Raw genomic sequence first — 230,686 nt, forward strand, 5'->3', positions numbered from 1 at the left:
CACGTTCTGGTACTCCTCGAGCCCTTCGGCACTGCCCTCACGACCGAGACCGGACCGCTCGGGGCCGACTTCAGCCGATGGCGTTCGCCCGGGAATCGTGTGCCCGACCCTTGCGCGTCGTCGAAACGAGGGGCAAGGGGTCGGGTGTGACCAGGGGGCCGATCATTCGCCGGTTACGATAGATATCCGCGTGAAGAGTCTCCCGTAGCGCGCTACGACCAGTGAGTTGGTAGCAAGCGTGTGCCCGAGAAGGAGCGAGCGTTACGCGTGTTCGAGGACGCTTGCCAGTCTGCCCATGGCGAGACCGGGACTCGAGAAGGTCGGTGTGGTCAGACCCTCATTGGAGACAATGGCAGCGACACGTGCCATGGATGCCTGGGCAAGCACGATGGAATCGACCGACTCAGCGAGATCACGTAACGCCTCGGCGATGATCGCGTCGTGGCGCGCTGTGTCTCCAGAAGCATTGGCGGCGAATGCCTCTGAGAGAAGTCGGACTTCGAGTTCAGGTTCCACCGATGCATCCTGGGCTCGGCGGCGGACCAAGTCGACCGTGGGCGAGAGAGTGGACTTGGCAGTGGCCAGCACAGCGATCCGGGGCGCGCGCTCCGTGCCGGCGGCAACCTGAGCGGATTCGATCGCAGCATCGACCATTGGCACGTCCACTCGCAATACGGGGACATCGACGAGCTGTGCGGCCAGTTCGACGGCGGGTCCGATGGACGAGCAGGTGGCCATCACGGCCACTGCGCCACTGTCGACCGCCGAGATGACGTGGTCGACCACGCGGCGCGAGATCGACGCTGTCAGGGCACCTTCGGCGAGTGCGTCGGCCAGCAATGACTCGTCGACGATGTTGGACACCTTGACATCGGCGGGGAGTCCCTTGCCGAGCTCACCGAACACGGGGAGGAGTCCGCTGACGGTGTGAAGTAGTACAACGCGACGGGTCATGACGGATCTCTTTCTCGGAGGCGGGCCAGCAGCTGTTCGCGGGACTGGCAGATGTGGTCGTCGAGCCGCGACACGGCGAGTTCGACATCGTCGGCCTCGATAGCTTCGATGACCGGGCGGTGGGAGTCGGGCTCGGCCTTCGCATCGGAATCGAGCACTTTCGTCAGGACGATGACCCGCCGAGTCTCCATCTGAATCGACTTCAAATGGTCCAGCAGTAGGTCTTCCCGACAGGTGGATGCGATCACGTAATGCAGTTGGATGTCGGCATCGACGACCGCGAACAAGTCATGGCGACGGTAGGCATCCTCGAGCTCGGCGAAGGCGGCTCGAATGGTTCCCAGGGCCGCCTCGTCGACGTAACCCCGTGTCATCGCAGTGCGCAGCGCATAGCATTCCAGCAGTGCGCGGAGATTGAACACTTCGCGGACCCGCTTCTCGCCGATGCTCTGGACGAAGGCACCGCGGTGCGGATGGATCTCCACCAAACCCCGATCCCGCAGGGCACGCAACGCTTCGCGCACCGTGCCCCGGGCGGTGTTGAGCTCCGCGGCGAGGGTGACCTCGGGCAGCTGTGAGCCCGGCGGATACACGCCGCGGATCACAGCTTCGGCAATGTGATCGATGACCGCATGGGTAAGCGTCTTGGGCCGCGCTAGTCCGCGCGGCCGCGCACGCGAGTCTTCGGGGTCGGCTTGGACCTCATCAGGGCCTAACGAAGTCGGACTCACGCGAAACTACCTCCAGGCTTTCGTGGATGGTGCCGGCGACCTTCGCCAATTCCTCGTCGGTGATGGTGAATGCCGGCGACACCTGCAATGCGACGTCTCCGAGGTTACGGGTGATCACACCGCGCTTGCGAGCTTCGCGCGTGAGTTTGGCCAGCACGGTGGGATTCGCCTCCTTGACCCTCGGATCGATGTTGACGGCTCCGAGCAATCCCACGCCGGCGCGCACCTCGTCGACCAGCGGGTGATCGGCAAGCGGGGCCAGGTGCGATGCCATCACGGATTCGTATTCCGCCACTCGGTCGACGAGACTTTCCTTTTCGAGGATGTCCAGGTTGGCGTTGCCGACCGCGGTGGCCATCGCGTGCCCGGAATACGTGTAACCGTGCCGGAACACGGCGGTCGAGCCGTCCTTCCAGAACACGTCCGATACGCGCGGCGCGATCGCGACCGCACCGAGCGGAGCGTAACCGGACGTCAAACCCTTGGCCATGGTGATCATGTCGGGCTGAATTCCGTAGCGTCCGGAGGAGAACCAGTCGCCACCGCGGCCGAATGCGGAGACCACCTCGTCGATGACCAGCAGCACATTGTTCTCGCGGCAGATCTTCTCGATCTCGGGGAGGTAACCCGCCGGTGGGTGGAGTACGCCGCCTGCGCCGACGATCGGCTCGCAGAAGAATGCCGCTACGTTCTCAGCACCCAGCTCGGCGATCTTGGTCCGAAGGGCTTCGGCGTCGTTCCACGGTACCTGCGCCACAGACTCGACCATCGTTCCGAGACCGTGGAGGTTGGCGGGTAGGCCGGCGAGCGATGTGCCGTAGGCGTTCATGCCGTGGTAGGCACGGGTGCGGCTGATGATCATTTTCTTGCCGGGTTGTTCGACGGCCGACCAGTACAGGCGGACCAACTTGGCCGCGGTGTCGATTGCCTCGGAGCCACCGCCGGCGGTGAAGAAGATCTTGCCGTTGGGGAAGGGAAGGTAGTCGGCAATTCGAGAGGCGAACAGCTCGGTGTTCGGAGTTGTGAATACGTCGAAGGTTTGGAACGCCGCGAGATCGATCATCTGCTGACGGGCGACGTCCGCGATATCGGTACGACCCAGTCCGACGTTGCAGTACCACAGGCCGGCAAGAGAGTCGAGGTAGCTGTTGCCCTCGGCGTCCCACACCGTGCGGCCTTCGCCGCGCACGATCGTCACGGTGTCGTTCTTGATCGCGCTCATCTGCGCGAAGGGGTGCCAGTAGCTGGTCTCGGTCACGATCGTTCTCCTATTTCATCGGAATGAGTTGTTTGTCAGTTGAAATGGGGCCGGACCAGTTCGGCGGTGGCCCGAGCGCTGGACAGCTGTGGCATTCGGTCCGACGTGCCGATGCTCGAGCGGGATCAGCAGCGTCGTTTACGAGCGAGTGTCGACGAGTGGAAGCCGAATGCTGAGCAATTGCGTCTTCGGAATCAGTGCTCGATCTGGGCGGCCATGGCCACCGAACCTCCTCCTCACCGAACCCTCACTCGTTGACCGTGTTCTGGGACCACCGATCGCTTTTGTGAAGGAAATCCTCTTCGCTACAAGAGATGTCGAGGATTGAGGCCACCCACTCGATAGATTCTGCCAGACGCTTGGTCGACTGTCAATTGTCCAACAATGCTGCGCGTTCAGGGGTTGTAGGTGACCATCGACACGGGTCGGTCGCCCACCAACAACAAGATCCGCGCTGTTTCCTCGAGTTCCTCGGCCGCATCCACGGCCTCGGCCAGCGTCTTGCCCGCCAGTACCGAGCCGTGGTTGGCCAGCAGCACCGAGTGCGCTGCGCTCATGGCACGTCCTACCTCCTCGCCGAGGGCTGGATCACCCGGAGGCATGTACGGGACGAGAGGTACCCGTCCCACCCTCATGACGTGATACGCGGTCAACGGAGGCAGGCAGTCCGCGACGTCGAGCCCGGCCAGGCAGGACACCGCTGCTGCGTGTGAGCTGTGCAGGTGCACGACCGCATGCGAATCGGGGCGGGCACGATAGGTCTCGACGTGGATCGGCCATTCCTTGGAGGGTTTGGAGCCGTCCAGGTGCTCTCCGTTCAGATCGAGGAGCGCGAGTTCGTCAGGTATCAGGCCACCCAACGAGGTCCCAGTCGGCGTGATGAGAATTCGATCGCCAACCCGCACGCTGATGTTCCCGGTCCGCCCCGCTGTCAGCCGACGGTCGAAAAGTGACGCTCCATGACGGACGATTGCGGTCCGCTCCGCTGCCATCGTGCCCATCACGCGGACGCGGTTTCCGTGAGGAAGTCGGGACCACCGAAGTTGCCGGACTTGAGTAACAGGGAGATCGGATCGCTGGAAACCGTTGTGCACCAGGGGACCCCGGGCGCAGCCTCGTCGCCGACGAGGACTTGCTGCACGCCGAGTTCGGCCACTACGGCCCCTGACGTTTCGCCACCCGCGACAACGATGCGACGCGTGCCGCGCTCGACCGCCCTCAATGCGATCCGGGCGAGCACCTGCTCGAGGATCTGCGGGGTGTCGGGCCCCATGGCTATCGCACCCCGGCGCCGTCCCTCGGCATCAGCGGAGGTGTAGATCAACCGTGGGCGGGTCTGGTCCTGCGCCTCGTTCCATGCGACGGCGGTGTCCACGAGGGTGACGGCGTCGGAAATGTCGCCTGGATCCAGCTGTAAGGCCGGCATCGCGAGTCGTGCCCGCCTCACCTGCTCCAGCGTGGCCTCCGAACAGCTTCCGGCGAGCACTAGAGTCCCACTCGAGGCGTCGGAGGCACCGGGGCGGCCCAATGGCTGCTCGTGCGCTGGGAGGGACACGCCCAGGGCTCGTCCCAGTGCCTCCACCAGTCCGGCACCGCCGGTCATCAGAGCCTCATCGTGCCCGGCGGCGATGGTGTCGAGATCAGAATTGTCGGTGGCATCCGCCACTATGTGCCGAACACCCTGGCCTGCCAGGCTGTTCACCCGCTCGATTACCGCCTCGTGGCCAGCGCGCACCACGCTGAGGGGCAGCGAACCCACCATGGAATTGGTCTGCAGCGACAGCCATCGCACCAGGTTGGAGTCCGTCATCGGTGTCAGCGGGTGAGTTCGCATGGGCGAATCGCTGAGCAACTTGTCGCCGACGAACAGGTGCCCCAAGTATGTGGTGCGCAGGTGTAGCGGCGTGGCTGGACAGACGATCGTGTATCGAGCGCCGGTGAGAGTCGACAGGAGGTCACATACCGGACCGATGTTGCCCGCCGGTGTGGAGTCGAAAGTCGAACAGTACTTGTAGAAGTACCGCGTGACGCCGTTCTCACGGAGCCAGGCAACCGTTCGCTCGACATACTCGCACGCTTCCGCGCTGGCGATGCTACGGAATTTGATTCCGACCACCACCGCGTCGCACTCCTGCAGGGTGCTGCCCGGGGCCGGGACGCCGAAGAGCATGACGACGCGAAGTCCACTGCGGCGCAGTGCTGCTGCGGCGTCGGTACCGCCCGTGTAGTCGTCGGCGATGACGGCAATGTGTGTCATACGGTCTTCCTTTCGGCACGACGGGTGCAGAGTCATGCGTGCGGCCAGCACGATGAGGCTCGTGCTGTCAGATCGTTCGACCGTCCGGCGCAACACTCTTCGTATTCGAGAAGTCGTTCTCGCAACCTCTGTCGAACCTCGGTCCGACAAAGCGTCAACATCGTTGCGGCGCAACGACGCATACGTGTTCGAGCAGCCCTGGCTGGTCTTCAGCCGCGGCGAGTGCGTGACTTCCCGATCGGGCTAGTTGCCCGAGGAGCGAATACGAGCAGATTGTCGATCAATCCGACAATCACCATAGGGCGCGGCACTCCGGTGCGTCAATACCTCACCGAACGAAGGTCGGGGATCTCGGTCGACGTCTCGAACCTGCCGCCCCGACGAGTGCTGGTGGTTGCGGGGTCGGATCCTTTTATCGTGCACGGTGGCGACTGGTGAAAGCCCAGGCCGGTCCATTCGGGGCATCGGACGCGCAGATCCATTCGGTGCGGGAGCGCCCTGCCTCGTTCGATCGTTGCGGTAATCGGTAAAAGTACCGATTGTTGGCGGTCCACTTGATGGCTACCTTGAGTTCACCCTAGTTCTGTGGCGCCAGTCACTGCCGCCGGCCGCGGAACAGGTGCCTGTGGCTTCACCTGCCCGGCCGGTTTGCGACTTAGCTGTCACGCTGAGTCCCGTCACTTACGGAAGGTCCAATTCATGAATGAGACTGAGAACACGGGGAGTTATGCCAACGCCGAACTCGCCCGGTTGGGGTATGACCCGGAATTGAAACGGGCAATGAGTTTGGCCGACGTGATCATCTTCGGCCTTATCTACATGGTGCCGATCGCGCCGATTGCCGTGTTCGGCTTGGTTTACAACTTCTCTGCCGGCGCGGTCGGCCTGGTGTACATCGTTGCCGCGACCGCCATGGTGTTCAGCGCGATCAGCTACAGGGAGATGGCGCAGACCTTCCCGATCGCAGGCTCGGTCTACTCCTACGTGCGATACGGCATCAACCAGTTCGTCGGATTCCTGTCCGGCTGGGCAATCCTGCTGGACTATCTCCTGATGCCGGCACTGCTGTCCTGCCTCGCGGCCTCGGCAATGGTGTCGCTCGTGCCGAGCGTGCCCGCCTGGGTTTGGGTCATCGGCTTCGTCGTCATCACCGCCGGCATCAACCTGCGTGGCATCTCGTTCACCGCGAGGATGAACAAGATCTTCCTCGTTATCCAGCTCGTCGTCCTGGGCGTATTCGTCGTGTGGGCGCTGGTGGCAGTGGCGCAGGGTAAGGGTCACTTCTCCTTCGATCCGATCTTCAGCTCCGAGTCGTTCAGCTGGACGGTCGTCTTCGGCGCCATTCCGCTTGCGGCACTGAGCTTCGTCGGCTTCGACGGCATCTCGACGCTCAACGAGGAAGCCAAGGGGGGCGGCAAGACCGTCGCGCGGGCCACCATGATCATTCTGTGGATTTGTACTGCCCTGTTCGTGCTCCAGGTCTATCTCGCAGCGATCTTCGTACCGACTGGCACGGTGTTCGCCGACGGCGATGACACCAACAACGCCTTCTACAACATCACTGGCGAGGTCATGGCGAACTGGTTCCAGATCGTCCTCACCCTGACGACAGCACTCATTGCGTTGTTCGCCAACATCCTTGCTTCCAATGGCATCTCGTCGCGACTGGTGTTCAGCATGGCCCGCGACCGTCAGCTCCCGGCATTCCTGTCGAAGGTGCACCCGAAGACACAGGTCCCGGCCAACGCGATGATCTTCATCATGGCGGTGTCACTCGTCGTGGGAGTCCTCGGGGTCGAGAACCTGGAGCTGCTCACCAGCCTGGTCACCTTCGGCGCCCTGACCGCGTACATCATGCTCCACTTCAGCGTTCTGGTGCACTTCGGGGTGAAGATGAAGAGCCGAAAGGTGTTCGCCCACTACATCTCTCCTGCCCTCGGCGCAGGCGTACTGATCTACGCGCTGTGGAGCGGCAGCTTCAACGCCAAGGTCTCCGGGCTGATCTGGTTGGCCATCGGAGTTGCGATCGCCTTGTACTTCCGTAAGACGGGCCGTTCGTTGGTGCAATCGGAGATCGACGCCCCCGAGGCCGCTCCGACTGCAGCGGCCGGCGAGCCTCACGCCTCACCCGCCGTCACCACCCAGAAGGAGCGCTGACATGACCACCGGTATCCAACGCAAAGCATCCAACCGTACCGAAGAACTGGCACAGATCCACGCCCGACGAACCCTCGAGCGGGTCACCGCCGAATACGACGAGGTCGTTGCCGCCGAACTGGATGCCAACCCGTTCGGGCCCCACACCGATAGCACGGCGCGGGTTCTCCGATATTTGCGCGCCCTGCCCGTCACAGGCAAGGAAGTCCTTTTCGCACCGAGCAACGATGCGTGGGCAATCGGGAAGATCGTTATCGGTGCACCCGGAAACCTGATCGTCGAGGACGACGTCTTCGACGACTACACAGCGGCCGCGCGCACCGTATTGCGCCGCCGTCTGGCCCTCTTCGTCGATACCGTTGAATAGTTAGGTTGACTCATGAAGCACGATCCCACCACGATCTTCGGCTACACCGATCGCCTCTCTGCTCGCCCAGGTGAGACGCTCACGTTTCACGTAAGCAGCGAAGAGCCGACCCAATACGACGCCTCGCTAGTCCGGCTGAGTCACGGCTACACCGGGTCCGCCAGTCCCGGATTCATCGAACACGATGTGGCCGGCGCGAGTTTCGCGGGCAGCTACACCGGCGAGCACTACGTCTGCCAACCAGGATCGTTCGTCGAGATCGACGATCCCACCTCGGTCCTTGCCGACCCGACCGACGTGGCGATCAGCGTGTACGTCTACGCGACGCTGCCACTGCCCGAGCGTGCCGCCAGCATCGGTGCCTACCACGTCACGCAGACCTCCATGGGTCAGGACAACAAGCGTCAAACAATCTGTGGCACATGGGATGAAGACACTGCAACGGGTTACGCGCTGGTGCTGGACGATGGAGTGCCCACCGTGTTGTGGGGCCATGACGGGCAGCCGCGAACCCTCTCGACCGCGAGCGTTCTACAGGCCAACCACTGGTACCGAATCGATGTGCGCTTCGGAATGGGCGCGGGTGAAGTCCAGCTGACGCAGACACCCATCGAAAACTGCATGAACCAATTCTCCGATCAAGCCATGCCTATCGATGTCGAGGAGGCGACGGCTTCATTGGGCGAATGCACCCCCGCCCGAAGTGCTCATTCATTCCGGATCGCGGCGCTCGCTCGCCGCGATGGTGCCCGGTGGCTGGCCGTCTCTCCGTTCAACGGCAAGATCGGCGCGCTCACCGTCACCCGGGGGTCAGATCCCCTGGACGGTAATGGCGGGGGACTACTCGCACGCTGGCACTTCGGGCGTTCATCCTCCGACGACGGACTTTTGTTGTGGGATGTCGTCGATCTCTCGGATAACCAACTGCATGGTCGGTGCTTCAACGCGCCGATACGGGCCGTAACCGGGCCGTTGTACGCGGGGTTCTCGGAGGACTTCCGCCTCGCACCCGATGAGTTCGACGCGATCCACTTCCACGACGACGACATAGCCGACGCCGAGTGGCCCGTCGCGTTCACCTTCGCCGTACCCGATGACCTCCCCAGCGGGGTGTACGCCGCGCGCCTCATGGCGCACGACAAAGCGCACTACGTCCCGTTCATCGTCGGGCCCGGCAGTCGCAAAAAGGAAGTGGCACTGCTTCTTCCGACCGCTACTTATCTCGCCTACGCCAACGATCGGACCCCATTCGAGGCCGACGGCGCCGAGGTCATCGTGTCGCACACCCCGATCCTCAACAACAATGACATCGATCTCCAGAACCATCCCGAATTCGGACGGTCCTGCTACGAAATCCACAACGACGGCAGCGGTGTGGTGTTCAGCAGCGCTCGCAAGCCGATCATCACACTCCAGCCCAAGCACCGGGCCTGGTACGGGGCAAACGGCGTATGGGGACTGCCCGCAGACCTGTGCATCGTGAACTGGCTGGACACGCTCGACTATGAGTTCGACGTCATCACCGACGAGGACCTGAACGCAGGCGGCTACGAGTTGCTGGCCGACTACAAAGTGGTGCTCACCGGCGCACACCCCGAGTACGTCACGCGCCAAGAACTGGATGCGCTCGACCTGTTCACCGCACGTGGGGGTCGGCTGATGTACCTGGGCGGCAACGGGTTCTTCGCGACCGCGTCATTCGTGCCAGGTCAGCCGCACGTGATGGAACTCCGCCGATCCGCCGGGGGCACCCGGCCTCACCAGTCGAACTACGGCGAGCGACGGCACGCCACTTCTGGGGAGATGGCGGGACTGTGGCGGCACAAGGGCAAGGCACCTCAGCGTTTGACCGGTGTGGGCTTCGCCGCGCAAGGATTCGACCGTTCGACCCATTACGAGCGGCTCGAAGACAGCCGTGATCCGCTCGCTGCATTCGTGTTCGAGGGAATCGGTGACGATGAACTCATCGGTGACTTCGGCATCATGGGCGGTGGAGCGGCCGGGGCCGAAATCGATTGCTACGACCCGGCACTCGGCTCTCCCCCTGGTACACTCGTCCTCGCGACCTCCGGTCCACTGACCGACGCGTTCCTGGTTGTCATCGAAGAAATCTACGAGAACTTGCCCGGACAGGGCGGCACCGAACACCCCTACGTCCGGTCCGACATCGTTCTCGGGGCACTCGACGGTGGCGGCGGATTCTTCTCCGTCGGGTCGATCGCTTGGACGGCTGCTCTGTCGCACAACGGATACGACAACAACGTCGCGAGAATCACCGGCAATGTTTTGAAGCGCTTCGTGTCCAAGGAGCCACTGGATCAGATCGTCGACTGAGCGCAGTCCAAGCGCAGCAGATCGGTTGGCGACGGCGAAGTGCCGTCGCCAACCCAGTGGCCCGCAATACCGGCCTGGAATCCCGCCGGGCACAGTAATGACAGAAATTGAGGAGACAGCAATGAACAGCTATACCGTCACCGATCCGGGTTCCGGTGAGGAGCTGAGGTCGTTCCCCGTCGATACCGACGCCGAGATCGATTCGAAGCTGGACGCTGGGCATGACGCGTACAAGTCGTGGGCTCGTACGACGATCGAGGAGCGGGCGGCGCTGCTGCGACGCCTCGCTCAACTTCACGAAGACCGTCAGGACACCCTCGCCGAGATCGCGCAGAGGGAGATGGGGAAGTCACGCGAGGATGCCCTCGGTGAGATCGGTGTATGCGTGTCGATTTATCGGTACTACGCCGATAATGCCGCGGCGTTCCTCGCTGACGAGACGATCGACGTCTTCAGTGGGCCGGGTACCGCCATCGTTCAACGACGGCCCATCGGCATCCTTCTCGGCATCATGCCGTGGAATTTCCCGTACTACCAGGTGGCGCGGTTCGCCGGTCCGAACCTTGCTCTGGGCAACACGATTCTGCTCAAGCCGGCACCGCAGTGCCCGGAATCAGGACTTGCCTTGCAGAGTCTGTTCGACGATGCGGGATTCCCAGCGGGGACCTACAACAACATCTTCGCCACCAATGAGCAGGTCGAACGCATCATTGCGGACCCTCGCGTGCAGGGGGTGTCGGTTACCGGCTCCGAGCGGGCGGGTGCCGCGATCGCGGAGATCGCGGGACGCAACCTCAAGAAGGTCGTTCTCGAGCTCGGTGGTTCGGATCCATTCATCGTGCTGGGTGTGAGTGATATGGATGAGGCGGTCGATGCAGCCTTCGAGGCGCGGATGGAGAATACCGGTCAGTCCTGCAATGCCGGCAAGCGCGTGATCGTTCTCGACGAGCTGTATGACGACTTCGTTGCGCGTTACACCGCGAAGATGTTGGCGCGGCCGGCGTCTCCGGTGTCCTCGCTCGTGGCTGCAGAGCGTTTGAGCGATCAGGTCGACCGGGCGGTGGCCTCGGGTGCGTCGTTGGAGACCAGCGGCGAGCGTAACGGTGCCTGGTTCCCTCCGGGTGTGCTCACCGGTGTTCAGCCCGGCGGTGATGTTTTCTACGAGGAGTTCTTCGGTCCGGTGGCGATGGTCTTCCGCGTTCGGGACGAGGACGAGGCGATCAAGATCGCGAACGACACCCCGTTCGGGCTCGGCTCCTACCTGTTCAGTACCGATCCCGAGCAGGTCAAGCGTGTCAGCGAGCAGATCGAGGCGGGAATGGTCTACGTCAACGGGTTTGGTGGTGAAGGTGCGGAGTTGCCGTTCGGTGGCGTCAAGCGTTCGGGTTTCGGGCGTGAGCTCGGGCGTCATGGGATCGACGAATTCGCGAACAAGAAGCTGATTCGTACCCTGCGTCAACCCTGAGGTCGGGGACAGTCACGCGCCCTGACGTTTGGGCGTGTGGCTGATCCGTCGGTAGAACACAGCACGCGGACTGAGGAAAGTTGTCAGTCCGCGTGCTTTGTCTGCCCGCCACACCTTTTGTCCCAGTCGACCATGCTGCTCTCCAGCGGTGTCCCGTGGCTGCGGAACACGAGGTACACGACAACAACGGTGGCCAGGACCGAGACGCCGGCGATCGCCGAAGCCGGTGGAATACCCGAGTTGAGTTCCGTTCGCGCCGAGTCCGTGAGTTTGCCGCCAGCGCGTCGGAAACTCGTCCTGCCGCATCTCTAGCAGCGCTGAGGCTTCTCCCTGCATCTGCCGCTTGGCCTGTACAAACCTTACGACACCAGACTTGCATGGCAAGAAACGCGTGAATGAAAGAGAGCTATTCGAGATGACGACCAGTACCTCCGGGACCGCGGTGGCCTCCTACGCGCCGACGGCCGAGTTCACAGCGCAGGCGAACGCCGGAGCAGACCTCTATGTCGCCGCGGAGAAGGATCGACTCGGGTTCTGGGCGGAGCAGGCCCGCCGGCTGCACTGGCACACCCCGTTCACCGAAGTCCTCGACTGGTCCGACGCTCCCGTGGCGAAGTGGTTCGCCGACGGCGAGCTCAACGTCGCCTACAACTGCGTCGACCGGCATGTAGTCGACGGCCACGGAGATCAAGTGGCCATCCACTGGGAGGGCGAGCCCGGCGACAGCCGCGACGTCACGTACTCGGATCTGCTCGCCGACGTCAGCCAGGCCGCCAACACTCTGACCGAACTGGGCCTCGTCTCCGGCGATCGCGTCGCGATCTACATGCCGATGATTCCCGAGGCCATCGTCTCGATCCTCGCCTGCGCACGCCTCGGGCTCACCCACTCGGTCGTCTTCGCCGGGTTCTCCGCCACCGCGCTGCGCTCGCGCATCGACGACGCCGAAGCCAAACTCGTCATCACCACCGACGGCCAGTGGCGTCGCGGCAAGCCCGCCCCCATCAAGGACACCGTCGACGAGGCCGTCGACGGAGCGGCGTCCATCCAGAACGTTCTGGTCGTCAAGCGGACCGACTCCGACGTCGCCTGGACCGACGGACGCGACCTCTGGTGGCACGAGACCGTGGCGAAGGCGTCGAAAGAGCATGAGGCACAGCCGTTCCCGGCCGAGCACCCGCTGTTCATCCTCTACACGTCCGGCACGACGGGTAAGCCCAAGGGCATCATTCACACCTCCGGCGGTTACTTGACCCAGACCTCGTACACCCACCACAACGTCTTCGATCACAAGGCCGGCACGGACGTCTACTGGTGCACCGCCGACATCGGCTGGGTCACCGGGCACTCCTATATCGTCTACGGACCGCTCTCGAACCGCGCCACCCAGGTCGTCTACGAGGGCACCCCCAATTCGCCCGACGAGCACCGGCATTGGAACGTCGTCGAGAAGTACAAGGTCTCGATCTACTACACCTCTCCCACCCTGGTGCGCACATTCATGAAGTGGGGCAAGGAGATTCCCGAGGCCCACGATCTGAGCTCGATCCGCCTGCTCGGGTCCGTCGGCGAGCCGATCAACCCCGAGGCGTGGCGCTGGTTCCGCGACGTCGTGGGCGGGGGCAGCGCCCCGATCGTCGACACCTGGTGGCAGACCGAGACCGGTGCGATCATGATCTCCCCGCTCCCCGGCGTCACCGCCACCAAGCCCGGCTCGGCGATGACCCCGCTGCCCGGTATCTCCGCCAAGATCGTCGACGACGACGCCAAGCCTTTGGGCAACGGCGGCAACGGCTACCTCGTCCTCGACGAGCCGTGGCCGGCGATGCTGCGCGGAATCTGGGGCGACATGGAGCGCTACAAGGACACCTACTGGTCCCGCTACGCCGAGGAAGGCTGGTACTTCGCCGGCGACGGTGCCAAGTACGACGAGGACGGAGCCCTGTGGGTCCTCGGCCGCGTCGACGACGTCATGAACGTCTCCGGCCACCGCATCTCGACGTCCGAGGTCGAGTCGGCCCTGGTCAGCCATCACAGTGTCGCCGAAGCAGCTGTCGTCGGTGCCGCCGACGAGACCACCGGTCAGGGCATCGTCGCGTTCGTCATTCTGCGCGCAGGTGTGGAGAACACCGGCGACGAACTCGTCAAGGAACTCAAAGCTCAAGTCTCGAAAGAGATTTCACCGATCGCCCGGCCACGCGAGATCTCCATCGTGCCCGAGCTGCCGAAGACTCGATCCGGCAAGATCATGCGCCGCCTACTGCGTGACGTGGCCGAGGGCCGCGAACTGGGTGACGTCTCCACCCTCGTCGACCCGAAGGTGTTCGAGGGAATCAAGAAGGGACGCTGAAGTAGTTGAAGAACAACTGATCCCCTTCGCAGCCATGAGCACTGCACTGCTATCGGCTCCCTCACCTCCAACAAAAGGTAGTCCGACGCCCTGACCTCTTCAGCACTGCGCCATAGGCAGGCCGAGGTGATTCCCGCCGGGCGTCTGACGAGCAAGAGCGATTGGAAGCGATCATGGAAGCCGTGGTTGCGTAGTACCGCGTACAAATTCCGTTCGGCGCGCTTCGCCCGGCGGGACCGAGCTGCCGACATCTCTGTCGTACATCACCGACAACGAAGTGTCCAAGCATCCGGAGGAGTTCGGCAAGGGTGTCATCGAGGGTGTCGCAAAGCCGGTGGCGGGCAACAATGCCTCTGCGGCAGGAACCCTCGCGCCGATCCTGTCCTTGCGTCTTCCCGCGAATGCAACTGCAGCAGTCATACTCGCCGGGTTCGCGTCGTACGAAGTTCAGGCCGGACCGACGTTGTCTCGACAAGGGATCACTACTGATCTGGACGTTGATCGCGAGCTTCTCACCATCGGACCACGAGTGGAACGTCAACTGGGCCGAACGCTGCAGCTCGGCGGTGCCGGGTGAACAGCGTCCTTCCACCGGCAAACGTCCTCGAGCGCTTCGTGATCGAAGAACCCCTGGATCAGATCATCGACTGAGCGCAGTCCAGGCGCAGCAGCCTCTGCTGCGTGGCGGCCACCACGGCGCTCGCGCGTGAGCCGGCATCCATCTTGCGCAGGATGCTCTCCACGTGCGATGTCACCGTCCGCACCGAGATCGACCGCGGTACGGCGATCTCGCGATTGGAATGCCCGGACGCCATTGCCGACAGGATGTCGAGTTCTCTGGCGGACAGCCCATACGGAATGGGGTCCACCAGGACCTCCTGGACCAAGGCGGCCTCGTGCAGGCCCGAGTCGACAACGCGTGTCAGCGTCACCGATGACCACTTGTGATCAGTGGGCCACAGGCCGACCATGGCCGGGTTCAACGACCGCAAGAACCGTGCGACGACCGCGCCGAAGCGGGGGTCGACCACTGCGCCGGGGGCTGGGAAGCCATCGACCGGCCTCAGCTGTCCATGGCGGTCGATCACGCCAACCATGGCACCTTCGGGAGCCGGGGGCAGCAGAGCCGGCGGGCGGTCGGCGAGGGTGAGGCGGGAAAGTACCGTCGACAACGCCGAAACAAGTTCTTGCGCTCGATGATCGAATGTACCGGCCGATGTGGCCGATACGTGGAGCATCCCCGCATAAGCCCCGTCTTCGCGGTACAGACGAGTCGTCATACCGTCCCGGAATCCCGCAGGGCCCAGCACCTCGCAAAACGTGGGGGTATCGCGGTAACTCGGCAAGTCATCTATCCGCACCGGGCCGGACGCAATCTCCAAGACGCGATTTTCATCCGATGCCATGTACGGGTCGCCAAGAAATTCAACAGTCTCGGCGCGGTAGCCCGCGCTGGCAATCGGTCGATGCCGCCGTAGAGAACTGTCCCAAGCCAGAAGCGCCGCAGCCTCATGGTGCGTTCCCTGCTGCAGGAGCGTCAGAACGTCCCTGCCGGCATCGGCGTAGCCGGCGCAACCCGCTGCATAGGACACATCGGTGAGAACCTGCGTGTAGAGATCAGTCATGGCACTCCTCGAGCGCTATCCGTTCAGTAATCAAAGCATCGAATCGTCGCTCTGTCGCGCTGTATCACGACGCCTCACGGCTGCATTCGTCGACGCGCTGTGGACACGTCCGAAGGTCGCTACGGAACTTTCGAGGACCGGGGAGTGCAACGAGAGGTACGCGGTAGGTCCGACGATGCGCCGCGCATCGACCGATAATGACGCCAGTCCGACGAGTGCCTCGGGGCCGCGAACACTGGCGGTCTACTGATTCTGGCTGAGGACGGCCACATTGGCGTCCAGCCATTCTTTGACGAACAAGAATACAGACATGCCTGCACCCATCTCACAACTGATTGTCCGGCAATCCAACAACTACAGTACTGCGGCCGTTCGATGAAAGTCAACGATGGTAGGCGACTGTGGTGGTGTACCCGGACAACTGGCCGACCGGCCGGCTCAGCCGGTTGCATTCCGCTGTCCCAGTGTCGGTGCACGGTGTGGACTGCAAAACCTGCAAAACTCAGGTCGACGGAGGCTGTCCAACTGGTCCTATTCCGCACATGTATCCATTTGATTTCTCGTCGCTCGTACAGCCGGTCCGGGGCTCGGGTCCCTGATGGTGCACACGACACGCTTGTCCGATCCGTTGGCCGTTGTCGCGGTTGACGAGGCAGCGGGGCGGACGCTGTGCGTCCGCACCTTCACGTTGTCTGCGAGTGCCTTGGAGTCGTCTATTCACTCCGTAGCGCCCGCAGGGCGCGTAGGTGCACTGCTGCCCACGAGCGGAACGGTCTCCACCCCTCGGTGATCTCGTCGATCGAGCGTCCTGTGCCGTAGCGTTTGGTGATTTCGTCGCTCAAATGTTTCTCGTTGCGCGGCAGCACATCTGGGAAGTTCGCCCCGCGAATCACCACGAGCTCGGCCGAGAACGGTCCCATGCCCAGGATCGTCTGCACCTGGACGAACGCTTCGGTCCAATGCAACGAGCGCAGGTGGGAGCCGGAGAGCTGGCCGTCGAGAGCGGCCTCGGCTATCGCTTGCAGGTACTCGGCCTTGCGCCCGGGCAGATCGAGTGACGCTGCGAGCAGGGTGGCCGGAGACGGAAAGGCTCCATCATCACCGAGTTGCTGCGTGAGTCGCGTCTTGATCGCCGCCGCCTGTTGTATCGGCAGGCGTTGCGTCAGCACCGACCACACGGCCGCTTCGTAGGGCGAGAAGAAGCCGCAGGGCCGGAACCCACTGAGCTGTGCCTGTGCATCGGCAATGACCCCATCGCGCGCCGCGACGTCGGGCCAACCGCGTCCATCGATGTCTATCGAGAGCAGCCGACGAACCTGCTCGGTCGCGGCGTCGAGCTCGCCCTGGCCCTCGACGACTATGCGGACAGACGGCCCGTCCTGGGTGATGACGGCATCGACTCGTTGCCAGTCGGTATCGCAGAGAAAGGCGGTGTGAATGCCCGCGGTCGGCGTTTGGGATACGAGTCTGCCAGGGGTGAAACCCTCCCAGAATCGCTTGCTGGTCTCGAGCGACCAGGGCCCGGCAATCTCGTGAATGCTCTCGAGTCGAGTCATGAATCAGGCCTTCTCGTGCAGAGCGATGGTGAATCCGTCGGCCGTCAGGGTGTCGCGGACCTGTAGTGGGAAGAAGCCGGGGCCGCTCGCGCTGATGAGTCTCTCCTTCTCGGTGTCGACATTCTGACATGTTGAACAGGTCAGACTGTTCAGCTTTCCTGCATCGATTTCGCAGTCGAATCGAGTATGGGCCCAGCCTGTCGCAATGCCGAACTCGCCCGAGGAAACTTCTTGACCGGACGGGTGCCAGGAGTTCGCGGACCTTTGCCGATGCCCCGGGATCGACTCTCGGACGGGCCATGTGAGGCCGAACTCGATCACGATGTCTTCGTCGCTCCCTCTGTGGTAAAGACTGAACCCCAGCATTTCTCGTCAGACTCGAGATTCTCCGGACACGGTGGGCCACGCTCTTTGCTTAGCCGTGTACGAAGACCGAGCATGCAATTGCGGGTCGGTCTGATGCCGTTGTCGGTCGAACGTTTGTATGCTCGACTTCTACCGAATGGTCATGTCCGCAAATCCTTCCCATCGGCACGTCATGCATGCTGCATAGTCGCTGGTGATGTTGTCGGTTGGTGTCACCGCCCGCTGCACCACTTCTGCCTGACAGCGGCCGCCGCAGGATGGACATCTCCGAGCGAAGTCGGATTCAGGGATGAGCCGGTATGTGGGCACAAACGTTCAGCTCCTCGTGGGTCCCGACCCTGAGTGAGGAATATCGTGTTGGGCGTTGTGCCCGATCGTATTTTGTTGATGGCTGCAGAGCCGGATGTACCCGGTCCGAGTTTCGTATTTCTGTGCGCTCGAAACTGACTTCTCCTCGAGTTTCGAGCTGAGCGCGATATGGAGCTCATCGGGCGGGCGCTTGGTGGACCCGCAATCAGCCTTTGGTGAAGAGCCGCTTCGATCGGATCCGTGTCCCTGGCGTCAGGGGTCGACAACGCCCGGCAGTGCGTTATTCCTGGACCGACGACTGACGCCAGAAACAGACCCAGCTTGTCAAAGCCGATCCGACAGGAATTCGCGCAATGCCGTCACGAAACGCTGATGCTGTTCGATCTGAGTCCAGTGACCGCACTTGCCGATCCCGTAAAGCCGGGCATTGGCCAAGTGTTCGAAGAACCACAGCGCCGAGTCGAAGGTAACGAACCGGTCTTCACGGCCATGAACGATCAGCACCTCGTGAGTGATAGCAGCTGCCTCGTCGGGCGTCAGTGACCACGGGTCGGAAGCGTTGAGACCGGCGAACGTGGCGACGTGGGATCGCGTCACATCCGGCCTCGACACGTGGGCCATCCGGCGTTCCGCCACTTGGCGGAGCTCATTTCCGAACAAAGATGGGTCGTAGACGAACGCCTCGAGCAGTGCGGTCATCGCCTCGGTGCTGGGCTTCTGGTAGAACCCGGCGAGCGCCGGAATCGAAGGCCCGGCAGGAATCGGTGCACCGCCCGATCCCATGAGCACGATTTTGTCGAGGCGATCGGGAATCCTTCGAGCAAGCTCGAGCGACCAGATCCCTCCCATGGAATTGCCGACGGGGGTAACACGTTCCAAGCAGAGCACGTCCAGCAACGCGATGAGGCTGTCGACCCGCGCAGTCGTGAACGCAGCCAGGCCCTGGGGAGGCGGATTCGGGTGCGTCGAGTCACCGAATCCAAGGACGTCGGGTGCCAAGCAGTAGTAGTCGTCGCTCAGGTCGCCCAGCACGGCCGACCAGTTGGACATGCCCGTCGCTCCAGGCCCGGACCCATGCAGGAACAGCACCGCCGGGCGGGAAGGATCTCCCGCCTCGTTCAGCAGTAATCGATGGTCTCCAACGGTCACATTTCGGGTGGTGACCGTCTTCGCCGTAGTCATTCTCATTTCAGACCTCCTCAACGAGGACGATCATCGGGCCTGCCGAGCTATGCGTCCAAGCTCGGTTCCGATCGATGGAACGCGTGGCCCCGACGCCCCACGCCGACGTCACGGTCGCCCATCTCGTTCATCCCTGGCAATTGTCAACTGTTGCAACAGTATCCAGGTTGGCTCGCGCACCCGAGGGGTAGCGGTAACATCGGATCGCGCGCGCCGAAGCAACAAACATGGTGGGTTGAACACGGACGATCTCGCTGTTGTCTTGTCATGGCGGTCGGAGCGGCGGCGCAGTCCACCGGATCCGAGGTGGCTTCGCTGCTTACCGCACCTTGGAAAAGTTGGTCGTCAGTTCACCGATAATGTCATCCCACAGCGCTTCGGGTATGTCGTGGGCCATCCCAGCGAACGTCACCCAACGGGACCCACGAATTGCCTTGGCGGCCGCACGGCCACACGTGGGGCGCATCATCTTGTCTGCTTGCCCATGAATCACCACTGTGGGGGCGGTAATCTTCTTGTCGTAGCGCACCAGGCTGCCGGTGCCGAGCATGGCGGCGTACTGGCGCGCGACTCCGTCGGGGTTGTAAGAACGGTCGTATGCCTCCGTGGCAACGGCGACCATCTGCTCCTTCGACGCTGGGTAGCCCGGGCTGCCGACGATCTTTGCGGTCCGCACAGCGTTGGCGATGACGCCCCCGCGCGAGGTGTCTTTGGACCGCGTCGTCGCCGCCCGCATCTGTTTCAAGGCCGGCAGGGGCAGCAGTGCCCGGTTATTGCTGGTGAAGATCAGGCCCAGAGTCTTGGTGCGGTGCTGATGCGTGGCTGCGAAAATCTGCCCGATCATTCCGCCCATCGACCCGCCGACGACGTGCGCCTTCTTGATCTGTAGATGGTCGAGCAGCGCCGCAGCGTCGTCGGCCATGTCCTCCAGTGTGTAGCCGGCCGCGTTTCGCAGTCCGACCTGGAAACGCAGCAGTCGGGGCAATAGCTTCGCGCCCGTGTCAAGGCCATCGAGCTTGCTGGAGAGCCCGATGTCGCGATTGTCGAAACGGATGACGCGGTACCCCTGATTCACCAGACGCTCGCAAAAACCCGTGCGCCAGTAAACCAACTGCGCACCCAGCCCCATGATCAGGAGAACCGCGGGGTCGTTCACGTCGCCCATGTCCTCGTAGGCGATGTCGAGCTCGCCGGATTTGGCGATGCCGGTGCGGATGTCCATCAGGCCTCCAATTGGTAGGAAATGCTCGCGGCTGACCTCGACCCCGAAGATGGATAGGTCGACCATCAGGGGTGGGGCAATCGATATCTGTTGTCCCGGGCTACTTCTCGAAAACAGGGCCAGTGCTCCTCCGAGGAGCCGGCGTGTAGCTCGGTGTACTGCTCGATTCGCCCGACGGCCTGAGGTGACTGATCTTTCGAGTGGTGACTGGGGTGGTCGACGCGATCCTAGGTACCAGCACGAAGGATCGTCGGCTGTCGGTTCCGATGGCTGGAACGTCGGGGTGCCACGACTGATTCGCAACCGCCTCAGGTTCACTTCCAGCGAATGGAACAGCGGATTGTCACCTCGATCGCTCGTCCGGAAGATCGAATTCGAGCAATGACCGAACCGTTGAATCAGTTGCCTGCGCGCTACAGGCGCTCGCGACACTACTGAGAGGGGCCCCGTGCCCAAGGGTTTGATCGCGCTGGCGATCGCGTCGTTCGGCATCGGCTTGACCGAATTCGTCATCATGGGGCTCCTGCCGAACATTGCCACGGAGTTCGCCGTGACAGAAGCCGTCGCAGGATGGCTGATCTCCGGCTACGCCCTCGCTGTCGTCGTGGGCGCACTCGTCGTGACGGCGGCGGTGACGCGGCTTCCACGCAAAGCCGTTCTCATCGGGTTGATGGGTCTGTTCATCGCAGGCAACCTACTGTCGGCGCTGGCCCCGAGCTATGCGGTACTGATGGGCGGTCGAGTTCTGGCGGCACTGTGTCATGGAGCGTTCTTCGGTATCGGGTCCGTGTTCGCCGCCAACATGGTTCCTGCCCATCGCAAAGCCGGTGCCATTGCCCTCATGTTCACTGGGCTCACTGCAGCCAACGTTCTTGGGGTGCCGTTCGGAACGCTACTGGGGCAGCAGTTCGGTTGGCGAGCGACGTTCTGGGCGATCACGCTCATCGGGGTGATTGCCACGGCCGGCATCGCTGTCCTGGCACCCAGAGATGATATGCAGGCCGAGTCGGCCCCGAGCCTGCGGCGCGAGATGAGGGCATTCACTCGCCTGCAGGTGTGGTTGTCGATCGCAGTGACCATCCTGGGATTCGGTGGCGTGTTCGGTGCGTTCACTTACATTGCCTTCACGCTGACAGAGGTTTCGGGATTCGCCTCCTCGACCGTGCCGTGGCTCCTGGTGCTTTTCGGTGTCGGGGGCTTCATCGGAAACGTCGTCGGAGGCAAGGCCGCGGACCGGTCGGTCGACCGGGCGCTGATCGTGTTCATCGCCGCTCTGGCCGTGAGCTTGGTGGGGTTTGCGCTCACTGCGCACAGCCGGCCTGCCACCATCGTCGCGCTGCTGGCGATGGGAGCCGCCGCCTTCGGCAGTGTTCCTGCCCTGCAGATGCGTGTCATGACGTTCGGTGATGAGGCACCGACGATGGCCTCGGCCGCCAACATCGGCGCATTCAACCTCGGCAATGCCCTCGGTGCCTGGATCGGCGGCCTTACCCTCACCGCCGGCTTCGGCTACACCTCACCTATCTGGGCCGGTGCCGCACTTACCGCATCCGCCCTACTGGTTCTCTGTGTCGCAATCACCTCGGGTAGCCGGACGAAGAACAACGGCCTGACGGCGTCCCCAGGAATACCGCGCCCGGTGAGCTGATCGAAATCTGGTAGGACCGCGTGCCGGCTACCTGTCATGAGACCTCGGATCCATCCGGTGATTGCAATGGACCGGAGTCATCGGTGAAAGCTGTTCGAATCGGCAGCAGTCGGTCAGCGAGATATCCGGATGAAGAGCGATCGCGAGTGAAGACGTTCCAACTGCCAGGTGGTAACCACTGTAGAGGTCACTGATTCCGACCACCGGAACGGTGTATATCGAACATGTTGCTGTGCAATTAATTTCGCAGCAGTCTCGACTGTGCGTCGTCGAAATACGTAAAGTGAAAGGTTCCCGATATGAGTGCTTTCCTCGGTCTTGGGATGACCCATTACCCCATGATCATCGGCGACGACGAGCACATGGCGGGCGTGCTTCGGTGGACGCTGCAGGACCCCGACATCCCCGACGAAGCGAAGGACACGGCGAACTGGCCGGCATCGATGGTCGCGGACTGGTCCGACGACGATGGGGCCGCTGCCGCCGCTCGACATCGAGATGCGTTGCGAGTCAACCTCGCAAAATGCCGGGAGGCGCTCGATGCCTTCCAACCCGACCTGGTGGTCGTATGGGGCGACGATCAATACGAGAATTTCCGCGAGGAGGTCGTGCCGCCGTTCTGCGTGCTCGCCTACGACGATCTCGATGTCCATCCCTTCACGATGGTGAACGAACAGGGCAATCCGAACTACTGGGGCTTGCCGAAGGACTCGACTTTCGTTCTGCATGGAGACGCAGCCGCCTCTCGCTCACTGGTCGACGCATTGCTCGTCGACGGATTCGACATGGCGTACTCCTACCGCAAACGCGAAGGCGAGAAATTTCCGCATTCCATCATGAACACACAGCTATTTCTGGATTACGACAACGTCGGCCGAGGGTTTCCGTATCCGATAGTGCCGATGACTGTCAATTGCTACGGCGAGCACGCAATAGCGCGCCGTGGCGGTTTCACCAGATTTGCCGACATTGCTGTCGAGCAATTGGACCCGGCAGGTCCGTCTCCCAAACGGTGCTTCGATCTGGGCCGCGCTGTTGCCCGCGCGTATCGCGACACGGACAAGCGAATCGCGATGGTGGCGTCGTCGAGTTGGTCTCATGCATTTCTGCACGACAGGGGTTGGCACATAAGGCCCGACACGGCCGCCGATCAGAAGCTCTACGACGCATTGGTTGTCGGCGACTTCGAAGCCTGGCAGAGCGTGACGACCCGGGAGATCGTCGACGCCGGACAGCACGAGATGCTCAATTGGTTCTGCCTGCTCGGTGCCGTCGCCGAGCTGGGACTGACTTTGACCTGGTCCACCTTGGTCCCTTCCGACGTCTTCAACTCCAACAAGTGCTTTGCCGTCTACGAGGAGCAGGAATGACAACAATCGACGATCCAGTGGCCGCCGCCGTTCTCTCCGGATCAACGCTGGTAAGAGAGGATTCGGCCCAGGGGCGATTCCGGGTAAATCGCGACGCAATGACGTCCTCCGAGATTTTCGACGAAGAGCGTAGGAAAGTCTTCGACCACTCGTGGCTGTACGTCGGACACGAGTCCGAGGTCCCCAATCGCGGTGACTATGTACGTCGCTCCGTCGGTGGACGTCCACTCTTCATGGTTCGTGGTTCCAAGACCGGCGAGGTCAACGTCTTCCACAACACCTGCACTCATCGTGGTGCGGTGGTGTGCCGACAAGACAACGGCAACAGTAAGACATTCCAGTGCTTCTACCACGCTTGGACTTTCAACAGTGAAGGTAGTCTGGTCGGGGTCCCGGACCGCGAAGCCTATGCAGGCACTCTCGACATGGGCCAACTCGGCCTGGCGCGGCCGGCCCGATCGGAGAGCTACCGGGGCTTCGTCTTCGCGAGCTACGACCCCGACATCGTCGACTTGACGACATACCTGGCTGATGCGCGCCCGTATCTCGACAACATCATCGACGCCCAACGCGATGCTCAGATCCTCCGCGGAACCCACGAGTACAACATGCAGGCCAACTGGAAACTGTTGGTAGAAAACAGTATCGATGGATACCATGCCGTTCCCACGCACGACACCTACTTCAAGTATCTTGCCGACCTCGGCACGGATTTGGGTGAAGGGGTGCACGGAGAGGGGCGAAGTCTCGGCAATGGGCACGCGGTAATCGAGTACCGCGGCCCGTGGGGGCGACCAATAGCCAAGTGGGAGGCGCTTTTCGGGGAGGATGCGAAGCCGGAAATGGCAAGCGCGCGCGCTGATCTGGCGAAGAAGTTCGGTGAAGAGCGCGCGACGCTGATGTGTGACTACAACCGAAACCTGTTGATCTACCCTAATTTGATCATCAACGACATCATGGCTCTGACCGTGCGAACATTCATGCCGACCTCCCCGACGAACGTCGACGTCACGGCATGGCAGATGGCACCCTCGGATGAACTTCCCGAAGTTCGGCAACGCAGGCTGGACAGCTTCCTGACCTTCCTCGGGCCCGGCGGATTCGCGACTCCCGACGACATCGAAGCGCTGGAATCATGTCAGCAAGGGTTCGCGAGCGGGGGAGTCGAGTGGAACGACATCTCGCGCGGGATGGACCGCAATCCCAAAGCAACCGACGAGGAACAGATGCGCGCGTTCTGGCGTCGCTGGCGCGATCAGATGGACGGGCGGCGATGAACATGTCCCAGCTCTCCGCGATTTCCGAAGTCACGCGTCAAGATGTCGAAGACTTGCTCTTCGAGGAGGCGGAGCTACTCGATGACTGGAAGCTCGATCAGTGGCTCACGATGTACACCGACGATGCCCGGTACGTCGTACCTCCGACCGACGACCGTGACGCCGATGCGTCCTCGTCGCTGATGCTCATAGACGACAACAGGATGCGCATGGGTGCGCGGGTGGATCGGCTGAACAGCCGTAAGGCACATCGCGAGTACCCACATTCGAACCTGCGGCACCTCGTGTCCAACGTCCGACTCGACTCTCCGGACCGAGACGAGCTGTCGGTGAAAGCATCGTTCGCTGTGTATCGAAGCCGTGCCGGTCGGGATATGTGCTACTTCGGACGCTACCGCTACCTGCTGGTGATCATCGACGGCAGACTTCTGATCCGATCCAAGAGGGTCGAACTCGATATGACCACGCTGCGCTCGACCGGTGATGTGGGAGTGATCCTGTGACTCGTTCAGATATGACGGGCACCCATTTCGACGCCGCGAACCCGGCGATCGGCAAACGCGTCGTTGCGGGCGGAATCGACACCAATTATCTCGATGAAGGGAGAGGCAGCGGTGTGCCTGTCGTTCTTCTTCACGGGTCCGGTCCCGGAGTATCCGGCTACGCCAACTGGCGATTGACGATACCCACGCTCGCTGTCGACCGCCGAGTCCTGGCTCCCGATCTCGTCGGCTTCGGTTACAGCGAACGGCCCAGGGACTACCGGTATGTCATGGACGCCTGGATCGGTCAGGTCCAGGACTTCGTCGATGCTCTCGGTCTCGATCGATATTCATTGGTAGGCAACAGCTTCGGTGGCGCACTGGCCCTTCGCCTGGCCGCCGAGAATCACGACCGAATCGACCGTTTGGTGTTGATGGGAAGTGTGGGTGTCCCGTTCGAGATCACCGAGGGCCTCGACGCAGTGTGGGGTTACGAACCTTCCGTGGACGCGATGCGCCGCGTGCTCGATTACTTTGCTCACAACCGTGCGTTGATCGACGACGACCTCGCTGAAGCACGCTACCAAGGCAGCATCCAACCTGGTTTTCACGAGTCCTACGCGGCGATGTTTCCTGCTCCGCGTCAGCGCTGGGTCGACGCGATGGTCACCGATGACGACGCGATCCGTTCCATCACTTGCCCGACCTTGATCGTGCACGGACGCGAGGACAAAGTCATTCCGAGATCGACGTCGGCCCGTCTGTTCGACTTGATTCCCGACGCCCGTTTGCACATGTTCGGGCGATGCGGCCACTGGACCCAGATCGAACATGCTGCGGAGTTCAACGCACTGGTGTCGTCTTTCCTGGCCACGTGAAACCGCTGATGCTCGACTCGGGTTCCTGTCGTCAGTAGCCGAACGGTTTCGAGTTCGTCGACGTTTGTGACCACGTAATCGTCGGGGGGCATCGCGGACGGGCCGTCAGCACGGCGGCCGGAGCCGGGAAGTCCGGTGTTTCCAAGAGTGGGGTCTTCGTGCCGGGCATCGACAGGGTGCCGCAGCCCCCGTCGACGAAGTGGTCTCCGCTTGATCGTCCTGATCGAGCGGAAGGGCAGGAAGCGGGTGGGTGTGACTACTGATACGACCACGAGGAAGGCCGCCGTGTACGGGGCCGTCCGTTTGTCGGTTGCAGATGCGCTGCAGATACTCGAACGCAAGATGGGACCCGCATGAATACTGTCGAGCAGCCGACCACCGTGCCGGACCTCACTCTGGCGGACCGGTGCACATACTGGGCCTCGCTCACCCCGAACGCGCCGTGCCTCACCTCCGGAGAGACGAGCCGAAGTTGGGCCTCCGTGATGGAGCGCTGCCGGTGCCTTGCCGCTGGTCTGGCGTCGCACGGGCGCGGTGCGCGGATCATCTACCTGGGCCGTAACAGCACGGTCTTCATCGAACTTGCAATTGCCTCGTCATTGGCCGGCACGGTGCTCACGGCAGTCAACTGGAGGCTCGCGGCACCGGAGATGGCACAGATAGTCGAGCATTCGACTTCTGCGCTGGCCTTCGTCGATCACGAGTTCGCCGAGCGGTGGGCCGGCGCGTGGTCGGCCTCGCCGATCCCCACCGTGTATTTCGGCGGCGGCGGCGATGAGTACGAGCACTGGCTGGCGGAGCACGAGCCGATCGCACCACATCACCCGGGGCCGACACCCGACGACATCGCCTTGCAGATGTACACCTCCGGCACGACTGGTCTACCCAAAGGGGCGCTGTTCAGCCACGCTGCATTGAAGGGTGTCGAACTGAGCGCTGGTGCGATGAAGGTCACGAACGACTCGACCATGCTCGTGGTCATCCCAATCTTTCACGCGGGGGGTGCCGGCGCTGCAATGATTGCTTTGCGTGCGGGCGCACACCTCGTGATGTCCGCTGACACGTCCGCCGACGCCCTCGCGACCGCGGTAGAGCGCTACGCCGTCACGTGCATGATGCTGGTACCGACACTCCTGAACGAAATGCTGTCGCGGCCTACCGCGATGGCTCGCGACCTCAGCAGCCTCCAGGTGATCTCCTACTGCGGGTCACCCATCACACCGACGCTGCTCGCGCGGTGCCTCGAGGAATTCGAGTGTGGTCTGGTGCAGCTCTACGGACTGACGGAAGTCACCGGCATCTCGGTGTTGCAGATCGAGGATCACCTCGATACCGGGCACCCCGAACGACTGCGGTCGGTCGGACGTGCTCTCCCGGGAGTGGTCATCAAGATCATCGACCCTATGAGCGGCGCCGACGTAGGCCCGGGCGAAACCGGTGAAATTTGCGTCATGGCCCCAACGGTGATGAGCGGCTACTTCCAGGCACCCGAACGCACTGCCGAGATGTTCACCGGCGACGGATTCCTGCGCACGGGCGACGGAGGCTACGTACTGGACGGCTACCTCTACCTCCGCGACCGCATCAAGGACATGGTCATCAGCGGAGGCGAAAATGTGTATCCCGTGGAGGTCGAAAAGGTCCTGGTGGCATGCCCCGGCGTGGCCGACGTGGCCGTGATCGGTGTGCCGTCCGACCGATGGGGCGAGACCGTCAAGGCCATAGTGGTGCCGACCACGGATGGTGCATGCACCGTCGAGGGGGTAATGGCGTTCGCCCGGCTGCACTTGGCCGGTTACAAGTGTCCTACCTCCGTGGAGCTGGTCAACGCCCTACCGCGGAACGCCTCCGGCAAGTTGCTCAAGCGCGTCGTACGCGAACAGGACTGGATCGCGTCGCACCGCGTATAGGCATTGTCCGCACCATCGATCAAGCCCGGCCCCCAACTGAGGGCCGGGCTTGATCGGTGGTGCTTTCCGAGATCAGCCGACGTCGGCGGTTGCCGCGTCGTCGGCAGGGGACAGCTCGAGACGCTTGCCGTTGAACGGGAGGCCGAGAGGATCCTTCTCCTCGGGGGGCAGCACCTCGCCCGTCACGAGTTCGTTCCACCTCCGCCACCACGTGCGCATTTGCAACTCGTCCTGGCCGGAGACGACCGAAGAGGACATACCGCGTGAAATATCGGACCAGCCCAGCTCCTTGTACGTCGCGAACCCGCGCTGAGCACTCTCGAGGGCCTCGACATCATCGGGCGACGCCAAGCCGCCGGGGCCCCAGAAGGTCAGGAAGTTGTCGAGTCGCTGTGCGAGCAGGTCCGGGCCCTCCTCCGGAGGCACGATGTGCCACGCGCTCACCTCCATGTAGTCGGGGGTGATCGGGTCGATCTTGCGTATGACGACCCCCATGACGAGGTCGATGATGATCAAATTGGGGAAGATCACCAGATTGCGTTGGCCGCGCAAACGAGTCGCCCAGTCGTCGCCGTGCTTCTCGGCGATAGCCGCGTATCGCGCCGCGCGTTCGGCGTGGCCCTCCGGTGACAGCGGACGCCCCAGGAGCTCTTCCGAACCGGGAGGCGACGCGACAACGGCATGCCCGTTTCCGAGCGCGATACCGCGCTCCTTGCCGACCAACGACAAGTCCAAGCCGTCCCTGGAAGCCGACACCATCTCGAAGTATCGCTGGTGGGTCGATAATGCGTGGTAGCCGTCGATACTGTTCTCTACCAGCAACTTCCAGTTGGCCTTGACCGAGTATTCGTGTGTTCCCTCGATGACCTGCATGCCCAATTCGGACTGGTCGGCGATGAGGTCGATGTACTCCCTGGCTCCGGCCAGGTACGTCTCCAGATCGACGATGTCGGGATCGAAGCTCGCGAACACGAAGCCTCGATAAGACGACAGACGCGGAGGCTTGGCCAGACCCGGGCGCTCGAAGTTCTCCCCGTAGGATTGGTCACCCGGCATCGAGACCTGCTCGCCGGCGATGTTGAACGTCCAACCGTGGTAGAAGCACGTCATGAACCGAGCGTTGCCTTCGGGCTCGCGGCAGATCATGGCCCCGCGGTGCGGGCACGAGTTGAGCCACACGCGGATTTCGCCCTTGCCGTCGCGAGCGAAAATAATGGGCCGTCCGGCCAGCTTCCGCGTCTTGAAGCTGTGAGGTTTCGCCAGCTCGGACTCGTGACCGACATAGAGCCAGCTCTTGTCGAACACATTCTTCTGCTCCTGCATCAGAACGGCAGTGTCGATCATGGTCTCGCGGTTCACCTTGAACTGCGGCATTTCGCGGTCGTCGAGTACGTATTCGGACATGTCACATCTTCCTGTTGATGGGTCGGTGTCGGTGTGGGGCTTGGCTGCCGAAGGTCATGAGAGAGAGCGCCGCGCGTTCCAGGCGAGCGCGAGGGGGGTCAGCCGCGGCTGCACCCGAAGATTGAGCCACTCGATCGTGCGCTGCCAGTAGTCGTAGGACGCGGCGATCTCGATCGACTCACTGGACGGCCGATGGAAGTCGTCACCGACACTCGGGTACCGAACCAGTTGGGTGAAGACGGGGGAGTCTTCCCGCAGGACCGTCTCGAGCTCGTCGCAGGCTGTCGCAGGAGCCGTCAGGTCTTCCTCGCCGAACAAGCCGAGCCACGGGGTTCGGACCAGCGGCGCGAGGCGGGCAACGGCGGCGGACAGATGACCGTCACCTGCGGCAATCGCGGTCGGCGAAACACTGATGGCCGCACCGAGCCCGAAGCGTGCGCTCGCCGACAACGCCACGCGGCCACCGAGACCGTATCCGAGGAGCGCTGTCTGCTCGCTTTCCCAACCGCGCCGAGCGACGTGGGCCAGTAGTGATTCCACAACGCTCTCGAGTTGGTCTTCGGTGCCGTCGATTCCGCGTAGGTCGGCTGCTACGCCTTCGTAACCGTGGGTCGCGAGGTCGTTGAGGTGCTGAGTGGAATCGGACTCGAAGTCGCCTCCGGGGCCGAGTAGCAGCAACACTGCGCTGCGGGGGATGCCGCCCAGGTCGATCTGGGAGATGGCCACAGACCCGAGCTGCGAGTCGACAGTGTCCTCGCGCGGTCTGATGCTAACGGCAGATGCCATGAACAGAACTCCTGATGTCGTCGAGCCGGACCGAGGCGCGGATAACCGGGAGTTCGAATAGTCCTGCTCCGTGGCAGGCCCCGGAATGACCTGTCCCGCGCACTGGAACGCACGTGGACGTAGCAGGCGGCGGGGCTGTCTACACGCACTCGTCACCTGAGCCCCGAGCATGACGGCGACGGTTCCACCCATCGGCACGCGACGTTGAGGCCCAGCGTGTTCGGCTCGAACATCGTGTCCATGGGAACTTTGATTGTCGGTGCATCCGTGGCCGGCGTCCGTACCGCCCAAGCGCTTCGCGACATGGGCTACACCGAGTCCATCACCATGCTCGGCGAGGAGCGTCACTCCCCGTACGACAAGCCGCCGATCTCCAAGGACATGCTGGGCACCGGGACCGGTGCTCCGGTGCCGCTGCTGAGCGACGAGCAACTCGTCGAGCTCGATGTCGACCTGCGGCTCGGAGTCCGGGCGGAGAGCCTGGATCTCGTCAACCGGTTCGTTATCGCATCGGACGGACTGGAGTACCCATTCCACGACTTGGTCATAGCAACAGGAGTGACACCCAGGACGCTGCCGGGAAGCGAGAATTTGCGGGGGGTTCACACTCTTCGGACAGCAGACGACGCGCACACTGTGAGATCGCAGCTGATGACGTCCACGCACGTCGTGGTGATCGGCGCGGGCTTCATCGGTGCCGAGTTCGCCGCGGCGGCGCGGTCGCATGGTGTGCGTGTCGATATGGTCGAGCCGCAGCAGATCCCGATGGCGCATGTTCTCGGCGACGTGGTGGGGGCCGAGCTGAGCCGTCTCCACGTCCTGAACGGAGTGACGGTGCACACCGGCGTCGGGGTCGCGGCCCTGGTCGGTGATGGTCAGGTAGAAGGCGTCACTCTCACCGACGGGCGGACGCTGCGCGCAGACCTCGTCGTGGTGGGCATCGGTGCCATACCGGCGACCGGTTGGCTGGAGTCGTCCGGCCTGCCTCTCGACAACGGTGTCGTCTGTGACGCGCGCCTGCGGGCCGAGGGTGCCGAGCACGTATATGCCGCAGGCGATGTTGCACGTTGGCCGAGTCCGCACGCCGACGGGCTCGTGCGTATCGAGCACTGGACCAATGCAAACGAGCACGGTGCGATCGTCGCGGCGTCCATAACAGGTGCCCCGGTGACACCATCCCCACCGCCGCCCTATGTGTGGTCCGACCAGTACGGGCAGCGGATCCAGATAGCAGGACGCCCCGCGGAAGGCGAGCTCGCCCGTGCTGTAGGTGCCGTCGACAGCCCACCGTATGCGGCGATTTACACGTCTCCCGAAGGCCGAGTGGTCGGTGCGCTGGTAGTCGACGATCCACGCCTGTTCATGAAGTGCCGCAAAGCAATCACCACAGGATCGACGGTCGACGGCCTCGACATCGTCCTCGGTCTCGACCCCGCCAACTGACCAACCGGTCCAGCTCATTCGCGTCGCCGAACGGCAACGCGGGAATTCGAAGAGGAGAGTTCAATGGCATTGACAGAAGAAGGCATCATCGAGGTTCCGGGCATGTCGAGTCAGTGGGTCCGTCTCGGCAACGGTGCCAAAGCGCACTACATGTTCGCCGGTGAGACCGGCCCCGCAGTTCTACTACTGCACGGCGGCCTCCCCGGTTCGTCGGGTTCGGCCGGCTGGCGTTACATCGCGGCCAACTTGGCGCAGAACGGATTTCGGGTCTACTGCCCGGACATGCCGGCGTTCGGCCTGTCCGATACTGCCGAGCAGTACCGGCCGAAGGGGCTGCACGACCACACCGACTTCATCCAGATGTTCGTCACCGCCGTCGGGCTGGACAAGTTCCATATCTCCGGCAATTCGATGGGGTGCATGAACACCGTCTCCTACGTGACGGCTCACCCCGAGAGAGTGCTGAGCTACGTGCTGATCGCCGGCGACATCGGTGATATCACGGAGGGCCTCGAGAAGCCCAAGGGCCGTTTGGATTTGACGGTCTACGACGGGACGAAGGACGGCATGCGAAAGATGATGTCGTCGATCCTGCATCGCCCCGAATCCATCAACGACGACCTCGTCGAAATGCGCTACCAAGCGGCCGCGCGCCATGCGGAGGCTTACCCCGAGTTTCTCCCGAACGTACATGCGTTCGCGGGATTCAAAGCGTGGGACGACGAGAACCTTCGCGCGCGGATGTCGACCAAGGGCCGGTTCGACAAGATGACCATTCCAGGGATCTACCTGTACGGCCGGCAGGACGTGCTGACCCCTGTTGAATGGGGCTTCGTGCAGGAAGAGCGACTACCGAACGTGCAGTTCTTTTACCCGGACGAGTGCGGACATCAGGGGCAGACGGACCGCCCCGACTTGTTCAACCCCGTGTACTTGGAGTTCTTCCGCGATGGACAGGTCTCGCGCGCCACGGCTGACGCCGCCGGCGTCTCGGACCGGCGTCCCGAGATCAAAGAGCTTGTGGCACAAGCCTGATCGACCGGACCGCCAACCACGCCGGGACGGCAATCCTGGCCGTCGTCCCGGCCACCGGTGCCGTGCTCGCGGCACCTCACGGCACAACAACCACAAGGAGCGACCATGGCAGAAGTGCTCGGTCTCGGCATCACTCATTACCCCATGCTCGCCGCGAAGGATCCCTTCATGGCGAACCTCATGAAGATGGTCTTGACGGACCCCGACATCCCAGCGGAGCGTAAAGACCCCGCGAACTGGTCCGCCCTGGCCCAAGAAGAATGGTCGGACGATCAAGGAACGGCAGCTGCCGGTCGGCACCGCAAGGCTCTGCTCGCCGGTCTCAGCACCTGCCGTGAAGCACTCGACGAATTCGACCCCGACGTCGTCATCGTGTGGGGTGACGACCAGTACGAAAACTTCCGCGAGGAAGTCATTCCGTCGTTCTGCATTCTGGCCTATCCCGACACCGAGATCGATCCGTTCGGTGTTCTCGAGGTGCTGAGTGTCCCCAACGCCTGGGATCTGCCGAACGGCCAGTCGTTCGTGATGCGGGGTGATCAGGATTTCGCGAAGAAGATTGCCAAAGACGTGTTGACGAACGGCGTCGACGTCGCCTACTCGTACGAGCCACGGCCCGACATGCACCACTTTCCGCATGCGTTCGCGAACACCCAGATCTTCCTGGACTTCGAGAATGTGGGTAAAAGGTTTCCTTACCCGATCATCCCGATGGCAGTGAACTGCTACGGCGAGCACGTCATCGCGCGTCGAGGTGGGATCGCGCCCTTCTCGGAGATTCTCAAGGGCGAGGACCTCGACCCGCCCGGCCCGTCCCCGAAGCGTTGCTTCGAGTTCGGCCAGGCAGTGGGCAAATCCCTGCACAACAGCGGAAAAAGGGTGGCTCTGGTCGCGTCGGCCAGCTGGTCGCACGCCTTCCTGAACGACAAGGATTGGCACCTACGACCGGACACCGAGGCCGATCGCGCGCTCTACGACTCCATGGTCGCCGGAAACTTCGACGATTGGACGTCCAAGACAGTCACCGACATCGTGGCTGCAGGGCAGCACGAGATGCTCAACTGGTTCTGTCTGCTGGGTGCGATGAAAGAGTTGGGCCTTACGCTCGATTGGAGCGAATTCGTCGAGACCGAGGTTCTCAACTCCAACAAAACCTTCGCAATCTATCGCTGAGTCGGGCGGACTGGCCTGAGCTCCAACGTACGCAGGGCGGCCACCGCGCATGCGGTGGCCGCCCTGCGGCGTGAAGGTGACGGAGGTCCAAGGGACTCAGGTAACAAGGGTGTTGTCAGGACCAGGGGGGCGGATCGGAGAGGGTGCGGGGGACTATTCGATCGCGCCCGGGAGCGGCGGCCAGGTACGACCGCAACTCGGCTGACAGCTGGGCAGTGGTGTCGCGTAGTGCGGCGTCGATCTGACCGCCGGCTGGTGAGTTGGGCCCGTGGGTTATCGAGATTGCACCGACCGCCAGCCCGTTGACCATCACCGGCACCGCGACACCGTGGAGGCCGATTTGCGCTTCGTCGTGCTCGCGTGCGATGCCCTCCTTGCGAACGATTCGAAGGTGCTCGACGAAGTCGTCGGCGTTGGTGATCGAGTGCGGTGTCAACTGGTGTAGTCGTAGGGGTAGGAAACCTGCAAGGTCGTCGAGGTCCTCGTAGGCCAGTAGAGCCTTACCGATCGCAGTACAGTTGGCAGGTAATCGACCCCCGATGCTTGCAAGAGTCGACGGCGAGTCCGACGGTGCAAGTTTTTCGAGGTACACCACGTCGAATTCACGCAGCACCGCGAACGTGACCGTCTGCCTGCTCCACCGCTGCAGGGCCACCAGGTGCGGGATTGCCTGATCGCGCAACATTGCCGCCGGGGTGGTAGCGCCCAACTGCAAAAGCCCGAGACCGAGCTTGTATCCAGCGCGGTGATGCTCGAGGGCCCCGAGTTCGACGAGTCGCGCGAGCAAACGGTGAACTGTCGATTTCGGCAGACCCGAGGCGCGCGCCAGTTGGCTCAGAGTCATGACCCGCTCGTGTTGGTTGAACGAATTGAGTACGTCGAACGCCTTGGTCAAAATCGAGGGCGTCTCTTTCTCGAAGCCGGTCGACTCGGCATCGGTCACGAATTTCACCTCTGTCTGCGCGTTCGAAGGTATGCGCGCTCGGTATCCGACATGGTGCGCGTCACACAGGATACCGCTGCTACCCGTATCGGTCGGTGCTTCCTGTTCTGCTCCCTGGAACGCCACCTCGTCCTCATGCGTCGGGGCTCCTTACGGTCGTTCGACGGCGACTCCGCCGGAACGTGCCCGGAAGGAAACCGACTATGGGTCAACCAGATTCGACCACCGCACAGCCGACGGTCGTCGATGCGCACGCCCACCATTTTCCGGCGTCGCTGGATGGATTCGCTCCCACCTCCGGCGAGGTGCTTCCGAGTCTGGTCATCGATGACGAGCGCTCCGGGCGCATCATGATCGGCGACCGGGTGTTCCGGCTCGTCACGTCACAGCTGTGGAGCATCGAGCATCGACTGCAGGCGATGGACGACGCCGGGGTATCACTTCAGGTCGTCTCTCCGGTACCGGTCATGCTCACGTACGGCGCGTCACCCGGTGCTGCTCAGGAGTACTCGGCCGCTGTGAACGACGCGCTGGCCGCCGATGTACAGGGTTCGTCGGGTCGTCTGCTGGGGTTGGGGACAGTTCCGCTTCAGGACGTCGACATTGCAGTCATGGAGCTCGAACGAGTGATGGGTGATCTCGGTCTGCGCGGCGTGGAGATCGGTACCAGGATCAACGACACCGAACTCGACGATCCATCGTTGACGCCGTTCTGGGAAGCCGTAGAGCGGTTGGACGCGGCCGTCTTCATTCACCCGGTGGGCGGAGGCGGAGGGGCGGTTCGGCGCACCGGGCAGCTCTACGACTTCGGAATGGGCATGCTGACCGATACCTCGATCGCCGCGACGGGACTGGTGTTCGGTGGCGTGCTCGAGAAGTTCCCGCGGTTGCGTATCGGCTTGGCCCACGGGTGCGGCGCGTTCGGCTGGGTCTACCCCCGCCTACGCAAGGCACACGAGGTGTGGGGTGCCGGTCCGGTCGAGGCAATGGACGAGCGCATGCGATCGCTGTGGGTGGACACCCTGGTGCTCGATCCCGAACACCTGCGCCTCCTCGTGCACCGGTTCGGTGCCGACAAAGTCATGGTGGGCACCGATCACCCGTTCTTCCCGGACCTGTTCGCGGCCGCAGGCTCGTTCGTGCGGGACGCCGCGCACGCGCGCATACTCGATCATGATGTAGTCGAGCCGATCCTGTCCGGAAACGCGATGGGGTTCCTGGGTCTGCACGCTTGGCCCCCGGCGGTTTGACGACCAACACGGTCACGACAGGATGGACCAGTGAACGCGCACGAGGTAATCGTTGTAGGTGCAGGGCCGGTAGGGCTGACCCACGCGCTCGGACTGGCACGCGCAGGCATCGGCGTGACGATACTGGAGGCGAGGCAGCAGGCCGGCACGACTCCCGGTGACCTGGTCTACCAGTGGAATGTGCTGCCCGGACTGGATCGACTGGGAATCCTCGACGATCTGCTGAGCGTCGGGTACTGCGAGCCGCACACGTTCTACCGCGTGCACTCCACCGGCGAGACAGTGACTTTGGACCTCGGCGTGTTGAAGGACGACTGTCCCTTCCCGTTCAACCTGCATGTCCGTCAGGCCGATGTGACCAGGATTCTGCTCGAGCACCTCGGCGAGCGCAGCGAAGTGGCGATTTTGCTGAATTCTTCGCTGACAGATCTCGGACAAGACGCCGACGGTGTGTCGGTGACGTTCGACGGACCTGCGGGCGAGGTCACGCTGCGGGCGAAGTGGGTCGTGGGTGCCGATGGTGCCCACAGCGCGGTACGCCGTGCTCTCGGCCTGTCGTTCGTGGGCATCACCTGGCCCGAACGTCTCATTTCGGTCGAGATCGATGCCGATCTCGAGGTCATGGGCATGCGTGGTGCCGGTGCGGTGATCGACCCGCAGTTCGGCGCGATAGCTGCGTGTGTCGATCCCGGCTCTCGGTGGAGGTACATCTACGCCGAGGACAGGTCGATGTCGGAGAGCACCATCGATTCGCGCATGAAAAATATTCTTGTACAAGGACTGTCGGCCGACATGGCAGAGGCGAGCTTCACGTGGTCGTCCTTTCGCATCCATCAGCGCGCGGCTGCGACGTTCCGCCGAGATCGCGTCCTGATCATCGGCGATGCGGCTCACATCACCAATCCCGCGAGCGGTCACGGCATGTCGAGTGGCCTTTTCGACGCGTTCTCCCTGAGCGAGGTTCTCGCAGCCGTCGTCTCCGGGCAGGCGGACGACTCGTTGCTCGACCGGTGGGCCGAGGAGCGTCGCCACAACTATGTCGAGTACGCGTCACCGACGTCGTCGGAGCGCAAGAAGTTCGTCTTCAATTTGGAGGACGACGCTGCCGTCGAACAGGAGTTCGCTCCGATGCGGCGCATCGCCGAAAATCCCGATCGCATGCGTGCCTGGTTCACACTCGCGCAATCGTTGGAACCCCCTCGCTGGTTCTGAGCTCTGTCCATCCCCGCGACCGAAGGTCGGGGCCTGCTGGCCCCGACCGTCCGAATCATCTGGAGTGTGCGGGCGGACGCTCACCGATGGGCAGGCCGAACGGCGAACCACCGATTTTGCCGTCCTTGTACAACCGCTGGATTACGTCGTCCGTATAGCCGAGTTCGAGAAGGACCTCGATGTTGTGCTCTCCGAATATCGGCGACGGTCGTGGGATGGCAAGTGCCTTGTTCAGCTGGCTGGAGAGTCTGACCGGCGAGGCGAGGTGCTCCTTGGAACCGTTGACAAAGTGCACGACATCGACGTTACGACCGCGTGCTATCACCGCAGGGTGCGCAAGAACCTCCGTGCCCGACTGCATGATTGCTGCAGGGACGCCGACGCTGTGCAGACGCTCGACAAGCTCGCTCGACTGTCTGGTGCCCACGAAGTCGCGAAGGTCGGCGTCGAGAAGATCGCGGTCGGCCAGGCGGCCGGTGAGATCGGCTCGATTTGTCACCGTCGCCCACGGTGCCCCACCGGTGACGTCTGCGAGAGCGCGCCAGTTCTCGTCGGTGGCAATCGACACGGCCACCCAGGCTCCGTCCGACGCGCGGTACATGCCCTGGGGTGAGATGCCCGGAGCGTCGTTGCCGCGTCGCTCGATGCGCTCGCCGGTGCGGCTCGACGCGATTATTCCCTGGGCTGTCGTCTGGGGGGCGACGTCGCACAGTGACACCTCGACGGCAGCGCCGCGCCCGGTGGACAACTTGCGGCGGAGCGCTGCCAGTGCCACGAACGTGGACATGTCGGCTGCGATCGGGTCGTAGGCGGTGCTGGTCAGTAAGGGCTCGCCTTCCGGGTAGCCAGTCATGTCGCTCAGCCCCGAGGTGGCGTCGGCCGAGTACGTAAAACCGGGGAGGTCTTTCCACGGACCGGTCAGTCCCCACGCGGGTAGCCGCATCACGATGGCGTCGGGCTGCAGGCGACGTATGCCGTCGACGTCGAACCCGACTTTCTCCATCACGCGGGGCGAGAAGTTCTCGATAACCAGATCGCTCGACGCGACGAGCCGCTCGACGATTTCGTGTCCTTCTGCGTCTTTCAAGTCGGCCGTGACCGACCGCTTACCCCAGTTGGTGGCGGTGAAGCTTGCGCCGCGCTCCCACGGGTCGGGAGCGGTGGGGAGCGGACCAGCAAAGCGCATCAGGTCGGGTCGGGTGACCGACTCGACCTTGATGACGTCGGCCCCGTACGAGGACAAATTGCGGGTCGCCAGCGGTCCCGCCTGGAAGCTGCCGAAGTCGAGCACACGAACCCCCGCCAGGGGACGGGCCGGATCGGCGTCCTTTCGGACAACACGCTCCGGCCGCGATCCCCAGTCGGTGTCGTTGTCGCGTCCCTGCTCCGCCAGCTCGCCGATCTGCCATGCGTCGCCCTCGATACGGAACGCAGGCCGAGGCTGCAGGAAGCCGTCGCGGTGGGACACGAACGTGCCGCGGGTTGTGTACGGAGGTAGCTCGGGGACGGTCTTGGAGGTGGCGACAGGGACTATGGGCACTCGCGCACGGGCCCCCATCTCGACGAGTTCGGCGACCGTGTGTTGCGCAGTGAAGCTGCGAATGAGGGGCGTGACCTCCCGAGTCAAGTGCTGTCGGTCGACCAGTTCCGCAAAACGCGGATCTTCGAGCTCGGGGATGTCGACGAGAGCTTTGAAGTCGATCCACTGTTGCGGGGTGACGGCCACGATGCATGCCCAGCCGTCCTTCGCCTTCTCGATGCCCGGTACCGCTGCCTGCGGCCACGTGTACGCGGCGTGGTGATCGTGTTGCCCGTACAGCCACGGAATCTGCAGGACACCGACCATCGACTCGAATTGTGAGATGTCGGCGTCGACAGCCGTTGCGCCCGCCTCGGACGCGAGCAGTCCTCCGACGACACCGACCGCCGCGTCGATGCCCGCGGTGTACTCGCCGATGTCGATTCCTGCGTAGACAGGGGGCCGGTCGCCTGTCGGGTGTACGGCCGTGAGACCGCACTCGGCTTGCAGGGTGAACTCGTTGGCCGGAACGGAGGGAGATGCGCCGTTCAGGCCGTAGTCGGAAATCGACACGACCACCAGATCCGGCTGCTGCTCGCGAAGTGCTCGCAGTGCGCGGACCACCGCGGGATCGTTACCGTCGCACACCACGGCGTCTGCGCGTGACACCAAGCCCGGAAGGTCGGACGAGATATCTCGCAGCGAATTCAGCCGAACGGAGTGTTTGCCGCCGTGTAGATACGCTGCGAAGTCGCGGCCCGCTACATCGAGTTCGGGCCGTGCGTTCACCTCGACCCGGACCACGGTCGCTCCCGCGTCGCGGAGCATCTTGCCGGCAAAGCCGGTCGAGATTCGGTCGCCTACCTCGAGGACGGTCACATCGTCGAGCATGGTTGATTCCTTTCGTCGGTGCCTGCACGATCCATGCGCCGACGCGCTCGACCCAGACAACGTTCCGGCCGACGGAACCTGACGTCCCGCTCAGCCGACGGAGGCTGTCCGGCTCAGCATCGTGGCCGCGGTGCGGTTGTGTGTGCCGGGGCCGCGGCGCGGCCGGCCTCGAGGTGTGCGACAACCTCGACTCGAGGTGGTCACGGCGTCGCTCGACGCCCACCGCCGTCCATGTAGATGGCCGACCCATGGATGTAGCTGCAGAGCTCGGAGCTCAGAAAGCAGACGGCGGCGGCGATCTCCTCGGCCCGCGCCGCACGACCGGCGGGCACTCCGGCGCCGGCTTCGGCGATCAACGCCTCGACGTTCCGGCCCGATTTTTCTGACGCGACCCGGAAGAGGTCGGTGGCGCGGCCGGTGAGAGTGAGGCCCGGTGCCACGACATTGACGAGGACACCGTCGGGTGCCAACTCGTCGCTCAGGGCTCGCGTGAGGTTGTGCACGGCGATGTTGGCCAGACTCGTGGGCAGGTTGGTCGAGGTCGGACTGGCACCGGCACCGCCGGATACGTTGACGATGCGCCCCCACCCGCGGCGTCGCATGTCCGGTGCCACGAGCTGCGACATCGTGAGGTAGCCATGCAGCTTGAGACGCAGCGCGTCGTCGATGTCGGACCTGCGAAGGTCGAGTACCGGGCCCATCCCGGCTGAGCCTGCGCAGTTCACCAAAATGTCGGGGGAGCCGTAGCCGGCGATGCAGGCGTCGTAGGCGACCCGGCACCCCTCCTCGGTCGACAGGTCGGCGATGACCGAGACCGCGGACCCGTCGGAGCGAGCAACTACTTCGTCGAGCAGGTCGCTGTCACGGCCGACCACGCATACGCGTGTGCCCTCTGCTGCGAGGGCGAGAGCACTCGCACGGCCGATACCGCGGCTGCCCCCCGTCACGAGGGCGATCTTGCCGGCCAGTCCTGTCTGCATGGGTAGCTCCCTTCGGCCAGTGCGTGTTCACGGCTCCTCGGACGCTAACGGCGGCCGGGCGCGGCGTGCGGCGCAGCTTCCATGGAGCGGAACAACGGATTGTCGGTCTGTGACGCGCGACGCAGCATCGTATGAAAGCCAGCGCCTTCCGGCGAGTGGCGTGATCGACCACAACGAGGAGAGTTCATGATCTACCTGGCACAGGACGATGAGCAGGAAGCCGTCGCGGAGATGACACGGGAGCTCGGCCTCGAGGTGCTGTTTCCAGTAGCGAGGGAGACCGAAGCGGCCGCAGTCGTCCCGTCCAAGACCTGGAAAGCCATCGTCGGGACGGAACTCACCGCTCCGGTCAGCGAGGAACTCGGTGGCGGGGGCATGCCCAGTGCCGTCACTTACATGACTGCGGTCGAGAACCTCGCCTACGGTGACGCGGGCATCACGCTGGCGGCCGTCTGGAGCGGTGCCCCATCACTGCTGATCTCCTTGCACGGCACCTCCCAGCAGCAATCAGGCATCCTCGAAGCGTCGAAGAATCTCGACAACCGCGGCTCGGTCGCACTGTACGAAGGATTCGGCCGCGGAGCGTCCGAGCTCGAGACGACCATCACCGACGACGGCGACGGCGTACGCGTCACCGGTCGGAAGGTCGGAGTGCCGTTTTCGGGTCAGGCCGAGTCGATCATCGTCGTCGGTGTCGATCCCTCCACCCGCGACCTGCGTGCTGTCATCGTGCCGCGCACCGCGTATGGCGTGAATGTGGGTGTGCGAGACAAATCACTGGCGCTCGACGCGGCGGATATCGCAAGCATCGATTTCGACGTCGTCGTCCCGCGCGCAAACCTCCTGAATTCCGATGGCCTGCGCAAGAGTGTCGAGTGGCTCAGGCTCGCAGTTGCCTCTGCTCAGACCGGAATGGCTCAGCGCGCATTGGAATACGCCGCCGACTACGCCAAGACCCGGATTGCTTTCGGCAAGCCGATCGCGTCTTTCCAGGGCATCTCGTTCCCTCTGGCCGAGGCCTTCGCGCGCACCGAGCAGGCCCGACTCGAGGTGCTCGACGCAGCATCCTTGATCGACAACGACGGCGACATCGAACGCATTTCGGCGGTTGTGTCATCCGCCGTGTCGTATGCCAGCGAGAACGGAGCCGAAACCACCCGTCACGCAGTGCAGGTGCTGGGCGGGCACGGCTTCATCCGCGAGTACCCCGTCGAGCTGTGGTACCGGACGGCGGCCTTCCTCTCGACGCTCGACTTCGATCCAACCGCATCCTCCTTCAGCGCCGTCTTCTGACCATGACCGACACCACCACATTCACCTTCATCGAGGAGCACGCATGAGCACAACGTCGTTCGAGCTGAGTCCGGAGCTGCAGCGGTACGCGCAGGAATTGCGCGAATGGGCGTCCGGCGCACTTCGTCCCCATGCCCGCGAGGCCGACACTCGGAAAAAGGTCCCGGACGACTGGGAGGCGATCCTGCATACCTCGCCCGTTCCGTTGGGGCGCGAGGACACCGACACAGATCGGCTGCCTGAATTCGCCGACGGCTTCTGGGTCGCGCAGATGGCCTACCACGAGAACTTCGTGTACGGCGACGTGTGGGGGTTCGGCGTTCCGGGGCGCGGTATCGGTCAACTCGTCATCGAGGCAATGGGCAGTCCTGAGCAGATCAAGAAGTGGTACGACCCGGTCATGGACGGGACTCTTTCGACCGGCTTCGCGCTCACTGAACCTCACTTCGGCTCCGACACCTCGCAGGTCGCCACCACAGCGGTGCGGGACGGCGACTCTTGGGTCATCAACGGTTCCAAGATGTATTGCACCAATGGCGCGCGTGCGGACTACATCACCGTGTTCGCCAACGCCGACAAATCGCTCGGTGCCAAGGGGATCGCCTGCTTCGTCGTACCGCGCGGGACGCCCGGTTTCTCGATAGCGAAGGAGAACGAGGACAAGCTCGGTATCCGCAGCTGGCAGACATCCGAGCTTCTCTTCCAGGATTGCCGTGTGCCGCTCGAGAACCGTCTCGGCTGGAACGCCGCTGGTCCGGTCGACGAGGGTCCCAGGGTATCCGGTCAGGGCGGTGCCCTGGCGGCGCTGTCGAACAACCGACCCAACATGGCCGGGATGGCCGTTGGCATGGCGCAGGCATCCATCGACGTGACCACGAAGCTTCTCGCGGGCCAGCAGGCCGGGTACTCCGTACACCGCTGGGCTGCGGTGCAGCGCGATCTGGATGCCATGAACGAGGCGCTCTCCCGCGCCCGCCGAATCAACTACAAGGCGGCCTTCGTACTCGACAACGGCACCCCCAACCGGTACAACCCGGCGATCTCGAAGGGGTACTCCCCGCAGACGTGCGACCGGATCATCCGACGCTGCATGCAGCTGCTGGGACCGGAGGGCACCAGCAAGGAGCTCCTGCTGGAGAAGTGGTATCGCGACGTCAAGATCATGGACATCTTCGAAGGCTCCAGCCAGGTCCAGCGCATCATCGTCGCCCGTGAACTCGTCGGCCGCCTCGCCGGCTGACGACCGGTCCATCGAAGTCACGACGAAAGAAGAATGTTGATGAGTTTGACGACACAGCCCGATCTTCGGTCGACAGCCGCTCGCGACGTCCTGGTCGACGTCGAGCAGTTCTTGTTCGAGGAGGCCGAGATGCTCGACCAGTGGCGCCTGCACGAGTGGCTCGACCTTTTCGCGCCTGGGGGTTATTACGAGATTCCGGCGACGGACCGTCCGGACGGCGATCCGTCGAAAGATCTCTTCCTGGTCCATGACGATCGTTTCCTGCTGGAGCAACGGGTCAACTCGCTGCTGACGCGAGCCGCGCACGCCGAGTATCCGCATTCGGCAACGCGGCGGATGATCTCGAACGTGCGGGTGATGGAGGCTCCGAACGACCGTCTGCATGTGCTGGCCAACTTCGCGGTCTACCGAGTTCGCTCGGGGGTCCTGGACACGTATGTCGGCCAGTACCGGCACATCGTGGAGCGAGACGAGGTGACCGGCTTCCGGTTCATCAGCCGGAAATCGGTCATGGTGCTCGATGCACTACGGCCGCACGGCAAGGTCAGCATCATTCTGTGAACCGTCTCGAGGGTAGGACGGCAATTGTGACGGGAGCCAGCGCCAACATCGGTGGGGCGCTGGCCGCCGGGTTGGCGGCGGAGGGAGCCAGGGTGATCTGTACCGACCTCGTGCATTCCGTGGCCGAAGCGACGGCAAACAGCATTGTCGCGTCCGGTGGCGAGGCGTTCGCGGTTGCCGGTGATGTCACGGATCCGGCGCACGCCGAGGATGTGGTGCGGCAGGCCGAAGAGCGGTGGGGGCGGGTCGACGTCCTGGTGAACAACGCCATGATGTTCAACCACAAGGGCGTCATGACGATGCCGGTAGAGGAGTTCCGGCGCCAGGTCGATATCTGCCTCACAGGGGCGTTGGTGTTCACCCGGGCAGCAGCCGGGGCGATGATCGAGGGTGGACGCGGGGGCAGCATTGTCAACGTGCTCTCGACTGCTGCTTGGCAAGGTCAGGCCGGCAATATCGGTTACTCGACGGCCAAGAGCGGTCTGATCAATTTCACTCGTTCGGCTGCAATGGAGCTGGCTGGTCACGACATCCGCGTCAACGGGTTCACTCCTACCGCCACCCAGCCCGACAACCCTGAGATGCAGGCCATGCTGCGCGCGGCGAAGTCGCCCGACAACGAGTACTCCAACGACTTCTACGGGCAGATGCCGATGAACCGCTTGCCGTCGGCGAGCGACTACGTACCAACGGTCGTTTTCTTGGCGTCGGACGACTCGGCAATGATCACGGGCAGCAACATCACCGTCGATGGTGGTGCGACAGCCAAGTATTGGCCGTGGGTGCCGCACCCGTAAGCGCTCTTGTCGGACCTGGGAGGTAGCTCGAACGCCTTGTGCCTCCACCGGACTCGCCATCGACCATCGCTCGGCCGGTGGCGAGTCCATTCTCTAGACGGGTCCTAACAGGGGCGACAGATGTTTCGTCAGTCCCGCCCGATCTTTCGGCGCAGCTCCTGCTCGTAGGTAACGCGAGCCGTCCTGTCGGCACTGCTCAGGACCGTATCGGCGCTGACCAGCCGCTGCAGACCCAGTCGCACGTTGCGGGGCAGCACCGCCGACGCGGCCACCATGAACCCGCCCGAGCGAGGCACCCATGTCTCGGCTCGGGGGCGTCGGACGACGCCGACTATCGACCGCGCGACGTCCTCCGGCGCGAGGTGTTTGACTCCCTTGGCGTGGGCGATTCCCGCGGCAAGGGCTGTCTCGACGGCGGTCGGCAGGATCACACTGATGTCGATGCCGTCGTCTGCGAGCTCGTCGCGGACGGCCTCGCTCATCGCGATGACGGCGGCCTTCGAGGCCGAGTAGCTGGCACCGTCGGCCAAAGGCAGCCGGCCGACGGCAGAAGCGACGTTGACGACGTGCCCGCCGCCGCGTTCGATCATGCCCGGCACGACCATTTTCATACCGAGCCCACATCCGAGCACGTTCACGTCGAGCACTGCTCGCGAGATTGCGTCGTCCTCGTCGAGGAAGCGACCGATGGGCATGATGCCTGCGTTGTTGATGAGAACGTCGATCGGCCCGACCGCGGCCGTCGCGTCGAGGAACTCGCCCCACGACTCGCGGCTCGTCACGTCCAGTTTTGCTCCTACCGTGCCGTGGCCCACGGAGGTGGCTGCTTCGGTGACCGTGGGCAGGTCGAGGTCGCCGAGCACTACCCGTGCGCCGGCCGCGGCCAGCTGGGTAGCGGTGGTGTGGCCGATGCCGCGGCCGCCTCCGGTGATGACGACGACGCGTCCGGTCAGGTCCCCGGTCTCGCGATGAACACTCTTCATGACTCTCCTACGGTGATAAGGGGTTTTGGTGATGAGGGGTTGCAGGTCAGTGGACGGCACCGACGCGCGCGCCGGGCGTGAATGTCGCGGGCAACCGGTCGATTCCGTTGATGGTCGACTTGATGGGGTACTCGACGACGTCGTCCTCGAGCACGTGAAAGTCGGGAATCCGCTCGAGGATCCGCTCGAGCATGATGCGCAGCTCGAGGCGGGCCAGCGGGGCGCCGAGGCATCGATGCGGGCCGGCCCCGAATGCGACGTGTTCGGACGCGTTGGAGCGGGTGAGATCGACGCGGTCGGGGTCTTCGAACGTGCGGGCGTCACGGTTGGCGGCGGCATACGTGAGCATGACGCGATCGCCCTCGGCCATCGACTGCCCGCCGAGCTCGGTGTCCGCGGCAACCGTGCGGGCGATGCCGAAGAACGGGCTGTAATAGCGAAGAAACTCCTCGATCGCCGCAGGGATCCGATTGGGCTCGCGCGTCAGGAGTTCGCGCTCCTCAGGGTGCGCCGAGAGCCACCGCAGCGAGTGCAGCAGAGCCGAGGTCGTGGTGTCGGTGGCCGCGAAGGTCAGACCGTTCAGTATCGTCGCTGCCTCTTCGTCGGTGACCGGCGACGACAGCACCGAGCCCCGGGTCAGGGCCGAGGCGACATCGTCCTGCGGATTCGCGCGGCGCGCCTTGACGAGCTCGAGGACCTTGGCCTGTGTGGCAAACAGCGCTTCGAAGGGGAACTCCGGAGAGAAGATCCCGTGCAGGTTCATGGCGTGAACCACGGCGGCGAAGTCGGGCGATTCGTCGGGGTCGAAGCCGATGACCGAGATCGTGACTTTCGTCGGAATCACACGGCCCAGATCTGCCGCGAAATCGATACGCCCGCTCTCGATCACGGCGTCCAGGGCCTCGTCGACGTATGTGCGAATCTGCGGCTCGTGGGACCGGACTGCCTTCGGCGTGAAGAACGGCACCTCGAGCCGCCTGATGTCGGTGTGCATCGGCCCGTCCGCCTCGCTCGGCACCATGCGGGCGATCGAGGCGGTCGGGATCATCGAGCCACCGCGTGGAGTGCGGGGTTCGGGATAGGCGACCTCGTCTCGTGCGGCAAATGCATCGCCCGCGACGCCGTCGTGCAGGGACGAGAAGTGCTCCCAGTCGGCTGCGGCAGCTTTGAGCTCCTCGTGTCCGGTGATCAGCCAGAAGCCGTCATGATGTGCAGAGTGGGCGACGGGGCACCTGGCCAGCTGATCGAGGCGGTCGCTCCAGTTTTCGGAGTAGTCGGGGGCCAGGTGGTCGAAGTCGACGTCGACTCGGCCTTCGGGTGAGGTAACGGGGCACAGCGCGGGGGAGAAGGTGGTGTCGTCGGTCATGTCAGTCCTCAGCGGTCGTCGAGTCGGCAATGGTCAGGGCTTCGATCAGGAACGTCAGCTCCATGAGGTGCTCGGCGGTCTTCCACAGTCGGTCGACGGGAGCCGGCACCTCGGTCGAGCCGAAGGTCGACGGAGACCAGGAGCCGTCGGCGTTCTGTCGGTCGAGAAACCACTCGGTCATCCGCTCCGCATCGGCGACGAACGGCGATGCCGGGTCGAGTTCGACGTCGCGGGCGACGCCCCAGGCGTACTTGCAGATCTGCACCGAGTTCGGATCGGTGAACTGGGAGTCGGTGCCACCGGCGTTCAGAGCGAGGAAGCTGCGGGCGAGGTCGCGGTCGTCGGACCCCGTCAGGGCGCGGAAGTCGTGCAGGAAGGCGGCGGCAATCCCCGGGTTGTAGTAGGCCTGTAGGGGCTCGCGGAAATCGACGCGCATCAGGAACCGGGCCAGGAAGTCGTCCTCCGCCGGGATGAGCAGCGAACCGTCGTCGCAGCGGCCCGCGTAGAGGACGCCCGGCAGCTTGGGTTGCAGCGCCCACAGCTCCCGCACCCAGGACGCGATCGGGTGGGCGATGTCGAGGCGGCCCGCGACGACAGCCGCGATGCCGAGCTGGCAGGTCTTGAGCAGATCCTGGACGGTCGCGCTCCCGTCGGAGCGGTCCCGCCGGTCGTACACACCGCCGGTGACCGGGCTCTGGAACAGCCGGCAGCGGTCGAGCAAAGCGTTGGCGAGATCGTGTCGGCCCAGGCGCCACGCTGCGATCGCGAGGGCGCTGAGCTCGTAGACAGGGCTGGCTCCCGGCATGAACTCGGCGGGCCCTTGCTTCAGATCCGCGTCGTCGTCCAGGGCGTCGCGCTCGGCCCACCCGAGGACCGATGCGGCTGTATCCGAAGCGCCGGCGACCGACAGCGCCCAAGGCACCCGCCACCAGGTGTTCTTCTGGGCGTGGTCGCGGGGTCGACCGTCCTCGAGTTGCTGCTCGACCCAGTCGACCGCGTTGTGCTGGGCACGCTTCGCAGTGGCAAGAAGAGCTGCCCTGTCCTGTCGTGTCGTCATCGTCATCGTCATCCTGTCGCCGGGGGGATCGTGCTGGAGCAATCTGTGATCTTGCACACCACGACTATCTGTCATAGTGTGACATCAAGTCAATATGTGACGAACAAATTTTCGCCAGTGTCAGGAAGGACATGCCCATGACCCTCGACAGGCTGCAACTGCGGACGCGACTCGAGAGCGACCGTGAACTTGCGGTGCGCCTCAAGACTTTCCGCGGGTCGGTGCGCGTGACCCTCGGCGAGACCGTTCTGGAACTGCATGTGGACGACGGCGCAGTCACGGCGTCCGACCCGGCCCCCGATGCCGGAGAGCCGACCGTCGGCATCACAGTCCCCACAGTGCTGTGGGACCTCATGGCGCTTGAGAAGCCGCAGCTGGGACTTGAATGCATGACGTCGGCCCAGGTTTTCGGCGCGACAATCGACGCCGACTGGCCTACTGTCGTCGCTCCCTACCTCGGCGCGTGGAACCGAATCGTCCGCCTCGGCGTGGAGACCGAGACCGGTCGCCGCGAGAAGGTCGCAGACGCAGACCCGTTCGCCGACTCCGACGACCCGATCGGCCGCTACGTCCGCTACACGGTCGATGGACTCGAATACCGCGTCTACTACGAGCAGGCAGGAACGGGCCCGGTGCCGGTGGTGTTAATGCACACCGCGGGAGCGGACGGCCGTCAGTACCGCCACGTCCTCGCCGACCCCGAGCTGCAGAAGCGCTACACCATGATCGCGATCGACCTGCCGTACCACGGCAAATCGCTGCCCCCGCTGGGTTCGCGCTGGTGGGAGAAGAACCTGAAGTTCGACAAGACGACCCTGATGAACTGGGTAACCGGCTTCATCGCTGCGACGGGCCTCGATCGCCCCATCTTCGTCGGCTGCTCCGTGGGGGGCCAGCTGGCCTCCGATCTGTGCGCCCATCATCCAGAGGCGATCCGCGGCGCGATCGGAGTGAACGGGCTCTACCACATGGAGTCATGGCAGTCCTTCGACAACGACCGCTTCCGAGACCCACGCGTCGCGGCGGGCGCTGTCGGCTCGACGATGTTCGATGTCACCGGCATCGACGCGCCGGAAGACTTCAGACGTGAGGTGGAGTGGATCTACACGTCGAACCACCGCGATGTCTACCCGGCCGACAACGACTACTTCATGTTCGGTCACGACCTGCGCATCGACGGGCATCTGATCGACACCGCGAGGACTCCGTTGACGATCCTCACCGGTGAGCACGACATCAGCATGCTGACGCCCGACGACAACGGGTCGGCGCTGGCTGCGAACATCCCCGGTGCCGAGTTCTTCGCGATGCCCGGACTCTCGCACTTCACCCCGTCCGACGACCCCGAGGGATTTCGCCCGCACCTCACGGCAGCCCTCGACCGCATAGCGGAACACGCGGTAGCGGCCGAGCGGGCAGTGACCACATCGTGAGCACGGTCGAATTCGAGCAGCCCGACGGCACTGTCACTGCGGTCGACGCCACAGACGGCGAGTCGGTGATGCGCAGCGCTCTCACCCACCTCGTTCCGGGGATCGTCGCCGATTGCGGCGGGGAGCTCTCGTGCGCGACGTGCCATGTCATCGTCGGTGATGCGTGGATCGGAGTCGTCGGACCACCCACAGGCTTCGAGAACGACATGCTGGACGCGACGTCCGAGGAGCGTGAACCGGGTAGCCGGCTCTCGTGCCAGATCACGGTCGGCCCCGACATCGACGGCGTCAGGGTGCGCATCCCGGCGAGCCAATGGTGAGTCCGAAAATCGTGATCGTCGGGGCGGGGCACGCTGGAGGTGAGGTCGTCGCCGCGCTGCGGGCCGGGGGTTTCGATGGCACCCTGACGCTCATCGGCGACGAAGACCTGCCGCCGTACCAGCGTCCGCCGCTGTCGAAGGGATTCCTGCTCGGAACGACGGCCGCTGACGAGCTCCTCGCCCGGCCCCGGTCGTTCTACGAGCAGCACGACATCGAACTGGTACTCGGTCGCCACGTGAACGGAGTCGACATCGACGCCAAGACAGTTCACCTCGACGATGAATCCGTCGGGTACGACATGCTGGTGCTCGCACTGGGAGGTCGGCCCCGCGCCCTGGCCGATCCGGCCGTCGAGCACGCCGGGAACGTCTACCACGTCAAGACGCACTCAGACGTCGAGCGGTTGCGTGGTCGCTTGCTCCGCGGCACCCGGGTAGGGGTCGTAGGTGGCGGATTCGTCGGGCTCGAGGTCGCGGCGAGCGCATGCTCTCGCGAGGCAGCCGTGACGGTATTCGAGCTCGCACCGCGTCTGCTCGGGCGCGTCTGCAGCGAGGTGACCGCCGACCATGTCGCGGCCCTGCATCGCAGCCGCGGCGTGGATGTCCGCACGGGGGTGACGGGGTTGCGCCTTGATGCCTGCGACGACGGCCGGATCGCTCGGATCGTCACCGACGAGGCAGATCTCGAGGTCGACGAAGTCGTCGTCGGGATCGGAATGGTCCCGGAGATCTCGCTCGCCGAGCTGGCAGGCCTCGACGTCGACGACGGCGTGCTCGTTGACGCCGACTACCGCACCTCGGCACCCGACGTGTTCGCGATCGGTGACTGCGCGCGGGTGGTGCGCCCCGACGGGTCGTCACGCCGGTTGGAGTCCGCACCTCATGCCGCTTCCAGTGCCCGACGGGTCGCGGCGGTCATCCTCGGGCTTACTGTTCCGGTGGACGGCGCGCCCTGGTTCTGGTCGCACCAGTTCGGCGTCAAGATCCAGATGGCAGGCGACCCGGCAGCGCGGGTCGAACGCTGGCTGACCAGGGGTGAGACGTCGCAGGGATCGTTCATGACCTTTGGTATCGTCGACGATCGGATCACCCGGATCGAGGCGGTCGACCGACCGGCCGAATTCGCGCAATCGAAGTCCTGGCTCGGCCGGCCCATAGCTACCGCCATCGACTGCCTGACGGACGACTCGATTTCTGTCCGGCAGTTGCTCGCCCGACCCTGACGTGTTCCGTCACCCAGCCATCGTCCGACAGGAGCCTGCCCCATGACGGACCGGTCCGAGCGCCCCGTGGGCGGGCGGGCGATCGCCCGCGAGGCGGTACGCGCCAGCCTGTCCGACGCAGCCCGCGAACTCTTCGAGGAGCGCGGCATCGAGGCCACGAGCGTCGACATGATCGCCTCCGCAGCCGGCGTCGCAAGCCGCACCTTCTACCGGCATTTCGAGTCCAAGGAAGACCTCGCGATGGCGTGGCTCGACGACCCGGGCCCGACCTTCCGCTCGGTGCTGCAACAGCGCCCGGCCGACGAGCCGATCTGGCTCGCTCTGCGGCGCGCGTTCGACCCCGTCCACGACCCGTCGAGCCGATTCGCCGAGCAGATGCGGATCAGCGCCGAGATGGCCTATTCGTCTCCCGCCCTCATGAAGCGCATCCGCGACCGAGTCTTCGACTGGGAGGTACTGCTGTCCGAGGTGATCTTCGAACGGCTCCCGGAGCCGCGGTCACACCGAGACGCCGAGTTGCTGGCGGCCTGGGCATTGAGTGCCTTGCGTGTCGCCTTCGAGCGGTGGCGCGAGGAGAACGACCCGTCACTCGAGCTGCTCGGACGTCGGCTCGACGACGCCTTCGAGGCCGCAACCACCCTGCTGGTCTCACGCCCGTCATGAACTCGGTGAGAATGACGCTGAGTGACGAACCTGTTGCAGCTCAATCGAATCGGTAGGTCGCCACTTTTCCGTGTCCCTGACGCCAGAGTTTCACGATATAATCGATCCCGAACGTCGATTGTGTTGCGCGGGCAACTATGCGAGAAACCAATGCGCGTCCGACGAAACCGAATCTGCGTAGCGTCGCGATCCGCGGATACACGGCGACGAAGGGTGCGGCGTCGTCCTCGGTGTTGCCGATGAGCAGTTCGACGCGTGAGGCAGCGTCGCGCAGAGCAGCCGGAACGTCCACAGGGAGTGGCTCTTCGTCCGCTAGGGCGGTGGTACGGCAGCCGAGAAGCAAGGGAATAATGTGCGCGCGCGACTGCCGTCTGCATTGCTTCGTCGCCTCCCATTACCTCGGCCGTAGGCGCGCTGACTGCGTTGGCTCCCAGATGCGTTTCCGGCGTCCGCCGCGCTTCATGACAGTGAGGTGACCGCTCGTTGTGTTCATGGTTTTCGATGCAATCTTTCGATGTCAGTTGTCTTCCGACCAAGGCATCGTGGCTGCAATCATGTCTGCGACAGCAACGAATTTCGCTCTTGGCCGGGACTCCTGCGCTCCCCGCTCGCGCTCGAGGGTGTCGATCATGTGCCAACCCGCCCATCCGATCGGGTCTGCGTCGTTGTACGCCAACAGCAATTCCAGCGCGTCGCGTCCGTCGATGTCGCGCGACAGCACACCGCTGTTGAAGTCCTCCCACAGGCGAGCGACCGTCTGCTCGGCGCAGGCACGATTGGTTCCGATCACGCCCTGCGGTCCTCGCTTGATCCAGCCTGTGACGTAGGTGCCGTGCAGCGAGTCGCCGGTGGGGGTGATCACCCGGCCGTCGATATTGGGCATCACACCCTTGATCGAGTCGTAAGGTAGCCCGCCGATGGGCGAACCCTTGTAACCGATCGAGCGCAAGATCAGCGAAGTGTCGATGAGATTCGAGTTCGATGCGACCTCGGGGCTTTGGGCACCGTTCGCGTCGAGATGGTTCGACGCCACCCGCAGTGCTTCGACTCGGTCGGTACCGACAATTTCGACCGGAGATGTCATGAAACGGAGGATAATTCGCTTGTCCGAAGCGCGCGGACGCTGTGCGTACTCTTGTGCGAGCTGCAACTTGAGTCCGGTCTCATGATCGTCGTCAGCGGACCCGTCGAAGTCTGCTCCTTCGACAACAACGTCTATGCCCTCGAGGTAACCCAAAGCAAGGAACTCAGCCACCGAGAATGCTGCGTCTCGCAGACCTCGGCGGCCCAGTATCACGACCTCATCGATCTTGCTGTCGGACAACGCGTCCAGAGCATGCTGCGCGATGTCGGTTTCGGCCAGCTCATTGCGACTCATCAGCAGCACTCTCGCCACGTCGAGTGCAACGTTGCCGTTGCCGACGATCACTGCCCGGTGGCCCGACAGATCGAAAGTGTCACCGGCATGGTCGGGATGGCCGTTGTACCACGCGACGAAGTCGGCGGCCGCGTAGTTGCCGGCCAGGTGATCACCGGCGATGCCGAGTTCGCGGCCTGTGTATGTGCCCGCGGCGTAGATGACGGCATGGTGGTGCGCCAGGAGATCGCGGTGGCTCAGGTCTCGGCCGACCTCGATATTGAAGTGACACGCGACCCGATTGTGAGTCAGCACCTCTTCGAACATCTCGACAACGGATTTCGTGCTCTGATGGTCTGGGGCGACACCAGCACGGATCAATCCGTAAGGAGTGGGGAGCCGTTCGAAGAGGTCCACCTCCACGCCGTCGATCGCGACCAACTCCTTGGCCGCGTAGCACCCCGCCGGCCCGGAGCCGACTACCGCGACCCGAAGCGAGCCCGGCTTGACCGACAGTCTTTTTCCCTCCGGAGGCAGCGTGATGGGCGTGAGTGGATGCTGCTCGAAGTAGGCCGCATTGATCTCCTTGAACCGTTCCTGCGCAGGCGGCAGATCCGTGTCGAGATGGATTGCGTCCACGGGACATTCCTCCACGCACGCGCCGCAGTCGATGCAGGAGGCCGGATCGATGTACAACATGTGACTGTTCAGATATTCGGCCGTGCCCCCGACCGGACGGATGCAGTCGACCGGGCACGCCGGAATGCAGCTGGCATCTCTGCAGCAGTTCTGGGTGATGACGTAGGCCATGTTGTCCCTCTCCTTGTCGATCTCGATCGCGGTCGGTCCCGGCCGAGCGAGACGGCGTAGCTGCCCGGTGTCCGGACGGGAATTCTCCTCGGGCGCAATGACATCGGACGGGTCGACGCCTTGCAGTCTTGGCCCGGATCTCAGACGAGCACGTGAACCGCGCCGTCGGCATCGATCTCGACGACGTATGTCAGCAGCGCAACGGTCGCAGGAAAGCACAGCGGCTTACCTGTACGCAGATCGAACCGGGCCATGTGTAGTGGGCACAGGACTTCGCTTCCTTCGAGGTCGCTGTCCTCACCGAGTGACCATTGCTCGTGGGTGCAGCTGTCCGCGGTCGCGAAGTATTCGCCCCCCGCATTCCTGAACAGAGCCACCTGAGGGTCGCCCTTGATCGTCATCGATGTACCGGGGGCCAATTCGTCGGCTGCACATGCGTATCGGCGTTCCATCGTTCGAGCGCTCTCCATTCCGAGTCCCACCACTTCCGTCGCGCAGCACTTGTGCCGCATTTCACCAGGTTTTCGGGTCTCGAAAATCGTGCGTGTTCGCTCGTCGTCGTTCAAGCGCACGTTTCGACCGCCGGAACAGCCGACGTCCGAGTCCGGGGTGGTGCAGTGACTAACCTCGAAACTCGCGGATCGAACCGATTCGGTCGCCGATCGACGTTCCGATACTCGGCACGACCAATTCCGTTCCGGTCCAGGAGGAAGCACCGTGTGTGAGATCGCCGGGTGGGTCCCGGTCGACGATCTGGCGGGTGTCTCGACGGTGCTGGTACGTAACATCTGGTCGGCACGCTCGGAGGATCGTGTCGAGGCGTGTGAGTACAGCCGCACGGTGGATATGTCGGCCCGGTCAGCGAGGGCAGTGGTTGCTGATTTCCTCCCGCGCACGGTCTGTCGATAGTGCAGTCGGAGATGTCTCGTGTGCTGGTGCCCTTTGCGGGGCAGAAAGTCGTTCGACCGGACGTAGCCGGCCCATCGACGGGATTGCCAGTGCGACAAGGGACACCAGGGCCATGGTCGCGGACATTGTCCCGAACGCCCACGTGAACCCCGACTCGGCTGGGACTCCGTCGAAGCCTGTGTTCGCTGTGATGATCATCGACGACACGGCGGCACCGGCCGAACCGCCGATATTGCGGATGTTGGCGTTCATGCCGCTGGCGACGCCGGTCTGCTCCGGCGGCACGGCGGCGACGACAAGCCCTGCCATGCAGGAGATCACCATGCCCTGCCCAAAGCCAAGTATGCCGTTGGCGACCAAGAATTGCGCCATCGTGCCGTGCGCGAACGCCAGCGTTGCCGTGGCACCCGACATCGTCAGGCATCCGAGGAACACAACCGTCCGCGCACCGATCTGGCGGGCCAGCCAGGGTGAGCACAGACCTGTCAGCACCATCGCTGCGGCCGAGGGCAGAATCAACAGCCCGGACTGTGTCACGGATGCGCTGAAGCCGTAACCGTGGGAGCTGTCGACCTGTGCGAACTGTGGCAGAAAAACGAACGCCGAGAACAGAGTCCACCCCAACACAAGCGCCACGACGTTGCAGGTCCACACGGCACGCTTGCCCATCATCGCCATGTCGATGAGAGGAGCTTTGCTGTGTAGCTCGACATGTATCCACGCCCAGCACAACAGCACGGACAGCGCGATCGGCCCAATCACCTGCGCCGATGTCCAGCCCCAATGAAGCCCCTGGCTCAGCGGAACCAGAAAGGCTACGAGCCAGCTCGAGAGCAGTACTGCAGGCAGTACGCTGATGGCCGCTGGTTTGCGCACTGGGGACTCTGGGACAAGCAAGTAAGCTGCGACGGCGGCAGAGGATGTGACCGCCAAAGGCACCCAGAACAGGCCCGTGTAGCCGAACGCGTCGAGTATCGGACCTGCTACGACGACGCCTATGCCCCCTCCGATGGCTACCACGGACGCCGTGAACCCCACTGCCCCCGCGATCTTCTGCTCGGGGAACTCGTCACGGATGATCCCGAAGCACAGAGGTACCGCACCGCCACCGACGCCCTGCACGATCCGTGCGACGATCAGCCACCCGATGCTCGGGGCGAACACTGCCGCGAGGCATCCGAACGCCAGTGCAGACATCGATGCCACGAGCATTCGTTCTTTACCGACGCGATCGCCCAACCGACCGATTATCGGCGTGCACACGGCCGCAGAAATCAGGTAGGCGGTCAACACCCAGGTGACCGTGTTGCGGTCGGTTCCAAGGTGCTCGCTGATCGGACCCAGCACGGGCGAGGTCAGCGATTGGAGTAGTGAGAATCCGATCGCGGCACTGATCAACACCGCGAAAGTCAGCCGATAGTGAGACCGTCGCTGTGATGTTCTGCCCACAGATGACCTTTCCGTTCACGACGCGCGAAATGGCGACGGAGCAGCAACGCGTGTCTGAACGATGGGGCACCTGGCTCGCCTGCACGAGTCACTTTTCTTCTCACTGGAACTTTTCGGCCAAGGGATACCGAACGGCGACGAGCGAATCCACTTCGTAAGATGTGGATGGACGCAATCTGCGGTCGGCAACCGGGCGGCGCATTCGAGCAACTCGATCGAACGCAACCGCCCAACTGCTTTCGAGCGCGCCGCTCTAGCCGAGCATCAGTGCAGCCGCCGTGCGTGCCGGCTGGCCCACCAGGACTCCGAGGCCCCGTGCCACCTCATTCACAGCGGAGATTACGCCATCGTAAGTGCTTGCCGGGTCGCCGATTCGGGCGGTTTCCGCCGAGACGGCCGCAGCGGCGACGCCGTGTTTGCCGAGCTCCGCCAGTCCCTCGATTCCCGAGTCGTCCAACGCGCGTCCGGCATCGTTCACGATGACACCCTTCGGTGCGATCTCGAGGACATAGAGCGCCATCGTCAGAGCGCCGTGCGACGCTAGCAAGAAGACGTCTTCTGGGTGGCGGCCTTGGACTCGCGACGAAGACCAGCAGGAGTATATGCCGCACGTCGGCCCTTCGACGAGGGTGATGGTGCTTTCATCGACTATTCCATCGACAGTGCGGAACACACCGCGGGGCGCTTGCAGCATCGCCTCGGCGGCCTGCGTGCCGCTCATGCCGGATTCGATTCCGAGTGCAGCTCCGGCCCGGTTTACCCGCGACACGACGCCGGTGAGTAGGCCGTCTCCGAAGGCGATGCGCGCCGACATGGTGGCGATAGCAGCGGCAGGCACATCGAACTCGTCTGAGATAGGCAGTCCACCGACCCCCGCGTCGTCCAGTCCTGGGCCGGCTTCGTGTGCAATCCAGCCGCGAGCGCCTTGGCGAAGGGGCAGGACGCCGGTCGGCGCGCCGGCGAACGAGCCCCCGAGAACAACGTCATCGCGATGGTCACCGGCCTCGAAAGACGTCAATGAGTTGGCCACCAGAATGCGGCCGCGGGAATCATCCGCGTGTACGCGGTAATCAAAGTAGGCATCCTTCTTGTGTTCCATAGTGGATCCTCCATGTCGGTTGTGCAGTCGATTCAAGATTTCATGCTGAGGCCGGGCGGGATCGCACGATCGGGACGTGGCTTCGGACGTAGCCCGTGCAACCTGCCAATCGGCGTTGGTTCGCCGCGTACAGCACCGAGTTTCACGCTCGGAAGTCGATGTCGGGCCGGCGCAGCAAGTCCATGTTCGAGACCTGCTTCAGCGCGCGGTGTATCCGCCGTCCACGACCAGCTCCGAACCGGTGACGAACTTCGATTCGTCCGACGCGAGATACAACACTCCGTAGGCGATGTCGTCGGGTTCGCCGCGATGACCAAGGGGGTGTGCCGCGATGAGTTTGTCTTCGTAGTCCGAGCCGACTTCGCCTTGCACAGCGACGACAGACGCGCTCATTGCCGTGGTGATGGACCCGGGGTGAATGGAATTGACCCGGATACCATCCTTCGCATAGGTGATGGCATCGGACTTGGCCATGAGGCGCACCGCACCCTTACTGGCGTGATACACAGGAATCGCTGAGCCACCGACGATTCCGTTGATCGACGACACGTCGACGATGCTTCCGCTCTGCTGCTCGAGCATCGTGGGCACGGTGTACTTCGTGCACAGCCACGGGCCCCGAACGTTGACGGCGAAGACCTCTTCGAACTGCTCCTGCGACACGAGATGTGACGGACCGTGTGGACCGATGATGCCCGCGTTGTTCACCAGGATGTCGATACGCCCGGAGGCGGCGAGGACCGCCGCTATCGTTTCGGCGACCTGCGTCTCCTGCGTGATGTCGCAGGCCAGGTAGGTGATCCCCTGTCCGAGGGGTGTTGCGGGTTCCTTGGCCAGATCGATTGCATAGACGGTTGCGCCCTCACGTGCGAGCAGCGAACATATCGCTCCGCCGATTCCGCCCAGCGCGCCTGTCACGACCGCTACCTTGTTTTCTACCCGGTTCATAGGTCTCTTCTCTCCTTCATCTGTTGTGGTTGTTCCGCGGAGTCCGCGGGTCTTGGTGGCTTGATGTCGGCCGCGGGATGGGGCTCCTCGACTACCGGATTGGTCAGGTGGCCGATGGACTCGATCTCTACCTGAACCACATCGCCCGGATGGATCCAGAGCGGCGGTTGGTGGGCGCTGCCGACACCTCCGGGAGTGCCAGTGGCGATGACATCACCGGGGCTGAGCGTGGTCCACTCCGAGCAGTAGGAAATGATCTCGGCTACTGAAAAGATCATGTTGCCCAGGGTCGACTGTTGTACGACCGCGCCGTTCAGCCGGGTTCGGATGGCCAAATTCTCCAACCGAACGCCTATCTCGTCGGCAGTGATGATGTGCGGTCCGAACGCACCCGTTTTGGGGAAGTTCTTGCCCGGCGTGAATTGACTGGAGTGGCGTTGGTAGTCGCGCACGGAGGCGTCGTTGAAGACCGAATATCCGAGAACATGATCCAGCGCGTCCTCGACGGCGATGTGGCGGCCCCCTGTGCCGATGACAACCGCTAATTCACCCTCGTAGTCAAGGGTGGCATTGCACCACGGCGCGAGGATTCCTTCGCCGTCGCCGATCAAGGTGTCGGCAAAGCGAGTGAAGATCGGTGGCCTCGACGTGGCCGGTCGCGCCATCTCAGCCATGTGGTCCGCATAGTTCAGACCAACACACAAGATCTTCCCTGGCTGCGGAATGGGTGGGAGAAGCTGTACGTCGCCGGTGTTGAGGCACGTCGCCGCACTCCGCCAGGCAGCGAACTCTTCTATGTTGCATGCGGTCAGGCTTGCTCGAAGATCGGGGTACGGGCTCACCGCACCCAGGTCGAAGACCGAAGAAGTGCCTTCCAAGACCCCCCAGGTGTATCTATTGCGGTGGTCAAATGATACGAGTTTCATCGTGATGCAACAGCTTTCGTTGATTGCTGCCGGTCCTGGGACTCAGATACGAAGACTACATCTTCCATGGCCGGCGGAGTCTTGACGTAGAAGATCTCAGCAGCAGAGTCGGAGACGTTCACGGTTCGGTGGAGCACCCCCGGCGGTGCCGTCACGGTTTGGCCGGGGTGGAGGTGGTGGACTTCCTCGCCGATGCTGATGCTGATCGATCCCTTCGTGCATACGAAGATCTCAGTGACGGTGCGGTGGTAGTGCTGGGGAAACGACTGGCCCGGCTCGAACTCGGCAACGCCTGCGGCACCGCCGCAACCGTGCAGATACGCAGACTCGATTCGCTCGGCATCGTCAGTCATCTCGGTCCACCAGCGGTAGCTTGGTTTGTCCGTCGTCGACCACGGTGGTGCTCTCGACGATGTACATCCGCATTTGTGACATGAAATTGGCTGCGTCGGCGGCGGCCTCTGCTGCCTCGGGGCTGGCCAACGCAGCGTCGAGATCAGCTCGAGTTGCAAAGACCAATTCGGAGATCCCGTCGACAGTTGCCTCGGGTGCAGGCATTGCCCCACGTGCCACGGTGTCGATGGTGAGGTGCTGATGATAGGCAATCAGGTGGGGGAAGCGTGCCCCGATCGGGGCGTGGACGGTCCGCCAGTGTTCTCTGAAATCCTGCCGGCTCATCCCTTCTCGCTTCGTCAATAATGTCAGAGCGCGCACAGTCATTGTTGAGTTCCTTTCTGATTGATCACGCCGATTCGGGTGTATGGCGGCGATGGTCGGTGGATCGCTACGTCCTGGACTTTGCTGCAGGCCGGTCGTCTGTATGCGGGGCAGGCGCGTTTTCGTCAACAGCGACGCCCAAGACCTTGGTCGAGGCCAAAGCGAGTATGGCGGCAATGAAGAGGAACCCGGACATGATCGTGATGCCGACGGTATTGCTTCCGAATTGGTCCTTGGAGAATCCGAAGATGAAGGGGCCGACGAATCCGCCGAAGTTTCCGATCGAGTTCACCACGGCGAGGAGTACTGCGGCCATGACTCCGGTGAAGAGTGTGGTCTGCAAACGGTAGAACAACGGGGCGGCCGACTGCACTCCACAGAGCGCCAGAGTGAGGCCGATGAGGCTGATTACGGGGCTACCCACAAAGGCCGCGATGAGCATTCCTACTCCAGCAGCTGCCAACAACCCGAACAATACTCTGTTGCGGTGCTGTGTCTTTCGCGCAAAGCGTTCCACCAACAGGATTGCGATGAAGACGAAACTCCAGGGGACGGCCGAGAGGAGGCCACTGTTTACCGTGCTGGTGCCGAACGTCGCGGCAATAATCTGTGGAAGAAAGAAAGTGATCGCCCAGAAGCCCGTCAGAATCATGAAGTAAGTGAACGACAAGTACCAGGTCTTGGCATTTTTCAGCGCAAGCCCCACTCGCTGCCATTCGCTCAGATGTTCGTGTACGTCTCCTAAGGACTGACGTTCTGCTTCCCGGCGCGCGACCAAGAACTCGGCGTCGTCGTCGGACAGCCACTTGGCCTCTCGCGGATTGGAAGGTAAGGCGATGAGTATCAGAACGCCGATGATGACCGTGACGGTTCCCTCGGCGACGAATACCCAGCGCCACGCGGAGAGCGGGCTGATGTTGGTGAATACGTGCAGCAGTCCTGAGGTCAGAATGGAGCCGAAGGTGAATGCCAGCGGTACGGCCAACTGGAAGTACGCCAGCGGCTTCGTCTGCTTGCGTTTGCTGAACCAGATCGAAATGAACAACAGAATTCCGGGGCTGAGTCCCGCTTCGCACGCACCCAACAGGAACCGAAGAATTGCAAACTGCACTTCATTCTGAGCTAGCGACGTCAATCCTGTGACCATGCCCCACGAGATAACGATGCGGGCCAACCATTTCCGGCTGCCGTACTTCAACAACGCCAGATTGCTTGGTACCTCGAACACGACGTAACCCCAGAAGAACATGCCGGCAGCGAAGCCGAAGGCCGTTGCGGTGAGGCCCAGTGACTTGTCGATAGGTTCGGCCAGGATTGCGAGATTGGCTCGATCGGTTTGAGAGATGAACTGCATGAGGACGATAAGGGGGATGAGTCGCCGAAAAACAAGTCGAAGCAACGTGTTCTCTCGAACGTCGTCTGCCGTGAGTGCCAGTGAATCGCTACTTTGCGACATGACCGGCTCCTTTCGTCTGAGGGGTGCTTTCGCCGTGGCGGCCCCGGCCGACATCGATTCGACCGAGTGATGAACATGTTGCGGGGGCTGGAATGTGATCTGCAAGACCGCGTCCGACATATCCCGTATGGCGGTACGACAGCTGACTGGGTGTACCCAGCCGTCCCGTAGAGCGGGACAAAAATCCAAATAGGTCGCTGAATCCGGTTGATAAGTGAGCTACATCATTAGAAGTCGACTAGTTTTCGATCTAGGTGGTCTGCACGACCCGCAGTGCAGGACAACAACTCGATCCAGTCTTCGAGTTGTCCTGATGTAAGGGACGAAGTGTTGACCCCACTTGCCAACGCGCGTGAGTGCCACCGAGCCTGGTGAACGTCCCCCCCGGTGCTGCGGCGGGATGGTGGCCGAGTTGTCGCAACACACGTTGCTACAGAGGAAAGGATCTCCGGTAATGGAAACCACGTACAAGGCTCTGAAAGTCAATCGCGGGTCGGACCTGATCCCAGCGTCCGGCCAGACGAAAAAGGCGCTGCGGTACTCCGGGGTGAGCGTGGATAACAGTGAGGTCGATGGCCTATGGTTCGGGCGAGTGGTCACGGGCGTCGGTGAGGTTTCCGACCCCCATCATCACGGCGAAGCCGAGACGGGCGGGTATGTGTTCTCCGGACGTGGTTTCATTCGCTTCGGGGAGCGGTACGAAACGGTGGTCTACCTGGAAGCCGGCGACTTCGTCTACGTGCCCCCGTTTCTGCCGCACATCGAAGGCAACGCCAGTGCTACCGAGGAACTCGTGTGGCTGACCACCCGGACCCCGGACAACATCGTCGTCAACCTCACCGATCAAGACGTCGCGGACATCGACCTCGATATCATGTAGCCGTTCGGCTGAACGTATGTGCTCGCCGCAGTGGTCGAACTGCGATCATGATGTCGGTTTCGACGGGCATCGGCGCGCATAGGCAGACCTTGCGATGATGGAACTGGGCACAACCTGCCCCCCGATTAGCGAGGTGACCAGTGTCCGCCGAAAACCAGTACATCATCGGATCCCTTGACACCGGTTTGCAGATACTCGAACTGATGCTCAATCGCGACACCGTCACGGTGACCGATATTGCCACCGAGCTCGGGGTCGCTCGATCAACGGCGCACCGTGCTCTGACGACACTCGAGCGACGACACTTCGTCGCTTTGTCGTCATCGGGCCGCGGATATGCCGCCGGGCCGCGGCTGGTAGAGATCGGGAGTCCGCGCTGCCTCGATCCGCAATCCCGGATCGAGGCTCGCCCGATTCTCAACCGGGTACTCGAAGAGACCGAAGAATCCGTACACACGTCTCTTCTTCTGGGTGACCAGTTGCTCGTCGTAGACGGTCGTCGCTCGAAGCATCGCGTAGACATTGGTTTGCGAGTGGGAATGGTTGCGCCCGCGCACGGTATGGCAGGCGGCAAACTGTTGTTGTCCTGCCTCAGCGACGACCAAATCTTCGCCCTCTTCCCTGACGAATCGCTTTTGCGACTTGGGCCGAAGACGTTGTCCACTCGGACGGCGCTGATGGACGACATCGCCGAGATCCGCCAGAACGGATATGCCGTGGCGGTTCAAGAGTCGGAGCGCGGGGTCAGTTCGATTGCGCTCCTACTCTCGGGAGCTTCCTGGCGTGACCGTATGGCCATCGTCATCTCGGTACCGGTCGAGCGGGGCAGCTGGGAAGAACTCATGGTCCTCAAGGACCGCCTCAAGGGAATCATCGCCGATTCGTGAACCGCTCGAAGTGTGAACACGATATCGGCGAGGTCCCAGCGCAGCGTTCGGTCGCGATAAGGGCCCTCGAGTCCTCGTTGTGTCCGTGAAGAAGGCGGCGGAGTTCGTTGACACAGAATGATGGCCTCATCGGACGCGCACATGAAGTCGAGGCGTTCTCTGGATCGGACACCGTGTCCACGTAGACATGAGATGTGAGATCGTGGTCCGAGTGGTTCCCGTTGACACCGGAGTGACGCGAGTCGAAACGGATAGTCAAGGATCGACGGGTGCCTACCTGTACGAAAACTGTTGTGGTGCAGAAGTATCTAGATTCAATGGACTCCCTCGGACTCCACCCCTGGGCACTGACGTCATTATGGATCCCTATTTCCAGGTTCCCGTCCGTCCGATCCGGAGGTTCTGACGGACTACGTTGAGGCGTTGTATGGAAAGGCTCGGCATTCGATCGGCGGGCATTGCGCCGAAATAGACGCGGCGACAGCGGGTTCGACATCGCTGAAGGGGGCCTGCCGGACCGCCTTGTCGGCTGCCCCGCCGTTGGTGAGTCCGAGTTCGATACGGCGTTGTCGCACCAGCTCGCCGAATCGCTATCCCGCCGCATCACTCGTGGTCAGTCATTCCCTTGTCACTCGTCACACGTGGTTGCGCGGTCAGGACGGCCCCTTTCCGTCGAATCGGCTGTAGAGCACGAAATGCTCAGCGGCGAGAGCGGTTCGGTGTCTCGCCGTTGGCCGATCAGACGCCGCTGCGCCTGTGGGGCCAGGCCCCGCCCGGCTGTCGTCATGTTGTCCTTATCGAGCAGTCGACGGAACGCCCGGCGTCTGCGACGGTGCTTGCCGATGAGGCTCGTGAACTCTCGTGATGGATTCGTGGAACAGACGACTCAGCTCTTCGACGCTGCCAAGTCGAGCGCGATGTCGGTGATCAGATCTTCCTGGCCACCCACAAGTCCACGTTCACCGACGGCGAGAAGGATTGCGCGCGTATCCAATCCATACTGCTTGGCGGCAGCCTCCGCATGACGTAGGAAGCTCGAGTACACCCCTGCATACCCGAGGGTCAGTGTCTCGCGGTCGACCTGAACAGGCCGGTCCTGCAGAGGCCGGACGATGTCGTCTGCCGCGTCCTGCAGTGCGAACAGGTCACAATTGTGCTTCCACCCGTGTAGGTCTGCGACGGCGATAAACGGCTCGATCGGGCAGTTACCTGCTCCTGCGCCGTGACCGGCGAGAGATGCGTCGACGCGGGTAACTCCCTCTTCCACCGCCACAACAGAATTCGCGACCGACAGAGACAGATTCTGATGTGCGTGAATGCCGATCTGGGTGTCGGCATCGAGGACGTCTCGGTAGGCACGCACTCGGTCGCGAACGCCGTTCATGGTCAGTCGGCCGCCCGAGTCTGTGACGTACACGCAGTGTGCGCCATAGGATTCCATCAGCTTGGCCTGCGCGGCAAGCTGTTCGGGCTCGGCGAGGTGCGACATCATCAAAAATCCGGACACATCCATGCCGAGCTCGCGGGCTTTGCCGATGTGCTGGGCGGAGACGTCGGCCTCGGTGCAGTGCGTCGCCACTCGGACCGAGGTGACACCGAGCTTGAAGGCGTGCTCGAGTTCTTTCACCGTCCCCACCCCGGGGAGCAGCAGGGTGGTGAGTTTGGCGCGGTGCACCACCGAGGCAGCGGCTTCGATCCACTCCCAGTCGGTGTTGCTGCCCGGCCCGTACGTCAGGCTGTGGCCGGCGAGGCCGTCCCCGTGCGTGACCTCGATGGCGTCGACCCCGGCGCTGTCCAGGGCGCTGGCGACGCGTGCAACGTTGTCGGGGCTGATGCGGTGCCGCATGGCGTGCATGCCGTCGCGCAGGGTGACGTCCTGGATGTACAGGGCGGCACCGTCGGTCGCGTTCGGGCGCTTCGTGGTTTCGCTCATCGTGCCGCCTCCAAGGTCTTGTTCTCTGCAATCTTCTCCGCGACCTGCAGGGCGGCGGAGGTCATGATGTCGAGGTTTCCGGCATACGCGGGAAGGTAGTGCGCGGCACCTTCGACTTCGAGGAACACCGAGACCTTCCACAGGCCGGGCCCTTTGTCGACGCCGCCGGTCAGGGTGGCGACGGATTCGGCGTCGTCGAGTTGGGTGAACTGCACTTGCTGTTTGAGGCGGTAGCCGGGGACGTAGGCGGAGACCTTGGCGACCATGTCCAGGATCGATCGACGGATTGCGTCCTGGTCCGGGTTCGATACCAGCGCGAGAACGGTGTCGCGCATGATCAACGGCGGCTCGGCCGGGTTGAGGACGATGATGGCTTTGCCTCGGGCGGCTCCGCCGACCTTTTCGATTGCCTCGGAGGTAGTTTCGGTGAATTCGTCGATGTTCGCCCTCGTACCGGGCCCCGCTGATTTCGAGGCGATCGAGGCGACGATCTCTGCGTAGTGCACCGGCGTCACCTGCGAGATCGCGGCGACGATCGGGATGGTCGCCTGCCCACCGCAGGTCACCATGTTCACATCGGGTGCACCGAGATGCTCCTCGAGGTTGACCGCGGGGACGACGTACGGTCCGATCGCGGCCGGGGTGAGGTCGATGAGCCGTTTACCGTACGGCCTGAGTGCCTCTTCGTTCGCGACATGGGCTTTGGCGGAGGTCGAGTCGAAGATGATGTCGATGTCGGCGAACTCGGGGTGATCGATCAGGCCCTGCACTCCCGAGTGCACGGTGCTGATACCCAGTCGGCGTGCCCGAGCGAGACCGTCGGAGGCAGGGTCGATTCCGACGAGGACCGCGATGTCGACGTTCTTGGCTACACGTTTGAGTTTGATGACGAGGTCGGTGCCGATGTTGCCGGATCCGATCACCGCTACTTTGGTCTTGCTCATTATGTCCTTCGATTCTGTGTGGGGGTTCGTCCGTGGTCGATCACGCGGTGAATGTCGCTGTGACTTCGCCGATTCCGGATATGGACGCGGTGTACGTCGAGCCAGGGGTGACGGGGACCATCGGGCCGAGGGCACCGGAGAGGATGACTTCACCGGCTCGCAGCGGCGAACCGTAAGACAGGCTGGTGTTGGCCAACCACACCAGCGCCTCCCACGGGCTACCCAGGCAGTCCGAGCCCTTGCCGGCAGAAACCTGTTCACCGTCCGCGGACATGGTCATGGTGACCTCGGCGAGGTCGGGTGCGTCGGCGCGAGAAATGCTCTCCCCCAACACGTACAGGCCCGAGGATGCGTTGTCGGCGACGGTGTCGGCCAGGCTGATGTCCCAACCCGCGATCCGGCTGTCGACGATCTCGAACGAGGCGAACACCCGGTCGACGAACGATGGCGCTTGTGCTGCGGTGATCTTCTCGTCGATGTCGGAGGACAGGATGAACGCGATCTCGGCTTCGATGCGCGGTTGCAGCAACCGCGTCGAATCGACTGCGTCGTCGCCGGAGACGTCGAAATCGTCGAGCAGGACGCCGAAATCGGGCTGATCCACCCCGAGTTGCTTCTGCACGGCTGGCGAGGTCAGTCCGATCTTGCGGCCGACGACGGTGCGGCCGGATGCAAGGAGTGCATCGATGTTGCGTGATTGGATGCGGTAGGCGGCATCGATATCGACGCGTCCGATGAGATCACGGACCGGAGCACACGGGGTGGCCGTGTTGGCGGCATCGGCCAGCCGGTCGGCCGCTTCGCTGATCGTGCGTTGTTCCACTGTGGTCATGAGGCTCACGCTATTGCGGCTTCGCTGTGGTGGATAGGATCTGTCCCATGAAACGGGACGACATGTCGGTGTTGCAGCGATCCGCGTTGATTTTGGAGGCATTTCCCGGGGGTTGTGCTTTGACGCTGGCCGAGGTGTCCACTCGCACCGGATTGCCTCGCTCGACGACGCACCGGTTGCTGGTCGACCTTGCAGAATTGGGTTGGATCATGCGTATCGGCAATACATTCGAGCTGGGGATGGCATTGTTCGAGCTCGGTGAGCGAGTCGGCCTAAAACACCGACTCCGCACCGCCGCACTGCCATTCATGCAAGATCTGTTCGCAGTGACCGAACAGACGGTGCACCTCGCGGTACGAGACGGTCACGACGCAGTATACGTGGAAAAGATTCACGGACACTCCTCCTTTCCTTTGCCCTCACAGATCGGCGGCCGACTGCCGCTGACGTGTACTGCAGTTGGAAAAGCACTGCTGGCGCTGGAAGACCCGGCTGTGCAGAACGAGATCCTCGCCCGCCCGTTCCGCCGCTTCACTCCGCAATCGATTACCGACCCTCGGATTCTTTCCAAGGAGCTCGATTCGATACGACGGACCGGCGTCGCCATCGAGCGCGAGGAAGCAGCCCTCGGTGGATGTTGCCTTGCTGCACCGGTACTTGTCTCGAAGAAGGTTATTGCCGCAATCTCGGTATCGGTTCCCAAGGCGAGCTTCAACCCCGAATTGCTGGCCCCCGCTGTCCGGACTGCTACTTTGGCGTTGGGGCGATTGCTTGCACGAGCGTCTGCCGAGTGACTCCCGAGTTCGGCCCGCGAGGAGTGGACTCGGTCAGGCTCGCCACATACAAGGCGAAAACCGGCTTGACTCGAATGGCAAAAGAACGTTGGGTGCCCGCGTTACGGGCATTCTTCGGGGTCGCTCCAGGGGTACGCTTGCTACGTGGACGAACCCCGCCTGCTCGATGGCAGGCTCAAGATCAAGCACTTGCTACTTGTGGACGCGGTGACAAGATTGGGCACCGTTGTAGGGGCGGCCGGATTCCTGCATATTACGCAGCCCGTGGCCACTCGGAGCTTACATGAGCTGGAATCGATTCTTGGGGTGAGGCTGTATGAGCGCGAACCTCGGGGGGTGCGTCCAACAATATATGGCCAGGCCTTCACGGAGCATGCAAGGGCGGTGCTCGCCCAGCTCGTCCAAGCGCAGAAACACATCGCAGAACTTGCCGATGCCGATCGTGGAACCGTGGTGGTCGGGTCGCATCTAGCTGGATCGAATATATTGCTGCCCAGAGCGATTGCAACCTTGAAGACGGAACGTCCGCAACTGACAGTCATCGTACGCGAAGGCACGCCGGAAGTATTGTTAGCCGAACTCGAAGCTGGCAAAGTGGATCTGATTGTCGGCCGACTGACATCCCATTCCGACTCCCGGGTCATCCGAATCACTCTTTACAGTGAATCAGTACAACTGGTCACACGTGTCGACCATCCGTTGACAGATTTGAAGGAAGTGAAATTCTCGGATACCGCAGGATACCCGTGGATATTTCCAGGTGTGGAGACTGCACTCCGTGGCGAGCTGGAAGAGTTCTTCGCACGGAACGATATGGAACTGCCGACAAATCGCGTCGATGCAACGTCATTCCTGACGGTGAGGCAACTTCTGCTGGAAACGGATATGGTTGCGGTCTTGCCGAGCCTCATTCCTCGTGCTGATACGCGCCTGACTACTCTTCCAGTCACACTGGATCAGATATCACACAGGGTGGGATTGACGCTGGCAGTCAATCGTCCGCTGAACCCTTCGGCTGATGCGCTGGTGGCACGATTGCATGAGACGGCCGAGGAAATTGCGAGCCCCCGACTCGACGGCTGATTCCGCTCGAAACATCTACTGGGGATGGACGAGTGTGTCGTCCACGAATCGAGCGCAACATCCAACTCGACGGTCACCGATCGAGATGGGTCGGGCTCGATGCACCGATATTCGCTCTGCCCAGAAATTTCAGACCAGCCCGAGGAAACGTTCAGCGTTTCCCCTCGCGATCATGCGACGTCCGGACTCGCTCAGGAACTCGCTCTTGCGCACCACCTCACCGACCGGACGTTCGCCCAATGGATATGGGTAGTCACTGCCTACCATCACGCGATCCACTCCCACCGTGTCGACCAACAGCCTCAACGCACGCTCGTCGAAGACGACTGAGTCCACGTAAAATCTCCCTAGGTAATGCGAGGGCGGAAACTCCGACGTACCGATTATGTCGTTCCGGCCATGCCAGGCGTTTTCCATGCGGCCCAACCAGAACGCGAAAGATCCACCACCGTGGGCAAATCCGATCTTGAGACTGTCGTCGATCTTGTCGAACACACCTCCCAGAATCAGCGCAAGTATCGACAGATGCGTTTCGGCCGGCATTGCGGTGAGCCACTGCGCCATCCACCGGTCCAGGCGCGGAGAGCTGGCCATGTCCCACGGGTGCACGAAGACCGGTACGTCCAGCGACGCACAGTGCTGGAGGAACGTCACCACGCCCTCGCTGTCGAGATCCAGGTCGCCGACATGATTACCGATCTCGACGCCGCGGTGTCCGTTCGCGATGCAGCGTTCCAGTTCACGGCACGCTGCATCGGTGTCTTGTAAAGGCACCTGGCAGAAAGGAATCAACCGATCAGTCGCCGGCTCCACAATCTCCAGTGCGAGATCATTGAAGATCCGTGCAATGCGACTTGCCTGCTCGCCGCTTCGGCCGTAGTTGAAGAACGCGGGCGTCGGCGATACGACCTGGGCGTGGACGCCGTCGGCATCCATGTCCCGAAGCCGCACCTCGGCATCCCAGGCGTCGGACTGAATGCGGCGGAACTCCTTGGTTCCCATCATGATCATGGCTTCGGTTTCCGACTCGACCCTCAACCACGGTGCTTGCGGCCCGGCATCCTCGGTCAAGTCCGGCCACCCATTGGGAACGTAGTGGGTGTGGATGTCGATCAGGTTGCTCATGAGTTCAGCCCTTACCGGGATGGAGCGTGCCGCACTTGTCACACGTGCGAGCCTCTTCGCTCTCGTAGAACTCGACGAACACCGGTGGGAGGTCGGTCACGATGTCGCGCACCTGAAGTTCGACCTCGTGAATTTTGTGGTCACATTCGAGGCAGTACCACTGGAACTTCTCGAGGGTGCCTTCTCTGCGGACACGTTCGATGACAAGGCCGATGGAGCCGACGGTGGGACGCTGAGGCGAGTGAGGGACATTCCCTGGCAGCAACCAGGTTTCACCCTCACTGATGTCGACGCGCTGGGGGCCGTCGTCAGTCATGACGTTGACGTGAATGTCTCCTTCGAGCTGGTAGAACCACTCCTCGTAGGGGTCGAGGTGGTAGTCGGTCCGCTGGTTGGGGCCACCGACGACCTGCACGATGAAGTCGTCTCCCAGCGCCATCGTCTGATTGTTGACAGGCGGCTGCAAGAGGTGGCGGTTGTCGTTGATCCACTTGGTGAAGTCGATGACTGGAGGAATTGTGGTCATGGTGTGGTCTCCGTTTCGTCGGATTCTGGGCGCTTCGCGGCGGGCACGTACGCCACGCCGGAAATTTCGATGAGCAAGTGTGGGTGTGGTAGTTGATGCACTGCCACAGTCGTTCTGGTCGGACCGTCTTCGTCGAACCACTCGGCGTACACCTCGTTGTATCCACCGAAGTCGTTCATCGACACCAGGTACGAGGTGACCTGAACCAGATCACCGAGAACCCCGCCCACTTCCACGAGGATCGACTCGATATTTTCGATGACTGCACGGGTCTGCTCTCGAATGTCGAGGGCCGTTGTCCCCATCTCGTCGACCTCGACGCCGGCAAAGGTGTTGTCGGGCCGACGCGAACTGGTGCCAGAGACGTACACGAAGTCACCGACCACCTTGACGTGCGGAAACTTTCCGCGCGGCTTGGCCAGCTTCTCGATGACCTGCGCGCCGCTCATTGCCTCACACCGATCACTGTGACGGTCCCGAGGCCGTCGATGCTGCACTGCGCGACGCCCTCGTCGAGTCGCACAGCTGCTGTGGCAGCGCCGGCCAAAATTACGTGACCCGCGCGCAATGGAATCCGGCGCCGTCGAGCGATGTCGAGCAGTGCATGGAGAGCGCGCGCTGGGTCGCCCAGAATTGCTTCGGTGGAACCGAGTACGGTCTGGTCACCGACTTCCATCCGCACGGAACGGTCTGCGACGTTCTGTAGCGGCAGCCATCCTCCGATCACGTAACCGGCCGCACTGGTGTTGTCCGCCACGACGTCGGTGTAGGTGAAGCGGAAGTCGCGGTAACGCGAGTCGATGATCTCCATCGCCGGAGCCACCGCGTCGACGCAGGCTTCGATGTCGACGTTCGGATCGTCGATATCTACGTCTTTCGACAGACGGTAAGCCACTTCAGGTTCGATCTTGGGATGGATGAATTCCGAAAGGTCGATTTCGCCGCCGTCATTGACACACATCGCATCGGTCAACTGGCCGACGATGACCTCCGAGACGCCCATCTGCGCCATCTTCGCCTCGCTGGTGAAGCCGAGTTTGATGCCCACAATCGATTCACCACGCTCGGTGCGTAGTTCGAGGAGCTCGTTTTGGATCCTGTAGGCCTGGTCGATATCGATGGTGTGATCGTCGGCGAGGCTCGGCGTGTCGGTGCGTCTCTGCTGAGCGTCGTCGAGGCGACGTGCAAGCGCGGTTTCGGTGCCTTCCAGGGCTGTCATGACGCCTCACTCATTTCTGCACATTTTCTGCGGTTTCGATATTCACAGCTGCACGCACACATTCGTGGGTTCGGTGTAGAAATGCAGCGATGACTCGCCACCCTCACGTCCGATGCCCGACAAGCCCATACCGCCGAACGGTGATCGCAGCTCGCGGGTGAACCACGTGTTGACCCATGAGATTCCGACGTTCATTTTCTGCGCGACGCGGTGACCACGACGCAGGTCGTTGGTCCACACGGAGGCTGCCAGGCCGTACTCGGTGTCGTTCGCCAAAGCGATCGCTTCGGCTTCGGTCTCGAACGGAATGAGCGCTGCGACGGGTCCGAAGATCTCCTCGCGTACGGTGCGATCCTTGTTGGTCAGGCCTGTCCACAGAGTAGGTTCGATCCAGGATCCGCCGGACAGGTCCTGCCCGAGATCCGGAATGCCCCCGCCAGTGAGCACTTTCGCGCCTTCTTGCTCAGCGATTTCGAAATAGTCCATGACCTTCTTTCGGTGCGCCTGCGAAATCAGGGGACCGGTGGTCGTATCGGCAAGCGTCGGGTCGCCGAGACGCAGTGCCGCTGCCCGCTCCACGAGCCCGCCGGCGATGTCATCGAAGATGCTTCGATGCACGTATACCCGTTCGGTACACAGGCAGACCTGGCCGGTATTGGCGAACACCGATTTGGTGAGGCCGGTCAGCGCTTCCTCGATGTCGACGTCGTCGAACACAATCGCGGCGTTCTTCCCGCCGAGTTCGAACGAGACCGGCCGAACCCGCGGCGCAACGGTTTTCATGACATTCGATCCCGTTGCCGAGGAACCTGTGAAGGTGACTCCGTCGATTCCGTGGTGTGTGGTCAGAAACTCCCCGGCGGAGTTTGCGCCGAACCCATGCACGACGTTGTAGACGCCGCGGGGCAGCCCGACTTCTTCGAGCACCTCTGCGAGTAGGGACGCCGTTGCCGGCGTTTCCTCGGAGGGCTTGACGACCACGGAATTTCCACACGCGAGAGCGGGTGCAACCTTCCAAGTCAGCAGAAGCAGCGGCAAGTTCCACGGAACGATAACGGCGACAACTCCGAGCGGCTTGCGGATCGCATAGTTCAGCGCCTGTTTGCCCCCGGCGAGGTCGGTGACGAAAGATTCTTGACCGGCTGCGGCGGCGACGTCGGCGAAGGTGCGGAAGTTCGTCAGGGCACGCGCGACGTCGAGTTCGCGTGCCTGCGTGATCGGCTTACCGGTGTCCGCCATTTCTGCGGCCACGAACTCCTCGAAACGCTCCTCGATCCGGTCGGCGGCACGGCGCAGCAATGCCGTTCGCTCTCGGACAGGCGTATCGGACCAACCGTTGTCCAGGGCGCGTCTGGCGGAAGTCACGGCCCGGTCGACCAAAGCTTTGTCGGCCTCGTGGACCCGCCCGAGCACGCGACCCGTTGCGGGGTCGACTTGATCGAAGCTCGAAGATTCGTCGGGTTCGACATAGGAGCCGTCGACGTAATTGCGAATCCAACCGTCGAATTGTGAGGCCATGTTATCTAGTTTCCGCTCTGTCACGTATCAAAAATCGTTTGTGTCCAGATATGCCGGCTATACCCTGAACGTAGGCGACGCCTGCAGGGCAGTTGTTCTCGCCGCTCCCGCTTTTGTTGCCGGCTCAGCGCCTTGGGGGCTGACCGCTTCGAGATGGGTCCGGGTTGTCTCAATACTGATACTTGACCCACATTCTGACCAATGCGACTTTCTCGTGCAGCTATCCCAGTCTTGGTATGTCAACTTGCAATACGCGAGTCTGCACTTGGGTACCCGCCATGCCGAGGCTGCGAGCCGTGATGTCGAAGAGCGGTGCGGTTGTTCTGAACTGGGTATGGCCGCGCCTTGCGCGCACCACCAGGTTCGATGGCCATAGAAGTAACGCACCGCGGACGCCCGACGGGCGTCCGCGGTGCGTCGCTATCGAATGACGGGCACCGTTACCGACATCGTGCTTGTTCACCCATTGCATGTTTTCGCATGCGGTGGCGACATTGGTTCGCGCCGTGCGAGGGACGTCGCCTACACGGTGTCGCCGGCCAATCGTTCACCGAAGAGGAAAGCCTTTCCTGCGGAGTAATGACTGTTGACGCTCAGGTGCTCGGCAAAGCGCGCGTCGCCTAATGCCGCTGCCGAGTCGGCGGCTGAGCGCCACTGCACATACTCGACTATTCGATCGCTCCGGAGGTCGCGAAAGAAGCTCGCCGAAACGAAGCCGTCGAGATTCTTGATGTGGTCGCGCGTCTCGCTCTCGTTGTACTCGCCGACCCACCCTTGTTTGCCGCTGACGGGTGTCATTTTGATGATCTCGGTCGCCCACTCGGCCTGACAGCGCACGGGGTCGACGTGAGTTGACGCGTCTGCCGTCACCGTGGCGCTGAACTGGTAGATCCCTTCGTCTATCAGGAGGTCGTCGACGAACTCGCTCTTGGTTCGAGCGCGACTCAGTTCCGCGGAAAACGCCTCGGCCTCGCTGCTACTGCGCCAGAAATGAAACCCCATGAGAAGTTCGGTGTCGGTGGTGGAGGCCGGACCGAGCGCCCGGCCCTGCGCGAGCCAGATCGTTCCGCCATACCCGGACAGCGGCCGCGCAAGCGCATCGGTAGAACTCACGAGGCCAGCCCATTGTGCCGCTCCGTCGCGTGGGGCTGCGTCAGCACTGATTACAACGGCAAAGGGAGACTCATCGAAGCTGACCTCGTGCATGTCGATTACCCACGATTTCCCGGCACAAGATCATGGTCATGGTCGTCGAGCAGACCAGCAGTGACATCGAGCTCGATGTCGATCCGATTGCCCGCCAAGACTCCCTGTCGATCGAGCGGAACGGGGAAGCGGACTCCGAAGTCCTGACGATTGACCCGCCCTGTGGCACGAAATCGAACGTTGTAGCGTACGTTGGCGTCGCGCTCGAACCTGAGCTGTGTCACCGCCAGCACTACCGGGCGAGTTACTCCGCGAACGGTGAGAGAGCCGTGAACTCGAATCTCGTTGCCGCTCGGTTCGATTGCGGTCGAAGTGTAGGTAATGGACGGGTGGCTTTTCGCGTCGAACGGGTCCTTGGCGAGCGTTCCCTCGTCACGTCGGGAATTGAAAGTGCTCATCGAACGCACCTGGACGTTCGCCTGGACGGAGGACTCGGTGACGTCGGGACGGGTGACGAGCTGGCCATCGAACTCGGTGAACACTCCGTGCACTTTCTTCGCGATCAAGTGGCTTATCGAAAACTTGACAGCACTTCGCTGTGGATCTATCACCCACGTGCCCGTCACGTAGTCGCCGGATACTTGTGTCATGGGTTTCAGCCTCCGTGTCGTGTACTGAGAATGTGAGCAATGGTCGGCAGCCCGGAGGCTGCCTGTGCAGCTATCTCGTGTGCCTAGGGCTGGGGAGAGGGCCGCCGTGCTGTTCGCCGATCATCGAACGCTGATAGACAGGCCAGCGCATCTTCGATGAAACAGTGTGAACATCGTCCTACGGGCGGATCAACCGATCCTCGGGAATCACTGCTACCGCTGTGATTTCGATCAAGGCATCCGCTTGCCACAGGCCAGTGGTTCCGATTCCGGCCATCGCCGGATAGACCGGCCCGGCGAGTTCGCGCCACACGCGTCCGATCTCCCGGCCGTGCGCCTGATAGTCGGGAATGTCGGTCAAGAAAATCGTGATGTTCACCAGGTCTTCGGGTTGTCCACCCGATGCGGCCAACGTGGTCAGAACATTCGAGAAGGATTGGCGAAATTGTTCCACTATCCCGCCGGGGACGATGTTCATGTTTTTGTCGAGGGCTGTCTGTCCACCCAAGTAGAGCGTGTTGCCCGCCAGCGTGCCGTGCGAGAAGCCCTTGGGTGTCGGCAGTTGAGGCGGATTGACAGTGTGGTGGGCCATGAGTGGTCCTTCCCGAAGGTCGCCGGATCTGTATGTTGACAACAAGTATTGCGCACTTGCGACGATCGTGCAAAACTCAACACACGATCAGTCGGAAGGATTTGGATGAGGCTCGCGACACTCGAACTCGAGAACGGGGACACCGTTGCAGCGGCGGCGTATGCAGGCGGCTGGGTGGCTCTACCTGCGCCGTCGTTATCCGAGCTGCTCCGCACGGGCTGGACTGCGCCCACCTCCGGTGTTGTGGAGGGCCCGCAGGTGGCCGGCACTCTGGTCCTTCCGCTGCCGGCGCCTGCCAAGGTGATCTGCTGCGGATTGAACTACGGCGAGCACATCGCCGAGACCGGTCGCGAACTGCCGACCCACCCGACGTTGTTCGCGAAGTTCGCCGACTCTCTCATCGGGCCGACGGACGACGTGGTGATATCAGGGGACGTCAACGCCGACTGGGAAGCCGAACTGGCTGTGGTCGTGGGCCGGACGCTGACGCGCGCTTCGCGTGCCGAGGCAGCCGAAGCGATCTTGGGCTACACCGTCGCGAACGATGTCTCGATGCGCGATTGGCAGCGTCGCACCCTGCAGTGGTTCCAGGGGAAGGCATGGGACGCAACAACTCCGGTCGGCCCGGTTATCGTCACGGCAGACGAGATCGACCCGACCGCGGGAATCACGATCACGTGCCGGGTCAACGGCGTCGAGGTTCAGCGCGACAGCACGAGCACATTGGTGTTCGATTCTGCCGAATTACTTTCGTATATATCGACTTTCACTACCCTGCGTGCCGGTGATCTCGTACTCACCGGCACTCCTGGCGGAATCGGCATGGCTCGTGAGCCTGCTTGGTTCCTCGCCGATGGCGACGTTCTCGAAACGGAGATCGAGGCCATCGGCACCCTCACCAACACGGTCCGGGTCACCGAGCCGGCCTCACGAGCAAGGAGAACAGCATGACAACCCAGTTCGATTCCAACGCCGGATACCGCCTGCAAGGCGACAACTCGATGTACGCGAGCGCAGGTGGTCAGGTTGTGCCTGTCGTGACCCGGGCCGGCGAAGAGGACGGTCGCACCGGTCAAACGGAGGGCGCGGTACGAATCTCGGGCGTCAGTCCGCAACACACACCGGCCACGAAGATCTGGTACGGCAAGGTCAGCAACGAACCCGGATATCGTTCTCTCGCTCACCATCACGGGGAGGCCGAGACCGGTGGTTACGTCCTCTCGGGTCATGCCCGCATCTACTTCGGCGAGAACTACTCGGAGTACATCGACATGAACGAGGGCGACTGGGTCTTCGTGCCGCCGTTCATGCCCCACATCGAATGCAATCTCAGCCGCACCGAACCGTTGCACTGGCTGACCACGCGAACACCGGACAACATCGTCGTCAATCTGCCTGAGGTGGAAGATGATTCGCTTCGTGACTGGTCGAACCGGCCGTGACGCAGTCGGTGGCGACCTCCGCCATGTTCACCCGATGCGTGTCGTTGGCCCAAGTCGAGCCTCGTCGAGCCGACCTTGGGTTCACCGCGCACACCCAGGAGTGCCCGTGGCCCAAAGCGTACGGCGGCGACATGGTTGCCCAGGCAGCAGCCGCGGCCATGCGTTCGGTATCCGACGGTAAGTCGATGCACTCGATGCACTCGTATTTTTTGCGGCCCGTAGACATCGAGGCAGAGGTGCACTACGACGTCGAGGTGATTCGTGACGGTCGCCGGTTCTCCACCCGGCAGGTGCGCGCATATCAGAACGACAAAGTTGCCTACATCGGCACGGTGTCCTTCGCGGCCGGCGGTCGTAGTGGGTCTCTGAGCAGCGCAGTGCCCGCGAATGTTCCGGTGCCCGAATCGCTTCCGACGTCGGCGCAATACCTGGCCGACCATGCCATCTCGGACGAGAACACGATGACCACGGTCTCGAAGGACTACTGGTCGGCGGGACGTAGCTTCGACATGCGGCACGTGCCGGGTCCGATCTACCTCGATATCGAAGGCGGGCGAAGCCCGCACCAGGCCATCTGGGTGCGCCCCTTCGACCGGTTACGTCCGGTGGACGGGCTGTCCGATGCGCAGAGGGACCTCGCCGCGCTCGCCTACGTCTGTGACTACACCATCCTCGAGCCGGTACTTCGTGCACTGGGTCATCCGTGGGCCGAGAAGGGGCTTGTCACAGCCAGTCTCGATCATGCGATGTGGTTTCACCGCATGCCCGAGCCGGGGACGATGGATGGTTGGTTGCTCTACGCACAGGAGGCAGTCGCCGCCGATCGAGGTCGCGGTGTCGGCCTCGGCAAATTCTTCACCCCTGAAGGAATCCACCTGGCCACCGTCGTCCAGGAGGGCATGATCGATGCCGAGACGACAGGAGCCGGGCAATGACCGCGGACACAGTACAAGCTCTCACCCAAAGCGCACACGTTGACACGTTCGCGCGAGACAACCTCCCGCCCGCCGAATTGTGGCCGATCCTCGAATTCACGACCCCGGAACTGCAGTATCCGGAGCGGCTCAACGCGGGGGCCGAGTTGATCGAGCGCGCTGTCGAGCAATTCGGCGAGCATCACCACGCTCTTCGCACCCCAGCTGGAACAGCCTGGACACTCGGTGAACTCCGAGACCACACGCACCGGATCGCCCGGGTGCTCACCGAGGACCTCGGACTCGTGCCCGGAAACCGCGTCTTGCTGCGTTCGCCGAATACACCGATAGCAGTCGCGGCGTGGCTCGCGATCATCGAAGCAGGCGGCATCGCAGTTGTGGTGATGAGCGCGCTTCGCTCCCGCGAACTGGCACCGATCGTGGCCAAGACACGCCCGGTCATCGCACTGGTGGACTCGCGATTTGCGCACGATCTGCACACGGTGCGCGACGAGGGGCATCCCGAACTCGTGGTGGTTCCCTTCGGAGGAGACGCGTCCGACGATTTGATGGTTCGTTCGGCAGTCAAGCCCACCGACTTCGTGGCCGTGGATACCGCAGCAGACGACGTCGCGCTTCTGTGCCCGACATCCGGCAGTACCGGAACCCCCAAGATCACGATGCACTTTCACCGCGATGTGCTCTCGATAGACAACACGTTCGGCAAACACGGCCTCGGCTTACGGCCGGACGACGTGGTCGCGTGTACTGCACCGATGGCGTTCACGTTCGGCCTGGGGATGCTGGTGGTGTTCCCGTTGAGAGCTGGTGCCTGCGCTCTGCTCACCGAAGCGGTGGCACCCGCGGAACTCGCCGACGTGGTTCGTAGCGAGGGAGTTTCGGTTCTTGCCACCGCCCCCACGGCGTACAAGCAAATCATCAAGGCTGGGAAGATAAAGCAGCTGGCCGATCTTCGGGTCGCAGTCAGCGCAGGTGAGCACATCTCGGCGGGGGTGTGGAACGGCATCCGAGACGCCGTCGGTCTGGAGATCGTCGACGGAATCGGCGCCACAGAACTGCTGCATATCTTTCTGTCCACCGCCGCGGCGAGTGAGATTCGCGAGGGTTCGACAGGTAAGCCCCTGCCTGGCTATCGGGCCGAGATACTCGGTGACGACGGCGAGCCGGTGCCAGCAGGCATACCGGGTCGACTGGCGGTGATCGGTCCGGTCGGGTGCCGATACCTTGCCGACGATCGTCAGCATGAGCGGGTGGAGAACGGTTGGAACGTCACCGGTGACACCTTCTACCGCGACGAGGACGGCTACTTCTTCTACTGCGCCCGCACGGATTCCATGATCGTGTCCTCCGGTTACAACATCGGCGCGCCCGAAGTGGAGGCGTGCATCGATATGCATCCGGACGTCGTGGATTCGGCCGTCGTCGCCGAGCCGGACGCCGAACGCGGACAGATCGTCAGCGCATTCGTGGTACTTCGCGCGGGAATTTCCCACGACGCGGCAGCCGTCAAATCCATTCAGGATTACGTGAAAGCGGAACTGGCACCGTACAAGTACCCCAGAAGAATTCGCTTCATCGATGCTCTGCCGAGGAATTCCAGCGGCAAGCTTCAGCACTTCAAACTTCGCGAAACGATACAGGAGAACACACCATGAGGATTGCCATCGTGGGTGGGGGCCCCGGCGGTCTGTACTTCGCCGCCCTCGCCAAACAACTCGATGCAGGTCATGTCATCGACGTATGGGAACGTAATGCGCCTCAGGACACGTTCGGCTTCGGGGTGGTGTTCTCGGACGAGACACTCGGCAGTATCGAAGGGGCCGACGCCGTCGTCCACACCGAGATGGAGCGCCGCTTCGCTCGCTGGACGGACATCGATGTCGAGATCGACGGCCGCTCGTACACGGTGGGCGGGCAGGGATTCGCTGCAATGAGCCGCAAGGAACTACTGGCCATCCTGCAGCAGCGCGTGGCCGAGTTGGGCATCGAGGTGCAGTACAAGACTCATGCACCCGATACCGACGTTCTGCGAGAATCCTACGACTTGGTGCTCGCCTGCGACGGGATAAATTCCGCTGTCCGTACCCGCTACGCGGATGCGTTCGGTCCGACGCTGGACCGTCGCAACAACAAGTACATCTGGTTGGGCACCGACAAAGTGTTCGAGGCGTTTCAATTCCTCGTCAGGCACACCGAGTTCGGGACGATGCAGATCCACGGCTATCCGTATTCGGATCAGGGTTCGACGTTCATCGTCGAGATGCACGAGGATGTCTGGCGGCGGGCCGGTTTCGACGCGACCGAGGACCAGCACCTCCCACCCGGAGTATCCGATACCTATGCAGTCGATCGGATTCGTGAGATCTTCGCGGACGATCTCGGCGGTCACGATATTCTGACGAACAACTCGAAGTGGTTGTCGTTCCAGACTGTTCGTAACGAGCGATGGTTCGACGACAACGTGGTGCTGCTGGGCGACGCGGCGCACACAGCCCACTTCTCCATCGGATCGGGAACGAAGCTCGCGATGGAGGACGCATTGGCTCTGGCCGCTTGCGTGCATGAACACTCCAACATCCCCGACGCTCTCGCTGCTTACCAGGCCGAACGAAAGCCGGTGGTGGAAAGTACCCAGCGGGCGGCGCAGGCTTCGTTGGAATGGTTCGAGAACATCGGCCTCTACGCCGATCAGGAAGACACACAGTTCGTCTTCAATTTGCTGACCCGCTCACGCCGAATCACGTTCGAGAACCTCGGTGAGCGTGACGACGAGTTCGCGGCGATGGTGCAGCAACGGTTTGCCGACACCGTTGCGGGTGGAAACGCGGTCGAATCAGCACCTGCGATGTTCCAACCGGTGCGCATCGGTGAACTGGATTTGGTCAACCGCATCATGCTCTCGCCGATGGACATGTACTCGTCCGTGGACGGTCTACCCGGGGAATTCCATCTCGTCCACCTCGGATCTAAAGCACTCGGTGGAGCAGGTCTGCTCATGACCGAGATGGTCTGTGTATCGCCGGACGCGCGGATCACGCCGGGTTGCCCGGGGCTGTGGACCGACGAACAGAGCGATGCTTGGGCCCGTGTGACGTCGTTCGTGCACGCACACAGTGCTGCGAAAATCGGAGTGCAGATCGGTCATTCGGGTCGCAAGGGCTCGACAAAGCTGATGTGGGACGGAATCGACGAACCGCTCGAATCAGGCAATTGGGAGCCGATCGGACCGTCGCCGCTCCCGTACGGCGACGGATGTCATGTTCCACGTGAGGCAACTCGCGAGGACATGGATATCGTGGTGGCCGATTTCGTCGCCGCGGCCGAGCGCGCCGTAGCCGCCGGTTTCGACCTTATCGAAGTCCATGCGGCGCACGGATATCTGCTCTCGTCGTTCCTGTCTCCGATTGCGAACGTCAGGACCGACTCCTACGGCGGAAGCCTGGAGAACCGCTTGCGGTTCCCGCTCGAGGTCTTCGATGCAGTCCGACGCGCGGTTCCGTCGAGCTTCCCGGTCTCCGTACGTATCTCGGCGACCGACTGGGCTCCGGACGGAAACACGGTCGAAGATGCCGTCGAGATCGTACGGGCGTTCGTCGAACACGGTGCCGCCGCCATCGACGTGTCCTCCGGTCAGGTGACCAAGGAGGAGAAGCCGGCGTTCGGACGGTCTTATCAGACTCCGTTCGCCGACCGCATCCGTCACGAGGTGGCCGCGGCCGCGGGAGTGGCCGTCATCGCCGTGGGAGCGATCTCGTCGTACGACGATGTCAATTCCATTCTCCTGGCCGGTCGAGCCGACATCTGCGCACTCGGTCGACCGCACCTCTACGACCCACAGTGGACACTGCATGCTGCTGCAGAGCAGGAGTACCGAGGACCCGGAGCGCAATGGCCTGTCCAGTGGCGTGCAGGTCGGCGCCGTCCGCCGACCTCCCGCACCGACAAGGTCCCGCCTCGCCTGTCGCTGCTTCGGGACGGTTCCGACAACTCCGCCCATGTCCGCTGGCGCCCGAGAAGTACAGTGCCCGCATGACTTTTTCGCTGACAGGCCGGGTCGAGTGGGTGGACACCGATGCAGCAGGCATCTACCACAACAGCACAGTCGTCCGGTTCGTCGAATCTGCCGAGGCCGCACTCGTTCGCGAGTGTGGCCTCGTCGGCTATTTTCCGGTAGTCCCACGAGTGCGGTACGAGGTCGACTTCCACGCACCGCTGTATTTCGGCCAGCAGGTCACGACGGATCTCGATATCGCGCACTTGGGGTCGTCGTCGATGCGTTTCGAGTTCTCGATCTGGGGTGAGGCGTTCGAGGGGCGAGACCGATCACTCGCGGCGAGAGGCTCGTACGTGACGGTGCACATCGACCGCGCAGTCGCGGGAGCCACTGCCGCGCCGTGGCCGCCGCAGTGGCGAGAGGTGTTGCAGGCTCTGGTGACGGCACCTGCCGAGCCCGTTCAGGACGCGAGAGTCCGAGACGGGCTCAGGCCGAACTCGGCGCGATAGCGCTGGAAGAACCGACAGCGGTGGAAGACCTGCCCGACCGACGAGAACGCCTCGTCCAGGTCGGCTATGGCGAGCACCGGATGACGGCGAAGCAGAGGGGACATGACGGTCCTCACCTTCCGGGCAGTGTGACCTTTTTGCACAGCCCGGAAGGTATCGCGAGGATATTCAGTTCAGTGGCCTTTGAATGCCTCTGCGAGCCACCACGCTCCGCCGTCAGCGGCGATTTTGGCGTCGATCACCATGACGCCGACCGGTGCTGAGGCCCATCGTCGTACTTCGTCCATGTCGGCGAGCGTACGTACCGTCACGCCGCGGGCACCGAAACCTTCGGCTATAGCGGCGATATCGATGTCGGGGAACGTGACAGTCGACAAATTCACAGCGTCACCATCATGAGGGAGGTGCTGAAAGTGGTGAACCTCCGCACCGTAGGCCGCGTCGTTGTACACCGCGATCAGCAGCGGACGTCTCAGTCGGACAGCGGTTTCGAGTTCCGAGATGCCCATCATGAAGCCGCCGTCTCCGGTCCCGATCACGGCGAGGCGATCGGGTTGAGCCAACGCTGCTCCGATGCCACTGGACAGCCCGAGCCCGATGGATTGGAACGCCTGCGTGAAGCAGAAACCCATGTGGTCGGGGACGCGTAGATACGTCGACGGATATCCCATGAAGTTGCCCGAGTCGATGGCTACCACTCGTTCTGCGGGCAGTATGTCGTCCAGGGCTTTGGTGAACGGGCGCGGATCGATGGTCTCGGACGTGGACAAGTCGGGAGTCTCGGTATCGTTCCACCAGCGCCGTGCGGAGAGTTCGGTGGATACTTCTGGAGTCCGGTATCCGCGGCGCGCCTTGGTGTTACGAGTCAATTCGGTGAGAACATCGGTCGCAGTGCTTGCGCAGTCGCCGTGAATTCCAAGGTCGATGGGGCGATGTGCACCGAGTGCGGAAGCGGTGTCGTCGATCTGGACCACTCGTGCATCCGGCCCGATGAGGGATCCGTGTCGCATCGTCCACATGTTCAGCGCGCATCCCCACCCCACGACGAGGTCTGCGTCGGAGATCAATTGCGCGGTCAGCGGAGCCGAAAACCCACCGGAGATTCCCAGATCGAATTCTTCGCCTCGAAACAGGCCGTTTGCGACGGCAGAGGTCGCCACGAGCGCCCCGGCATGCTCGGCCAGAGCCGAGATCTCCGGGCCTGCAGCGCGACCGCCACGGCCGGTGACGAACACCGGTCGCGAAGCCCCCGCGAGTAGGGCCGCGAACTGCTCGACCGCCGACTGTGCCGGACGCACCGGCTCGGGAGCCGAGGGGCGCGCAACGGTACCGGCGTGTTCCGGTGCGGGTGCGGACTGGACGTCGAGCGGCAAATTGAGCACCACGGTGCGACGGTCGTGCACGGCGGTCTGCCACGCTCGGGTCACGTCGGCAATGGCGGTCGCCGCAGAGTGCACACGTTCGGAGACAGCGCCGACGCTGCGGGCGAGTGCGTCTTGGTCGATGCGGAAGTTCGACAATCTCGACGATGCCGCGACATCTGCGGCTAGCACGATGACGGGGGTGCGGCTCTTGGCGGCCTCGCCGATGCCGGTCATCGCGTTCGTCAGTCCGCAACCCTGGTGCACGCTGACGACCGCGGGTAGCGCCGCCAGCCGGGCGAATCCATCGGCCATCGATGCGGCACCGCCTTCGTGGCGTGCTGCTGTGTAGGGGATGTCGCGTGCGATGAGGGCGTTGGTGACGTCGAAGTTTCCGCTACCGACAACACCGAAGATATGGCCGACTCCGAGATCGGCCAGCACGTCCGCCACCAGGTGTGCAACCGTGCGGGTCATGCCGGTACGAACGCGAGAACGCGTGCAGGAGAACCGGTTCCGCCGACAATGGGGAGGGGGGATACCACGAGTACTGCGCCTGCGGCGGGGAGCTGGTCGAGGTTCTGCAGTTGGGTGAGGCCGTACTTGTCGGCACCGAGCAGGTGGTGGTGGACGGGGAACATCGGTTCCATCGCGGCCGCTTGGCCGGCGTCGATGCCCACTGTCTCGACGGCGAATCCGGATATTGTCGACGTGGCGAGCCACTGCGCACCGGCCACCGATACGCCGGGAGTGTGCGGGCCGTCGTCGTCGGCGTTGAGGAATTCTTCTGCGTTCTGGTTGCGAGCACTCCATCCCGTGCGGAACACCAACCAGGCGTTGTCCGGGAGGGGGCCGTTTTTTGCCACGAACTCGTCGAGGTGGGCAGGCTCGAGCAGGAAATCCGGGTCCGACGCGACCTCTGCGGTGAAGTCCAGCACGACGGCGGGACCGACGAGTCGCGACGGGGGAATGGTGTCGACGGTGTGACCGTCGCGCCCTGTCGCCCAGTGAGCGGGCGCGTCGACGTGAGTGCCGGTGTGTTCTCCGGTGTGAATGTTGTTCCATCCCCATCCTGGGCCTGCATCATCGAAGTCGCTGACGGGCTCGAGGGACAGTGAGATCGTGTTCGCGAACGGTGCGGGGAGCGCCAGCACCGGTGTCGTGGACGACAGTGGGGCGGTGAGGTCGACGATGCGTAGCGTGCCGTTGGCCAGCTCGGTCAACAGGTTGGTGAGTGTCGAGGTTGTCGCTGGAGTGGTCATCGGTCGAGCCTTTCGTTGGTTCTGTACAAGTTTCTGATTTGGCTGCGTCGAGATCTCATACCCGCAGGCCGCGCTGCCGTAGACGTGGCAGAACCGCGCCTGGTGACCGAACACCGCAACGATATAGCGTTTGAGTGACTCCCGTCATCATTTCGATGTTAATTTCTCGATCGCGCCACGAATGCGATTCATACCGCGTGTGCGACGAGATGGCGCGAGTAGTCGCTGGGCAACCAGGTGGCCCGAACCACCGCCGAGTCCGGGCCCGGGGTGCGTGAAAGCACCGATGTGAAACAGTCCGTCGATGCCGGTGCGGTGGCCCGTGCCGGTGCCGGGGCGCCAAAGCAGCGATTGATCGATATCCGCAGCACCGCCGTAAGGATCGCCGGCGATGGCATTGGCGTTCGCTGCCGTCAGCGCGGTCGGCGAGATGGAATACGAGTCCAACACGGTCGCACGTAGACCAGGTGCGAATCGCTCGATCGAGTCCAACACGCGATCGACATATGCCGCGGTGGTACCGGTACTCCACGTACCGTCCGTCGAAATTGACCCCGCAGCATCGCCTTTCGGTGCAAATGGCAGCTCCTGTAGTTGCACCCACAAAGTTGCCTTGCCGGTCGGAGCTCGGCTCGGATCGAGAACGCACTGCTGGCCGACGACGATCGTAGGATCTGCCGGTAGGTAGCCTGATTCGGCTTGTGCACATGCGATTCCGATGCTCGACGCACCGTTTCCGATATGGATCAGCGGCACATCGTCCAGCCGCGAATCCGACCACCGAACGGGACGGTCCAATGCAAAATGCAGTTGCATTGCAGCTCGGCCCGGGCGGTGCCGATCGGCTGCGCGCCGGCCCGCAGCAGGAACGGCCGAAGGGTCGAGCAGTTCGTCGTAGAGTCTGGGCGTTGCTGTCGACGACAGTACGGCCCGCGTCGCCGACAGTCTCTCGTCGGCCAGATGCACTGCAACTGCGCGGCCGGACCGAATCTCGATGTGCGTCGCGGATTCACCGAGTACCACCGTCACCCCGCGCTCGTTGAGCACGCGGGCGAATGCGGTCACGAAATTGTCCGCGCCGCCGGTCACCACGGGGAGACCGGCCGCATGCATGGTGAAGGCCATGATCGGCAGCATCAACCCTCCGGTCGCGTGATCGGGGGACAGGCCGGCATGCAGCAGCCACGGAGACCAAAGGTGGTCGGCCTCGAAACCTCGAAAGCGCTCACGGATGAGTGCGCGTCCGCTCTGCGCCGCGACGCGCAGCATATCGATGCTGGCGTCCTTGCCGAGCGCGCGCGCCATCGATACGCCCAGGCGAGCGAGATCGAAGGGCCTCAGTTCCGAACCCAGGGCACCGAATACATGGGGGGACCAGGATTCCAGCTCGGCCAGCATCGCTGCGTACGCCACTCGATCGTGTTGGTGCTCGAAGCTGTCGGCGGTCTTGGTCGGGTCGCGATGTGCCACGGCTACGCCCCGATCCGAGACAGCGCCCGCGACAGCTCCGTCGGAGTTGGAATACGCGAGGCCATGACGATGCAGGTCGTCCCCGAGAGCCGCGTACGCGCCACCGGTGACGAACAGGGGGTGCCAGGAACTGAATGTGTCGTGTACGAAGCCGGGACGCGTCAATGAATCCGAGGCGATGAACCCGCCCAATTTCTGGCGTTCGTCGACGAGCGCGACCGACCACCCCGCCCCGGCAAGCTCTGCGGCAGCGATCATTCCGTTGATTCCTGCACCGACCACGACGGCGTCGAACGTGCGGGTGCTCACCTGTGTATCCGCTTCTCGAGTATTGTCATGATTCCAAGGTAGTCACTCGGGTTCATCGGAAAAAGCCATTGCTTCGCCCTGATCGGCATCGACACGTTCATGCCGAGCGGAGGTCTCCGCCGACAGCGGCGAGAAGTGTTGCAGCAAGAAGGCCTCGGACTCAGACCATTTCGGCCGCGACATCGTCCCATGAGGTCTGCTGTGTGATCAATCGACGATATTTGAGTAGATCTTTCGCCGCATTCACGCCCAAGGCCGCCACCAGTCGGTCCTGTCGACCGAAAAGTGCAACCAGCGGTGGTTCTTCCAGCGACCCGGAGACAATCCGTACCGAGTCGGCTCCGGCAACGTCTCCGTAGAGCTGGAACCGAAGGTTGTACTGATCGGACCATACATACGGGACGGGAGCGAAAGTGCGATCCTCCCCAGTTGCGATCGCACGCCCAACTGTGGTCCCTTGCTCACTGGCATTTGTCCAGTGTTCGATGCGCATGGTGCGGTCGAAGAGGGGATTGGGCCAGCAAGCTACGTCACCTGCGGCGTATATGCTCGGCCCTGCTCGAAGCCTGTCGTTGCACATGACGCCGTTGTCAAGATTGAGTCCGCTGCCTGCCAGCCATCCGACGTTGGGCGTGACACCTACCCCCATGACAACCAGGTCTGCTGCTACTGACGACCCATCGGAAAGGGAGAGTCCGTTGGCCCGACCCAGACGGCTGGTAATACCGTCTACTCTCACGTCGGTGCGTACGTCGACGCCGTGACTACGGTGCAACTGAGCCGACCACTGCCCGATCTGGGTCCCCAACACGGCGGACATCGGTGCCGGTCCGGCTTCCACTAGTGTTACTCGACGGCCGAGAGCCGTTGCAGTAGAGGCGATTTCAGCACCGATGAAGCCTCCGCCGACGATAGCGATATGGTCTGATTCTGCGAGGTCCTCAGCCAATCCGATGCTGTCGTCCAACGTGCGTAACACATGGACACCCTTCAGGCCTGCACTTCCGGGCAGGCGCCGCGGGGTTGCTCCGGTCGCGATGACGAGTGAATCGAATTGGACCGCGCTACCGTTGTCGAGATCCACCGTGCTTTCTGCCACGTTCAAGGCGGTTGCACGCGATCCGAGCCTCAAATCAATGCCGTCGAGTTGCTCTTCAGCGCAGAGCGTCGCGCCTTCGGCTGAGAGGAGGCCCGCAAGAACATCTTTGGACAGAGTGGTCCGGTCGTAGGGCAGCCACCGTTCTTCGCCGATCAACGTTACGTGCTCATCCTGATTGGACTGGCGAAGACTCTGAGCGGCGGCGAGGCCGGCCCGGGAAGCACCGACAATTACAGTTCGATGGTGCCGGGTCATGCGTCGACCAGGTCGATGACGTCAGTGGGACAATCGGTGATGGCCTCGCGGATGGTGTCGATTTCGGACTCGTCAGGTTGATCTTTGATGAGGACGACCCGGGCATCGTTGTCGTCGAGATCGAAGAACTCTGGCGCGACCAACACACAGTTGCCGCAACTCGTGCATTTTTCTCGCGCGATGGTGATGTACATCAGTTGGTATCCCATTCCACTTTCAGTTCTTTCGGGCCACGAAATGAGATGTTGGGAGGGAAGCTCCACCGTTGTTCATCGGACCATCGAAGTCCGGGCAAGCGGGACACGAGCATCTCGATGACGACGCGAGCTTCGACACGTGCAAGGTGCTGGCCCATGCAGAAGTGCGCACCCTTGCCGAAGGACAGGTGTGTTCGAGAATTCTTGCGACCGATATCGAAAGTGTCCGGATCTGCGAACTGCTCGGGGTCGCGATTCGCGGAGGCAAGACTGAGCATCAGCTTTGCTCCCTCGGGAACCTCCACACCTCCGATGGTTGTGGGCTTGGTGGTAACACGTCGCCACGCCACCACCGATGAATCGAACCGAAGAGTTTCCTCGACCGCTCGGTCGATCGAACTGGGATCGGCTTGGATCGCAAGGAGAAGCTCCGGCCGCGAGAGCAGCTGGCGCAGAGTGTTGCCGATCAAATTGGTGGTGGTTTCGTGTCCGGCGAAGCTCAGTGCGAAGATCACACTGGTGATTTCGCGGTCATCGAGGGCATCTTCATCGGTCTCGCGTTGGCGGATCAGCTCGGAGGTGAGGTCATCGGCCAGGTTGGACAGTCGTGTGGTGACGAATCGTTCGCAATAGTCCCAGAACAACGACATGTTCGTTGCAGCCCGCTGCTGGTACTCCGGAGACGGACGCCCCCAATTGACTTCGAGCTTGTTGTCGCACCACGATTTGAGTTGGTCGGCGTCCTCAGCAGGGAAACCGATGAGGCCGAATACTGTCAAGGCAGGAAGCGGGAAAGTCAGCGCTTCAACCAGATCCGCACTGCCGTTCGAGGCGAACTTGTCGATGAGCTCTCCAGCCCTTTGCTCGATAAGTGGGCGTAGTTGCTCTACCCGACGAGGAAGGAACGGGCGCGCGAGACGGAGACGAATTCTGGTGTGCCCCGGAGCGCCGAAATTCGTGAGTACCGGGGTGTTGCGTACACCCTCCGTCAGAATCTGGCGTGCCTCCTCGCTCAACGGTGCAAGTGGTTCCTGGGCAATGCGTTCCGAGAAAGTCTCGCGGTCGGCGAACACCCCAGCGATATCGGCGTAGCGCGTGACGAGCCAGTAGTCAAGGGATGGAACGTAGTGCACCGGACTCTCGTCGCGAAGGGATTCGAGAGGTTGGTACGGATCGGATAGGTAGCCAGCACTGAGCGGATCGAAGTCGTGGGCGACGGGACACACCTGGGGCGGCGAGGCGTCAACAGTCATCTGAACCTCCGTGAGGGAATACGATGGCAAGAAGACCACCGGCAGTGTCTTGATTGTCACACTCTCCGCCTTGCCGAAGAAATGCTTATTCGAGTGTTCGGTATACCTTTCGGGGTATAGCTCGGCCTCCCTTTCCGCGGCGACGACGGCAACGGCGTAGAAGTTCACTCGATATCCCAAAGCCCAGCTTGGGATCAGACCACCTCGGAATGGTCCGCAGATTGCACCGATTCGACCGACACCGAGTGACCAGGCCAGGGCTGTAGCGCGCGCCGAGTGCGTAGATGATTTTGAAGTCCACAACGGGAAGCAGTGTGATGGCCAGGATTGCTGCGCTCACACCGCCGACGTGTGTGACGTGTCATAGGTGTTTCCTCGTCTCGGAACGGGCCTCAGGCTATTGCTTCTCTGTAATGATCGTCAATAGTGCAATATAAGTAGCACGGTACGGTCAGGATGGAGATGGTAGCTGTGACCGATGTGCCCGAACGTGAGCTCGAGAGGACCATGATGAAGTCCAGAGCGAATGGCGCTGTCGACCGCATCGAATTCCTGCGCTGTCTGCGTCAGCTCCACGAGCAGAAGATGTGGACCCAAACACGCCTGGCAAAGGCCAATGGGGTCACCCAGCCGGCCATCTCGAAATGGTTGAAGATGGCACGGATCGATGCTCCGGACCTACGACCGGGCACGGCCGGTGGAACTCCGTACGAGATCGCAGCGCGCTACGCAGCCGGATTGCTCGATCGAGAAACGATGATCGAGCAGCTGTCGGAGTGGGTCCGCCATGCGGCTACACAAACAGCATCCAGTGAGGACGACGTTTCTCCGTTGAACTCCTCGGGATTCAATCTGCAGGTCGGTCGAGCTATGGCCGATCGATTCATCGACGAGACCGACTTCGATCGCATCCTCGACGCAATAGCCGACTGACGCGGGCCATGAGGACGTAGAGGCCCTCGGTCGCCAGGCCGGGGCTCATCGTCGGTGTCACTGGCCTCGGCGGAGTGGATCACCTCTGCACGCTTCGGACGTAGGCGAACCCGCAGAACGCAGACATCAGTCAGATGTCTATCGAAAAATGCAGAGTAAATCGAAGCGTATTGGCGATATCCAGCGTGGCTGGTCGGAGCGCGCGACCAACGGCACCCGATCGGAAGGGTTTCCTGCCGTGACGGCGGGGCCCGGATGCCAATGCCCGATGCTCCCTGTAACTTGGGCCCTCTTGGGCGACTCATCTAGGTCACTTCTTGCTCGAGCGCAAAGGCAGCCTCGCTGTCGAAAGTGTTGCTGAACAGACAGTCTGAACCGTCCTGGTGGCCGACTGACGGTCCCTCGGCTCGGTAATGGCATCTGATTCCCGACACTCGCCACCCGAATCAGCAAGTGTGTTCGACCGATTCTGGCGGCGAGTGTCGGCGGAAATACTTGCACGCCAACGGTTTACGAGGGTGGTTCTTCTGCTTGGAAAACCGGAGTCATGTCGCAGTATATGCGGCAGCTCGAGACCTTGTCGTTCTCGAAGGTGTATGCGGTTACCGCAGGTACATCGACGGAAGAGCCGTCGAGCCTGCCGTAGGTGACGACTGCTTCGAATATTGCCTGATTCGAGGCCTCCCACACACTCACAATCGTGTGCTTCATGGAACTGATCGAACCGAAGAACTCAGTGAGCGAGGACTCGATTTCCTGGGGTCCCGTCAGGATGCCAGAATTGCCGAATTTCATTGTGCCGGAAGCTGAGAAGTAGGAGGCAAAACCTCGTGCGTCACGTGAATCGGCGCGATCGTAGGTCGCGCGGAGCCTTTCCGGCCATGCGGTCGATGGGTTTGTCTCGATCGACGTCATCTCGTCCTCACTTCTCGTCGACAACGGCGGTGCACTCGATTTCGATCAGGAGTCCCTCGATCGCAAGACCGGTGATCCCCACGATTGTCTGGGCCGGCTCATGGTCAGAGCCGGTGACCGACCGAATTGCGTCCGTGATCGCCGCATACTCCGTCGGCTCGGTGGTGTAGATGGTGCGTCTGATGATCTGGTCCCAGCGAACACCAGCTTCTCCTGCCACGATTTCCAGGTTCCGCATCGCGGCAACGGTCTGACTCACCAAATCGGTGCCGACAACGTTGAACTGCGTGTCCAGCGCTACCTGACCCGCGAAGTGAACCACATGGCTTCCGTGGGAAATGATGGCGTGGCTGAAACCCGGTGCAGGGTGCACATTTTCGGGATTGATCGGTTGCAAATTCATTTCTGTATCCTCCTGATCGCATCGCCCGGGCGGGCGATGATGGGTGGTGATGCGGAATTTCGACCGTTCGTCGTCTCGTTCGTGCGCTTCGAATGGCTGCCAGCCCTGGCTGGCTCGTCTACGTGAGATTCAATCGCAGGGAGTCTGGATGCAGCATGGATACGCAACAATTTTGACGACACGACTGCAGTTGAACTTCACGAGCAGACAGGCTCGTTCTGGTCATTGCAGGTCTCGATCCAAGGCACCGAGTGTCTGCACCGGTACCGGTTTGACCGGGAGATGCGCAGTGAAATGGCCGGCCTCGCGCGGTGACGTGTGTCGTTCGTTGGCCACCAGAGCGCTGATCGTGCCTTCGCAGTAGCGTCCCTGACACGGGCCCATTCCACTGCGGCATTGGAGTTTCACGGCGCTGGCAGTCGAGATGAACGGGTTGTCGCTGAGCGTACGTTGCACAGTCTCGCAGGTGACGAGTTCGCAACGGCAGATCGTGGTTTCGGGGGTCGCGAGCTGTGCCAGGGCTTGGCGTTGGGGCTCGAACATCGATTGCACGACAGTGGAGAATCGAGTTGCGCCTTTCAGGGCGGAATTCGCCTGCGCAAGAACAGTTGTCGTGGGCGCGCGGGGTGCGGATAGCTCGCGTGCAATCGACAACCCGGCCAAGTGTCCTTCGGCGCGGGATTGTTCTGCCCCCGCGACACCGGTGGGCTCGCCGGCGACGAAGATTCCGGGTGCACTGGTGGACATCCGCTCGTCGTGAGCCACCACCCAGCCGCCTTTGGGTGAGTGCCACACCATCTCGCAGTCTGCTTGGCGAGCCAGTTCTGTCGAGGGGGAAAATCCATACCCCAATACCAGGGTCGACGCTGTGCGTCGGCGGCGCTCGGTCGAGGCGTTCCACTGCTTGTCCACCTTCGCCAATTCGACGGACTCGACGGCGCGATCACCGAACGCTCCGGTGACGATGGTTTTGGTACTGACGGTGACGCCGCGGGAGACGAGACGGACAAGTGCGCGGCTCGATTCGGCCAGTAGGGCTGTGTGTCCGGGAATAGCGCGCCGAGCCGCGATCAACTCACGTGGGGCCGGTATGCCGCGCGCGAAAGCCAGTTCGGACACTCGAGCTCCCTTCTTCACCAGCTGGTCGGCCACGATGATGAGCAGGGGGTGCGATCCTGCGAGTACGAGATCGTCGCCGGCGAGCACATGCTGACTCTTGAGCAGGCTCTGAACGGCACCGGCCGTCATGACTCCCGGTAGCGTCCAGCCGGGGAAGGCAACCGGCATATCGAAGGCGCCGGTAGCGATGAGGACACGCTTCACTGCCACGGCACCGTTGACTGTCGGGCCTGCGACTGCGAGTTTGAGCGACAACGTTCCTTCGTCACGGTCACGCAGGATCCCGTACGCCGTGCTCGATGCCAAGTGTGTTATGCCGAAATGGTTTTCGAACCGCTCGAGCAGGTCTGCGGCCCAGCCGTACCCGGCGGTGGGCGCAAGTGCCGAATCGGAGAACTCGACCGGAGGCTGACGAAAGATCTGTCCCCCTGCGCGAAGCTGTTCGTCCACCACGAGCACGCTCAGACCGGCGTCGGCAGCAGACAATGCTGCGCTCATGCCTGCAGGTCCGGCACCGACCACTGCCACATCGTAGGTCATCAGAATCCCTTCGTAGGCTCGATGTTCATGCCCTCGCGGACCTGAGTGATGCACGCGCGCACCAGGGGAATGCCATCGATGACGACGGCGCAGTCGAAACAGGTTCCCATGTTGCAGAACGGTTGTCGTGGGTCGCCTGTTCTCGTGGTCCCGAATTCCTGTACTCCGGCGACGAGCAAAGCCGCTGCGACAGTGTCGCCCTCGTTGCACGGCAGGGCTTTTCCGTCGAACGTGATGTGGACACTCTTACCCCGAACGATCGGTAGCCTACGGCTGGGAGACACAAGCTCTTCTTTCGTAGCGATTCGGATCGTATGGCGTGAGGTCGATTCCGGGCGTGCGACCGAGGGCCAGCTCTGCCAGAACCTGCGCGAAACTCGGACCGAGGGTGAATGCAGACCCACCTGTTGCAACGAACACGCCGGGAGCTCCTGGAACCGGACCGACCAGCGGTAGCTGGTCCGGCGTCACCGTCGTGGTTCCCACCCAGGTGCGCAGGGCCGGTAGCGACCCCACACGTGGAACGACTGTCGTTGCAGCGCGTGCGTTTCCGGCTACCGAGGCGCGAAGAAGCTCGGGCCGCACCGAGAAATCGGGAGATCCGTCTGCTCCGGTGATGAGCCGTGCCGGCCACCCTCCGCCGATGAGTACGTTGCCTTCTGCAGACTGTTTGAGGGAAAGCCGTGCACCGGCGTGTTGTACGAGGTGCGGGATGAACTTCTCGGTCTTTGCGGTCACCGTCATGGTCAGCGCCAAGGCGACGGTGGGCAGGTGCGCGCCGATCATGTCACCGATTTCGGTAGTCCAGACCCCGCTTGTGAGAATCACGGATTCGGTTGTAACAGTCTGCTTTCGTTGCCCGGCATCACCATCTCGGTCGTTCAGGGTGACCGACCATGCCGAGCCGCTGCGTCGTAGGTCGGTGACCGACGTACGCGTACGCACTGTCGCTCCGCACCGGATTGCGGCCCTGGCCATGGCGGGGCCTGCGGTACGAGTATCCGCCTTCCCTTCCAGCGGGCAGTAGGAGGCAGCCACGACGGAGTCCGATAGGTACGGGGCCATAGCGTGGACCTCCGGTCCGTCGAGCAGTTCGACGTCGAGGCCCCACGACCGTTCGATGTCGGCTTTGGTTTCGAGCAACGAAGCCTGGGCGGCGTCTTCGGCGAGCATCAGGCCGCCGTGCTGAACGACTCCGAGGGGCTCGCCCACTTCGCTGGCGAGCCTTGCCCACAGCCGCGCTGCCTCGAGGTGCAGTGGCATAGCCTCCGCAGCTCGTTTCGCGGCGTCGATTCCCTTCTCGATCATCCGATACTCGAGTTGAAAGTGCAGACTGCCGGCATTCTGGCCGGAGGCGTGCTGGTTGATTTGGTCGCGCTCGACGAGGAGAACGTCGGCCCCGTCGCGGGCGAGCGTCCATGCAACTGCACAACCGAGCAGCCCGCCGCCGATGACGACGGCGTCGAATCGATCCTTCATGTCAGCAGTGTCGTTTCTATACCCAGTTTTTCGAGTGTGGTGGCAACGATCGTCACTTCGTGGCCAGTGAGTTCGAGCAGGGGATCGCGAACGAATCCGGCAGGCACTCCCTGCAGCCGAAGCGCGGTCTTCATGATCGCTTGTTGGTTGCCGAACTGCACCCCGTAATCGGGTGTGAACCAACTGTCCATGATCACTCGGTCGCGGGCACCGAGTTCCAACGCGCGTTCTCTGTCGCCGGCGGTGATCGCGTGCCAGAAATCCGGCTGGTCCGAGCCCAAGACTCCGCCGGACCCCATGAGTCCGTCGCCGTGTCCGAGCAGAGCCAGGTCCGCACCGAGGGCATTGGTGGGCAAACCGAAGTACCGCACGGATCCTTCCAGGGCATACATGCTGGCGAGGAAGCTTGCGAAATTCCCTGTCGAGTTCTTGATCGCGACGACATTGTCGATATCGGCGAGCTCGAGGAGAACGTCGGTATCGAGATCGACAATGCATCCGCGCGGCCAGTTGTACACACAGATCGGAAGATCGATGGCGTCGGAGATATCGGAATAGAACTTCACGATCTCTCGACGGTTTGGTACGACATACGGCGGTGGGGTGACGAGAATGCCGTCCAGCCCAGCGGATTCGGCGGCATGGGCGTGCACGATCGCTTCCTGTTGAGTGAAGGCATTGCAGGCTCCGATGACCACCATGCTCTTACTTCGATGCTTACCTCCCGCCGCGAAGAGTTGTCGTCGCTCGTCCGTGCTCATCGAAAACCACTCACCGCTGGTACCGGCGAGAATCACCCCGTTCATTCGCTGCTCGGTGAGCCAGCCCATCTGAACGTCGAAGCCGGCCAGATCGAGCGCACCATCCTGGGTGAATGGTGTGGTGATCGCGGGAATGTACCCGGTCCATCCGACGGAATCTCTGTCCATCTCTACCTCCGAATTGAATTGCGATGCAGTGCTGCAGGATTGGGTGATGAGTCAGGAAACCTTGTCGGGTACGACGTAGGGGTGATCGGGTTCTTTCAGCACCGCACCGCCTTCGCCCTCGAAGCGCCGGTGCCAGCCGGTCCCCACTGCCACCAACATGACGACGGTCAATACCAACGGATACAGCATGGCGAGGAATATCTCGGTTGTCGACAGTGCCGGTGCCGTGTCGTATCCACTGGTGAGAAGCGCGCCGATGAACAAGTAAGCACTCATGACCGGCACGATGCAGGCAATGCCCATGGCAAAGCAATCCATGACCACGGCTCGGCGGTAGGGGTGCAATCCGACGCGGGATCCGATTTCGTCTGCCACCGGGCCGAACGTCAGCATCGCGGCCGAATTCACGCCGCCGAACAGTAGAGTCGTGACCGAAACACCAAGGCCGATAGCAATTTCTGCGCCACGCGGGGTATCCGACAGACGCCCACGGCTGATGGCCTCTACGAGACGTTCCAGGACCCCGGCAGCGGTGAGTACACCCATGATGCCGAACACGGCGAAGACCAGCGCAACTGTGCCGAGCATGTTGGTCACGCCGGCCGACAAGAATCCGGTCGGGACACCGTCGGTGACCCCGATGATGTCGGATGGAACGATGAGCCGCGCAGCGAGCCCGGTCACGATGCCGGTGACGAGCCCGACGGTGACGGCCTTGAAGATATTCCTCGTGCGCAGTGCCACCACGAGCATGATGGCAACCGGAATCAGCATCACCAGGGCTTTGGGGTCCTCGGTGGCCTTCAGGAGTTCGTGAGCACCGTCTGCGGTGTCGTGCTTGCGTGTCGATGCGAGTACCAGGAAGCCGACTGCGCTGATCGCTGCTGCGGTCAATGCGAAGCGGGCACGGCTGGACACGACTCCGCCGATGTCGGCCGAACCTTCCTTGCGACGAAAGCGCTGTGTGGATGCAGAGATGATCGTGGTGTCCGAGATCGGGGCGACGTTGTCCCCGAAGATGGCACCGGAGACGATTGCACCGGCGAGGATGGCAGGGTCGGCCCCCAACAGAACACCGGCCGGGTAGAAGATCGGAAATGCGGTGAACATCGTGCCGATCGATGATCCGGTCGACATGGAAATGATACCGACCGCGATGAATGCGAACAGTGTGAACGTTCCGCTACCGATGCCCAAAGTGTCGGCGATCCAGACGAATCCGCCCGAGACGTTGGTTGCCTTGATGAGAGAGGACATCATTCCGACGGTGAACAGGATCAACACGATCGACACCGACGTCGGGCTACCCACGCCTTTCATCACGGCATCCCAGTAGCTGCCGTACGGCTTGGCGAAGAGCGCACCGATCAGGAGCGAGACAAAGCCGCCCATTGCCAGAGCCGTCATGTCGAAAGCTTTGAACACGACGAAGAACAGAATGCAGAATGCGAGGAATGCGGCGATGGGAACGAACGCCATCGCCCAGCCTCCTCTGAACTTGAGGCGGTTTTCTTGTGTCATTTGGGGTTCCCTCTCATCACGGCGTAGGCCGAGTGACTATGGTGCGCACACGTGTTCACTGATTACGACACGATCGGAGAATGCCGCCGGGTGCTCGCCTCGTGCCCGCGTGTGCAGGCGGTTTCACGGTCGAGTAGGCGTCCATCGCTCTCACGTCTACCTAAGCTGTGCACAGCGTGCCGGTCAGGCGAGGGAGTGTTGTTAGTGTAGTCACACTGCAGGGGGGCCGCAAGATGTGCAGTGAAATTGCACACGGGTGGCTGTGCGGCGTTGGGATAGGGTTCAGACGTGATTGGAGACAAGCTTCGCGAACTCAGGTCCGCGCATGGTATGACGCTCCGAGGCTTGGCCACTGAAACAGGGCTGTCGCCAACGCTCCTGAGCCAGGTCGAACGCGGAGTCACGGAGCCGAGCCTCAAGACCTTACGAGCGCTCGCTCGAGTGTTCGGACAGTCCGTCGCCACGTTGTTCGAGGAGCCGTTACCGGTTTCGGTGCACTTGAGTCGCCCAGGGCAGCGATCGAAGATCAGTACGCCCGTGGGCCACATTCAGTACGAGCGACTTACCCCGGGAAATGGGCAACTCGAAGTATTGCGGGGCAGACTGAACCCGGGCGGGCGGTCCAGTGATGAACCGTGGTCCCATCCTGCTGTGGAATGCGCCTACGTCGTCGAAGGCGAACTTACGGTAACGGTCAACGACCAACGGCATTCCGTCGTTCGTGGTGAGGCGATCACCATCGATTCGAACCAGCCGCACCTGTACAGCAACTACTCGAACGACCCGGTGGAATTCGTACTCTCGGTGAGCCCGCCAACGCCGTAGGTCGATCGAAACCGTTCCGCTACATTCAATTTCGCTGGTAGATCCGACGGGCACGCCGTCGTCGGAGAAACCGTCGCACCGACGTCGATCAACCCTCCGGCGGCGTCGCCCGGTGCCGCATCTCGCCCGCATCGTCGAGCGTCCGCGCGGTCGCCCGTGGGCACCGTAGCCTTGCGCGGTTGCGGCGATGTCGAGCTCGGGCGATGTCCTCCGGCTCGATGTATCGACTACTTGACTCACAACACAGCCTAGCCTAACCTAAATTTAGGTATCGGCGAATGCCGATCCAATTGCGGAGGTTTGTCAGATGAGCGTGATGCCGAAAGTGCAACGCCCGAAGAGCCGGCGGATGACCGCGTTGACGGCGACCGACAACGTCGAGATCAGTCCGAGCTTCAGGAGGGTCACTGTGGGAGGCGACGGTGTGGCCGACCTGGACTACCTTGGGTTCGATCAAGTCGTTCGCTTCTTCTTTCCGCGGGATGGTCAGATGCAGCTGCAAATGCCGACAGTGTCGAACGATGCCTGGATGGCGCAGTTTCTCCTCCAGCCCAAGTCTCGGCGTCCATGGGTACGCAACTACACCATCCGACGTTTCAGGCCCGACGCCTCGGAGATCGACATCGACTTCGTACGTCACGGAGACGTCAGCCCGGCGTCTAGGTGGGCCGAGAACGCGCAGCCGGGCGATCCGGTAGGAATCTTCGACGAGGGCATCACCTATCTACCGCCATCTGACGCACAGTGGCATTTGCTGGCAGGTGAGGAAAGTGCTGTACCGGCCATTTTGTCTATCCTCGAGTGTGTTCCTGATGATCTGCATGCCGAGGTGTTCCTCGAAGTTCCTCTAGCGTCCGACATTCCCGAGACGGTGATTGCCCCGCGGTCCACGCGTATCAACTGGATCGTTCGTGACAACCCGAGCGAAGTACCCGGGACTCAGTTGCTGCGCGAAATCAAGGATTCGACCCTTCCCCCCGGGAGGTTTTACACCTGGGTTGCCGGTGAACATAAGTTGCCGACTGGACTGCGACGACATCTGGTCAACGATCGAGGAATCCCCAAGTCCGACATCACCTTCGGCGGATATTGGCGACACGGCAAGAGTAGCCCGGGCTGATTCGGCCGCGTACAGAACGGTCGGTGTGACGAGGTGTCCGAAAGATCGTTGTCTAGGGCAGGACTGTCAATTTGTGACGCTCAGCGAACAGGCACGCTTCGATGTCGGACACTTCGGGCCCTTGGTCTTGGACGATTCGACAGACCAGCGCAACCGGAGCGTGTCCGCTTGCTACTACCGCGCTGAGCGCGCGCCCATAGACGGTGTGCGCGTGTTTCTCGAGGTCTCGGCGACAGCGAACGGGTAGGACATGCCCGGGACGACGGAGGTCGTCCGCGGTGGTGCCAGAATCGGCAAGGGTTCGGAGTGTGTGCGCACGATCGATAGCCGATATTCCGGTACCCACACCGACTGCGTCGACTGCGACTGTAAAACAGAGACCACTGCGCTCACTATCGAAGATGGGTTGATCAGGAATGCGCAACCGGTCGAGGTCCTCGGAGTACATGGCCGCGTGGATGAGTCCGGACGAGTATCGCACCGCCGTGGCCACGTCCCTGGCGGTAACTGTCTCGGCAGCGCCGAACAGCACCGCGCCCTCGGAATCCAGCAAGACGCCTAGACCTGAAACGTAACTTTCGTCAGTTCGATGCATTTTGCCGCGTTTCAAAGTAGTAGCGCTCATGTCGAAGTTCCTGTCCGATGTCGGGATGCCTAGTTGCATCGACGGTTCGTGATCTTGCGGAAATCGGCGCTACGGGTTGCGGCTGACCGCACCACCTTGCGGGCTGAGAAAACCCGCTCCACGAGCGCAGGGAATCGTTGGATGGTGTGCTGGGGGCTAGGCAAGCGAGGCCGTCAGGTTGGACTGGCCAGGGCGCCGGTCACATCCGCGATGACGAGCGATAGGTCCGCAATTGACGACTTGAGTGCCCTCGAGTGACATGATTCTTGTTCCGATCACTGGTTCCGCCCACCCCGGCAAGTCTCGTTCGACGAAAGCCGGACTCGCGCGGCGGGTTATCATGTGAGTTTATAGCGTTTTCGGAACGGGCGTCTACCGATAAGAAAATAAAGTTCGGGGCCGAGTTGTGATGCCGACCAGGTGCGAATGGCACCACCCGACCGGGGCATCGGCAGCGAGTTGGGAAGACTGTCGGGGACGCAGTCACGCGTGACGCGGTTCTCGCACGGCGGTTCCGCAGCGTCATGCACCGGGTATGGACGCTGAGCGCAACTCGGCGTGCATCGGAGGAGGTACGAAGTCGACGATGCATCTCGCATCGTGAGCTCGCGAAAGTCAGGTACCGAGCAGGGTGAAATGCAACCCGGACTCTTGCTCGGTGGGGTATGGGCCAACCCGCAATGCCGCAGTATTTCGTACTAGCGACGGACGCGACAGCGGCACTATGGCGAGTGGTGTGGTGATTTTCGCTGGCATCCGCCGCCTACCCAGCGACGAACGAGTGGTCCGAATTGCGCTGTAGTTCGGGAATCAGAAGAGAAGATGACTTGCATGGGCGACGCGAAACATGCCGAAGGCAGGGTGTCACTCAGCAAGCGATCCTCGACCGTGGACCACGTTGAAGGCATGCTTGTGCGCGAGTGCGTTGAGCAACTCGTTGAGTTGGTCGAACAATGCTCCTGCCGCTTCGCCGTTCCAAGCAGGGGGGAGTAGCGAAAGTGGAATGCCCGGATCGCGGTACGGCAGTCGGCGCCATTGAGTAAGCATGGGTACGTAGATCTGAAACGCCTCACATGGCGTAATGCTGGGAGACTTTGCCGGATGCAACACCGGGCGGTAGGCCTCGAGGAAATCCGCGTACAAGGAAGTCAGTTCGTCGAGATCCCACCAAACGCGAATCTTTGCGTGTAGGTCACCGAAGGCGATGTAGTTTCCGCTGAACATGTCCACGTATTCGGACAAGCCGCGAAGATCCAAGGTGTGTCGCGCTTCGCGTGCCATCGTGCCCGGGGCGATCCACACTCCAGGGGCTGCGGTCCCGAAACCCAAGCGTGTGAGATTGGAGCGAAGAGCGTGCCGCTTGTCTCGCTCGGACTCGGGAACAGAAAAGGCCACGACAACCCAACCGTCTTCCTCGGCCGCACGCTTCCGATGAAAGATTCGAACGTCGCCCTCGGCCAGAACTTCGAGCGTTGCTTCTGAAAGGGAGTATCCGGCGGCACCGCCGTTCCGTTCGGCACGTAAGACCCCGCGCCGCTTCAGCCGCGAGATCGAGGAACGCACGGCCTGGCCGTCCATGCCGAGGTCTCCCATCAGTGAAACCACGGAGGCAACGGAGAGCCAGTTGCCTTCGGAGCGCGCACACAGGCCGAAAATGGTGAGAATCAACTGCGCGAGACGCGTGTCGCGGCCAGCGCCAACGCCCACCTGCACGTCCGCATCTTGCTTCATAGGATCACCATACGATACGGGTTTGCCTGATCCACGCTCTCCGAGCTTGGGGTTGGCATAAGGAGGTCTGCATTATGCGTGGTCAAGGCAACCTTTCTCTGAATGTATCGCCCAGTATACCGACGTTAACAACTCGACATACTGAGGTTGGAGCAGAACCGGTCCTCCAGCGGCCGCTCGATAGGTCTGCAGTGGGGATGTCTGCGTCGCTGGCTTGCGGCCGGAGAAAGGAAAGAGCCTGTCGCGGAGGCCTTCCCTACCGTGGTTCCGGACGATGCGTCGATGTGGGACACATTTCTGGCCTTAGGTGTCTGGAAACACCGGCAAACCCGAACCATGAGAAGCGCTTCGAGCAAAAATTCCGATGCTCGGTTCCAGGTCGAACGCTCATCGATAGCGACTGCGGCTTCTCGGCCCTCGTTCCACTGTGCGATCGAAGGGGCTCGAATCGGCGCTGGGCGTGTTCGACATTGCTCTGGGCGCAGCGTGGTTTTGTGACCGCCCGGCCTGGTCCCCTCGGTGCGGTGTCACCGTTCCGCCGCTGTACGTTGCCGACTGTCGCACTCGTTGAAAGCTATTGCGGCCGAATCGGATACAGGTGCGGCCTTGACTGATTCTCCGATAGAGAGGGTCGAAGTTGCTTCCGTCCAGGGTCGCAACATACCTCGGACTTCGAATCGAAGTATGTTGCGACGCCGGCTCATGGCAACCCCAATGTCTAAGCAGCCCTAGACAATAGGCCAGCTGGGCTTCTGTTCCCGACCGAGTCGACCGAGCGAGGATGCCGCGGCAGCGTCGACATCGGCCACCAATGCGGGCAGATCCACGGACAGCAGTTTGCCTTCGTCCATCACCACACGGCCGTCGATGAGCACGGTCTCGACGTCGGATCCGCTCGAGGCGTAGACGATGTCGTTGACCGGGTCCGCAAAACGATTCGGTGCGAATGTCAAACCGCTCGCATCGAACATGACCAGGTCTGCAGCTTTTCCCACCTCTATCGAGCCTATGGTGTCTTCCCATCGTGCCGCTTTCGCGCCGTTGATGGTCGCCATTTCGAATACCGTTGTCGCAGGCATGATGGAAGGATCGGTACGCACGTCCTTGTGCGTGGCAGCCGCAAGGTACATGACGCGTACAAGGTCGAGGAACCGGCTGATGGCAGCTCCGTCTGTGCCCAGCGTCGCCAGGCCACCAGCAGCGACGAACTCCGGAATCGCGCCCTTGGAAATGTTGCCATGCGCACCGAGCATCGACGAGGACGGGCAGTGTGCGACAGAGGATGCGGATGCGGCAAGCCTCTGCACGTCTGCCTCCGGAATCCAACCCAGATGTCCGAGCACAATGCCGTGATCCAGGATGCCGCTCCGCTCGTAACGTGCGAGATCCGGAGCGTGCTCGGGAATTTCACCCAGCGGTTTACGCCCTATGTAGTGTCCGACGATGCCCGTGTTGTTCGCTCGCGCGTGCTCCACGACACCAGCGAGCAACTCGTCGGTCACTGACAGGGGATGATCCAAGTCGTAGAAGACTTTGAGCCTGCCGTCCGCGGCGCCGTCGAATCGGGCAAACAGCTCATCGGCGTGAGCTAGATTCTCACTCGCGGACAGGACTTTCCGTTCGAACGGACCGGGGAGATCGCTCATCTGCGGGGCCAGGACCCCGCGGATGCCTATCGCCGCGGCTGCGGCCGCGGTCTGCTCGGTCTGCGGGCCACCGGCGTCGATGAAGGTTGTCGTACCGTGTCGGATCATCTCGGCGAAAGTCGCCATCGACGCGACGTACGCCTCGTCGGGTCGAAGATCGTCCTCGTGCGGCATAAGCGTTCGGGTAAGCCGCTCGATGGCCGGCAGCTCGTCGATCGTCCCGCGAATCAGGTACGCACCCGCCGGATGAGAATGACTGTCGACCAGGCCTGGAGTAAGAATGCCGTTCGGCCGGTCGATCAACCGAGCGGGTTTGTACTGGGCAAGCACGTCCGCTCGCTTGCCAACTGCGACAATCTTCGAGCCTGCGACGGCGACTGCGCCTCCGATGATGATCTGCCGACCAGGGTCCACCGTGATCACCGCACCAGCGGCGAGGACCAGGTCCACGGTTTCCTGCTGCCCCTGGGCTACTTGCTTCTGAGTGCTTGTCATCGTGTTATTCCTCAATGTTGCAACGTATGGATTGCTGAAAATGCGGTGCAGTGCGGTAGGCATACTCCGGAGGTACGTGATTGGATTCTGACCCACCTGGAGCGCGGGATGAGTTCTGCCGGAGTGGGCTACGTGGGTGGCGGGCGCGTGTGTTCCCCTCGGTAGCAGTGTCCGAATCCTCGAGAGCCAGCCGCTCGCAGGTGCTCACCCGGTCGATACTTATCAACATGCGCGACATAGCTCCGATCAAAAAGTATCGCGTGTATCGGCCGTCCGTCAAGAAGGCGTTGCTCGTCGGTCCGCTCGATCGTTGGGGCTTCAGATGCACAGGGGGCAGCACTGTTCTGCAGATTCGTGACGACGATGTGGAGGGCGTCCCGACTGGGTCCGTTCGCTGGTGTGGTAGGCGCTTGCGGCAACGCCCGTGACCTGCCTCGGGGTGCTCGATCTCCGCGCGACGCGGTCTGATCGGCCGGTGCGAATGGCGAAGCCGATTTGTTGACGAAATCGCAAACTGCTACTACTCTCGCGGTTGTGTGACGAGCGATACTAGCTCGACATACTCCAGGATTGGACAGTGCATCTCCGGCACCGATGGATAGCGCCCCAGGCGCCTTCTGGAGGACCATCGACCAGGCTGTTTTGGCCAGAGCGCTCACCTGTCCATCACTCAATCAGAGAGGACAGCGCCAAGTGGCGAAAACAATCGAGACCGGGATCTTTCTACCGGTTGGCAATCACGGCTGGATTCATTCTGCCAACTCGCCCGCTATCGAGGACGGCAGCTTCGGCCGAGTGCTCGATATTACGCGGCGTGCAGAGCTTCGAGGTTTCGATTTCGCCCTGAGCCCGGCGATCTGGCGCGGCCGAAAAGGCCCGACGAACCACTGGATGCACGCTCTGGAATCGATAACCACATCGGCTGCCTTACTCCAGGCCACCGACCGAATCAAGGTTTTCGCGACCACACACATGGTCGTCTACCCGCCTGCGACAATCGCAAAGATGGTGTCGACGCTCGACCAGATCGGTCCTGGCCGAGTGGGGCTCAACCTTGTGACCGGGGCCAGCTACCTCGATATGTCCCACGTTGGTCTCTGGAACGACGACCTCGACCACGACAAGAGATACGACCTCGGAGATGAATGGATTTCCTTGGTGAAGCAGTTCTGGACGGACGAGATCATCGATTTCAAGGGTGAATTCTTCGAAACGGACAACGGCCACATGGGCCCGAAACCCTCTAAGATGCCCGAACTCGTCAACGCAGGATCCTCCGACCGTGGATTCCGTTTTGCCGCTGAAAACTGCGATATTGCGTTCACTTTGGCCAACGACGAACCGAAGTACTTGAGCACCGTTCGTAGAACCAAAGAGGCTGCCCGTGAACTTGGCAGAACCGATCTCAAGACATACGGATCGATTACCCTCGTGCCCGCAGAGACAGACGCGCTGGCCGAGGCCCGCGTGAAGCACTTCAACGATGGCGTGGACAGTGAAGCAGTCCTCGATATCATCGCCGGGTATGCACAGAACAAGGATGCGGCGAAGACCGGAGCCAACTCCAAGTTCTTCACGGAGGGCGCGCCTCCGCAGGCGCTGATGGACGGCTACATGTCCGGGTCGTACGACACCCTCGCCGAGCGGTTGGCGACCATTGTGAATGACGGCGACCTCGACGGCATCATGCTGATCGTTCCCGACTACACGAAAGATCTGGACGCGGTCACGGATCACATTTTTCCGAAGCTTGCCGAGTACGGCGTGCTGACCCGCGTCACTCCCAACGAGTGACCGCAGCGTCGAACGGGGTGTGCCACTAGTGCATCGACGCGGTCGGTACAAGTTCTGATCTGTGCCGAACTTTGTTCGACGCCAACGGGTTCACGCGGAGCCAATGGATGCCTGTTGGCAAAGGTCCCGATCGTCAATTCGCGGGGCTCGCTACCGGAGCGGTGACTAATTCTGTCGTCGTTGAACCACAATTGGTTCGAAGATCGCGCGTGCGAGGGGATTTCGTTTTGCGCTCGCGGGGATGGCCACACCGAACGTCGTGGCCATCCCCGCCGTAACGGATGTGCCCCGGAGGTGCACTCGGTGTGACTTTTCGGTTGCATTGCCATCCGTCTCTTTCGCTTGCGTACCTGGCAGCGCATGCTTCCCACCGGAATTCCGTCATCAGCGACTCGTGTCAGCGAGAGCTGAAGGCAACCACGCAGGACGCAAGGGGAGGGCATCGCCCGTTCTGGCCCCGCACGTATGAAGACAGACAAAAAGCGTGTGCACGATTACTCGTGTGACACGCGATCCCACTGATAGTTAGGAGTTCACCGTGCTCGAAGATCACGATGGTGATGTGCGCAAGCTGAAGGAAGCATTCGGTGCCTTCGCAAGCGGTGTCACCACGATTTGCGCTGATCAGGACGGGGCCCCGATCGGTATCTCGGCTAGCTCCTTCGTTGCTGTGTCGATCGACCCGCCACTGGTGTCGGTCTGCGTCCAACGCACCTCGACCACTTGGCCCACTCTGGCGACGTCCCCGAGACTGGGAGTTTCCGTCCTCGGTGTCGGCCAATCGGCAGCGTGTCGGCAGATTGCCGCACGCGATGGTGACCGCTTCGCTGGTCTCGAGCTCAGCACGACCGATGACGGAGCTGTGTTCCTGGTCGGCGCTGCAGCATGGTTGGACTGTTCGGTGCATGAGATCGTTCCCGCCGGCGATCATGAACTGGTTCTCCTGGCTGTACACGCACTGCGCACGAACCTCGATATCGCACCACTTGTCTTCCACGGGAGTGGTTTCCACGCGCTTTCCGCAGTCGGGGAGTGATTCGAGTACCGCCTTCAGGCCGCTGAGCGGTGTAGGTCGAGTCGACCACCACATAGCCGTACCCGGAGAGTGGCACTAGGCGGTTCAGTGGTCTGGGCCCGGTACAGCCGTCGAACTTTGACTGTTCATAGAACCGGAAGCTGAAACTTCTATCGTAAGGACTGAGAATGAATGTGACAGTGGTGGTGGGCAACCCCAAGCACGGATCGCATACCCGTCGGGCAGCTGAGATGTTGGCTGAACAGCTGTCGGGCAGCACGGCCGACGAGACCATCGAATTGTCCGAGCTGGGGGCGAAACTCCTCGGATGGGGCGATTCCGATGTAGCCGAGACCGTGGATCGAACAGCCTCGTCGCAGCTGGTAATTTTCGCCAGCCCCACCTTCAAGGCAACCTACAGCGGTCTGATGAAACTGTTCCTCGAGCAGTTCGCCGGAGCCACGGGTCTCGCGCACGTAGTGGCGGTTCCGCTCATGCTCGGTGGAGGTCCGACGCACGCACTCGCGCCCGAGCTGACTTTGCGACCTGTACTTGCCGAGCTCGGTGCCACCTGCACCACAGGCCTTTATCTACTGGACTCGTCCTTCGACGACGGTGTCGCGATCGGTGAATACGCCGATCGCTGGCGACCCGTGGTGCAGGCTCTGACTCGAGGGAATTGACACGCGGACGGAATTGCTCGAGCGTATGTCGATCAGCGTTCGAGCAATTCGGTCATCGCGTTCTCAATGAAACCGAACAGTCATGGAAATCGTTGTGTGACGATCTGCTCACTGGTTGGGCAGTCGCCGCAGCGGTTCTCGGGACTTGGTAACCGAACGAAGACTGCGCTTCAGCGGAACAAGTCAGGGACACGCATTCCGCGCAGAATGTGCTCTTCCCAAATCTGCACGACTTCTTCCGATTCTCCGGTTCGAACGGCGGCCTGCAATGCTGTCTGTAAACACACGTGACGATCGACAGCGATCGGGCTGACCAGATCGTGGTTGAAATCCGCGGCTATCAGCGCTAGGCGTATCTGATCGGACAGTTCCGCATATCGAGCACTGAGACGCGGCATGCCGGCAAGATCGACGACCGCTGAATGGAATTCGCGGTCTGCTTCGGCGATCTCCGAAGGAGTCGCTTCGGCATCGCGGAACCTGTCGATCGCTTTATCCAAGGATTCTATATTTGTGCAGTTCTTGACGATTGAACGGACAGCAATAATCTCGTCAGCAACTCGAAGCGAAGCGAGTTCAGGAATGTCAGTGGCAGCCAACTCCGAAATCCGGTACGAGCGATTAGCGGCCTTTCTGACCAGTCCTGCCTGCTCGAGCATCCTGAGCGCTTCACGGACCGGGGACCGGCTGATGCCCATCTGTGAAGCGAGCACTGAATCTCTCAGCGGTGCTCCGGGTGCGAAGTCTCCTGCTACGATTCGCTTTCGAATCTGCCTCTGGGCCTCATCGACCAGCGACAGCACGTTGATGCTGTCGAAGTTTCGATTGTCGGCGGACATGACGCAACTATAAACCTTCCGGTTTTTGTGCCATCGGAGCAGTTGCAGTTTGGACCTGGTCCGACGAACGCTGTGGCCCGCACCTCTGCGGACCACAGCGTTTCGGCTAGCGGTTCACAACAAGTGGCGAGTTCACTGCGTACTTGGGGGACTGACCCTGCAACACTCTTCGCACATCATGCAGCGCCTTCGTCTTGGTCTCTGCGAGCGACTCTGCGCTGAAATGTGCGGAGTGTGGAGTCAGAATCACGCGTTCGAGCGACCTGAGTCGATTGGTGGCGTCCAGAGGACCGCTGTCGCCGACAAACGCATCCAGGCCTGCGCCCGCGATCCGTCCGGACTCGATCGCAGCCGCCAGGGCTATTTCGTCCACGAGGCCCCCACGCGAGACGTTCACAAGGATGGATCCGTGGGGCATTCGGGCTATTTCTGCTTCGCTTATGATATTCGCGGTCACCGATGTCAAGGGTACGTGCAAAGATAAAATGTCAGATGTTGCTATGAGCTCATCGAACGTCACCAAGTCAATGCCCTGCTCGAGTGCTGACTCCTCAGTGAGTGCGGGATCGAATGCCTTGACCTGAAACCCGATAGCTCGGGCCATTGTCGCCACCCGTCGTCCTATTCTGCCGACGCCGAGTAGGCCGAACACTTGGTTGTCGGGTCGGCGGGTTCCGAAGGCCAACGACAGGGGTGCCGATCCTCTCTCGTGCATTGCTCTGTCCAGCGTGGTTATCCGCCGCGACAGGTTGAGGGCAAGCGCAATTGTGTGAACAGCAACCTCACGGTAGTTGGCGTCTGGAACGTTACTGACCCACACTCCCGCTGCGCTCGCCGCTGCGATGTCGACCACGTCGAGTCCGATCCCGAACCGGGTGACGACTTGGAGTCGGGGCAGTGCATGCAGCACCTCCGAACTGATCGGCTCGGCAACTACGATCAAGGCGTCAGCATCGGTGGCACCCGCAATGAGTTCATGTTCGGTCGTCAAGTTGCGTGCCTCGAACTCGATGCCCGCCGAACCGAGTATGTCGGCCGCCTCGGCTTCCAAAGGAACGGCCAGGCTGGTCATGATGACTTTAGGCATGTTCACGCCACCGTCGCCGAAGTTGCAGACTTGACACGGTCCCACATGTCCCATTCAGCTGCAACGCCCGACGAAATCCACGGCAGATCCCCTCCGATCAGGAGAACTCGGCTTCCCCTCCTGGTGTAGAAGTCGACATCGCGTTCGCTGAAGCAGAAGGCACCAGTAGCTATCCCGCGATCGGTCGCAGCTTCGATTACCTTTTCGATCGCGTTGGTGTGCTCGGGCCCACCGGGCGCAACCCCCATCGAAAGTGCCAGATCGAAAGGCCCGATCACCACGGCGTCCAGGTCGGGCACACTGGCAATCTCGTCGATCGCGGCAACCGCCGCCGCATTTTCTATCTGCACAATGACCACATTGCTTGCGTTGGCTCGGGCTGTGTACTCGCTGCTTGCGAGTGAGTACCCGTACTGGCTACCTCGACCTGGTCCAGCCCCTCGTTTGCCCGATGGTGCGAAACGAGCTCGCTGGACAACGTCGGCGACCTCGTCTGCAGTCTCGAGTCGGGGGACGACAACTCCCGACGCCCCGAGATCCAAAACGCGACCAATGTAGTGGCCGGCCTCTGGAACGCGCACGATAGTCGGTTTGTTATGCACGTCGGCTGCTCGAACAAGCGACTCTATCTGTTCGATAGATATAGCTGAGTGCTCAGCATCCAGGCAGAGTACATCGAATCGGCTCATTGCGGCGATCTCGACAACCGAGGGGGCCGTCGATAAAATCGTGGTGCCGATCAGTGGACGATCGGCAATGTGTTGACGCAATTCATGTAATGTCACTTGAATTCTCCTCGTTGTTTCGATTTATTTGTTGCGATGAATCGGGGAAATTGGAACAAGGCCTCGATAAGCGGGAGTTTCCGCCGCGTCTTTGGCCGTTATTATTGGCCGCGCGATCATTGTTCCGGTAATCGTCATCAGTTGTGCGACGATCAGCATGCCTGCGACGAGCCAGGGCGAACCGTTCAGTGCGAGAACCAGTGCGCTAGCAACAAGCGGTGTCGGGCCGGCGATGAAGCCGCCTTGCAACTCTCGTGAAGACGTGAGACCGGACGCTCGATACTCCGGCTTGAAAAGAGTGGGTAGTACAACGGTCTGGGTCGTGGTTCCGGTCGCCCACCCTACTGCCCAGAGAATGACGCTTGCCATTATGATCAATGCTAGATTACCGGTGCCCAAGAGTAAGAAGTAAGGGAACGCAAATATTATTCCACCGATCGCCCCTGCCAATAGTATCGACTTGGAGCCGAATCGGTCGGAAAGCTTCCCCCACAGCAAAATAAATACCATTCCGGTGGAGATCATGGCAAGGTTGGTCAACAGGGCCTCGCTCGGCCGTAGACCGATCTGGGTCGTTAGGTAACTGATTCCGAAAGTTGTTGCTACAAATCCGGTTACGTTGAGACCGGACGGTATCAAGAATCCTCCTGCAAAGTTTCGTGGACTCGCACGAAATGCGTAAATCATCGCAACGAATGGGTTGCTACGCGCCTCGCTCGTATGCCCGACCCTACGAGACTCCTTGACCTTCTCGAACTCCGGCGTTTCTCCAATTCCGCTCCGCAGAACGATGCCCACGATTGTCAGTATCGATCCTAATAGAAACGGCAATCTCCATCCCCAGTCGAGGAAAGATTCTGGAGACAGAACTGCACTCAGAGTCGTAAAAAGAACAAGCGCGAGTAGGTTTCCTGCCATCGACCCGAACATCAAGAAAGACGAATGGAATCCCTTCTTTTTCGGTAGCGTGGACTCGCTTACGTAGATCATCGCTGTGGCCAATTCGGCACCAGCACCTGCACCTTGTATCAGTCGAAAGACAACCAGGAGGATCGGTGCCCAGAGTCCGATCACTGAGAATGGCGGTAGCAATCCTATGGCTGTGGTAGCGACACCCATAAGAAGAATTGAGATGACCATTACGGGGCGGCGACCCCACTTGTCAGCTGCAGCACCAAAAATGATACCCCCCAGAGGACGGGCGATAAATCCCACAGCGAATGTGCCGAAGGCGGCTAGCTGAGCCAGCGAACCTATATCCGGGGGGAAGAACAGGGGCGCAATAACCAGGCCCGCGACGAAAGCGTAGAGGCCGTATTCGTACCACTCGATGAAGGTGCCTGCCGTTGCGGCAGCGACCGCGCGGCGAGTTCGTTGCTGAGGATCATCCGTGACGTGCTGCAGCGATAGTTCGCTCATGAAGCTTCCTTCAGTTGAGGTGTGCTTGAAAACACCATAATGAATACTGTCGACAGTTTCAAGACCTGTGAGCGAGCAGATCGTCGAAGGCTCGACCGTCGTGGTCTGCGAAGCGCGCGCCGCACACCGCAGCGATTGCCTCGCGAAGCGGAGGCCGTGCCCTGGATGAGGCCACGCAACGAGGTCAGCTCAGGGAACCGATTGCGGGCCTTCTCGTTGAAACGAGTGACACCAGTCGATGCGGATCGGCATGGCTTGGACGCGAGTGCATCCAATTGAATTGGTATCTCTAGTACAGCGGCTCCGGGGTTCGAATCCCTGATGGCGCACACTGGAACGCCCGCTCACCAGAATGATTTGGTGGGCGGGCGTTTTTTGTTGGCTGGCCTGGCGGGCCCGTCAATTCATGTCGGACGTATCAACGGACGAATGTTTGGCTTCAGTCGGGCATTCCGGTGGTCCGTTGGACGGAGTGCTTGGCCGCAGAGCGGACGACTCCTCGGTGGAGCTAACGGAACATGGGGTCAACTTCCTCTATTCGAGGGACGCGCGGAAGTTGCAGACGCTCTGTCGATCGACACCAGCACATCAAGTCGGTCCGCAGGTCGCATGAGATGCTCCTATCATGCCCATGCCCCCGAGGCAGGACCAGCCACTTCGGAACGGTGCCGTTCATCGCAACAGGGATCGATTCAGCGTCGAAACCGCTACCGGACATTTGTCCGACCTGAACTACCTGATCCATTACTTCGACTCCGGACCGTGGAGTGCCCTCTCCCAGATGTACTCCGCATTCGTAGCGAGCATGTCGTTTCCCGACCACGACGGCCAGGGCTTGGACGCCTTCAACGATGTGCTCGGCGACATCGGCAGCTATCGGTACGGGGGGCGACCCAAGTGGTCGTGGAACAGTATTGGCGATTACCGACTTCGATTCTCTGATGAAGGTCGATAGAAGAACTTCGGTTGCCCTGCTGGATATCCTCGCCCGCCAGGCTCGGTTGGCGGCGTTGTACGGACACACAATGTTGTGTCTGATCGAGAGCGCAGACGAGAATCTCGGTCGGAGGATCGGACGTTCATGCGGCCCGCTGTCCGAGATTCCGCCGGAGCCGTTCGACGAGTCGACCATCGTCGACCTCGGCTCTCAGTTCTACGCAACGGATTCCGAATCCCTATCGTTGGCAGCTGCGGTGAATCTGCGGCGGTATCCGTGCTCGCCGAGGTGGGGCGCTACGAGACGCGGACCGACCTGACCTCGGAGCATGCAGGCCAATTCGACGAGATCCGCTCCAGTTCTGGGCGTCGGCGTCGCCTCGGGCAACATCTGTTCGACATCAGCATCGCCGTACGCGGGCGAGGTGACCGAAGTACGCTCGGAGAGGCCGTCTTCCACGCGGGACCGCCGCAAAGCTACCGTTCGAGCAGATGTACGAGACGACCTTCAGCGGCGACACGTTGGACGTCGCATTGAAGCATTACCCGTCGCTCGCGCTGCCCTGAGAAGTCCACATACGCTTCGCGACCCAGGCAGAATGAAGCGCCAGGTAACGTTGGTTAGGTGGCCACAGAACTCGAAGAGCCCTGGTGGGTCCGATACAACGACGACATCAAAGCTGTGATCGAATCCGGCTGGGGAGAGAGCGCGTCGTTACTCTCGCCTGAAATTTGCGTTTTGCTCGCAGAAGTGGACGCCGAATTCGTGGCCGACGGTGGGGACTATCGGGTGTGGCCGAACCCTCATGCCGATGGCAGGGATGCGGACGAGTCGGAATTCGGGCGCTGCCCCGATCCGAGCAAGTTCTTGCTCGTCGCGATCCGTGCTCAGGCATGGGTGTCGGTGCTACTCGAACGGGGTTGGGCCACCATTACTTCCGACGTGGAGTGGGCACTCCGCCCGCTCGAGTGCGGGGGAGCGGATCTGGTGCTTGCACCGATAGCGGACGGCGCCGTCCCATTGGTATTGACCACGCACTGACCGTCCACCGCAGAGCGCCCTGTCAACATCTCGATAGCCGCCGGCAACCCGGCGGTCAGCCTGGCCTCGATTCCGGACTGCGCATGCGATGGGTGCGACAGCGGATCCGCAGCGTTGATCGAGGAAGTCGACATGTGGATCCTCTCCGTCGTTGACGGATCAATCGCCGTGGCCGCTTCGTTCGAGCACTATTCGTGCGTCACGTCGTTCCACCGACAGAGCGGAGCCGTCCAAAACCTGGACAGATCCACGTCATTCACCGCTGAACCGTGGCCGCAGAACTGGAGTGCACGATCGCTGGTGTCAGAGCGACCTGATCAGAGTTGACGTCTGTCGGTGCGGGATACTCGACTGATGGTGCTCGTCCGATCGAGAAATCAAGCTGACCTGCCACGGTGCGTAGAGGTGCTGAGCGAGGTCCACGAATCCGACGACTAGCCGCATCGTTCGGCCACACGATCCGGCTGGCTGGTTGACGCCCGGGAACATGGCGGCCGCGTGGGTTGCCGAGCATGAGAATCGCCTCGTCGGACATGTCGTCATCGTCGACAAGCCGAGTGCCCTCTGGGTGTCCCGACTCTTCGTGCGGCGGGGACACCAGGGCTCGCTCGTCGGAGATGCGCTGTTGCGGCAGGCGCGAATTGGAGGTGCGTCGATGCTCGATGTCATCGAGCGCTCCGGCAAAGCGGTCGAATTGTACGAACGCACCGGTTGGACGCTGGTCGACAGGCGTCCTGCAGAGTGGACCATGTCTGACGGTCGCACACCGGTCGAGCGAATCTACCGCGCGGATCCGCACTCGAACGAGCTCACCTCGAAGTGCCCAACACGGCTGTGATTGTTTCCGATGCCCGACCAGAACGGCGCTGGGATGTCAGGGGGGGCTGATCGGACCGACGCACGGTTCCCGTCACTCCACCGTCGAATGTCCGACCCATGGTGCATGATCGCGGGCATTGGATGCGTCAGCCGAAAGGAAACCATCATGTCGACCGAACCCGAGGCCGGTGCCAGCGTCGCCGTCGTCGTCTCTCACACGACCTTGCCGGACCAACGAGACGCCGTCCGAGCCCTATGGGAAAAGCACATGGCACCGGCGGTGCTCCACAATCCCGGGCATCTCGCTTACTACTACTGTCTCGATTCCGACGATCCCGATCGCATCACTGCCTTTCAGCACTACCGCACCGCCGAGGATGCGGTCACATTTCTCCAGCATCCCGCTTATCGGGAGTACGAACGTGAAGTGGCACCACTGTTGGCCGGCGCGCCGCAGGTACGCACCCTCGTCCCGACATGGATCAAGCCGGGAGAGTAGCGGGAAAACTGCGACGGCAATCCGTGCACCTGGTGACCGCACTGCCGCGGCGAACAGCGAATGCGGATCAGTACTCGGGGCCGCATACTTGCTCGCAAGATGAGACTCCTTTCCGTCACCTTCGCGCTCTCCGTCCTTGTCGGGTCCCTCGTTCTGTGGGCCGCACCCGTCTCGGCGGCACCGGGCAGTGCCGATTTCTACGATGCTCCCGTCGAAGACCTCGAGGCCTTCGCGCCCGGGGCCATCGTGCGTCGAGAACCCGTGCCGCAGCTCGACGTTCTGGGATCGCACACCGAGCGCATCCTGTACCGCTCGGCCGACCCCCGTGACCGTGCGGTGGCGGTGTCGGGGCTTCTGATCACGCCCGCCCGTGCGTGGTCGAGACCCGGGCCCCGACCCGTGATCGCTTATGCGCCGGGCAGTTACGGGATTGCCGACCGCTGCTCGGGTTCGTCCGAGCTGGGACTGACAACCACGATGCCGGCGCTGCTGCCGTTGTTGGCGCAGGGATACCAGGTGGTCACAACGGACTACCAAGGGCTCGGAACCCCCGGCGAGTACGAGTTTCTGGGCCGGGTCGCCAGCGCCCGTGCCCTGCTCGACTCGGCCCGGGCCGCGGCACGTGAGACCGACGCGCCCGTCGTGCTCTACGGATACTCGGCGGGCGGCGTTGCCTCGGCCGCCGCCGCAGAGCTCGCCTCCACCTATGCGCCCGACCTGTCCGTGGTCGGTGCCTTCGTCGGTGCCGCACCGACCGATCCTGCGCTGCGTGTCGAAGGCCAGGATGGAACCGAGTGGGCCGCAACAATGCTGTACACGATCGACGGCCTGATCGGAGCGCATCCCGACCGCGCCGACGAGATACGTGCCCTTTTCAACGAACGCGGTCGGGCGGCTCTGGATGCGGCACGGGATTTCTGCAACACCGACGCGCTCGCGTACGGATCACTTCGGTCCGAGGACTTGACTGCAGGCGGCGCGACGCTGAGCGCACTGATGACGGGGCCGGTGTTGGGGCCACTGACGGCGGCGAACACCATCGGGTTCACCGCACCTGACCTGCCCGTGATGATCGTGCAGGGCATCAACGACCGCTCCGTCGGAATCGAGCAGAGCCGGCTCCTGGCACAGCGCTGGCGTGCCGCTGCTGCCACGGATATCACTGTGCGTGAGTTGGACTTCGGAACCGATCTGATCCCGGCATTCGACCATCCAGCCGCCAATGCCGTTGCCTACCCCGAGGTGATCGGGTGGATCGATCGACTCATCGCTCGGAAATAGCACGATGCCCAAACATGGACAGTGATGTAGATCACGCGCAACCGATGTGTGCTTGCTCGTGTTCGATTCGACTTACTCGGCGCAGCTACCAGGTACAGGGCGTACCGGAAAGCCTGCTGCTTCCGAGAAAAACCGTCAGAACATGATCACCACTGGAAACGAGGCCACACTATGAGCAGCCGCAGAAGTCTCTCCAGCCGACTCTTCGAGGGTCTCGGCCGCATCACATGGGGCTACGGGAAGCGAAAGCTGGACGAACGGCGCGCACGTAAGCGCGGAGGGCGATAAGCCGAACGGCGGGTGTTCGGTGGGTGTCCGATTTCGGCATCTTCGATCGGTACGGTTCAGGAATGGACGGATTCGAGATAGGCGACGGCGTCACACCGCTGAGTGGGCCCATGAGTGGTGTCTACGGGACCGTGGTCTGGTTCTACGAGGAGAAGAAACAGCTCTTGGTGCGCTTCGGCGCAAGTCAGCAGATGTACTTCGCAGGGGGAGAATTGAAACGCTGGGGAGAGTAAGAGCCGCCTGCTCATCTCACACGGAATAATTGAAGTTTCACCTACGCTGACGAATACGTCCATCACCGATCGAAAGGTCCCATCGTGCATCTGGGCGTCGACAGTTTCGTTTCTTCCGTGACCGACCCTACGGACGGCCGGGTGATCGCTCCAGAGGAGCGGATGAGTCACCTGCTCGAGGAGATCGCGCTCGCCGATCAGGTTGGGCTCTACTCCTTTGGTATCGGCGAGCATCATCGCAGCGAGTACTACGACTCGGCCCCGTCGATCATCCTGGGCGCCGCGGCCGCGCGAACCGAGAACATCAGGCTCGGTAGCGCCGTCAAGGTGCTCAGCGCGGACGATCCAGTGCGGGTGTTCCAAGAGTTCGCCACCCTCGACCTGATCTCGAAGGGACGGATCGACCTGGTCGTGGGTCGCGGTTCCTTCACCGAATCGTTCCCTCTGTTCGGCCTGGATCTGGCCGATTACGACTCACTCTTCGCCGAAAAGTTGGACCTCCTGCTGCAGATCCGCGACAACGTGGAGGTCACCTGGTCGGGCCGTCACCGTCCGGCGCTCAACCGTCAGGGGATCTATCCGCGCCCACTGCAGGACCCGTTGCCGATCTGGGTCGGGGTCGGCGGAACGCCCGAATCTTTCGCTCGCGCAGGACTTCTGGGACTCCCGCTGATGATCGCGATCATCGGAGGCGAGCCACGCCAATTCGCCCCGCTCGTCGACCTGTACCGGCGAGCCGGAGCCCAAGCAGGCCACCCGCCCGAGCAGCTGAAGGTGGGTCTGCACGTGTTCGGCTTCGTCGCCGAGACCACTCAGGCCGCAGCCGACACCATCTACCCCGGCTGGAACGAGATGTTCACCAAGATTTCCAGGGAGCGTGGATTCGCTCGGCCGAGCAGGCAGCAGTTCGACGCCACCTCCGGTCCGAACGGTGCGTTCTTCATGGGCGATCCGCAGACGGTGGCAGACAAGATTCTGCGAGTCGGTGAGCAACTGGGCGGTGTGGATCGACTGTCGCTACAGATGACCAATCCACGGCTGGCGCACAGCGATCTGCTTCGCGGCATCGAATTGCTCGGCACCGAGGTCGCGCCGCTGGTGGCTGGAAAGTAGGGCCTACCTAGTTCGAGGCCCATTCCATCTCGTCGACGCCGGCAACTGGGTTGAGCAGTGATCGAATTTCGTTGGCGTACATCGTTCGCTTGATTTCGCCCAGCACGTCGCCTCGCGTTCCGGCCAGTTCGCCGGCGCGAGCGACGGCGTCGTCGAGCAGTGAATCGGCGGCCGATACGGCATCGACCAGTCCGAGTGCCATGGCGTCACCTCCGCCGTAGCGGCGTCCGGTGGTGAGTGCCTCGTGAAAGGCATGCGGTGCCAGCCTCGCTCGCACCATGTCGACGGTTCCCGGGCTGTAGGTCGCACCGATGTTGACGCCGGGGAAGCAGAGGAAGCCGCGATCGGATCGCATGATTCGGTAGTCGTGCGCCATCACGAAAAACGCCGCACCACCGAAAGTGTGTCCCTGCATGGCCGCAACTGTCTGCATCGGTAGCGTCAGAAAACGCACCAACATCTCCTGCACGGTGCCGATGAATCGGTTGATCTGGTCGAGGTTCTCGGCACCCCACGACAGATCCACTCCGGTGGAGAAGTACTTGCCTGTCGCTGTCGTGACGAGCGCAGCAGCACCGGAACTGGCCTGGACCTCATCGAGCAGGGTGTTGATCTCGGCAACCCAATCCGGACTGATGCGGTTTTCGGTGTCGTCGACATCTCGGCTTCCGAGGTTCAGGACGAAGACATCGGCAACACGTTCCAGATATGGCATTTCCCGAACGTACCCATATCTGGTTGTTCTCACTCACAACGCCGACGGTTCGACGGCCATCACGAGGACTTGGTGGCCGAGTCTCGACGAATCAGTTCGCGGTGACCGTAGGTGGCACCGAGAATATCCTCGCGATCTGCCACGGAGGAGCCGACTGCGCCGGCCACCGTGCCCAGCGAAGCGGCAAGCCATGCCAGGGAGAAATAGTCGCCCAGGGTTGCGTCACGACCGATCTGCGCAGTCAGGAAGTCCGGCGAGATGACCACTGCCGCCGAGAACAGCACGACTGCGAACAGCAACGCGTACATACACAGCGCACCGGTCAGAACCGTTCCCAGGGTGGCTGCGTTGTACATCCAGCGATCGATCGTCGAGCTTCGGAACGATCGTTTCTCCCACAGCCCATTGGGGAAGATGACCCACACAGTCATGGCGATCACGGCGGTGACCCCGATCATCGCCAGTCGTCCCAGACTCATCGACGCTGCCATCTGCCAGATGCTCGCGTAGAACACACCGAAGGCGGACGCAGCGCTCGCGGCTGCGAGCGCGCCCGACAACGTGGGAACCAATCGCCACGGGCGATTACACCGAATCATTCCTGATACCAACCGGATTCGACCGAATATGCTCGACGTCAGGAGTACTTCGGCACCCTCCCCGGAATCGCTCGGAGCCCAGCGAGACCGAGAGTATCTCCGCGGTTGCCGAGAGGGGTCGTCGGCTTCGATCAACTCGTGCAACACCGCCAGTGCGGCCGAGACTGCGCGTCGCCGCACCGCCAGTGTTCCGAAGGAGGGCACGTACAGCGCGCCTGTCGTACCGTCGCGAATCTCGGCGATCACCGGGCGCGACCCGAGACGGCGAGGAACCTCCGAGACACACAACACGATGTCGTAGTTGTCGGTAGCCTGCACCGATGCCAGCCACTGACCGAGTGGGGCGGCACCGGTGGCGGTGGGTGGGAGCGGAACCGATGCGCCGGACACCCGTAGCTCCCGCCGGTGCCCGTCGATCATGGCGTGATCGGGCAACTTCTCGATGATGGCGGACGCGACGGTCGACGCGAAGCCGTCATCACTGACCACGCCGACCGAGAGGGGAGCGTCGCATGCGTCGGTGGTGCGTGTGTTGTCGGTGCTGTCCGGGCCCGCTGAGGGCGATCCATCGAAGTGCATCCAGGTTGCGTACCCGATGACACTCGATGCACACCACGTGTGCGTCGTGGAGCGAGGTTTGTCGTCGTGCAGACCGGGTAGCGCACCTGATGGTCGATGTAGCCCAGCGAAAGGAAGTTTCCGATGCCGGCGAAGAAAAGCGAAACCGAGGACCAGCCGCAACTGAAGGATCAGGGCCTGTACGAGAAGCTTCGAGAAGAAGGCAACTCGAAGGAGAAGGCTGCTCGCATCTCGAATGCGGCCGCGAAGGAGGGCAGGGAGCAGATCGGTGAGAAAGGCGGGAAGTCCGGATCCTACGAGGACTGGACCGTGGACGAATTGACCGACAGGGCCAAGGAACTGGGCCTCGAGGGTTACTCGAAACTGAAGAAGGAGGAGCTCATCGACGCGCTCCGACACCACTGATTCACTGCGGGCGCAGCGATGAGTAGTACTCCTGCTGCGGCGGGTAGTAGGCGTCGAAACTCGGCAGTGGGCTGCCGTTTCCGGCCGCGACGAACATATCCAGGTAGTACTCCCACCCCGGTCCGATGTCGCCGAGGCCGTCCCTGCTGTCGCAGCTGTGTACGAGCACGAGAACGGTCGTTGAGCCCTTCTCGATCAGGCGGACCTCGAGTGGCCATGCTCCTTCGCCGGTCATCCGCACGGCAAGGCGACTCGGTGCCTCGCACGCCTCGACTACCATCTCGGAAGCGGGCTCGCCTTCCTCGAAGCTCATCGTGACTTCGATGGTGTCATCCGAAATCCGCTCCCACGGACCGAACCACTGTGCCGTCCGGGACGATTCGGTGAGCCGTTCCCACACGTCCTCGCGTGGTGCAGCGATCGTTCTGCTCAATTCGAGGGCGAAGCCGGTGTCGCTGGTTCTCAGTGTCCCCGTGGGTGTCGGTGCCATCGAGTGATTATGCGACTTCGATACCGCTGCCGTCGAGCACCATCATCATTGCCGTTGAACGGGCACGGTGCTCGATGGAATCGACCGAATAGCCGACGGCCTTCGACATCTTGGCCAGTCGATGCGCGACGCTGCTGTGGTGGAGATGCATCCGGTCGGCTGTCGCGCGCAGACTGCCCGACTTCAGATAGGTGCGGAGAGTGCTGATGAGCTCGATGCCGTGAGTGGTCGTGCGCAGTTCGACTACGCGTACCAAATCGGGTATGTCGCTGACTGTCAAGGCATTTCCCGCCTCCAGCAAATTCAGTGCGCCGAATCGGTCCGCAATCACAACAGGCTCGGACTCGTTTGCCTGCGCCAGTGCGAAACGAGCATTCCCGAGATGTCGGTGGATGGCAGACGCCGGCATGGGCAGCGAGACGCCCATGCAGCCGGAACTCACCCACGGATCCGATGCTTCACCTGGCAGGAGATACAGCACATGGTCCTCGACCGTGATCGGCGTCGATCGTCCGGCCGTCGGCACATCGGCCGTCGGCGGTGAGTCGGCAGCAGCAACTCGGACACGTGCTGTCGGCTCGATGTGCAACGCGGTCAGCGAGCTCAGCAGTGCGATGTCGTCCATCGGAAACAGCACTGCTCGGGTGTGTTCGGAGGCGGACGGAATGTGTCGGGGTACCAAAATGATGGCTGCGGTCAGGGCCATCCGATCGACGAGCATCTCGTCGAGAGCGAGCGCGGGACCTGGGCGCTCGATCCACACCGAGCCCATCACGACGTCGTCGACGACAACGTCTTCGACCGCCGACCGCTCGCCCGCAGCCTGAGTCAGCCAGCGGCCCTTCGGATCGCACCGCGCATGCTGACGGTGTCCGCCGGACGTGCCGACGACGTCTATTCCGACTACGCAATCGGCCAGAGCAGCGCTGGCGCGGAGCATCGCCGAGGTATCCGCACCGTGTCTGATCAGCGCGTCGAAATAGTCGATCACGCGCACCAGACCCGCGGAGTCGGCATCGAGCTCCGCGAGCCGGTACATCAGTCCTTGCATGAACAGACGCTACGAGGCGGGTACACGAAGGCGCAAGCCCCGGCGAAGGGCGTCCAACGCCTCCGCATGTCCGCGCTTGCTCACCTCCGCGGTCGCCAGCAGCGCGGAGCCGTGGAAAGTGCCGGGGAAGGAATGCAGTTCGACGCTCACTCCGGCTCGCAGCAACCGCACCGCGTAGTCGATGCCCTCGTCGCGAAGCGGATCGAGCTCCATCGTCGAGACGTACGTCGCAGGAAGACCGGCCAGATCCGTGGCGCGAGCCGGGGCGGCGTAGATCGAGACGTTCGGGTCGTCCGGTCCGCTGTAGGACTCGCCGAGGTAGTACTGCCACGACAGGATTGCGTTGGGGCGGTGCCACATCGGTGTATCGACGAACTCGGTCATCGACACGGTGGTGAGGCGGTCGTCGAGTTCGGGGATCTCGAGCAACTGGAACGCCACCGGAACGACACCCTCGTCGCGAGCGCGGAGAACCGTTCCGGCTGCTAGGCCACCACCGGCGCTCTGACCTCCCACAGCAATCCGCGTCGGGTCGATTCCCAATTCGTCCGCGTGCGAGTGGATGTACGTGAGCGCGGCGTAGCAGTCGTCCAGTGGACCGGGAAACGGGGTCTCGGGGGCGAGCCGGTACTCGACGCTCGCCACTGCGAATCCGAGTTCCCGGACGACATCCACGCAGTAGGGATCACTGGAAGCGGCTGTCCCGATTGCGAATCCGCCGCCATGGATCCATACCAACACGGGCAGCGGCCCGTCGGACTGCTCCGGCGTGAAGAATCGGACGACGACGTCCGGAGCACCGTCGAGCCCGGGAACGGTGAGCTCGCGTAGAGCTACTCCGTCCATCGAGAGATCGGCGAGCATGGCATCGAGTAGTGAGGTGAACGTCGACCGCGCCGATGGAACGTCGCCGAAATCGAGGCTCGGCAGCATCGTGACGGCTGCGGCGAGTTCGGGGTCGAGAGTGGGGAAGTTGGTCATGCATCCATCATCACCGCGGGTGTGGCCTGTGTCACTTGCCGCGTGGAGGAATTCGAGTCCACCCCGTCCGACGCGTGTCGGACCGAGCGACGATCAACTCGGGTCGTAGAGCTTCTCGACCAAGTCGAGGGTCCACATGGCGGTGAGGGGACCGCCGTCGTTGGTGAACTTGTCGGTCCGCACGATGCGGTCGTTTCGCACCGCCGGTAATCCGGTCCACAGTGGGTTGGCGTTCATCGCCTGTAGATCCTCCTCCGACGTGATTGCGGCAATCATCGCCACGGCGTCGGATGCGGCGGTGACGTTCTCGGGTCCGTATTCGATCTCCGGGGTGGCGGCGGTCCACGCGGAGCCGAAGTTGGCTCCTACGTCCTGCAGCGCGATGGATGTCACCCGGTCGCGTCCTATCGAGATCCCGCCTTGCTCCGATGTGCTGACAGGCAGGACGACGGTATCGGCGATCGCATCGCCGTACCGTGTCGTGAGTTCGTCTACGCGAGTGGCATATTCGTCGACCAGCGTGCGGGCCTCGTTCTGCAGATTCAGAGCCGCGCCGATCGTCGTCACGTCCTGCTGCCAGCTGACTCCCGTACCGGTGGAGCCCACCGGCAGTACCGGTGCGACTCGACTGAGCTGGTCGTATATTTCTTCGATCACCTCGTCGCGCCCGATGATCAGGTCAGGATCGACGCGTGCGATGGCTTCGAGATCGACCGTGTTTCGCGGATACAGCTCGGGCACGCCGTCTGCGAGCAGCATCCTGGTGGGCTCGGTGAGCGGGCCTGGTATTTCGGGCGGAGCTTCGGTTTCCACCGGCATTCCGACGATGGGTAGATCGAATGCCAATGCGATGTCGAGATCGCGTCGTCCGTCGATCACGACAACCGATTCGATCCGATCCGGTATTTCGACGGTGCCGAACTGCGTGGTGACCGAATGGCCCGCCGAGGGTTTCACCGCCGGCCCGGCGTCTGCACCACAGGACGAAATCAGGGATGCAAGGAGGGCTGCGCCGAGGGCAACGGTCAAGTGGGGGATTGTCTTCACAACTTAAGTAAACCAAACCTAAATTCTTGATCAAGAACTGGTCAATTGTCGTACTGGACTCGCACCGTCATGGGGTCGGTCTGCAACGCTCGGAAGCCTGCTCCGATGACGCGTCCGAGTATCGGATTGTCGGAGAAGGATCGCGCACGGAGGGCGACGTCGTCGTCGGGTACGAACGTTGCTGTGCCGGTGCGCCATCGGCTGCCCACGCGAATTCGGATCCTCGGTTCGTCGGTGATGTTTGCTCCCCAGCCGGATCTGGTTCCGTGCTGGGAGATCAACCACGCACCGGAGTCGTCGAAGGACGCCGACACCGGCACGCGTCGCGCGAGCCCGGTTTTGCGGCCCACCGTCTCGATGTCGGTCACCAGCGAGGTGGTCACACCGATGGATGTCAATCCGTTGACGATGGGATTCGCGACGTACTTGCCGATCAAGCGTTCGCGTCGAAACTTCGCAGCAATGGACGTGCTGGTGGTATTGCCGGTGCTGCGACGGTTACGGAAAGCGTCCCAGCCGTTGCGTTGCACCATCGTCGCGGCAGTTCGCCATGCCGGGCGGCTCGAGTTCGGCTGCCGGCCGGCACCGATGAGTTGTAGTTGGTCGGTGTGCCACTGCAGGTCCAACGCTCCGTTTATCTGCTTGAACGCACCCGCTTTCGATGGGAGCCGCAGAGCTACCCGCGGCGACTCGACACGGTCCAGCGTGCCGTCGACAAGAGAACTCGCGACACCAGGGGAAAGCGCCGTGGGACGACCGAGACCCACCATGTCGCATTCGCCCGACCGGACCGCCGAACTCATCACCGAACGGGTGCGGAATCCTCCGGTCACGGCCAATGGCACCGTTCCGGCGGCGTCGCGTACCGTCCGCGCGTATTCCAGGAAGTAGGCCTCGCGCTCTCGGGTACTCGAGGTGCCCATCATTGCGGGGGATTCATAACTGCCACCACTGATTTCGATCAGATCGATCGATTCTCGGACCAGATGCTCGACGGTGATCCGCGATTCTTCCTCGCTGAACCCGCCGCGCTGGAAGTCGGCCGAATTCAGTTTTATTCCCACGGCGAAGCCGGGGGATACCGCTGACCTGATGGCACGGACCACTTCGAGAACGAATCGCATTCGCCCGTCGAGGTCGCCGCCCCAGGCATCGTCGCGTTCGTTGGACAGTGGCGACAGGAACTGAGACACCAGATAGCCGTGCGCGCCGTGGATCTGGACGCCGTCGAAGCCGGCCGTCTCGGCGACGGCCGCTGCAGTCGCAAAGCGGTCGATGATGTCGCGGATCTCGTTCTCGCTCAACGCCCGCGGTGCCGGAATCCCCGGGATGTTGGGGGCAATGGCCGACGGTGCGACGGGCTTGGTGCGGGTGACGATCGGATTGGCCTGTCGGCCTGGGTGATTGAGCTGCATCCATATGGGTGCCCCGCCGCCGGACGTCGCTTTTGCCCACCGAGCAAGTGCGTCGTGGTCGCGGTCGTCTTCGATGACGACGTTGCCCGGTTCACCGAGATGGGATCGGTCGACCATGACATTGCCGGTCACTACAAGGCCGTAGCCGCCCGCACCCCACTGGCGGTACAGCGTCTCGAGGCGGGAGTCGGGTCCGTGCTCGGCCGTCGCCAATCCCTCGCTCAGAGCCGACTTCATCACGCGATTCGGCAGGATCTGCCCGCAGGCGAGTGTGAGAGGGCTGCTCAGGTCGATGACGTCGGTGTCAGGGGACATGGCGCTGCTCCGATTCCGATGGGTAGATGTTTCGGGCTATGCTCAACAGCATAGACATCGCGACTCTAGATGTAACTCCGCGTTACGTCAATGACGGTCCGGAAGGGTGCGAATGGCCAATCGAAGTAGCGCTCGGGCAGACATGTTGCGCAGCGCCGCGCATTTATTTCGTAGGCGCGGGGTGGAAGCCACCTCGTTGGCCGACGTCATCGATCACGCGGGAGCGCCGCGTGGCTCGATCTATCATCATTTCCCTGGCGGCAAGCCTCAGCTCGTGGAGGAGGCCACGCGAACCGCGGGTGCCGCGATGAGCGCGATGATCTCGGCCGGCCTGGCTTCGGCCGGTCCGTCCGCGACGGTACGGGCCATTCTCGAGGGGTTCCGCGGTGAGTTGCTGGCCACGGATTTCGTTGCAGGGTGCCCGGTCGCGCCTGCGGCGATCGAGGGACTGCATGCGCCTGGTGCCGTGGCTGCGGCAGGTGAGTCCTTCTCGTCCTGGGAGGACGTGATCGCGGCGTCCCTGTGGCAGCGCGGATTGACCCGCGAGCGGTCCTACGCATTGGCGACATTCGCGATCGCAGCCATCGAGGGCGCGCTGATCGTGGCCAAGGCGCAGAGATCCACCACCGCCCTGGACCGGACGGAAAGCGAACTGTTGGCCCTGCTCGAGGCGGCACTGGACGCGTCGAACCCTCCTCGTCCGTGAGTCGGTTTCACCCGGCGCTGTTGCTATAACGACGAGTTACAGTTACTTTTCCTTCGAGATCTATGCCGATCGTCATAGTCGAAGGGATCCTCATGTCGTTGCCTACAACTTCCCGTCACCGAACAGATGCCCCGCCGCGGAGGCGGCGATACCTGGCGCTTGTCGTCATCTGCGCAGCAGAGTTGCTCGTAGTTCTCGACAACACCGTCGTCAACGTTGTGCTGCCCTCCATGGGGTTGCAGCTTCGTGCCGACATCAGCGGGCTTCAGTGGGTGGTCGACGCGTACACACTGACTTTTGCCGGACTGTTGCTTGCGTTCGGTCACCTCGGTGACCGCTACGGGCGCAAGAAAGTGATGATTTTCGGACTGGCCGGTATTGCGGTCATGTCGGTCGGCGGCGCTCTTGCCGCGGATCTCGGGCAAGTCGTCCTAGCTCGAGCGGCAATGGGTGTGTGCGCGGCAGCGGTGTTCCCGGCCACCCTCGCGCTGATCATCAATATCTTCACCGACGCCAAGGAGCGGGCGCTGGCTATCGCAGCCTGGACCGCGATGGCAGGTTTCGCGATCGCGATCGGTCCCACAGCAGGGGGCTTTCTGCTCGAGCACTTCTCGTGGCACTCGGTGTTCTGGATCAATGTTCCTGTGGCGCTGTTGGTTCTGATCGCGGCTGTGTGGTCGGTTCCGGAATCGCGGGCCGAGCACGTCGGGAAATACGACCCGCTTGGTATCGCGCTGTCGTTGGCCGGTATCACGGTACTGGTGTGGGCGATCATCGAAGCGCCGCACAACGGATGGTTGTCCGCGACGAGTGTCGTTGCCTATGGCGCCGGTGCAGTCGCCCTTGCCGGGTTCGTCTGGTGGGAGCTTCGGACACCATCCCCGGTGCTCGACCTGAATCTGTTTCGAAACAGGCGGTTCTCGTTGCCTGCCTTGGCAATTGCCGTCGCCTACTTCAGCATGTTCGGCTTCCTCTTCATGATCACCCAGTACTTCCAAGGTGTGATGGAGCTGACGCCGCTGCAGTTCGGCATCCACTCGTTGCCCTTCGCGGTGTCCATAGCGATCGGCGCACCGATGGCCACGGTGATCGCGCAACGGATCGGAACCACGGCCGTGATCGTCTTCGGCTTGGTGGTGATGAGCATCGGTATGTTCATCGCCGGTCAGGTGAAGGTCGAAACCCCTTATCTGGGACCGGTCGTGGTGTCGATGGTTCTGATGGGCCTCGGTTTGGCGATCGTGCAAGGCCCGGCCACCGAATCGATCATGTCGTCGGTGACGCTCGACGAAGCAGGTGCGGGCTCGGCGGTGAACGACACCACCCGCGAAGTCGGCGGAACGCTTGGGGTGGCTGTGCTCGGATCGATCGTCGCGTCGATCTACACCGCGCAGGTGAGTCCCAAGATCGACGCGATACCCGACGCGATCATGGAGCCGTACCAAAAAGCGTTCGCTCGCGAAACGGTGGTCAGCGTTATCGAGATCGTGAAAGCGCCCACCAACCCGATCTTCGCAACGCAGAAGGCCGACCTGATCTACGCGATGAAGGCGGCCTCGTTGGAGGGCTTCCAGCTAGCGTCGTTCGTCACCGTCGGGGCCGCCATGGCGTGCGCGATCGCCGTTGCGCTGTTCCTGCCGTGGCGACGCCCCGAGGGCAGCGGTGTGCTTCTGGCGTGGCGTGAACCCAAGGACGCCGACGCGATCAGTTGAAGGGCGTGCCGCCGGTGACGGCGATGGTCTCGCCCGTGATGTAGCTCGACTCGTTCGATGCCAGGAACACGTACGCCGGAGCCAGTTCCGCGGGGTGGCCGGGTCGTCCGAGAGGAACGGTTTCGCCGAACTTCTCGTACTTCTCGGCCGGCATCGTGGCCGGGATCAGCGGGGTCCAAATCGGTCCTGGCGCAACGGCATTGACTCGAATTCCGCGCGCCGCCAGTTCGCCGGCGAGGCCCTTGGTGAAGGCTACGATTCCCGCTTTCGTGGTGGCGTAGTCCATCAGCTCCGGAGATGGATTCGATGCCTGTATCGAGGTGGTGTTGATGATGGTCGCCCCAGCGTCCATGGTCTCTGCAGCGCGTTTGGAGATCCAGAACATGGCATACAGATTGGTCTTGAGGACCCGATCGAACTGCTCGGTGGTGATGTCGGCAATGCCGCCCATCTGAGCCATCTGAAACGCAGCGTTGTTGACGACGATATCGAGCCCGCCGAGAACGTCGGTCGCGGTGTCCACCAGCTGCACACACTGATCTTCGTCGGTCAGGTCGCACGCGATCGCCCTGCCGGCTCGGCCGGCACCCTCGATCAGATCGACGGTGGTCTGAGCATCAGGACCCTCGGTTTCGAGGTGGGCGATGACGACATCTGCCCCCTCGCGAGCAAAAGCCAGTGCGACGGCCCGCCCGATTCCTGAATCGCCACCGGTGACCAGGGCCTTGCGACCGTGCAGGCGGTCCGATCCTCGGTAGGAGTTCTCACCGTGATCTGGGGCGGTCACCATGTCGCGCGTCAGCCCGGGGTGGTCCAAACGATTCTGCTCTGCCCGCTCCGGCATCGGAAATGCGGTGGTGGGGTCGGTCTTGCTGAACTGGTCGGACATTGTCGATCCTTGCCTCGCGCGAAGAGGACACACAGCGGCAGAACCAAAGCCGCCCCAGTTTCTCGAGACGAATCACGGTCGTTACCGACTGGAGTCGCTGTCCACCCGGGGTTTACCGGTTACCTCCGCACGCAAACCTCGCGACTCAGCCTCGGCTCGGGTAGGCGCCGATCGAACTCGCACCCACTGCGTCGAGGACTCTGCGCGCCGGCCGTGTCGGAGCAAAGACCTCGAGGCGGCCGCGAGAACGTTCGGCCGCATCGACGATCACGCTGGCAGCTCCCGAGTACATGAATTCGACCGCTGACAGGTCAAGCAGCACAACGGAATCGGCTCGTAGGGCACCGGCGAGGGCGTCCATCAGATCTGCTCGTGCACTCATGTCCAACTCGCCGGTGGCGCGAACGACAGTCAGGTTCGGGGAGTAGGACTCGATCCCGATCGAGTAGCGCTGGCCGGCGCGATCGGGGGTGAAGCGAACTTCGGTGAAATCGGAAACAGTCACGGTGCGAACCTCTCAGTTCGGATGGCCTAGCGACCGGCGTGCTCTGGGTGGAACCCGAGGGCTACAGGTTCCGTCGCATGCCGTGCGGCAATCTTGACAGCGCAACGTCACCGAATCGAGGCCTCTTCATCACGGAGCGATAGCGAGTGAGTAACGAGATGGTAACGGCGGATGTGACGCAGCTGAGCGACGCTCACGGCAAGGTGTGACCGGCGGCGATGAAGAGCCGGTACCACTCCCGCCTGGTCAAACGCAGGTCCGAACCAGCTGCGGCCTCGACCACTCGATCGGGATTCGTGGTTCCCAGCACCACCTGGATGTTCGCCGGATGCCGAGTGATCCAGGCTGTCGCGATCGCCGACGGGGTCGAGCCGTGCGACTGGGCAATCTCGTCGAGCGCGGTGTTGAGTTCGGGATAGTTCACTCGATCGCCGACGAATACGCCGGAGGCAGTGCCACTCTGAAAGGGCGACCACGCCTGCAGGGTGATGCCGCGCCCCCTCGCGTAGTCCAACAATCCGTTGTCGCGATCGATCGATTGATCCTCCGAGCTCATGTTGGCGGTCAAGCCGGCCGCGATCGCAGGAGAATGCACAATGCTCAGTTGCACTTGATCGAACAAAATCGGTTGTTTCACAGCGGTTTTCAACAGCTCGATCTGTCCGGGTGTGTGATTGGAGACGCCGAAGTTCAGGACCTTGCCCGACGCCTGCAGCTCGTCGAACGCCGCCGCCACGTCCTCCGGTTCCACAAGGGCGTCAGGTCGATGCAGCAGCAACGTGTCCAGATGATCCACACCGAGCGCAGTGAGGGATTTTTCGACCGTGGTGACGATGTGGTCCTTGGAGAAGTCGAACCAGCCTTCGCGTATGCCCACCTTGCTCTGAATGTCGACGCTCTCACGCTGGGTCGGAGTCAGCGTCACCGCATCTCCGAATCGCTTCTCGCACGTATGCGGGGTGCCGCCGTAGATGTCGGCGTGGTCGAACACGGTGATTCCCACGTCGAGGGCGGTGCCTACCAACCTTCTGATCTGGCTCTCGTCCAGATCGGTGATGCGCATGAACCCCAGCACGATGCTCGAGACGCTTGCGCCGGTGTGGGGGAGGGGAAAGGTGCGCACGGTGGATCTCCTGTTCGGCGGCCGGTTGTCGGGAGTCGTCGGCTACTCGAACTCCAGGCGCATCGATTGCGTCGTGGCCTGGAGTATCAACACGAAGCCGGTCAACGTCACCACGATCGGTGCCCAAAGAACAACCGCGACGAACGTGTCCACGTCCCGCTCCAGCACTATGTACGCCGCGACGATGGACGTGCCGAGAAGACACAGCGCGATGTGCACGGCCAAACGCCACTTGTCGAAGAAGAAGCCGGCCAGCATTCCCATGGGAATCAGGAACGTGCATTTCCCGAGCGTGACCTCGGGCGCAAAATTCGCGGTGATGGTGGCTCCGAAGATCGCGAGGTCGGCGATGACGACGAAGGCGAACGCCTGCCCGAGCGTCGGCCACGGACCGAACCACCAGAACGCGCCCATGATGTACGCGGCGATCATGGATGTCCACTGCACGATCGACGGGAGCGGTGTGGTCGCGCCGTAGCCGAACGCCAACTCGAGGGTGACCACGATGGCCATGGACAGAGCAGCCGCCGAGACGATCCGTCTGACCACTGTGGTGATGGCAAGAGACGTCATCACCCCGACGCCCCACTGATAATGCTCGTTCGATCTGGTCGCAGCGCGAGTCATATCGGCCCCTATCGTTCCCATCGGCAACCGATTGAAACACAGCCGCTGTGCCGAGGTTCGACTTTCGCCCAGTCCCCACTCGCATCCTGCCCGTGTGCCGCATCCGTCAACTGGTCAGGAGGTCCAGTAGTTCGGGAAGCGTCTCACCGACGTCGTGGCAGCAGCCGATCACTGTGGCGTGGCCGCGACGTGTGGCCTCGTCGATCGAATCCAGCATCACCCTCTCAGCACCGGAAAGGCTGTCCGGTGTGTGCGAGGAAGGGGACTGTCAGTCTTCGGCTCGTTTGAGAACGGCAAGGACCGTCAGAAACAGAATCTTCACATCCAGCCAGATCGACCAGTTTTCGATGTAGTAGTTATCCCATTCGGCACGGTCGGCGATCGATGTCTGGCCGCGTAGCCCGTGAACCTGTGCCCAGCCAGTGACGCCTGCCTTCACTCGATGCCGCTCACCGTAACGACGGATCTGCATCTCGAAGAGGTGCACGTACTCCGGGCGTTCCGGACGAGGTCCCACCAAACTCATGTCACCGCGAATCACGTTGATCAGCTGTGGTAACTCGTCCAGCGACGTTCGGCGCATGATCTTGCCGATTCGCGTCCGGCGATCTACTCCTTCGACGCCGCCGGGAGCGTCACCTGCTTTCCTCTCGAACTCGGCATCCGAAGCGCGTGGCGGACGCATCGAGCGGAACTTCAAGCAGTAGAACGGAAGCCCGTCCCGACCGATACGCTCTTGCTTGAAGAAGACGGGACCAGGGGAACTCAGTCGAACGAGAAGCATGAGAGTCAAGAACACAGGGGAGAGCAACAAGAGGCCGAGAGCGGTCAGGACACGGTCGAGCACTCCCTTGACGGCGAACTGCCAACCCTTCGGATCGATGTGCGGCAATACCATCAGGGGCAACCCACCGATGTGTTCTACGCGGGTATTCAGGCCGACTGCGTCGTAGAGACGTGGAACTACCCACACCCTCATTCCGAGTCGGTGCGCAATCCTGATCGTTGTCACCAGGTCTCGTTCGTCGGATGTAGCAAATGCGATGATCAGTTCCTCGGCATTGGTTCGGCGTGCCACTGTCTCGAGGTCGGCAGGCACGCCGAGATGGGGAAGTTCCCCCGCAATTGTCTCTCTGGAGCCCACGGTGGCGACTGGCGCATCGCCGATGTAACCGACAGGAGCAAGTCCGTACTCGGGAAATTGACGCATCCGAGAGACGAGCTGGTGCGCAATCGGGTCGTTGCCGAAGACTATCGTCGGGGCGGCGGACCCGTATCGGGTACGAATGACGCGCTGAACGACCACTCGGACAAAACGGGCGACCGCTATGGTCACAGCGCTCAACACCCAAAGCCTCAACACGACCGCGCTCGGCCGATATTCGGTGTTGGACAGGAACATCGCTACGAGTAGAGCCAGCGATGCAAAAGCCACTGCCGTCTCGGCCGGCCCGATTTCGTCCAGGAAGTTGCGTCGAAGACCGCGTCGGTACATCGATTTTCCCGCAAGGATCCCGATGAGGAGCGGCAGGAACAGCCAGGGCAGCCAGCCTGTTTCGGCGAGACTGCCGAATTGCCACAGTAAGGCACCGATCAGGGCAACGGCACCGGCGAAGGTATCCACCGCGACATTGATTGCGGTGTGCCATGGATCGACTCGAAGGCGGTCCGCTAGTGAATGAGGTGCGATGTTCGACTCCGCCCCGGCTGCCCGCGGGCGAGAGTGCGTCGATTCCAGAGTCTTGGGCACAGCTACTTCCGGTGGCTAGTTCGGTTCGGATGGTCCCGAATATCCCATTTAATGTATACCTGTGGGATAGAGAGCATTTGGTCGAGCGGCCGAAAAAAACCCCGGGTTTGGTTGCGAGCGAAAAATGTGAATGCGTGGTGGGAAACAGCGCGATTAATCGAAAATTCGCTCGCGGATAATCCACGCCAAATCCTGCAGTATCTGAATGTGGCCGGTGGTCCACTGGCGAGGCCGCTGGTCCCAAACACACACGGTGCCTACGGAGAATCCATCGTCGTCGACGATCGGAACTCCGAGGTAGGAAACCAGCAACTTCGCCTGAACCGATGGGTGGTCCTTGAGGTTTTCGAGTAGTCGTGCGTCCTCGACCACCAGTGGTTGGCCGAGGTCGATCGCATATCGGCAGATCGACCCTTCGATAGGAACCTCACGCGCACTGCCGATTTCGGGAGGTAGTCCTAGCGCGCTCTTGAAAAACTGACGCTTGTCGTCCAGTAGGGAGAACGCAGCAGATGGGGCGTCCAAGGCATCGGCCACAATTGCCACAACCCTGTCGTAGTCCGCCTCGGAATGGGTGTCCATCAGGCCTGTACGAGCAACAGCAGCGAGGCGATCGGGCTCGTCGATGGCAGTACCGAAGACTCTGGTCGCGACTGCTTTTCGGGGACGGTCCTCGGTCCCATCGCGCAGGGCACGGAGCAACGAGCCGACGTCGGAGTCTCGATCATCGGACAGTTCGAGTACAAGTCGGTCGATGACGGCCCGCCGGATGTATGCCTCGGTCGAAATACCGGTTTTTGCCGCCTGTCGGGCGAGTAGCTCGTTCAGTCGGTCGTCGAAACCCGGGTATCCTGTCGTCATTGTCCATATGCTAGTTCAGGCCAAGTTGCTTTACTTCGCCAAACCGTCGACGCATTCCATATCGTCGGTGCGCGAATGTACTGGCGCCGGTGTCGGCGGTGCCGTGACCTGTGAGTGTCCTCGACGACGCTGGCCTACCCCGCGTCGACGCCCTTGCGTCCGAGCATGCGGCACCGTAGAACCACCGGTTTCGCTACCGATTCTCGTGGGCTATGGTCTGCCCATGAATTCGCAGCCGGGGGGCTCGGTAGCCGACCGTATGGACATCACGTTCCAGTCGAGCGGGGTGGACTGTGCGGCCTGGCTGTACCTGCCGGACAGTGCCGATCCAGCTCCGGTGATCGTCATGGCGCACGGTCTCGGCGGTACCCGGGAGATGCGGCTCGACGCCTATGCCGAGCGGTTCCGTGCCGCCGGGTACGCCTGCCTGGTGTTCGACTATCGCTATTTCGGGGCCAGCGGCGGCGAGCCGCGCCAGCTGCTCGATATCGAGTCCCAATTGCAGGACTGGGCGTCGGCCATCGCCCATGCCCGTTCGCGAACCGATGTGGACAACGGTCGAATCGTGTTGTGGGGCTCGTCGTTCGGCGGGGGCCACGTCATCGTCGCTGCCGCCCGAGACCAACAGGTCGTGGCCGTCGTGGCGCAGTGCCCGTTCACCGACGGCATCTCGTCGGGACGTGCGTCGAACACGTGGACCTCGGTGAAGCTGTCCGGCAGGGCTGTGGCGGACCTCGCGGGATCGGTGATCGGGCGCCCGCCACTGATGGTGGCGACGGCTGGGCGGCCCGGGACGACCGCATTGATGACCTCACCCGACAGTTACGACGGCTATCTGGCTCTCGCGCCCGACGCCGACGAATCGTTCCACAATCGAGTAGCAGCCAGAGTCGCGCTGCAGATCGTGCGGCACCGGCCCGGACGTCGAGCCGAGGATGTCCGATGCCCCATTCTGTTCGTCGTCTGCGAGACGGACTCGGTCGCGCCCGCGAAAGCAACCCTGCGGTACGCGCGGAAGGCTCCGCGCGGTGAGATCAAGACCTACGACGCCGGTCACTTCGAGATCTATCTGGGAGAAGCGTTCGAGAGGGTGGTCGCAGATCAGCTCGAGTTTCTGACACGAACCGTGCCACCGCACCTTCAGTAGACGTCGCGCACGTAGCGCTTCTCGGCAGCAAGAGCTTTGACGTAGGCCTCGGCACTGCTGGGAGCGAGCTTTCCGTGCTGGGCCACCACCCCCTTCAGTGCGGCGTCGACGTCCTTGGCCATTCGCGTTGCATCGCCGCAGACGTAGAAGTGGGCACCACGAGCAATCCAGTTCCACAGCTCGGCCCCGTGCTCGCGCATCCGATCTTGGACGTAGACCTTGTCTTTCTGATCGCGCGAGAAGGCAACGTCCAGGCGGCTGAGCGACCCGTCCCGCATCATCTCCGTCAGTTCGTCTCGGTAGTAGAAATCGGTATCGGCATGTTGCTCACCGAAGAACAGCCAATTCTGGCCGGTGTGCCCCAGAGCCCGACGCTCGTGCAGGAACGCTCTGAACGGAGCGACGCCCGTGCCGGGTCCGACCATGATCATCGGGGTGGCGGGGTCGTCCGGTGGTTTGAAATGCGGGGACTTCTGCACGAAGATCCCCACCTCGTCGTTCGCCGCGTGGTCGGCCAGATACGTCGAGCACACGCCGCGCCGCGGAACTCCGTGCACGTTGTACCGCACCGCCGACACGGTCACCTGTACCTCGTTGGGATTCTCCTTCGGACTCGACGAAATCGAATACAGCCGCGGTTGCAGCGGTTTGAGAACTCCCAGCCAATCTTCTGTCGACGCCCGAACCGGATGTGCAGCAAGGACATCGATCGACTGACGGCCCCACATCCAGTCGAGCAACGCATGTTTGTTGTCGGGATGCAGCATCTCTTCGAGATCGTCGACCGCAGTCCGGCGGTGGATGAACTTCAACAGATCCGGTGTCGCCCGGGCGATCTCGAGATGGCCGCGCAGTGCCGTGCGCAATGTCATGTCACCGGATCCACTGAGGTCCACACTCGTTCCGCCGTCCAGTCCGGTGGCCAGTAACCACTCGTCGACGAAAGCATCGCTGTTGCGCGGCCAGACTCCGAGTGCATCACCGACCTCGTAGTCGAGTGTTCCGTCGGGTAGATGAAAGCCGAGTTGGCGTACGTCTTTCATCGACCCGCGCGAATTCAGTACTCGGTTGCGTACGAGAGTCGTCACGAGCGGAGACTTCTTGTTGTAGCGCGCAGGGGTGGGCTCGTGTGTTGTCCGTTCCATGGGTTGCGCCGTCGTCGGCGCGACGAGACCACCTGTGTTCGAGGGGGTGGAGTCTTCGTCGTGACGAAGGTAGTGCACCACCGCATCGAGCCACGATGCCGCCTCGTCTTCGTAGTCGGGTTCACAGTCGACTCGGTCCAGGAACCGGGTAGCACCCAATTCGAAGAGGCGCTCGTCGATCTTGCGGCCGTGGCCGCAGAAGTCGGCGTAGCTCGAGTCGCCGAAAGCGAGCACTGCGTAACGGATTCCATCGAGACTGGGCACCGACTCGGCGACCAGGCTGTCCCAGAAGGCCGCTCCGTTGTCCGGAGCTTCGCCGTCACCTGTTGTAGAGCTGACGATCAGCACATCTGCCTGGACGGGCAGTCGATCGACGGTGAACGAGTCCATCGAGTGCTCCGCGACGGTCAACCCTGCTCCCCTCAGGTGCGAAAGACAGGTCTGCGAGTATTCCTCGGCAGTCCCGGTCTGCGAGGCCCACAGCAGAAGTAACGGCCGCCCCGACGAGTCGGGGGAGAGGTTCGGGTCCGTGGTCGGCGTGCCGTCGAAGTCTATTCTGCGCGAATACAATCCGGCGAGAACTCCGTCGAGCCACGCATGAGTCTCGGGGGACAGGGGTGTCTTCGCCGGCAGGGTGGGAGTTCCTACGGCCGCACGACCTGCCGCGCTCCCCAGACCCTCCAGCAACCCTGCGATGTAGCTCTGTTCGGCCGCGGTGAACGGTGCCGACGGGCGGGCGGGGCGGCCGACTATCGCGGCGAGTGCGTCGATCGGATCATCGGCAACGTTCTCGACCACAGGTGACGGTGGCTTCACTGCAGCAACTCTGGTGAGTGTGACTGCGCACGCCTTGAACTCGGGTTGCTGGCTGTACGGATCGATCGCGTCGTTGGTGACCGCATTGATCGCCAGATCTTCGCCGAACTCGTCGTTCCAGTGGAACGGCGCGAAGCAGTTGCCCGGCAGAACTCGATCGGTGACGACTGCCGGGAGTACCGCTCGGCCCCGTCGAGATACGATTTCCACACTGTCACCCTCGGTCAGACCGAGACGGTCGGCGTCGATGGCATGTACCTCGACGAACGGGCCGGAATCGAGCTTGTTCAGCTTGGCGACCTTGCCGGTTTTGGTCATGGTGTGCCACTGATGGGGCAGACGGCCCGTATTGAGAACGAAAGGGTAGTCGTCGTCGGGCATCTCGGCAGGTGCCATGCTCGGCCTGGCGAAGAACTGTGCTCGTCCGCTGGGGGTGGGGAAGGACAGTGCCGGAATCGATCCGTCCTCGCAGACACGTTGTCTCTGGCTGACCCCGTCGTTCAGGTAGCGGATCGGGCTTCTGGTGGTCGTTGCATCGGGCGGGCACGGCCACTGGAGTGGATTCTCGCGCAGGCGCTCGTAGGTGACACCCCGGATGTCGTAGCCGGTGTCGGGGTTCCAGAATTGCTTGATCTCCTCGAACACCTCCTCGGCGCTCGAATAGGTGAATGCCTCCGAATATCCCAGCGCGCAGGCCATGTCGGCGATGATCTTCCAGTCCGGCAGAGCACCGCCCGGTGCCTCGACTGCCGGTTGGAACAGTGTCAGGTTGCGCTCGGAATTGACCATCACGCCCTCGGCTTCCGTCCACAGGGCCGCGGGAAGCATGACATCGGCGTAGCTGTTGGTCTCGGTATCGGCGAATGCGTCCTGTGTGATCACCAACTCGGCGCGTTCCAGGCCGTCGATCACGGTCGTTCGATTGGCCACGGAGGCAACCGGATTGGTGCAGATGATCCAACAGGCCTTGATCTCCCCCGCAGCCAGCTTGGAGAACATCTCGATGGTTCCGCCGCCGACGTCGGTGCGGAGCCTTCCCTCGGGGATGCCCCAACGGTCCTCGACGAATTCACGGTCGGCATCTGCGATCACCGACCGCTGTCCCGGGAGTCCCGGGCCCATGTAGCCCATTTCTCGTCCGCCCATGGCGTTCGGTTGTCCGGTCAAGGAGAAGGGTCCACTTCCGGTCTTGCAGATGGCACCGGTGGCCAGATGAAGGTTGCACAGTGCGTTGGTGTTCCAGGTTCCGTGCGTCGACTGGTTGAGGCCCATCGTCCAGCAGCTCATCCAGTTGTTCGCTTCACCGATCATCGCGGCCGCAGCGCGCAGGTCCTGCCCATCGAGACCTGTTGCAGCGCAGACTTTGTCCAGGGTGTAATCGGCGAGGAATTCCGGCATCGCGTCCCACCCGTCGGTGAACGTCGTAATGAAGTCGGGGTCGGTGTTTCCGGCCTCGACGATGAGCGCGAGCAATCCGTTGAGCAGGGCCAGATCCGAGCCCGGCTCGAGCTGCAGATGCAGGTTGGCCTTGTCTGCGGTGGCGGTACGTCGAGGGTCCACGACGATCAGCTTCGCGCCTGCCTTGACGCGGTCCATCATCCGCAGAAACAGAATGGGGTGGCAGTCGGCCATGTTGGAGCCGATGACGAAAAAGACATCGGCGTGGTCGAAGTCCTCGTAGGAGCCGGGCGGGCCGTCGGCACCGAGCGACTGTTTGTATCCGGTTCCCGCACTCGCCATACACAGTCGCGAGTTGGATTCGATCTGGTTGGTGCCGATGAAACCCTTGGCCAACTTGTTCGACAGGTACTGAGCTTCGATCGACATCTGCCCCGATACGTACAGTGCCACTGCATCGGGACCGTGCTCGTCGATGATGGTGCGGAGCCGCCCAGCGGCGTCGTTGATCGCCACCGCTGTGTCCGCGCTTTCCGAGCGCTCGCCGCGGCGACGCCGAATCTGCGCTTTCTCGAGCCTGCCGGGCCCGGCCAGCATGTCTGCGGTGGTCGTCCCCTTGGTGCACAAGCGGCCGAAGTTGGCCGGATGAGACTTGTCGCCGACGGACTTGGTGACTACCGGGCGTGCGTCCGCCGACGCCGAGAGGCCGCCGACCTGGAGCACCATTCCGCATCCCACACCGCAGTACGCGCAGAGTGTCTTCACCGTGGTGACCATGGATTCCACAGTGCCCGGCTCAGGGTGCGCGGCCATTACACGTCAGTTAGCCGGATATGACGTTGTCCTCACCGTGCTGTGCAGGGCTCGGTGATCTCGTGTCGTGAAGCGCATTGCGTGGGGTGAGGAGGTAACACGAACTTTGCGCCTCGCGATTGGTACTCGAACGTTATTCATCGAACGGGCTGTCGAGTGGAATGTGAAGATTCTCCGCTGGCACAATCGTTCGAATCGGGATCGAAGTGGGAAGTGGTGTGGTTGATGAGGGTGAATCGCGGATTCGTACTCGCCGCGGTGGGAGTCGTCGCTTCGGTGGCGGTCCTGTCGGGATGCAGTTCTGCGTCGGACATTTCCGAGCCCTCGGTTCCCATCGACTCCAATCCCATGACCGAGCTGATGAAGCCGAAATTGACCTCGAGTGTCCTCGACGGAGCAGTCGGATTCTCGCCCGCCGACCCGGTGACCGTCTCGGTGGCCGACGGCAAATTGTCCTCGGTGACGATGCTCAACCCGGCCGGCGTGCCGGTGTCGGGGGCTATCGCGCCCGACGGGTTGTCGTGGACCAACACCGAGCCGCTCGGCTACGACCGCGAGTATCGCGTGCAGGCCGACGCTTATGGACTCGGGGGAGCGTCGAGCACGGTCACCAGCTTCACCACCAGTCAGCCCGGTAACTTCACCAAGCCGTACGTTCTGCCGAATCCCGGTGCCATCGTGGGTATCGGGCAGCCCGTCGCGGTCCAGTTCGACGAAGCGATCACCGACAAGCTTGCTGCACAGAACGCGATCACGGTGACCACGACGCCTGCTGTCGAAGGCGCGTTCTACTGGGTCAACAACAAAGAGGTTCGCTGGCGACCACAGAACTACTGGGCACCGGGCACCAAGGTCGACGTGGCGGTGAACGTGTACGGACGCGACCTCGGTGACGACATCTACGGTCAGGAGAACGCGACGACGTCGTTCACGATCGGTGATGCCGTCATCGCCACCGCCGACGACAACACCAAGCAGGTCACGTTCAACGTCAACGGCCAGGACGTCATCACCATGCCGACGTCGATGGGCAAGGACAGCACCCCGACCGACAACGGCGTGTACATCATCGGTGACCGTTTCGAGCACCTCGTGATGGATTCTTCGACGTACGGCGTGCCGGTCAACTCGTCCACCGGATACCGAACGCCCGTCGACTGGGCGACGCGAATGTCTTACAGCGGCATCTTCTTCCACTCCGCACCGTGGTCGGTGGGGCAACAGGGGTACTCGAACGCCTCGCACGGTTGCCTGAATCTGAGCCCGACCAATGCCAAGTGGGTCTACGACAACACCAAGCGCGGCGACATCGTCGTGGTGAAGAACACCGTAGGTGGAACGCTGTCGGGTACCGATGGCCTCGGCGATTGGAACATCCCGTGGGACGAGTGGAAAGCGGGCAACGCCACCACGGTCTGATCGGTTTCTGTCGGGTGGATCAGCTTCGATCGCGGGTTTGATACAGCGAAGGATCGATCCCGAGTGTCTTCAGGTACGCGACCGGTTCGATGCTCGAGCCGTTGTTGCGTACCTCGAAGTGCAGATGCGGTCCGGTCGAGTTGCCGGTACTGCCGACTGCGCCGAGAACGTCTCCCGGTGCCACCTCGTCGCCGACCGACACTGCGAGGCTGGACTGATGGCCGTAGTAGGTCTCGGTATTGCCGCTCTTGACCCGAACGAGCTTGCCGTAGCCGTCGCCTGCGTCTCCGGCCTGAACGACGGTTCCGCCGGTCACCGCATGGATGGGGGTTCCGCTGTCGGCGGCCAGGTCAACGCCCTGGTGGTACTGCGCGCCGTTGCCGGTCGGGTTGTTGCGTCCGCCGTAGCCGGAGGTGATGCGGTATTTGCCTGCGTCGATCGGGAGCACTGCGCCGCCGAGACCGACGGTCGGCGGCGGCGTCGGTAGTTCGATCTCGGGAACGTCGACAGTGCTCGGCGCGTCCGGTGAATCCGGGGCGGACAGCACGTCGCCGTCGAGGACGATCGCCGCGACCTGATTGATGAGAACACCGGTGGCGTCGAGCACCGCGGCGAGTATTGCGGCCCGCTGCTGCGCATCGGGTTGGGGGATCGGAATCTGAGGTAGTTCGATCGTGGGTTGAGCGGTGGCCACCGCTGGGCTGAGCACGCCGGTTGTGCCGATGCACAGTGCTGCCGACAAGATCGAACCCGCTATGACTCTGTGCATTCTGCGACCCACGAAAAGCCTCCTCGTCTGCGTCCTCCGCGCACCGTCGGATGGGTGCGCGCAGGACGTAAGAACATGTTCGGTGACGCTTCGGGGCACGCTGAACTCACGTAGCAAAAAACACATGAATCACATTGGTACTTTTCTTCCCCAAAAGTGCCATTAGTAACCGTACGTCACATCAACCCCACAGGAAACCTGAAAGTTGAATTACACCAACGTAATTCGAGGTCAGGGTGGGTGCGTCGGCACCTCCGGCCCGTCTGAGGCGGATAAAATGAACGCACGAAAAAGGCCGGTCTCACGAGGAGACCGGCCTTCTTCGTATGGGGTGAGCGACGGGACTCGAACCCGCGACATCCAGGATCACAACCTGGTGCTCTACCAGCTGAACTACGCCCACCATTGCACGCGTCCGCAGAACCTTTTCGGGCTCTCCATCAGCAGCGTCGACAATACTAGCGGGTTGAATCCGCGGTTGCTAATCCGCCCCCGATTGCGTGTCGAGATCCTGAACAACGGCAGCGATGTCCCTGGTAGACGGCCCCGGCGCAGCCACGAAGGCCGTCCGGCGGTAGTACTGCAGTTCTTTGATCGACTCCTTGATGTCGGCCAGGGCGCGGTGTGCAAGGCCCTTGGCCGGCTGCCCGTAGTAGATCCGCGGGTACCACCGGCGGGAAAGTTCCTTGATCGAGCTGACGTCGATCATTCGGTAGTGGAGGTAGGTGTCGAGCGCGGACATGTCGCGAGAGATGAATCCACGGTCAGTCCCGATGGAGTTTCCCGCGAGCGGAACCGTGCCGGCCACCGGGACGTGCTCCTTGATGTACGCCAGTACGCGCTGCTCGGCTTCCTCCAGCGTCACCGTCGATGCGCGCACTTCGTCGGTCAAGCCCGACTTGGCGTGCATGTCGGTGACGACGGCAGGCATGTTCGCCAACGCGTCGTCATCGGCGTGGATGACGATGTCGACACCCTCTCCGAGGATGTTCAGCTCACTGTCGGTCACCAGCGCCGCAATTTCGATCAGCTTGTCCTTGCTCAGGTCCAAGCCGGTCATTTCACAATCGATCCACACAAGTTTGTCCTGCACGCGCTCCACCCTAGTGCGAGCTGCGATGCCACTAGGGTTTGCGGTGGCGATCGAAACCAGTTCAGCACCAGCACACGTTCATGGAGGACGCGGACATGACAGTCGACCCGACGCAGCCGGCACCCACACTCAGTCCTGCGGAGAGGGCGAAGGCAGCCAAGGCTGCCGCAGTGGAAGCCGCGCGGGTGGCGGCCGAAGCACTGGCTGCAGCCGACGCGGCCGAAGCCGAGGCGCTTGCCGCTGAACAAGGGTCGACACCGACAGCGAACGGTAAGGCTGCCGAGATTGCCGCCGGTTACGCATCAGCAGGTGCGGCACTGGAACTGGGAACCGTGGTTCTCGACGGCGTCACCGATCCGGCTGCTCGCATCCGAATTCCGTTGGCGACGTTGAACAGGCACGGTCTCGTTGCCGGGGCCACCGGAACCGGCAAGACCAAGACGCTGCAGGGAATTGCCGAACAGCTCTCTGCTGCAGGGGTTCCCGTCGTGATGGCCGATGTCAAGGGCGATCTTTCGGGACTGTCCGCGCCGGGTGAGGACAGCGAGAAGATTCGCAGCCGCGCTGCGGACACCGGGCTCACGGACTGGGCTCCGGCCGGACACCCGGTGGAGTTTCTTTCTCTCGGAACAGAGGGAATCGGAGTGCCGGTCCGGGCCACCATCACGGCGTTCGGTCCGATTTTGCTGAGTAAAGTGTTGGGGCTGAACAATACTCAAGAATCAACCCTCGGTCTGATCTTCCACTGGGCCGACTCCCAGGGGCTCGCCCTGCTCGATCTCAAGGACCTGCGGTCGGTGATCATGCACCTCACGAGTGACGAGGGGAAGGCAGATCTCAAAGGCATCGGCGGGGTGTCCTCGGCCACCGCAGGGGTGATTCTGCGCGCGCTGGTCAACCTCGAAGCGGACGGAGGAGACACCTTCTTCGGTGAGCCGGAACTCGAGACCGAGGACCTGCTACGCGTCGGACCGGACGGCAGAGGGATCATCACTCTGTTCGAGCTCGGGGCGCAGGCGTCACGTCCGGTGATGTTCTCCACCTTCCTGATGTGGGTGCTCGCCGACCTGTTCCAGACGCTCCCCGAAGTCGGTGATATCGACAAGCCCAAACTGGTCTTCATCTTCGACGAGGCACACCTGCTGTTCGCCGATGCGTCCAAGGCGTTCCTGCAGCAGGTGGAACAGACCGTCAAGCTCATTCGCTCGAAGGGCGTCGGCGTCTTCTTCTGCACGCAGCTGCCCACCGACGTTCCCAACGACGTGCTCTCACAACTGGGCGCACGTATTCAGCATGCTCTGCGCGCCTTCACGCCCGATGATCAGAAGGCACTGAACAAGACGGTGCGCACGTACCCCAAGACCGACGCGTACGACCTCGAAAACGCACTGACGTCGCTGGGGACCGGCGAAGCAATCGTGACGGTGCTCTCGGAGAAAGGCGCGCCGACACCGGTGGCGTGGACGAAGATTCGTCCGCCCCGCTCACTGATGGACACTATCGGCAACGACGCGATCGCCGCGGCCGCGTCGTCGAGCACCCTGTCCGCGAAGTACCGGGAAACGATCGATCGCGAGTCGGCCTACGAGCGCATGAACGCGCGAGTGGCGAACGTGCCCGCTCCCGCCGAGAAGTTCGACATTCCGCCGCTGCCTGCCGACCTGCCGGACCTGCCCCCGAGTGAGCCGGACGGGCCGTCGGCCGCGGAGCGCATCATGGGCAACCCGGCGGTCAAGAGCTTCCTGCGATCGGCCGCCTCGGCTGCCGGGCGGGAGATCTCGCGCAGCATCTTCGGAACTGGACGACGTCGACGGCGCTGAGCTTGCTCAGTCGGGAGTGGAGCCCGCGGAACTTGCTCAGTCGGGAGTGGAGCCCGCGGAACGACCAGGATTCGGGTACTAGTTGCCCAGCTTCTTGTAGAAGCTGCCGATGATCGGTGCGGAGATGCTGCGTGGGCTGTACTGCCCGGCGACCGACATGCCCTTGCTCAGCAGACCGGGAACGACGCGCATCTTGTTCTTCGCGAGGCCGTCCAGCGACAGCTTCGCGGTGTAGGCGCTGTCGATCCACAGGAAGTCGGGGACCATCTTGTCCACGATCGAGGCATCGGCCGGGTCAGGTGTCTCGGTGCGGACCGGGCCTGGAGCGAGCAATGTGACGTTGACGCCGGTGCCCGCGAGCTCACCGCGCAATGACTCCGAGAACGTGTTGACGAAGGCCTTGGTTGCCGCGTACGTCGCGTTGTTGGGGATGGCCATGTTGCCCGCCGCAGATCCGGTGATGAGGATGCCGCCGGCTCCGCGACCGATCATGCCTGGCATGACGGCCAACGTGAGGTCGTGTACCGCAACGGCATTCAGTTCGACCTGATCGCGCTCGTACGCGGGATCGAGCCCGGCCACCGGTCCGAACGTCGCGATGCCTGCGTTGTTGCACAGGATCGAGATCTCACGCTCGGACAGTTCGGTGATCAGTGCCTGGCGCTGCTCGCGGTTCGACAGATCCGACTGCCGGACCTCGACGGCAACACCGTGCTCGGCCGTGAGCTTCGCGGCCAGCGCCTCGAGCAATTCGCCGCGTCGGGCCACCACGATCAGCGAGTGACCACGGGCGGCGAGTTCGGTGGCCAGGGCCTCACCGATACCGGAGGAGGCTCCGGTGACGACGGCGCGGGCATCGGGGTTGGGCTTGGGCAGGCTCACGGTGAGACAGGCTAGCGGACAGATCAGATCGTGGCCGCGAGCCGGGTGCCTTGCTCTATCGCCCGTTTGGCGTCCAGCTCGGCGGCGACGTCCGCACCGCCGATGATGTGCGTGGTGGTACCCGCGGCCTTCAGCTCGTCGACCAGATCGCGTACCGACTCCTGGCCCGCGCAGATCACGATGGTGTCGACCTCGAGCAGACGCGCGCGCTCATGCTTCTCGCCGAACGAGATGTGCAGGCCCGCGTCGTCGATTCGCTCGTAGTTGACGCCCGAAAGCTGATGCACGCCTTTGGCTTTGAGGGCCGCGCGGTGAACCCACCCTGTCGTCTTGGCCAGGCCTGTGCCGATGCGTCCCGGCTTGCGCTGCAGCAGATACACCTCGCGCGGTGATTGCGCAGGCACCGGTGTGGTCAACGCCCCTGGCGCGGCCTCGGGCTCGGTGACGCCCCACTCCTGCTTCCATTCCTTCAGGTCCAGCGTGGGGGAGGCGTCGGTGGTGAGGAACTCGGAGATGTCGATGCCGATTCCGCCTGCACCGATGACGGCAACCCGATCGCCGACCGGCTTGCCGTCCCGTACCAGTTCTGCATACGACAACACCGAGGAGTGTTCGATGCCGGGGATGCTCGGAATCCGGGGTGTGACGCCGGTAGCCAGCACGACCTCGTCGAACTCGCCTGCGATCAGTTCGGCGGCCGAAACTCGGCTGTCCAGGTGGACGGCGACGTCGGCGGCGCGGAGCGCGCTGGAGAAATATCGAATCGTCTCTGCAAATTCCTCCTTGCCGGGAATCAGCCGCGCGATACCGAACTGACCGCCGATCTCGCCCCTGGCCTCGAACAGGCTGACGGCATGGCCGCGTTGCGCGAGATTGAGTGCTGCGGCCAAGCCTGCGGGCCCGGCTCCGACGACCGCGACCTTCTTCGTCTTTTTCGTCGGCAGCAATTGTAGGTCGATCTCGCGGCCCGCACGGGGATTGACCAGGCACGAGACCTTCTTGTGGACGAACGCGTGGTCGAGGCAGGCCTGATTGCAGGCGATGCAGGTGTTGATCTGGTCCGCGGAGTCGGTGGCTGCCTTCTCGACCCAGAACGGATCGGCCAGCATCGGCCTGGCCATCGCGATCAGCTGCGCATCGCCGCGGGCGAGGATGTTCTCGGCGATCTCGGGCATGTTGATGCGGTTGGATGCCGCAACGGGGATGGTGACGTACTTTTCCAGCTTGCCGGTGATGTCGGCAAAGGCTGCTCGCGGAACCGAGGTGACGATGGTCGGCACCCGCGATTCGTGCCAGCCGATGTCGGTGTTGATGATGTTCGCGCCTGCAGCTTCGACGTCCTCCGCCAGGGCAACGATGTCGTTCCAGCTCTGGCCCTGTTCCACGAGGTCGGCCATCGACAGACGGAACACGATGAGAAAGTCCGGGTCCACTGCAGCCCGCGTCTGTCGCACGATCTCCACGGCCATCCGACGGCGATTCTCCGCCGAACCGCCCCACTCGTCACGCCGCTTATTGGTGCGCTCGGAGAGGAACTGATTGATGAAGTAACCTTCGCCGCCCATGATCTCGACGCCGTCGTATCCGGCGCTCTGCGCGAGCCGGGCACAACGCACGAAATTGCGGATCTGCCAGCGAACGCCCCTCGACGTCAACCGCCGCGGCCGAAAAGGGTTGATGGGAGCCTTGATCGACGACGCCGACACGCTCAGCGGCTGATACGAGTAACGCCCGGCGTGCAGGATCTGCAGCGCGATCTTGCCGCCCTCACGGTGTACCGCCGCGGTGATCCGGCGGTGCCGACGGGCCTCGAGGCGGTTGGTCAGCTTGGCTCCGAACGGCAGCAGCCAACCGGTGCGATTGGGGGCATAGCCCCCGGTGATGATGAGGGCGACGCCGCCGCGGGCCCGCTCGGCGAAGTAGGCCGCCAAGCGGCCGGTGTCGCGGGCGCGATCTTCGAGGCCGGTGTGAATCGAACCCATGATCACCCGGTTCTTCAGCGTGGTCGCACCGACATCCAACGGCGACAACAGAATCGGATACGGGCCAGCAGTCTGCTCGGTCTTCACAGCTTCTCCAATACTTCGGTGCACCACTCGGTGAATCCTTCTTCGACGCGAATTCCGCCGCGTAGCACCAGGTATTGATGCAACGCGGTGCCGGTGAGGGCCGCGGGATCCGGAAAATCCTGCTTCTCGATCAGTCGGTAGACGTCGAGGCGGGTGGCATGAACATCGCGATGGCGGGCAACCTCGACCTTCAACGCGTCGATGTCACCGTTGGCGGCACCGCGAATCTTGACGGCGAGTTCCTCGCGTAGCTGCGATGGATCGGTCGGCGCGGCGATCCATCGATCGAGTTCGGCATGGCCTGCGGTACTGACCGAGTAGACCTTCTTGTCGGGACGGCCGTCCTGCGCCACCGCCTCACCGGTGATCCACCCGGCCCCGTCCATCCGCGTCAGCGTCCGGTAGATCTGCTGATGCGTTGCGCTCCAGAAGAAGCCGATGGACTTGTCGAACCGTCGGGCGAGCTCGTATCCCGAGCCACTGAGCTCGGTGAGGGAAACCAGAATCGCGTGTTCCAAAGCCACAACCGAGAGTATGTATGCAACGTGGTGACTATGCAACTAGGTGCACTCAAGAATTCGGATTCCGCGGGCTAGTGTTGGCAACCATGGGAACCCAGCCGGAGGCCGTTGTCGTCGGAGTCGCAACCACTCGTAAACAGGTCACCGCCTGGGGATTCTGGGATTGGGGCTCGGCTGCGTTCAACGCCGTGATTCTCACGTTCGTGTTCTCGGTGTATCTCACCGACGCCGTCGGCGACGACCTGCCCGGCTCGATCTCGGCCACCACCTGGTTCAGCTGGTCCATCGCGCTGTCGAGCGTCGTCATCGCGCTCCTGGCCCCGGTCTGTGGGCAGTACTTCGACGCGCGCGGCAAACGCAGATGGTTGCTGGGGGTGTTGACCGCACTGACGGTCGTGGCCATGGCCGGCCTGTTCTTCGTCCAGGACGACTATCACTATCTCTGGCTCGGCCTGTTGCTGCTCGGTCTCGGATCCATCATGTTCGAGTTGGCCAGCATCCCGTACAACTCGATGCTGCGGCAGGTCTCCACTCCGGAGAACATCGGTCGCGTATCCGGATTCGGTTGGGCGATGGGCTATTTCGGCGGGATCGTCCTGCTTCTCCTGTGCTACCTGGGCTTCATCGTCGGCGACGGCGACACTCGAGGTTTGCTGGGGCTGACCACCGACGGTGGCCTGAACATCAGACTCGTCGCCGTACTCGCGGCCATATGGTTCGCGGTCTCGGCCATCCCGGTGATGTTCGCAGTTCCCGAAGTGCCCAGGGCCGTTGCCGATCCCAAGGCTGCACAGGCCGGGTTCGCGGAGTCCTATCGCGTTCTCTTTCGCGATGTGCGCGAGTTGTGGAGCGCAGACCGGCGCGCCGTCTACTACCTGATCGCCAGCGCACTGTTCCGAGACGGACTGGCAGGTGTCTTCACCTTCGGAGCCGTTCTTGCCGTCAGCGTCTACGGCATCGGCGCGGCGGACGTACTGTTGTTCGGCGTCGCCGCCAATGTCATCGCCGGCCTCGGTGCCATCGTCGCCGGGCGGTTCGACGACAGAATCGGACCCAAGAAGGTCATCGTCTTCTCGCTCACGTCCATGATCGCGGCCGGAACCATTCTGCTGTTCGTGTCGGGACCGACGATGTTCTGGATCTTCGGGCTGATCCTGTGCCTGTTCGTGGGGCCCGCGCAATCGTCTGCGCGTACCTTCCTGGCCCGACTGGCACCTCCCGGGCGCGAAGGCCAGTTCTTCGGACTGTTTGCGACGACGGGTCGTGCCGCGTCGTTCCTCGCGCCGTCCCTGTTCGGGCTGTTCGTGTGGATGTTCGACGCCGACCGGGCGGGTATCGCCGGGCTGATCATCGTCCTCGCCGCCGGTCTGCTTGCGTTGCTGAAGGTGCGGGCTCCGGAGCAGGTCTTCTAAACGGAGTCGATACGGGCCAGGATCTCGGCCGTGAGTTCCCCTGGGGCTTCCTCGGGGATCCAGTGGGAGATGCCGTCGAGTTCGACGAACCGGTACGGCGCATCGACGAATTCGCCGCAGCGCTCCACGCCGGCTCGGCCGATGGCGGTGTCGCCGTTGCTCCAGACGTAGGTGGTGGGAACGGTCACCGGAGGGAGGTTCGCGAACTCCCTGGTCATCGCGGCGTACCAACTCGATGCGGCCGTCAGCGCCCCGGGGACGGTGAGATGACGAACGTACTCGTCGTCGAGGCTCTCGGCACCGAACATCGCACGCAGACGCTGTGCGTCGTTCTCCATCAGAACTCGCTCGGCCTTCTCCGGTTCCCGAAGCAGGCCGAAGTACTGCGACCGCTCCTGCTGGTCCGGATCCTGGCGGATGGCCCAGTTGAACGCCGCCGAATGCGGAACCGATGCTGCAGTGAGCGTGCGGACGCGATCGGGGTGTTCGGCCGCCAGGTGCCAGGCGACCACCGCACCCCAGTCGTGTCCGACCAGGTGCGCCGACGGTAGATCCAGCGCGTCGAGCAAACCGAGGATGTCACCGGTGAGCTGCTCGATGCGATAGTGCTCGACCCCGATCGGGCGGGCTCCGGGGGAGTATCCCCGCTGATTGGGCGCGATCACGCGGCAACCCGTTGCGACGAGTCCGGGTGTCACGCTGGTCCACGACGCGTTGGTTTGTGGAAAGCCATGCAGCGCAACAACTGGAACTCCATCCGAGGGGCCAGCCATCGCAACTTCGAATACGTACGCGCCGACACTTACCTCGGACATGAACTTCCCTTCGTGGACGTATTCTTCTCGAACGGTCAAGCCCGACGTGGTTCCCATCGGCTCATCCCGAGCATGATCATGCGGATCTGCTTCTCCGTGCGCTCGACCAGATCCTTCTCGTTCTGACTACCCGGTCTGTCGATTTCCAACAGACCGACCACGGCCGTGAGCATCGTCGAGACAAGAAGGTCTGCCGTCATCTCCAGATCGGCGACGTCCCACTGTTCGAGGCCAGGCATTCGGGAGAGATCGATCGTCAGCTCGCTGACGAACAGTCGAAGCTCGGTGGCGAAGGCACGACGTACCTCGGTGACTCCGCCGTAGCGCTCACGACTGAGAAAGCGGAACTGATCTTCGTGAGTACGAACCTGACGGACCAGGATGCCGAACGACTCGGTAGCCGTCTTCGCGCTCGGATTACGACGGGCGTCGCGCAACATCTGCCGCAGCATGCGCATGCTGTCCTCGACGAGAGCGACGCCCAGGTCCTCCATCGAGGCGAAGTGGCGGTAGAACGCAGTGGGAACAATGCCGGCCGATCGGGCGACCTCGCGCAGGCTGACACTGGCGAAGGATCGTTCGCGGAGCAGGTCGAGGGTGCCCTCGATGAGGGCTTGACGCGTGCGCTCCTTGCGCTCGGCGCGGGTCCCCGGTTCTGTCACGACGTCCAGTTTATGGGCGCGCATTCTGTGACCTCCCTTCCGGTTCTACCCGGACACCCGTCGACGGCCGTTTTTGCTGTGTAACGACCGTCACATAAGCGTTGACAGGTACCGGTGTCGCTCTGTCACACTCATGTTAGTGCACAATCGTTCACTGAATGGGTCGTTGGTTTCGATCCGGTTAGGGAGGATGGAATGACGCTTCAAGAACGTCCGTCGCGAACGTCGGGTTCGCGCAAGTTCTCGCTTCTTTCCCTGTTCGAGGCCATGGCCACACCTCACGCGCTCGATCGGTACCTCGAACTCGTCGATCCTATGACGACGGTTCGCGACCTGCGCGGAGAAGTGACCGAGATACACCGGTCCACCGAAGACTCGTTGACGCTCACCATCCGCCCGACACGTCAGTGGAAGGGCTTCAAGGCGGGTCAGTTCGTCCAGGTCGGTGTCGTCATCGACGGTGTTCGGCAGACGCGCTGTTACTCGCCCGCCTGCTCGCAGTACCGCAAGGACGGCCGGATCGAACTGACGATCAAGGCGCATCCCGAAGGCCTGGTGTCGCAGTACCTGCACAAGAACGCGCATGTCGGCCTCGTGGTCAGCCTGTCGCAGGCCGACGGCACGTTCGAGCTTCCCGAACCACGCCCGGCCAAGACGTTGCTGATCAGCGGTGGCAGCGGCATCACGCCGGTGTTGTCGATGCTCAGGTCGCTGCTGGACGAGGGGTACAGCAGCGACCTGACCTTCCTGCACTACGCGTTCACCGAGAACGACGTCGCGTACAAGAAGGACCTGGAGAAGATCGCCGCCGAGCACGAGAACGTGAACATCGTCTTCGCTTACACCGAGCAGAAGACCGGCGGTGACCTGTACGGATTCTTCGGACAGGAACACCTCGACGCGGTTGCCCCGTGGTTCGCCGACGCGGACACGTTCCTGTGCGGCCCTCCGGGACTGATGAAGGGCGTGAGGTCCTTCTTCGACGACGCAGGCCTCGGCGAGCGCTTGCATCTCGAGGAGTTCACGCCCTCGTTCGCGACGGTCGGCGACGACGTCACCGGAACCACCACCTTCTCCGGGAGCGATGTGGCCTCGGAGAACGACGGGGAAACGCTGCTCGAGCAGGCGGAGGCCGCCGGTCTCTCGCCGGCCAACGGCTGCCGGATGGGAATCTGCTTCACCTGCACTTCGGTGAAGAAGTCCGGCTGCACCAAGAACATCAAGACCGGTGAGACCGACACCGAATCCGACAAGAAGATCCAGCTCTGCGTGTCCGTCGCCGTCGGCGACGTCGACATCGACATCTAGGTCCACCCAAGACATTTCGACACACAGACCATCTCGACCCGATCGAATTGGAGATCATCAGATGCTCGGAACGATTCTCTCGATCCTGCCCACCGCTGTCCTACCGTTTCGTCGCAACGAGACACTGCCGGACGCGCCGACCGTGCTGACCTACGAACAGGTCGAGGAGCTCGGTCGCGAGCTCGACGACCTGCGTGCCCGAACCGTCGCCAAGCTCGGTGACGAGGATCGCGAATACATCTACAAGATCATCAAGGCGCAGCGCGGCCTGGAGATCACCGGACGCGCGTTGATGTACCTGCCGTTCCTCCCGCCGGCGTGGCTCGCCGGTGTCGGTGCACTCGGCGTTGCGAAGATCCTCGACAACATGGAGATCGGCCACAACGTCATGCACGGCCAGTACGACTGGATGCGTGAGCCCGGTCTGAACTCCGAGGTGTTCGAGTGGGACACCGTCTGCCCGGCAGACCAGTGGAAGCATTCACACAACTACATGCACCACACCTTCACCAACATCGTCGGTATGGACCGCGACATCGGCTACGGCATCTTGCGCATGGACCAGGACCAGAAGTGGAACCCGTACTACCTGGGCAACCCGGTCTACGCGTTCCTGCTGATGACGTTCTTCGAGTGGGGCGTCATGCTCCACGACCTCGAGACCGAGAACATCGTCGCGGGTAAGCGCAAGTGGCACGACGTCAAGCCGCTGCTGCAGGGCATGTGGCGCAAGGCGGGCAAGCAGGCGCTCAAGGACTACGTGATCTTCCCGGCGCTAACCGGACCGTTCTTCGCGTCCACCGTGGTCGGGAACGTTGCCGCCAACCTCGTCCGCAACGTGTGGACCTACTCGATCATCTTCTGTGGCCATTTCCCGACCGGAGTCCAGACCTTCAGCCAGGAGGAGACCGCCGACGAGAGCCGCGGCGAATGGTACGTCCGTCAGATGTTGGGATCGGCCAACATCGAGGGAAGCCCGCTCTTCCACATCATGTCGGGCAACCTCTCCCACCAGATCGAGCACCACCTGTTCCCGGACCTGCCCGCGCATCGCTACCCGCAGATCGCGCCCGAGGTCAAGGCACTGTGCGAGAAGTACGACCTGCCCTACAACACCGGCGGCTTCTTCCAGCAGATCGGCTCCGTGTGGGGCAAGATCTTCAAACTCGCCCTGCCCAACTCGCTGACGGGGTCGGCACCTCCGGCCAGTGTTATCGTCGAGCGTAAGAAGACCAGCGCAGCGTGACGACTTCGAAGGGGGCGGTCCTGTTGGTGGGAAAGTTCGAGCGCAACAAGGACACCGTTCAGGAGTTCACCGAATCTGCCGCCAATCACGTCGGCCGGATCGTGGTGATCATCACCGGAGCCGTCCGCGACGTCACCCGTGAGATCGGAGATCTGATCACCGATGGCATCGAGATGCGGGAAGCGGCGAAGAAAGCGGAGCGCGACGCCCCGCTGGGTACCGTGATCAACGGAGAGTTCGAGACTCGCGACCGACATTGATTCATCGAATCGACAACGAAGCCGTCCGAGTGATGCTCGGGCGGCTTCGTCGTGTCTCGGGTACGGGTGGCTAGCGGCGGCGCAGTCGCCACAGCGAGGTGGTCTCGCGCGAACGGGCCTCGTGCAGCACATCGGAGGAGTCGCTGACTCGCGAGTGCGTCGGTGTGGTGTCGCTACGGTCGACAATCACCAGCCCTGCCGCGTCGACAGCGCCGAGAAGGTCTGCGCGCGTGACCAATCCGAGCAGTTCGGCGAGGTCGGAGAGAACCAACCAGGCCTCGCCGTTCGATGTCAGGTGTCCACCGAGGCGGCTCAGGAAGGACTTGAGCATTCGCGACCCGGGGTCGTACACCGCATGTTCGATGCCCGAGGTCGGCTTCGTGGGAATCCAGGGCGGATTGCACACGATCAATCCCGCGCGCCCGGTCGGGAAGATGTCGGTCTGCACCACCTCGACTCGATCGGTGCAACCGAGTGCCTCGATGTTCGCTCGTGCACAGGCGACCGATCGCGGGTCCTTGTCGGTGGCGACGACCGAGGTCACGCCGCGGCGGGCGAGTACTGCAGCCAGAACACCCGAGCCGGTACCGATGTCGAACGCGCGGTCCGCGGGAGGCAGTGGTGCGTCGGCGACGAGTTGGATGTACTCGCCGCGAATGGGGGAGAAGACTCCGTAGTGCGGGTGAATCGAGGCGTCCAGAGCCGGTACGAAGACGCCCTTGCGACGCCACTCGTGTGCACCGACCATGCCGAGCAGTTCGCGCAACGAGAGCACGCACGGCGCGGCGTCGGGGCCGATGGCCTCCGACACTGCGGCCTGGACGTCCGGTGCTCGGCCGAGATCGAGGCGGGCACTCGAATCGAGTTCCACCAGAAGCATTCCGAGCACCCGAACGCGGCGCGCCTGGTACTGGCGATGCAGATGAAACTGCTCGGCGGGCGACGCATCGGGCGACCGTTTGGCGGGCGGAACCCGACGGGTCATCGCGGACAACAGTTGTCGCGCATTGTTGTAGTCACCGCGCCACAACAGGGCCTCGCCGATCGCGGCCAGCTTGTAGGCGACGTCAGCGGTGGTCGAATCGTCGACGATGCGCACCATACGAGGAGCGGGAGCGCCGTTCTCCGACTGCCAGCGGGAGGTGCGTTCGCTACCGTCCTCGACCCAGGTGATGCTCATGCCGCGCTCTCGTTCACGCTGCAGTGTGCGGGTACTCCGCACTGCGATGTTGGAAGGCAAGGATATTGGGGTTGACGATGACGCCGCTCCTAATCTCGATCGATCGCTCGATGGTGGAATCGGCACTCCACCCCGAGGGGCCGTCGAGCACGATCCGCAGATACGGCAACAGTGATTCGCTGATCTCCCAGGTGGCCGAATTCCACAGATACGACGGGCTGTGGTCGACGGCGTAGTACCGCACGTTGTCGCCCACGGTGAACATGGGATCGGCGAACGACGTGGGCTTGGCCCACTCGAATCCCATGCCCTCGTCGCAGGAGACATCCACCACGAGGGTCCCTGGTGCGAGAGTGGGCAGATCGTCGTTCGTCAAGAACGTCAACGGTGCATTGGTATCTTGCAGAACGCAATTGACGATGACATCGTGATCGGCGAGGAACTGCGAGAGCGGCACTCGTCCGTCGGGAGTCAGCGCCCTGCTCTGCCGCGGATCGGCGTCGTCGAGATCGAAATTGACGATGTTGGCCGAATGGATCGGCGAACTCACCGCAGTGACGCCGCGCTGCGTCAGGACGTCGACATCGTGAATGCCGTGCGCGCTCAAGGCGGTGACCGCACCGCGGGCCGTTGCACCGAATCCGATGACTGCGGCACGCAGCCTACGGCCGTAGTCGCCGGTGGATCCGATCAGCTGCAAGGCGTGCAACACGGAGCAGTAACCTGCCAGCTCGTTGTTCTTGTGGAACACATGCAGATTGAACCAACCATCCTGCGTCCAGTGATTCATGGCCTCGAAGGCGATCAGTGTCAGCTTGCGATCGACGGCGATCTGCGTGAGCTTCTGGTCCTGCACGCAGTGGGGCCAACCCCACAGGGTCTGGCCCGGTCGCAATTCGGACAGGTCCTCCGCCTGTGGCTTCGGCAGCAGAATCACATCGCACTCGGCGATGAGCTGCTCGCGTGTGCGAATGCCTGCCACTTGGCCGGCCAGGTGCTCGTCCGAAATTCCGAACGGTTCGCCGTAGCCGGATTCGACAAACATGCGGGCGCGGATATCGGCGTCGATTCGATCGAAATGCAGTGGATGAATCGGTAGTCGACGCTCATCGGGCTTGCGCGAACGTGAGAGGACTCCGAGAGTGAGCTGATGCACGTGTGACCCTTCGTTATGCGAAGTCAACCACAGTGAGCCGAAGTGTCTTGCGTTCCTGCTGGTCAGAGGGTGCCCCCGGCAGGATTCGAACCTGCGACCAAGGGATTAGAAGGCCCTTGCTCTATCCCCTGAGCTACGGAGGCTGGCGCGTGCGGGCGAACCCGCTCGAGCACGGTTGACGAGTGTACCTTTCCGGATACGTCGATCGCGCAGGCATGGGTTGGGCGACGGCCGCAGCGGGAAAGCAATGGTCTGGGAGACGTTCCGATTCGAGTCGAAGGAGGTTCGATGCACGACATCCTCGACGACGCGCTGCACACCTGCCAGTCCGGCAACATCGCAGCGGTGGCAACCGTGATTCGCACGTTCGACTCCGCGCCGCGTCCCGCGGGGGCGGCGATGCTGGTCGGCTCGGACGGCACGGTTGTTGGGTCGGTGTCCGGCGGCTGCGTCGAAGGCTCGGTCTACGAACTCGCGCAGGACGTCCTGCGCACCGGAACTCCGGTTCTCACTCGGTACGGAGTGTCCGACGACGAGGCGTTCGCCGTCGGGCTCACCTGCGGCGGAACGCTCGACGTCTTCGTCGAAGTGTTCTCTCCGCAGACGTTCCCCGAACTCGACTCGGTCGTGGCGGACGTGCGCAACAACATTCCCGTCGCGGTGGCGACCGTGGTTTCGCACACCGATCCGGAATGCGTCGGCCGGAGGCTGGTCGTCGGAGAGGCAGGCACCCGCGGTTCGATCGGCAGTGCGCGGGCCGACGCGGCCGTCGCGGACGACGCGAAAGGGCTTCTGGCATCGGGCCGTTCGGCCGTCCTGACATATGGACCCGACGGTCAGCGACGAGGTGAGGGCATGGAGGTGTTCGTGTCCAGTCACGCACCGCCGCCCCGAATGTTGGTGTTCGGAGCCATCGATTTCGCAGCTGCGGTGGCGCAGCAGGGTGTTTTTCTCGGCTACCGCGTCACCGTCTGCGATGCACGTGCAGTTTTCGCGACCCCGCAGCGGTTTCCCGCCGCCGAACAGGTCGTCGTCGCCTGGCCACACGACTACCTGGCGGAGCAGTGGTCGGCGGGGGAGTTGGACGAGCGGACTGTTGTCTGTGTGCTCACCCACGACCCCAAATTCGACGTGCCACTGCTCGAGGTCGCGTTGCGTCTGCCGAGCCTGGCTTTCGTCGGTGCGATGGGCTCACGCCGTACTCATGACGATCGCACGGCTCGGTTGCGGGCAACGGGGCTGACCGAGTCCGAACTCTCCCGATTGGCCAGCCCGATCGGTCTCGATCTCGGTGCCCGAACGCCTCAGGAGACTGCCGTGTCGATCGCGGCAGAGATCATCGCGCGCCGCTGGGGCGGCACCGGTGAACCGTTACGGGCCCGACATGGTCGCATCCACCACGACGCTACCGAGGACGGGCGCGGGGGCAAGTACGACGCTGTGTAGGACTCGCCTTTCGAGTATCGCCGATCACCTCCTACTCTGGTGGTATGGCAACGCCGGATCTCGACAAGACCGAACCCTCGACCGCTGAACCCTCGGCGGGCGATATGCGGACGGACGGGGAACCGCGTTCGGCCACCACAACGGTGTTCGTCACTGCAGGCGTCATCGCCGGTGTGGTGGCCGCCCTCATCGTGATGCTCTCCGCGTCCGACGCGTTGGTGTTGCTCGGAATCCCGGACCCAGGTCCGGCCACCACCTACGGTCTGCCTGCCCTGCGGGCGATCGGAGAGGTCGCGGCCGTCATCGCCGTCGGGTCGTTCCTGCTGGCAGCGTTTCTCGTGCCGCCGCAGAAGAACGGCGTCCTCGACGTCGATGGCTACCGGGCGGTGCGCACCGGCTCGGTCGCATCCATCGTCTGGGCTGTGTGCGCGCTTCTCCTCGTGCCCCTGACGTTGTCGGACACATCCGGCCAGCCGTTCACGGAGGCCATCAAGCCGGCGAACCTGTGGATCGCGCTCGATCAAGTGGAGATCGCCAGTGCGTGGCGTTGGACGGCGATCATGGCCGTGGTGCTGGCGATCTTCTCGCGCACGGTGTTGCGGTGGTCCTGGACCCCGGCGCTGCTCGGATTCTCCCTCGCGACCCTGCTGCCGATCGCGTTGAGCGGCCATTCCTCGGCGGGCGGGTCGCACGATATCGCGACCAACAGCCTGATCCTGCACCTCGGGGCTGCATCACTGTGGGCGGGCGGGCTGTTCGCGTTGCTGGCACACCTACGTAGGGGAGGCGCGCACTCGGACGTCGCGGCGCGCCGGTTCTCGACCATCGCCGGCATCTGCTTCGTCGTCATGGGTATCAGTGGAGTCATCAACGCGCTGGTCCGAGTCTCGATCGCCGACCTGTTCACCACCACCTACGGTCTGTTGATCGTGGGCAAGATCCTCGCGTTGATCGTGCTCGGCGGATTCGGATGGATGCAGCGTCGGCGGGCACTCCCGGCCCTGATCGCCGACCCCACCGCCCGCGGACCGCTGCTCCGATTCGCCGGGGCCGAGGTGCTGGTCCTCGCCGCGACCATCGGCCTGGCCGTCGGGCTCGGACGGACCCCGCCGCCGGCCGAGATCGACCCCAACCTCACGCCCACCGAGGCCGCACTCGGATACGACCTCAGCGGCCCGCCCACGTTCGCGCGAATGGCCTTCGACTGGCGCTTCGATCTGATCTTCGGCACCGCCGCAATCGTCATGGCCGTCGTGTACCTGATCGGCGTACGCCGTCTGCGGCTGCGCGGCGACGCATGGCCCGTCGGCCGCACCGTCGCGTGGGTCCTGGGCTGCCTCACGCTGCTCATCAGCACGTCCTCGGGAATCGGGCGCTACTCCACGGCCGTGTTCAGCGTGCACATGACCGGGCACATGATGCTCTCGATGCTGGCACCGGTCCTGCTCGCGCTCGGCGGGGCTCTCACGTTGGCACTGCGGGTGTTGCCCGCCGCGGGTAAAAGCGGTGTGCCCGGCATGCGCGAATGGCTGTTGATCGGCTTGCACAGCCGAATCTCGCAGTTCCTGACGCATCCGCTCGTCGCCTCGGTGATCTTCGTCGGCGGCTTCTACGTGCTGTACCTCGGCGGCATCTTCGGAGCCGTGCTGGACAGTCATGGCGCACACCTGTTGATGAACCTGCACTTCGTACTCAGCGGCTACCTCTTCTACTGGACCGTCATCGGCGTCGACCCGTCGCCGCGGAAGATCGCGCCGGTGACCAAGCTGGCAGTCGTGTTCGGATCCTTGCCGTTTCACGCGTTCTTCGGGGTTGCCCTGATGAGCATGAACACCGTCATGGGTGCCTGGTTCTACCGCACGCTCGGGCTGGACTGGAACTCCGATCTGCTCGGAGATCAGAAGCTCGGCGGCGGGATCGCCTGGGCCACCGGCGAAGTTCCACTGGTACTCGTCATGTTGGCGCTGCTGATCCAGTGGTCTCGGAGCGACGACAGAGATGCCAGACGCGGCGACCGCGCCGCCGAGCGCGATCACGACGCCGATTTGGCAGCCCACAATGCGATGTTCGCCGAGCTCGCCCGACGAGATCAGACGGGCGGACGCTAGCAGAGTGGGGTCAGTCGCTCTCGGCGATTTTGGCGAGTAATCGATTCAGCTCGACGCGTTCGGCCGACTCGAGGCCGTCGAACATCTCGGACGACACCTGACGACGCGCGTCGTCGATCCGGTCCAGCAGCGCGCGACCGGTATCGGTCAGCGTCACCAGCACTGCCCGCCGATCACTCGGATCCGGCTGCCGCGTCACCAGTTGCGCCGATTCGAGCGAGTCGACGATGTCGGTGGCCGATCGCGCCACGATGCGGAGGTGTTCGGCGAGATCGCGCAGACGCATCGATTCCTGCTCGCGGGCCAGGACGTGCAGGGCCCGGCTCTGTGAGGGATTGAGTCCGAACGGTTCGAGCGCACTCATGTGGCTGCGCCGGATGCGCCGCGCGACAGCCATGAAGCTTTCGCTCAGATTGGTCGAAGGTCCGGGATCCATGGAACGGATCATAGCGAGGGTTGCTCGCAACCTCATAGTGAGGTAACCTCTGCATGTTGCTTCAGTGACCCTCTAGTTCAACTTCTCAGGAGGCCTACTTGGAAAGCCGACCCGAACGTTCTCTTCCCGCATCCGATCCAGCACCCGTCAGCCGAGTCCTGGCTCTGTTCACGCCCTACCGGCGCAAGATCGCCATCGTCAGTGCGATCATCGTGGCCAGTGCGATCATCGCCCTCGCCTCTCCCTTACTCCTTCGCGAACTCCTCGATCATGCGATCCCCGACCGTGACGTCACTCTCGTCACCCTCATCGCGCTCGGCATGATCGCAGTTGCAGTCGCCACCAATACCCTCGGCGTCGTACAGACCTGGATGTCCAACGGCGTCGGCCAGCAACTCATGCACGACCTCCGCGTACAGGTCTACTCGCACCTGCAGCGGCAGTCCCTCGGATTCTTCGCTCGTACGCGCACCGGCGAGGTGCAATCACGTATCGCCAACGACATCGGCGGTATGCAATCGGTCGTCACCAACACCGCGACGTCCATCGCGCAGAACGCGACGACGGTCGCCGCGACGGTGGTTGCCCTCTTCCTGCTCGACTGGAAACTCGCCACGTTCTCGTTGATCATCCTGCCGGTATTCGTTCGCGTAGCGCGCCGCATCGGTGACGAGCGCCGCAAGATCTCGACCAGGCGACAGAAGTTGCTCAGTGATCTGTCTGTCCAGATCGAGGAATCCCTTTCTGTCAGCGGCATTTTGCTGGGCAAGACCACCGGTTCCGCACAGGTGTTGACCGAGAAGTTCGCCGACCGATCCCACGAAGTGGCCGGCGTCGAGCTCGCAGCGATGATGGCGGGAAAGTGGCGAATGGCCACCATCCAGATCAGTTTCGCCGTCATGCCTGCCCTGGTGTATTGGTTCGCCGGCATCACCATCGGCCAGGGGAGTGCCTTGACGATCGGAACTCTGGTCGCCTTCACTGCTCTGCAAACTCAATTGTTCCGGCCCACCATGCAATTGCTCAACACCGGAGTCGAGGTACAGGCCTCACTCGCCCTGTTCGGTCGGGTGTTCGAGTACCTCGATCTGCCGATCGACGTTGCCGAGCCGGCACATCCGGTGGCGCTGCCTCGTGAGGCCGTGCACGGCGACGTCGCCTTCCGCGGTGTCGATTTCACCTATGCCGCGGCGACAGTTCCGACCTTGAGCGACATCGACCTCGAGGTCCCGGCCGGAAGCACTCTCGCCCTGGTCGGTGCTACCGGATCCGGTAAGACGACTCTGGGCTATCTGGTTGCGCGGCTGCATGATCCGACTTCCGGATCGGTGACCATCGACGGGATCGATCTGCGGGAGATGGCGTCGGAGAACATCGCCGACCTGGTCGGCGTCGTTTCGCAGGAGACATACCTGTTTCACGCCACCATCAGGGAGAATCTGCGGTTCGCCAAACCCGATGCCTCCGACGAGGAGATTGTCGCAGCCGCCCGAACGGCGCAGATCCACGATTTCATCGATGGACTCGACGACGGCTACGACACGATGGTCGGTGAGCGCGGATACCGGTTCTCGGGTGGCGAGAAGCAACGGATCGCGATAGCGCGAACCGTATTGCGGAACCCGCCGATTCTGGTGCTCGACGAAGCGACCAGTGCCCTCGACAACCGCACCGAACGTGCAGTGCAAACGGCTCTCGACGGTCTGATGGAAGGTCGAACGACCATCCTCATCGCGCACCGGTTGTCCACGGTGCGCGGTGCGGACCGTATCGCGGTACTCGACCACGGGGTCGTTCGCGAGGTCGGAAGCCACGAATACCTGTTGGAGCAGGGCGGCATGTACGCCCAATTGGTCCGAGCCGCAGACGATGTCGTGGACAGTGTGGCTGCATGAGCGAGACCGGGTGATCCCACTGCGGACCATCGCGGGCCGCGTCGAGTGCGAGATCGAGATCAAGAAGTCTCGCTTCGTCGCGGTCGTCGATCGCGCGGCCACCGAAGCAGAGGCGCGAGTGCTGATCGGATGCGCCCGTAAGGCCGATCCTGCTGCCGGGCATCACTGTTCGGCGTTCATCGTCGACGCGTCGGCCACCGATTCGCGCATCGAGCGGTCCAACGACGACGGTGAACCCGGTGGCACGGCGGGGATGCCGATGCTCGAGGTGCTGCGTGGGCATCACCTGACGAACGTCGTCGCCGTGGTCAGCCGATATTTCGGTGGAACCAAGCTCGGCACCGGTGGCCTGGCCCGCGCCTACTCCGGCGCGGTGACCGAGGCGCTGACCGGAGCGCAATTTCTCACCCGAGAGCGGCGCGAGATCCTGACGCTCGAACTCGATCACGCCGAGGTGGGCCGAGTCGAATCGGAACTGCGCGGGCACGGAGTGCTCGTGGTGGGGACTTCCTACGCGGCCCGTGCGGTTCTGACCGTCGCGGCTGCGGACGCCGATTCGGTTGCGGCACTTGTTGCTTCGCTCACCGCTGGGCGCGTGGCCCCGGAACACAGCGGACACGTGTACGTGGAAATTCCGGTCTAGCACAGCCCACCGACACTCCGGGGTCGGACGACCCCCGATCCTGTCCGTTCATCCACAGGGCGAGCGTCTGTCCACATTTTGCGAACACGTTCACCACGGACGTCCTGCGCGTAGCAGTCTCGATTTCGATCGCAATCACGCGATACTATGATCGAGAGGGCAGAGAACCATGTACGAAGCACAATGCGCCGTGGTCGGCACCGTCATCACCAACCCCGTCAAGCGGTCCACACCCACCGGCGACGAGGTCCTCAGCTTTCGGATGGCCAGCAACGCTCGGCGTCAGGACCGCAACACGGGTGAATGGACCGACGGGGGAACCCTCTACCTGACGGTCACGTGCTGGCGCCGTCTGGTGCGCGGCGTCGGAGCCTCACTGATGAAGGGCGATCCGATCATCGCCTACGGGCAGTTGCGAACCAACGAATACACCAATCGGGACGGACTCGAGCGCGCCGATCTCGAGATGAGCGCCAGTGCGGTCGGACCGGACCTCGCGCGGTGCAACGTCTCGATCCATCGGACCAAAGCCGTGGTGCCCGAGGCAGCGACGGACGGAGATCCGGGAGCGTCGGAACCCCTCGACAGCGATCGAGAGTCGATGGCGGACCGCGAATCGATCGACGAGGACGTTCGAGAGTCGATACCGGCCTGAACGACTGCCGGCATCCGCCGTTCACGCTGCATCGGAACCTGCGATCGAGTGTGGACGGCGGATGCGGGCTCGGCACCTTCTCGGGCGATGGTGTTCGGACGCGCCCGCACCGATAAGCTGGCCCTCATGGCTGAATTCATTTACACCATGAAGAAGGTGCGCAAGGCGCACGGCGACAAAGTCATCCTCGACGACGTGACGATGAGCTTCTATCCGGGAGCGAAGATCGGCGTCGTCGGCCCCAACGGCGCCGGTAAGTCCAGCATCCTCAAGATCATGGCGGGAATCGATCAGCCCGGAAACGGTGAGGCGTTCCTCGATCCCGGTGCTTCGGTCGGCATTCTCATGCAGGAGCCGGTTCTCGACGACACCAAGACCGTTCGCGAGAACGTCGAGGACGGTCTCGGCGAAACGATGGTCCAGCTCAAGCGCTACAACGAGATCGCCGAGCTGATGGCCACCGACTACTCCGACGAACTGATGGAGGAGATGGGCGAGCTGCAGGAGAAGCTCGACCACGCCGATGCCTGGGAGATCGACTCTCAGCTCGAACAGGCGATGGACGCACTCCGCTGCCCGCCGCCCGAGTCTCCCGTCACCAACCTCTCCGGTGGCGAGAAGCGCCGTGTGGCGTTGTGCAAGTTGCTCTTGAGCAAGCCTGATCTGCTGCTGCTCGACGAGCCGACCAACCACCTCGACGCCGAGAGCGTGCTGTGGCTCGAGCAGCACCTGGCCGCCTACGCCGGTGCCATTCTCGCCGTGACCCACGATCGGTACTTCCTCGATCACGTCGCGCAGTGGATTTGCGAGGTCGACCGTGGTCGGCTGCACGCGTACGAGGGCAACTACTCCACCTACCTGGAGCAGAAGGCAGCACGCCTCGAAGTGTCGGGCAAGAAGGACCAGAAGCTGCAGAAGAGGCTCAAGGACGAACTGGCCTGGGTTCGCTCCGGTGCCAAGGCTCGCCAAGCCAAGAGCAAGTCTCGTCTGGCTCGCTACGACGAGATGGTTGCCGAGGCGGAGAAGACCAGGAAGCTCGACTTCGACGAAATCCAGATACCGAACCCGCCGCGCCTCGGCGACGTCGTGGTCGAGGTCAAGAGCCTCGACAAGGGCTTCGACGGCCGCGTGCTGATCAAGGATCTGTCGTTCACGTTGCCCCGCAACGGCATCGTCGGCGTCATCGGGCCCAACGGTGTCGGCAAGACGACGTTGTTCAAGACCATCGTCGGGCTCGAGGAGCCGGACGGCGGCGAGGTGAAGATCGGGCAGACCGTCAAGCTCAGCTACGTCGACCAGAACCGCTCGGGCATCGACTCGAAGAAGACGGTCTGGGAAACGGTCTCCGAGGGGTTGGACTTCATCACCGTCGGCAGCTCCGAGTTTCCGTCCCGCGCGTACATCAGCTCGTTCGGATTCAAGGGCCACGATCAGCAGAAGCCTGCCGGAGTGCTCTCCGGTGGTGAGCGGAACCGTCTGAACCTGGCGATGACGCTCAAGCAGGGCGGCAACCTGATCCTGCTCGATGAGCCGACCAACGACCTCGACGTCGAAACGCTCGGATCGCTCGAGAACGCGCTCGAGGAATTCCCCGGTTGTGCCGTGGTCATCTCGCACGATCGCTGGTTCCTCGACCGCACCTGCACGCACATCCTGGCGTGGGAAGGTGGCTTCGGCGACAACGAAGCAGCCTGGTACTGGTACGAGGGCAACTTCGAGGGCTACGAGGCCAACAAGGTCGAGCGTCTCGGGCCCGACGCGGCACGTCCGCATCGCGTCACACACCGGAAGCTGACCAGGGACTGATATGTCGGGAAAGACCTTCACCTGCACTCTCCAGGTGCGGTGGGGAGATTCCGATCGCCTCGGGCACGTCAACAACACCCGATTCGTCGAATACCTCCAGGAAGGCCGCGTTCAGTTCCTGAACGCGGTCCTGGGAGGTTCGGGGCCTCGGGGCGCGGCGGTGGTTCGTAAGCTCACCACCGATTTCCTGCATCCGATACTCGACGACTCGGGACCGTTGGCGATCGAACTGTGGATCACTCGGATCGGGAACACCTCCTACGGCGTCCAGCATGTGGTCACCGACCGCGAGGGAACGGTCTGCGCGAGGGCGGAGGCGCTGATGGTCGCCTTCGATCTCGCGACCTCCACGTCTCGCACTCTGAGCGAGGACGAGCGACGTCTCCTCACGGAGTATCTCGTCACCGCATCCGAGTCCCAGGAGTAGTTCGCCGCGCTGGGTCTGCGAGGTCACTGCGGTAATCGAGTGTTCGACACTAAGGTCGAGGAGTCATCGACGACCGGCGATCGGCGGGCGTCGGGAAAAATCCTCACGAGGGAGTACTCGAACACCATGCCGCGCTCGCTGGACCTGACCGACAACGACTGGGCCGACGGGCTCGACGACCGACTTCTGGGTGAGCTGGAGAATCTGCGCGCCGAGTATTTCGAGCACGTGGACACCACCGCCGTCGGGGCGTCTGTAATTGCGCCCGACATCACGTCGTTCCGCCGACACGTCCGGCTCGCAGCCCAGCGTCGGCCGGAGACGGCGAACGTGGCTGTTCACCGACCGAGTGATTCGGGTTCGGCAGCGCAGCAGGCCGCCGGAAGCTATCTGCAGATCGTCACCGACGACATGCCACTCCTCGTCGAATCGATCATTTCGCTTCTCGCCCGTCTCGGCATCGAGTACACCGATGTGGTGCACCCGATTCTGTCGGTGTCGCGCGCGGCCGACGGCGTACTCACTTGCCCGAGCTCGAACGGATTGCAGGAGTCCTGGATCCACGTTCAGCTCCATCCGTCCACCTCCGAAGACGCGGTCGCTCGGCTCCAGTCGGAGGCGAGCCGCGTACTCGCCGACGTGCGTCAGGTGGTCGGCGACACCGATCGGATGCGTCGAGTACAGACAGAGGTCGCCGATCGCCTGGACGATGTCGCTGAGCGGACCGACGCTGCGGATTCCGACGCTTCCGATACCGGCAGTGCCGTCGAACACCGCGACGCAGCAGCGTTGCTGCGCTGGCTCGGCGACGGCCACTACACGCTGCTCGGTTACCGGCGGTACCGCATCGATCGCGTCGACGGTGTCCGGACAGCGACCGGCGACGAGTCGAGCAGCCTCGGGGTCCTACGCGACCCGGTGCATCACGTGGACGGCTCGGAACCTGTGGGACAGCGCGATCTTGTCACGCTGACCCAAGGAGCGAGCCCGGCCACTGTGCATCGTGCCGTCTACCCCTACTTCGTGAGTGTTCTCGACGACGACGAGTCCGCCGAACATCGTTTCGTCGGCGTGTTCACCGTGACTGCGCTGCACGAGAACGTGCTCGACATTCCGGTCATCGAACGGCGGGTGCGCTCGGTGATCGCCCGCGCAGGCCACGATCTCGGATCGTTCTCGGGTCAGGCCATGCTCGAAGTGCTGCAATCGATGCCGCGCTCGGAACTGTTCGCCACCACGGCGTCGTGGCTGTTCGAGACGGCGAGTGCCGTGCTGGCGCTCGGCCGTCGGCGCAAGGTCAAGCTCTTCGTGCGGCCCGATGCAAGCGGCTCGTTCGTCTCCGCCCTGGTGTATCTGCCGCGAGATCGGTACACCACCCGTGTCCGCCTGGCCATCCAGGATCGATTGCTCCGCGAATTGGGCGGTACCTCGCTCGATTACACAGCGCGCGTGACGGAATCGGATCTGGCCCTGTTGCACGTCACCGTGCGTCGGGCACCCGGGACCGCGGCAACCGAACTCTCGGCCGAGGACATCGATCGAATCGAAGCAGCCCTCACCGAAACCACCAGAACCTGGGAGGATTCGCTCGGCGACGCCGTCTCCCTCGACCGTACGGTCGATCCGCTGCGGATTCAGCGGTACACCGATGCGTTCCCTGAGGCCTACAAGCAGGACTTCAGTCCGGCAAGAGCCGTGACAGACATTGCTCGCCTCGAAGCGCTCGGCGACGAGTCGATCGACATGCAGCTCTATCGCAACGAGCAGTCGGCGGTGGGCAGCTGGCGTTTCTCGCTTTACATCGGCGGCGCGGGCGTCTCGTTGTCTCAGGTGTTGCCCATCCTGCAGAGCCTCGGTGTCGAGGTGGACGACGAACGGCCGTACCCGGTGGTGCGACCGGACGGAATGTCTTGCTGGATCTACGATTTCGGGCTGTCTGCGTCGCGAGAGATGCTGCGCTCGGCGATCGACGGCGACATCGACGCAGAGCTGTCCGAGGCGGGTACCGCCGACCGTGAGAGCCGGGTTCAGCACCGCTTCACCGATGCATTCGCAGCGGTGTGGAGCGGGCAGGCCGAGGCAGACCGGTTCAACGAGCTGGTGATGCGTGCCGGCCTGCACTGGCGGCAGGCAGTGGTGTTGCGCGCGTACGCAAAGTACCTGCGCCAGGCCGGTTTTCCTTACAGTCAGTTCAACATCGAGGGTGTACTGCTGACGCATCCGCGTACGGCGCGGTTGCTCGTCGGCCTGTTCGAGGCGCAGTTCGACCCCGAGGTGAGCTCCGAGGAGAACGCGCAGGCGATCGGCACCCAGCTGGGGGAGCTGATCGACCAGGTCGTCAGCCTCGACGCCGACCGCATTCTGCGCAGCATGTTCGAGCTGATCCGCGCGACACTACGCACCAACCATTTCGTGGTGGGAGCCGACGGCGGCCGTCGTCAGTACCTCTCGCTCAAGTTCGACCCGCAGTCGATCGCCGAATTGCCCAAGCCCAAGCCGAAATTCGAGATCTTCGTCTACTCGCCCCGCGTCGAGGGAGTCCACCTACGGTTCGGTGCCGTGGCCCGCGGCGGCCTGCGCTGGTCGGATCGACGTGAGGACTTCCGCACGGAGATTCTCGGGCTGGCGAAAGCGCAGATGGTCAAGAACGCCGTCATCGTTCCGGTCGGCGCCAAGGGCGGATTCGTCGTCAAGCGGCCCCCCGTCGTGACCGGTGACGCCGATCGAGATCGCCAGGCATACGCCGAGGAAGGCAAGGCCTGCTATCGGCTGTTCATCGCCGGCCTTCTCGACATCACCGACAATCTCGATCGTGCAACAGGTTCGGTGTCGGTACCCGAGGGCGTCGTGCGTCGCGACGGAGACGACACCTACCTCGTCGTCGCCGCAGACAAGGGCACCGCGACGTTCTCCGACATGGCCAACGACGTTGCCGCGCAGTACGGCTTCTGGCTCGGCGACGCCTTCGCCTCCGGTGGGTCGGCGGGCTACGACCACAAGGCCATGGGCATCACGGCCAAGGGCGCGTGGGAAAGCGTCAAGCGGCACTTCCGCGAGCTCGGAATCGACACGCAGAGTCAGGATTTCACCGTCGTCGGCGTCGGCGACATGAGCGGGGACGTCTTCGGTAACGGCATGCTGTTGAGTCGGCACATTCGCCTGCTCGCCGCTTTCGATCATCGGCACATCTTTCTCGATCCCAACCCGGAGCGGGAATCGTCGTTCGCCGAGCGGGAGCGCCTGTTCGCGCTGCCGAGGTCGTCGTGGGCGGACTACGACACCTCGCTGATCAGCGAGGGTGGCGGAGTGTGGGAGCGGACACGCAAGTCGGTTCCCATCAGCGCAGCAGCGCGTGCGGCGCTCGGGCTCGGGGACTCGGTCGAGTCGCTGTCTCCGCCGGAATTGGTGAACGCGATCCTGAAGGCACCCGCCGATCTGCTGTGGAACGGCGGAATCGGCACCTACATCAAGGCATCCACCGAGACCAACGCCGAGGTGGGCGACAAGGCCAACGACGCTGTTCGCGTCGACGGGATCGATGTACGGGCTGCCGTCGTGGGGGAGGGTGGCAACCTCGGTGCCACCGCACTGGGGCGTATCGAATACGCCGCAGCCGGCGGCAAGATCAACACCGACGCCATCGACAACTCTGCGGGCGTCGACTGCTCCGACCACGAGGTCAACATCAAGATTCTGCTGGAGACGGCCATCACCAACGGCAACCTGGCACGTGAGGACCGAGACGAGTTGCTCGCATCCATGACCGACGAGGTGGGCCGACTGGTGTTGTGGGACAACATCATGCAGAACGAACTGCTTGGCACGTCCAGGTTCGACGCGCCCAGTCTCGTCACCGTGCACAGTCGGGTGATCGAGGATCTGGAGGTACGTCGGGGACTCGATCGTGAGCTCGAGGCCCTGCCGGCGGATGCCGATCTACGACGACGAAAGCAGGACGGTCGAGGACTGACGTCGCCGGAACTTGCCACGTTGATGGCGCATGTGAAGCTTGCGTTGGAAGCCGAGCTGCTCGACAGCGAGCTCCCCGACAGCGACGTCTTTGCTCCGCGGTTGCCCAAGTACTTCCCCGAACCGCTGCGGGTGCCGTACGCCGAGGCGATCAAGGCGCATCCGCTCCGGCGTCAGCTGGTGGCGACGACACTGGCCAACGAAGCCATCGATTGCGGCGGAATCACGTTCCCCTACAGGCTGACCGAGGATTCCGGTGCGGCGGGCACCGACGCCATTCGTGCGTTTGCCGCAGCCACCGAGATATTCGGACTCGACGAGGTCTGGAATTCCATCCGTGCCGCAGATGTGCCGACCGCAGTCTCGGCCGAATTGCTGCTCGAATCGCGTCGCATGCTCGACCGTGTGTCGCGCTGGCTGCTGGCCAACCGCCCACAGCCCTTGGCTGTCGGAGCGGAGATCAGTCGGTACGCCGGTCAGGTACGGGCCCTGCAACCGTCGGTATCCACGTGGATCTCCGGGCACCAGGCCAGTGATCTGGACGTGCGGTCGGCAGCCGCGATCGAACGTGGCGCACCGGCCGGGCTGGCCCGGCGCATCTACGGCCTGCTCGACGTGTACTGCCTACTCGACATCATCGATATCGCGGACATCGTCGATCGAGACGGAGCCGAGGTTGCCGAGCTCTACTTCGCTCTCGACGCGCACATCGGAATCGACTGGCTGCTGTCGGCCGTCTCCAAACTGGCCCGCGGTGATCGTTGGCACTCGTTGGCGCGCTTGGCTCTTCGCGACGACCTGTATTCCTCGCTGAGAGGAATCACGCAGGCCGTGCTGGCCGGTGGCGAACCGGACGAGTCGGTGGCAGAAAAGATCGCGGAGTGGGAATCGACCAACTCCTCCCGCCTGGCGAGGTCGCGTGCTGCGTTGACCGAGATCGCCGAGTCGGGAACCCTGGACTTGGCAACGCTGTCGGTTGCCGCCCGCCAGGTCCGCAACATGATGCCCTGACCGAATCCGGAGATATCGAATCCGCGACACTCGACCGAGAAGAGGGAACGACCACGTGAGTGTGCCCGACGACCATCTGTCCGACAAACGACCTGCAACCGAGCGAGTGGGCTTCCATGCCGCTGTGGATGTGCGGTGGTCGGATATGGATGTGTACCAACACATCAACCATGCCCGGATGGTGACGCTTCTCGAAGAGGCGCGCATCCCATGGCTCTTGGTGGACGGCAGGCCGACGGCAAATCTCCGACACGGAGCGGTGATCGCAGATCTGCACGTGAAGTATCGAGGTCAGCTTCGGCACGAGGACGGTCCCCTCGATGTCTTCATGTGGATCGATGCGGTCCGTGCGGTGGACTTCGTCGTGGGATACGAGGTGCGGGCGCGGGGTGCATCGCTGGAGACTCCGGCGGCGGTGGTCGCTTCGACGCAGATCGCAGCCTTCGACATCGATGCACAGCGGCTGCGCCGGCTCACCCCGGAAGAGCGTGCGTTTCTGGTGAGCTGGCAGCGTGTATGAGCGCGTACTGACCGTTCCCGAAGCGGTCGATCGAGACAATCTGGCGACGTTCTGCACCAAGGCATTGCGATTGGACGAGGCGGCGGTGATCCGCATGCGAACGCGTGCGGGCGGGGGCGTGTCCTGTTGGGCGGTCACCGGATTCGATGCCCTGGCGGCGCGGGTGGTCACCGGTACCGTGGTGCCCGACGATACGTGCGCGGGTGCCGACGTCTTGGCCGCCGCGCTGCAGCACGCGGACGACGGCGTGGTGGACCCAGGATTCTCGATGGACTCTGCATGGCGTGGGGCACTACCCCCGGACGGCGGATTCGAGCACCTCGACGATGTGCCCGCCCGGGTACTCGTCGGGCTTGCGCAACGCGGTGCGGCACTGGCGAAGGAGCACGGCAGCAGCCATGGCCCGCCGAGTTCGCTGCTCGAACAGGAGGTGCTGCACGTCGCCGGCGACGTCGATGAAGTGTCGATCTCGATGCGCACCGTATTTGCCTTGACGGCAATGGGATTCGTTCCCCACAGTGGCAGCGACCCCATGACGATCGACGTCGATCCGGACCGGATCGCCGCCGACGAGGTGGTTCGGGTACGCGTATCCCGAGTGTGGTTACGCCTCGATGCCCGCTACGGTTCGGTGTACGTTCGCCGCGCGGGCCACCAGCTGTCGCTGACGGTGGAGCGCTAGACGAGCCAGGCGGCAGCGTTGGCGTCGAGTCGGCCGTTCACCAGTGGTGCACTGGCAAGCAGTAACTCGCCGGGGGGCAGGGGGATCGGCTCGTCGGATGCGTTCAGGGCGCAGATGAGACCTCCACGTCGACGGAACGCCAGGCAACCCGGGGGCGCTCCGTACCAATCGATTCCGGCACCGGTGAATTCCGGACGCAGAGCTCGGAGCTCGAAAGCCGTGCGGTACAGACTCAGCATCGAGTGGACGTCTTCGAGTTGCGCTTCGGCGGTGTGCCCGTCCCACTCCGGCGGCATCGGCAACCAGGTTCGATCGGTGGAGGAGAACCCGAACGGCGGCTCGTGTCCTTCCCAGGGCATCGGCACCCGGCAGCCGTCGCGTCCCCGTTCGGCGTGCCCCGAGCGCTCCCACACCGGGTCCTGAAGCGCACTGTCGGGCAGTTGCACGTTGGGCAGCCCGAGCTCGGCACCGTTGTAGACGAAGATCGTTCCGGGAAGAGCCAATTCGACCAGGATCATGGCGCGAGCGCGGGTGCGGCCGACATCCCCGCCGCCGTACCTGGTGACCTCACGTTCGACGTCGTGGTTGGACAGCGTCCACGTCGGAGTGCCGTCGACGAGCTCGACAGCGGCGAGTGAGTTGGAGATGGCGTCACGGATGGTCTCGGCGTCGAAATCGACACTTGCCAGCCGAAAGTTGAATCCCAGGTGCAGCTCGTCCGGCCTGATGTATTCGGAGAACCGGACATTGTCCTGAACCCAGATCTCGCCGACGGTCACCGTTCCTGGAAATTCGTCCATGACGGCTCTGATTCGTCGATGCAGGTCGTGCACGTGGGGATTGTTGAACCGAGGATCGTCGTCATCGTTCTTCATCAGCGCATTGAGTTCGAGACTCATGTCGGCCAGGTCTGCCGGTTTGGCCATGCCGTGCGCCACGTCGAGTCGGAATCCGTCCACTCCGCGGGCGAGCCAGAACCTCAAGGTGCGCGCGAAATCCTCGAACACTTCGGGGTTGTCCCAGTTCAGATCCGGTTGCTCGGGCGCGAAGATGTGCAGGTACCACTGGCCCGGGGTGCCGTCGGGCTCGGTGGTGCGGGTCCAGGCCGGGCCACCGAAGATGCTCGGCCAGTTGTTCGGCGGTTGCGAACCGTCGTCACCGCGGCCGTCGCGAAAGATGTAGCGGGCACGCTCGGCACTACCGCGCGGCGCCGTCAGCGCCGACCGGAACCACGGATGCTCGATGCTGGTGTGATTGGGCACCAGATCCATCGTGACCTTGATGTCGCGAGCATGCGCCTCGTCGACCAGCGCATCGAAGATCTCGAGGCTTCCGAACAGGGGATCGATGTCGCGGGGATCGGACACGTCGTATCCGTGATCGGCCATCGGCGATCGGGTGATGGGGCCGATCCAAACGGCGTCGATCCCCAGCAATTCGAGGTAGCCGAGCTTGTCCCGAATGCCGTCGAGGTCGCCGACCCCGTCACCGTTGGAGTCCGCGAAAGACCGGGGATAGATCTGGTAGAAGACGGCATCCTGCCACCACAACAACTCGGAGCTTTCGATCGGATCGGTCACAAGTGGCAATAGTGCCAAACGACCGCCCGCATAACGATTCAGGGGCGCTGGGGCCGATCGGACCGATCAGTCTCGGTCAACGTCGAGTAAAGCTTTGTGCTCATTCACATGACCGACACGTGCCTGTTGCTTTGGAAAGTGTTGTATGTTCTGCATCGGAAACCAGCAGCGGCTTCAAGCCGCGCCCGACGGTGAGGACGCGACCGAAGCCATGACTACGTCGACCATAGAAGCCGTACGGCTCGGAGACATCGCGCTGGGTGACAGTCCCATCGAGCCGACCTGGATTCTCGAAGGGAACCCGCAGGCGCGCGTCGCCGAGTGGTCGAAGAGCATCGACGGCACGACGACCACCAATGTCTGGGACTGCACGGCCGGCCGTTTCCGCTGGTTCTTCGCGGTCGACGAGATCGTGCACATCATGGATGGTTCGGTGACCGTCTCGAGTGACGACCACGCACCGCGCACTCTGGTCGCCGGAGATGCTGCGCTCTTTCGCGCGGGCACCTGGACCGAATGGCACGTGGAGAACTACGTGCGCAAACACGCCATCCTCCGGCAACATCTGCCCCGCCCGTTGAGCTTTGCGCTCAAGGTTGCCGGTGGCCTGCGTGCCCGACTGAGGAGCGGCTCCAAGGGTGCGAAAGCGCAACGGGTCGGATCGCTGTAACCAGCAGCTCTTTTTCTCAGATAGCCGAGTTGACCATCGAATTCGCGGCCATGTCCATGTAGTCGGTGAGCTGCGCGCGGTGTGCTGCGTCCAAGACCGACGCGTCGATGGATGCGATCGCGATGTGCATGCATCGGAGCCACGCATCTCGTTCGATCGGTCCGATCCGAAAAGGGTTGTGCCGCATCCGCAATCGCGGATGGCCACGTTCGTCCGAGTAGGTTCGCGGACCGCCCCAGTACTGTTCGAGGAACATCCGCATCCGCCGTTCGGCCGGTCCGAGATCCTCCTCGGGATACAGCGGGCGGACGATCTCGTCCTTGGCGACTTCTTCGTAGAACTTCGCCGTGAGCAACCGAAACGTCTCGGCACCGCCGACCGCGTCGTAGAACGTCTGCTGCGGTTCGGTCATCACACTCTCTCTTTTTTGCGTTCGACAGTGGCCTCGATCGGCGTCGCTACCGATCATTGTCCCTCAGGAGCCCGAGTCGGCCGCGACCCCACCCGGACGGCCCAACGCATACGGCGCCTTCACGCCTGCATCGTCGAACGATTCGAGGATGTCCTGATGGAGGCGGCGCTGGACGGCCCACTGGCGTCCTGGACGCGTTTTGATCGTGATGCGGATGGTGACTGTGTCTGCGCTGACCGCGTTGACTCCGAGCATCTCGGGCGGTTCCAGGATGTCGTTCTCGAAATCGCCGGACTTCACCAACGCCGCTGTGGTGCGTTCGGCCACCGCGCAGGCGTGCTCGATGTTCGCCGTGTGCGAGATGGGGAGATCCAGAACGGCGACCGCGAAGCCCTGGCTCATGTTGCCCACGCGCAGAACTTCGCCGTTGCGGCAGTACCACACCGTGCCGTTGATGTCTCTGATCGTGGTGACCCGCAAACCCACGCTCTCGACGGTGCCGGTGGCCTCACCGAGGTCGACGACGTCGCCGACTCCGTACTGATCCTCGAGCAGCATGAAGATTCCGGACAGGAAGTCTCGCACCAGGTTCTGGGCACCGAATCCGAGTGCGACACCCACGATTCCTGCGGACGCGATGAACGGTGCGACGTTGACGCCGATGACGTCGAGAACCGAGAGCACGAACCAGGTGAGAATCATGACCGAGACGGCAGACTTGAGCACCGAGCCGATCGTGCTGGCCCGTTGTTTGCGCCGCTCGTTGAGGATTGCGCCCTTGACGGTGCCGGACGAACGGTCGCGAAGCGGGCGCAGCAGGATCGGCGACTTTCCGCCGCTGTTGTCGGTGAAACGTCTGATCATCCGGTGCAGGACCAGACGCAGCACGACGGCGAGGACCAGATAACCCAGGACCTGCAGCGGCCGATCGACCAGCCAGTCGCGACCGGTATCCGTCAGCTCGAATGCTCGGGTGTCGAGCTCCCGCAGAAGCGACGGTTCGGAAAGGGGTGATGCGGACAGAAGGGTTGATACAGACACCCGAAAAGTCTACGGAGACCCAGAATTCTCGCCAGTCGTGCAGCGCATGGCGGTGCCGTTCGGCCGTGCCGAGCGCGAGGAGGCGAAATGTTCACCTTTCGGCAACAGGAAATGCGGAGAAAAAGGCTGTGCGCGGGCGGTGCATTCGTGTTCCACTGTGAATCGTGTTCCACGCAAGCCATGCGCGGGCGCCGACTGCTTCTGGAGTAACGCATGAAGAACTCGCAACACCGCCATCGACAACTCCCGCCCACTGAGGGCCGCATCGCGCACGACCAGCGTGAGACGGCCTCGGGGGCTTCTCCGCTGCGCGTGGTGCCGACGGCCCACGATGCCACGGGCGACGACGCCGTACCGGCGTGGGTCAAGCGCCGTGTGCTGCTCCTCAACGCCACCTTCGAACCACTGACCGCGCTTCCGATGCGCCGGGCGGTGGTTCTTCTCGTTTGTGGCAAGGCCGACGTGGTGCACGACGATCCGGAAGGACCGTTCATTCGATCGGCCGGATTCTCGGTGCAGGTGCCGTCGGTGATCAGGCTGCGGACCTTCGTCCGCGTTCCGTATCGGGCACGAGTGCCTATGACACGCGCCGCGCTGATGCATCGCGACCGCTTTCGGTGCGCGTACTGCGGGAGCAAGGCCGAGACGGTCGATCACGTGGTGCCGCGAAGCCGCGGAGGCGGTCACTCCTGGGAGAACTGCGTCGCGTGTTGTGCGTCGTGCAATCACCGTAAGGCCGACAAACTCCTCAGTGAGATCGGGTGGACGTTGCGCGCGCAGCTGGTGCCGCCGAAAGGTCCGCACTGGCGTCTGTTGGCGACGACGAAGGAGTTGGATCCCAGTTGGCTGGCGTATCTCGGCGAGGGTGCGGCCTGACGGTCGACCTGTGTGACCATTTCGGTCACAACACCGGCCCCGACGTGGTCCGACGCGCAATTGTCGACTAACGTCACACCCTGTGAGCATTTTTGAGACCACGCTGATTTTCGTGGTGATTCCGGTTGCGGTGATCGGACTCATCGGCGCGTTGTCCTACCTGACCGACAAGCAGCCCGGTATGGATGTTCCTCCTTACCGACTGACGGACGAGTGGACGCGCGAGCCATTGCTGTGGAGCGCAACGGACGAGGTGACTCCCTTCGGAGGCCACGGATCGCACGATGCCGACGCAGCCGACTCGATCGGAGGTGCTGCAAGTGGCAAGTGGTGAACTCGTCCGCAGCGACATCAAGGAAGAGGACCTGCCGTTCGGGGCTGCTGTGACAGCGAGTGGTCGCGTCTCGGCCGCTCACGAGTTCGGAACGGTCAATCCAGAGCACCTGCCGTTTGCGACGCAGGAACTGGTGGCCCTCGACGACGCGCTGACCGAGGCGACTCGGCAGACCAAGATTCGGTTCAACATCTACATCGGTGATCTCGGAGACGATCCGGCCGTGGGTGTCGAGTCGGTGTTTCCCGGTACACCCGACGCTGTTCGATCGATTCTGATCGCCGTCGACCCCAACCGCCGCGCCCTGGAGATTCGCAGTGGCAAGCGAGTGTCCAACCGAGCGACCGACCGGGTTGCGCAGTTGGGTGTGACGGCCGCTCTCGGCCCGTTCCGTGACGGCAACCTGATCGACGGTCTCGTCGCCTCCGTGCGGGTGATGGCCGCGTCCATCCTCAGTCCCTAGCCTTCACCACCTGAGCGCGATTTCACGACCAGGGCCGGTTGCTACACCTCGCGGTGAAGCAACCGGCCCTGGTCGTGTCTGTGGAGAGATCAGCTCGCGTCGAACTCCCGCGCTGCGAGAGCCCGGACGACGCCGGCCCGTCCCTCGATCACCAGGCGACGGAGTGCCGGAGGCAGATCGCCGTCCAGGAACCTGTCCGCGGCCGCGAGCGACTGTTCGCTGATCGACCAGGAGGGGTACAGCCCGATCACGACGGTCTGCGCGACCTCGCTGGATCGACGCGACCAGACACCCTCGATGGCATCGAAGTAGCGGGCGACGTAGGGCTCGAGCAACTCGCCCTGGCCGGGCCCTACGAAGCCGCCGATGATCGAGCGCGCCGTGATGTTGGGCACCGAGTCGTCGTCGACGACAGTCGTCCAGGCCTGCTCCTTGACCTCTGCGCTCGGTCGAGCGGCCCGCGCAGCCGCGGCCGACCTCGCTCCGGCGGCAGTGTTGTCCGTGCTGGCTTCTGCGTCGATGACCGGGGAGTCGAGCCCGTCGGAGTCGATCGCTCCGGCCGCGGCCAGCGCCGTGACGATTCGCCACCGCAGGTCGGTGTCGACTCCGAGGCCGGACAGGGACTGACCGTCGGCATCGCCGTCGAGCAGGGCACGCAGCACCTCGAGGTGGCGGTCGTGGAGTTCGGTACCGGTGAGAGCGTTGACGAACGCCAGTTGGTGATCCGAGCCCGCCTCGGCGCTGCGCGCCAGTTCCAGCAGCGCATCGGCGAACTCGGGGGTGCCGTGTTCGGCCGCCCACGCCGGATCTGCGTAGCTGGTGATGGCAGTCTGTGCCTGCAACAGAAGGCGTTGCACCACACCCACTTCGGTCTCGCCGCCGATTCCGCGCTGGACGAGGGCAACAAAATCTCGGGCCTTCATCTCGGCCGATCGAGTCATCTCCCACGCTGCCGACCACGCGAGGGTGCGGGGGAGTGGCTCGGCGATGTCGCCGATCCGAGACAGGAGTGTCTCGAGCGAATCCGGGTCCAGACGCACCGCGCAGTACGTCAGGTCGTCGTCGTTGACCAGCACCAGCTTGCCTCGCGATACGCCGACCAGCGCATCGACATTCGTCGATTCGGCTGCCTCGAGATCGAGTTCCACTCGGTCGGTTCGCACGAGCTTGCCGTCGACGTCGTCGTAGATGCCGACGGCGATGCGGTGGACTCGATGCTCGCCTGCACCCGGCGCGGCACCGCTCTGACGAATCGCGAAGCGTGTGAACTTGCCGTCGGCATCGACGTCGAAGTCCGGGCTCAGGGTGTTGAGGCCAGTGGTCCGCAGCCATTGCGTGCCCCAGTCGGACAGGTCGCGACCCGACGACTTCTCGAGTGCAGCAAGCAGATCCGAGAAGGTGGCATTGGCGAAGGCGTGGTCGACGAAGTAGGCCCGCAGCCCGGCCAGGAAGTCTTCCTTACCCACATAGGCCACCAGCTGCTTGAGCACACTCGCGCCCTTGGCATAGGTGATGCCGTCGAAGTTGACCTCCACCGCGGCCAGGTCGGGGATGTCCGCTGCGATGGGATGTGTCGAGGGCAACTGGTCCTGGCGGTACGCCCATGCCTTCTCGACGTTGGCGAAGGTGGTCCATGCGTTCGAGTACTCGGTAGCCTCGGACTGGCAGAGAACCGAGGCGAACGTGGCGAACGATTCGTTGAGCCACAGGTCGTCCCACCACGTCATGGTCACCAGATCGCCGAACCACATGTGCGCCATCTCGTGCAGCACGGTCTCGGCGCGACGCTCGTACGAGGCGCGTGTCACCTTGGACCGGAAGACATAGTCCTCGAGGTACGTGACGGCGCCGGCGTTCTCCATGGCACCGGCGTTGAACTCCGGTACGAAGAGCTGGTCGTACTTGCCGAAAGCGTACGGGGTGCCGAAGTTCTCGTGGTAGAAACCGAAGCCCTGCTTGGTCTCGGTGAACAGGCGTTCCGCGTCCATGTGCTCCGCAAGCGTAGCGCGGCAATAGATTCCGAGCGGAATGGTGCCGTGGTCGTCGGTGTACGAGTCGGTCCACTCCGCGTACGGTCCGGCGATCAGCGCGACGAGATAGGTACTCATCAGCGGGGTCGTGTCGAATACGTGTTCTCCCGCGGCAGGCTCGGCACCGTGCGCGGCGTTGGAGATCACGGTCCAGCTCTCGGGAGCGGTGACCTTCAGATCGAAAGTGGCCTTGAGATCGGGCTGATCGAAGCAGGCGAACATGCGCTTGGCGTCGGCTGTCTCGAACTGCGAGTACAGGTACACCGAACCGTCCGACGGGTCGACGAATCGATGCAGGCCCTCACCGGTGTGCGAGTAGAGGCAGTCCGCGTCGATCACGAGTTCGTTGTGTTCGGCGAGATTCTCGAGTGCGATGCCCGTCGACTCGTCGTAGTTCGCAGTGTCGAGGGCGGTGCCGTTGAGCGTCGCGGAGCGAATCGTGCTCGCAATGATGTCCACGAAAGTCGACGATCCGGCGGTGGCCGCGAACGTGATGGTGGTGAGCGAGCGGAACGTCTTCTCGCCCGGATTGCCCTCGCCGTCGGTGAGATCGAGAACGATCGCGTACTTCGTTTCCCCGATGATCGCCGAACGTTCGGAGGCTTGGTCACGCGTCAGGTTGGGAGCAACCACTTCAGTCGACACCTCTTCGTGTAGTTATGGATAGTGCTGTCCATCCCATCACGTCACGAGTGGCTCGCGCTGGCCGACCGGTAGTGCGGAATGTATGCGCGGTGGGCGGTTGTTACCGCAAGAAGAGATGTTGACCTCGACTTCCAAGGAGTAGACAGTGGCCGGTTCAGGACAGAAAGACACCGCGGATTTTTGGTTCGACCCACTGTGCCCGTGGTGCTGGATAACCTCGCGCTGGATCCTCGAGGTGCAGCAGGTGCGAGACATCGACGTGAACTTCCATGTGATGAGCCTGGCCGTACTCAACGAGGGCCGCGATCTGCCCGAGGAATACGCCGCGATGATGAAGAAGGCGTGGGGTCCGGTTCGGGTGGCGATCGCGGCCGCGAAGCTGAAGGGGGACGAGATCCTCTCGCCGCTGTACAGCGCCATGGGTACGCGAATCCACAACGAGGGCAACAAGGATTTCGACGTCGTCATCGCGGAGTCGTTGGCCGAACTGGACTTGCCTGCCGATCTTGCGAAGGCAGCCGAGAGCACCGAGTACGACGAGGACCTGCGCACCAGCCATCACGCAGGGATGGACAAGGTGGGCCCCGACGTGGGCACCCCGACCATCCACGTCAACGGAGTCGCGTTCTTCGGCCCGGTGATCTCACGAATCCCGCGCGGCGAAGAGGCAGGCAAGCTGTGGGACGCGTCGGTGATCTTCGCGTCGTACCCGCACTTCTTCGAGCTCAAGCGCACGCGTGACGAGGATCCGCAGTTCGACTGATCGCAGAAGCCCTCGTACGTGAAAATCCGTAGCAGGAGAAGGATTTTCACGCACAGGGGAGCTGGGTCGTGCAGCTAGGCGACGATGCGATCCGACGCGTCGGCGGTACCGAACACTCGGTGCTCGCCGACGTGGAATCGCCTGGCCGACCACGCCGCTGCCGCGGCGTCGAGAAAGTCGTCGACGACCGGCCCGTCAGGGAGGTCGCCCAGTTCGAGATGCTTGCTCCACCGTTCGAGAGCGGACACGCGCTGTCCGACGCCGCGGCCGCTCTTCTTCGATGCGAACGTCGTCGTCGGTGACATTGCCCGGAACGAACATTCGGGATGGACCTCGACGTAGATGTCCGGATCGAAATCCGCCTCGCGCCATGCCTGCACAGCAGGCAGGATGTGCCAGGTCTGCTTGCTGATCGCTTTGCCGGTGATGCTCCGCGAGAGTGCGCAGGCCTGCTCGTACGTCGAGGCATCGAGAACGTCGACGACAGGCGTGTGAAATATGGAGCTTCGCGCCCGGCCGAGAAACGCCTTCGCCTCGAGTTCGCTGATCCGATAGCCGTCCACCGGCAGAGACAGTGGCATGTCGACGCCCACTCGCGCGCAGCCTCGGGTGTGCTCCAACACCTCGGTGACGGACGAGCAGGCCTTCCACGTCAATCTCGAGCCGTCGAAGACTGCAACCACCCACGCACCCTTCGCGCCGTCGACACCGGCGAATTTCTCGGCTCGTGAGTTCACCTGTCAGACTCTAGGCATGCGCGTATACCTGGGTGCCGACCACGCCGGCCTCGAGTTCAAGAATCAGATCATCGAACACCTGACGGCAACCGGGCACGAGCCCGTCGACTGCGGTGCCTTCGACTACGACCCCGTCGACGACTACCCGGCCTTCTGCATCGACGCAGCACGTCGCGTCGTCGCCGACCCTGGCAGCCGCGGCCTCGTGCTCGGCGGATCCGGAAACGGCGAGCAGATCGCCGCGAACAAGGTGCCGGGCGCTCGCTGCGCACTGGCATGGAACGTCGAGACCGCAAAGCTGGCCCGCGAGCACAACGATGCTCAGCTCATCGGCATCGGTGGCCGCATGCACACGTTGCCCGAAGCTCTCGCCATCGTCGACGCGTTCCTCGGCACTCCGTTCTCGGGCGAAGAGCGCCACCAGCGTCGCATCGACATTCTGTCCGAGTACGAGCGCAGTGGCGAGGCACCCGAGGTTCCGGGAAAGCCCGCGTAAGTGCCCGAAGGCCATACCCTGCACCGACTCGCTCGGCTGCATCAACGACGGTTCGGCGGGGCACCGGTCGAGGCGAGCAGTCCCCAGGGACGGTTCACCTCCGGTGCCGCGCTGATCGACGGGCTCGTGCTCGAAAGAGCGGAGGCCTGGGGCAAACATCTGCTCCACCGTTACGAGACCGATCTGATCGTGCACATTCATCTGGGCCTGTACGGAAAATTCACCGAACAGTCGGTGCCACTGAACGATCCGGTGGGTGCTGTACGTCTGCGCATGGTGGGGGAGAAGTACGGTGCCGACCTTCGCGGCCCCACGGCCTGCGAGATCTACACCGAGCAGCAAGTCGACGCCCTCCTGGCGCGTCTGGGGCCGGACCCGCTCCGCAAGGACGCCGACCCGGATGCGGCCTGGGCGCGAATCTCGAAGTCGCGCACCGCGATCGGGACAATGCTGATGGATCAGAAGGTACTGGCCGGCGTCGGAAACGTCTATCGCGCCGAGATCCTGTTCCGGCACGAGATCAATCCGATGCGCCCGGGGAAGGACCTCGATCGAGCAGAGTGGGACGCGATCTGGTTCGACCTCGTCGAGCTGATGAAGATCGGCGTCCGACGCGGTCGGATCATCACCATCCGGCCCGAGGACGATCACGGAGACACCTACGGTGCCCGTCGACCTCGCTCGTACGTCTACCGCAGGCAAGGCCTTCCGTGCCGCGTGTGCGGCACGGAAATCCTGCACTCGACGATGCAGGCCCGAAATCTGTTCTGGTGCCCGGTCTGTCAGGCGACCTAGAAGTCGAACCCACCCATGTCCATGTCGCCCATCCCGCCGTCGCTCATCCCGCCGTCGTCCATGCCGCCGTCGTCCATGGCACCGTTTTCTTCGTTGCCACCCATGTCGTCGGTGCCTGAGTCCCCGCCGGCTGCCGTCTCGTCCGGAACTCCGGCCATGCCGGAGAACATCGCCGAGAACAGGAACATCGAACCCATTCCCCACGCGCCGGCGACCAAGGCCGGACGCCACCACGGCTCGGAGTACCAGCCCGCGGGCACCGGACGGCCTGCTACTCGGCCACCCGGGTAGTAGTTCGGGGTGCGGTCGGACGGGTCGGGTGACGCAGCGATCTCACGGCCCTCGAAGTCGACCTTGCGCTCCTCGGTGACTCGTCCTGCCTGCTGTTGGCCGTCGATGCCCTGCACCTCGGGGCCTGGATCCATGCCCATGGCCAACCGCGCGGCGCGGATGTAATAGAGCCCTTCCAGCGCCGTCTGCTTGGCCAGTCGGGCCTGTTCGGGGGTGGTGGCCTGGTCGATCTGCGACCCGGCGGCGATGTTGCGCTCGGACGCGTCGGCCAGGGCCTGCTTGGACGGTGTGTCGGTGCCGATCAGGTTGTAGACCTGACCGCCGAGGCGCTCGATCGACTGACGGGCGTCGGCCTTGGCGTCGGCCAGCGCAGTCTCGGCGGCCGCAGCCGAGTTCTTCTTGCTTCGCAGCACCAACAGGGCCACTGCGGCGATGACGAGGACGATCAGGACAATTTCCACTTCGGGCCTTCCGCCGACGGTGCATGTCCGGTTCGTTCGGACAATTCGGACTCCGTTTCAGGGTACGCGGACACTAAAAAGCCCCGCACTGACAGTGCGGGGCTTTTCGATGGAGCCGATGACGAGAATCGAACTCGCGTAGCCTGTTTGGAAGACAGGGGCTCTACCATTGAGCTACATCGGCATGCAAACAACAGTCGTGGGATCGCCAGTTCCGTCGCCTGCGTTTCAAGACTGTACCCAAAGCCGTTGCCGGATTCCAAACCGGCATGCCGCACCGGGTTCGCCCGAACGTCATCGGTGGGGCGCCGATGAGGGGCTACTATCGGTTGCTGTTCAATGGTGTGGGTACGACGGGGTGTGGCGCAGCTTGGTAGCGCATCCGCTTTGGGAGCGGAGGGTCGCAGGTTCAATTCCTGTCACCCCGACAAATGAGGGCCGCAGGCACGGTTCGCCGTGTTTCGCGGCGAGCGAGGTAAGACCGCAAGCCAGCACCGTAAGCACCACCAGCAAGCAAGAATTACCAGAAGGAGCATGTCCCGTGAAGAGCACCGTCGAGCAGCTGAGCCCGACGCGAGTCCGTATCAACGTTGAGGTGCCCTTCGAGGAGCTCAAGCCTGATTTCGACCGCGCATACAAGGCTTTGGCTCAGCAGATCCGCCTCCCCGGATTCCGTCCCGGTAAGGCTCCGGCCAAGTTGCTCGAAGCGCGCGTCGGCCGTGGCGCGGTGCTCGAGCAGGTCGTCAACGACGCTCTTCCCGCCCGTTACTCCGAGGCCGTGACGAACGAAAAGGTCAAGGTCATCGGCCAGCCCGAGATCGAGATCACCAAGATCGAAGACGGTACGGAGCTCACGTTCACCGCCGAGGTCGACGTTCGTCCCGAGATCGCACTGCCGGACTACTCGGCCATCAGCGTCGTCGTCGATCCGCTCGAGATCAAAGACGAGGCCGTCGACGAGCAGCTGCAGTCGCTGCGCCAGCGTTTCGGCACCCTGACCGGCGTCGATCGCCCGGTCCAGTCCGGCGACTTCGTCTCGATCGACCTCTCGGCCACTGTCGACGGCGAGAACGTGGAAGAGGCAACCGCGAGCGGACTGTCCCACGAGGTCGGCTCCGGCCAGCTGATCGAGGGACTCGACGACGCGATCATCGGCGTCTCCGCGGACGAGTCGAAGGAGTTCACCTCGACTTTGGTCGCCGGCGAGTACGCGGGCAAGGAAGCTGTCGTCACGGTCAAGGTCGTGTCCGTCAAGGAGCGCGAGCTGCCCGAGGCCGACGACGAGTTCGCCCAGCTCGCCAGCGAGTTCGACACGTTCGACGAGCTGCTCGCCGACCTGAAGACGCGCGTCGAGCGAGTCGCGAAGGTCGAGCAGGCCGGTCAGATCCGCGACAAGGTACTCGAGACGTTGCTCGAGACGCTCGAGATTCCGGCTCCCGAGGCCGTCGTCAAGGCCGAGGTCGATTCCCAGGTGCACGAGGCCATCCACGGCCTCGATCACAACGAGGAAGCACTCGCCGAGCTGCTCGAGTCGCAGGGTTCGAGCCGCGAGGAATTCGACAAGGACGTCAAGGAAGGTGCCGAGAAGTCGGTGCGTACCCAGCTCCTTCTCGATGCGATCGCCGAGGCCGAGAACACGCAGGTCGGGCAGGAAGAGCTCACCGAGCGGATCATCTTCCAGGCGCAGCGCTACGGCATGCCGCCCGAGCAGTTCATCCAGCAGGTGCAGCAGGCCAACCAGCTCGGTGCGGTGTTCGCCGACGTCAAGCGCGGTAAGGCCCTTGCTTCGGTCGTCGAGCGCGTCACCGTGACCGACACCAACGGCGCGAGCGTCGACACGGCCGAGCTGTTCGGCAGCCCCGCCGATGCTCCCGACGAGGTCGAAGCAGCTGATTCTTCCGAGGGCGAACAAGAGAAGTAACGCTGACAGCGAACGACGGCGGTTCCGGGACTCCGGAGCCGCCGTCTTTCGTTAGTGTCTGTGTCAGGAACCAACGATTTGTTATGAAAAGGCAGGTACCGTGACTGTTCAGAATCCGGCGGCTTCGCACGAGCAGAGTCCCGTCATGACTTCGGCCGCAGCAGGGTTGAATCTCAGCGACTCCGTGTACGAGCGTCTGCTTCAAAACCGCATCATTTTCCTCGGTACCCAGGTCGACGACGATATCGCCAACAAGTTGTGCGCCCAGATCCTGTTGCTCTCCGCCGAGGATGCCACTCGCGACATCTCGCTGTACATCAACTCACCCGGTGGCTCGGTCACCGCGGGTATGGCCATCTTCGACACCATGGAATTCGCCGAGTGCGACATCGCGACGTACGGCATGGGCCTGGCCGCCTCGATGGGCCAGTTCCTGCTCTCGGCCGGTGCCAAGGGCAAGCGGTACGCCCTGCCGCACGCGCGCATCATGATGCACCAGCCCTCGGCCGGTATCGGCGGCAGTGCATCCGACATCGCCATCATGGCCGAGCAGTTCGCGCACACCAAGCGTGAGATGGCCGAGCTCATAGCTCAGCACACCGGCCAGACCGTCGAGCAGATCACCGAGGACTCCGATCGCGACCGGTGGTTCACCGCCCAGGCTGCCAAGGAATACGGGTTCGTGGATCACGTCGTCAGCCGCGCGCAGCAGGCCGGCGGAATCGGCGAGTAAATCGGCCGTTACCGGCGACCTCGATCACTCACATCTTGGAGAAACGATGACAAACCTGTTCGATCCCAACCAGTTGCCGTCCTCGCGGTACATCCTCCCGTCCTTCGTCGAGCACTCCAGCTACGGCGTCAAGGAATCGAACCCGTACAACAAGCTGTTCGAGGAGCGCATCATCTTCCTCGGCGTCCAGGTCGACGACGCGTCGGCCAACGACGTCATGGCGCAGCTGCTGGTGCTCGAGGGGCTCGACCCCGACCGCGACATCACCATGTACATCAACTCGCCCGGCGGATCGTTCACCTCGCTGATGGCGATCTACGACACCATGCAGTACGTCCGCGCGGACGTCGCCACCGTCTGCCTCGGCCAGGCGGCCTCCGCCGCTGCGGTTCTGCTCGCAGCCGGTACGCCCGGCAAGCGTGCGGCTCTGCCGAACGCACGGGTGCTGATCCACCAGCCTTCCAGCGGTGGAATCCAGGGTCAGGTCTCGGACCTCGAGATCCAGGCTGCCGAGATCGAGCGCATGCGTCGTCTCATGGAGACCACTCTCGGTCGCCACACCGGTAAGGATCCCGACGTCATCCGCAAGGACACCGATCGCGACAAGATCCTCACCGCGGAGCAGGCCAAGGACTACGGCATCATCGACACCGTGTTCGAGTACCGGAAGCTCTCCGCACAGAAGTAGGACCGCGAGTACCACCGGTCGGGCCGTGAAGGCCCGGCTCGAGTTCCGGCGCCGGGCGCGAGTGAAAACTCCGCCCGGCGATCGTGATCGGCGGCCCGAATGTCGGAACAGACGAAATCGGGTGGCGAATCACCGGAAACAACCCGCCCATGTTCGGCGAACACGGGTAGCGTCGCACCCAAGAACTCGGGCGATCGATATCGGCATCACGAAAGCCCGGGAAGTAGCCCACGACGTCTCGGCACAGTCCGACGGCGTGGGGCGTACGCGGACAAGGAAGTAGGAACCTCCGAATGGCACGCATCGGTGACGGTGGCGATCTGCTGAAGTGCTCGTTCTGCGGCAAGAGCCAGAAGCAGGTCAAGAAGCTCATTGCTGGACCAGGGGTGTACATCTGCGATGAGTGCATCGACCTGTGCAACGAGATCATCGAGGAGGAGTTGGCCGAATCGAGCGAAGTGAAGCTCGACGACCTACCCAAGCCCTCCGAGATCAAGGATTTTCTCGAGAACTACGTGATCGGTCAGGACGCTGCCAAGCGCACGCTGGCCGTTGCGGTCTACAACCACTACAAGCGCATCCAGGCCGGCGACAAAGCCCGTGATGTGCGGGGCGAGTCGGTCGAACTGGCGAAGTCCAACATTCTGATGCTCGGACCGACGGGCTGCGGCAAGACGTATCTCGCGCAAACGTTGGCCAAGATGCTCAACGTGCCGTTCGCCATCGCCGACGCCACCGCGCTCACCGAGGCGGGTTACGTGGGCGAGGATGTCGAGAACATCCTGCTCAAGCTGATTCAGGCGGCCGATTACGACGTCAAGCGCGCCGAGACCGGCATCATCTACATCGACGAGGTCGACAAGATCGCGCGTAAGAGCGAGAACCCGTCGATCACGCGAGATGTGTCCGGTGAAGGCGTGCAGCAGGCATTGCTGAAGATTCTGGAAGGAACTCAGGCCAGCGTGCCGCCGCAGGGCGGTCGCAAGCATCCGCATCAGGAGTTCATCCAGATCGACACCACGAACGTGCTCTTCATCGTCGCCGGTGCCTTCGCCGGTCTCGAGAAGATCGTGTCCGATCGCGTCGGCAAGCGTGGTCTGGGATTCGGCGCCGAGGTTCGCTCGAAGGCAGAGATCGACACCCAGGATCACTTCGCCGAGGTCATGCCGGAAGATCTGATCAAGTTCGGCCTGATCCCCGAGTTCATCGGCCGACTGCCGATGATCGCGTCGGTGACGAACCTGGACAAGGAGTCGCTCGTCACGATTCTGTCCGAGCCGAAGAACGCGCTCGTCAAGCAGTACCGTCGTCTGTTCGACATGGACGGTGTGGAGCTCGAGTTCACTACCGAGGCCTTGGACGCAATTGCCGATCAGGCAATTCTCCGCGGTACCGGTGCTCGTGGTCTCCGCGCGATCATGGAAGAAGTTCTGCTGCCGGTGATGTACGACATCCCCAGCCGAGACGACGTCGAGAAGGTTGTCGTCACTGCGGAGACGGTCAACGACAACGTGCTGCCGACCATCGTGCCGCGCAAGCCGGAGCGACCGGAGCGTCGCGACAAGTCGGCCTGACGTTCTGCTGAACGACACGAGCCCCGATCATCGAAACGATGATCGGGGCTCGTGTCGTCGTGGGGCCTGTTCAGCCGACGGTCACCACGTGCGGGTGTCGGTCGACTGTGGGGAATCGTTCCGCCACCAGTGGGTCGTGACCGGGCACGATGTGCTCGGAGCTGTCGGCGAGTTCTCGAATGCGATCGAAAGCTCCGAACATGTCCGGTAGGCAGTGCAGTATCGCGAACGGGTTGTCGGACTCGATGTTCTCGTAGAAGTGACTGGCATCGGAGGCCAGGACGACGTTGCCGCGCGCGGTGCGTAGCCGAACTACTTGCATTCCCGCGGTGTGGCCGCCGACGGAGTGCACCGACAGGCCGGGGAGTAGTTCTCGATCGCCGTCGACGAGGTCGAGTCGCGAGCTCGCAGCCACGTGATCGATATCCGGTCGGGAATGCAACCACTGTTCCTGGGCGATGCGTCCAGCCCACGGACCGTTCCAGTACTCGAGTTCGCGTTGCTGCAGGACGTAACGGGCTCGCGGCATGTCTGCCACGACTCCAGTGTGGTCGTAATGCAGGTGGGTCAACACACACAGATCGATGTCCCCGGGCTCGATGCCCAGGCGACCGATGATCTCGAGCGGGGAGCCGAAGTAGTCGAGCCCTGGTATTCCACTGGCCGTGGACGGTGCGAGCCCGGCGTCGATCACGACGGTATCGGTCTGAGAGAGGGCGAGCCACACGTAGTACGCGGTGGGGTGTGGCTCGCCGCCACGGTTGTCCGGGTAGTGGAAGTGGGTGCTGCGCAGAGACGTTCGAGCACCGTACTGCACAGCGAACACTCGCCACAGGCCTGCGGAGTCCGGCCGGAGTGCGTCGGTCATCGGTCAGCTCGAGCTGGCGACGGATGTGTCGTCGGTTCGAGCTGATCGAGACACCGTACCGAGCTCGTCTGTGGGCGTACGGAACGTCTCCCTGGAGGTGGCGACGATGGCGACGTTGATGGCACAGAAAACGGCGGTGACGATGGCAACCGGTAGCCAGGCACCGATCTCGGCTCCGGCGATCGCCCCGGCGATGGTGGGCGCGAAACCGGCTATGGCGAAACCGATCTGGGTACCGAGGGCGGTGCCGGTCAGACGCACCCGAGCCGGGAACATCTCGCCGTAGAACGAGGGCCAGACCCCACCGGTGGCACTGTGGACGAAGCCGAACATCACGATGCCGAACACGAAGATCAGTGCGTAGCTACCGATCGAGATGGACCAGAGGTAACCGAACATGAGGATGGCGCAACCGATCGATCCGAAAAGGAACACCGGCTTGCGCCCGACGCGATCCGAGAGAGAACCGAAGAAGGGCAGCGAGAACAGTGCGACGACGTTGGCGAGCACGCCGACCCAGAGCATCGGAGTGCGTTCGAGGCCAACGGTATTGACGGCGTACGACAGTGCGTAGACGGTGAAGATGGTGCTGACCGAGGCGATGACAGCGGCGAACATGACGCGAAGAACGGCGCGCCAGTGGTCTGCCAGCAGTTCCGCCAGGGGCAGGCGCTGCGGTTCGTTGGAGGCAACCTCGTCCTCGAACACCGGGGTCTCGTCGAGCGAACGCCGGATGAGGAACGCGGCGACGACGACGAAAGCGCTGAGGAAGAACGGAATTCGCCAACCCCAGCTCAGCAGTTGATCCTCGGGGAGCATCGCGACCGGGAGAAACACTGCAGTGGCCAGGATCTGACCGCCCTGGGTGCCGCTGAGAGTGAAGCTGGTGAAGAACGCGCGGCGGTTGTCCGGAGCGTGCTCGAGTGTCATCGAGTTGGCCCCGGCCTGTTCACCGCCGGCGGAGAAGCCCTGCGCCAAGCGAAGCAGGACGAGGATGATCGGTGCCGCGATGCCGATGGATTCGTACGACGGCAGCACACCGACGCCGAGGGTCGCGATACCCATGAGCAGAACGGTGGCGACCATGACTTTCTTGCGGCCGTAGCGATCGCCGATGTGTCCGAGGACCACGGCACCGAGCGGACGCGCGAGGTATCCGACTCCGAAGGTGGCCAGGGCCAGCAGGGTCCCGGTCGCAGGGTTCGACCCGGGAAAGAAGACCCGGCCGAACACCAGGGCCGCGGCGGTGCCGTAGATGAAGAAGTCGTAATACTCGAGGGCGCTGCCCACCCAGGCTGCAGTAGCGGCCTTGCGTGGGTTGGCACCCGGTCGGAGGGGTGTGGGGGCCGGTCGTGAAGTGGCGGGGTCCATCGGTGTCGTCTCTCTTCGTGTGACGGGAAGCTGGGGTGAAAGCTCTACGCCGCGATCCAACCGATCGGATCGCTAATGTACGAAATGGTTAAGTAGGCGCTGAATAGATAGTGAACGTGACCCATGCCACGTGTCAACCCCGACGAGACCTGCAGTACTCGAGCGGGGCTCGCTCAGACTGTCGCAGTGGTGAGGAATGCGATGACCATGTCTCCGAGCATGGAGCGCAGGCGTTCTCGGTGTGCGGGATCGGTCAGATCTCGGCCGAAGAGGGCCTCGAACGTGTAGCGATTGGACAGTCGGAACACGCAGAAACTGCTGATCGCCATGTGAATGTCGAGGGCGTCGACATCGGTGCGAAAGATTCCTTCGGCCTGCCCGCGCGCAAGGATGTCGGCCAGCAGTTCCGCGGCTGGGTTGCCGAGATTGCTCAATGCCTCCGAGGTGCCGATGTGCTCGCCGCGCAGGATGTTCTCGGTGGACACCAACCGGATGAAGTCGGGATTCTGCTCGTGATGATCGAAGGTGAGCGACGCGATGGCCCGAATGGCCTCCACCGGCCCGAGTCCTTCGACGTCCACTGCTCGCTCTCGCTCGCGAATGCGTAGGTAGGACCGCTCCAGAACCGCCTTGTACAGCCCCTCCTTGTCGGTGAAGTAGTAGTACAGCATTCGCTTGGTCGTGTGCGTTCGTTCGGCGATCTCGTCGATACGTGCTCCGGCGAAGCCCTTGTCCGCAAACTCCTCGGTCGCCACCTCGAGAATGTTGTGCCGGGTCAGGTCGCTGTTACGTCGACGCTTGACGGTCGGTCCGCTGCGGTCGTCGGACGAGTCGGTGGCGCGCGGAGGCATGGATCAACTCTATCGCCGTCGATTGTGCGGAAAGGGTTGGGCGCGGGCCCATGGCGTAGTACCGTCGATCTAACTCACCAATTCGTACATTAAGGCTCGAGGAGATCGATATGCCGGAATCCCTGCTCTGTGGGCTGATCGGGACGGGTATAGGCAAGTCGCTCACGCCTGCGATGCACGAGAAGGAGGGCGCGGAGCAGGGGTTGACCTACCAGTACCGCATCATCGATCTCGATCGTCGAGGGCTGACCGTCGACGACCTGCCTCGTCTGGTCGCGACCGCCGCCGATCTCGGATTCCGTGGACTGAACATCACCCACCCGTGCAAACAACGCGTCATCGGCTGCCTCGACGGGCTCTCCGACGACGCTGCGCGTCTCGGAGCCGTCAACACCGTGGTGTTCGCGGACGGCCTAGCCGTCGGCCACAACACCGACTGGTCCGGATTCGATCGAAACTTCGGCCGCGGTCTGCCGAAGGCCGACCTGACCGACGTGGTGCAACTCGGTGCCGGGGGAGCGGGGGCGGCTGTTGCGTATGCCATGGCGCGCCGCGGTGCGGCCAGGCTCACCCTGGTGGACGCCGATCCTGTTCGGGCACAGCAACTCAAGGATTCTCTCTCGACCATGTTTCCCGGTGTCGAGATCTTCTCGGCCGGCCTCGACAGCCTCGGCCGCGTGCTCGAATCCGCGACCGGCCTGGTACACGCCACTCCGATCGGCATGGTGGAACATCCGGGATCGGCTGTGCCCGAGGGCCTCTTGCATCCGCGGATGTGGGTGGCCGAGGTTGTCTACCGGCCGGCCGAGACCGAACTGCTTTCGGCGGCAGCCAGAGTGGGCTGCCGCACGCTCAGCGGCACCGGCATGGCCGTCTTTCAGGCCGCCGACGCATTCGAGATCTTCACCGGACGCACCGCCGACGCCGATCGCATGATCGCCCACATGAGCTCGCTGATCGCACTGGAGGATCGTGCGACAGCAGGTGCTCCAGCATGACGCGCATCGCCACATCGGTGGCCACGGTATCGCTCAGCGGTTCGCTGGACGAGAAGATGCGCGCCATCGCAGACGCAGGGTTCGACGGCTTCGAGGTGTTCGAGCCGGACTTGATCAGCTCACCGGACCGTCCCGAGGACATCGCGAAGAAAGCAGCCGACCTCGGTTTGACCCTCGATCTCTATCAACCCTTTCGCGACGCAGACTCGGCCGACCCGGAACAGTTCGCCCGCAACCTCGTTCGTATCGAGCGCAAGTTCGACGTGATGGAGCAGCTGGGATGCGATCTACTGCTGGTGTGTTCCTCGCCGCTGGCCGGAGCCGTGCGCGAGGACGGCATTCTGATCGAACAGATGGCTATTCTGGCCGAGCGTGCGCACCACCGCGGAATGCGGCTGGCGTACGAGGCGCTCGCGTGGGGCACCCACGTCGATACCTACGGTCATGCCTGGGACATCGTTCGGCAGGTCGACCATCCGGCATTCGGTACCTGCCTGGACAGCTTCCACATCCTCTCCCGCGGTGACGATCCCGCGGGAATTCGCGCCATACCGGGCGAGAAGATCTTCTTCCTCCAACTGGCCGATGCACCTCACCTGGTGATGGACGTGTTGCAGTGGAGTCGCCATCATCGGTGCTTCCCCGGACAGGGCAACTTCGATCTTGCTCGCTTCGGAGCGGACGTGGTTGCCTCCGGCTACACCGGACCCTGGTCGCTCGAGATCTTCAACGACGTCTTCCGGCACTCCGATACCGCGCGGACGGCATCCGACGCCCATCGCTCGCTGCTCTACCTGCAGGAGCAAGTGCGCGCCATCGAAACGCCCTCTGCCGAAACGGATCTCTTCTCGCCTCCGCCGCCCGGCCCGATCGAGAACGTCGTATCCCTACGGATAGCGGCGGGGCCGGCGAAGGCAGCGCAGCTGGGTACCGTCCTACGTCAGTTGGGTTTCGACCTGACCGCCGCGCACAGCGAACACGGACTGTCGCTGTTCACCCAGGGTCCACTGGCGGTGGCGGTCGATACCACGGTGGACACACTGTGGACTGCGCCGGGCGTCCCGGCCCACCTGCCCGCGCTCGCTCAGATCGGCGTCCGGAGTGAGCGCCCCGATCTGTGGCTCACTCGGGCGCGCGCTCTCGGTGTCACCGCATCCACCGTCACCATGCCGGGTGTTGCAGACGCAACCGACGCGGTGGTGCGGCTTGCCGTGACGGGCGCGACATCGCTCGACCTGCGCAACCGAGACAGCGCGGGTGCCTGGCAGTCGGCGTTCGATCTGGTCCCCAGAACGGATTCGAAGAAACAGAACGCGGCAGTGGTCTCGGGCGTGGACCACATCGCACTCGCCGTACCCGCCGAGAGCTGGGACGGAGTGATGCTGCTGCTGCGCTCGGTATTCGGCATGGTTCCCCGCGACGGACAGGACGTCGTCGACGCGATCGGTCTGGTGCGGAGCCAAGCCCTCACGCTGGCCACCGCCGACGGCACGATTCGTCTCTCGCTCAACATGGTTCCCGGTCGCCCGTCCGCCGCGGACCCATTGCCGGCCGCCCGCCGCGGGGGCGTCGGACATGTGGCGTTCGGATGCGAGGACATCTATGCCGCCGCGACGGCGATGACCGAACGGGGCCTGACGCCCCTGCGTATCTCGCCGAACTACTATCGCGATCTCGACGCGCGATTCGGACTCGATTCCGCCGTGCTCGACGCGATGCAGCGCCTGGGAATTCTGTACGACGCCGACTCCGCCGGTGGTGAGTTCTTCCACTTCTTCACCGGGACAGTGGGTGACGACCTGTTCTTCGAAGTCGTTCAGCGCGTGGGAGGCTACGAGGGCTACGGCGAGACCAACTCGGCGGTGCGGCTGGCAGCTCAGTTGCAGGAGTGAGACGCCGCCTCGCCGGGTCGAATCAGGTGAGGCGCTCGAATACCGCTGCCAGTCCCTGACCGCCGCCGATACACATCGTCTCGAGTCCGTACCGAACCTGTCGGCGGTCCATCTCGCGGAGCAAGGTGGCAAGAATTCGGGCACCGGTGGCACCGACCGGGTGGCCGAGGGAGATACCGGAACCGTGCGGGTTCAGTCGCGAGTCGTCGGGTTCGATGCCCCACGACCGGGTGACGGCGAGGGCCTGGGCGGCGAATGCCTCGTTGAGCTCGATGATTCCCATGTCGGCGAGGCTCAGTCCGAGGCGTCCGAGCGCCTTCTCGCTGGCGGGCACCGGCCCGATACCCATGGTGCGCGGAGCGACTCCGGCGACGCCCCATCCGGCCAGTCTGGCCAGCGGCCGAAGACCCAGTGCAGCAGCCTTGTCCGGAGTGGTGACGATCGCAAGCGCGGCACCGTCGTTCTGTCCGCTGGCGTTCCCGGCCGTGACTGTCGACTCGGGATCGATCGACGCGCGAATCGCCTTCAGCTTCGCCAGTGACTCCACGGTGGTGTCGGCACGGGGATGTTCGTCGGTGGTGACGAGCAGTGGGTCCGACTTCCGTTGCGGCACCGATACTCCGACTATCTCCTCGGCGAACACCCCGTTGTTCTGTGCGGCGACCGCGCGCTGGTGGGATTGGACTGCCAGCGCATCCTGATCGGCTCGGCTGATAGAGAACTCGGCGCGAAGATTCTCTGCGGTCTCGATCATGCCGCCGGGCACGGGAAAGTTCTTGCCGCCTGCGGTCACTCGTGCCCGCGCGAGTCGGTCGGACAGGGCCACGGCCTCGGCTTTGACGCCCCACCGCATTCCGGTGGCATAGAACTCGGTCTGACTCATGCTCTCGACTCCGCCGGCCAGCACCAGATCGTTGCCGCCCGACTGCACCTGCATGCAGGCCTGCAGCACCGCTTGCAGGCCGGAGCCGCAGCGCCGGTCGATCTGCATGCCGGGGACGTCGATTCCCAGGTCGGCGTCGAGGGCGGCGATACGTCCGATCGCCGGTGCATCACCGTTGGGGGAGGCCTGGCCAAGGATCACGTCATCGATGTCGGAACCCGAAATGCCTGTTCGGGCAACGAGTTCGGCGATCACGGTGCTGGCCAGCGCCTGGGCAGAGATGTCGCGGAACTGACCGCCGAAGCGGCCGACCGGGGTTCGAAGTGGCTCGCAGATCACGGCGTCAGGCATGGCTGTTTCCTCGCTTGTCGTTGGGTCCGGTACTCACCCGGAGCAAATCGGTCTCGATGGCGCGGGTGGCGTCGAGCAAGGCCGGGAGTAGTTGGGTGCGGACCGCGTCGGCGGAATGGCGCGCGGCTTGAGTCGAGACGTTCGCCGCGGCGACGACTGCCCCGGTGCCGTCGTGGATCGGTGCGGCGATCGACCGTAGGCCCTCTTCGAGTTCCTGATCCACCAGACAGAAGCCTTCGTCTCGCACCCGTTGGAGTTCGCGTGCGAGCGCGTCGGCCGAGATGATCGTCTTGCCGGTGAGCGGCGTCAATCGAACTCGATCGAGATACCCCGTGAGCTCGTCGCTCGGAAGGCCCGCGAGCAGCACACGTCCCATCGAGGTGGCGAACGCGGGGAATCGCGTGCCGATGTTGATTCCGACAGTCATGATGCGGCTCACCGGAACTCGGGCGACGTACACGACATCGTCACCGTCGAGAATGGACACCGAGGACGATTCTCGGACCCGTTCTGCAAGAGCCTCCAGATGCGGCCCGGAGACCTCCGGCAGGGACAGGCTCGACAGATAGCTGTACCCCAGTTCGAGCACGCGCGGGGTGAGCCAGAACATGGAACCATCGGTTCGGACATATCCGAGCTCGACGAGCGTGAGCAGAAACCGTCGGGCCGTGGCGCGAGTGAGTTCGGTTGCTCTCGCGACATCGGAGAGCGTCCGACGCGGATGCTCGGCGTCGAAGGCCCGAATGACGGCAAGGCCGCGTCCGAGTGATTGAACGTAGTCCGACGACGGGGACGGCGCGTCGGCGTTCACGACGAACTCGTCTCGGTCTCGCCGGCAGCGACGGCGTCCGCGAGAGCGGAGGCGCCGAGAGCGAAGGCGCTGTTGCTGTTCGGAACTCCCGCGTACACGGCGGTGTGCAGAAACACCTCGGCCAGTTCGTCCGGTTCCAGTCCTGCGCGCAGCGCTGCGCGAATGTGCATATCGAGCTCGTGCTGGTTGCCTACGGCCGTCAGAATCGCCAGGGTCAGTAGTCTGCGGGTGTGGTGGTCGAGTCCGGGACGGTTCCAGATGTCACCCCATGCGGTGCGGGTGATGAAATCCTGGAACGGCGCGGTGAATTCGGTTCGTGCGGACATGCTTCGGTCGACGTGAGCGTCGCCCAGGACGCTGCGCCGCACCGCCATGCCGGTGTCGTGGGCCGCGGTCCGGCCGGCAGCGTACGGATCCGATCCGATGTGTGCGGCAATCGCTGCGGTGACGGGTCCGGCCTGCTCGACGTTGGCCAAGTGTGCTGCCGGGTCGAGCACTCGGAACGTCGATCCGGTGACACCATCGGCGATGATCTTCAGATCCTCGGGGGTGGTCGAGGGGTCCTGACGGCCTGCGATCACCAGGGTCGGGGAGCTGATTCGACCGAGGTCTGCGCGAGAATCCCAGTCGGACAACGCCTCACAGCATGCCGCGTAGCCCTCGTCGGAGGTGTCGACGATCATGCGCCGGTGTCGGTCGACGAGATCGGTGTCGCGCCCGGCGAGTTCGGGAGTGAACCACCGGTCGAGTACTGCGTCGGCCACCGAGGCCGTTCCGCCCGCGCGGACCGTGGCGGCGCGATCGAGCCACTGCGCGGGCTCACCGAACTTGGCTGAGGTGCACAGCAAGGTCAGAGTCCGCACTCGCTCGGGTCGGTGAATGGCGATCCACTGCGAGACGGCACCGCCGAGTGAGAGACCGACTATATGAACGCGTCGCAGGTCCAGTGAATCCAGCAGGGCCAGCACGTCTTCGGCCAGATCCGCGACGGAGTACGGGCCGGAGGGCACCGGTGATTCCCCGTGTCCACGGAGATCGACGGCGAGTACTCGGAGCGACGCGGAGAGCGGGCCGACTTGCGGGTTCCACATCGATCGATCGGAGCCGAGGGAGCCGATCAGCACGACTGTCTCGGCGTCGGTGCCCGGTCCTTCGACGAGTTGGTGAGCCAGTGCGACGGTCATCGTGAGCCCTTCGAGTCTGAGGTGTTGTCGGTGTCGAGAGCGAGCTCGGCCAGGATGGTGTCGACCAGATCCGACGCGTGGCCGAGATACCCGGCCGGGTCGAGCAACTCGCGCACCGTCGACTGTGCGAGAAATTCGGTGATTGCCGGATCGGTGTCCAACGGTGCTCCGGCAGCACATCGAGCGGTCACGATGTCCCGGGCATCGTTCGTATGGTGCGCCAAGGCTGCTGTGACACGCTCGGCAAGAAGCGCTCCGTTGGTCGTGTCGAGATTACGAGCCATTTTCTCGGGGTTTACGTGCACTCCGCCGAGGCTGGTGGCGATTCGTTGTGCCGCACCGCCGGTGAGACGCAGCAGGTCGGTGATCGTCTCCCACTCGGCGTGCCATGCTCCCGCGGCGCGCTGGTACTCGTGATCCATGTTCGAGAGCACCGTCGATACTGCCCCTGGCACTCGGCGGGCCGCGGCGCGAGCCGTGATGGCGGCGACGGGGTTTCGCTTGTGCGGCATGGCCGAGGATCCCCCCGGCGCGTCCTCGGACAGCTCGCCGAGCTCGGTGGCCGACATCGACACGATGTCCCCGGCGATCTTTCCTATCGCTCCCGCTGCCGTGCCCAACGCACAGGCGAGATCCGCGATTGCCGTGCGCTCGGTGTGCCAGGGCGCGACCTGCGGAGCCAGTGACAGTTCGGCGGCCAGCGCGGCGGCGATGGCCGGGCCGTGCGGATGCACGGCCGCGAGAGTGCCTGCGGCTCCGCCGTATTGAACCGAACATGTCCGCCGAACGGCCGTCAGGCGGGTGCGCGCACGATGCAGCCCCATCGTCCAGTTCGCGGCGACGAGGCCGAACGTGGTGGGCAGCGCCTGCTGGCCGAGCGTGCGCGCCGCCATGGGCGTGGTGCGATGTTCCAGTGCGAGATCTCGTGCAGCGCGGCACGCGTCGTCGAGCGAGGCTTCGATGGCGGCGAGCGCATCACGCGAGACCAGCATCAGTGCCGTATCCATGATGTCCTGGCTGGTGGCACCGGGATGCACTGCACTCCCGGGAACTGCGGACGGCGATACCGCGGTCCGCAGTATCTTCACCAGCGCGATGACGGGGTTTCCGCCGGCCGCGGCATCGAGCCCTAGCTGCGTGATGTCCAGCGACGAGCCGAGCTCCGCGGCTGCAGCGGCGACGACGTCCGCGTGGTCGACATCGACCAGCCCGACCGAGGCCGCGGCGCGCGAGAGTGCAGCTTCGACGTCGAACATCGCTGTCACCCAGGCACGGTCGCCGACGAGCGGCGCGATGACGTCGCTGCCGAACGTCGGGTCGAACAGTGCACCTCGCTCGGATGTCATTGTCCTCCTTCGTGAATCGCTTGTCACAGTTCGAAGAACGGGGTCTCGTCGCCGTCCGGGTCGGTGTTCTGCAGCACGATATCGAGGTGATAGCCGCCGTCGACCGACTGTGCAACGAGTCTGGCACGCTTGTGCTCGGGCAAGGCGGACAACACCGGATCGACGGCGTTGGCCTCGGCCTCGTCGGGAAAGTACACCCGCGTCACGACTCGCTCGAGCATCCCGCGGGCGAAGAGGCCGACGTCGATGTGCGGAGCCTCGACGGCGTTGTTCTCGGCGGGTAACGGTCCCGGCTTGATCGTCGTGATGGACATCGTCCCGGTCTCGTCGGCGAACGCGCGCCCGAATCCGCGAAAGCCCTCGGTGCGCGGCGCAACCGCGCCCCGCGGGTCGTCGGGATGATCGAACCGGCCGTCGGCATCGGCTTGCCAGGTCTCGATCATGGCGTCGGACATGGGGGTTCGCGAGCCGTCGATCACAGTGAACGTCACCGTGACGGCACCGTCCGTGCCCGGCGGCACCACATCCTCACCGTCGGGCCACAGCAGTCCGATGTGGACGTACGGGCCCACCGTCTGCGACGGGGTCTGTCCGAAGGAGGCGGTGGTGAAATCGGCTCCGATGACCACGGGGTAGCGCGGCGCGAATTCTGGGTCACTCATCGTGGTCGTCTTCCTCGAAGGGGGTGGCGTCCCGGCCGCGCAGCACGATGTCGAACCGGAAGCCGAGGGCCCAGTTCTCCTGCGTTGCCTCGTAATCGAACGTGCTGATCATGCGAGCGCGAGCGTCGTCGGGTGCGGCGTTGTAGATCGGATCCTGGAAGAACATCGGGTCGTCCGGGAAGTACATCTGGGTCACCAACCGTTGGGTGAACGCCTGGCCGAACAACGAGAAGTGGATATGGGCGGGACGCCACGCATTGTGATGATTGCCCCAGGGGTAAGCGCCCGGCTTGATCGTGGTGAATCGGTAGCGACCCTGCTGATCGGTGAGCACTCGGCCGACTCCGTCGAAATGCGGATCCAGTGGTGCCGGCCAACGATCACCTGAGTGCCGGTATCGGCCGCCCGCGTTGGCCTGCCACACCTCGACGAGCGTGTTCGGAATTGCCTTGCCGTCGCTGTCGAGTACCCGGCCGTGCACGATGATGCGCTGACCCTGTGCTTCACCGCCGTTCGCCAGAGTCAGATCGGCATCGGCTGCGGTGACCCGTCCTTCTCCCAGTACCGGTCCGGTGATCTCGGTGAGTCGCTGGGGGAGCAGCGTCAAAGGCTGAGCTGGGTGCCGCAGAGTCGTGGTGCGGTACTCGGCGAAGTCTCGCGGGGCGTTGACGCCCGCTTGATCCCGATACTCGGGCGGGAGATGAAGCATCGAAGGTTCCTCACGATCGTGGTGATCTACGCACTGGCCACCCTACGGCGCTGTTCGCATGGTGGCAAGGTGTTCACATCACGTACGAGTTCGGGTAACGTGGATCGCATGTTGGACAAAGTCGTGGCCAGCGCCACCGAAGCCGTATCGGACATCCCGGACGGATCCTCGCTCGCCGTGGGCGGATTCGGACTGGTCGGAGTGCCCGAAATCCTGATCGACGCAGTACTCGCGCAGGGTGCCACCGACCTCGAGACCATCAGCAACAACTGTGGAACCGACGGATTCGGTTTGGGAGTTCTGCTGGCGCAGCACCGCATTCGTAGAACGATCAGCTCCTACGTCGGGTCCAACAAAGAGTTCGCGAGGCAGTACCTGTCCGGCGAACTCGAAGTCGAACTCACCCCCCAGGGCACTCTTGCCGAACGTCTGCGCGCCGGTGGCGCCGGAATCCCTGCCTTCTTCACCCCAGCAGGCGTCGGGACGCAGGTTGCGGACGGCGGACTCCCGTTGCGCTACGACGGTAGCGGAGGAATCGCTCTGGCAAGTCCGCCGAAAGAGACACGCGAATTCGACGGCCTGACCTACGTACTCGAGCGCGGGATCGTCGCCGACTACGCGCTCGTGCACGCGTGGAAGGGCGATCGACACGGGAACCTGGTGTTCCACGCCAGTGCCCGAAACTTCAATCCGCCTGCGGCAGAGTCGGGGCGGATCACAATCGCACAGGTCGAACATCTGGTGGAGCCCGGCGAGATCGGGCCGGACGAGGTGCACACGCCGGGCATCCACGTGCAGCGGGTGGTCCACGTCGGACCGGTCCAGGTCGGCATCGAGCAGAGGACGGTACGAGCATGAGCGAGAAGATGACCCGCGAACAGATGGCCGCTCGGGTGGCACGGGAACTCGGTGACGGCCAGTACGTCAACCTCGGCATCGGCATGCCCACGCTCGTGCCCAACTACATCGCCACCGACATCTCGGTGATCCTGCACTCCGAGAACGGAGTCCTCGGAGTCGGCCCGTACCCCACCGAGGAAGAACTCGATCCCGAGGTCATCAATGCAGGCAAGGAAACCATCACCGTCCTCCCTGGTGCCTCCTACTTCGACTCCGCGCAGTCGTTCGGAATGATCCGTGGCGGCCAGGTCGACGTCGCAGTGCTGGGTGCGATGCAGGTCAGTGCCACCGGTGATCTGGCGAACTGGATGATCCCCGGGCACATGGTCAAGGGCATGGGCGGCGCGATGGATCTGGTGCACGGAGCGCGGCGCGTGATCGTGATGATGGAGCACGTCTCGCGCAAGGGTGAGCCGAAGATTCTCGAACAGTGCACCCTGCCGTTGACCGGCAAGGGCTGCGTGCACAGGATCATCTCCGACATGGCCGTGCTCGACGTCACCGAGAACGGTCTCCGTCTCGTCGAGACCGCACCGGGTGTGTCCGTGAACGATGTCGTGAACGCGACCGCAGCCGAACTACTGGTCGACGCTATCGCCTGACACCAGTACGCGGTCGGTGCATGAGTAGAGGTTCATCGACCGACCGCGGAGGAACCCGATGACCGTCAGACCCGACTCGGTCGCGAGATCCACCGCCAGGGACGACGGTGCCGAGACTGCCGCAAGGATCGGTATGCCTGCCATCACGGCCTTCTGTGCCAGCTCGAACGAGGCGCGGCCACTGACCATCAGCACCATGCCGCGCAACGGAATTCGATCGTTGGTCACGGCCCAGCCGACAACCTTGTCGACGGCATTGTGGCGTCCGACGTCCTCGCGCAACACCAGCATCTCGCCGTCGGCGGTGAACAGTGCCGCGGCGTGCAGACCGCCGGTCGCATCGAAGACTTTCTGCGCAGCGCGCAGTGTGTCCGGCAACCCAGCGAGGGTCTCCGAGGTGACGACGACCGTGTCGGCTGCGGGGGAGTGCTTGGTGCGCAGTCGAATTGCATCCAAGGATCCCTTACCGCACACCCCGCACGACGACGTCGTGTAGAAGTTCCGTTCGACGCCCGTCTCCGGGGGAGCGACGCCCTGGGCCAGCGTGAGGTCCAGGACGTTGTACGTGTTCGCGCCGTCGTCGTCGACCCCGTCGCAGTAACGAGCTGCAGCGATGTCGGCTCCCGAGGCGATCACGCCTTCGGTCAGCAGGAAGCCGTGGGCCAGCTCCACATCGTGTCCTGGCGTGCGCATGGTCACGGCCAATGCCTTGCCGTCGACCCGCAATTCGAGCGGCTCTTCCACCACCAGGGTGTCCGGGCGTTCGACGCGGTGCCCACCCCGGAGACGGACCACCGGTCTACGAGCAGTGATGCGGCCCATCAGTACCGGCTGTCTTCGTGGCGAATACGGTAGTTCATTCTTCGATTGTGGACCTCGGTCTCATCGGTCCGTCGACTCGGTGGCCATAGCCGCCGCCAACGACACCATCCGGGGATGGTCGACGAGATCCTCGACCAGCACACGCCTACCGTCTGCGTCGGCCAACGGAACCTTCCAGTTCTCGTACTGGGTTTCGTCGGTTCCTGGCTGGTTCTGGATGCGGTGTTCTCCCACCGCGTCCACGAGAGCGACACCGATCAGCAGCGACGGGCTCCGCTGGACGAGACGATGCAGAGCTTCCACCGTCCGATGATCGTCGGCTGCGGTATCGGTGTCGAGCAACCCGCGTTCGCGAGCCAGGTCGAGAACGGCCTCGCGCTTGCGTGCATCGACCTCCTTCTCGGCGTCGATGTCGCGTTCGAGCAGGCCGAGACGTGAACGCAGGTCGATGTGCTCACCCCGGAGATACCCGGCTGTCGGGGGTAGATCGTGCGTGGTCACCGAAGTCAGGCAGAGACTGCGGTACTCCTCGGGCGGGATCGGCCCGGATTCGTCGGCTTCGAACCACAGGATCGAGGTGCCGAAAATGCCGCGTTCGGTGAGGTACTCCTGCACCATCGGTTCGAAGACACCGAGATCCTCACCGACCACCACCGCGCCCGCACGCTCGGCCTCCAGTGCCAGGATGCCGATCAGTGCTTCGTGGTCGTACTCGACATACGTTCCGCCGCCGGCATTCTCGGCCTCCTGCGGAATCCACCACAGACGGAAGAGGCCCAGAATGTGGTCGACGCGGATGCCGCCGGCGTGACGAAGGATCGTGCGCAGCATGTCTCGGTACGGGATGTACGCCATCTCTCGGAGGCGGTCGGGATCCCACGGTGGCTGATTCCAGTTCTGGCCCTGCTGGTTGAAATTGTCCGGCGGCGCGCCCACCGTGACGCCCGAGGCGAGCACGTCGCCGAGCGCCCACGCGTCGGCTCCGCCCCGGGCCACGCCGACCGCGAGGTCGTGCATGATGCCGATGTCCATCCCCGCGTCGAGCGCACCGCGTTGCGCGTCGGCGAGTTGCTCGTCGCAGATCCACTGCAACCACATGTGGAAGTCGATGCGATCGGCCAACTTCGCGCGCTGCTCTCGGACGAAGTCGGTTCGCGGATGCGCCGCCCGATCGGTCCAGACCGGATCCCGAGGGCCGAATTTCTCCGCAAGCGCACTCCATACCGCGAAGTCGCGTAGCCCGGAGCCCTCACGCTCGACGAATGCGCGGTACGCGGATTCGCGAGCCGGGCTGCGTTCGACCTTGTGAACGCGTTCCAGCGCACGAAGTTTCGCCGTGAACGTCCGATCCCGGTCCAGCTTCTTGGTTCGTGTGTTCGCCTTCTCGAACCGTCTCGCAGCGTCCTGGACCTTGCCGAACTGTTTCGGCGAGAGTTGTGCGGTCTCGCGAATGTTCTCGACTCGAATGTAGAGCGAGTTGAAGAATCGACGCGTGGTCGGCAGGTATGGGGATGCCTCGACCGGGGTGGTCGGTCGGTCTGCGTGCAGTGGATTGACGAGAAGGTAGTCGAATCCGTGCTCGCGGCCGGCGATGTCGGCCATGTCCTCGAGATCTCCCAGATCACCGATTCCCCACGATCGCCTCGATCGCACCGAGTAGAGCTGGGTGAGCAATCCCGTCCGCTGTCGATCCGCCAGTTCCGCGTTGGGTGACAACGACTTCGGTGTGACCACCACGACCGCTTCCGATGTTCGGACCGTGTTGTCCTCGCTGATCGTCGTCGCGGTCAGACTGTGCCACCCGAGCGGGGCGTTGCCGGGAACGACGAAGGTGGCGCGTCCGATCAGGTGGCCGTCGATCTCCCGTGGATCGACCCAGACGTCGGCCTGGGGGACGTCGATCGATTCACCGTCCTCGGAGACCATCGAGACCTCCACCGGATTGCCGTGCGGCACATGCACCCACACCACGGCATCGGTGCCCTGCGTGGCCACAACCACCGGTGGTAACAGCCGCCGCCACGGCGCGTTCTCGATATCGGCCAGTGCTCGGTCGACGTCCTCGGGCGACTCGGTGGCGTAGCCACGTGCGGTGAGCACCTGTTGCAGGGTGTCGTCGCTCACTTCGTGTTCGGTGTCGTCCCAGCCCCGATACGAGGTCGAAGTGCCGAGACGTCGGGCGAGAGTGCGAAGTGCCTGCGAGTGATCCACGGTGTCGATCGTGCCAGTTCGCCGCCCGTGCGTCATCCGGGCCACCGGGTCGTTCATCGATCGTTCGTCCAGCTGCGGTGCCGGACGACCCGTTTCCCGAACTGTGAGGATTGAAACGTGGTCGGCTGGGTAGTCTTGCTCGGCAAACGGTAATTCAGTGCGCGGCGACGATGGGAAGTGCGGATGGCTGGGGTCAGCAAGATCGAAGAACTGGAGCGAGGTTCCGGTGCACCGGTCGAGCTGAGGGTGCGCGCCGAGGCCGACCAGCTTCCGGTGGTACGCGCCGTGGCAGAAACCCTCGTGGTTCTGAGCGACTTCACGCTCGACGACATCGCCGACGTCAAATTGGTCGTCGACGAAGTGTGTTCGCAACTGATCAAGGGCTCGGTGGCGGACTCGGAGCTCTCGTGCCTGTTCTCGGTGAGTGACTCCGGAATTCGGATCGTCGTCACGTCCACGTTGGCTGCCACGTCCGTGCCGAAGAAGGACAGCTTCGGCTGGCACGTTCTGCAAACCCTCACCGACTCCATCGACCTGCGCGCACATGACGCAGGCGACAGCGATGCGGTTCGCACGGTTGCCATCGACGTGGTCAAGCGGAGGAGCACGATCTAGTGCCGGTGCACGAACGAAGCACGCGGCGAGAGTCCGACGACTACAGCGACGTTGTCGCTCTGATTCAGCAGATGCAGGCGCTCGACGAGAATTCACCGCAGCGTCGAGTGCTGCGCGATCGCATCATCACCCGTTGCCTCCCGCTCGCCGAACACATCGCACGACGCTTCGGCGGTCGTGGAGAAGCCCACGAGGACTTGCTGCAAGTCTCCCGTCTCGGCTTGGTGAACGCAGTCGACAGATTCGACATCGAGCGCGGATCGGACTTCGTCTCCTTCGCCGTGCCCACGATCATGGGCGAAGCTCGCCGCTACTTCCGCGACGCGGGATGGTCGGTCCGGGTGCCGCGGCGCATGAAGGAACTGAACTCGATGATCTCTCAGGCGGTGGGCTCGCTGTCGCAGAAGTTGGGTCGAGCTCCCACAGCCAGCGAGATCGCCGTCGAACTCGGAATCGATGTCAAGGAAGCGTCACAGGCGCTGCTTGCGCGCAGCGCGTACCAAACCGTGTCGGTCGACTCGGTGGTCAGCGAGGATCGGCTGCCACTGATGGACACCCTCGGTGCCGATGATCCCGAACTCGAGAAGATGGAGAGCTACCTCGCCGTGCGGCCCGCGCTCGAGAAGCTCCCGGAGCGAGAGCGTCGAATCGTCGTGCTCCGATTCTTCGGGTCGATGACTCAGACGCAGATCGCGGAGAAGGTGGGGATTTCGCAGATGCACGTCTCGCGAATCCTGGCTCGTACTCTTGCTCAGCTTCGAGAGGATCTCGGCGAGGACTGAGCCTGCCTGTGGCTAGGCTCGGTGCATGAGCATCTACGACGACGTCGACGAGTACATCGGAGCCCGGCGGGTGACCGATGTGGCCGTATCCGCCGACTTTTCGCGAGCGGTGATTGCCATTGCTGCACTCGATGATTCGCGGACCGAGTATCGAACGTCGTTGTGGGAGCTCGACGTCGACGGCGGGTCACCTGCCCGGCGCATCACCCACGGCGAGTGGGGTGAGAGTGCGCCGGTGTTCACCGCCTCCGGCGATCTGTTGTTCTCGCGCCGATCGAACAAGGACGATCCGGCCAGGCTGTGGGTTCTGCCTGCCGCGGGCGGCGAAGCCCGACTGCTCGAGACGCGATCCGCCGGTCTGAGCGACATCCGAACTGCCCGTTCCGGATACGGACTCGTGGGGTTCTCGCCGGTGTTCGGCTCGTCGAGTACCGAGGAGGACGACGACGCTCTGCGTACCGAGCGCACGGCCAACAAGGTGAATGCGATTCTGCATACCGGGGTTCCGGTGCGTTACTGGGATCACGATCTGGGTCCGGCGACGCCACACCTGTTCGTAGGATCTGCGGACGGTTCGACAGGACTGCGTGATCTCACCCCGGATGCGCGCACAGGGCTGCACGAAGCAACGTTCGATGTCAGCGCCGACGGATCGTTCGTCGTGTCCACCTGGATTGTTCCCGGCTCGCTGGGGACCGTGCGGACAGTGCTGGTGCGGATCGAGATCGAGACGGGGGAGCGGACCACCATCGTCGACGATGCCGATGCAGATCTGGGAGCCCCGGCGATTTCACCCGACTGCGGGTCGGTGGTGTTCGTGCGTGAGTCGATCTCCACCCCCGAGAACGCGCCGCGAATGACTCTGCAGCGGTACGACTTCGGTGGCTCTACGGTCTCCGATCTCGCGCCGGGTTGGGATCGGTGGCCGAGCGACCCGGTGTGGCTCCCGGACGGCTCGGGATTGTTGGTGACCGCAGACGACGACGGCCGGTCGCCGATCTTCGTCGTCCGCGACGGCGCGGAACCGCGTCGGCTCACCCAGACGAACGACGCATACACACATGTGCACGTGTCCTCGGACGGCACCCGGGTGCTGGCGCTGGCCGCCTCGTATCTGGCTGCGCCGCATCCGGTGTCGATCGACCTGTCCGACGGCACCGTCACTGCCCTCGACACCGGTGTCGACCACAGCCCGTTGCCCGGAACTCTCACCGAGATCGACACGATCGTTGCCGACGGTGCCCGGGTACGCGGTTGGCTGGCACTGCCGGCCGGGGCATCCGAGCTCGAGCCCGCTCCGTTGCTGCTGTGGGTGCACGGTGGCCCGCTGAGTTCGTGGAACACGTGGTCGTGGCGCTGGAATCCGTGGCTGATGGTCGCCCGCGGGTACGCGGTGTTGCTGCCCGATCCGGCGCTGTCCACCGGTTACGGCCAAGAGTTCGTGCAGCGAGGTTGGGGCGCGTGGGGCAAAGCCCCGTTCACCGACCTGATGGCGCTGACCGACGTTGCCGCCGCACGGCCCGATATCGACGACACCCGCACCGCAGCCATGGGCGGGTCCTTCGGCGGGTACATGGCCAACTGGATCGCGGGCCACACCGATCGGTTCGACGCCGTGGTCACCCATGCGAGTCTGTGGGCTCTCGATCAGTTCGGACCGACGACGGACGCGCCGTGGTACTGGGCGCGGGAGATGTCTCCTGAGATGGCCGTGGAGAATTCCCCACACCTGTTCGTGGCGGACATAGCAACGCCGATGCTGGTGATCCACGGCGACAAGGACTATCGCGTGCCGATCGGCGAGGGCCTGCGGCTGTGGTACGAGCTGCTCAGCGAGTCGGGTCTGCCGGCCGACGACGAGGGCAACACCGAGCATCGATTCCTCTACTTCCCCGCCGAGAACCACTGGATCCTGAGTCCTCAGCACGCGAAGGTCTGGTACGAGGTCGTGCTGGCTTTTCTGGCGCAGCACGTGCTGGGCGAGAGCGCGTCGATGCCGCGAATCCTCGGCCACTAGAATCGCCGCGTGACCAGTTCCGTGCCAGAGACACCCGACAATCCAGCAGACCGCTTGCCCAAGAACTGGGACCCGAGCGAGGTAGAGGCCGAGCTGTACCGTTCCTGGGTCGACGCCGGGTACTTCGAGGCCGACGCCACCAGCGGCAAGCCGCCGTACTCCATCGTGCTGCCTCCGCCGAACGTCACCGGCAGCCTGCACATGGGGCATGCTCTGGATCACACACTGATGGACGCGCTGAGCCGCCGCAAGCGGATGCTCGGGTACGAGGTGCTGTGGCTACCGGGCATGGACCACGCGGGCATCGCCACGCAGACCGTGGTGGAAAAGCAGCTCGCCGCAGACGGCAAGACCAAGGAAGAGTTCGGCCGCGAGCTGTTCATCGACAAGGTCTGGGACTGGAAGCGCGAATCCGGCGGGACCATCGGCGGGCAGATGCGACGCATCGGCGACGGTGTCGATTGGAGCCGCGAGCGGTTCACCATGGACGACGGTCTGTCCGAGGCCGTGCAGACCATGTTCAAGCGAATGTTCGACGACGGCTTGATCTATCGCGCGGAGCGGCTCGTCAACTGGTCCCCGGTGCTGCAGACCGCCATTTCCGACATCGAGGTCAAGTTCGAGGATGTCGAGGGCGAACTCGTCTCGCTCCGTTACGGCTCCCTCGACGATTCCGAGCCGCACGTGATCGTCGCGACCACGCGAGTGGAAACGATGCTCGGCGACACCGCAGTGGCGGTGCACCCCGACGACGAGAGATACAAGGCTCTGGTCGGCACCACCCTCGAGCACCCGTTCACCGGTCGGCAGATCCCGATCATCGCCGACGACTACGTCGATCCCGAATTCGGCACGGGCGCAGTGAAGATCACCCCGGCACACGACCCCAACGACTTCGAGATGGGTGTGCGGCACTCGCTGCCGATGCCGTCGATCATGGACAAGGCTGGCCGAATCACGGACACCGGAACACAATTCGACGGCATGGACCGCTTCGAGGCGCGCGTCAAGGTCCGTGAAGCTCTGGCCGAACAGGGCCGCGTGGTCGCCGAGAAGCGTCCCTACCTGCACAGCGTCGGACACTCCGAGCGCAGCGGCGAGCCCATCGAACCGCGGCTGTCCCTGCAGTGGTGGGTCAAGGTCGACGGCCTCGCGAAAGCCGCCGGTGACGCAGTGCGCAACGGCGATACCGTCATTCACCCCAAGAGTCAGGAACCACGCTGGTTCGCCTGGGTCGACAACATGCACGATTGGTGCATCTCGCGCCAGTTGTGGTGGGGACATCGGATTCCGATCTGGTACGGACCCGACGGCGAGACCGTTTGCCTCGGACCGGGAGAGAGCGCACCCGAGGGCTGGGAGCAGGATCCAGACGTCCTCGACACCTGGTTCTCGTCCGGCCTCTGGCCTTTCTCGACGATGGGGTGGCCGGAAGCCACTGCTGATCTCGAGAAGTTCTATCCCACCGGCGTTCTCGTCACCGGGTACGACATCCTCTTCTTCTGGGTCGCCCGCATGATGATGTTCGGCACCTACGTCGGAGCCGACGACGCGATTACCGCGGGCAAGCAAGGGCCGCAGGTTCCGTTCCGAGATGTCTTCCTGCACGGATTGATTCGCGACCAGTACGGCAAGAAGATGTCCAAGTCGCGTGGCAATGGAATCGATCCGCTCGATTGGGTCGACCGGTTCGGTGCGGATGCGCTGCGCTTCACGCTCGCTCGCGGTGCCAACCCGGGCGCGGACATGTCGGTCGGTGAGGACCACGCGCAGTCCTCGCGCAACTTCGCGAACAAGCTGTTCAACGCCACCAAGTTCGCCCTGATGAACGGTGCGGCACCGGCAGACCTACCCCCGCGAGCCCAGCTGACCGACGCCGACCGGTGGATCCTGGACAGGCTCGAACAGGTTCGTGCAGAAGTGGATTCGGCCTTCGATCGCTACGAGTTCAGCAAGGCCTGCGAGGCGCTCTACCACTTCGCCTGGGACGAGGTCTGCGATTGGTACCTCGAGATCGCCAAGGTCCAGTTCGCCGACGAATCCATCGCCGCCACTACGCGCGGAGTGCTCGGAAACGTGCTCGACGCGTTGCTGCGCCTGCTGCATCCGGTCATTCCGTTCGTCACCGAGACGCTGTGGAAGGTGCTCACCGGCGGCGAGTCCCTGGTGATCGCGGAGTGGCCCGCCCCTGCCGCGGATTCTCTCGATCACGTTGCGGCACAACGGATCGTAGACATGCAGCGACTGATCACCGAAGTCCGCCGGTTCCGCAGCGATCAGGGGCTCAAGCCCTCGCAGAAGGTCGCGGCCCGCATCGTCGGCGTATCCGAGGCGGATCTGGACGGGCAGATTTCGGCGGTCACCGCGCTGGCCCGACTGACCGAACCGGCCGAGGACTTCGCGGCCACGGCGTCGGTGGAGGTGCGACTGAGCAAAGCGACTGTGGTCGTCGAACTGGACACCTCGGGCACCGTCGACCTGGTCGCCGAACGCGCTCGACTCGTCAAGGATCTCGCCGCCGCCGAGAAGGAGTTGGCGCAGACCACCGGCAAGCTCGGTAACGAGGCGTTCCTTGCGAAGGCCCCGGATGCTGTGGTGGACAAGATCAGAACGCGACAGTCCATCGCGCAGGAAGAAATCGCCCGGATCACCGCGCGCATCGAATCGATGGGGAACTAAGTGACCGAGCCCGACGACGCACTGCCGACGCCGCCGCCGAGTCCGGTCGATCTCGCCGAGCTGGCGCTGGTCGAGGCCGAGCTCGACAAGCGTTGGGGAGAAACGAAGATCGAGCCGTCGACGGATCGAATCTCGGCGCTGATGGACCTGCTCGGTTCGCCGCAGAAGGCGTACCCGTCGATTCATGTGGCCGGCACCAACGGCAAGACCTCGGTCACGCGCATGATCGATGCGCTGCTCACTGCCTTCCACCGACGCACGGGCCGCACCACCAGCCCGCACCTGCAGATGGCGACCGAGCGGATCAGCGTCGACGGGCGGCCCATCTCTCCGCGGCTCTACGTCGACACCTACAACGAGATCGCACCGTTCGTCGAGATGATCGACGCGCAGTCCGAGGCCGCGGGCGGACCGCGGATGAGCAAGTTCGAGGTGGTCACGGCAATGGCGTTCGCAGCGTTCGCCGAGGCTCCGGTGGAGGTTGCCGTCATCGAGGTCGGTCTCGGCGGACGCTGGGACGCCACCAACGTCGTCGAGGGTGAAGTCGCTGTGATCACCCCGATCGGTCTCGATCACGTCGAATTTCTCGGCGACGATCTCGCGACGATCGCGGGGGAGAAGGCGGGGATCATCAAGAAGGCACCGGAATCGCTCGTGCCGCGGGACACCGTAGCGATCCTGGCGCAGCAGAAGCCCGAGGTATCGGATGTTCTGCTGCGGGCGGCGGTGCAGGCAGACGCTGCGGTGGCGCGGGCGGGATCGGAATTCACCGTGCTCGGCAGACAGATTGCGGTGGGCGGTCAGCAACTGGAACTGCAGGGACTCGGCGGGGTCTACACCGACATCTTTCTTCCGTTGCACGGCGAACATCAGGCTCACAATGCGTCTCTCGCGCTGGCGGCGGTCGAGGCGTTCTTCGGTGCCGGCCCGGATCGTCAGCTCGATCAGGACACCGTCCGCGCCGCATTCGCGACGATCGTCAATCCTGGGAGACTCGAGCGGGTCCGCAATGCCCCCACTGTGTTCCTGGACGCCGCACACAATCCGCACGGAGCCGCAGCCCTCGCCGCCGCCCTCAACGACGAGTTCGATTTCCGCAAATTGGTCGGCGTCGTCAGCGTCATGGCCGACAAAGACGTCGGAGCCATTCTCGACGAACTGGAGCCGGTCTTCGACGACATCGTCGTCACCCACAACGGGTCGGCGCGGGCGATGGATGTGGACGCATTGGCCGACATCGCCGTGGCCAAGTTCGGCGACGAACGCGTCGTGGTGGCGTCTACCCTGCCCGATGCCCTCGAGACAGCCATCGGCCTGGCCGAGGAAGTCGCCGAGCCGGGAGAAGCAGTCTCCGGTGCCGGAGTCGTCGTCACCGGATCCGTGGTGACCGTCGGCGCAGCTCGCACTCTGTTCGGAAAGGACCCCGCGTGAGCGAGCCAGAGTTCGGACCACCCACGAACGACCCGTGGAAGGGCTTCCGCGGCGTCGTGGCGGGAACCCTCGTCCTCGAAGCCATCGTGACACTGCTGGCGTTGCCGGTGGTGGCGACCCTCGGCGGCGGTGCGACCTGGTTCTCGACGACGTACATCGTGGCGCTGGCCGTCGTGATGATTCTCGCTGCCGGCAAGCAGGGGGAGCCGTGGGCGATGAAGCTGAATCTGATTCTCCAGCTGTTCGTGCTGGCCGGGGCCGTATTTCACCTCTCGATCGGTGCGGTCGGCCTGATCTTCATCGCGGTCTGGCTGTATCTGCTCTACCTGCGCCGGGACATCACCGAACGGATCCGGCGCGGAATGCTGCCGGGGCAGCGGGACTGACCGGGATCGCGCCTGTTCGGGCGATGCGGCGCGCGAAGCTGCGATGGGGTCCACTACTGTCGTCGACGTGACCGACCGCACCCTTGTACTGATCAAGCCCGACGGAGTTGCCCGGCGTTACGTAGGAGAGATCCTCGGCCGCGTGGAGAAGAAGGGTCTGAGCATCGTCGCACTCGAGCTCAAGACCGTCTCCCGTGAACTGGCCTCGGCTCACTACGCGGAGCACGAGAGCAAGCCGTTCTTCCCCGACCTTCTCGAGTTCATCACGTCCGGACCGGTCGTGGCCGCAGTTCTCGAAGGCCCCCGTGCCATCGCCGCCTTCCGGCAGATCGCCGGTGGCACCGACCCTGTGGCCAAGGCGGTCCCCGGCACCATCCGCGGTGACCTCGCCCTCGACGGTCAGCAGAACCTGGTGCACGGGTCGGATTCCGTGGAGTCGGCCGAGCGCGAGATCGCACTCTGGTTCCCCGGCCTGGTCTGACGGTTCCACTTTTCGCCAGCACAGTCACGTTCGCGCGCAGCCACGCCGCATCCGCTCGGTACCGATCGGTGCGGCGTGGCGAGTACGCATCATCGCGTGTGGGATACTCGACGGAGATCGACTCCACTGCACGAGTACGTACAGGTTTCACGCTCCACCGAAGTCAAGGCTTCACCGAAGTTCGCTAGACCGGTGTCGTGGATTCGATCGGATGACTGTCGTCTATCCGCTGCCCGTCATCGCAGATGCTCGAACGAGAGACAGGCTCGTTCGCGTTCTTGCTTGATGATCAGGCGCTCGGATCGCCGGGACACCACCATCCAGCCAGGCACTGCACACACAGTCGACGACCACCGAGAACTCCGAAGTGGTCATCGGTTCGAGTGCGGAGCGAGACAGAACAGCTGACGTCCAACCCGACGTGAGTACACAAGGATGGCCCTCGCGTGGCCGCGTCACACCCGACATCGGATGAACGCGCCCGGGGGCCCGAGGAGACTACGTGGCCGATCAAAGCCCGCCCGAAGATGTACAGAACGAGAACGTGGGAGGTCCGGAGCGCGACGATGCGGTGCCCCCTGTGGAAACAGGTGCGGTGTCCCAGGCGCAACCCGACACCATCGAGCTGCCCACCAGGCTGCGCGTACACGCCCTGGCCAAGATTCTCGGCGTCACGAGCAAACAGCTGCTCGTCACACTGGGTGAACTCGGAATCGAAGCGCGCAGCGCCCAGTCGAGCTTGAGCCGCGACGTTGCGGAGTCCGTCCGCGACTCGGTGAACGCGCCCGCCGCACCGGTGGTCGATTCGCCCGCCGAACGGTCCGAGCCGAGCGCTCCGGCCGATGTGCCCTCTGTCGATGTGCCGTCTGCGGACGTGCCGCATGCCGAGTCCTCGTGGTCCGAGCCGCAGCTGTTCACCAGCGCAGGCACGGCAGAACCCGAGGCTACCCAGCCCGCGGTAACGACCGACCAGACCACGGCAACGACGTTTGCCACTCCACTCTTCCTGCAGCCGGCCGCCGTGGATGCTGCAGCACCGGAGTCCGCGGAGTCACCGGCAGAGCCCCCGGCCCGCCGTCGCCGCAGTCGCAAGGCAGCGCCGAAGGACGAGGCCGCGAACGCCGACAGTACCGAGACCACAGCCACGGTCGAGACCACAGCCACGACCGAGACCGTCGCACCTCGGTCCGACGAGACCGAGTCCGTCGTACCCGCGGTCGACGAGTCGACTGCGTCCGACGGCTCCACCGATGAAGACGGCGACGACGATCAGTCCCAGCCACGACGCCGCAGGCGAGGGCGTCGCGGCCGCGGGCGTGGTCGCGGGGAACAGTCCTCCGACGAGAACTCGACCGACGAGAATTCGGACGACGATTCCACGGGTGACACCGACACCGACAGCGCCGATTCTGCCGACGCAGAGTCGTCCGACGGGACCGACACCGACTCGGACGAGTCCTCCGCCGGTGACGATCAGCAGTCGGGCTCGGGCAGGCGTTCGCGTCGGTCGCGGACCCGCAACCGTTCCTCGGATCGGCAGAACTCCGACTCGAACGATTCCTCGGACGACACCCGCACAGCGGACGCCTCGGCCGAGGACAAGGACGACGAATCGGATTCGGATGCCCAAGACAACTACGACGACACCGACAACGGTGGTTCGGAGGGAGACGGCTCCAGCCGCCGCCGCCGTCGTCGTCGCCGTCGTAAGACCGGAGCCGAGGTAGCGGCCGAGGCTGCAGCGTCCGAGGACGACCCGCCGAACACGGTCGTGCACGAGCGGGAGCCGCGGAACAAGAACCGCGCCCCCAGGGACGAGGTCCAGGGGATCACCGGTTCGACACGACTCGAAGCCAAGCGTCAGCGACGGCGCGACGGCCGCGACGCAGGTCGTCGTCGACCGCCGATTCTGACCGAGTCCGAGTTCCTGGCGCGACGTGAGTCCGTGGACCGGGTCATGGTCGTGCGTGAGAAGGCCACTCCTGAGCACCCGTTGACCACACAGGTTGCCGTGCTCGAAGACGGCGTGCTCGTGGAGCACTTCGTCACCAGCAGCGCCACCGCGTCCATGGTCGGAAATGTCTATCTCGGGCGCGTCCAGAACGTGTTGCCGAGCATGGAAGCCGCATTCATCGACATCGGCCGTGGCCGCAACGGTGTGCTGTATGCCGGTGAGGTCAACTGGGATGCCGCAGGCCTGGGTGGCAACTCGCGGAAGATCGAGCAGGCTCTCAAGCCGGGCGATCAGGTACTCGTACAGGTGAGCAAGGATCCCGTGGGGCACAAGGGTGCTCGCCTGACGACCCAGCTTTCGCTTGCAGGACGCTTTCTCGTCTACGTGCCCGGTGGTAGCTCCACCGGCATCAGTCGCAAGCTGCCCGATACCGAGCGCAAGCGTCTGAAGGACATTCTCCGAGACATCGTTCCTCCCGAGGCGGGCGTCATCATCCGCACCGCGGCCGAGGGCGTCAGCGAGGAAGAGCTCGCCCGCGATGTGACGCGACTGCAGGCGCAGTGGGCGAGCATCGAGGAGCGCTCGGCGAATGCCGAGACCGGAAAGGGTGTGCAGCCGCAGACCCTTTACGAAGAGCCCGACATGCTCGTCAAGGTCATTCGTGATCTGTTCAACGAGGACTTCTCGAAGCTCGTGATCGAGGGCGACAAGGCGTGGACGACTACGTCGAACTACGTCGAGACCGTCGCACCGGACATGGTGGATCGGCTGCAGCGCTACGAGGCCGACGGCAGTTCTGTCGACGTCTTCGCCGCGCATCGTATCGACGAGCAGCTGGCCAAAGCGCTCGACCGTAAGGTCTGGCTGCCTTCCGGCGGCACCCTGGTGATCGATCGCACCGAGGCGATGACCGTCGTCGACGTCAACACCGGCAAGTTCACCGGTTCGGGCGGCAACCTCGAAGAGACGGTCACTCGCAACAACATCGAGGCGGCCGAGGAAGTCGTCCGTCAGATGCGTCTGCGCGACATCGGCGGCATGATCGTGGTCGACTTCATCGACATGGTGCTCGAATCCAACCGTGATCTGGTGCTGCGCCGACTGACCGAGGCGCTGGGTCGCGACCGCACGCGTCACCAGGTCTCCGAGGTGACCTCGCTCGGGTTGGTGCAGATGACTCGAAAGAAGCTCGGTACCGGGCTCGTCGAGGCGTTCTCCACGACCTGCGAGCACTGCCAGGGACGCGGCATCATCGTGCATCCGTTCCCCATCGACGCCAAGCCGGACAACGACGGCCGCTCCAATTCGTCGCGCTCGGAGTCGAGCAGCTCGAGCAACTCGGGCACGAGCAGCAGGCGGCGACGAGGCAAGGACAACAAGACCGACGGGAACGACGGCAACGAGCGCACCACCTCGAGCTCCCAGGCGGGAGCTGCGGACGGGGCCGATCATCCCGTTGTCGACCCGTCGATCAAGCGGGCGCACCCTGTCGCTCTGGCAATGGCGGCGCACCACGACGACGTGGTGGCCGACGTCAGCCCCGCCGATGTCGAGACATCGCCTGCGAGTGAGACTCCGGATGCAGGTGCCGTCGTGACGGTTGTCTCTGCCGACGATGTCGACGTTGCCGCCGCGTCGGTCGCCGATGCGGAGTCGAACGCCGTTCTTGCTACCGAGACCACCGAGTCGGAGGCCGACCGGCCTGCTGCCGAGTCGCCCGTCGAGGTCGAGCCGGTAGCACCGAAGGCCCGGCGTGGACGCCGGGTTGCGCGAAAGGCGGCCGCTCCGACCAGTGCAGCACCGGACGCCGGTGTGGTTCTCGTGGTGCCGGTTTCGGGCGACGCCGCCCCTGCCGGTGGGGCAGAGGCCACCGAAGCCGAGGTGTCGGAACCACTGACATCGGCGGCCGAGCAGCCGCTCGAGCCGGTGGAGGTGCCGACGGCACGTCCTCGCAGGCGGCGCGCAGCGGCGCGGCCTGCAGGTCCCCCGGTGGACATCGACGCCTAGCAGGACAGGGCAGTTTGACCCTGGCCGTCTCTCTGCCGTAACCTTGATAAGTCGCTCCCGGTGACACCGTTCTGCTGTGCCGTAGTGGTCCTGCAGGTAACAACGGTTCTCGGGTCGGTCGTGATGGAGAACATCGCTACCGGCCGTTTGGGAGCAAGCAAACACGTGACACCAGACCAGTCGTGTTGCCATGCGCAGCGCGAGCAAGTTCGAAGAAGCAAGGGGTAGCCCTCCGATGGCAACGTACGCGATCGTCAAGACCGGCGGAAAGCAGTACAAGGTCGCTGTTGGTGACCTCGTCAAGGTCGAGAAGATCGAGGGAGCGCCCGGCACTGCTGTCTCGCTTGCTCCGGTCCTCGTCGTAGACGGATCCGACCTGACCACAGATGCAGACAAGCTGGCGAAGATCTCGGTCGCCGGTGAGATCGTCGAGCACACCAAGGGCCCGAAGATCCGCATCCACAAGTTCAAGAACAAGACCGGATACCACAAGCGTCAGGGACACAGGCAGAAGCTGACTGTCCTCAAGGTCACCGGCATCAAGTAACCAGGTCTCACCGGACCCGAGTTCTTTTCAGCTGATTCACCCCGAGGAGGGTATGCAACATGGCACATAAGAAGGGTGCATCAAGCTCCCGTAACGGTCGCGACTCGAATGCACAGCGCCTCGGCGTCAAGCGCTTCGGCGGCCAGACCGTAGGCGCAGGCGAGATCCTGGTCCGCCAGCGCGGCACGCACTTCCACCCCGGCGTCAACGTCGGCCGTGGCGGCGACGACACCCTGTTCGCACTCGCTCCCGGCGCAGTCGAATTCGGTGCCAAGCGCGGACGCAAGACCGTGAACATCGTTCCGGTCGCTGTAGAGGCCTAGTCCTTCTGCAGCGCTCGCGCTCGTAGATGATCGACCCGAGCAACAACTGCTCGATCGGACATTCACGGCGTACGTTCACAGCTCCCGATAGGGGCGGACCAGGGTCACGAGACCGGTCCGCCCCTATCGCTTTTTTTCTCCCGCTTTTTCTCAGAAAGGATCGAAGACAGCTATGTCACGATTCATCGACCGCGTGGTGCTGCACGTCAGCGCCGGCAAAGGTGGCAACGGCTGCTCTTCGGTTCACCGCGAAAAGTTCAAGCCTCTCGGTGGCCCGGACGGTGGAAACGGCGGGCAGGGTGGCGGTGTCATCTTCGTCGTCGACAGCAATGTCCACACTCTGCTCGACTTCCACTTCTCCAGCCACGCCAAGGCGGGCAACGGAACTCAGGGCATGGGTGGCAACCGGGAAGGTGCCAACGGAGAGGACCTGATTCTCAAGGTCCCCGACGGCACCGTCGTTCTCGACAAGAAGGGCGACGTCCTCGCCGACATGATCGGTGAGGGAACACGTTTCGACGCGGCACCGGGCGGGCGTGGTGGCCTGGGCAACGCTGCACTCGCGTCCAAGGCTCGCCGGGCACCAGGTTTCGCGCTCCTCGGCGAAGAGGGCATCGAGCGCGAGCTTGTCCTCGAGCTGAAGTCCGTCGCCGATGTCGGTCTCGTCGGTTTCCCGTCGGCCGGCAAGTCGTCGCTGGTCTCGGTGCTCTCCGCAGCGAAGCCGAAGATCGCCGACTACCCCTTCACCACACTGGTACCGAATCTCGGAGTTGTCTCCAGCGGAGACACCACGTTCACCGTCGCCGACGTCCCCGGATTGATCCCCGGAGCGAGTCAGGGCCGCGGTCTCGGGCTCGACTTCCTGCGGCACCTCGAGCGTTGCGCTGTGCTCGCACACGTAGTCGATTGCGCGACACTGGATCCGGGCCGCGATCCGATCTCCGACGTCGACGCGCTCGAAGCCGAGTTGGCGGCATACAAGCCGGCTCTCTCCGGCGATGCGAGCCTCGGCGACCTTGCCGATCGACCACGCATCGTCGTACTGAACAAGGCGGACATTCCCGAGGGTGCCGAGCTCGCCGAGATGGTGACCGCCGAGTTCGAGTCCCGCGGTTGGCCGGTGTTCACCATCTCCGCAGTGACGCGCGCCGGCCTCAAGCCACTGACGTTCGCGTTGGCGAAGCTCGTCGAGGACTACCGCACCGCCCACCCGGCTCCGGAGCCGCGGCGTCAGGTGCTGCGTCCGGTCGCTCGAAACGACGACAGCTTCAAGGTCGTCAAGGATCCGGACATCCCGGACGGCTTCATCGTTCGGGGTACGCGCCCCGAGCGGTGGGTTCGCCAGACGCAGTTCACCAATGACGAGGCCGTCGGCTACCTCGCGGACCGGCTCGCACGCCTCGGCGTCGAGGACGCGTTGATCAAGGCCGGTGCCCAACCGGGTGCCTCGGTCACCATCGGCGAAGTCTCGTTCGACTGGGAGCCGCAGACACCGGCCGGTGTCGAGATCACCATGACCGGCCGCGGCACCGATGCTCGGCTCGATCAGGTCGAGCGCATCGGCGCATCCGAACGTAAGCATGCCCGCCAGGTACGTCGCGGGCTCGATACCGAACAGGAGTAGACGTGGTGTCGGTGCGTGAATCCGATTCGCCCGTAACGGCTCTCACCGATACCCGTCGCACGATTGCCGACGCCAAGCGCATCGTGGTCAAGATCGGATCCTCGGCGCTCACCAGTCTCGACACCGGTCTCGATCTGGGCCGACTCGAACTGCTTGCCGATGCGATCGAGTCGCGGATGCGTAGCGGCACCGACGTGGTAGTCGTCTCGTCGGGTGCGATCGGTGCAGGCATGGCACCGCTCGGCCTCACCAGACGCCCGCGCGATCTCGCAACGAAACAGGCCGCGGCGAGCGTAGGACAGCTTGCTCTGGTCAACGCCTGGAGTTCGTCGTTCCATCGGTATGGACGCACGGTGGGGCAGGTGCTGCTGACAGCCGAGGACATAGCGCGTCGAACCAATCACCGCAATGCGCAGCGCACGTTGGATCGACTGCGCTCGCTCGGTGCGGTCGCCATCGTCAACGAGAACGACACCGTCGCCACCGCGGAGATTCGCTTCGGTGACAACGATCGCCTCGCAGCTCTGGTGGCACATCTCGTCGGTGCGGACGCACTGTTCCTGCTCTCGGATGTCGACGGGTTGTACGACGGCGATCCCCGTAAGGGTTCCGCCACGCTGATCCCGGACGTCTCGAGCCCAGAGGATCTCGACGGAGTCGTCGCAGGGTCCGGGGGAGCGCTCGGGACCGGCGGAATGGCCTCCAAGCTGTCCGCTGCCCGCCTGGCGGCCGACGCAGGTGTGCCCGTGCTGTTGGCTGCGGCGTCGGACGCTGCCCAGGCCCTGACGACGTCCGAGGTGGGTACCGCATTCGCAGCTCGGCCGACGCGGTTGTCCGCTCGCAAGTTCTGGGTGCGGCATGCCGCCGATGCAGCGGGCGAACTGCACCTGGACGCAGGAGCCGTGCGAGCGGTCGTGGAGCGTCGGAGGTCTTTGCTGTCCGCCGGCGTCACGTCGGTGACGGGAGCTTTTCACGGTGGAGACGTGGTCTCGCTGATGGACCCGGACGGCGCACTGGTGGCCCGCGGGGTCGTCGCATACGACTCGGGAGAACTGGCCGGAATGCTCGGCCGGTCGACGGGGGAGTTGGCCGCGGAGCTACAGCGGCCGGTGGTTCACGCCGACGATCTGGTTCCTGCCTGATCGAGTGTGTCGGCCAGCGCTGTCGCGGTCTCGGAGCAACCCGCATGCACTGTGAGAGAGGCGAATTCGTCGCCGCGAGTGGTCCCGCGATTGACGATGACGATCGGCTTTCCGGTCTTGGACGCGTGCCGGACGAAACGTAGGCCGGACATGACGGTCAGCGAGGAGCCGAGCACCAGTAGCGCGTCACTTCGGTCGACGAGGTCGTAGGCCTCTGCGACGCGCGGTTTGGGCACGCTCTCACCGAAGTAAACGATGTCGGGTTTGAGTATGCCGGAACATGATTCGCAGTCGACCATCCGGAAATGCGCGGTCGAAGAGATGATGGCGTCGGCGTCGGGAGCGATCTCGACGCCCTCGGCGGGTGCAACGGATTCGAGGAAACCGGGATTGGCGCGATCGAGTCTCCGGGCCAACTCGAACCGCGAGATCAACCGCTCGCAGTTCAGACAGCGGACCCGGGCGTAGACCCCGTGCAAGTCGATGACGTTTCGGCTACCCGCCTTGGTGTGCAACATGTCGACGTTCTGGGTGATGACTCCGGTGACGACCCCGGCACGTTCGAGCCTGGCGAGCGCTCGGTGTCCGTCGTTGGGCATCGCCGCGTCCATGTGTCGCCAACCGACGTGGTTGCGGGCCCAGTAGTGACGACGAAACTCGGCGTCGCCGATGAACTGCTGAAACGTCATCGGGTTACGGGGCGGCGACTGCGGGCCGCGATAATCCGGAATACCCGAGTCGGTGGACATGCCTGCACCACTGACGACGGTGATCGTCCGACCGTCGAGCATCGAGGTGAGTTGCCCGTACGTAGTCGCGGACGCGGTGGGTGCATTCACTTCGTCCAGGGTAGCGACCGATCGGGGTACGGGCTACCGACGCAGACGGCCCGCACGGACGCGTGAGCGTCGGTGCGGGCCGGATGTACGAGAAAGTGCTACGCGGGTACCTCGACGAGGGGGTACACGCCGTTCTCGTCGTGAGTTTCGTTGCCGACGACGGGAGGATTGAACACACACAGCATGCGCATCTGGGTACGCGGCTCGACCGTGTGGCGCTCGTGTCCGTTGAGCAGGTACATCGATCCCGCACCCAGCTCGTAGGTCTCTCCGGTCTCGCGGTCGGTGAGCGTTCCCTCGCCTTCGATCAGCCAGACGGCCTCGACGTGGTTGGCGTAGTGGAAGTTGTTCACCGTGCCGGCTTGGATCGTGGTCTCGTGGAACGAGAATCCGACCTTGTCGCCGCCGAGAATGATTCTCTTGCTGCGCCAGTTGCCGTCTTCACTCGAGATGTCACGGTCGGTGCCGGTGATCTCCTGTGTGGTGCGAACGATCATACGATGTCCTCCTTCGATATCGGTGTGTGTGAACGGGTCTCTAGGAGAGGACCTTCGCCACTGCACTTTCGATGATGTCCAGGCCGCGGTCGAGCTCGTCGATCGTCGTGGTCAACGGGGGAAGAAGCTTGACGACCTCGTCCTTGGGGCCTGCGGTCTCGACGAGCAGACGCTCGTCGTAGCAGAGCTGAGACACCTTGCCGGCCAACTCGGCGTCGTCGAACACCAAGGCCTGGACCATGCCGCGACCGCGGGTCGAGATGCCGTCGAACTTGGCGCACAGCTTGATGAACCGATCCTGGATGTGCTCGCCCTTGGCGAGGGTCTCCTTCTCGAACTTGTCGTCGGACCAGTAGTGGTCGATAGCCGCCTTCGCCGTGACGAACGACGGGTTGAAGCCGCGGAAGGTGCCGTTGTGCTCACCCGGTGCCCAGACGTCCAGCTCGGGCTTGAACAGCGTGAGCGCCAGCGGCATGCCGTAGCCGCCGATGGACTTCGACAGGGTGACGATGTCCGGGGTGATGCCGGCTTCCTCGAACGAGAAGAACTGGCCGGTGCGTCCGCAGCCCATCTGCACGTCGTCGACGATCAGCAGGATCTCGCGGCGTGAGCACAGCTCTGCAAGTGCGCGCAACCATTCGGGGCGCGCTACGTTGATGCCGCCCTCGCCCTGGATTGTCTCCACGATCACTGCAGCCGGGCGGTTGAACCCGCTGCCCGAGTCGTCCAGAACGCGCTCGAACCACTGGAAGTCCTCGGTGACGCCGCCGAAGTAGTTGTCGTACGGCATCGGAGTGGTGTGCACCAACGGAATTCCGGCGCCAGCTCGCTTCATCGAGTTGCCGGTGACCGACAACGCGCCGAGTGTCATGCCGTGGAATGCGTTGGTGAAGTTGATGATCGCCTCGCGCCCGGTGACCTTACGAGCGAGCTTGAGGGCCGCCTCGACGGTGTTGGTGCCCGTCGGGCCGGGGAACTGAACCTTGTAGTCCAAGCCGCGGGGGTCGAGAATGTTCTTCTTGAACGACTCGAGGAACTCACGCTTGGCGACGGTGGACATGTCGAGTCCGTGGGTGATGCCATCGCTGGTGATGTAGTCCACCAACGCGCTCTTGATCATGTCGTTGTTGTGGCCGTAGTTGAGTGCGCCTGCGCCACCGAAGAAATCGAGGTAGTCGTTACCGTTCTCGTCGGTGATGACCGAGTTCTTCGCGGTGGTGAACACGGCGGGCCACTGGCGACTGTAGCTGCGCACGCCGGACTCGACGGTCTCGAATACGTCGGGCTTCTCTGTTGTAACGGTGTTCTTTTCGGTCATGTTCTGCTTGTTCCTTTCGTAATTCCGCGATGCGTCGGGGCCTACTGTGTAGAGCTCCTCGGCTTCGTGGCTATCAGGGAAATCGTTGGGCGCGAACAAATCCGACCTCACGATGTCGGTGCCTCGCTTGCGTGCGAGGCTCGTGAAGGTTGCGATGGACGCTTCGTTGTCCGGGCTGATCGTCGTTTCCAGATGCGTGATGCCCTGTGGTTCGAGGCGGTCGAGCAGCTCCATCAGCATGCGACCGGCAAGTCCCTTGCCACGCTGGTCCGCATCCACGGCGACCTGCCACACGAACAGTGTGCGCGGGGCGTCCTGGCGGATGTATCCGGTGACGAAACCGACTGCGCGGCCGTCGATATCGGATACGACGGTGGTGGCCGCGAAGTCACGGCACCACAACACGTACGAGTAGCTGGAATTGAGATCCAGAACTCGCGAATCTCTTGCGATCTCCCAGAGCCGGACTCCGTCGGAGATCTGTGGCTTACGAAACTTCACTGCGTCCGGCGCAGTGAGCGGGGTACCTCTCAGCAATGCGGGCTTCATAGGAAATACAAACGTAACAACGTTGCCCAGGCTTATCGACTGCGCCGGGAAATCGACCCCGGAAACGGACATGCTTCCCCAGGTTAACCGCCGAATGTGATGGTGCTCACACGATCGGCGCCCGGCAGGCGTTACCCAGAAATGCGCGGTATAAACCCCGGTTTGCCGAGAATCGTTATTTCGGTGTTGCGAGAGCGAACGGCAACACGGCCGATGCGCCCGCTGACGTCAGAGCAGACGTGGCACAGGTGAACGTCCACCCGGTGTCGGTCTGCAGATCGATCAAGAGAATCGGCCCTGGCACGGACGATACGTCCGGAACGTCCCACGAGTCCACCAGCCCAGCGACCCGAAACGCCGAATTGGCGGCCGATACCGGCGGGTGACCGGGCCTGACCTGCATCACCCCGAGATCCTGCAACTTGCCGACGGCTGCCAATCGCGCGGCGATCGACCGCACCAGGAGCGGGTGAGTGGGGGAGTCGAGGGCGAGAACGGCAGCGGGCCGCTGCTTCCAGTCCCAATTGGCCAGCACGGTGATGCAGGCTTTCTCGAGAGCGTCGGTGGCAGGGGCATCGGGCGCGTCCAGCAGAGCCCGCAAGCGGCTACCCCAGCCCAGGTCGGTCAAGCGACCCAACACACGTCCCGGCTCGTGTGGATCGGCGATCTTGCCCGAGAGGGATACACCCAGCTTCTTCATGCCGCTCGGCCACTGCTTTCTCGGTTGCAGGTCGATGCCCGGCCGATCCAGCCGTGCTCTCGCCGAATCGACCGAGGCCGCGTCGACGGAAGCGGACAGGTGTTCACCTGTGCAGTTGTCACACCGTCCGCAGCGATCGGACTCGCTGCCCGGTGCGCCGAGGTCGGGATCGTCGAGCTGCCGACGCAGGAACTCCATCCGGCACCCGTCGGTGCTCTGGTAGTCGAGCATGGCCTGCTGTTCGCGGTCCCTCGCTTGTTCGAGGCGCTCGTAACGGTCCGCGTCGTATGTCCACTGCTCCCCGGTGGCCATCCAGCCGCCACGAACGCGTCTGACCGCTCCGTCGACGTCGAGGACCTTGAGGACCATCTCGAGCCTGCTGCGGTTCAGCTCGACCAGCGGCTCCAGGGCCTGCGTCGACTGAGCCTTCTCGGTGTTCAAGGCCTCTATGACCTGCCGCACCAGATGTTCGCGCGGGAACGCGACCGAGGCGAAGTAGCTCCAGATCTGCCGATCCTCGTGACCGGGGAGCAGCACCACATCGGCTCGTTCCGTGGCGCGCCCGGCACGGCCGACCTGCTGGTAGTACGAAATCGGAGACGATGGAGCGCCCATGTGCACGACGAAACCGAGATCGGGCTTGTCGAACCCCATGCCGAGCGCGGACGTGGCGACGAGTGCCTTGACTCGGTTGGCGAGCAGATCACCTTCGAGCGATTCGCGCTCCGTGGGGTCCGTTTGACCGGTGTACGACGCAACGACGTGGCCCTGATCGGTCAGCAGCGCCGCGAGGTCCTTGGCCGCCGACACCGTGAGGGTGTAGATGATTCCGGACCCGGGCAGAGTCTTCAGGTGGTCGCCGAGCCAGGCGGCCCGTTCGGTGGCGTTGTCGATTTTCACCACCGCCATGCGCAGCGAATCGCGGGCGAGCCCGCCGCGCAGTACGAGCGTGTCACCGCCGCCGACGCCCAATTGAGCAGCAACGTCGTCCACCACGCGGTCGTTGGCCGTTGCAGTGGTCGCGAGTACGGGAATACCGTCGCGCAGCTCGGCGATCAGGGTGCGGATACGCCGATAGTCCGGCCTGAAATCGTGGCCCCAATCCGAGACGCAGTGCGCCTCGTCGACCACGACCAGCCCGGCGTCCCCGGCCAGGGACGGCAGCACCTGATCGCGGAAATCGGGGTTGTTCAAACGCTCGGGACTGACCAGCAACACATCGAGCTCACCGGAGTTGACCTGCTGATGAATGTCGTCCCATTCGGTCATGTTCCCCGAGTTGATCGTGGCTGCTCGAACGCCTGCGCGCTCGGCAGAGGCCACCTGGTTACGCATCAGCGCCAACAAGGGGGAGACGATGACCGTCGGGCCCAGGCCCTGAGCGCGTAGAAGCTTCGCGGCGATGAAGTACACGGCGGACTTCCCCCAGCCTGTTCGCTGCACCACCAGAGCACGTCGACGGTGCACCACCAAGGCCTCGATCGCCGTCCACTGATCGTCTCGCAGCACAGCGTCGGGGCCGGCGAGCTCGCGCAGCAACCTCTCGGCGTCATCGCGCAAGTTGCCCACGGTCGCGTGCGTCGCTGTCGTCATACTGTCCATCGTGCAGCATCGGTACGACAAGGAATCGGGCTGCGTGCTCCTCGTTCCTTCCGCAGGCTCCACTCAAGCTTGGCTGACGCGCACCATGTTTCCGGCCGGATCGCGGAAGGCCGCGTCGCGCGCACCCCACGGCTGACTCGTCGGTTCCTGCAGAATCTCTGCGGTACCTGCCGCTCGTATCTTTTCGAACGCTCCGTCGAGGTCATCGGCACGGAAGAGCAAGCCTGGCATCTCGCCCTTGGCGAGCAGAGCCGCGATCTGATCGCCGAGCTCCTGCGAGCGGCCCGCGTGCGGCTGCGACAACACGATCTCGATCTCGGGTTGATCGCTGGGAGACAACGTGATCCAGCGATAGCCGTCGTTGGCGACCTCGCTCTTCACCTCGAGTCCGAGGGCGTCGCGATAGAAGGCCAAGGAGGCATCGGGGTCGTCGGTGTAGATGTGTACGTGGCTCAGTGAGAGTGTCATGACGCAAGGCTAGAACGCCCCGGCCGTCGTTGCTTCTCCGATTCTGCTCGGTTCGGTGGCGGTGTCGGCTGCAGCGGTGGCACGCATCGGCCGACCGAGAACCATGGCTCGGCAACTCGGTACCGCTCGGCTGTCGCGGTGATCACGGGCGCGATATGCGCTGGGCGTCTCGCCGACGATCTCGGTGAACCGTGAACTGAAGGAACCGAGGCTGGTACAACCCACCGCGAAGCATGCTTCGGTGACGGTCGTATCTCCCCGGCGCAGCAGGGCTTTGGCGCGCTCGATTCTTCGGGTCATCAGATGGGCGTACGGCGTCTCCCCGTATGCCTCGCGGAAGCGGCGGCTGAAGTGCGCGGTGGACATCAGTGCCGTCCGGGCGAGGGTCGGCACGTCGAGAGGTTCGGCGAAGTCGCGGTCCATCCGATCACGTGCGCGGCGCAACAGTCGGAGTTCGTTCACATCCGGAGCGTTCATCGAGCGGCCGCATCGCGGAGTGTGTCTATCTCGGCCCGGGTGCCCGAGGAAGCGCTCGCCCCGGGTCTCGTGGCGGCGAAAGAACCTGCAGTGGTAGCCCATTCGACTGCCACGCGTGGTCCGGCGGACCACGATGCAGCGAGCGCCCCGGCGAACGCATCTCCGGCACCGGTGGTGTCGACTGCCTCGATCCGTGGTGCCGACACCTCGAACGATTCGGATCCGCGGTACCGGGCACCCTTGGCGCCCAGGGTGGTCACCACTTGTTCCACCTCGTCCGCTCGGTGTCCGATGCGAGCTTCCTCGGCCTCGTTGACCACGAGTACGTCGGTGGCTGCAATCAGGGCGTCGGGTAGGTCCTGTACCGGTGAGGGATTGAGCATCGTGATCACACCGCGAGAGTGCGCGAACTCGAATGCGGCGACCACGGTGTCGATGGGAATCTCCAACTGGCACAGTAGGATATCGGCGTCTGCGATGACGGTGCGGTCGTCGTCGGTGAGATTGCGGACGGTGCCGTTGGCACCGGGGACGACGACGATGCTGTTCTCGGCACGGTCGTCGACGGTGATGGTGGCGATGCCACTCGAACCAGCAGCGGTACGCACCGCAGTGTCGTCGATCCCTGCGGCCGTGAGCGTGTGGCGCAGCGTTACTCCGAATTCGTCGTCTCCGACTGCTCCGACGAAGGCGACCGACGATCCGGCTTTCGCAGCAGCTATGGCCTGGTTGGCACCTTTACCGCCCGGGGTGGTCGTGAAGGACCTCCCCATCACGGTTTCGCCCGGATCGGGCAGAGACGGGGTGCGGGTGATCAGATCCATGTTGATGCTGCCGAGAACGACGATGCGGGGGTTCGAGGCGGACACGAACGAACTGTATCTCTCCGTGAGCCGGGCTCGACCGAAATGCCAATTGCAGATTGTTGACAATCTGAAAGACGTGAGTGACGATGGCAGTCATGACAGCGTCGACTCGTACCCACCTCAGCCCGGCACTCAAGCAGGCGACCCCGATCGTCGTCGATCACGGAAAGGGCAGCTGGATCATCGGTACGGACGGGCGCAAGTACCTCGACTTCACCACTGGAATCGGTGTCACCAGCACGGGGCACTGCCATCCGCGCGTGGTCGAGGCTGCGCGCGAGCAGGTGGGCAAGATCATTCACGCGCAGTACACGACCGTCATGCACCAACCGCTACTGGAGCTGACAGACAAGCTCGGCGAGGTATTGCCGGCCGGGCTCGACAGCGTGTTCTACGCCAACTCCGGATCCGAGGCCGTCGAGGCGTCGATTCGATTGGCGCGCATGGCAACCGGGCGGCCCAACATCATCGCCTTCCACGGAGGATTCCACGGACGCACGGTAGCGGCCGCATCGTTGACCACCGCTGGCACCAAATTTCGCTCCGGCTTCTCGCCGATCATGGGCGGAGTGCACATTGCGCCGTTCCCGTACGCGTTTCGGTACGGCTGGGACATCGAGACCGCAGTCGCCTTCGCGCTGAAGGAACTCGACTACCTGTTGATGACGATGTCGAGCCCCGCCGACACCGCTGCGTTCATCATCGAACCGGTTCTCGGCGACGGTGGTTACCTGCCCACGCCGCCGGAATTCCTCGAGGGACTGCGCGAACGCGCGGACACGCACGGCATCGTCCTGATCGTCGACGAGGTGCAAGCAGGTGTGGGGCGTACCGGAAAGTTCTGGGGGCACCAGCACTCGTCGATCACGCCGGACATCGTCATCACCGCAAAAGGGCTCGCCAGCGGATTTCCGATCTCTGCGATCGCGGCATCGACCGAGCTGATGAGCAAGGCGTGGCCGGGTTCTCAGGGCGGAACCTACGGTGGCAATGCCGTCGCGGCCGCTGCCGGCGTCGCCACCCTCGATGTCGTGCGCGACGAGGGACTCGTCGCCAATGCAGCCGTGCAGGGCAAGGTTCTGCTCGACGGCCTGCTCGCACTGAAGGCAGAGCACTCGGCCATCGGTGACGCACGTGGACTCGGCCTGATGCAGGCGCTCGAATTCGTGGACAGTGCAGGCAATCCCGATGCTGCCGCCGCCCTCCGTGTACAGCAGGGCGCGATCGACGAAGGGCTGTTGCTACTCACCTGCGGTGCCCTCGGCAACGTGGTCCGGATCATTCCCGCGCTGATCGTGAACGACGACGAGATGCGGCAGGGTATCGACGCGCTGTCGCGGACGCTGAAGAACGTGCTGTGACGTCTGCGCCCATCCGATCCGATCTCCCCGCACTCGTGCATCGAGTGCGGGAGAGGGGGATCGATATCGACGACTCGTCTCGGCGCGTGGCCGAGTATTCCTACGACGCCTCGAACTACCGAATTCCGCCTGCAGCGGTCGTGTTCCCTCGCTGCGCCGACGACGTGTCCACCGTGGTGACCCTGTGCACCGAGGCCGGAGTCGCTGTGATCGGCCGCGGCGGCGGAACGTCGATGGCGGGCAACGCCATCGGCCGCGGAATCGTGCTCGACTTCTCCCGTCACATGAATCGGGTGATCTCGGTCGACACGGATTCACGGACCGCCGTCGTGGAACCGGGCATCGTCATATCGGAGTTGCAGCGTGAGCTGGTGGCACGTACGTCGGGGGCCTTCACGTTCGCCCCCGACCCGTCCAGCAAGACACGCGCCACGGTCGGCGGGGCTGTCGGCAACGACGCCTGCGGTAACCACTCGGTGCGCTACGGTCGTACCTCGGACCACACGGTGGCGATGGACGTGGTGACAGCCGAGGGGCATCTACTGCGGGTCACCCGCAGTGGCGTGTCGGCCGTCCATGCCGAAGATGCCGCAGCAGGCGTTGCGGCCGAACGTATTTCGCACGAGCTGCGCGCACTTGCGGCCGACAATCTGGCGCTGTTCAGAGTCGAGCTGGGCCGCATTCCGCGACAGGTGTCCGGTTTTCACCTGTCGCATCTGCTGCCCGAGAACGGATTCGACGTCGCGCGTGCGCTCGTCGGCAGCGAGGGCACCTGTGCGGTGATCGTCTCGGTCACCGTCACGGTCGTGCCCGTACCGCCCGCCGCGTTGCTGCTCTGCCTCGGCTACGAGGATGTGGTCGCAGCTGCAGCCGATGTCATGGCGATTCTGGAATTCTCGCCGGCCGCCGTGGAGGGGATCGACGACAACATTGCGCGGACGATGGAGTACCGGCGCGGGCCGGACTCCGTGCGCGGCTTGCCGGCAGGTAATGCCTGGCTGTACGTCGACCTCGACGGGGCCGACACATCCGAGGTCGAGGACAAAGCCGCGCGGTTGCTCGAGGAACTGGGCCGGCTCGGACGGTTGAAGGAAGGTCGCATCGTCACCGACTCGGCCGATCGAACAGCGTTGTGGCGGGTACGTGAAGACGGAGCGGGTCTGGCCACCCGCCTGGCGAGTGGAGTCGAGTCCTGGGGCGGGTGGGAGGACGCCGCCGTGGCACCGGAAAACCTGTCGGCGTATCTCGCCGACCTGAATTCGCTACTGGCCGAGCACGAACTGACCGGAGTGATGTACGGCCACTTCGGTGCCGGCTGCATGCACGTGCGCATCACGTTCGATCAACGCACCGATGCCGGTCGACGGGTGATGTACGACTTCCTGCGCGCCGCAGCGCGGGTCGTCGTCGAGCACGGCGGCAGCCTGTCGGGCGAACACGGCGACGGCCGGGCACGGTCGGAACTACTACCGGTGATGTACTCGCCGCGCATGCTCGACGCGTTCGCGCGATTCAAGCGCATCTGGGACCCCAGCGGCATTCTCAACCCGGGATCGATCACCGAGCCCGAGCCGATGATGGACAACCTGATGCTGCAGGGTATTCCGCAGCGAGAGTGGAAGACGACGTTCGATCTGCACCAGATCGGAACGCGAGAGGATCTGGATCCTTTCGTGCACGCCACCCAATCGTGTGTCGGTGTCGGTAAGTGCCGCACCACCTCCGGAGGCGTCATGTGCCCGAGCTTCCGCGCGACGGGCGACGAGAAGGATTCCACCCGTGGCCGCGCCCGGGTACTGCAGGAGATGGTGCGCAGCTCGCCGACCGTCGCCGACGGGTGGGCATCGAAAGACGTGGCCGAGTCGTTGGACCTGTGCCTGTCCTGCAAGGCCTGTTCTTCGGACTGCCCGGTCGGGGTGGACATGGCGACGTACAAATCGGAGTTTCTCGATCATCACTACGCTGGTCGGTTGCGACCGCTCTCGCACTACTCGCTGGGATGGTTGCCCCGCTGGCTGAAGGTGACGCAGCGAACGGCACCGCTGCTCAACCGTCTGCTCACCCCGAGCATCGCGGCACTGGCGGCTCGACTCGGTGGGCTGACCACCGAGCGGCCGTTGCCGCGCTTCGCGTCGGCGAAGGAACTGGCTCACGAAATTCGGATCGGCGGAGGCCGCGCCGCTGACGTGGTGTTGGTCGTCGACACGTTCACCCAGGGCTTTCGCCCCGAGGTCGCGGGCGCGGCGCAGCGCGTGCTCGAGGATTCCGGCCGCAGCACCGAATGTCGGACCGACGTGTGTTGCGGTCTGACCTGGATCTCGACGGGCCAGCTGAAGGCCGCCCGCAAGCACCTCACGAAAGCCGTTGCTGCACTGGACGACGGCACCGACCGACCCATCGTCGTCAACGAACCGAGCTGTGCCGCGGCATTCCGCAAGGACATGCCCGAGTTGGTACCGACGGCTGCCGCGAGAAGGGTTG

At 63.2% G+C, this 230,686-nt stretch carries 203 protein-coding genes, 4 tRNA genes and 3 pseudogenes (1 of these 210 cut by a window edge); 98 read left to right on the plus strand and 112 right to left on the minus strand.

The features are described from left to right. Positions 1-261 precede the first annotated feature (261 nt). The 5 genes from O4220_RS09995 to otnK form a co-directional block, all read right to left on the minus strand. Complete coding sequence (locus O4220_RS09995; RefSeq protein WP_135048085.1) at positions 262-954, minus strand: aspartate/glutamate racemase family protein; 693 nt, start codon at positions 952-954, stop codon at positions 262-264. Then, positions 951-1,685 carry a GntR family transcriptional regulator gene (locus tag O4220_RS10000; RefSeq protein WP_269603688.1) on the minus strand — a complete coding sequence of 245 codons (735 nt, stop codon included), beginning with the start codon at positions 1,683-1,685 and terminating at the stop codon, positions 951-953. Before O4220_RS10000 ends, O4220_RS09995 begins: the two co-directional genes overlap by 4 nt. After that, complete coding sequence (locus tag O4220_RS10005; RefSeq protein WP_209205520.1) at positions 1,660-2,943, minus strand: aspartate aminotransferase family protein; 1,284 nt, start codon at positions 2,941-2,943, stop codon at positions 1,660-1,662. The genes O4220_RS10000 and O4220_RS10005 overlap by 26 nt, the downstream gene beginning before the upstream one ends. A 395-nt stretch (positions 2,944-3,338) precedes the next feature. Next, the gene (gene otnC / locus O4220_RS10010; protein WP_332112813.1) at positions 3,339-3,944 is read right to left on the minus strand and encodes a 3-oxo-tetronate 4-phosphate decarboxylase; all 606 of its coding nucleotides are present in this window, start codon (positions 3,942-3,944) and stop codon (positions 3,339-3,341) included. After that, positions 3,944-5,200: a 3-oxo-tetronate kinase gene (gene otnK / locus O4220_RS10015; protein WP_269603692.1), complete on the minus strand. Its 1,257-nt coding sequence runs from the start codon at positions 5,198-5,200 to the stop codon at positions 3,944-3,946. Before otnK ends, otnC begins: the two co-directional genes overlap by 1 nt. Before the next feature lie 699 nt (positions 5,201-5,899). On the opposite strand from otnK, the gene O4220_RS10020 reads away from it, so the two are divergent. The 6 genes and pseudogenes from O4220_RS10020 to O4220_RS10045 all read left to right on the plus strand — a co-directional run. Continuing rightward, entirely contained in the window at positions 5,900-7,357 is a 1,458-nt protein-coding gene (locus O4220_RS10020; protein ID WP_269603695.1) for an APC family permease, read from the plus strand. A 1-nt stretch (position 7,358) separates the two neighbouring features. Then, on the plus strand, positions 7,359-7,724 hold the full coding sequence (locus tag O4220_RS10025; RefSeq protein WP_269603697.1) for a hypothetical protein: 366 nt from the start codon (positions 7,359-7,361) through the stop codon (positions 7,722-7,724). Positions 7,725-7,736: 12 nt separating this feature from the next. Further along, positions 7,737-10,058: a N,N-dimethylformamidase beta subunit family domain-containing protein gene (locus O4220_RS10030; protein WP_269603699.1), complete on the plus strand. Its 2,322-nt coding sequence runs from the start codon at positions 7,737-7,739 to the stop codon at positions 10,056-10,058. 121 nt (positions 10,059-10,179) lie between these two features. Continuing rightward, positions 10,180-11,523: an NAD-dependent succinate-semialdehyde dehydrogenase gene (locus O4220_RS10035; RefSeq protein WP_269603701.1), complete on the plus strand. Its 1,344-nt coding sequence runs from the start codon at positions 10,180-10,182 to the stop codon at positions 11,521-11,523. 415 nt (positions 11,524-11,938) lie between these two features. Further along, positions 11,939-13,873, plus strand: coding sequence for an acetate--CoA ligase (gene acs, locus O4220_RS10040; RefSeq protein ID WP_269603703.1), 1,935 nt, complete (start codon positions 11,939-11,941; stop codon positions 13,871-13,873). Positions 13,874-13,978: 105 nt separating this feature from the next. Further along, positions 13,979-14,382, plus strand: a pseudogene (locus O4220_RS10045) (tripartite tricarboxylate transporter permease); the annotation flags it as partial. A 126-nt stretch (positions 14,383-14,508) separates the two neighbouring features. Here the strand turns inward: O4220_RS10045 and O4220_RS10050 are convergent. From O4220_RS10050 to O4220_RS10070, 5 genes are all read right to left on the minus strand, one after another. Then, positions 14,509-15,498: a helix-turn-helix transcriptional regulator gene (locus O4220_RS10050; RefSeq protein ID WP_269603705.1), complete on the minus strand. Its 990-nt coding sequence runs from the start codon at positions 15,496-15,498 to the stop codon at positions 14,509-14,511. A 713-nt stretch (positions 15,499-16,211) separates the two neighbouring features. Continuing rightward, entirely contained in the window at positions 16,212-17,054 is an 843-nt protein-coding gene (locus O4220_RS10055; RefSeq protein WP_135045942.1) for a DNA-3-methyladenine glycosylase family protein, read from the minus strand. Positions 17,055-17,057: 3 nt separating this feature from the next. Next, complete coding sequence (locus O4220_RS10060; protein ID WP_269603709.1) at positions 17,058-17,375, minus strand: hypothetical protein; 318 nt, start codon at positions 17,373-17,375, stop codon at positions 17,058-17,060. Between the two features lie 678 nt (positions 17,376-18,053). After that, entirely contained in the window at positions 18,054-18,917 is an 864-nt protein-coding gene (locus tag O4220_RS10065) for an alpha/beta fold hydrolase (protein ID WP_269603711.1), read from the minus strand. Between the two features lie 313 nt (positions 18,918-19,230). Then, a complete protein-coding gene (locus tag O4220_RS10070; protein ID WP_269603713.1) occupies positions 19,231-20,133 on the minus strand; it encodes an alpha/beta fold hydrolase in 903 nt (300 codons plus the stop codon). A gap of 448 nt (positions 20,134-20,581) precedes the next feature. On the opposite strand from O4220_RS10070, the gene O4220_RS10075 reads away from it, so the two are divergent. The 6 genes from O4220_RS10075 (at position 20,582) to O4220_RS10100 (ending at position 27,698) form a co-directional block, all read left to right on the plus strand. After that, a complete protein-coding gene (locus O4220_RS10075) occupies positions 20,582-21,781 on the plus strand; it encodes an MFS transporter (protein WP_135045946.1) in 1,200 nt (399 codons plus the stop codon). Positions 21,782-22,080: 299 nt separating this feature from the next. Beyond that, positions 22,081-23,151: an extradiol ring-cleavage dioxygenase gene (locus O4220_RS10080; RefSeq protein WP_135045948.1), complete on the plus strand. Its 1,071-nt coding sequence runs from the start codon at positions 22,081-22,083 to the stop codon at positions 23,149-23,151. Next, entirely contained in the window at positions 23,148-24,428 is a 1,281-nt protein-coding gene (locus O4220_RS10085; protein ID WP_269603717.1) for an aromatic ring-hydroxylating oxygenase subunit alpha, read from the plus strand. Before O4220_RS10080 ends, O4220_RS10085 begins: the two co-directional genes overlap by 4 nt. Continuing rightward, positions 24,425-24,931: an aromatic-ring-hydroxylating dioxygenase subunit beta gene (locus O4220_RS10090; RefSeq protein WP_135045952.1), complete on the plus strand. Its 507-nt coding sequence runs from the start codon at positions 24,425-24,427 to the stop codon at positions 24,929-24,931. Before O4220_RS10085 ends, O4220_RS10090 begins: the two co-directional genes overlap by 4 nt. Positions 24,932-24,942: 11 nt before the next feature. Continuing rightward, positions 24,943-25,788 (plus strand): alpha/beta fold hydrolase, encoded by an 846-nt coding sequence (locus O4220_RS10095; protein ID WP_135046260.1) that lies wholly within the window; start codon positions 24,943-24,945, stop codon positions 25,786-25,788. 353 nt (positions 25,789-26,141) lie between these two features. After that, entirely contained in the window at positions 26,142-27,698 is a 1,557-nt protein-coding gene (locus tag O4220_RS10100) for an AMP-binding protein (RefSeq protein ID WP_269603720.1), read from the plus strand. 72 nt (positions 27,699-27,770) lie between these two features. Here the strand turns inward: O4220_RS10100 and O4220_RS10105 are convergent, their stop codons facing one another. Beyond that, a complete protein-coding gene (locus tag O4220_RS10105; RefSeq protein WP_269603722.1) occupies positions 27,771-29,102 on the minus strand; it encodes an aromatic ring-hydroxylating oxygenase subunit alpha in 1,332 nt (443 codons plus the stop codon). Positions 29,103-29,156: 54 nt separating this feature from the next. Continuing rightward, entirely contained in the window at positions 29,157-29,888 is a 732-nt protein-coding gene (locus tag O4220_RS10110; protein WP_269603724.1) for a dienelactone hydrolase family protein, read from the minus strand. Between the two features lie 240 nt (positions 29,889-30,128). On the opposite strand from O4220_RS10110, the gene O4220_RS10115 reads away from it, so the two are divergent. From O4220_RS10115 to O4220_RS10125, 3 genes are all read left to right on the plus strand, one after another. Then, on the plus strand, positions 30,129-31,331 hold the full coding sequence (locus tag O4220_RS10115; protein WP_269603726.1) for an NAD(P)/FAD-dependent oxidoreductase: 1,203 nt from the start codon (positions 30,129-30,131) through the stop codon (positions 31,329-31,331). A gap of 63 nt (positions 31,332-31,394) precedes the next feature. Further along, positions 31,395-32,366 (plus strand): alpha/beta fold hydrolase, encoded by a 972-nt coding sequence (locus tag O4220_RS10120; RefSeq protein WP_269603728.1) that lies wholly within the window; start codon positions 31,395-31,397, stop codon positions 32,364-32,366. A gap of 105 nt (positions 32,367-32,471) precedes the next feature. After that, complete coding sequence (locus O4220_RS10125; protein WP_269603730.1) at positions 32,472-33,539, plus strand: extradiol ring-cleavage dioxygenase; 1,068 nt, start codon at positions 32,472-32,474, stop codon at positions 33,537-33,539. A gap of 115 nt (positions 33,540-33,654) precedes the next feature. Here O4220_RS10125 and O4220_RS10130 read toward each other — a convergent pair whose 3' ends face one another. After that, entirely contained in the window at positions 33,655-34,482 is an 828-nt protein-coding gene (locus O4220_RS10130) for an IclR family transcriptional regulator (protein ID WP_269603731.1), read from the minus strand. 203 nt (positions 34,483-34,685) lie between these two features. On the opposite strand from O4220_RS10130, the gene O4220_RS10135 reads away from it, so the two are divergent. Both O4220_RS10135 and O4220_RS10140 read left to right on the plus strand, forming a co-directional pair. Beyond that, entirely contained in the window at positions 34,686-35,732 is a 1,047-nt protein-coding gene (locus tag O4220_RS10135; protein ID WP_269603733.1) for an amidohydrolase family protein, read from the plus strand. A 30-nt stretch (positions 35,733-35,762) separates the two neighbouring features. Further along, entirely contained in the window at positions 35,763-36,944 is a 1,182-nt protein-coding gene (locus O4220_RS10140) for an FAD-dependent oxidoreductase (RefSeq protein WP_269603735.1), read from the plus strand. A 55-nt stretch (positions 36,945-36,999) separates the two neighbouring features. Here the strand turns inward: O4220_RS10140 and O4220_RS10145 are convergent, their stop codons facing one another. Both O4220_RS10145 and O4220_RS10150 read right to left on the minus strand, forming a co-directional pair. Then, positions 37,000-39,354 (minus strand): CoA transferase, encoded by a 2,355-nt coding sequence (locus tag O4220_RS10145; RefSeq protein ID WP_269603737.1) that lies wholly within the window; start codon positions 39,352-39,354, stop codon positions 37,000-37,002. 200 nt (positions 39,355-39,554) lie between these two features. Continuing rightward, positions 39,555-40,334, minus strand: a complete 780-nt coding sequence (locus O4220_RS10150; RefSeq protein WP_269603740.1) for an SDR family NAD(P)-dependent oxidoreductase — start codon at positions 40,332-40,334, stop codon at positions 39,555-39,557. 186 nt (positions 40,335-40,520) lie between these two features. On the opposite strand from O4220_RS10150, the gene O4220_RS10155 reads away from it, so the two are divergent. Genes O4220_RS10155 through O4220_RS10170 form a run of 4 tightly spaced genes read left to right on the plus strand, consistent with a single transcriptional unit; the run spans position 40,521 to position 44,225 of the window. Further along, positions 40,521-41,627 (plus strand): acyl-CoA dehydrogenase family protein, encoded by a 1,107-nt coding sequence (locus O4220_RS10155; protein ID WP_269603742.1) that lies wholly within the window; start codon positions 40,521-40,523, stop codon positions 41,625-41,627. 43 nt (positions 41,628-41,670) lie between these two features. Beyond that, entirely contained in the window at positions 41,671-42,867 is a 1,197-nt protein-coding gene (locus O4220_RS10160) for an acyl-CoA dehydrogenase family protein (protein WP_269603744.1), read from the plus strand. Positions 42,868-42,906: 39 nt separating this feature from the next. Beyond that, positions 42,907-43,428, plus strand: a complete 522-nt coding sequence (locus tag O4220_RS10165) for an aromatic-ring-hydroxylating dioxygenase subunit beta (RefSeq protein ID WP_135045979.1) — start codon at positions 42,907-42,909, stop codon at positions 43,426-43,428. Next, positions 43,425-44,225 carry an SDR family NAD(P)-dependent oxidoreductase gene (locus O4220_RS10170; RefSeq protein ID WP_135045981.1) on the plus strand — a complete coding sequence of 267 codons (801 nt, stop codon included), beginning with the start codon at positions 43,425-43,427 and terminating at the stop codon, positions 44,223-44,225. The genes O4220_RS10165 and O4220_RS10170 overlap by 4 nt, the downstream gene beginning before the upstream one ends. Before the next feature lie 128 nt (positions 44,226-44,353). On the opposite strand, the gene O4220_RS10175 is transcribed toward O4220_RS10170, so the two are convergent. From O4220_RS10175 to O4220_RS10185, 3 genes are read right to left on the minus strand one after another with little or no spacing between them, the layout of a single operon-like run. Next, positions 44,354-45,208 (minus strand): SDR family oxidoreductase, encoded by an 855-nt coding sequence (locus tag O4220_RS10175; RefSeq protein ID WP_269603749.1) that lies wholly within the window; start codon positions 45,206-45,208, stop codon positions 44,354-44,356. A gap of 46 nt (positions 45,209-45,254) precedes the next feature. Continuing rightward, the gene (locus O4220_RS10180) at positions 45,255-46,574 is read right to left on the minus strand and encodes a cytochrome P450 (protein ID WP_269603751.1); all 1,320 of its coding nucleotides are present in this window, start codon (positions 46,572-46,574) and stop codon (positions 45,255-45,257) included. Between the two features lies 1 nt (position 46,575). Continuing rightward, positions 46,576-47,631 carry a hypothetical protein gene (locus O4220_RS10185; protein WP_269603753.1) on the minus strand — a complete coding sequence of 352 codons (1,056 nt, stop codon included), beginning with the start codon at positions 47,629-47,631 and terminating at the stop codon, positions 46,576-46,578. A gap of 137 nt (positions 47,632-47,768) precedes the next feature. Between O4220_RS10185 and O4220_RS10190 the strand changes: the two genes are divergently transcribed. From O4220_RS10190 to O4220_RS10205, 4 genes are read left to right on the plus strand one after another with little or no spacing between them, the layout of a single operon-like run. Continuing rightward, positions 47,769-49,064, plus strand: a complete 1,296-nt coding sequence (locus O4220_RS10190; RefSeq protein WP_269603755.1) for an alpha/beta fold hydrolase — start codon at positions 47,769-47,771, stop codon at positions 49,062-49,064. Then, positions 49,061-49,384, plus strand: a complete 324-nt coding sequence (locus O4220_RS10195) for a 2Fe-2S iron-sulfur cluster-binding protein (RefSeq protein ID WP_269603757.1) — start codon at positions 49,061-49,063, stop codon at positions 49,382-49,384. Before O4220_RS10190 ends, O4220_RS10195 begins: the two co-directional genes overlap by 4 nt. Further along, positions 49,378-50,607 (plus strand): NAD(P)/FAD-dependent oxidoreductase, encoded by a 1,230-nt coding sequence (locus O4220_RS10200; protein WP_269603759.1) that lies wholly within the window; start codon positions 49,378-49,380, stop codon positions 50,605-50,607. The genes O4220_RS10195 and O4220_RS10200 overlap by 7 nt, the downstream gene beginning before the upstream one ends. A 42-nt stretch (positions 50,608-50,649) precedes the next feature. Then, positions 50,650-51,270: a TetR/AcrR family transcriptional regulator gene (locus O4220_RS10205; protein WP_135045995.1), complete on the plus strand. Its 621-nt coding sequence runs from the start codon at positions 50,650-50,652 to the stop codon at positions 51,268-51,270. Between the two features lie 40 nt (positions 51,271-51,310). Here O4220_RS10205 and O4220_RS10210 read toward each other — a convergent pair whose 3' ends face one another. The 10 genes from O4220_RS10210 to O4220_RS10255 form a co-directional block, all read right to left on the minus strand. Continuing rightward, positions 51,311-51,562: a hypothetical protein gene (locus tag O4220_RS10210; RefSeq protein ID WP_269603762.1), complete on the minus strand. Its 252-nt coding sequence runs from the start codon at positions 51,560-51,562 to the stop codon at positions 51,311-51,313. A gap of 225 nt (positions 51,563-51,787) precedes the next feature. Next, positions 51,788-53,437 (minus strand): 4Fe-4S binding protein, encoded by a 1,650-nt coding sequence (locus O4220_RS10215; RefSeq protein WP_269603764.1) that lies wholly within the window; start codon positions 53,435-53,437, stop codon positions 51,788-51,790. A gap of 140 nt (positions 53,438-53,577) precedes the next feature. Continuing rightward, complete coding sequence (locus O4220_RS10220; protein WP_269603766.1) at positions 53,578-53,949, minus strand: non-heme iron oxygenase ferredoxin subunit; 372 nt, start codon at positions 53,947-53,949, stop codon at positions 53,578-53,580. 346 nt (positions 53,950-54,295) lie between these two features. Then, positions 54,296-55,747 carry an MFS transporter gene (locus O4220_RS10225; RefSeq protein ID WP_269603768.1) on the minus strand — a complete coding sequence of 484 codons (1,452 nt, stop codon included), beginning with the start codon at positions 55,745-55,747 and terminating at the stop codon, positions 54,296-54,298. Between the two features lie 301 nt (positions 55,748-56,048). Beyond that, positions 56,049-56,894: a hypothetical protein gene (locus O4220_RS10230; RefSeq protein WP_269603771.1), complete on the minus strand. Its 846-nt coding sequence runs from the start codon at positions 56,892-56,894 to the stop codon at positions 56,049-56,051. Positions 56,895-57,092: 198 nt separating this feature from the next. Continuing rightward, positions 57,093-57,842, minus strand: coding sequence for an SDR family NAD(P)-dependent oxidoreductase (locus tag O4220_RS10235; RefSeq protein WP_269603773.1), 750 nt, complete (start codon positions 57,840-57,842; stop codon positions 57,093-57,095). Then, a complete protein-coding gene (locus O4220_RS10240) occupies positions 57,839-58,768 on the minus strand; it encodes a fumarylacetoacetate hydrolase family protein (protein WP_269603775.1) in 930 nt (309 codons plus the stop codon). Before O4220_RS10240 ends, O4220_RS10235 begins: the two co-directional genes overlap by 4 nt. Beyond that, positions 58,765-59,121, minus strand: coding sequence for a cupin domain-containing protein (locus O4220_RS10245; RefSeq protein WP_135046011.1), 357 nt, complete (start codon positions 59,119-59,121; stop codon positions 58,765-58,767). Before O4220_RS10245 ends, O4220_RS10240 begins: the two co-directional genes overlap by 4 nt. Continuing rightward, entirely contained in the window at positions 59,114-59,488 is a 375-nt protein-coding gene (locus O4220_RS10250) for an EthD domain-containing protein (RefSeq protein WP_269603778.1), read from the minus strand. The genes O4220_RS10245 and O4220_RS10250 overlap by 8 nt, the downstream gene beginning before the upstream one ends. A 64-nt stretch (positions 59,489-59,552) precedes the next feature. Then, complete coding sequence (locus O4220_RS10255; RefSeq protein ID WP_269603780.1) at positions 59,553-60,941, minus strand: MFS transporter; 1,389 nt, start codon at positions 60,939-60,941, stop codon at positions 59,553-59,555. Positions 60,942-61,395: 454 nt separating this feature from the next. Between O4220_RS10255 and O4220_RS10260 the strand changes: the two genes are divergently transcribed. Both O4220_RS10260 and O4220_RS10265 read left to right on the plus strand, forming a co-directional pair. Next, positions 61,396-61,821: a cupin domain-containing protein gene (locus tag O4220_RS10260; protein WP_135046261.1), complete on the plus strand. Its 426-nt coding sequence runs from the start codon at positions 61,396-61,398 to the stop codon at positions 61,819-61,821. Positions 61,822-61,961: 140 nt separating this feature from the next. Then, a complete protein-coding gene (locus O4220_RS10265) occupies positions 61,962-62,708 on the plus strand; it encodes an IclR family transcriptional regulator (RefSeq protein WP_269603786.1) in 747 nt (248 codons plus the stop codon). 886 nt (positions 62,709-63,594) lie between these two features. On the opposite strand, the gene dmpG is transcribed toward O4220_RS10265, so the two are convergent. Genes dmpG through O4220_RS10280 form a run of 3 tightly spaced genes read right to left on the minus strand, consistent with a single transcriptional unit; the run spans position 63,595 to position 66,426 of the window. Next, positions 63,595-64,641: a 4-hydroxy-2-oxovalerate aldolase gene (gene dmpG, locus O4220_RS10270; protein WP_269603788.1), complete on the minus strand. Its 1,047-nt coding sequence runs from the start codon at positions 64,639-64,641 to the stop codon at positions 63,595-63,597. After that, the gene (locus O4220_RS10275; protein WP_269603790.1) at positions 64,638-65,585 is read right to left on the minus strand and encodes an acetaldehyde dehydrogenase (acetylating); all 948 of its coding nucleotides are present in this window, start codon (positions 65,583-65,585) and stop codon (positions 64,638-64,640) included. The genes dmpG and O4220_RS10275 overlap by 4 nt, the downstream gene beginning before the upstream one ends. 40 nt (positions 65,586-65,625) lie before the next feature. Then, the gene (locus O4220_RS10280) at positions 65,626-66,426 is read right to left on the minus strand and encodes a 2-keto-4-pentenoate hydratase (protein ID WP_420030369.1); all 801 of its coding nucleotides are present in this window, start codon (positions 66,424-66,426) and stop codon (positions 65,626-65,628) included. A gap of 38 nt (positions 66,427-66,464) precedes the next feature. Between O4220_RS10280 and O4220_RS10285 the strand changes: the two genes are divergently transcribed. Continuing rightward, positions 66,465-67,211 (plus strand): IclR family transcriptional regulator, encoded by a 747-nt coding sequence (locus tag O4220_RS10285; RefSeq protein ID WP_269603795.1) that lies wholly within the window; start codon positions 66,465-66,467, stop codon positions 67,209-67,211. A gap of 144 nt (positions 67,212-67,355) precedes the next feature. Continuing rightward, positions 67,356-68,294, plus strand: coding sequence for a LysR substrate-binding domain-containing protein (locus tag O4220_RS10290; RefSeq protein WP_269603797.1), 939 nt, complete (start codon positions 67,356-67,358; stop codon positions 68,292-68,294). A 129-nt stretch (positions 68,295-68,423) separates the two neighbouring features. Here the strand turns inward: O4220_RS10290 and O4220_RS10295 are convergent, their stop codons facing one another. The 8 genes from O4220_RS10295 to O4220_RS10330 all read right to left on the minus strand — a co-directional run bounded on the left by O4220_RS10295 (position 68,424) and on the right by O4220_RS10330 (position 75,070). After that, positions 68,424-69,419 (minus strand): amidohydrolase family protein, encoded by a 996-nt coding sequence (locus O4220_RS10295; protein ID WP_269603799.1) that lies wholly within the window; start codon positions 69,417-69,419, stop codon positions 68,424-68,426. Between the two features lie 4 nt (positions 69,420-69,423). After that, positions 69,424-69,945 carry a 3-hydroxyanthranilate 3,4-dioxygenase gene (locus tag O4220_RS10300; protein WP_269603801.1) on the minus strand — a complete coding sequence of 174 codons (522 nt, stop codon included), beginning with the start codon at positions 69,943-69,945 and terminating at the stop codon, positions 69,424-69,426. After that, positions 69,942-70,394: a RidA family protein gene (locus tag O4220_RS10305; RefSeq protein WP_269603803.1), complete on the minus strand. Its 453-nt coding sequence runs from the start codon at positions 70,392-70,394 to the stop codon at positions 69,942-69,944. Before O4220_RS10305 ends, O4220_RS10300 begins: the two co-directional genes overlap by 4 nt. Continuing rightward, the gene (locus O4220_RS10310; RefSeq protein WP_269603805.1) at positions 70,391-71,164 is read right to left on the minus strand and encodes a 2-keto-4-pentenoate hydratase; all 774 of its coding nucleotides are present in this window, start codon (positions 71,162-71,164) and stop codon (positions 70,391-70,393) included. Before O4220_RS10310 ends, O4220_RS10305 begins: the two co-directional genes overlap by 4 nt. 42 nt (positions 71,165-71,206) lie before the next feature. After that, a complete protein-coding gene (locus O4220_RS10315) occupies positions 71,207-72,682 on the minus strand; it encodes a 2-hydroxymuconic semialdehyde dehydrogenase (protein WP_269603807.1) in 1,476 nt (491 codons plus the stop codon). Positions 72,683-73,204: 522 nt separating this feature from the next. Continuing rightward, positions 73,205-73,795, minus strand: coding sequence for a hypothetical protein (locus O4220_RS10320; protein ID WP_269603810.1), 591 nt, complete (start codon positions 73,793-73,795; stop codon positions 73,205-73,207). 98 nt (positions 73,796-73,893) lie between these two features. Then, positions 73,894-74,478 carry a YceI family protein gene (locus O4220_RS10325; RefSeq protein WP_269603812.1) on the minus strand — a complete coding sequence of 195 codons (585 nt, stop codon included), beginning with the start codon at positions 74,476-74,478 and terminating at the stop codon, positions 73,894-73,896. A gap of 178 nt (positions 74,479-74,656) precedes the next feature. Continuing rightward, the gene (locus O4220_RS10330) at positions 74,657-75,070 is read right to left on the minus strand and encodes a RidA family protein (RefSeq protein ID WP_269603814.1); all 414 of its coding nucleotides are present in this window, start codon (positions 75,068-75,070) and stop codon (positions 74,657-74,659) included. 105 nt (positions 75,071-75,175) lie between these two features. Between O4220_RS10330 and O4220_RS10335 the strand changes: the two genes are divergently transcribed. Genes O4220_RS10335 through O4220_RS10360 form a run of 6 tightly spaced genes read left to right on the plus strand, consistent with a single transcriptional unit; the run spans position 75,176 to position 81,950 of the window. Then, complete coding sequence (locus O4220_RS10335) at positions 75,176-76,021, plus strand: fumarylacetoacetate hydrolase family protein (protein WP_269603816.1); 846 nt, start codon at positions 75,176-75,178, stop codon at positions 76,019-76,021. Between the two features lie 50 nt (positions 76,022-76,071). Beyond that, positions 76,072-76,512, plus strand: coding sequence for a cupin domain-containing protein (locus O4220_RS10340; protein WP_204857203.1), 441 nt, complete (start codon positions 76,072-76,074; stop codon positions 76,510-76,512). Further along, the gene (locus O4220_RS10345) at positions 76,509-77,447 is read left to right on the plus strand and encodes an acyl-CoA thioesterase (RefSeq protein WP_269603818.1); all 939 of its coding nucleotides are present in this window, start codon (positions 76,509-76,511) and stop codon (positions 77,445-77,447) included. Before O4220_RS10340 ends, O4220_RS10345 begins: the two co-directional genes overlap by 4 nt. Next, positions 77,444-79,102: an AMP-binding protein gene (locus tag O4220_RS10350; protein ID WP_269603821.1), complete on the plus strand. Its 1,659-nt coding sequence runs from the start codon at positions 77,444-77,446 to the stop codon at positions 79,100-79,102. The genes O4220_RS10345 and O4220_RS10350 overlap by 4 nt, the downstream gene beginning before the upstream one ends. Next, entirely contained in the window at positions 79,099-81,480 is a 2,382-nt protein-coding gene (locus tag O4220_RS10355; protein WP_269603823.1) for a bifunctional salicylyl-CoA 5-hydroxylase/oxidoreductase, read from the plus strand. Before O4220_RS10350 ends, O4220_RS10355 begins: the two co-directional genes overlap by 4 nt. After that, a complete protein-coding gene (locus O4220_RS10360) occupies positions 81,477-81,950 on the plus strand; it encodes an acyl-CoA thioesterase (protein WP_269603825.1) in 474 nt (157 codons plus the stop codon). The genes O4220_RS10355 and O4220_RS10360 overlap by 4 nt, the downstream gene beginning before the upstream one ends. 173 nt (positions 81,951-82,123) lie before the next feature. Here O4220_RS10360 and O4220_RS10365 read toward each other — a convergent pair whose 3' ends face one another. From O4220_RS10365 to O4220_RS10390, 6 genes are all read right to left on the minus strand, one after another. Further along, positions 82,124-83,788 (minus strand): thiamine pyrophosphate-binding protein, encoded by a 1,665-nt coding sequence (locus tag O4220_RS10365; RefSeq protein WP_269603827.1) that lies wholly within the window; start codon positions 83,786-83,788, stop codon positions 82,124-82,126. Next, positions 83,785-84,573 (minus strand): cyclase family protein, encoded by a 789-nt coding sequence (locus O4220_RS10370; RefSeq protein WP_269603829.1) that lies wholly within the window; start codon positions 84,571-84,573, stop codon positions 83,785-83,787. Before O4220_RS10370 ends, O4220_RS10365 begins: the two co-directional genes overlap by 4 nt. 147 nt (positions 84,574-84,720) lie before the next feature. Then, positions 84,721-86,352, minus strand: a complete 1,632-nt coding sequence (locus O4220_RS10375) for a phytoene desaturase family protein (protein WP_269603831.1) — start codon at positions 86,350-86,352, stop codon at positions 84,721-84,723. Positions 86,353-86,512: 160 nt separating this feature from the next. After that, the gene (locus tag O4220_RS10380; RefSeq protein ID WP_269603833.1) at positions 86,513-87,706 is read right to left on the minus strand and encodes an NAD(P)/FAD-dependent oxidoreductase; all 1,194 of its coding nucleotides are present in this window, start codon (positions 87,704-87,706) and stop codon (positions 86,513-86,515) included. Further along, positions 87,703-87,915 (minus strand): ferredoxin, encoded by a 213-nt coding sequence (locus tag O4220_RS10385; RefSeq protein ID WP_269603835.1) that lies wholly within the window; start codon positions 87,913-87,915, stop codon positions 87,703-87,705. Before O4220_RS10385 ends, O4220_RS10380 begins: the two co-directional genes overlap by 4 nt. Next, positions 87,900-89,156: a cytochrome P450 gene (locus O4220_RS10390; RefSeq protein WP_269603837.1), complete on the minus strand. Its 1,257-nt coding sequence runs from the start codon at positions 89,154-89,156 to the stop codon at positions 87,900-87,902. The genes O4220_RS10385 and O4220_RS10390 overlap by 16 nt, the downstream gene beginning before the upstream one ends. A 471-nt stretch (positions 89,157-89,627) precedes the next feature. On the opposite strand from O4220_RS10390, the gene O4220_RS10395 reads away from it, so the two are divergent. Then, positions 89,628-90,089, plus strand: coding sequence for a helix-turn-helix domain-containing protein (locus O4220_RS10395; protein ID WP_269603839.1), 462 nt, complete (start codon positions 89,628-89,630; stop codon positions 90,087-90,089). 510 nt (positions 90,090-90,599) lie between these two features. Here O4220_RS10395 and O4220_RS10400 read toward each other — a convergent pair. The 7 genes from O4220_RS10400 to O4220_RS10430 form a co-directional block, all read right to left on the minus strand. Continuing rightward, positions 90,600-91,004, minus strand: coding sequence for a nuclear transport factor 2 family protein (locus O4220_RS10400; RefSeq protein ID WP_269603841.1), 405 nt, complete (start codon positions 91,002-91,004; stop codon positions 90,600-90,602). A 7-nt stretch (positions 91,005-91,011) separates the two neighbouring features. Next, complete coding sequence (locus tag O4220_RS10405; protein WP_269603843.1) at positions 91,012-91,407, minus strand: RidA family protein; 396 nt, start codon at positions 91,405-91,407, stop codon at positions 91,012-91,014. Positions 91,408-91,629: 222 nt separating this feature from the next. Continuing rightward, positions 91,630-93,066 carry an FAD-dependent oxidoreductase gene (locus tag O4220_RS10410; RefSeq protein ID WP_269603845.1) on the minus strand — a complete coding sequence of 479 codons (1,437 nt, stop codon included), beginning with the start codon at positions 93,064-93,066 and terminating at the stop codon, positions 91,630-91,632. Then, the gene (locus tag O4220_RS10415; protein WP_269603847.1) at positions 93,066-93,350 is read right to left on the minus strand and encodes a (2Fe-2S)-binding protein; all 285 of its coding nucleotides are present in this window, start codon (positions 93,348-93,350) and stop codon (positions 93,066-93,068) included. Before O4220_RS10415 ends, O4220_RS10410 begins: the two co-directional genes overlap by 1 nt. Continuing rightward, entirely contained in the window at positions 93,334-94,545 is a 1,212-nt protein-coding gene (locus O4220_RS10420) for an NAD(P)/FAD-dependent oxidoreductase (protein WP_269603850.1), read from the minus strand. Before O4220_RS10420 ends, O4220_RS10415 begins: the two co-directional genes overlap by 17 nt. Beyond that, positions 94,542-95,474 (minus strand): dihydrodipicolinate synthase family protein, encoded by a 933-nt coding sequence (locus tag O4220_RS10425; RefSeq protein ID WP_269603852.1) that lies wholly within the window; start codon positions 95,472-95,474, stop codon positions 94,542-94,544. The genes O4220_RS10420 and O4220_RS10425 overlap by 4 nt, the downstream gene beginning before the upstream one ends. A 51-nt stretch (positions 95,475-95,525) precedes the next feature. Then, complete coding sequence (locus tag O4220_RS10430) at positions 95,526-96,995, minus strand: Na+/H+ antiporter NhaC family protein (RefSeq protein ID WP_269603854.1); 1,470 nt, start codon at positions 96,993-96,995, stop codon at positions 95,526-95,528. A 288-nt stretch (positions 96,996-97,283) separates the two neighbouring features. Here O4220_RS10430 and O4220_RS27905 point away from each other — a divergent pair, with 288 nt between their 5' ends. Beyond that, positions 97,284-97,820, plus strand: a complete 537-nt coding sequence (locus O4220_RS27905) for a helix-turn-helix domain-containing protein (RefSeq protein ID WP_420030370.1) — start codon at positions 97,284-97,286, stop codon at positions 97,818-97,820. A 307-nt stretch (positions 97,821-98,127) separates the two neighbouring features. Next, entirely contained in the window at positions 98,128-98,940 is an 813-nt protein-coding gene (locus O4220_RS10435) for a siderophore-interacting protein (protein WP_269603856.1), read from the plus strand. A 52-nt stretch (positions 98,941-98,992) separates the two neighbouring features. Here the strand turns inward: O4220_RS10435 and O4220_RS10440 are convergent, their stop codons facing one another. The 3 genes from O4220_RS10440 to O4220_RS10450 all read right to left on the minus strand — a co-directional run bounded on the left by O4220_RS10440 (position 98,993) and on the right by O4220_RS10450 (position 103,437). Further along, positions 98,993-99,493 (minus strand): 3,4-dihydroxy-2-butanone-4-phosphate synthase, encoded by a 501-nt coding sequence (locus O4220_RS10440; protein ID WP_269603858.1) that lies wholly within the window; start codon positions 99,491-99,493, stop codon positions 98,993-98,995. A 936-nt stretch (positions 99,494-100,429) separates the two neighbouring features. After that, complete coding sequence (locus O4220_RS10445; RefSeq protein ID WP_269603861.1) at positions 100,430-101,296, minus strand: PaaX family transcriptional regulator C-terminal domain-containing protein; 867 nt, start codon at positions 101,294-101,296, stop codon at positions 100,430-100,432. A 728-nt stretch (positions 101,297-102,024) separates the two neighbouring features. After that, complete coding sequence (locus tag O4220_RS10450) at positions 102,025-103,437, minus strand: amidohydrolase family protein (RefSeq protein ID WP_269603864.1); 1,413 nt, start codon at positions 103,435-103,437, stop codon at positions 102,025-102,027. A 570-nt stretch (positions 103,438-104,007) separates the two neighbouring features. On the opposite strand from O4220_RS10450, the gene O4220_RS10455 reads away from it, so the two are divergent. The 3 genes from O4220_RS10455 to O4220_RS10465 all read left to right on the plus strand — a co-directional run bounded on the left by O4220_RS10455 (position 104,008) and on the right by O4220_RS10465 (position 106,929). After that, positions 104,008-105,231, plus strand: a complete 1,224-nt coding sequence (locus O4220_RS10455; RefSeq protein ID WP_269603867.1) for an LLM class flavin-dependent oxidoreductase — start codon at positions 104,008-104,010, stop codon at positions 105,229-105,231. A 538-nt stretch (positions 105,232-105,769) separates the two neighbouring features. Next, positions 105,770-106,267, plus strand: a complete 498-nt coding sequence (locus O4220_RS10460) for a flavin reductase family protein (protein WP_269603869.1) — start codon at positions 105,770-105,772, stop codon at positions 106,265-106,267. A gap of 167 nt (positions 106,268-106,434) precedes the next feature. Beyond that, complete coding sequence (locus tag O4220_RS10465) at positions 106,435-106,929, plus strand: NADPH-dependent FMN reductase (RefSeq protein WP_269603871.1); 495 nt, start codon at positions 106,435-106,437, stop codon at positions 106,927-106,929. Positions 106,930-107,099: 170 nt separating this feature from the next. On the opposite strand, the gene O4220_RS10470 is transcribed toward O4220_RS10465, so the two are convergent. From O4220_RS10470 to O4220_RS10485, 4 genes are all read right to left on the minus strand, one after another. Next, positions 107,100-107,768 (minus strand): GntR family transcriptional regulator, encoded by a 669-nt coding sequence (locus O4220_RS10470; RefSeq protein ID WP_269603873.1) that lies wholly within the window; start codon positions 107,766-107,768, stop codon positions 107,100-107,102. Positions 107,769-107,874: 106 nt separating this feature from the next. After that, positions 107,875-108,840 carry a C-terminal binding protein gene (locus O4220_RS10475; RefSeq protein WP_269603875.1) on the minus strand — a complete coding sequence of 322 codons (966 nt, stop codon included), beginning with the start codon at positions 108,838-108,840 and terminating at the stop codon, positions 107,875-107,877. Between the two features lie 17 nt (positions 108,841-108,857). Continuing rightward, complete coding sequence (locus O4220_RS10480) at positions 108,858-109,640, minus strand: HpcH/HpaI aldolase family protein (protein WP_269603876.1); 783 nt, start codon at positions 109,638-109,640, stop codon at positions 108,858-108,860. Between the two features lie 24 nt (positions 109,641-109,664). Continuing rightward, a complete protein-coding gene (locus O4220_RS10485; protein ID WP_269603879.1) occupies positions 109,665-111,059 on the minus strand; it encodes an MFS transporter in 1,395 nt (464 codons plus the stop codon). A gap of 625 nt (positions 111,060-111,684) precedes the next feature. Here O4220_RS10485 and O4220_RS10490 point away from each other — a divergent pair. Next, a complete protein-coding gene (locus O4220_RS10490) occupies positions 111,685-112,014 on the plus strand; it encodes a hypothetical protein (protein WP_269603881.1) in 330 nt (109 codons plus the stop codon). Positions 112,015-112,212: 198 nt separating this feature from the next. Here O4220_RS10490 and O4220_RS10495 read toward each other — a convergent pair whose 3' ends face one another. Further along, positions 112,213-112,455 (minus strand): hypothetical protein, encoded by a 243-nt coding sequence (locus tag O4220_RS10495; protein WP_269603883.1) that lies wholly within the window; start codon positions 112,453-112,455, stop codon positions 112,213-112,215. A 291-nt stretch (positions 112,456-112,746) separates the two neighbouring features. On the opposite strand from O4220_RS10495, the pseudogene O4220_RS10500 reads away from it, so the two are divergent. The 6 genes and pseudogenes from O4220_RS10500 to O4220_RS10525 all read left to right on the plus strand — a co-directional run bounded on the left by O4220_RS10500 (position 112,747) and on the right by O4220_RS10525 (position 117,270). After that, positions 112,747-113,364 (plus strand): annotated as a pseudogene (locus O4220_RS10500) (DUF6226 family protein). A gap of 160 nt (positions 113,365-113,524) precedes the next feature. After that, entirely contained in the window at positions 113,525-113,875 is a 351-nt protein-coding gene (locus tag O4220_RS10505) for a GNAT family N-acetyltransferase (protein WP_269603885.1), read from the plus strand. Positions 113,876-114,022: 147 nt separating this feature from the next. Beyond that, positions 114,023-114,355, plus strand: a complete 333-nt coding sequence (locus tag O4220_RS10510; RefSeq protein WP_269603887.1) for a putative quinol monooxygenase — start codon at positions 114,023-114,025, stop codon at positions 114,353-114,355. Positions 114,356-114,454: 99 nt separating this feature from the next. Continuing rightward, the gene (locus O4220_RS10515; protein ID WP_269603889.1) at positions 114,455-115,636 is read left to right on the plus strand and encodes an alpha/beta fold hydrolase; all 1,182 of its coding nucleotides are present in this window, start codon (positions 114,455-114,457) and stop codon (positions 115,634-115,636) included. A gap of 350 nt (positions 115,637-115,986) precedes the next feature. Further along, positions 115,987-116,157 carry a hypothetical protein gene (locus O4220_RS10520; RefSeq protein WP_269603892.1) on the plus strand — a complete coding sequence of 57 codons (171 nt, stop codon included), beginning with the start codon at positions 115,987-115,989 and terminating at the stop codon, positions 116,155-116,157. Between the two features lie 84 nt (positions 116,158-116,241). Beyond that, entirely contained in the window at positions 116,242-117,270 is a 1,029-nt protein-coding gene (locus O4220_RS10525; protein WP_269603894.1) for an LLM class flavin-dependent oxidoreductase, read from the plus strand. 7 nt (positions 117,271-117,277) lie between these two features. Here the strand turns inward: O4220_RS10525 and O4220_RS10530 are convergent, their stop codons facing one another. Next, entirely contained in the window at positions 117,278-117,985 is a 708-nt protein-coding gene (locus O4220_RS10530) for an enoyl-CoA hydratase-related protein (protein ID WP_269603896.1), read from the minus strand. A gap of 59 nt (positions 117,986-118,044) precedes the next feature. Beyond that, positions 118,045-119,163: a hypothetical protein gene (locus O4220_RS10535; RefSeq protein WP_269603898.1), complete on the minus strand. Its 1,119-nt coding sequence runs from the start codon at positions 119,161-119,163 to the stop codon at positions 118,045-118,047. A gap of 123 nt (positions 119,164-119,286) precedes the next feature. On the opposite strand from O4220_RS10535, the gene O4220_RS10540 reads away from it, so the two are divergent. Beyond that, positions 119,287-119,568, plus strand: a complete 282-nt coding sequence (locus O4220_RS10540; RefSeq protein ID WP_269603900.1) for a DUF7218 family protein — start codon at positions 119,287-119,289, stop codon at positions 119,566-119,568. A gap of 1 nt (position 119,569) precedes the next feature. On the opposite strand, the gene O4220_RS10545 is transcribed toward O4220_RS10540, so the two are convergent. The 5 genes from O4220_RS10545 to O4220_RS10565 form a co-directional block, all read right to left on the minus strand. After that, on the minus strand, positions 119,570-120,058 hold the full coding sequence (locus tag O4220_RS10545; protein ID WP_269603902.1) for an SRPBCC domain-containing protein: 489 nt from the start codon (positions 120,056-120,058) through the stop codon (positions 119,570-119,572). A 7-nt stretch (positions 120,059-120,065) separates the two neighbouring features. Then, a complete protein-coding gene (locus O4220_RS10550; RefSeq protein ID WP_269603904.1) occupies positions 120,066-121,109 on the minus strand; it encodes a helix-turn-helix domain-containing protein in 1,044 nt (347 codons plus the stop codon). Positions 121,110-121,118: 9 nt separating this feature from the next. Next, complete coding sequence (locus O4220_RS10555) at positions 121,119-122,090, minus strand: alpha/beta hydrolase (protein ID WP_269603906.1); 972 nt, start codon at positions 122,088-122,090, stop codon at positions 121,119-121,121. A 93-nt stretch (positions 122,091-122,183) separates the two neighbouring features. Next, positions 122,184-123,137, minus strand: coding sequence for an ABC transporter substrate-binding protein (locus tag O4220_RS10560; RefSeq protein ID WP_269603908.1), 954 nt, complete (start codon positions 123,135-123,137; stop codon positions 122,184-122,186). Between the two features lie 41 nt (positions 123,138-123,178). After that, on the minus strand, positions 123,179-124,867 hold the full coding sequence (locus tag O4220_RS10565) for a nitroreductase family deazaflavin-dependent oxidoreductase (RefSeq protein WP_269603910.1): 1,689 nt from the start codon (positions 124,865-124,867) through the stop codon (positions 123,179-123,181). 112 nt (positions 124,868-124,979) lie between these two features. Here O4220_RS10565 and O4220_RS10570 point away from each other — a divergent pair, with 112 nt between their 5' ends. After that, the gene (locus O4220_RS10570; protein ID WP_269603912.1) at positions 124,980-125,573 is read left to right on the plus strand and encodes a TetR/AcrR family transcriptional regulator; all 594 of its coding nucleotides are present in this window, start codon (positions 124,980-124,982) and stop codon (positions 125,571-125,573) included. A gap of 92 nt (positions 125,574-125,665) precedes the next feature. Beyond that, complete coding sequence (locus tag O4220_RS10575) at positions 125,666-127,285, plus strand: MFS transporter (RefSeq protein WP_269603914.1); 1,620 nt, start codon at positions 125,666-125,668, stop codon at positions 127,283-127,285. Here O4220_RS10575 and O4220_RS10580 read toward each other — a convergent pair. From O4220_RS10580 to O4220_RS10605, 6 genes are all read right to left on the minus strand, one after another. Continuing rightward, on the minus strand, positions 127,278-128,174 hold the full coding sequence (locus O4220_RS10580; RefSeq protein WP_269603916.1) for a glucose 1-dehydrogenase: 897 nt from the start codon (positions 128,172-128,174) through the stop codon (positions 127,278-127,280). The two genes, O4220_RS10575 and O4220_RS10580, sit on opposite strands and share 8 nt — an antisense overlap. A 145-nt stretch (positions 128,175-128,319) precedes the next feature. Continuing rightward, on the minus strand, positions 128,320-128,679 hold the full coding sequence (locus O4220_RS10585; RefSeq protein ID WP_269603918.1) for an STAS domain-containing protein: 360 nt from the start codon (positions 128,677-128,679) through the stop codon (positions 128,320-128,322). A gap of 193 nt (positions 128,680-128,872) precedes the next feature. Then, complete coding sequence (locus O4220_RS10590) at positions 128,873-129,802, minus strand: aldo/keto reductase (protein WP_269603920.1); 930 nt, start codon at positions 129,800-129,802, stop codon at positions 128,873-128,875. A gap of 42 nt (positions 129,803-129,844) precedes the next feature. Next, positions 129,845-130,429, minus strand: a complete 585-nt coding sequence (locus O4220_RS10595; RefSeq protein ID WP_269603922.1) for a giguanylate cyclase — start codon at positions 130,427-130,429, stop codon at positions 129,845-129,847. Positions 130,430-130,697: 268 nt separating this feature from the next. After that, a complete protein-coding gene (locus O4220_RS10600; protein ID WP_269603924.1) occupies positions 130,698-132,179 on the minus strand; it encodes a sugar transferase in 1,482 nt (493 codons plus the stop codon). Positions 132,180-132,332: 153 nt separating this feature from the next. Next, positions 132,333-133,040: a GAF domain-containing protein gene (locus tag O4220_RS10605; protein WP_269603926.1), complete on the minus strand. Its 708-nt coding sequence runs from the start codon at positions 133,038-133,040 to the stop codon at positions 132,333-132,335. A gap of 223 nt (positions 133,041-133,263) precedes the next feature. On the opposite strand from O4220_RS10605, the gene O4220_RS10610 reads away from it, so the two are divergent. Then, a complete protein-coding gene (locus O4220_RS10610; protein WP_420030371.1) occupies positions 133,264-134,187 on the plus strand; it encodes an alpha/beta hydrolase in 924 nt (307 codons plus the stop codon). Here O4220_RS10610 and O4220_RS10615 read toward each other — a convergent pair. Next, positions 134,181-138,323 (minus strand): bifunctional nitrate reductase/sulfite reductase flavoprotein subunit alpha, encoded by a 4,143-nt coding sequence (locus O4220_RS10615; protein ID WP_269603928.1) that lies wholly within the window; start codon positions 138,321-138,323, stop codon positions 134,181-134,183. The genes O4220_RS10610 and O4220_RS10615 overlap by 7 nt on opposite strands. A gap of 261 nt (positions 138,324-138,584) precedes the next feature. Between O4220_RS10615 and O4220_RS10620 the strand changes: the two genes are divergently transcribed. Then, entirely contained in the window at positions 138,585-139,778 is a 1,194-nt protein-coding gene (locus tag O4220_RS10620) for a L,D-transpeptidase (RefSeq protein WP_269603931.1), read from the plus strand. 19 nt (positions 139,779-139,797) lie between these two features. On the opposite strand, the gene O4220_RS10625 is transcribed toward O4220_RS10620, so the two are convergent. The 3 genes from O4220_RS10625 to orn form a co-directional block, all read right to left on the minus strand. Continuing rightward, positions 139,798-140,559 carry a M23 family metallopeptidase gene (locus O4220_RS10625; RefSeq protein ID WP_269603933.1) on the minus strand — a complete coding sequence of 254 codons (762 nt, stop codon included), beginning with the start codon at positions 140,557-140,559 and terminating at the stop codon, positions 139,798-139,800. Between the two features lie 315 nt (positions 140,560-140,874). Continuing rightward, positions 140,875-140,950: transfer RNA gene (locus O4220_RS10630), tRNA-His, on the minus strand. Positions 140,951-141,028: 78 nt separating this feature from the next. Beyond that, the gene (gene orn / locus O4220_RS10635) at positions 141,029-141,640 is read right to left on the minus strand and encodes an oligoribonuclease (RefSeq protein ID WP_269603934.1); all 612 of its coding nucleotides are present in this window, start codon (positions 141,638-141,640) and stop codon (positions 141,029-141,031) included. Between the two features lie 95 nt (positions 141,641-141,735). On the opposite strand from orn, the gene O4220_RS10640 reads away from it, so the two are divergent. Then, positions 141,736-143,460, plus strand: coding sequence for a helicase HerA-like domain-containing protein (locus O4220_RS10640; protein ID WP_269603937.1), 1,725 nt, complete (start codon positions 141,736-141,738; stop codon positions 143,458-143,460). Positions 143,461-143,538: 78 nt separating this feature from the next. Here the strand turns inward: O4220_RS10640 and cmrA are convergent, their stop codons facing one another. Genes cmrA through O4220_RS10655 form a run of 3 tightly spaced genes read right to left on the minus strand, consistent with a single transcriptional unit; the run spans position 143,539 to position 146,935 of the window. Further along, positions 143,539-144,342 carry a mycolate reductase gene (gene cmrA / locus O4220_RS10645; RefSeq protein WP_269603940.1) on the minus strand — a complete coding sequence of 268 codons (804 nt, stop codon included), beginning with the start codon at positions 144,340-144,342 and terminating at the stop codon, positions 143,539-143,541. A gap of 23 nt (positions 144,343-144,365) precedes the next feature. Next, a complete protein-coding gene (locus tag O4220_RS10650) occupies positions 144,366-146,411 on the minus strand; it encodes an NADPH-dependent 2,4-dienoyl-CoA reductase (RefSeq protein WP_269603942.1) in 2,046 nt (681 codons plus the stop codon). Further along, a complete protein-coding gene (locus tag O4220_RS10655; RefSeq protein ID WP_269603944.1) occupies positions 146,408-146,935 on the minus strand; it encodes a PadR family transcriptional regulator in 528 nt (175 codons plus the stop codon). The genes O4220_RS10650 and O4220_RS10655 overlap by 4 nt, the downstream gene beginning before the upstream one ends. Before the next feature lie 83 nt (positions 146,936-147,018). Here O4220_RS10655 and O4220_RS10660 point away from each other — a divergent pair, with 83 nt between their 5' ends. After that, a complete protein-coding gene (locus O4220_RS10660) occupies positions 147,019-148,344 on the plus strand; it encodes an MFS transporter (protein WP_269603946.1) in 1,326 nt (441 codons plus the stop codon). Here the strand turns inward: O4220_RS10660 and O4220_RS10665 are convergent. Next, complete coding sequence (locus O4220_RS10665) at positions 148,341-149,159, minus strand: alpha/beta fold hydrolase (RefSeq protein WP_269603949.1); 819 nt, start codon at positions 149,157-149,159, stop codon at positions 148,341-148,343. The two genes, O4220_RS10660 and O4220_RS10665, sit on opposite strands and share 4 nt — an antisense overlap. A gap of 35 nt (positions 149,160-149,194) precedes the next feature. Further along, positions 149,195-149,845: a TetR family transcriptional regulator gene (locus O4220_RS10670; RefSeq protein WP_269603951.1), complete on the minus strand. Its 651-nt coding sequence runs from the start codon at positions 149,843-149,845 to the stop codon at positions 149,195-149,197. A gap of 171 nt (positions 149,846-150,016) precedes the next feature. Here O4220_RS10670 and O4220_RS10675 point away from each other — a divergent pair, with 171 nt between their 5' ends. From O4220_RS10675 to O4220_RS10685, 3 genes are all read left to right on the plus strand, one after another. Continuing rightward, complete coding sequence (locus tag O4220_RS10675; protein WP_269603953.1) at positions 150,017-151,129, plus strand: ferredoxin reductase; 1,113 nt, start codon at positions 150,017-150,019, stop codon at positions 151,127-151,129. 61 nt (positions 151,130-151,190) lie between these two features. Next, positions 151,191-152,375 carry a fatty acid desaturase family protein gene (locus tag O4220_RS10680; RefSeq protein ID WP_269603956.1) on the plus strand — a complete coding sequence of 395 codons (1,185 nt, stop codon included), beginning with the start codon at positions 151,191-151,193 and terminating at the stop codon, positions 152,373-152,375. A gap of 23 nt (positions 152,376-152,398) precedes the next feature. Continuing rightward, complete coding sequence (locus O4220_RS10685) at positions 152,399-152,635, plus strand: hypothetical protein (protein ID WP_269604571.1); 237 nt, start codon at positions 152,399-152,401, stop codon at positions 152,633-152,635. A gap of 70 nt (positions 152,636-152,705) precedes the next feature. Here O4220_RS10685 and O4220_RS10690 read toward each other — a convergent pair whose 3' ends face one another. From O4220_RS10690 to O4220_RS10700, 3 genes are all read right to left on the minus strand, one after another. Next, positions 152,706-153,815: a class I SAM-dependent methyltransferase gene (locus O4220_RS10690; RefSeq protein WP_269603958.1), complete on the minus strand. Its 1,110-nt coding sequence runs from the start codon at positions 153,813-153,815 to the stop codon at positions 152,706-152,708. 13 nt (positions 153,816-153,828) lie between these two features. Beyond that, entirely contained in the window at positions 153,829-154,971 is a 1,143-nt protein-coding gene (locus tag O4220_RS10695) for a N(5)-(carboxyethyl)ornithine synthase (RefSeq protein WP_269603960.1), read from the minus strand. Positions 154,972-155,041: 70 nt separating this feature from the next. Then, a tRNA-Arg gene (locus O4220_RS10700) sits at positions 155,042-155,114 on the minus strand. 145 nt (positions 155,115-155,259) lie between these two features. Here O4220_RS10700 and O4220_RS10705 point away from each other — a divergent pair. Together O4220_RS10705 and O4220_RS10710 are read left to right on the plus strand one after the other, a co-directional pair. Next, the gene (locus O4220_RS10705) at positions 155,260-156,417 is read left to right on the plus strand and encodes an XdhC family protein (RefSeq protein WP_269603962.1); all 1,158 of its coding nucleotides are present in this window, start codon (positions 155,260-155,262) and stop codon (positions 156,415-156,417) included. 44 nt (positions 156,418-156,461) lie between these two features. After that, positions 156,462-158,525, plus strand: coding sequence for a cytochrome c oxidase assembly protein (locus O4220_RS10710; RefSeq protein WP_269603964.1), 2,064 nt, complete (start codon positions 156,462-156,464; stop codon positions 158,523-158,525). Positions 158,526-158,535: 10 nt separating this feature from the next. Here the strand turns inward: O4220_RS10710 and O4220_RS10715 are convergent, their stop codons facing one another. After that, positions 158,536-158,961, minus strand: coding sequence for a MarR family winged helix-turn-helix transcriptional regulator (locus O4220_RS10715; protein WP_269603966.1), 426 nt, complete (start codon positions 158,959-158,961; stop codon positions 158,536-158,538). A gap of 98 nt (positions 158,962-159,059) precedes the next feature. Between O4220_RS10715 and O4220_RS10720 the strand changes: the two genes are divergently transcribed. The 8 genes from O4220_RS10720 (at position 159,060) to O4220_RS10755 (ending at position 170,569) form a co-directional block, all read left to right on the plus strand. Then, positions 159,060-160,856 carry an ABC transporter ATP-binding protein gene (locus O4220_RS10720; RefSeq protein WP_269603968.1) on the plus strand — a complete coding sequence of 599 codons (1,797 nt, stop codon included), beginning with the start codon at positions 159,060-159,062 and terminating at the stop codon, positions 160,854-160,856. Between the two features lie 10 nt (positions 160,857-160,866). Beyond that, complete coding sequence (locus tag O4220_RS10725) at positions 160,867-161,499, plus strand: IMPACT family protein (RefSeq protein WP_269603971.1); 633 nt, start codon at positions 160,867-160,869, stop codon at positions 161,497-161,499. A 169-nt stretch (positions 161,500-161,668) separates the two neighbouring features. Further along, positions 161,669-162,154, plus strand: a complete 486-nt coding sequence (locus O4220_RS10730; protein WP_269603973.1) for a single-stranded DNA-binding protein — start codon at positions 161,669-161,671, stop codon at positions 162,152-162,154. A 126-nt stretch (positions 162,155-162,280) separates the two neighbouring features. Further along, positions 162,281-163,960 carry an energy-dependent translational throttle protein EttA gene (gene ettA, locus O4220_RS10735; RefSeq protein ID WP_269603975.1) on the plus strand — a complete coding sequence of 560 codons (1,680 nt, stop codon included), beginning with the start codon at positions 162,281-162,283 and terminating at the stop codon, positions 163,958-163,960. A 1-nt stretch (position 163,961) separates the two neighbouring features. Beyond that, entirely contained in the window at positions 163,962-164,387 is a 426-nt protein-coding gene (locus tag O4220_RS10740; protein ID WP_269603977.1) for an acyl-CoA thioesterase, read from the plus strand. A gap of 126 nt (positions 164,388-164,513) precedes the next feature. After that, positions 164,514-169,367 (plus strand): NAD-glutamate dehydrogenase, encoded by a 4,854-nt coding sequence (locus O4220_RS10745; protein WP_269604573.1) that lies wholly within the window; start codon positions 164,514-164,516, stop codon positions 169,365-169,367. 55 nt (positions 169,368-169,422) lie between these two features. After that, positions 169,423-169,887, plus strand: a complete 465-nt coding sequence (locus tag O4220_RS10750) for an acyl-CoA thioesterase (RefSeq protein WP_269603979.1) — start codon at positions 169,423-169,425, stop codon at positions 169,885-169,887. Next, on the plus strand, positions 169,880-170,569 hold the full coding sequence (locus tag O4220_RS10755; RefSeq protein WP_269603982.1) for a hypothetical protein: 690 nt from the start codon (positions 169,880-169,882) through the stop codon (positions 170,567-170,569). The genes O4220_RS10750 and O4220_RS10755 overlap by 8 nt, the downstream gene beginning before the upstream one ends. Here O4220_RS10755 and O4220_RS10760 read toward each other — a convergent pair. Next, the gene (locus O4220_RS10760; RefSeq protein ID WP_269603984.1) at positions 170,566-172,149 is read right to left on the minus strand and encodes a glycoside hydrolase family 13 protein; all 1,584 of its coding nucleotides are present in this window, start codon (positions 172,147-172,149) and stop codon (positions 170,566-170,568) included. The two genes, O4220_RS10755 and O4220_RS10760, sit on opposite strands and share 4 nt — an antisense overlap. 211 nt (positions 172,150-172,360) lie before the next feature. On the opposite strand from O4220_RS10760, the gene O4220_RS10765 reads away from it, so the two are divergent. Then, on the plus strand, positions 172,361-172,819 hold the full coding sequence (locus tag O4220_RS10765; RefSeq protein WP_269603986.1) for a cupin domain-containing protein: 459 nt from the start codon (positions 172,361-172,363) through the stop codon (positions 172,817-172,819). 16 nt (positions 172,820-172,835) lie between these two features. On the opposite strand, the gene O4220_RS10770 is transcribed toward O4220_RS10765, so the two are convergent. Beyond that, on the minus strand, positions 172,836-173,231 hold the full coding sequence (locus tag O4220_RS10770; protein ID WP_269603988.1) for a globin: 396 nt from the start codon (positions 173,229-173,231) through the stop codon (positions 172,836-172,838). Between the two features lie 63 nt (positions 173,232-173,294). Continuing rightward, positions 173,295-174,254, minus strand: coding sequence for a mechanosensitive ion channel family protein (locus tag O4220_RS10775; protein WP_269604575.1), 960 nt, complete (start codon positions 174,252-174,254; stop codon positions 173,295-173,297). 231 nt (positions 174,255-174,485) lie between these two features. Here O4220_RS10775 and O4220_RS10780 point away from each other — a divergent pair, with 231 nt between their 5' ends. The 3 genes from O4220_RS10780 to O4220_RS10790 all read left to right on the plus strand — a co-directional run bounded on the left by O4220_RS10780 (position 174,486) and on the right by O4220_RS10790 (position 175,945). Then, positions 174,486-175,148 carry an HNH endonuclease gene (locus O4220_RS10780; RefSeq protein ID WP_196249161.1) on the plus strand — a complete coding sequence of 221 codons (663 nt, stop codon included), beginning with the start codon at positions 174,486-174,488 and terminating at the stop codon, positions 175,146-175,148. Positions 175,149-175,230: 82 nt separating this feature from the next. Then, entirely contained in the window at positions 175,231-175,482 is a 252-nt protein-coding gene (locus tag O4220_RS10785; RefSeq protein ID WP_042939092.1) for a hypothetical protein, read from the plus strand. Then, positions 175,469-175,945, plus strand: a complete 477-nt coding sequence (locus O4220_RS10790) for a DUF5130 family protein (RefSeq protein ID WP_269603993.1) — start codon at positions 175,469-175,471, stop codon at positions 175,943-175,945. Before O4220_RS10785 ends, O4220_RS10790 begins: the two co-directional genes overlap by 14 nt. 89 nt (positions 175,946-176,034) lie before the next feature. Here O4220_RS10790 and pepN read toward each other — a convergent pair whose 3' ends face one another. After that, positions 176,035-178,608, minus strand: a complete 2,574-nt coding sequence (gene pepN / locus O4220_RS10795) for an aminopeptidase N (protein WP_269603996.1) — start codon at positions 178,606-178,608, stop codon at positions 176,035-176,037. 157 nt (positions 178,609-178,765) lie between these two features. Here pepN and O4220_RS10800 point away from each other — a divergent pair, with 157 nt between their 5' ends. After that, entirely contained in the window at positions 178,766-179,383 is a 618-nt protein-coding gene (locus O4220_RS10800; RefSeq protein ID WP_269603998.1) for a DsbA family protein, read from the plus strand. A gap of 74 nt (positions 179,384-179,457) precedes the next feature. Here O4220_RS10800 and O4220_RS10805 read toward each other — a convergent pair whose 3' ends face one another. After that, positions 179,458-180,120 carry a DUF429 domain-containing protein gene (locus O4220_RS10805; RefSeq protein WP_269604000.1) on the minus strand — a complete coding sequence of 221 codons (663 nt, stop codon included), beginning with the start codon at positions 180,118-180,120 and terminating at the stop codon, positions 179,458-179,460. 16 nt (positions 180,121-180,136) lie between these two features. On the opposite strand from O4220_RS10805, the gene O4220_RS10810 reads away from it, so the two are divergent. Both O4220_RS10810 and O4220_RS10815 read left to right on the plus strand, forming a co-directional pair. Further along, positions 180,137-180,616 carry a ribose-5-phosphate isomerase gene (locus O4220_RS10810; RefSeq protein ID WP_269604002.1) on the plus strand — a complete coding sequence of 160 codons (480 nt, stop codon included), beginning with the start codon at positions 180,137-180,139 and terminating at the stop codon, positions 180,614-180,616. Then, entirely contained in the window at positions 180,617-181,411 is a 795-nt protein-coding gene (locus O4220_RS10815; protein ID WP_269604004.1) for an Fpg/Nei family DNA glycosylase, read from the plus strand. On the opposite strand, the gene O4220_RS10820 is transcribed toward O4220_RS10815, so the two are convergent. Then, complete coding sequence (locus O4220_RS10820; protein WP_269604006.1) at positions 181,408-182,163, minus strand: DUF1542 domain-containing protein; 756 nt, start codon at positions 182,161-182,163, stop codon at positions 181,408-181,410. The genes O4220_RS10815 and O4220_RS10820 overlap by 4 nt on opposite strands. A gap of 110 nt (positions 182,164-182,273) precedes the next feature. Continuing rightward, positions 182,274-182,347 (minus strand) — tRNA-Gly (locus tag O4220_RS10825). A gap of 170 nt (positions 182,348-182,517) precedes the next feature. Between O4220_RS10825 and O4220_RS10830 the strand changes: the two genes are divergently transcribed. The 5 genes from O4220_RS10830 (at position 182,518) to clpX (ending at position 187,079) form a co-directional block, all read left to right on the plus strand. Continuing rightward, positions 182,518-182,591: transfer RNA gene (locus O4220_RS10830), tRNA-Pro, on the plus strand. A 113-nt stretch (positions 182,592-182,704) separates the two neighbouring features. After that, positions 182,705-184,084, plus strand: coding sequence for a trigger factor (gene tig / locus O4220_RS10835; RefSeq protein WP_269604008.1), 1,380 nt, complete (start codon positions 182,705-182,707; stop codon positions 184,082-184,084). 100 nt (positions 184,085-184,184) lie between these two features. Further along, entirely contained in the window at positions 184,185-184,817 is a 633-nt protein-coding gene (locus tag O4220_RS10840; protein ID WP_032379221.1) for an ATP-dependent Clp protease proteolytic subunit, read from the plus strand. A gap of 46 nt (positions 184,818-184,863) precedes the next feature. Continuing rightward, positions 184,864-185,505, plus strand: a complete 642-nt coding sequence (locus O4220_RS10845; RefSeq protein ID WP_008715342.1) for an ATP-dependent Clp protease proteolytic subunit — start codon at positions 184,864-184,866, stop codon at positions 185,503-185,505. Between the two features lie 293 nt (positions 185,506-185,798). Continuing rightward, positions 185,799-187,079, plus strand: coding sequence for an ATP-dependent Clp protease ATP-binding subunit ClpX (gene clpX, locus O4220_RS10850; RefSeq protein ID WP_269604014.1), 1,281 nt, complete (start codon positions 185,799-185,801; stop codon positions 187,077-187,079). Between the two features lie 70 nt (positions 187,080-187,149). On the opposite strand, the gene O4220_RS10855 is transcribed toward clpX, so the two are convergent. The 3 genes from O4220_RS10855 to O4220_RS10865 form a co-directional block, all read right to left on the minus strand. Then, positions 187,150-187,947 carry an N-acyl homoserine lactonase family protein gene (locus O4220_RS10855; RefSeq protein ID WP_269604016.1) on the minus strand — a complete coding sequence of 266 codons (798 nt, stop codon included), beginning with the start codon at positions 187,945-187,947 and terminating at the stop codon, positions 187,150-187,152. Positions 187,948-187,950: 3 nt separating this feature from the next. Then, positions 187,951-189,318, minus strand: coding sequence for an MFS transporter (locus O4220_RS10860; protein WP_269604018.1), 1,368 nt, complete (start codon positions 189,316-189,318; stop codon positions 187,951-187,953). Between the two features lie 173 nt (positions 189,319-189,491). Continuing rightward, positions 189,492-190,169 carry a TetR/AcrR family transcriptional regulator gene (locus tag O4220_RS10865; RefSeq protein WP_269604020.1) on the minus strand — a complete coding sequence of 226 codons (678 nt, stop codon included), beginning with the start codon at positions 190,167-190,169 and terminating at the stop codon, positions 189,492-189,494. Positions 190,170-190,279: 110 nt separating this feature from the next. On the opposite strand from O4220_RS10865, the gene O4220_RS10870 reads away from it, so the two are divergent. Both O4220_RS10870 and O4220_RS10875 read left to right on the plus strand, forming a co-directional pair. Continuing rightward, positions 190,280-191,167, plus strand: a complete 888-nt coding sequence (locus tag O4220_RS10870; protein WP_269604022.1) for a shikimate dehydrogenase — start codon at positions 190,280-190,282, stop codon at positions 191,165-191,167. Beyond that, the gene (locus O4220_RS10875; protein ID WP_269604025.1) at positions 191,164-193,059 is read left to right on the plus strand and encodes a sugar phosphate isomerase/epimerase and 4-hydroxyphenylpyruvate domain-containing protein; all 1,896 of its coding nucleotides are present in this window, start codon (positions 191,164-191,166) and stop codon (positions 193,057-193,059) included. The genes O4220_RS10870 and O4220_RS10875 overlap by 4 nt, the downstream gene beginning before the upstream one ends. A 22-nt stretch (positions 193,060-193,081) precedes the next feature. On the opposite strand, the gene O4220_RS10880 is transcribed toward O4220_RS10875, so the two are convergent. The 6 genes from O4220_RS10880 to pcaH are packed head-to-tail and all read right to left on the minus strand — an operon-like array spanning position 193,082 to position 199,005. Beyond that, positions 193,082-194,293 carry an acetyl-CoA C-acetyltransferase gene (locus tag O4220_RS10880; RefSeq protein ID WP_269604027.1) on the minus strand — a complete coding sequence of 404 codons (1,212 nt, stop codon included), beginning with the start codon at positions 194,291-194,293 and terminating at the stop codon, positions 193,082-193,084. Next, complete coding sequence (locus tag O4220_RS10885; protein WP_269604029.1) at positions 194,286-195,104, minus strand: IclR family transcriptional regulator; 819 nt, start codon at positions 195,102-195,104, stop codon at positions 194,286-194,288. Before O4220_RS10885 ends, O4220_RS10880 begins: the two co-directional genes overlap by 8 nt. Then, on the minus strand, positions 195,101-196,288 hold the full coding sequence (gene pcaD / locus O4220_RS10890) for a 3-oxoadipate enol-lactonase (RefSeq protein WP_269604031.1): 1,188 nt from the start codon (positions 196,286-196,288) through the stop codon (positions 195,101-195,103). Before pcaD ends, O4220_RS10885 begins: the two co-directional genes overlap by 4 nt. After that, positions 196,285-197,634 (minus strand): 3-carboxy-cis,cis-muconate cycloisomerase, encoded by a 1,350-nt coding sequence (gene pcaB, locus O4220_RS10895; RefSeq protein WP_269604033.1) that lies wholly within the window; start codon positions 197,632-197,634, stop codon positions 196,285-196,287. Before pcaB ends, pcaD begins: the two co-directional genes overlap by 4 nt. A gap of 23 nt (positions 197,635-197,657) precedes the next feature. Then, the gene (pcaG, locus tag O4220_RS10900; RefSeq protein WP_269604035.1) at positions 197,658-198,296 is read right to left on the minus strand and encodes a protocatechuate 3,4-dioxygenase subunit alpha; all 639 of its coding nucleotides are present in this window, start codon (positions 198,294-198,296) and stop codon (positions 197,658-197,660) included. Further along, positions 198,289-199,005, minus strand: a complete 717-nt coding sequence (gene pcaH / locus O4220_RS10905; protein WP_269604037.1) for a protocatechuate 3,4-dioxygenase subunit beta — start codon at positions 199,003-199,005, stop codon at positions 198,289-198,291. Before pcaH ends, pcaG begins: the two co-directional genes overlap by 8 nt. A gap of 108 nt (positions 199,006-199,113) precedes the next feature. On the opposite strand from pcaH, the gene O4220_RS10910 reads away from it, so the two are divergent. Both O4220_RS10910 and O4220_RS10915 read left to right on the plus strand, forming a co-directional pair. Then, entirely contained in the window at positions 199,114-199,863 is a 750-nt protein-coding gene (locus tag O4220_RS10910) for a CoA transferase subunit A (RefSeq protein WP_196249160.1), read from the plus strand. Then, complete coding sequence (locus O4220_RS10915) at positions 199,860-200,507, plus strand: CoA transferase subunit B (protein ID WP_269604041.1); 648 nt, start codon at positions 199,860-199,862, stop codon at positions 200,505-200,507. Before O4220_RS10910 ends, O4220_RS10915 begins: the two co-directional genes overlap by 4 nt. Here O4220_RS10915 and fdhD read toward each other — a convergent pair. Both fdhD and malQ read right to left on the minus strand, forming a co-directional pair. Further along, the gene (fdhD, locus tag O4220_RS10920; protein WP_269604043.1) at positions 200,484-201,329 is read right to left on the minus strand and encodes a formate dehydrogenase accessory sulfurtransferase FdhD; all 846 of its coding nucleotides are present in this window, start codon (positions 201,327-201,329) and stop codon (positions 200,484-200,486) included. The genes O4220_RS10915 and fdhD overlap by 24 nt on opposite strands. A 60-nt stretch (positions 201,330-201,389) precedes the next feature. Continuing rightward, positions 201,390-203,576, minus strand: coding sequence for a 4-alpha-glucanotransferase (gene malQ / locus O4220_RS10925; RefSeq protein WP_269604577.1), 2,187 nt, complete (start codon positions 203,574-203,576; stop codon positions 201,390-201,392). A gap of 147 nt (positions 203,577-203,723) precedes the next feature. Here malQ and O4220_RS10930 point away from each other — a divergent pair, with 147 nt between their 5' ends. The 12 genes from O4220_RS10930 to proB all read left to right on the plus strand — a co-directional run bounded on the left by O4220_RS10930 (position 203,724) and on the right by proB (position 219,528). Beyond that, entirely contained in the window at positions 203,724-204,155 is a 432-nt protein-coding gene (locus O4220_RS10930) for an ATP-binding protein (protein ID WP_269604045.1), read from the plus strand. Next, positions 204,155-204,937: a SigB/SigF/SigG family RNA polymerase sigma factor gene (locus tag O4220_RS10935; RefSeq protein WP_032379207.1), complete on the plus strand. Its 783-nt coding sequence runs from the start codon at positions 204,155-204,157 to the stop codon at positions 204,935-204,937. Before O4220_RS10930 ends, O4220_RS10935 begins: the two co-directional genes overlap by 1 nt. Before the next feature lie 25 nt (positions 204,938-204,962). Continuing rightward, positions 204,963-206,954 (plus strand): alpha/beta fold hydrolase, encoded by a 1,992-nt coding sequence (locus tag O4220_RS10940; protein WP_269604049.1) that lies wholly within the window; start codon positions 204,963-204,965, stop codon positions 206,952-206,954. Between the two features lie 9 nt (positions 206,955-206,963). Continuing rightward, the gene (locus tag O4220_RS10945) at positions 206,964-209,633 is read left to right on the plus strand and encodes a valine--tRNA ligase (RefSeq protein ID WP_269604051.1); all 2,670 of its coding nucleotides are present in this window, start codon (positions 206,964-206,966) and stop codon (positions 209,631-209,633) included. After that, positions 209,634-211,064, plus strand: coding sequence for a bifunctional tetrahydrofolate synthase/dihydrofolate synthase (gene folC / locus O4220_RS10950; protein ID WP_269604053.1), 1,431 nt, complete (start codon positions 209,634-209,636; stop codon positions 211,062-211,064). Next, positions 211,061-211,450 (plus strand): DUF4233 domain-containing protein, encoded by a 390-nt coding sequence (locus O4220_RS10955; RefSeq protein ID WP_269604055.1) that lies wholly within the window; start codon positions 211,061-211,063, stop codon positions 211,448-211,450. Before folC ends, O4220_RS10955 begins: the two co-directional genes overlap by 4 nt. Positions 211,451-211,517: 67 nt before the next feature. After that, the gene (gene ndk, locus O4220_RS10960) at positions 211,518-211,931 is read left to right on the plus strand and encodes a nucleoside-diphosphate kinase (RefSeq protein ID WP_057479881.1); all 414 of its coding nucleotides are present in this window, start codon (positions 211,518-211,520) and stop codon (positions 211,929-211,931) included. Positions 211,932-212,433: 502 nt separating this feature from the next. Beyond that, positions 212,434-215,892 (plus strand): translation initiation factor IF-2 N-terminal domain-containing protein, encoded by a 3,459-nt coding sequence (locus O4220_RS10965; protein ID WP_269604059.1) that lies wholly within the window; start codon positions 212,434-212,436, stop codon positions 215,890-215,892. Positions 215,893-216,127: 235 nt separating this feature from the next. Then, a complete protein-coding gene (gene rplU, locus O4220_RS10970) occupies positions 216,128-216,439 on the plus strand; it encodes a 50S ribosomal protein L21 (RefSeq protein WP_032394581.1) in 312 nt (103 codons plus the stop codon). A 59-nt stretch (positions 216,440-216,498) separates the two neighbouring features. Continuing rightward, positions 216,499-216,762 carry a 50S ribosomal protein L27 gene (gene rpmA / locus O4220_RS10975; protein WP_032379202.1) on the plus strand — a complete coding sequence of 88 codons (264 nt, stop codon included), beginning with the start codon at positions 216,499-216,501 and terminating at the stop codon, positions 216,760-216,762. A gap of 172 nt (positions 216,763-216,934) precedes the next feature. Beyond that, positions 216,935-218,386, plus strand: a complete 1,452-nt coding sequence (obgE, locus tag O4220_RS10980; RefSeq protein WP_269604061.1) for a GTPase ObgE — start codon at positions 216,935-216,937, stop codon at positions 218,384-218,386. Positions 218,387-218,388: 2 nt separating this feature from the next. Further along, positions 218,389-219,528, plus strand: a complete 1,140-nt coding sequence (gene proB / locus O4220_RS10985; RefSeq protein ID WP_269604063.1) for a glutamate 5-kinase — start codon at positions 218,389-218,391, stop codon at positions 219,526-219,528. Here the strand turns inward: proB and O4220_RS10990 are convergent. From O4220_RS10990 to O4220_RS11025, 8 genes and pseudogenes are all read right to left on the minus strand, one after another. Next, positions 219,501-220,319 carry a Sir2 family NAD-dependent protein deacetylase gene (locus tag O4220_RS10990; protein ID WP_269604579.1) on the minus strand — a complete coding sequence of 273 codons (819 nt, stop codon included), beginning with the start codon at positions 220,317-220,319 and terminating at the stop codon, positions 219,501-219,503. The genes proB and O4220_RS10990 overlap by 28 nt on opposite strands. 146 nt (positions 220,320-220,465) lie before the next feature. Further along, positions 220,466-220,864 carry an ectoine synthase gene (locus O4220_RS10995; protein ID WP_032379201.1) on the minus strand — a complete coding sequence of 133 codons (399 nt, stop codon included), beginning with the start codon at positions 220,862-220,864 and terminating at the stop codon, positions 220,466-220,468. Between the two features lie 40 nt (positions 220,865-220,904). Further along, positions 220,905-222,182: a diaminobutyrate--2-oxoglutarate transaminase gene (gene ectB / locus O4220_RS11000; RefSeq protein ID WP_052058464.1), complete on the minus strand. Its 1,278-nt coding sequence runs from the start codon at positions 222,180-222,182 to the stop codon at positions 220,905-220,907. Between the two features lie 48 nt (positions 222,183-222,230). Next, positions 222,231-222,803, minus strand: a pseudogene (gene ectA, locus O4220_RS11005) (diaminobutyrate acetyltransferase); the annotation flags it as partial. A gap of 103 nt (positions 222,804-222,906) precedes the next feature. Next, positions 222,907-225,024, minus strand: a complete 2,118-nt coding sequence (locus O4220_RS11010; protein WP_269604065.1) for a RecQ family ATP-dependent DNA helicase — start codon at positions 225,022-225,024, stop codon at positions 222,907-222,909. A 72-nt stretch (positions 225,025-225,096) separates the two neighbouring features. Continuing rightward, entirely contained in the window at positions 225,097-225,501 is a 405-nt protein-coding gene (locus tag O4220_RS11015) for a VOC family protein (RefSeq protein WP_032402394.1), read from the minus strand. 9 nt (positions 225,502-225,510) lie between these two features. Continuing rightward, positions 225,511-225,978 (minus strand): helix-turn-helix transcriptional regulator, encoded by a 468-nt coding sequence (locus tag O4220_RS11020; protein ID WP_269604068.1) that lies wholly within the window; start codon positions 225,976-225,978, stop codon positions 225,511-225,513. After that, positions 225,975-226,847: a ribokinase gene (locus tag O4220_RS11025; protein ID WP_269604070.1), complete on the minus strand. Its 873-nt coding sequence runs from the start codon at positions 226,845-226,847 to the stop codon at positions 225,975-225,977. Before O4220_RS11025 ends, O4220_RS11020 begins: the two co-directional genes overlap by 4 nt. A gap of 92 nt (positions 226,848-226,939) precedes the next feature. Here O4220_RS11025 and O4220_RS11030 point away from each other — a divergent pair, with 92 nt between their 5' ends. Continuing rightward, positions 226,940-228,205 (plus strand): aspartate aminotransferase family protein, encoded by a 1,266-nt coding sequence (locus O4220_RS11030; protein ID WP_057479886.1) that lies wholly within the window; start codon positions 226,940-226,942, stop codon positions 228,203-228,205. A gap of 35 nt (positions 228,206-228,240) precedes the next feature. Continuing rightward, positions 228,241-230,686, plus strand: partial view of an FAD-binding and (Fe-S)-binding domain-containing protein gene (locus O4220_RS11035; protein WP_269604583.1) — the 5' portion only. Its footprint extends 428 nt past the window's final position; the window shows 2,446 of its 2,874 coding nt (coding positions 1-2,446); its start codon is at positions 228,241-228,243; the stop codon falls past the right edge of the window.

Source organism: Rhodococcus ruber, assembly GCF_027270735.1.
Taxonomy (GTDB): domain Bacteria; phylum Actinomycetota; class Actinomycetes; order Mycobacteriales; family Mycobacteriaceae; genus Rhodococcoides; species Rhodococcoides rubrum_A.

Bases quoted from the DNA above. Each gene is read 5' to 3' on its own strand.
- O4220_RS09995 (WP_135048085.1), bottom strand. From the start codon at position 954: ATGACCCGTCGCGTTGTACTACTTCACACCGTCAGCGGACTCCTCCCC.
- O4220_RS10150 (WP_269603740.1), bottom strand. From the start codon at position 40,334: ATGCAGACAGGACTGGCCGGCAAGATCGCCCTCGTGACGGGGGGCAGC.
- O4220_RS10865 (WP_269604020.1), bottom strand. From the start codon at position 190,169: ATGCCTCCGCGCGCCACCGACTCGTCCGACGACCGCAGCGGACCGACC.
- O4220_RS10400 (WP_269603841.1), bottom strand. From the start codon at position 91,004: ATGACGTCGATCGAGACAAACCCATCGACCGCATGGCCGGAAAGGCTC.
- O4220_RS10380 (WP_269603833.1), bottom strand. From the start codon at position 87,706: ATGACCCGGCACCATCGAACTGTAATTGTCGGTGCTTCCCGGGCCGGC.
- O4220_RS10580 (WP_269603916.1), bottom strand. From the start codon at position 128,174: ATGTCCGACCAGTTCAGCAAGACCGACCCCACCACCGCATTTCCGATG.
- O4220_RS10910 (WP_196249160.1), top strand. From the start codon at position 199,114: ATGTTGGACAAAGTCGTGGCCAGCGCCACCGAAGCCGTATCGGACATC.
- O4220_RS10350 (WP_269603821.1), top strand. From the start codon at position 77,444: ATGACCGCGGACACAGTACAAGCTCTCACCCAAAGCGCACACGTTGAC.
- rplU (WP_032394581.1), top strand. From the start codon at position 216,128: ATGGCAACGTACGCGATCGTCAAGACCGGCGGAAAGCAGTACAAGGTC.
- O4220_RS10260 (WP_135046261.1), top strand. From the start codon at position 61,396: ATGGAAACCACGTACAAGGCTCTGAAAGTCAATCGCGGGTCGGACCTG.
- O4220_RS11030 (WP_057479886.1), top strand. From the start codon at position 226,940: ATGACAGCGTCGACTCGTACCCACCTCAGCCCGGCACTCAAGCAGGCG.
- O4220_RS10570 (WP_269603912.1), top strand. From the start codon at position 124,980: ATGGCCAATCGAAGTAGCGCTCGGGCAGACATGTTGCGCAGCGCCGCG.
- O4220_RS10085 (WP_269603717.1), top strand. From the start codon at position 23,148: ATGACAACAATCGACGATCCAGTGGCCGCCGCCGTTCTCTCCGGATCA.
- O4220_RS10030 (WP_269603699.1), top strand. From the start codon at position 7,737: ATGAAGCACGATCCCACCACGATCTTCGGCTACACCGATCGCCTCTCT.
- O4220_RS10575 (WP_269603914.1), top strand. From the start codon at position 125,666: ATGTCGTTGCCTACAACTTCCCGTCACCGAACAGATGCCCCGCCGCGG.
- O4220_RS10665 (WP_269603949.1), bottom strand. From the start codon at position 149,159: ATGTCCGAGGTAAGTGTCGGCGCGTACGTATTCGAAGTTGCGATGGCT.
- O4220_RS10765 (WP_269603986.1), top strand. From the start codon at position 172,361: ATGACTACGTCGACCATAGAAGCCGTACGGCTCGGAGACATCGCGCTG.
- O4220_RS10450 (WP_269603864.1), bottom strand. From the start codon at position 103,437: ATGACAAGCACTCAGAAGCAAGTAGCCCAGGGGCAGCAGGAAACCGTG.
- O4220_RS10240 (WP_269603775.1), bottom strand. From the start codon at position 58,768: ATGAAACTCGTATCATTTGACCACCGCAATAGATACACCTGGGGGGTC.
- pcaH (WP_269604037.1), bottom strand. From the start codon at position 199,005: ATGCTTCATCTCCCGCCCGAGTATCGGGATCAAGCGGGCGTCAACGCC.
- O4220_RS10470 (WP_269603873.1), bottom strand. From the start codon at position 107,768: ATGTCCGCCGACAATCGAAACTTCGACAGCATCAACGTGCTGTCGCTG.
- O4220_RS10445 (WP_269603861.1), bottom strand. From the start codon at position 101,296: ATGAAGCAAGATGCGGACGTGCAGGTGGGCGTTGGCGCTGGCCGCGAC.
- O4220_RS10095 (WP_135046260.1), top strand. From the start codon at position 24,943: ATGACGGGCACCCATTTCGACGCCGCGAACCCGGCGATCGGCAAACGC.
- O4220_RS10385 (WP_269603835.1), bottom strand. From the start codon at position 87,915: ATGGGATACCAACTGATGTACATCACCATCGCGCGAGAAAAATGCACG.
- O4220_RS10360 (WP_269603825.1), top strand. From the start codon at position 81,477: ATGACTTTTTCGCTGACAGGCCGGGTCGAGTGGGTGGACACCGATGCA.
- O4220_RS10855 (WP_269604016.1), bottom strand. From the start codon at position 187,947: ATGACCGACGCACTCCGGCCGGACTCCGCAGGCCTGTGGCGAGTGTTC.
- O4220_RS10670 (WP_269603951.1), bottom strand. From the start codon at position 149,845: ATGCGCGCCCATAAACTGGACGTCGTGACAGAACCGGGGACCCGCGCC.
- O4220_RS10215 (WP_269603764.1), bottom strand. From the start codon at position 53,437: ATGGCCTACGTCATCACCCAGAACTGCTGCAGAGATGCCAGCTGCATT.
- O4220_RS10105 (WP_269603722.1), bottom strand. From the start codon at position 29,102: ATGTCCGAATACGTACTCGACGACCGCGAAATGCCGCAGTTCAAGGTG.
- O4220_RS10605 (WP_269603926.1), bottom strand. From the start codon at position 133,040: ATGACGACAGGATACCCGGGTTTCGACGACCGACTGAACGAGCTACTC.
- O4220_RS10275 (WP_269603790.1), bottom strand. From the start codon at position 65,585: ATGAGCAAGACCAAAGTAGCGGTGATCGGATCCGGCAACATCGGCACC.
- O4220_RS10505 (WP_269603885.1), top strand. From the start codon at position 113,525: ATGGCGGCCGCGTGGGTTGCCGAGCATGAGAATCGCCTCGTCGGACAT.
- O4220_RS10715 (WP_269603966.1), bottom strand. From the start codon at position 158,961: ATGGATCCCGGACCTTCGACCAATCTGAGCGAAAGCTTCATGGCTGTC.
- O4220_RS10845 (WP_008715342.1), top strand. From the start codon at position 184,864: ATGACAAACCTGTTCGATCCCAACCAGTTGCCGTCCTCGCGGTACATC.
- O4220_RS10860 (WP_269604018.1), bottom strand. From the start codon at position 189,318: ATGGACCCCGCCACTTCACGACCGGCCCCCACACCCCTCCGACCGGGT.
- O4220_RS10135 (WP_269603733.1), top strand. From the start codon at position 34,686: ATGGGTCAACCAGATTCGACCACCGCACAGCCGACGGTCGTCGATGCG.
- dmpG (WP_269603788.1), bottom strand. From the start codon at position 64,641: ATGAGCGAAACCACGAAGCGCCCGAACGCGACCGACGGTGCCGCCCTG.
- O4220_RS10125 (WP_269603730.1), top strand. From the start codon at position 32,472: ATGGCAGAAGTGCTCGGTCTCGGCATCACTCATTACCCCATGCTCGCC.
- O4220_RS10640 (WP_269603937.1), top strand. From the start codon at position 141,736: ATGACAGTCGACCCGACGCAGCCGGCACCCACACTCAGTCCTGCGGAG.
- clpX (WP_269604014.1), top strand. From the start codon at position 185,799: ATGGCACGCATCGGTGACGGTGGCGATCTGCTGAAGTGCTCGTTCTGC.
- O4220_RS11020 (WP_269604068.1), bottom strand. From the start codon at position 225,978: ATGAACGCTCCGGATGTGAACGAACTCCGACTGTTGCGCCGCGCACGT.
- O4220_RS11015 (WP_032402394.1), bottom strand. From the start codon at position 225,501: ATGACACTCTCACTGAGCCACGTACACATCTACACCGACGACCCCGAT.
- O4220_RS10870 (WP_269604022.1), top strand. From the start codon at position 190,280: ATGCCGGAATCCCTGCTCTGTGGGCTGATCGGGACGGGTATAGGCAAG.
- O4220_RS10425 (WP_269603852.1), bottom strand. From the start codon at position 95,474: ATGGACAGAGATTCCGTCGGATGGACCGGGTACATTCCCGCGATCACC.
- O4220_RS10620 (WP_269603931.1), top strand. From the start codon at position 138,585: ATGAGGGTGAATCGCGGATTCGTACTCGCCGCGGTGGGAGTCGTCGCT.
- O4220_RS10090 (WP_135045952.1), top strand. From the start codon at position 24,425: ATGAACATGTCCCAGCTCTCCGCGATTTCCGAAGTCACGCGTCAAGAT.
- O4220_RS10165 (WP_135045979.1), top strand. From the start codon at position 42,907: ATGAGTTTGACGACACAGCCCGATCTTCGGTCGACAGCCGCTCGCGAC.
- O4220_RS10485 (WP_269603879.1), bottom strand. From the start codon at position 111,059: ATGAGCGAACTATCGCTGCAGCACGTCACGGATGATCCTCAGCAACGA.
- O4220_RS11010 (WP_269604065.1), bottom strand. From the start codon at position 225,024: ATGACGACAGCGACGCACGCGACCGTGGGCAACTTGCGCGATGACGCC.
- ettA (WP_269603975.1), top strand. From the start codon at position 162,281: ATGGCTGAATTCATTTACACCATGAAGAAGGTGCGCAAGGCGCACGGC.
- O4220_RS10335 (WP_269603816.1), top strand. From the start codon at position 75,176: ATGAGGCTCGCGACACTCGAACTCGAGAACGGGGACACCGTTGCAGCG.
- O4220_RS10990 (WP_269604579.1), bottom strand. From the start codon at position 220,319: ATGCTCGACGGTCGGACGATCACCGTCGTCAGTGGTGCAGGCATGTCC.
- O4220_RS10420 (WP_269603850.1), bottom strand. From the start codon at position 94,545: ATGAAGGATCGATTCGACGCCGTCGTCATCGGCGGCGGGCTGCTCGGT.
- O4220_RS10810 (WP_269604002.1), top strand. From the start codon at position 180,137: ATGCGCGTATACCTGGGTGCCGACCACGCCGGCCTCGAGTTCAAGAAT.
- O4220_RS10530 (WP_269603896.1), bottom strand. From the start codon at position 117,985: ATGCCATATCTGGAACGTGTTGCCGATGTCTTCGTCCTGAACCTCGGA.
- O4220_RS10390 (WP_269603837.1), bottom strand. From the start codon at position 89,156: ATGACTGTTGACGCCTCGCCGCCCCAGGTGTGTCCCGTCGCCCACGAC.
- O4220_RS10475 (WP_269603875.1), bottom strand. From the start codon at position 108,840: ATGACCAGCCTGGCCGTTCCTTTGGAAGCCGAGGCGGCCGACATACTC.
- O4220_RS10490 (WP_269603881.1), top strand. From the start codon at position 111,685: ATGCCCATGCCCCCGAGGCAGGACCAGCCACTTCGGAACGGTGCCGTT.
- O4220_RS10465 (WP_269603871.1), top strand. From the start codon at position 106,435: ATGAATGTGACAGTGGTGGTGGGCAACCCCAAGCACGGATCGCATACC.
- O4220_RS10230 (WP_269603771.1), bottom strand. From the start codon at position 56,894: ATGGAACACAAGAAGGATGCCTACTTTGATTACCGCGTACACGCGGAT.
- obgE (WP_269604061.1), top strand. From the start codon at position 216,935: ATGTCACGATTCATCGACCGCGTGGTGCTGCACGTCAGCGCCGGCAAA.
- O4220_RS10305 (WP_269603803.1), bottom strand. From the start codon at position 70,394: ATGAGCGGCGCGCAGGTCATCGAGAAGCTGGCCAAGCCGCGCGGAAAG.
- O4220_RS10245 (WP_135046011.1), bottom strand. From the start codon at position 59,121: ATGACTGACGATGCCGAGCGAATCGAGTCTGCGTATCTGCACGGTTGC.
- O4220_RS10730 (WP_269603973.1), top strand. From the start codon at position 161,669: ATGTACGAAGCACAATGCGCCGTGGTCGGCACCGTCATCACCAACCCC.
- O4220_RS10220 (WP_269603766.1), bottom strand. From the start codon at position 53,949: ATGCGGCACAAGTGCTGCGCGACGGAAGTGGTGGGACTCGGAATGGAG.
- O4220_RS10875 (WP_269604025.1), top strand. From the start codon at position 191,164: ATGACGCGCATCGCCACATCGGTGGCCACGGTATCGCTCAGCGGTTCG.
- O4220_RS10180 (WP_269603751.1), bottom strand. From the start codon at position 46,574: ATGACCGACGACACCACCTTCTCCCCCGCGCTGTGCCCCGTTACCTCA.
- otnK (WP_269603692.1), bottom strand. From the start codon at position 5,200: ATGACACACATTGCCGTCATCGCCGACGACTACACGGGCGGTACCGAC.
- O4220_RS10660 (WP_269603946.1), top strand. From the start codon at position 147,019: ATGGGAACCCAGCCGGAGGCCGTTGTCGTCGGAGTCGCAACCACTCGT.
- O4220_RS10565 (WP_269603910.1), bottom strand. From the start codon at position 124,867: ATGTCCCCTGACACCGACGTCATCGACCTGAGCAGCCCTCTCACACTC.
- pcaB (WP_269604033.1), bottom strand. From the start codon at position 197,634: ATGACATCCGAGCGAGGTGCACTGTTCGACCCGACGTTCGGCAGCGAC.
- pcaD (WP_269604031.1), bottom strand. From the start codon at position 196,288: ATGACCGTCGCACTGGCTCACCAACTCGTCGAAGGACCGGGCACCGAC.
- O4220_RS10340 (WP_204857203.1), top strand. From the start codon at position 76,072: ATGTACGCGAGCGCAGGTGGTCAGGTTGTGCCTGTCGTGACCCGGGCC.
- O4220_RS10115 (WP_269603726.1), top strand. From the start codon at position 30,129: ATGGGAACTTTGATTGTCGGTGCATCCGTGGCCGGCGTCCGTACCGCC.
- O4220_RS10930 (WP_269604045.1), top strand. From the start codon at position 203,724: ATGGCTGGGGTCAGCAAGATCGAAGAACTGGAGCGAGGTTCCGGTGCA.
- fdhD (WP_269604043.1), bottom strand. From the start codon at position 201,329: ATGGGCCGCATCACTGCTCGTAGACCGGTGGTCCGTCTCCGGGGTGGG.
- O4220_RS10255 (WP_269603780.1), bottom strand. From the start codon at position 60,941: ATGTCGCAAAGTAGCGATTCACTGGCACTCACGGCAGACGACGTTCGA.
- O4220_RS10100 (WP_269603720.1), top strand. From the start codon at position 26,142: ATGAATACTGTCGAGCAGCCGACCACCGTGCCGGACCTCACTCTGGCG.
- O4220_RS10880 (WP_269604027.1), bottom strand. From the start codon at position 194,293: ATGCCTGACGCCGTGATCTGCGAGCCACTTCGAACCCCGGTCGGCCGC.
- O4220_RS10080 (WP_135045948.1), top strand. From the start codon at position 22,081: ATGAGTGCTTTCCTCGGTCTTGGGATGACCCATTACCCCATGATCATC.
- O4220_RS10680 (WP_269603956.1), top strand. From the start codon at position 151,191: ATGCTCGGAACGATTCTCTCGATCCTGCCCACCGCTGTCCTACCGTTT.
- O4220_RS10050 (WP_269603705.1), bottom strand. From the start codon at position 15,498: ATGACTGATCTCTACACGCAGGTTCTCACCGATGTGTCCTATGCAGCG.
- O4220_RS10690 (WP_269603958.1), bottom strand. From the start codon at position 153,815: ATGAGCATCACCTGGGTCGAGGACGGTAGCGAACGCACCTCCCGCTGG.
- pcaG (WP_269604035.1), bottom strand. From the start codon at position 198,296: ATGAGTGACCCAGAATTCGCGCCGCGCTACCCCGTGGTCATCGGAGCC.
- O4220_RS10370 (WP_269603829.1), bottom strand. From the start codon at position 84,573: ATGACCACTCCAGCGACAACCTCGACACTCACCAACCTGTTGACCGAG.
- O4220_RS10250 (WP_269603778.1), bottom strand. From the start codon at position 59,488: ATGACTGTGCGCGCTCTGACATTATTGACGAAGCGAGAAGGGATGAGC.
- O4220_RS10330 (WP_269603814.1), bottom strand. From the start codon at position 75,070: ATGGCCCACCACACTGTCAATCCGCCTCAACTGCCGACACCCAAGGGC.
- O4220_RS10995 (WP_032379201.1), bottom strand. From the start codon at position 220,864: ATGATCGTTCGCACCACACAGGAGATCACCGGCACCGACCGTGACATC.
- O4220_RS10145 (WP_269603737.1), bottom strand. From the start codon at position 39,354: ATGCTCGACGATGTGACCGTCCTCGAGGTAGGCGACCGAATCTCGACC.
- rpmA (WP_032379202.1), top strand. From the start codon at position 216,499: ATGGCACATAAGAAGGGTGCATCAAGCTCCCGTAACGGTCGCGACTCG.
- O4220_RS10025 (WP_269603697.1), top strand. From the start codon at position 7,359: ATGACCACCGGTATCCAACGCAAAGCATCCAACCGTACCGAAGAACTG.
- O4220_RS10070 (WP_269603713.1), bottom strand. From the start codon at position 20,133: ATGGACATCCGCACCGGCATCGCCAAATCCGGCGAGCTCGACATCGCC.
- O4220_RS10065 (WP_269603711.1), bottom strand. From the start codon at position 18,917: ATGAGAATGACTACGGCGAAGACGGTCACCACCCGAAATGTGACCGTT.
- O4220_RS10190 (WP_269603755.1), top strand. From the start codon at position 47,769: ATGACCCTCGACAGGCTGCAACTGCGGACGCGACTCGAGAGCGACCGT.
- O4220_RS10555 (WP_269603906.1), bottom strand. From the start codon at position 122,090: ATGACCAACTTCCCCACTCTCGACCCCGAACTCGCCGCAGCCGTCACG.
- O4220_RS10510 (WP_269603887.1), top strand. From the start codon at position 114,023: ATGTCGACCGAACCCGAGGCCGGTGCCAGCGTCGCCGTCGTCGTCTCT.
- O4220_RS10020 (WP_269603695.1), top strand. From the start codon at position 5,900: ATGAATGAGACTGAGAACACGGGGAGTTATGCCAACGCCGAACTCGCC.
- O4220_RS10405 (WP_269603843.1), bottom strand. From the start codon at position 91,407: ATGAATTTGCAACCGATCAATCCCGAAAATGTGCACCCTGCACCGGGT.
- O4220_RS10160 (WP_269603744.1), top strand. From the start codon at position 41,671: ATGAGCACAACGTCGTTCGAGCTGAGTCCGGAGCTGCAGCGGTACGCG.
- O4220_RS10520 (WP_269603892.1), top strand. From the start codon at position 115,987: ATGGACGGATTCGAGATAGGCGACGGCGTCACACCGCTGAGTGGGCCC.
- O4220_RS10535 (WP_269603898.1), bottom strand. From the start codon at position 119,163: ATGCACTTCGATGGATCGCCCTCAGCGGGCCCGGACAGCACCGACAAC.
- O4220_RS10035 (WP_269603701.1), top strand. From the start codon at position 10,180: ATGAACAGCTATACCGTCACCGATCCGGGTTCCGGTGAGGAGCTGAGG.
- O4220_RS10310 (WP_269603805.1), bottom strand. From the start codon at position 71,164: ATGACAGCCCTGGAAGGCACCGAAACCGCGCTTGCACGTCGCCTCGAC.
- O4220_RS10315 (WP_269603807.1), bottom strand. From the start codon at position 72,682: ATGGCCTCACAATTCGACGGTTGGATTCGCAATTACGTCGACGGCTCC.
- O4220_RS10285 (WP_269603795.1), top strand. From the start codon at position 66,465: ATGAAACGGGACGACATGTCGGTGTTGCAGCGATCCGCGTTGATTTTG.
- O4220_RS10120 (WP_269603728.1), top strand. From the start codon at position 31,395: ATGGCATTGACAGAAGAAGGCATCATCGAGGTTCCGGGCATGTCGAGT.
- O4220_RS10155 (WP_269603742.1), top strand. From the start codon at position 40,521: ATGATCTACCTGGCACAGGACGATGAGCAGGAAGCCGTCGCGGAGATG.
- acs (WP_269603703.1), top strand. From the start codon at position 11,939: ATGACGACCAGTACCTCCGGGACCGCGGTGGCCTCCTACGCGCCGACG.
- malQ (WP_269604577.1), bottom strand. From the start codon at position 203,576: ATGACGCACGGGCGGCGAACTGGCACGATCGACACCGTGGATCACTCG.
- O4220_RS10780 (WP_196249161.1), top strand. From the start codon at position 174,486: ATGAAGAACTCGCAACACCGCCATCGACAACTCCCGCCCACTGAGGGC.
- O4220_RS10185 (WP_269603753.1), bottom strand. From the start codon at position 47,631: ATGACGACACGACAGGACAGGGCAGCTCTTCTTGCCACTGCGAAGCGT.
- O4220_RS10430 (WP_269603854.1), bottom strand. From the start codon at position 96,995: ATGACACAAGAAAACCGCCTCAAGTTCAGAGGAGGCTGGGCGATGGCG.
- O4220_RS10675 (WP_269603953.1), top strand. From the start codon at position 150,017: ATGACGCTTCAAGAACGTCCGTCGCGAACGTCGGGTTCGCGCAAGTTC.
- O4220_RS10295 (WP_269603799.1), bottom strand. From the start codon at position 69,419: ATGAGCAACCTGATCGACATCCACACCCACTACGTTCCCAATGGGTGG.
- O4220_RS10435 (WP_269603856.1), top strand. From the start codon at position 98,128: ATGAGCGTGATGCCGAAAGTGCAACGCCCGAAGAGCCGGCGGATGACC.
- O4220_RS10515 (WP_269603889.1), top strand. From the start codon at position 114,455: ATGAGACTCCTTTCCGTCACCTTCGCGCTCTCCGTCCTTGTCGGGTCC.
- O4220_RS10300 (WP_269603801.1), bottom strand. From the start codon at position 69,945: ATGACCACAATTCCTCCAGTCATCGACTTCACCAAGTGGATCAACGAC.
- O4220_RS10595 (WP_269603922.1), bottom strand. From the start codon at position 130,429: ATGACTCGCGCTGCGACCAGATCGAACGAGCATTATCAGTGGGGCGTC.
- O4220_RS10770 (WP_269603988.1), bottom strand. From the start codon at position 173,231: ATGACCGAACCGCAGCAGACGTTCTACGACGCGGTCGGCGGTGCCGAG.
- O4220_RS10325 (WP_269603812.1), bottom strand. From the start codon at position 74,478: ATGACACAAGTATCCGGCGACTACGTGACGGGCACGTGGGTGATAGAT.
- O4220_RS10540 (WP_269603900.1), top strand. From the start codon at position 119,287: ATGCCGGCGAAGAAAAGCGAAACCGAGGACCAGCCGCAACTGAAGGAT.
- O4220_RS10235 (WP_269603773.1), bottom strand. From the start codon at position 57,842: ATGAACCGGGTAGAAAACAAGGTAGCGGTCGTGACAGGCGCGCTGGGC.
- O4220_RS10355 (WP_269603823.1), top strand. From the start codon at position 79,099: ATGAGGATTGCCATCGTGGGTGGGGGCCCCGGCGGTCTGTACTTCGCC.
- O4220_RS10745 (WP_269604573.1), top strand. From the start codon at position 164,514: ATGCCGCGCTCGCTGGACCTGACCGACAACGACTGGGCCGACGGGCTC.
- O4220_RS10545 (WP_269603902.1), bottom strand. From the start codon at position 120,058: ATGGCACCGACACCCACGGGGACACTGAGAACCAGCGACACCGGCTTC.
- ectB (WP_052058464.1), bottom strand. From the start codon at position 222,182: ATGACCGAAAAGAACACCGTTACAACAGAGAAGCCCGACGTATTCGAG.
- O4220_RS10205 (WP_135045995.1), top strand. From the start codon at position 50,650: ATGACGGACCGGTCCGAGCGCCCCGTGGGCGGGCGGGCGATCGCCCGC.
- O4220_RS10705 (WP_269603962.1), top strand. From the start codon at position 155,260: ATGCACGACATCCTCGACGACGCGCTGCACACCTGCCAGTCCGGCAAC.
- O4220_RS10940 (WP_269604049.1), top strand. From the start codon at position 204,963: ATGAGCATCTACGACGACGTCGACGAGTACATCGGAGCCCGGCGGGTG.
- O4220_RS10055 (WP_135045942.1), bottom strand. From the start codon at position 17,054: ATGACTCGACTCGAGAGCATTCACGAGATTGCCGGGCCCTGGTCGCTC.
- O4220_RS10915 (WP_269604041.1), top strand. From the start codon at position 199,860: ATGAGCGAGAAGATGACCCGCGAACAGATGGCCGCTCGGGTGGCACGG.
- O4220_RS10410 (WP_269603845.1), bottom strand. From the start codon at position 93,066: ATGACCTACGATGTGGCAGTGGTCGGTGCCGGACCTGCAGGCATGAGC.
- O4220_RS10200 (WP_269603759.1), top strand. From the start codon at position 49,378: ATGGTGAGTCCGAAAATCGTGATCGTCGGGGCGGGGCACGCTGGAGGT.
- O4220_RS10710 (WP_269603964.1), top strand. From the start codon at position 156,462: ATGGCAACGCCGGATCTCGACAAGACCGAACCCTCGACCGCTGAACCC.
- O4220_RS10175 (WP_269603749.1), bottom strand. From the start codon at position 45,208: ATGAAGAGTGTTCATCGCGAGACCGGGGACCTGACCGGACGCGTCGTC.
- O4220_RS10740 (WP_269603977.1), top strand. From the start codon at position 163,962: ATGTCGGGAAAGACCTTCACCTGCACTCTCCAGGTGCGGTGGGGAGAT.
- O4220_RS10550 (WP_269603904.1), bottom strand. From the start codon at position 121,109: ATGCAAGGACTGATGTACCGGCTCGCGGAGCTCGATGCCGACTCCGCG.
- otnC (WP_332112813.1), bottom strand. From the start codon at position 3,944: ATGGGCACGATGGCAGCGGAGCGGACCGCAATCGTCCGTCATGGAGCG.
- O4220_RS10110 (WP_269603724.1), bottom strand. From the start codon at position 29,888: ATGGCATCTGCCGTTAGCATCAGACCGCGCGAGGACACTGTCGACTCG.
- O4220_RS10365 (WP_269603827.1), bottom strand. From the start codon at position 83,788: ATGACCCGCACGGTTGCACACCTGGTGGCGGACGTGCTGGCCGATCTC.
- O4220_RS10615 (WP_269603928.1), bottom strand. From the start codon at position 138,323: ATGGTCACCACGGTGAAGACACTCTGCGCGTACTGCGGTGTGGGATGC.
- O4220_RS10610 (WP_420030371.1), top strand. From the start codon at position 133,264: ATGAATTCGCAGCCGGGGGGCTCGGTAGCCGACCGTATGGACATCACG.